The following is a 230,686-nucleotide window of genomic DNA, read 5'->3' as shown; positions in this document are numbered from 1 at the left end:
GTGCCGCGGCTGTGTTCGATACAGAAAAACGGATATGAGAATCAGTTCGCGCGAATTGGGTCGAGCAGCTCGTAGCCTTCGAACGTGAACGTTGTTTCTTCCGCGACTTCCTCGCCGGCATTCCAGTTCGCAAGCTGGATCTTGTCGGGCATGCAGCGGATCAGGCGCACGCGTTCATGGCCGTACGATTCCGGATCGTCGAGCTTGGAGATGATATCGAACTTGCGGAAACCGCGGCGGATCATGTCCGACGTCACTTTGTAGCCGCTCATCGTGCCGGTGCCTTTTTTGGCCCCGTTTTTGTGGACTTTCCAATCGGTGCCGGTCAGGTTGAGTTCGCGCTTTTCGATCTCCACGCTGGCTTCCAGCTTATTGATATGGGACTGCCACACCCCGTCGATGTGCAGTTGGCCGTACGTACCGAGAATGACTTTCGAAGCATCCAACATAGATTGTTCCTCCTTGGGATCTTGAATCGTTTAGTTTGATCGGTCGGTTGTTTGGCGGACGATAGGAAAATCTTTATTGCACGTAAAACGTGCCGAACAGCTGCTCCATCACGTCGGACAGTTTCACGTTCCACTGCAGGAAGACCTGGTCGGCTTCCGGCTTGATCAGCGGCGCATCGCCGTAGTAAGCCGGGTCCTGCACGACGTCGAAGCCGTCCGCTTCGATCACGCCGCTTTGGGCGAGCAGCGCCAAATATTCTTTCATCGCGCCGATCAGCGCCAGGCGCCCTTCTTCGGTGTTGTTCACTTTGCCGATGTACGAATCTTCGGCCGTACGCTGAAGGTCGCTGCGGATCGCGTCCATGACGCGAACGGAACGGATTTTTTTCCAGGCGTTGTTCTGGCCCGCATCCGGCGCGACCAGCGTGTTGATACCGCGCAGCGTTTTGACCTGGCGGCCGTCATGGAACAGCAGGAACACGCCGTTCTTGACCGCCGTTTCCTGTTCGGAACGGCTCCAGCGGCGGGTCACGTCATCAAACGGCGCCGCATGGTACGTCGTCGATTCGTTCAGGCGTTGGCCCGCAATCAGACCGGCCACGTAAGCGCTCGTCTGCGCCGAGCTGTACGCCGCGCTGCCGAGCTTGACGCCCGTGCCGACATTGACGATGCCTTCGTGGTTCAAGGCTGCCGAACGGGCAGACGCAATCTCCGGCGCTTTGGCGGCCGTATCTTCCGCCTGCGTGCCGCCGATCACCAGCGTCACGCCGCGCCCTTCGCCGCGAAGACGTTTGATAAACGCGGCGAAGCTTTGAAGCAGGGCCGCATCAGGAGCGAAATCGAGCGCCAGCACATCGAAATCCGTCCCTTCGAGCGCCGACTGCGCCGAGACGTAATCGGCGTTGCTCAGCTCGCCGCTGCCGCTTGCGCCGCCGGCGAAGGCCGAACCGGATACGGCCGACAGCACCGCTTCCGGAGCCGCGGCTTCGGCTTTGATCCAGGGATTGCCGGTGTCCGCGTTGACCGCCGCCGCAAACGTCGACGCTTTGCCGTCCGCTGCCACGAACGTGCGCAGCAGCTTGGCTCCTTCGTACAAGCGAAGTTCGAGCGTATTCCCGTCGGTGACGCGCGGCTGCACCGCTGCGCGGAATCCGTTGGCCCGGCTGCCGGTATGGACGGCCGTCAGGCGCAGCGCGTCATTCTCGCCGGACTTGAGCGTCAGGGAAGCCGCTGCCGCCGTATCGTCGGCGATGCGGTAAGCGAGCAGTTTTTTCGGACCGCCCAGCAGAGCCAGATAGAGCGAATCGCGGGCCGTCGAACCGTTCGTGCCGTCGTTCGAATACATGCGGTCGATCGCCGCCTCGCTGCCGATCTCGACGAATTGGCGTTCCGGGCCCCAGTCGCTTTTGACCAGAACCGCGACCGTGCCGCGGCTGCCCGGCTGAACCGCCGAAGCGGCCGCCGCCTGAAAATTCATATACAATCCGGGAAGGACCGGTTTTTCCGTCATACTCCAAGTTCCGCCTGCCATATTACTTCACCTTCGCTTTCATAAATTGTTTGATCTTCCGCGCGGCCTGCTCGACGGTAAAACGTTCCGCCGGGTCCAGGCACAGCGCGCCGTGCAGCACTTCTTCCCGCACGCCGAACAGTTCGTTCGCGTGCTCCGCCAGTTCGCCGGCCGTATATTCGGCCGGCTGCCGGCTGCCGCCACTTGCGGCTTCCGCCGGTGTCGGGCTCTTTGTCCCGGGTTGGGTCTCCTGCATGTCGATCCCGCCTTTATCCAAGTGTGTCCCGCCGCGCGGCCTTCAGTCCGCCTGCTTGAAGCCGACGTACCCGATCCGAACGGGCGGATCGGGCTCTCCCGGCCGAACGGGCGCCGCGGCGGCGCGCTCCAGCACGTCAAGCCGCAGTTGGCCTTTGACGAAGCCGTCCGCTTCCAGATCCGCGACCACGTCCGCGATCGTCGCTCCGCGCGTTCCCGGCGCGGACGCCTCAAGGCGCTGCGCGCCGCTGAGGCGCTGCGTCAAGCGTTCGAGCGCTGCGCGCTCTTCCGCCGGCCCGCGGCCAAGCACATGCGCGGCATACGTTCGCCGCACGTCGAAGGCCGACGGCTTGGCCGTCACTTTGCGGCTGCCCGAGAGCCGCCACAACACGCACGGGCGCTTGACGGCGTTCGGCCAGCGATCGGCCGCCACGTGCCAGTCCGAGCCGAGCAGCTCGGACGACAGCTTGGCAAGCGCGGTCAGTTCCGCGCCCGCCGGGCCCGCATCGGCCGGCACACCGGCCGGCTGCCGGTAGACGGCGAAGCGCAGGCCCCGCGTCAGGCCGCCAAGCAGAGCGTCCGCCCGGTCCCCGTCGGCAGAGCCGACGTAGACACAGGCGAAACTTTGCGCTTCGCCTACGGCTCCGGCTTCCGGTTCGCTGTGCAGAACCGCTTCATGCAGCGCGGCTTCGATACGGCCGGCCAGTTCTTCGATCTTGTCGAAGCCGCCCGACGCCGCATCGGCATACGGCCAGACCTTGACGATCCGCCGGTAGCCGATCCAGTCGTTTTTGCGAATCTCTTCGCCGAACGTCACGACGGCGCCGAATCCGCCAAGGGCCGATCCGACCCCGGGCAGGTCATGCACGCGGCCGTTCAATCCGGCCACCTGTTCTTCCAGCCTTTTTTTGATCGCCTTCCGAATCGCAATCCCCTCCTCCCTTTCCGCATTTCCCTTTCTTTTCCTATCCAACCTTCGCCTTGTCGCTTATTGCGCTTACGGCTCTTACGATTCTTACAGCGCTTATCGCGCCTGCCGCACTGCCGCGTTCAAAGCTTCGGGAGTCTCGCAAGGACCGGCTCTCGCCGCGAGGCGCATGACAAAGACGGCTGCCTGGCCCCATGGGGCCGCATCCGTCCGTGCTGCGTGATTTGGCTTCTTCGAGCTTTCGGCGCCCGGCCTCTTGCTCAACTTCCCGATGATATAATCTTACCGCCTTTCGCGCCAAACGAAGGCGGCGAAGCGTCCGGTTTTCGTCCGATAAACGGAGACAAAAAGACGAGGCTTGGACGAAAAAAAGGCGAGTGACGCGGCAAACCCCGCAGCACCGCGGTTTGCGCTCTTTTTCCGGAGCGGCATACCCTTATATTCGAGCCCTGCCCCGCCGCGTTCCGAATTCGTTTCTTCATCTATATAGCGAATATATAATGGATACGGAGCGGAGATCGAAGCCGCCCGCAGCCTGTTCCGAGGCATCCGCGCCTTCGCTCTTGTGCGGGATCGAGATTTCTCTTATAATTGTTTATTGTCAATACGCTTGCCCTATGCTACTATATAGTGTATGTGATTATTGATTATTTTAAGAAGGAGTTGAAAATAAATGAAACAAGGAATCCACCCGGACTTCCAACCCGTCGTATTCATGGACACGAGCACAGGGCACCAGTTCCTGAGCGCCTCGACTCGTAAATCCAACGAAACCGTAGCTTGGGAAGACGGCAACACTTACCCGCTGATCAAAGTGGAAGTGAGCTCCGATTCGCACCCATTCTTCACTGGCAAACAGAAAATTCTGGATGCCGGCGGTCAAGTTGAACGCTTCAAAAAGAAATACAACATGTAAGCTCAAGTCCGCTAAGCGGACTTCTACGACCAGGCAGCGGATTTTTCCGACGCCTGTTTTTTTTGCGGTTTTGCCGCTTCCCGGCAGCCGTCAAAAAGCCGCGACGCCCTTTTACGGGCATCGCGGCTTTTTTCGGTTTTGACTTTATGTCTCTTTCGGGACTCTGCTCCCCTTACTCTGTTCAAAGTTGCGGCTCTATTCGACTCCGGCCTTCTTTTCAAAAAGAAGCTCCCTCTCCGCCCTTATTCCGCGGGAGCGTCCGCTGCCGGTTCTTCCGCCCCCGACACTTCCGGCCGCGCCAGCTTGTACAGTTCCAGGAAACTTTGTTTATCCGGCGCGTCTTTCTGCACTTTCCAGCCGTCCTCGCCTTTTTGCATGCGGATCGAGCCTTTCATCGGCAGCGGATCGCGTCCGCCGGAAAATACGAGGTTCAGCGTGTAATCGAACGTCACCTGCTCCTGCTCCAGGTCCACGCTTCTCGTCGTCATGTCGATCTGCTCGACGCTCAGTTCGGAATCGGTATGGATCGCCGCTTCATAAGGTACGTTGGCCGCCTGATTGGTGAAATATACCGACAAAAACTCGCTTTCCGCATACGGCGACAGCTCGCCGTGCCGTCGTTCGATCCAGTCGATCATACTTTGTTCGCCCTGCCGGAATTCTTGTTTGAACACATCCAGCTTATCCGGCGTGACGGTGAGATCTTCGCGCTTGAAGTCCGCCGCCGCTTCCCGCGCCTCGGCTTCGGCTGCCGCCTGCTGCTCCGCCGGCGTGCCGCCGAGAACGCCGCCCGCGTTCGGACCGCTCTGGCCCGATCCGGGATTGACCTGCGTCTGCGCGACGTTCGGCGCCTGCGCCTGATCCAGCCAGCCCGCCGAATTTGCGCCCCAGATGCCGCCAAGCAGCACTCCGGCCGCCAGCACCGCGCCTCCGACGAATTTGCCTCTGCGTTTTACCGTTGTCTGTGTATGTTCCATGTTCGTCTCCTCCTTGATCCTGCTCATTTGCGCGAGCGTGGGTTCTGTCGGGATCGGACCCGGCTCGCGTTCCAGCGCCGAATACCAATTCGGCCGTTCGCCCCGATGTTCTTCGCGGGCTCGTCTCGGTTCCGGCTCGTTGAATCGGCTCATGCTCGTTCCTCCTCTTCCATCAGGCGATCCATCCGGCTTCGGGCCCGCGACAGCCTCGATTTGTACGTGCCTTCCGGAATGCCGAGCAGCTCCGCGCCTTCGCGCGCCGTCATGCCGTAATGCGCTTCGAGCAGCAGCGTCTCGCGCAGCTTGTCCGGCAGCCGGAACACGAGCTCCCACACCCGGCGTTCCCCGGCTTCGGCCAGATACGCTTTTTCCGCCGAAGCCGCCATCCGGTCCGGTTCGATCTCGGCGGACGGGACGACCCGGCGCATCCACGCCGAACGTTTGTGGTTGACGTACGTATTTCTCGCGATGCGCATCAGCCACGTTTTGAGCGAAGATTCCCGCCTGAAGCGATCCAGCGAACGCAGCGCCTTGACGAAAGTATCCTGCGTCAGATCGTCGGCGGTGACGCGGCTGCCGGACATGAAGAAGAGATACTTCCACACGTCGCCCCAATGCGTGCGCACGACGGTATCCGGATCGATCGCTTCCATCTCCCCGTCGGAACGTTCCTTCATTTTGTCCATCTTCTCACCTCTTCTATACCTTATAGACAAAGGCGAAGCCGAATCGTTCCCTTTTTGCGCAAAAAAGTTCAAAACCCTTTTTCCGCCGCGCGGCTCTCCTCACTCTTCCCGGCCTGCCCGTTTTCGCGCGCTTTCCCCTTTTTTGGCCGTCAAGCCTTCAAGATCCAGCATGCCCATCGCGGACAGCGTCAAAGCCATTTTGTAAAAAGCGCCCGTGCGCACTTTGACGTACGTGTCTTTGCTGATCGGCGGATCGAATACGTGATTGTACACTTTGTAGTCGAACACGTCGTCCTGCTTCATGTAGCGCTCGCGCAGCAGCAGCCGTTCCCGGTCGTTCAGACGTTCGACGATCCGTTCGATCCGTTCGCAGTAAGCGGCGCGGGCGGCGGGCATGTCGACGTTGTACAAAGCGACGGAGGCGGTGGAATCGCTGACCGTGCCCGTGAAGCCGGAAGGCACTTCATTATAGGAAGAAGTCAGGCGGGCTTCCCTTTCCTCGAACGTGATCGTTTTGTAAATGCGGTATTTTTCCATGACCCCTTCGACGGCGGCCTGCGTTTTGCGGCGGTCGAGCTGGGGCAGCTCCAATGCGTCATCCATTGTTTTGGTCTCCTTTTGTTGTCTTTTGGCAATATCCAAGGCGGACAACTCTCTTTTTTTAAGCTGGCGTTCGTATTTTGTTCGTATCTCTGTTTTAACCTTACCACATCTTTTCCAAACTCGTAAAGAAACATTTTGGCGTTTTTTTCCACCTGTAGGAGACAAGCCTTTACGGGCGCGGTTTCCGCCTTTTGGCAATATTTTGATCCGCTCATTTACCCGGCAGCCGATATTGGGTATATTAAAATAGAGAAGGAGCGCCGCAGGGCGACCGGCCAAATTGACGAAGCGAGGAAGGGTGCGCATATGGAAAAGCGGTTCGGCAGTTATTTGAGACAGGTTCGCGAACGCAAAGGCTGGAGCATCAACCGCCTGGCCGGAGCTGCAGGCGTCAGCACGTCGCAGATTTCCCGGATCGAGCACGGCCTGCGCGGAGTGCCCAAGCCGCAGACGATTACCAAGATCGCCCAGGCCCTCGGCGTTCCGTACGAAGAGATGATGAACGAAGCCGGCTATCTGCACGACCTGAACGAGAGCTCGGCTCCGGACTGGGCGACTACGCGCGACAAGCGGGACTTCAAGAAGATGCTCGAAGAAGACGGCGAGCTGATGTTCGACGGCATTCCGCTGGACAAGGAAGACAAGCAGCGCATCAAGGACGTGCTGACCGGCCTGTTCTGGGAAGCGAAGCAGATGAACAAACGCAAACCGTAAAGCTTCGACCGCGCTGTACCCCATATTCCGCCAAAGGAGGACACGGACGGTGGAACCGATGCAAAAACTCGTGACCCGCCTCATAGGCAAGACCCGCACGACCGATCCGTTCGCCATGGCGGAAGCGCTCGGCATTCATATTCGCTACATGGACCTCGGCAAATCGACCAAAGGCCTGTATTACCGCAAACTGCGCAGGCGCTTTATCGTCATTAACGAGCAGCTGCCGGAGGAATGGCGGAATTTCGTCTGCGCGCACGAGCTGGGCCACGACCGGCTGCACAAAGGGATCAACCGCTTTTTTATCGAAGAACATTCGTTTTTCAGCGCGGGCAAGCTGGAGCGGCAGGCCAACCGGTTTGCCATGCTGCTGCTGACGAGCGGAACGGAACCGATTCCCGGCGAATCGTTCGAGACCTTTTTGCTGCGCAGCGGCATTCCCGCGGATTGCGTTTATTTTTTTGCCCATTGACCGAACGTACGTTCCAGTGTCGAATTTTAGTAGGTACTAGGTCAAATTGACCATTTCCAATTTTTTATAAAAGAAGTGTAACCTTATAGGGCTTTTTGTTCGATAATAGACAAGACGGCCGTGACTGCAAGGTCCGCCACCCGATTTACAAACTTGCTTATCGAAGGAGAAGATCATGATCCGACAAAAAAGAGTAATGCGTACCCTGGCCCTTCTGCTGATGATTGCCGCGATCGCTTTCCCGGCCAACGCGTTTGCCGCCACGGGAGACGTTAGCTCGATTGCGTTCGACGACGCCACCAAAAAAGAACTGGTCATCGGCCAAGCGGCGAAGCAGCTCAAAGTCTACGCCACGGTCGAAGGCTCCACTTCCAAAAAAGACATAACGGCTACCGCTGCCTGGACTTCTTCGAACCCCAACGTCGCGCTGGTCACCAAAGGCCTCGTGTCGGCAGCAGGAAGCGGCAGTGCGATCATCACCGCCACTTACGAAGGCGCGGTCGCAACGGTTGAAGTCTCGGCCTCCTATCCGTACACCAAGCTCGCTCTCAAGCCGGTCAAAAGCGGTACATACAAGCTGGGCGATCCCGCATCCGATCTCAAAATCGCGGCCAAGCTTACAGGCGGCGAAGACAAAGACAAAGTGACCGACGTGACGTCGCTCGCGACCTGGACCAGCTCCAATCCGGCCGTGCTGACCGTCGAAGCCGGACAGCTGAAGCTCGTCGGCAAAGGCACGTCCGTCGTGACCGCCAAATACGCGGGACAGACGGGTACGTTCACGGCGACCGTCGATCTTCCGTATTCGTCGCTGGAGATCCGCGATCTTGGCAAAGCGGCTTCCGATCTCGAACTGCTCGTCGGCGACGAGCTGAAGCTCTCCGCCGTCGCGCCGGCTGCCGGAGGCAGCACCGAAAAAGACTTGACGGCCGACGCCGCGTGGACCACGTCCAACGAAGCCGTCGTATCCGTCGACAAAGGCGTGCTTACGGTCAAAACGGCCGGCAAAGCAACGGTTACCGCCCAATATCTCGGCGTGACCGGCTCGCTTGACGTCTACGTGCGTTCGCCGTACGAAGCGCTGGTGCTCGTGCCTTCGGAACCGACGCCTCTGTTCCTCGGCGAGACGCTCGACGTCAAAGCCGAAGTGCGCGATCGCGCCAACTCTTCGCTGGACGTGTCGGCGGATTCCAAATGGTCGTCGAGCAACCTGCTGACGGCAACGGTAGACAACGGCAAAGTGAGCGCCAAATCGATCGGCACCAGCACGATCAAAGCCGATTACGTCGGCATTTCCAAAGAAATCAAGCTTACGGTCTATCCGACGCTCAAATCGCTTGAAGCGCCCAAAGCCGATACCGAGCTGTACCGCGGCGAGACGGAAGCCCTGCCGAAGATCAGCGGGGTCAAGCTCGACGGGTCCAAGCTCGACCTGAGCGGCGACGTCAAATGGACGTCCGGCGACAACGCGATCGCCTCGATCGAGAACGGCAAGATCGTCGCCAAATCGTCGGGTACGGCGACGCTGTCTGCCGCTCTGCCGGCAGCCCCTTCCGTCGTCACGCCTGCCGGCGACGTATCGGTACGCAAAGAGACGGTCCAGTTCAAAGTGACCGTCAACGAGAAAGTACTGCTGCTGATGGGACCGGATGAAGCGTTCAATCTGATCGTCGGCGAGACTTCCCCGATGCCGACCGTGAATGCGGTATGGGAAGACGGTCAGGAGAAAGACGCTTCGGCGCTCGTCAAATGGACCGTCAGCGGCACGAACGCCGTCATCAAGACGACCGACAAAGGCCAGGAGATCAAAGCGCTGGTCAAAGGTTCCGTGTCGCTCAAAGGCACGTACCTGAACAAATCGATTACCGTTCCGGTGAAAATCGAACCGAAGATCACGAAGATCGTCGTCGATCCGACTTCGATCCAGCTCAACATCAAGTCCAGCAAATCGATCAAAGCGACCGCGTTCTACGCGGACGGCTCCAAAGTATCGCTCGGCAGCAAAGTCGGTTGGGTCTCGTCCAATCCGCTCGTGGCTTCGATCGCGACCACTTCGGTCAAAGGCCTTGCCGAAGGCAAAGCGACGCTGACCGGCTCGTATCAGGGCATGCCGCTGAGCGTGGAAGTCACCGTCGTGCCGAAGCTGACCAAGCTGACCGTTGCCGAGAAGACGCTGAAGCTCGCTCCCAAAGCGACCGCCAAAATCAGCGTGACCGCGCTCTATGACACCGGCGCTACGGCCGAAGTGTCCGGTCAGACGACATGGACCAGTTCGAAGCCTAACGTTGCGACCGTATCGGCTGCCGGACAGATCACGACGCTTGCCGAAGGCAAGACGATGATCCGCGGCAAGTTCGGCGGCAAGCTCGTTACCGTCTCCGTCACGGTCAAAAATTAAATCATATCTTGCCCCGCCCGTTAAAAGGCACGCAAAAAGGCCCTCTCCGTCGCCGGAGAGGGCCTTTTTGTACGGTCATACGTTATGCCGGTCGATTTGTGCCTGCCTCCCGCTTGCGAGGGAAACGTCGGCTTGCCGCGACCGCCGAGGAACGCCGTTACAGCTCCGAAGACACGTCTTCGCTTGCGCTGCCGTTCTCGGTTTCGCCCACCGGGCGATACGTGACGCTGTCGAGCAGCAGGCCTTTGCCTACAGGCTCTCCGTTCAGCGTAATCATGATTCTCATCGGGTTTTCGGATTCGGTATGCATCATGTTCAGTCACTCCTGTTCGCTTCGTTATGAATGTATGAGAGATTCGTTATAGTCGGCCTGAAAGATTGGTATTTTAAAAGGAACTTCGGTACACTTGTTAACGTACAATCTTTTGCGACCTTTCGAACTGCCGATCGTTTGGCTAAAAGTTCGATCCATAAGCCGCCCGCTGCGGGCGCCCTTTTATTTATACCCGTTCCTTACGCCCGTTAAACGCTTTCTCGATTCGCCCCTCTCGGCGTTCCGCACGACCGATTGTCTTGTTATCCCACTCTCATGATCGAGGTGACTGTTCACGATGAACTACGGAATTTCCCGGATTCTTCGCAAAAGCGTCCCTGCCGCCCTGCTGCTCGGCCTGCTGCTGCTTCCTGCGGGACGCCCGGCCCATGCCTGGGAACCTTTCGATAATTTTGTAAACGGATTGGAAATGTTCGGCCAGCTTCCGAGCGAAGTCAACGAACTCAAGCAGGGCTACGACGAGACCGTCGACAAGTTGGAAGACGCCCAGGCGGATATTCAGGCTTACCGCGACGATATGGATACGTACCGCTCCCAGATCACCGAGCTGAGCGAGCAGAATCAACGGCTGGACGAGCAGAACAAACAGCTGCAAGATACGGTAGCGCTGCTCAATGCCGCGCAGCAGGACCGCGACCGGAGCGCCCGCACGATGAAGTTCGTCATCTTCGCCCTGGTCGGCCTGTTCGTCGGGTATTTCCTGCTGATTCGCGTGCTGCGCCTCGGCCTGCGGGGCAGACGATGATCGGAGGACCGTCATGAACATTATCCACGAACAATCCGGCGACTCGTTCGGCGCCCAGGCCTATACGTTCGAACTCGGCGAGAGCGACGTCGCGCACGTGCTGCATCCCCAGCAGGTCATCGCGTATCGGGGCGACCCGAGAAAACGCAGCGATCGCCTGCTGGAGATCAGCCGCATGATGCGCAAGCGCAAGCTGATCCGCGCCGACTTTCAAGGCGAATGCGCGTTTACCGCCGTGCTGCCGGCCGGCTTCGGTCTGCAAACGCTCGAACTGAACGGCGGCAGCGACATGCTGTACGACTTCCGCCATCTGTTCTTCTACACGGACGGCATTGATATGAAAAGCCGGTTCCTGAAGCTCAAAAATATGCTGATTACGCAGGACGCGATCAAGATGAAGTTTTCCGGCCAGGGACAGATCGGCATCATGACCCAGGGCACCGTTTTTCAAGCCGAGCTGCACGAGAAAGAACCGCTGTTCGTCCATGCCGGCAGCATTCTCGCTTACCCGGAGAACGCCCGGCTCGACTTGTCCGTCTACGGCAACCACCTCGCCAGCCAGCATATGCATTATCATTGGAAAATGACCGGCCGCGGCCATGTGCTGCTTCAGGCCGGCGGCACCCGCAGCCAGGAACTGCGCGAACATATGGAAGACGACGGTTTGGTGAAACGCATTTTGAGAGAAGCTATTCCTTTCGGGAACGTATTTATTAAATAGCTTTGAACCTTTCCAATCAGCGCCTTGATTCAGGACTTTGAACGCGGACGGGTCAACCGCGTTCAAAGTCTTCCCGTAAGCGTCTTCCAATCAAAGGTTCAAAGCCCGCTTCCTCGAATCCATTTTGAAAGTCATCACACCCGATTTTAGCAAATCAAAGGCTCCATCCCCCACTCCCCAAAAAAAAGCCGCCCTTCCCCCGTCACCGGGAAAGGCGGCCTTCTTTATAATCCTCTTATAATCCTCTTATAATCGTCCATCCACGTCCGCTTACGCTTCGTCCCCTGCCGGCTCCATCGTATCCCAAGCCGCGTCGACCAGCGTATCGAACGCTTCCCCGTCGTTCTCGATAAACTCCTCGAACGCGAGAATCTCTTCTTCCGGGCCGGGCTGCTTCAGGAAATGCAGGCTGTATTCCCACATGTCTCCGCTTTTGCTGTAGATCGTCAGCTCGTAAGGCTCTTTGTGCCCGGTCACTTCCGCTTCGACCTTGCCTTTGTAGCTTTTGTCTTCCATACGTTCCATGCGGGCATTCACGATCTTGATGTCCATATTCCGGTCGTCCTCCTCGATCTTCTTGCTTCTTATACTCCCGCTGCGGCTATTCCAGCAAGCTGGAAATAGACTGGAGGCGCTTCGATTCGCTCTGCGCCGCCGCGACCTGCGTCGGTTCGGAGCCCGCGCCGCTGCCCTGCATCAATCCCAGACGATCGTTCATCTTCTGGTTGATCTCCGTCATGCGGCCGGTCTGTTCCGTAGCCGATTTGATAATCGTCCGGTTGGACTGTTCGTACAGGTCCATCGCCGTGAACAGGTCGCCCATCGCGCGTTCGACCGCTTCCAGCTGCATAGCCGGCTTGCCGAGCAGTTCGTTCGTTTTCTGCGTCGTTTCCTTGAGCATGCGCGAGTTATCCTCGAACATGTTCTGGAGCGTCTGATTGGCCGTATTGACCGCTTCGATCGTCTCCATCTGATCCTGCAGCGCCATCGCGATCATCGCCGACACCGTAATCAGATGCTGCGTCTTGTCGATCGTGGAGTCGACGGAATCGATCAGCTTGTCGTTATTGTCGTTGATAATGTCCGTGCCCGCAATCGCCTGCTGGTAGAGCATGATCATCTCGGTAAACGATTGGATGCGCGTGACGACTTTGCGCAGTCCGCGTTCCAGCGTCGGCTTGCGGCCCGCATTTTCCGGCTTAGCGATTTCTTCCTCGAACAGAACCTTCAGGCGGTTGCCCATCGCGATCCGCATTTGCAGATTGTACACTTCTTCGATCGACGTCCGTTTGAGATTGCGCATGTACGCCATATTTTCTTCCAGCGTATCTTTGCCGTTGCGCAGCGACATGACGATGGCGTCGACGTTCGTTTTGACCGACTGGTATTTGTAGATGTAGTTTTTGAGCGGCGTTTTGCGCAGGATCTTGTCGAAAAAGCCGACCTGTTTGCTTTTGCTGAGCGAGTCGATCTCGGTCCGCAGGCGCAAAATGTTGTTGCCGACTTCCGAGCGCTTGCCGGCTACCATATCATTGACCGGGCGCTGGAGCATTTCCAGCGACTGGCCCGCTTTTTCCATCGTGCGCTGGCCCATCCGTCCGATCTGGTCCATCAGTTCGTCGAGCTGCATATTGTCGGTGTTGGCGACTTTTTGAATGACCTGCTTCGCTTCCTGCTCGACTTTGTCCATATCGTTCTTTTTCAGTTCGACCGCAAGGTTCATAGACATGAATAGTCCTCCTTTGGCGATTTGCTCTTAATCCGAAGTCCGGTAACGCTGCTGAATCAGATCGACGCGGCTTTGCAGTTCGATCAGGTCCCGATGTTCGATCGTCTCCACGTACAGCGACAGCCGGGAATTGATATCCTTGATTCCGTCGAGCAGCAGGCGGCGATTTTTGCGTTTGGCTTCGCCGCTCAGCTTCAGGAACGGATTGATCGCGCCGTTGAGGTCTTTGAACACCAGACGCTGAATATTATGGTTGATCTTGCTATCGTTGATTTCTTTGAGCTGCGGAATAAGGCGGGAAATGCGGGCCAGCAGCGAGATCGTTTTCTCGACGATTTCGTCGTCCAGCGAGTTTTTCTGACCTTCGGAAATAAGCATCTCCTCGATCACCGAAATGTACTCGTGCACGGGGTCCCACATCTCGTCGGCTTCCGACCGGGGTGCCTGCGTCCGCGTGGCGGCCGGGGCCGCAGCGGGAACGGGAGCGGCGGAAGGCGTAGGCGCCGGAACGGCATCGTAGGCCGACCGTCTGCGCTCCTGCTCGCCGCGCGCGGCCGCTTCCTCGCGCAGCCTGCGCTGCACCGCTTCGTCGACGGCCGGAATGCCGGTCCGTCTTCCGCTCGGCGGCAGCACTTCCGGCTGCGGCCGGGACTGCGGCGATACGTCGATCGGCAGCGGCTTGGGCTTGCGCCGCTTGAAGGCGCCGATACTGAGCAGCACCGCGCCGCCGGGAATAAGCATCGAGATCGGCTCCGGCAGGAACCCCTGCGAGACGAGCGCGACCGCATAACCCGCGATAAGGGCCGTAAAAGGCAGCCCGAAACGTTTGATATAATCGATCATGCTTGAACACCTCCAGCTTGATCGCGGAGCATGGACCCGCCGGGCCGGCGTTCGCGTCAGTGGTCGGACACAGCCGACCCGCCGCGGACGCTATCCAGCCTGACGGCCTGCTCCACGTAACTTGCCTTGATGCCGAACTCCGGCTCGGGCGGCCGGCACTCTTCGCCGAACGCCGCTTTGACGGCGAAATACGGGAAATTGACGCCCGAGAGACAGGTAATATACAAACCGCCGGACATGCGCGGATTGATTTCCAGCAGTTTGGGAACACCTTTATTGTACTTTACTTGAACGTTAAAAGCATAGGGAATACGGCAATTTTCCGCGATGCGCCGCGACAGGGCAAGCAGTTCTTCCGAATATTCGAGCTGGTACACGCGGCCTTCGGACTTCAGGCGCGGCACGGCCGTCAGCAGGCGGCCCGCCGCGTCGGCCAGGCAGTCGATACTGTATTCGTCGCCTTCGAGCATCTCCATCACCATCAGATCGTCGAAGCTCTCGACCGACGACAGCGTGCGGTACGTTTCTTCGTACGTCGTCTCAAGCGTGACCCAGCCGTACAATTCTTCCAGCGGATCGCCCGCTTCTTCCTTGATGATCCGGAAGCCCATGCCGCCTTCCGCTTCGGTCGGCTTGAAGCAGACGGTCTCGCCGGCTTCCCTCAGCTCCCGGTACGCCTGCGCGAACTGTTCGGCGGTGCGGACGACCCGGTAATTCGGGATGTCCACGATGCCTTTGCCTTCGAGCGAACGGTAAAACTTTTCTTTGTTCATCATGTTCTCCAGCAGTTCCATGTCGCCGCAGACCATTACGCGAGTGCCGATCTCTTCGAATCGGCCGATATGCCGGGCAATCAGTTCCATATGCAGACGCGGAATGAACAGGTCGATCCCGTGTCTGCGGCAAAAGTCGAGACAAAACTCGATATAGGCTTCGCCTTCGACTTTGGGTTCGGTTTCTTTGACGTCGCAGGCGCTCAGCGAAACGTGGTCGATGCTCGGATGCGTGCCGTAAAATTCGAACCGCTCTCCGTCTTCATTGTTGCGGATCAGGTTCACGTAATGGTAAGCGACCGAGAACCAGCGGTTCAGCCATATTTTTCTCATCGTTCATCTTCCTCTTCTGCATTTTTGCACAGCGATGTCTAACGGCATTACGGGGTAGTACGCGGGACAAGGCGATCCGGTTTCGTTCAGCGCTTCTCGCCGGACGCCAATCCGGACTCCGCAGCGGGCAGCGCGAACCATTCGGCGATTTTGGCGATCAGGTCTTCCGCCGCTCCCATGCCGTCCCGTTCGGTGAACGCATAGACGCCCGATTCCATATGCGCGGCATAAATTTCTCCGTGCCGCGGCACGATCGCGTAATCGGCCGCTTTCAGCAGGCTTTCGTCCAGCAGCGAATCGCCGGAAGCGGCGATCCTGGACGCGCCGGACAATTTTTTGACATGCAGCAGACCGTCTCCCTTGCTTACGCCGTCGGGTACGAGATACATTTTGCGGCCCTGCACCGACAAATTCCAGCGCATGCCGGCAAGTTCCGCGCGAAACTCTTCGACGGCGTCCAGCGGCATATTGTCCCGGTCCAGAATAATCGAAAAGAACAGGCTGTCGGAATGCCGGTACGACTTGACCCATTCCGGCGAAGAGATACGTCCGAACGCTTCGATCACTTTGTCCGCATGCTCGCTGCGCGATAGCGCTTCCGCCACGTGGCGCTGCCAATCGGGGTCCGGCACGCCGTCGACGAGCACATTGCCTCCGTTGCTCGTCACGGCGTACTTCGGATTGAACGTTTCCCGAATGTAGAAAATGCGCTCGTACTGCTCGATCGTCCGCGTCGTGACAGGTACGAACAGCGTCGTTTTCGCCAATTCGACGAGCAGCCTCGCCGTCTCCGGCGACATGAACGAGATATGCTCGCCCTGGTACAGCTCCACGGGGATGACGTCGGCGGCTTCGAAGTTCGGGCCCATCGCTTTTTTGGAATAGATCAGGGTACGGTCAAGATCGCTCGCGAAAATCATGGCGTGCCTCCGTTCATCGGTTTGATGATGCCGCAGCAGGAATAGGTCAGGCCCGGGTACACTTCCACCGGAACGCCGCGGTCTTCGGCCAGCAGCAGGATATGGCGCAGATGCGGGTTGTCGAGCCGGTCGACGAGAATCTTCCACGGCACGCGGCGCAGCAGCACCCGCGTCGTCTCACCGACGCCCGGCTTGACCAGATTGACGTCGGCAATGCCGTAATCGTGCTGGATGCGGGCGATGTCTTTCATGCCCTGCCAGCTGGATACGTTCGCTTCCGGCAGATTCTCAAGCTTCTCCGCTTCGAGCCGCGCTTCGGCTTGAATGTCTGCGTAGTAGCTGCTCACGCGATCGACGAACACGTTGGAGACGTCGTCTTCCAGCCATTCCTTGTAATACTTTGCCCCGTGAAAATCGTCCGGGCCGATCAGGTCGCCGCGCAATACGGTGCGGCTCATCAGTCCCGAGACGGTCGAATTCAGGCAGGCGCTCGGAATAAGGAAATCTTCGCGCGTGCCGAACGTTTCCGAGCAGCGGCCCGGATCGGCCAGCACGGCCAGGTCGTCGTCGAGTTCGATGCCGTATTTGGCTGCCATCGTCTCGCGGGCTTCTTCCACCACTTTGCGGATAGCGCCTTTGCCGGTCCATCCGTCGACGAACTGGATACGGCGGCCGGGATGCTGCCGCTGCATGTACAGCACGGCATTTTCGTCGATGCCTTTGCCGCGGATGATCGAGATGCTGTAATGCGGCAGTTCCGCCCCGTACACCTCGCGGAAGTACCGTTTGATCAGGATGCCGATCGGCGTGCCCGCGCGGGCCAGCGAAGCGAGCACGAAGTCGGTGCCGTGACGGGCTCTCAAGCGTTCCGAGACGATGCCTGCCGCAAGCGACACCTCGCGCGCCGTCTCCTCCAGCGTCTCGTGGAACAGCGCCAGATACTCCGGCGTCGGCCGGTATTCGACCGGCAGCATTTCCGAATAATGCGTGCCGCCCTGGATCGCTTCTTCGCGGTCTTCGGTCGGGCGTTCCAGGTGAACGTCGCTCAGGTCTTTCAGCAAAAAGACGACGTCTTCCGGGCTGTAGCTGCCGAGCTTCTCGGGAACCGGCAGCGATTTGGAATTCACGGTATCGTTCGACATGGTCATTGTCCTCCTTGTGGGTTCGCGCTGCGGGGCCGGCTCGCGACCGCCAAATGCACGACCGGCACGCCGGTATGCGCAAGCGCCGCAAGCAGCGGCTTCAGATTCTCTTCGGGCGGCGTCCGCTCCAGGAAAACGAAAATTTCGTCGTACGCCCCTTCGGGGATATTGTAAAAGAAATTCGGCACGCCGGCATCGTCCGGCGACGTATGCGCAAAAGCGCTGCGCACGGCGTAGCCTTCTTCGTCGAGGACGTGGATCGGACTGCGCGTGCTCGACTGGTACAGCACGCCGTCGCCCAATTCCGCGGCGATGCGCATCGGCACGTACATGAATTCCCCGGTGCCCATGCAGAGCGTCCGGCTGCCTGTGCGCCGGCTCCGCAAGTAAGCGGCGGCGTCCCGCACCTGCCGCTCCAGTTCGGCGTTGTCGGCTTCGCGCATGCCGAAACGTCCGGTCCATTCCAGATACGGACAGTCCGAAGCCCGGCCGGACGTCTCTTCCGACACCGCGTCCAGGTGGCTGAAGAACGAAGAAAGTTCATGCCGGACAAGCTCCGTGCCGCCTTCCGGGCGAGGGGCCTGCGCCGGTTGGGTCAACCGTTCGACCGGTCCGCCGTCCACCTGGATCTCTCCTTCGATCAGCGAGATCGTCTCGATCGAAATGGCCAGTTCCGCTTCAAGCTCCGCAAAGCGCCGGCGGTCGGCTTCTCCGCGCCAGTCCAGCAGGCTGGCGACGACGTAACGGCGGCGCGGATGCTTGCCCTGCAAATCGCGAATGATGTTCAGCGCGGTGTTGCCGGTCGTCACTTCGTCGTCGACGAGCACGACCGTGTCTTCCCCGGCGAAAAACGACGTCTCGCGCGCATAACAGCGATGCGCCGTCGCGTGCGAATGTTCTTCTTCGAAGCTCAATACGGGCTGCTTGTCGACAAGCGCTTCGCGGGTCGTATGCAAAAAGCGCGTATCGCCCGCGAAGCAGTCGTACATCGCGTGCCCGAGCGCGGTCGCCGTCTCGGCAAAAGCGATAAACAGCGCCGGTTCGCCGACCGGCAGCTTGTCGGCCTGCAGCCGGGCGTACAGCTGCCGGGCCGATTCGGCGTCGCCCTGAAGCGCTGCGCACGCCTCTTCGAGGCTGTAGGCGCCGCTCTCCGCAGCCGGAAGGGCCGACTCCCCCGCTGCCGCTTCCGCGCGGCGGCGCTGCCACAGCAGGGCAAGCGCCGCGCCGCCGAGCAGCGATTTGTGCGGATCGACCGGAATATGCTTGCCGAGAATCCGGCTGACGAACAGGAAGCTGCGCTTCTTGTTGATCCGCGCCGCCATGCGGAACAGGTCGTCGGGATGCAGGCCGAGCGGATTGGACGTCAGGCGGACGCGCACGGTCAGCCCTTCGGGCATGTCGTACACGTACGTCTCCTGCGGATGTTCCGATTCGTTTCTAGCGAACGAGTAAGGCAGTGAAGTTTTGGTTCTCATTAAGCACCCCGTAAATTTCCGAACGGATCATGATGCGCCGTGCCCAGTTGAGATGAGGCTTGATCTCGTTCATTTTATTGTCGTATCCGCTTTTGACGACGCCGATCTCGCCGCCGCTGCTGGCCAAAATATGCGAAGCGTCGACATACTCTTCGTGCGTGACCGTATAGAGCGCCTGAACGGGGCAAATATGCGTCGGATGAATGATCGTTTTGCCGACGATGCCGTTTTCTTTGTCCAGTTCCACTTCGCGAATCAGGCCGTCGACGTATTTGTTGATGTACTGCATACGCAGCAGCAGCCCTTCGCGTCCCGCCGACTCCTGGAACGGCGTCTCGCGCAGCTGCGGCTTCAGCACCCGTTCGCTTTTGAAATATTCCCAGACCGGTCCCGAGATGACGTAGCCGCCCTGCGCCCGCCCGAACAAATTGACGATGTCCGCGACGCAGTCGCGAATGACGCCGATATCGTAGATCGTCATGTCCGGCTTGCGCCGAAGACCGAACAGGCTGGAAAAGTCGGTCGCCCCGATACGCACATTCAATATGTATTCGCGGTGACGATCGAGCAGATGCTTGATCGCAAGCAGCGTCTGCTGGCGCGTCTCCGCATAGATGATCTCGGGACTTTCGAGGATCGGCATGCCGTACAGCACCGGAATGCCGGCCGGCCGCTGTTCGTTGTAACGGCTCAGCAGCTCCAGATACGCTTCGCCGCTTACCGCGTCGAATTTTGGAAACACGAGCCCGGTCAGCCGGACGGCTGCCTGTCCCAACTGCTCCAAAATGTGCCGGGCCTGCTCCGGCGTGCGAATCCGGATAAAGATCAGCGGGAGCGATTCGGGATCGAGGCTTCCGCCGCGGCTCCACTCGTCCAACTGCCGAATCTGGGACACCAGCAGCGATTCCGCTTCCGCCAGCTTGAGATCGCCGACGGCGTCTTCCAGGTCGATGACGACCGAGGTCAATCCCATATGCTTGCCGGAACTCAAATCCTGCGCGATCGTCGGCCGCGTCGCCGGCATGTACAGGGCTGCCCCGATCGCATGGGCCAACAGCTCTTTGTCCGATCGGTTGCAAAAAGAGGCGGGAGCCAGGTGGAACAATTTTTCCGTTTCTTCCACCGATAAGTAATCGAAATAACGCATGATCTTTCCTCCCACAATATTGAGTCCATTCCATCCGCCCTGCATGCTGCGTCAAACGGATGCGGCCTGCCCCTTGGGCAAACCTCCGGCAAATTTGAAAAAACTCCGCTTATGCGGAGCAATAAGATCGACAAAGCGGATCTGCCCGCCTCCCGAACCGGCCGTTCCTGTGTCGCACGGAACGGCCGGCCGTCAGGCAAACGGCAGAATGAACGGTCAGGCGCCGGAACGGTCATGCCGCTTCTCGCGGCGCTGACGAATCAGGCTCCAGACAATCGTGCCGACGAAAACGGCGATGAGCAGCGGGAAGAAAATCTCCTGCGGCAGTTCGTAATCGAACACCGCCGCCGCGATCATCTTCAAACCGATAATCGTGATCAGGATGAACGCGGCCCGCTCCAGCTCCGGGAACTTTTCGAGCAGCTTGAGGAACAGCTGCGCGACGCCGCGCATCATCAGCACGCCGATCATGCCGCCGAGCAGCAGGACCCACACTTCCTGGCTGACGCCGAACGCGGCCAGCACGCTGTCGATGCTGAACGCGATATCCATCAGTTCGACGGCCAGCACGGTACGCCAGAATCCGTAAGGGTTCTCCGGCGCTTCTTCCCCGGGGTCCGCTGCCGGCTTGCGGCCGATCTTCGGCACGAGCGGGACTCCGCCGACGCGGCCCCAGCGCAGTTCGAGACCGAACAGATTGCTCATCGCGATCCACAGCAGGTAGACCCCGCCGACGATTTTGACCCACGTGATCCTGACGAGAAACGTCCCGACCCCGATCGCGAAAAAGCGGAACAGATAAGCGCCGATAATGCCGTAGAACAGCGCCTTTTTGCGCTGCCGCGGCGGCAGGTGCCGAACCATGACGGCCAGCACCAGCGCGTTATCGGCCGAGAGCAGTCCTTCCAAAATGACGAGCGTACCGATCACGCCCCACGTTGCCGGCTCGCTCAGAAGCGCGCCGACATGCTCCCATTGAAAATAGCCGGCAAAATTGCCGAAGAAACCCTGAAAAAAATCCGCCATGATCATTCGCTCCTTCAAGGCGGTTCAGAGGCGGCCTGCTGCGGAGACTGCGGGCATGACATGCGGGCAGAGACCCGGAGAGCCGATCGCGTTACGCCCGTGCGATCGGCTCTCCGGTACAGGACGGAACGAACCGTCGTACTTTTCCGGACATATTGCTCCTGCCCAGGTCAGGCAGAAGCCGTTACTTGCTTCCGGTCTGCCAGCGAAGTCCCCAGTTGTAAGCCTGGTCGAGTTCGCGGTGGCCGGAAAAATATTCGACGAGGCGTTCGATGCTGAACGTCTGGTCGCCGACGTTTGTAATCATGGCAACGGCGCACATGCCTTTGCGGCTGCCGTGCTCGTCCATGCGGACGATGATGTCGGGACCGCCTCCCTTGATCGTGACGACGCCGTCGGCCTGCGCCCAGTTCGCCGCGCCTTCATAGATGAACGCGTAGACGACGATACGCTTGATATCGCGCAGACGCGCGCCGTTGATGCGCATATTTTCGCCGCCGGCTTTGGTGCCGGTGCGATCGTCGCCGTCAAGCATCACGTAAGGTTCGTCGTTTAGCGAACCGAAAGCGCGTCCAAGCGCCTGAACGGTCCCTTTGCGGCCGTCTTTCAGCTCGAACAGGCAGCCGAGATCGAGATCGACGCCGGACGTTTTGCCGAAGAAGCCGGTGCTTTTGCGCTGGTTCCAGTTGAGATTGATCAGAATCTCGCCGATCGAATCGGTACCTGCCTTTTTCTCCAGGCTGATCTTGTCGCCGCGCTTCGTCAGCTCGATCTTCTGCAGGCTCGGCGCCGCGGGCGGTGCCGGTGCGGGCGCGGAGCTCGAAGGCGCGGGCGGTGTGCCCTGCGGCTGAGCCGGTGCAGGCGCAGGTCTTGCGCCCGGAGCCGGCGGCAGTACGCGCGGCGAAGCCGCGTCCGGTGCGCCGCTTGAAGGCGCGGGCGGTGTGCCGCCGCCCTGCTGCGAAGGGCGGCCGAGGTTGAGCGGCGACCGAGTGCCGCCCGGAGGCTGCGCCGGAGGTGCCGGTTGGGCCGGCGGCGCCGGCTTGGACGGCTGGGCCGAAGGCGCAGGAGGCGGTGCGGGCGGTGCCGGTGCGGGCGCAGGCGGCGCGGGCGCGGGCTCCGCCACGTCGATGCCGAAGCTGCCGCACAGCGCGGCGAGGCCGCCCGTATAGCCGCTGCCGACGGCGTTGAACTTCCATTCGCCGTTATGGCGATACAATTCGCCGACGACGATCGCCGTCTCGACGCCGGAAGTCCGGTCCAGCGTGAACCGGATCAGCTCCGAGCCGCCGCGCTCGTCGACGATGCGCAGGTACACGCCGTCTACGCCGGCAAAGTTCTGCCGCCGCTGCTCGCCTTCGTACAGCGTAAGCGAAAAAGCGATCCGTTCGTAAGCCGCCGGAACGGAACCGAGCGAGATCGACACCTGTTCGTTGTCGGTGAGGCCCGCATAAGCGCTGCGGCTTCCGGTCTGAAGCTGCATGGCGCCGCCGGCGCCGGCAGGATTGCCGTAGAAGATCAGGTCTTCGTCGGCCGTCGCTTTGGAACCCGGGCCAAGCAGAAACGCCGAGAAGTCGAGATCGACTCCCGGCGAAGCCTGCCAGCCCATTCCGACGACGATCCGGTCGAGACCGGGATTGCTTTTGGTCAGGTCGGCTTTTTGCCCCCTGATAATCGTGGTCGTCACGGGAAATTCCGCCTTTCGGTTAAGTTGCGGATCGGATTATTGCGCGTCGAGGCCGTAGTTTTTGCACAGCGCGGCGAGGCCGCCCGCAAAGCCGGAACCGATCGCCTGGAATTTCCAGTCGTCGCCCTGCCGATACAGTTCGCAGATGACGACGGCCGTCTCGATAGAGAATTCTTCGCCCAGATCGTACCGCAGCACTTCGCGGTTGTCCTGCGCGTCGACGACGCGTACGAAAGCGTTCGAGACCTGGCCGAAGTTCTGCGCGCGGGTCTCGGCATCATGAATCGTCACCGTAATGCCCAGGCGCGTAATGTTGGACGGCACGAGCGAGAAGTCGACCAGAATCTGCTCGTCGTCCCCTTCGCCTTCGCCGGTACGGTTATCGCCCGTATGCTCGACCGCGCCGTTCGGCGTTTTGGGATTGTTGTAGAAGACGAAATCTTCGATGCCTTTGGCGCGTCCGTCTTCATGCAGCAGGAACACCGAAGCGTCCAGATCGTAATCCGCGCCGCTGCTGTATTTGTTCGTATCCCAGCCGAGGCCGATCATGACCTTTTTGAGGCCCGGATTCGTTTTGGTCAGATCAATGCGTTGTCCTTTGGAAAGGCTGATGGTCATTGAAAATTCCTCCTTGTGTGATTCCGTATCTTCCGACAAGTTCGACAGTACGGCCGAAGGCCGTCCATGGAGCAGACGGCCTTCGGGGGTGAAGCTTGATTGTGGGGCGTATGCGTAAAAGGGATTAGGATACGGCCAGACCGAAGTCGCGTACCAGACCTTCGAGCCCGTCCTGGTAACCGCTGCCTACGGCGCTGAATTTCCATTCGCCGGCGTTGCGGTACAGTTCGGCTACGACGATCGCCGTTTCCACGGAGAAGTCTTCGCCCAGATCGTAGCGGATCAGTTCTTCGTTCGTTTCTTCGTTGACGATACGCACGAAGGCGTTCGACACTTGACCGAAGTTTTGCGAACGGCCCGCGCCGTCGTGGATCGTGATGCAGAACGAGACTTTTTCGACTTCGGCAGGTACGGTCGCAAGTTCAACCGTCAGCTGCTCGTCGTCTCCGTCGCCCGCGCCCGTACGGTTGTCGCCTGTGTGCACGACCGCGCCGTTGGCGTTTTTCGGGTTGTTGTAGAAGATGAAGTCCGTATCAGCGGTCACTTTTCCGTTCGCTCCGAGCAGGAATGCCGAAGCGTCAAGGTCGAAGTCCGCGCCGCCGTCATATTTGTTCGTGTCCCAACCGAGACCGATAAGTACTTTTTTGAGACCCGGGTTTGTTTTCGTCAGATCGACTTTTTGACCTTTTTGCAAGCTGATTGCCATGAATGATTCCTTCTTTCGTATAGGAGTGGGTATAACTCGAACTCAAAATTCGGATATTCCGGTCTGGCTATTCTTGCGATTTAGCTGTAGCGGCGAGCCAGCAGGTCGATATGCGGAGCCTGTGCGCCTTCGCCGACGGCGCTGAATTTCCATTCGCCGCCGTGACGGTAGATCTCGCCGACGAGCAGCGCGGTCATGCCGGAGTAATCGTCGGTCAGGTTGAAGCGGATCAGTTCGCGACCGCTGCCCGACTCGAATACGCGGATGAACGCGGAGCGGATCATGCCGAAATGCTGTTTGCGCGCTTCGCAGTCGTAGATGTTCACGACGGCGAGCAGGCGGTGAACGTCGGCCGGAACGGCGGACAGATCGATATGGATCTGCTCGTCGTCTCCGTCGCCCGCACCCGTCAGGTTATCCCCGCCGTGTACGACGGAACCGTTCGGGCTTTGCAGGTTGTGGAAACAGACGACGTTCTTGCCCTGCGACAGTTTGCCTTGTTCGCTCAGCAGCAGTACCGATGCGTCGCAATCGATATTGGCCGCTTTCTTCTTCATTCCGAACAGGCCGCGGCTCTCGGATTCGGCCGGGTCCCAACCGAGTCCGACCGTGATCTTGGACAGGCCGGCGTTCCCTTTCGTCAGATCGACTTTCTGACCTTTTACCAAAGAAATTGTCATTGCGGTCTATAGCCCTCCAATTGGAATGGTATGGTTGCTGTCGCCTACCTGAATTATACCTGTTCGTCCGGGTACAAAACAACTTTGCGGCGATCGCGCGATCTTGCCCCGTTCAGCGCTTGGCATTCATGCCCGGCTGCACGCTTTATGTATACGCTGCGAAGATGTACCCGGTTTCAACGTTTTCGAAATCAACCTGCGCAAAAGCGGCACAAACCGAAAAACGAACCCCGGTCCGTGCCGCCGAATGGCTTACAGGCCGAACTCGCCCGGACTGAGAGCCAGCACGTTGCAGATGTCGCGCACCGCCGATTTTTCCAGTTCGTCGAAGTCGCCGTCGGCCGCGCCGATCGCGCAGCATACGCCCACGATGACCCGTCCCACTTCCGGTTTCGATTTGAACTTGGCGATCGTGCGCAGCGCTTCCTGCTTGCCGACCATCACGTCGAATTCCATATTGCCCGCAAAATGGTTGAACCGGTCGATGACTTCGCTCATGTTGAACACTTTGAGCTGTTCGTTGCGTCCGATGTAACCGGCCATCTTCTGCTTCTCCTCCGCGTCAACCTTGCCGTCTGCGACCGATACGATCGCGCAGCCCGCCACGATCGCGTCCATCAGGTCTTTATTTTTGAAGCGGCCTACCTGATCCTGCAGCCCTGTCTTGGTCTTGTTGAGCCAACTTTGAAAAGAACTCATCTTAAGCGCCTCCAATAGGTATGAAATGGGTGAAGCCTGCTTCGAAGATCGGTCTCTAAGATGTAAGTAACCATTCGCAGTCCAAGTATAACTCATTTAATGAGCGATTTCTTCTTTGCCTCCGCGAGCCAGTCCGGAAATTCGCCGAGCAGCCGGTCGTACAGCTCCTCGTCGGAAATTTTTTTCAGGTCGTTGACCTGGAAAAAATTCGCGTTGTCGATCAGGCGCCCGTCCAGATCGTCGAGCTGTTTGAGAAACTCGAAATTCTCGCGGCCCACGCCGACGAACTGCCAGAAAATGCCCAGATGCGACGTCTGCCGCACGATCTCGGCCGCCCGCTCTCCGTCGAAGCAGTTGCCGTCGGTGACGAAAATGACGTACACCGGCTGTTCTTCGGGTGGCGGCGCTTTTACCGTCACTTTGCCGCGGCCCAGTCCGAACAACCCTTTTTTGACCCCGATCGCGCCCGGAAAATATTCGTCGGCGATCCGCTGCATGACGCCCGCGTAATTCGTCCCGTTTTCCAGCGGATAGTTCGGGCGGATCTCCCGGCTGACGAATTCGTAAAAGTTTTCTTTGCGGATTTCGCCGACGGAATAATCTTTGACCCCGAACAGGAACACGTCCGCGGCTCCGTTGTCGTCGAAATTCATGCCGAGTCCGAGCGTGCGCTCGCACACCGACTGCACGATGCCGTTCGTGAACAGTCCCGTCATCGAGCCGGAGATGTCGAGCGCCAGCGCGACGCGCGCCCGCTGGCCGCCCAGCCCTTTTTTGTCCAGCGAAATAACGGCCGTTTTGGCCAGGCTGATCAGGTTCTCCTCGGCTTTTTTGCGCAAATCGATAGTCATGGCTGAAGCCTCCTCACTCCCGCCTGTGGCAGGAAGACATTTTGTCCACTGTATCATCGGAACGCTTTTCCCGAAAGGCGTCTATCTCCTTTCGATACGGTCCGGGGTCGAATCCGAAGTCGAATTCAGGTCCGCGAAATGGCGCCGGACGAAGAGGCCGATCGCGAACGCGAGCAGCGACATGCCTCCCGCATACAGATACAAATTCACGATGCCGACCGACTCCGCCAGCTTGGCCATGCCGAGCAGCGAAGCGCAGAAGATCAGATTGAGTACCGTCGCCTGGGCGGACAGCACTTTGGGCAGCTCGTCGTCGCTTGCGCTCTGCTGGATCAGCGTGCGCCGCGAGACCATCGACAGTTCGGCGAACGGTCCCATGATCAGCACGAGCAGCAGCGCGGCGGCGGGCGAAGTCGTCACGGCGTAGACGAGCGTGATCGCCGCATACCCCAAAATGCCCGCCAGCATGGAATCGAACAGCCGGCGCTGCAATTTGCGCACCAGCGCGACGACGAGCAGACCGCCCAGCACCGCTCCCGCGAAATACGAGGCGTTGATGAATCCCCACCATTCTTCGCCCTGTCCGAGCGCTTCCTGCACGAACAGCAGCGTGAACGCGCCGACCCAGACCGATCCGCCGAGCATATCGATCGAATCGATCAGCGTCAAGCCGCGCAGCCGCGGGCTTCGCCCGATCAGCTTCCACCCTTCGAGCAGCGCTTCGCGGCGCGTCTGCGATACGGCCGGCCTTTCCCCGCCGCCCGGCTCCGCCGCCTGCCCCCGGTTCGCGGCGGGTTCGCGGATCAGCGCCGTGAACAACAGCGCGGCCGCGTACAGCACCCCGGCCAGCAGCAGCGTGCGGGACGTGCCCGCGAAAGCGACGAGTACGCCGCTCACGCCCCAGCCGGCAAACTGGACCGTCTGATCGCTGACCGAGATCAGGCCGTTGGCGCGCATGAGCCAGTCTTTGCCGACGAGCCGCGGCACGAGCGCGTTGCGCACAGGCGTCGTCCAGCCGTCGAGAAACGACATGGCGAACACGAGCGCGAAGATCGCGGCGAGCGACGCCGACGTCCCGGCCGCGTGCAAATACAGCGCCAGCGCGGCGAACAGCGCAAACTGCCCGCCCTGCGACAGCAGCATCAGGCGCGGCAGGCGGAATTTGCGCAGCAGCAGCGGAGCGAGAAATCCGCTTACGATTTGCGAGCATATACGAAAAAACGGCACGAGAATCGTCGAGACGACCGATTCCGTACCTTGCAGGACGAGGACGGTCAGCGCCGTCACGTATAAAATGTCGGCTGCGTTGGACATCGTCTGGGACGACCACAGCCAATAGAAAGAACGTCTTTTGTAAAAATCTCTGCTCATCGCGCACTCTCCTTTTGCGGCTGCTGACGCTTCGCTACGAAGTCAGCCGGACGTACAGCCGCGCTCCGTATTCGATCAGCCGGATGCCGAATACGCCGGCGAACAGGATCGCCGTGATCCAGATCCCGATCCGTTCGATTCGCTGGCCGGACTTCTTGCCGGTCGTCATGATCGCGAAGCGCAGCTTCCATTTGAACGGCGGCAGCGGACGTATCCCGTTCTTGCTCAGCGAGTCGCAGATCAAGTGCAGCGCGTAGCCCAGGCCGCCGGCGATCCAGATCGAAGGGCCGTGCGAACCGGTCAGCCCGTACAGCAGCAGCGTCCAGGCTCCCAGCGCGTACAGCGTATGCGTGATGCCCCGATGGGGAGCGAGCGAGAATACGATCAGCAGGATGCCGCCCATCCGGTTCCACGGCGCATAGCGCTCGCCGAGCACGATGACGGCCAGCCCGATCAGCACGAATGCGCCTTTTCGCAGCGCCTGCTCGGGCAGGAACATCGCCACGACCGCGACGGCGGCCAGCACGCTGTTCCACGGCTGTTCGACCGGCGCGTAGAACAGCAGCGCGGCCGCAATCAGCAGCATCGCCGATTGCAGCACGCGCAGCAGCCGGTCGGGCAGCGCCCGCGTCACGAGCAGCGAGTTCGGATGGTCGATATCCGGCAGCAGCGAGCTGATCCCCGCGATCGCGACCGCTCCGACGGTGACCGGAGCGCCGGTCAGGGCCAGCAGGGACAGCGATACGCCGGTCCCGATAATAAAGTGAGCTTTTCCCATCATGGTCTTCGTTGTCCTTTCGTGCGAAACCGAGTCTGTCAGACGTTCGATCTTCCTTGTTCCCACCCGTCTTCGGCTATGACCTTTTGGCAAAGCTTGAGTCGGATTTTGCTGCTCCAATCATACCATAGCCCCTCCGTACTCTCAATACGAACACCGCGATTTTGCGAACAAATATTCGTGCTGTTCCGATGACAAAATTGTTCACGAATGTATCGCGCGAATGGCATCTATGATATAATGAACCACGCCGCGGCGGACTGCCTGCCCGGTAACCTATCGGCCAGCAGCTGCTTATACCGATTATACGAAAAGAATCCGCGCCGATCCGATCCATGGCGCGGGAGAGGTTCGAGAACTCCCTCTATAAAAAACTATCGCCGCCCCGCCGTTTGCGAGGCTTCTTCGGCGCGCCCCTTGCGCGCCGGCTCCGAAAGAAGCGCGGGAGCGCACGGATGACCGTTCGTCCGTGCGTGCGGCGCCGAGTACCGCCCATGTCGGAGATCAGACGCCGACATGCGGCCGGACCTGTTTTTTGACGGCAAGTTCCTGAACCTCTTTCCTATCCATCCCAGATGAAGAAAGAGGTTTTTTGCATGCTTAAAAACGAAAAAGCGGTCGTCGTGTTCAGCGGCGGCCAGGACAGCACGACATGCCTGTTCTGGGCTCTGCGGACGTTCGCGGAAGTCCAGGCGGTCACGTTCGATTACGGCCAGCGCCACAAGCTGGAGATCGACTGCGCGCGGGAGATTGCCGCGGAGCTTGGCGTCAAGCACACCGTGCTCGACATGAGCCTGCTGAACCAGTTGGCTCCGAACGCGCTGACCCGCGACGATATCGACATTACGCACGAAGAAGGCGAACTGCCGAGCACGTTCGTCGAAGGCCGCAACCTGCTGTTCCTCAGCTTCGCGGCGATTCTCGCCAAAACGTCCGGCGCGCGCCATATCGTGACGGGCGTCTGCGAGACGGACTTCAGCGGCTACCCGGACTGCCGGGACACGTTCGTCAAGTCGCTGGACGTCACCTTGAACCTGGCGATGGATTATCCGTTCGTCATCCACACGCCGCTCATGTGGCTCGACAAAGCCGAGACGTGGGCGCTGGCCGACCAACTGGACGCGTTCGATTTCGTGCGCGAACGTACGCTGACTTGTTATAACGGCGTCATCGGCGACGGCTGCGGCGAATGCCCGGCCTGTCAGCTGCGCCGCGCCGGTCTCGACAAATACGTCGGGGAACGGCAGGCGACGGTATGAGCGAACGCGAACAACAGCGGCGCAGTCCGGGCCCTTACCAGATCGTGGAGCGGCTTCAGGTGTTCGGCGAAGACATCTCCGGCGAGCAGCTGCGCTACCACCGCAAGCGCGTGCTGGTGAGCAAATCGTTTACTTTCGACGCCGCCCATCATCTGCACGATTACGAAGGCAAATGCAAAAACCTGCACGGCCACACGTACGAAGTCGTATTCGGCCTCTCGGCGATTCCGTCCGCCAACGGCATCGCGGTCGATTTCGGCGAGATCAAGCAGATCTGGAAAGAAGAGATCGAGACGTATCTGGACCACCGCTACCTCAACGAGACGCTGCCGCTTATGAACACGACGGCGGAGAATATGGTCGTCTGGATCTACGAGCAGATGGAAGACGCTCTCGCTTCGGAACGTTATGCGCACCTCGAAGCCCGCACCGAATTCGTCCGCCTGTTCGAAACGCCGACGTCCTACGCGGAAGCCCGACGGGAGTGGATGGAACGATGAACGTCTCCGCCTCCTCCCGCCCGATTCCCGTCCTCGAAGTGTTCGGTCCGACCATTCAGGGCGAAGGCATGTCGATCGGCCGCAAAACGATGTTCGTCCGCACGGCCGGCTGCGATTACCGCTGCTCGTGGTGCGATTCCAAGTTCACGTGGGACGGCAGCGCCAAAGACCAGATCCGCATGCTCTCGCCGGAGCAGATCGTCGACGAACTGCTTGATCTCGGCGGCGACACCTTCGATCACGTGACGATCTCCGGCGGCAATCCGCTGCTGCTGCCGCAAATCGCCTACCTGATCCAGGAGCTGCACGGACGCGGCATCCGGACCGCCGTCGAAACGCAAGGTTCGCGCTGGCAGGACTGGCTCGTGCGGATCGACGAAGTGACGCTGTCGCCCAAGCCGCCGAGCTCGGGTATGGAGACCGATTTCGACGTGCTGGACGATATCGTAGCCCGGCTGCGCGAAGCTTCCGGCCGGCGCGATCTGTGTCTCAAGATCGTCATTTTCGACGAAGAAGACCTGACTTACGCCCGCTTCGTGCACAAGCGCTACCCGGACGTGCCGTTCATTTTGCAGACCGGCAACCCGCAGGTAGCTGGCGAAGTGCAGGATCACGTCTCTTCGCTGCTGCAGCGTTACGAATGGCTGATCGGACGATTGTCCGACCTGCCGGATCTCAAAGACGCCCGGGCGCTTCCGCAGCTGCACACGCTCGTGTGGGGCAACAAACGCGGCGTGTAAGGTACGCAGCCGCCTTTTTTCACGATATATTTTACAGCTCTATTTTACAATCAAAGGAGAATTCCCATGAGCCATTCCCGCCAAGACGGTCTTGAAGATTTGACGCTGCTGGGCAACCAGGGCACAACCTATACGTTCGAATACGATCCCGGCATTCTGGAGTCGTTCGACAACAAGCACGAGTACCGCGATTATTTCGTCAAATTCAACTGCCCGGAGTTCACGAGTCTGTGCCCGATCACCGGTCAGCCGGATTTTGCCACGATCTATATCAGCTACATTCCGGACGTCAAAATGGTCGAAAGCAAGTCGCTCAAATTGTACCTGTTCAGCTTCCGCAACCACGGCGACTTCCACGAGGACTGCATGAACATCATCATGAACGACCTGATCAAGCTGATGGACCCGCGCTATATCGAAGTCTGGGGCAAGTTCACGCCGCGCGGCGGCATCTCGATCGATCCGTACACGAACTACGGCAAGCCGGGCACCAAATACGAAGAAATGGCGTGGAACCGCCTGACGAACCACGACCTGTATCCGGAAAAAGTGGACAACCGCTAAGCACCTCCGCGGACTTCCCGGCCGGAAGATTCGCTGCGGATTAGTGACGGCGCGGCTTCTATGGGTATAATAGGTGAGGAAAGCGCCGTTCGCTTCCGCTCCCTGCGGTGTGGAAAACGCGCGGCGCTTATACTTCGAACCCACTAGGAGGCTGAATCAAGATGGCTTTGACATTCACGGACATGGTTACCCAGGCCCGAAACAACGTACCCGCCGTTACTTCCCAGGAAGCTCGCGAGAAAATCAACGCAAACCCGAACACGTTCATCATCGACGTGCAGGACGCGGCAGATGCGGGCGCATGCGGACTGATCCCGAGCAGCGCGAACATTTCGCTCGGCATGCTGCCGATCCGCGCCGATCTCGGCGTTCCGGCCGAACTGCGCGACGAGCGCCTGAGCGACCGCAACCGCCCGATCCTCGTGACGTGCGGCGCCGGCGGCCAAGCGGCTCTGGGCGCTTACGCGCTCAAAATGATGGGCTTCACCGACGTCGCGTTTATCGACGGCGGAACGGCGGCTTGGAAACAGGCCGGGTTTGAGGTAGAGGAAGCGTAAAGGGGCGCTGCGGGGGGATTCGTTCCTGCACGGAATCCCCCTCCGCTTGTACGCTTCGAATGATGGGTAAGGTAGAAAGATCAAGGCTCCGGCGCAAATGCCGGAGCCTTTTTTGGGGATTTATTCGGGATTGGGCGTATTCGACCCGAATGGAACGGATTGCAATTGACTGAATACGGTCTTGAGCCGAACGAAGTTGGACTTGCGGGGGCAAATTAGGTGATCTGAACTGTCATTCCGGGCCAGTCTGCGTGAAAATTTCGTCTGTTTGCTCTTTGCTTAATAAAATAACGGCGTGAGGGCAGTTATTTCCGCTGTTTGTCTACGCTGTGAAGAATAACTGCGTAGAAGCAGTTATTTCCTCCTCTACATAGCCAATGTTCCTTTTTTCCGCAAAATAAATGCTTCTGCGCAGCTATTTGTGATTTTGGCGTTTTTTTCTCAAAAATAAGTGCTCTCAGGACGTTAATCCGGCTTTGGTTCGATGGGAGGCTGCGGAAGATCGTAGGATGGGATTCGAGAAGTTCGCGTCCGCGTTTTGCGTTGCTTTTAGTTAGATTGGCTGGCTTTGTTGGATTGAATGACCTTGGTTGGAGTGGCTGGCTTGATCGAGTTGGGTTGAGTGACTTAAGTGACTTGAGTGACTTGAGTGACTTGGGTCGAACTGGGTAGGCGGAGGCAGACGGGAGCCTGTTTTTATCATTTTTCGCCTGCAACAAAAAAACCTGTTTTCGGATCAAGTCCGAAAACAGGTTTTCCCTCTTCCCTCTTCCCTCTTCCCTCTTCCCTTTCTGCTGGCCTATGTCTCGCCGCTCGCAAACTCAGGCTCAACATCAAGCTCAGGCTCCGCTCAGTCCAACTCCGCGCCGTTCGTCGCGATCACGTTTTTGTACCAGTCGAAGCTTTTTTTTCTGGAGCGGTTCAAGGTGCCGCCTCCTTCGTCGTCCTGGTCCACGTAGATGAGGCCATAGCGTTTGGACATTTCGGACGTGGAGGCGCTGACGATGTCGATCACGCCCCAGACGGTGTAGCCCATCACGTCGACGCCGTCGAGGACGGCTTCGCCGATCTGCCGAATATGCTGGCGCATATAGTCGATCCGGTAATCGTCGTGGATCGAGCCGTCGGCTTCCGGATGGTCTTTGGCGCCCAGGCCGTTCTCCACGATGAACAGCGGCACCTGGTAGCGGTCGTACATATCTTTGAGCGCCGTGCGCAGGCCGACGGGATCGAGATGCCAGCCCCATTGGGTCACGGGCAGGTTCGGGTTCTTGATCGTGCTGTACAGATTGCCGCCGGTGACGCCGTATCGGCTCGGATCGGCCGCCGCCACCAGCGACGTGTAATAGCTGAACGAGATAAAGTCGACGGTGTGCTGGCGCAAAATTTCTTCGTCGCCGCGCTCCATGACCAGGTTGATGTTATTTTCCGCAAAATAACGCTTGGCGATCGGCGGGTAGGCGCCGCGCACCTGAACGTCCGTGTGCAGCAGATTGAGCTGGTTCTCGAACTGCGCCGCCAGCACGTCTTCGGGACTGCTCGTCGCCGGGTAATGGATCATCCGCGCCAGCATGCAGCCTACCCGGACGTTCGGATCGATCGCGCGCGCCGCTTTGGTAGCAAGGGCGCTCGCGATGAATTGATGGTGCACCGCCTGATACGAAGCTTCCCGCGGACGGCTTTCCCGGTCCATGATCAGTCCGCCTCCGGTGTACGGCTCGATGATCGTCGTATTGATCTCGTTGAACGTCAGCCAATATTTTACTTTGCCCGCATAGCGCGTGAGCAGCGTCTCGGCGTAACGGACGAACAGGTCGATCACTTTGCGGTTTTTCCAGCCTCCGTATTCCAGCGCCAGATGGATCGGCATGTCGTAATGCGACATCGTGACGAGCGGTTCGATGCCGTATTTGTTCAATTCGTCGAAGACCGAATCGTAGTAGCGCAGTCCCGCTTCGTTCGGCTGCATCTCGTCGCCATTCGGGAAAATGCGGCTCCACGAGATCGACATGCGGAACGTTTTGAAGCCCAGTTCGGCGAACAGCGCGATGTCTTCTTTGTAGCGGCCGTAAAAATCGATACCGTAGCGCTTCGGGTACCCTTTGGCGCTTGCGTGAGCCATCGCCCGGGCGATCTTCTCGCTGGAAGGGCTCATCTGGGAACTGAGGTCGGTATAGTCTCTTTTGTTGACGTAAGGCACCATGTCCGACGTGGACAATCCTCTGCCGTCCGCGTCATAGCCGCCTTCCGCCTGGCTTGCGGCGATGGCGCCGCCCCACAGGAAGCCTGCCGGGAAAATCGTTTCGTTCGTCATGGAATCGCGCTCCTTTGCGAAATGGAATGGTGATGCGTTAGATCTTCACCTGCAGCGACGGCTGCAGAATCGAGACTTCGCCGTGCTCCAGCGCTTCGACCGAAGCGTAATCGGCGGTATTCGTCACGACCATGGCGGTCGTCGTATCGTATTGTTCCGCGATGCGCGCCAGATCGAATGTCAGCAGCGGATCGCCGGCCCGGACTCTCGTGCCCGCCTGCACCCGCGCTTCGAAATATTGGCCGCGCAGCTTGACCGTATTGATGCCGACATGGATCAGCAGCTCGGCACCGGAATCGCTATGGATCACGATGGCGTGCTTCGTCTTGAAGACGTTCATGACCGTGCCGTCGACCGGCGAGGCCAGCAGTCCTTCGGACGGCACGAAAGCGATGCCTTTGCCCATAAGTTCGTCCCCGAACGTCGGGTCGTCCACTTCGGTCAGCGCGATGGCGCGTCCGTTCATCGGGGAGCAGATCGTCTCGTCGGAAGCCGGAATCTTGACCGGCTCCTCGGCAACGGCCGCCGCGGAGTGAGGCGCCGCAGCGGTTGCAGGCGTCGCAGGCGTCGTCGAAGCGGGAACGGCTGCCCGGGCCGCCGCCGCAGGCTGCGCCTGTTGACCGCCGCCGAATTGGGTCGCGTCCGGTACGGGCACGTCTTCCTTGATGCCGAGCACCAGCGAGACGGCCGTCGCCACGACGAAAGCGATCGCCATGCTCGCCACGGCATAGCCGAACGTCGGCCCGATCATGGCCGGAAGCCCCGGCAGTCCGCCGTTACCCGCCAGTACGTAGGCGTTGACGCCGAATCCCATGCCGAACGCGCCGCCTGCGGCGCTGCCGATCATGCCGGCGACGAACGGCTTCTTGTACGTCATGTTGACGCCGTACATCGCCGGTTCCGTCACGCCCATTAGGGCGGTGAAGCTGGTCGACAAGGCGACGGATTTGAGCTTTTTGTCTCTTGCCCGGAAGAACACGCCGAAAGTTGCGCCCGCCTGTCCCATATTCGAGATATAAGTCAGCGGCAGAAATTTATCGAAGCCGACCGTGGCCAGATTGCTCAGAATGACCGGCACGATCGCGTAGTGCATACCCGTCATGACGATCAGCGGCATGGCGCCGCCGAGAATGATGCCGGCGAACAAGCCGCCTTCCGTCAGCAGCCAGTTGATGCCGCCGGACAAGCCGCTGCCGATGATCGTGCCCAGCGGTCCGATCGCGATCAGCGTAACCGGCACGACGACGATCAGCGTGATGAGCGGCACGAACAGCAGTTTGACCGCGGACGGCATAATCTTGTCGACCCATTTCTCCACGTAGGACATCAACCAGATGGCCAGCAGGATCGGAATGACGGTCGACGAATACGTGACGGCCGTAACCGGCAGCCCGAGGAACGAGACCGGATTGCCGGACGAGAGCAGCGCGCCCATGTCCGGGTACAGCAGCGCGGCGACGACGGCTATGCCGACGTACGGATTGGCGCCGAACTTGCGCGAAGCGCTGACGGCGATCAGGACGGGCAGGAAGTAGAATACGCCGTCGCCGATCGCGGAGAGAATGCCGTAGACGTCGGTATCGACCGACATCCAGTTCCAGGCGACGAACAGCGCGAGGAACCCTTTGAGCAGGCCCGCGCCGGCGATTGCCGGCAGGATCGGGGCGAATACGCCCGCGATGAAGTCGAACAGGCGCGAGATCGGATTTTTCGTTTTTTTCGCGCCGGAACCGCTGTCCGCTTCGGCGGCAGGTGCCGCGTCCGCTTTGAACGCCGGATATTGCTGGGCCATCGCGTCGTAGACTTTGGACACGTCGTTGCCGATGATGACCTGGTACTGGTCTCCCGCGATATTGGTGCCCATCACTTTATCGAGTTTTTTCAATTCGGCCGCGTCGGCTTTGGCATTGTCCTTGAGACTGAAGCGAAGACGCGTAACGCAGTGGTACACGGAATTGACGTTATCCGGTCCGCCGACCCATTCGACGATTTTGCGGGCCGTTTCCTGATGATTCATGCCGTTTTCCTCCATTTTGATTGGAATGTCGTTGATTTTGGCGCAAAAAAAAGACCCGAACGAATAGACGGTTCCCTTCGCGGGAACGTCTGAATCATCCGGGTATTGCCTGATTGAACAGTAACAAGCCCTGCGGAAGCGCCCGCCGATCAAAGGGAGCGCCTCCGGTTTTATGCCGTTCGGTTTTTCATGAGCCGCTCCAGATGCAGCGACAGATACAGCTGCTCGGAGTGGGTCATTTCGTATTGGTAATTTTTGCGGATAAAACGTTCGATCTTCCCGATGCAGGCAAACGCCTCCGGGTAGTTTTTCCTGACGATCTCGTACAGATACTCTTCGACGTCTTCGTGGCTCGAATGCGTGACGACGCGCTGGCAGAAATACTTGAGATGCGTAATGAAGCGAAAATAGTTCACGCTGTCCTCGTCGAGTTCCACGTTGTAATGGTACTTGACGATGTTCATAATCTCCTGCAGCAGCTGCATCAGATGCGTCACGTCGTTCATCGAATCGTTCACTTCCGCGTTGACGAAATGCAGCGCGATATTGCAAATCTCTTCTTTGGGAAACTCGACGCCCAGACGTTCCTTGAGAATGTCGAGCGATTCCCGGGCCACGTCGTATTCGGCTTTGTAAAAATGCTGGATTTCCCACGACAGCGGATTGCGCACGATCATGCCGTCCCGAAGCCGCTGGATCGCGAAATGGATATGGTCGGACAGCGAGACATAGATGCCGTCGCTGATCGTTTTGCCGAGCTGCATGCGCGCAAGCGTGACGATATCGTCGGTCGCCTGCAAAATATCGATCGGCACTTCCATCACGGTCGCTTTGAATTTTTCGTACAGCACTTCGTCCTGCAGCCGAAAAATTTTCTCGATCCGCTCCGGTTCCACCGAATCGCCGACTTTTGAATTGAACCCGATACCCCGGCCGAGGATCAGCAGTTCCTGATTCTTGTCGTCCACCGTGCTGACGATGTTGTTGTTGAAAATCTGTTTAATTATCACATGGACCACCCGTTTTTGAGGATTAAGTGCTTTTGTCGGGAGAAGCACCAAAAAAGGCAACACCTACAATGAAACAAGCGTACGTCTGGCTAAAAAGGACCTTCGTCCTTCCTGTACGTCTGTCGATTCATCGTGGTATTGCCCGCATTACCGGTAACAAGCCTCGCGGTTATCATAACATCGGCTGTAAGCGGAGTCAACCGCCTGAACGGACGTTCCGGCCGGCAGACCGGACAAGCTTCTTCCCCTGCCGCTATTGCCCGATTCCGGCGCTTCGCCTACAATGATACACATTCACCAAGTCCCAGGAGGTCTGCCATCATGCCCGTCAAGCCCGGAGCGCTCGCGGAAGGTTCCGATCCGAACCCCGCAGGCTCTGCTACCCGGATTCCCGCGCCCGAAAGCCGCCCGCGCGGCACCGTCTACGGTGTGCTGTTCGCGATCGGCCTCGTGCATCTGTTCAACGATTCGATGCAGGCGGTCATTCCCGCCATCATGCCGATCCTTCAGGATTCCATGTCGCTCAGCTACGGCCAGCTCGGCTGGATCCTGTTCGCGATCAACTTCACGGCGTCGATCATGCAGCCTGTCATCGGGCTGTTCGCCGACAAGCGGCCGACGCCGTCGCTGCTGCCGATCGCGATGGCTTCCACGCTGACCGGCATGCTGCTGCTCGCCTATGCGCCGAGCTACGCGGCGGTCATCGTCGCGGTTATCTTCGTCGGCCTCGGCTCCGCGGCGTTCCATCCGGAAGGCTCGCGCGTCTCGCATATGGCCGCAGGTCCTCGCCGCGGCCTTGCGCAGTCGATCTTCCAGGTCGGCGGCAACGCCGGGCAGTCGCTCGCTCCGCTGTTGACGCGGCTGATCTTTATCCCGCTCGGCCAGTTCGGCGCGATCTGGTTCACGGGCCTGGCCGCGCTCGGCATCGTTATTCAGCTCTTTATCGCGCGCTGGTACGGACGCACGCTCAAAGCGGCGGCCCATGCCAAAAAGACCGCCGTGCGAACAGCGCTGAGCCCGCAGGCGCGCAAACGCATTCTGTCCGCCATGACGCTTCTGCTGCTGCTCGTCTTCGTGCGGTCGTGGTACGTGACGTCGGTCGGCAGCTACTACGCGTTCTATCTGCGCGACGTGTTCGGCGTCAGTATCGCCGACGCGCAGATCTACGTCTTCCTGTTCCTTGCCGCGGGCGCCGTCGGCACGCTGCTCGGCGGTCCGCTGGCCGACCGGTTCGGCAAACGCAACGTGCTGTTCGCGTCGATGCTGCTGGCCGCCCCGCTGACGCTCGCGCTTCCGTATGCCAACCTGACGTGGACCGGCATCCTGCTGACGCTGATCGGATTTATTTTGCTGTCGAGCTTCTCGGTGTCCGTCGTCTACGCCCAGATGCTTATTCCGGGCCGGATCGGCGCGGTATCGGGACTCGTCACCGGCCTTGCGTTCGGCATGGGCGGAATCGGCGGTCTCGTGCTGGGCAGTTGGATGGACGCGGCCGGCGTCGCCGCGGTCATGCGCTTTTGCAGCTTCCTGCCGCTGCTCGGCGTGCTCACGTTCCTGCTGCCGAGCGACCGGAAGCTGAATGCGTGGGCCAGAGAGAACGGAGCGGAAGTATAAGACTGAAGTATAAGACTGAACGAAAAGGGAGAGCCTCCGAAGGCTCTCCCTTTTCGTTTTGCTTTTTCGTTTTGCCGTTCGGTTCCCGTTTTCCAATTCTCTTTTCTCTTTTCTCTTTTACCGAATCTGAACGTCGATGTCCCGCGACGAATCGTACACGCCGTACGTGCCCGCGTTGATCGCAAACTTACTGCCTTCCGGCACGTTTTTGAACACATCCATGCGGAAGCCGGTTTTGCCGGTGTCTTTGTAGTAAGACTGCTTCGGATCGGGTTCGTACGTCTGACCGTCGACTTTCAACCGCGTGCCGGTCACCAGATAGAACTTGCCGCCCGTAGGCGTCGTGATCTGCACGTCTTTGCCTTTGCGCACAATCTTGTAAGCCATAACGCTCCCGTCAGGCATATTCTCCCCTGCGGCTTGGACTTTATCGCTCGGAGGCTGGACTTCGGTCCAGATGTCCGGGTAGACCCGGGCGACTAACGCATCGCGCAGCTTCAACGTGAGCGGTTCCTTGGCGAGATCCTGAAGCTGGTTGCCCCTGAAGCCAAAGTACATCGTCTCGCCGTCTGTCGTAACCCCTTCTATCGGATTGTAAGGCAACCCCGGAATCGGAGCCTGCATGCCCTTCGTTTCAAATTCTCCGGCCTGCAAGATCATACGGTTATAGTACATGAACTTGCCGTCTTGAAGCACGGAAGAATCGTCCTCACGCGTGACCGGAATCCGCACTTCGAACGGAGTGACCTGCGCTTCGGCAAGGGTCATGCCCGTGCGTTCTTCCAATGCCGCCGTATCCGGGATCGGAACCGACTCGGCAGCCGGAGTGGCTGTCGAACCTTCGACCGTAAAGTCGATCGACCATTCGCCTTCCACTTTTTTGACCGTTTGAGCGTAGGCGTAGACGAATTGCAGGTTGTTCCGCTCCTGTCCGGTCAAATTTCCAAAATCGAAAAATTCGGTTTTGCCATTCTCGCCGTATCGGCTTTCTTTCGGCTTGATTACGGTGTCTCCGTTTTTGGCCCAGATAAAGCCCCGATGCTGCACTTGGGTTTCATGCTTTTGCGAATCGTAAATATCGGGCACAGGTTCCGCTTGATTGGCCCGATATTCCAGACTCAACTTTGTATCTTTGGCCGTCCAGCGGTAAGCGGACAGTTCGAAACGAAAATCGTCGGCCGGAATGATTTCGTAGCTTTTGCCTTCTGCAGGATTTTCGAGCGGAACCTCGACTCTGTCGTTCACATGAAGATCGGTCATCTTCAGCCGATACTGTCTTTTCTCTCCGGCGGCAGGCAGGTTTTCTTGAATATACCGGGTTAGAGTCAGTCGATCCGAACCTTCGTCCACGTTGAAAAAAGCTTCGATCGGCGTACTTGTTCCGCTGTCCACGTCAGTTAGCGTTGCCGTTTGGAATGCCGCGTCGTCGAAAGCCTGTCCTTCCAGTCCCGAGAGACTCATTTGCAACGCCATTTGGGTTGTTCCGTCCGTTTGTTGATAGCCGATCACCGCATTATCCAGACTCAGCTTCACGCCGTCGACTTCGGCCGAGGCATCGACGCGCTGGCCGGCGGGATCGGCGGTAATCGCTTCCGGCTCGGCCTGCCGCTGTTCCAAATAAACGGCGGTGCCGGCGGCCGTGGCGATCACGGCGGCGGCGGAAGCGGCCAGCGTCCATTGGCGCGCGCGCGAAAAAACGGTTTTCTCCGGTACGGTCTCGGTCTGCTCGCTCCATCCCGAGCGGCGGCGCTCCACTTCCAGGCGAATCCGGCTCCACATTTCTTCGTAATTCGGGCTGCCGTCCGGCAAACTCCGCATTTTTTGCTGGATGTGCTGTTCAGTAATTTGAGACATGCCGTTCACTTCCTTTCCCCGGCGATTCCGGACTTTTTTCATACAATTTCTTGAGCATTTTCAACCCCCGATTAACTCTCGACTTCGCGGTCCCGACCGGCACGCCCAGCGCTTCGGCCGTCTCGGCCGTCGACAGATCCGCCATGTAGTACAGCAGCAGCGCTTCGCGCACTTTGGGCTTTAATTTGTTCAACAGATTCCCGAACTCGTCCGCCGTCTCGCTTTTCTCGAAAGTCTGCTCGACCGATTGCGGCGCACGCAGCGGCACGTTGATCGTGAACGCCTTTTTCTCTTTGACGTTTCCGTTCGTCCGGCGCCGCATCAGCGAATGGCATTCGTTGGCGGTGATCCGCATCAGCCATGCTTTGACATGCTCCACCTGACTTCGATCCGCCAGCATCGCTTTGACGAACACCTCCTGGCAGATATCTTCCGCGTCCGTTTGGTTCCGCAGCATGTGCAGACAGTATCGGTACACGTCTTCCCTGTAGGTTATGAATAACGTATTGTCGTCCACCATTTCTCACGTCCTTTACCCCTCTTATGTGATGGTTCCCTGTTATAGAGACTCGCGGGAATGACGAACAGTTCGCTTTTTGAAAAAAAACCAAAAAAGCCCGACCCCGCCTGCGAACAGGGCGGGGCCGGACTTGGAACACCGAAAGATTCGTACGCTTGCGTTTGCGTCGTTTGCGCCATTCGTACCGTTCGCAACGTTCATGCCGTTCGCGGAGCTTGCGGCGGCGTCAGGCCGGGTTCGCGCCTACTTCCGCAGCACGATTTCCATATCCCGGGACGGATCGAGCTGTCCGTACAGGCCCAAGCCCAGCTTCAGCTCGGCATCCTGCGGCACGCTGCGGTAAACGTCGACCCGGTAAGCTCCCTGTGCCCGATACGGGCTGTAGGAAGACTTCGCGTCCGGCTGCCGTACTTCGCCGTCCACGCTCAACACCGTTCCCTGCACCAGCTTGAGCGGATCGCGGGTCTCGGTCACGATCTTGAGATCGCGGCCCTGGCGCGCGTAGCGATAAGTCAGCCGACTGCCGTCCGGCAGTTCGGCGCTCGCCTGCCGTTCTTCCGATCCGGGAGCAGCAAGCGTCGTCCAGAAATCGTCCGGCGCCTGGCGAAGCACGAAAGCCTGCTCCAGCTTGACGGACAAAGGCCCGGTCGTCAGATTCTGCATGTCCACGCTAAGCGGACGGAAAAACAAAGATTCCGCAGTGCCCGCATTCCCTGCGGCCGACGCTTCCTCCTGCTCGACCTCTTCGAATTCGGAATCGCCGGCAAGTACGGTGCGTTTGTCGTAGAACAGCAGGCTGCCCACCTGCATCGCCCGGTCCTGCGGACTTCTCTCGATCGGCAGACGGATGCCGTACGCGCTTACGCTGGCTTCCCCGACGGTCCAGCCGGTCTGGCGGCGGATCTCCGCAGCGTTGACGGGCGTAAGCTTGACCGACCGTTCCCGCGCTTTCGATACGTCGAGCGTAAAATCCATTTTCCAGCTGCCGGCAATTTTCCGCACCGTTTCGGCGTAGCTGTAGGTCAGCGTCAGCGCCTGCCGCTCCTGCTCGCTCAGGCCGGGCAGCTCGTAATTGACGGTGAACTCGCTGCCTGCCCAGGTTCCCGACGTCGACTCGACGGTATTCGAACCGGAATTCAAGCGCAGCAGCGTACGGGTCTCGATCGACAGCGACCGGGGGTAAGCAGAGTCGGCGTCCGTATCGGCTCCCTGCAATTTGTAGGTCAGCGTCAGCAGTCCCTGTTCTTCGTCCCATTTGGAATCCAGCATCCGCACGGAGACGCCTTCCACGCCCGGAACCGGGTAGGTCGCGCCGGTCTGGAGCGTTCCCTGCAGCGGAACGTCATGCCGCCGAATCAGGTACAAATCGTCCATTTCGAACCGGAGACGCCGGGTGCTCGATTCGGCTGCCCATTCGTTATCGAGCATTTTGCCGGCCTGCAGATCGTGCATGCCCTGCCGCAGATCGAAGCTGGCTCCGTCCATGTCCCGGGTCTCTCCGCTGTCGAGATCGATCAATCGTCCCGAACCGAAGCCGGCGTATTCCGCCTCCGACTCGTTCAGGCCGCTTAGGTTCATCTGAAGCGCCAGCCGATCGGACGGAGCGTCAGGCTCCTCTTCGGAATGTCCCACAATCGCATGGCTGAGCGTCAGCTTCACCCCGTCCACCGCAGCCGACGCTTCCAGCGATTGGCCGGCCGGAGCCCCGTACGCCTGCTCGGGCTTGTCCGGGCCCGGAGCCGGCTGCCAGAGAATCACGCCGGTCGCGACGGCTCCGGCCAGCACCGCGGAAGCGGCGGGCACGGTCCATTTGCGGCGCAAATACGGCTTTGCCGCCGGCTTCACTTCGGTCCAGCCCGATCGGCGCTTGTCGGCTTCCAGTACGATACGTCTTCGCATGCCCGCGTAATCCGGGCTGCCGTCGTCCACCTGGCGAAGTTGGCCTTCCAGATCGGACTCAATAATTCGAGGCATGATATCCACTCCTTTTTTCCGCTTGCGTATTTGATTCTTCCAGCAGCTTTCTCAAGGCTTTCAATCCGCGGTTCATTCTCGATTTGACGGTGCCGAGCGGCACGTTCAGCAGATCGGCCACGTCCGCAAGCGGCATGTCCGCCATATAGTACAGCAGCAGCGCTTCCCGGAATTTGGGCTTGACCGATTGCAGCAGCAGGCCGAATTCCGCGGACGCTTCCCGGCGCTCGTATCCGCCTTCGACCGACTGCGCAAACCGCAGCGGATCGCTTTGCAGAAAAGCCAACTGCTCCTTGTCCCGGCCCCGGCTTCTGCGCCGCACCATCCCGTGGCACTCGTTCGCCGCGATGCGCATCAGCCACGCTTTCTCGCTGCGCACTTCGCTCCGATCGGCCAACATCGCTTTTACGAATACTTCCTGACACGCGTCTTCCGCGTCCCCTCTATGTTTGAGCATGTAGAGGCAGTAACGGTATACCGTCGTCTTATGCGTTTCGAACAACTCCAGGTCGTCCATGTCCCTTTTCACATCCTTATCGACTTCCGTAGGCCTCCCTGCCCATTTGATCATGAATGAGCGCGCGCTTCTTAGTAGAGGACTGACGAAGCCGCGCAGAGGTTCCCGTTTGCCGGATCGCGGCAAACCGCCTCGTTCTTCCCAACCGAACGCTACGCCGCGCAGAAGCGAAAAAGGCTGTCGGAAACGTGCCCGGCAGCCTTGCCTCTCCTTCCACCCGCTTATTCGCGGATGATCACTTTCGCGTCCTTGCTGTCGTCGACCGTTCCGTAAGCCTGCAAATTAAGCTCGAATCGCTTCCCTTCCGGCACGCTGCGGTAGACGTCAACCCGATTGTACCGGCCTTCAGCGTCCCGGATCGAACTTTGCGCCGACGGCTGGGTGTCGTAGGCGTAGTCCCGGCCGTCGACCCGCAGCCGCGTGCCTTCGTACAGATTGACGTAATCCGGGACTGCGATCTCGACGAGCACGTCCGTCCCTTCCCGGTGCAGCGTGTATTCGACCTGTTTGCCGTCTTCCAGCGTATCGGTCGTCGTCCATTCTTCTGCCGTCGGCACGTCCAGCGGCACCCAACGATCGGGATCGATATGGGCGACCCACGCCGAGCCGAAGATCGCGCTCAACGGCCTGCCGCGGAAGTCGTAGCTTTCCTCATAATCGTGCGTCTTCGGATTCGCCGGTTCCTTGCGTTCCAGGCTCTGGATGCCGAATTTGACGAATTCCGGTTCCTGTTCGCGGCCTCGTCCGACAGCGATGCCGGGAACAGGGTCCTGCGAGCCGGACAGCGTCACTTCCCCGTCCGTCAGCTTGATGCTGCCGTACTGCACGATCTGTCCGTCCCGCAGCGAACGATCGCCGGTTCTTCGATCCAGCGGAATCGCGATGCCGTATGCGTCGAGCAGCGCGTCTCCGAGCTTCCAGCCGGTCTGCTCCGTCAGGGCGGAATCGTCCTGGACCGGTACCGTTTCGGTCGGAATTTGGGCTTTGGACGGATCGAGCGTAAAGTCGAGCGTCCACGGGCCTTCGACGACCCGGACCGGTTCGGCGTACGTGAACGTCATCGTCATGTCGGACAGCTGGTCTTCGGTAAGCCCTTTGATGTTGTACGAACCTTCGACTTCCGCGACGTCTTCTCCTTCCGACCAGCTGGACCAGCCGAGTTCACGGTCGCCGAGCTTCAGGCTGACCGAGTTGCCCCGATCCATCGCCAACAGCAGATCGCTCTGCGCGTCAAGCTTCGGCACGTTTGCGTTCGGCAAATATTTGATATTCAGCAGTCCCTGCTTGTTGTCCCATTGAATATCCGTAATTTTCATCTTGAAATTCCGATCCGGCAGGACCGCATATTGTTTGCCCAGCTTGACTTTGCCTTCGATCGGCACCGTCGTGCGGCGAATCATGTAGAGGTCGGACATCTCCAGCCGGTAGCGGTGCGGTCCCGGGGCCGGATTGAACGCTCCCGTCACCCGGGCCGACGTGTTGAGCTTCCGTTCGGCTTTCCAGTCTTCGATACTGCGCACGTCGTCCGTATTGAAATCGCCCATGCTCAGTTCAAGCTTCTTGCCTGTATCGAGGTCGGTGATCGACGAACGGTCGAAGCCCGCGACCTGCACGTCTTCGTCGCCGAAGCCGAGCAGCGAGAAGTCCAGCATCATTTTGGAATCGGGCGCGGTCGTCCCGAAATCCCTCGCCGTCCCCTGCACGACGTTGTTCAGCTTCAGGACGATGCCGTCCGCTTCCGCCTGCACGCCGACGGCTTGCCCGATCGGCGTCGCCTGCGCTTCCGGAACCCGGCTCTCGAAGTAGCCTTGCGAAGCCGCGGCTCCGAGCGCAATCGTCGCCGCCAGCGCGGCGCACGCCGTAGGCATCAGCCATTTTCTCCTCGGAGGGGATGGAAGCACCGGCGCGGCAGCGTGCTCCTGCCAACCGGATTCCCGCTTGTCCGCTTCCAGGCGAACCCGGTTCCACATCGCGTCGTAGTTCGGTTTCTCCTTGCGCAGCCTGCGCAGTTTGTCTTCCGTTTCCCGATCAGTAACTCGAAGCATGAACGTCACCTTCTTTCTCCGGCTGCGCCGGTTCCTTGTCCGCCAACTTTTTTAACGCCTTCAGCCCCCGGCTGATTCTCGATTTCGCCGTGCCGATCGGCACGTCCAGCGCTTCCGCCGTCTCGGCCACCGACAGGTCCGCCATATAGTACAGCAGCAGCGCCTGGCGCAGCTTCGGCTTCAGCAGGCGCAGCCGCTCCTCGAATTCGTCCGACGTCTCCAACTGTTCGTACGCCTGCTCCACCGACTGCGGCGAACGCAGCGGCATATTCATCCAGAACGCGCGCTTTTCCTTGATCTGTCCGTTCGTTCTGCGCCGCACCAGCGAATGGCATTCGTTGGCGGCGATCCGCATCAGCCACGCTTTGAGGTACTCGATACCGCTTCGGTCGGCCAGCAGCGCCTTGACGAACACTTCCTGGCACACGTCTTCCGCATCCGCGCGGCTGTGCAGCATATACAGGCAGTAATGGTATACGGCTTCTTTGTATGTCTCGAATAATTCCCGATCTCCCAACGTCGCTCACTTCCTTTGCCCCTCTGTAGTGATCACTCGCCTATATGAACTGCCAAGCGCGGCGATCGGTTCCTTTTTATGATAAAAAAGAACGCGGGCCTCACAGCGAAACCGCCGAAGCCGGGCCAACCGCGCACAAAAAAAGGACGGCCGGAGGCCGCCCTTTCTTCCATTTCTCGAAAAATTGTACCAAATCGAGTCGAGTCGATCCGCTCGCAACGTGCTGCCGCCAACGTCCGCCGGTTCGAACTTCTGCCGAACGACGGCGCTTCGAACAGATCTTTACTTGCCGATCGACTCCAGGTATTCGGACACCTGGGTCGGCGTCTTCGCGAACTTGCTGTGCAGGTGGGCGATTTTCTCGCCGTTCTTGAACACGAGCAGGCTCGGAATGCCGCGCACTTCGTTCGACTCCGCGATATCCTGGAATTTCTCCGCGTCCATCGCGAAAAAGTCCTTGTCCGCGTTCTTGTCCATGATGCCGCCGATGAACCGGTCCAGGTTTTTGCAATCCGGGCACCAGTTCGTGTCGAACTTGATGACGGTCAGCTTCTCGCCGCCGATCTGTTCGTTATATTGTTCCAAGCTTTCGATTCGTTCCATATCGCATTCTCCTCCCGGGTTCGGGGACGGGCCCGTCGATGCCAAGCGGTATACGTGCCGATGACGTCAGGCGAAGTTTGCGTGCCGCGGCCGCCGTTTACCCGGTTCCGCTCAATAAGGGTCCGAGTACGAATCGCCCGTGCCCGGACGGATTCGCCGTTTGGCGGCCTGCAGCGTGCGTTCCATCTCCTGCACGGCTTCTTCCACGATGCGGCGGTCGACCAGATAATCCTGCACTTTCGCTTTTTCCATCAGGCGCGCGATCTCGGCATCTTTCTTCTCCAGATCGTAGCCCTGGCGGCGCTGAAGCGCATTGTACTTGTCCAGCAGGTCCGAGATGACCTGATAGAACCGCTCGTAATCGAGAATGATGTCGTCCAGAAAAGCGTCGACGTCTTCTTTGGTATACCCGCGCATTTTGACGGGAAAATCTTTCTCATGAATTTGCAAGGCGTCAAGCTTGATGCCGAGCTGTTTGAACAGACGTTTCTGCTCTTCGAGCTGGCGTCGATACTGCTCCTCCATGCCCATCCCTCCTCCGTTTAATGTATCATAATTCAAGGTGAAAATGATCGATTTTTAAATAAAAGGTTTTGCAAAACCAAAATTTAAATGTTCCACTGTCCGGCCCGGAATACCGGTTCGACGCTGCCGTCCTGCCGCTCGCCGTCGATATCCAGTTGATCCGAACCGACCATGAAATCGACGTGGGTCAGGCTCGTATTGCCGCCGCGCGCCAGCAGTTCGTTCTGCGACAAAGCCGTGCCGCCCTGCATGTTGACCGGGTAGCAGCTGCCGAGCGCGAAATGGCACGATGCGTTCTCGTCGATCCCCGTATTGTAAAAGACTCGGTTCAGCCGGGAAATCGGCGAATCATACGGCACGAGCGCCACTTCGCCGAGATATTTCGCGCCTTCGTCCGTATCCAGCAGCGATTCCAGATGCTCGCGTCCGCTCTCCGCGTCGTATTCGACGACCCGTCCGTTCTCGAACGTCAGCGACAGTCGTTCGACCAGGCGGCCGTTCAGGTTAAGCGGCATCGTCGACGTGACTTTGCCGTTCACGCCGGTGCGGTTCGGCATCGTGTACACTTCTTCCGTCGGCATGTTCGCCACGAAGTAGACACCTGCACGATTCGTGTCCCCGCCGCCCAACCAGACGTGGTTCGGTGCCAGTTCGACCTTGAGATCGGTACCCGGCGCCCGGTAATGCAAACTTTTGTAGTTTTTGTCGTTGAGCTTCTCCTGCATGACTTTGAGCGTCTCGATATGGCGGCGCCAATTGTCGACGGCGTCGCCTTCGCCGACCCGGTTCATTTGGAAAATCGTGTTCCACATCGCGTCCACGCGCTGCTCTTCGGGCAGATCGCCGAACACTTTGTTCGCCCATGCGCGGGTCGGCGCCTTGATCAGGCACCAGGCGAGTTGGTTCGAGCGCACGTAGTGCTGATAGCCTTTGCGCGCCGCCGCGGCCGCTTTGGTCGCCCGCGCCACCCGCGAAGAGTCGATGCCGCGGTACAGCTCGGGGTCCGGCACCTTGATATGCATGACCGCGCCGCCGTCTTCGGCCAACTTCTCCAGCGCTTCCGCCTTGAATGCCGGGTAGTAATCGAACGTGTCTTCCGACGCGTATTGATACCGCAGCCGCGTCGTCGCTTCGTCTTCCCATTCGACCTCGACGTATTTTGCGCCCGCTTCATACGCTTTGCGGACGACCAGCCGCGCGAACTCCGCCGCCTCGATTGGCGATTGGAGATGCAGCACCTGGCCTTTCTGGATATTGACCCCTACCTTTACGACCAATTCTGCATATTGTTCCAGCTTTTCTCCAAACAAATCCATTTCTCTTTTGCCCCCTGATGAGCGTTTTTATGTAATAAGGAAAAACCGATAATGTTACACCTCTACTTATCATAGTCAAAGATTTCGCAAAAATCCACAAAGCGGCTTTCGATCGCAAGTTTAATCGCAGCCGAAAGTTTCTTATCAATTTCGATCCCGGAACGTTCCTGCCGAGATCGAGAGGTTTCCCGTGAGCGATTCCAATCGAATTTTGTCAGTGCAACATAAGAAAAAGACCGAAGGCCTGTAAAGAGCCGTCGATCTTCTTTCGATCTACCGAGTTCGAAAAATCCGTAATTTTTGGCATGCGCCTATGCATGGTGAAACGGATGCAAGGCCAATCGGTCAAATGGCCTTACTTTGGATCACGGCTTTTTACTTTCAAGAGCAATAATCGGATTCGTCTCGAAAACCGTGTAATTTTGGGTTTGCAATTTCTCGATCGTCTCCGGGTCCATTAACCCTAACCTTTTGAGTTCCAGGTTATCGACGGGAGACGGATAGGTTCGTCTTTGCAGCGTACCGAATCTTTTTTTATTGTAGACGCGGTTTATATACAGCGCGATGTAAAACAGCGAGAAAATGCCCATGGCCAAAATGACCAGGTTGCGCACATCTTGATCCATCGTGTGAAAAGAAGCATGCAGCACTTTTGTAAGGCCGTTGTCCCATCCCAAAGTAGCGGATAAGAAAAACAAGAACACAGCCAGCCCATATATCCAAAAAGCCAACGAAAAAACGAAATCGACGCAAGCGCGAAACCAGGAACGGTTGCCTACGATCAGGAAGCTTTCTTCTTCATGCCGCGGTCCGGACTGTTCCATACAGCGTAACCTCCTCTCAGGCGAGACGAAATAGCCCGAGGGACTGCGGCCATAACGACAAACGTATTAACCATCCAATAAATGGCCGGGTACCAGGCTGCCCAGAAATAATATTTCAATACGCGGTTATAATTGGAGTCGATCACAAGCGCGATAAATAACTGAACCAGGCTGATGAGTACGAGCGTAAACGAAGTGAGCGTAAACCAGAGGAGCCGTTCCTGGATCGTATCGGCCGTAAACAACAGCAGCAGCGTGACAAACAGCCAGCTGAATGCCCACAAGATACTGATCCATTGTTCGAGGTAAATCAGCCACATTCTGCGCTGCTTCCAGCTGAACAGAATTTTCCAGTGACGGAGAATGACTTCCTGGCCGCCCTGCGCCCACCGAACGCGCTGTTTCCAAATACCCGACAACGTTTCCGGTACCAGCATCCAACAAATGGCCTGCGGTTCATAACGAACGTCCCAGAAGCGCTTTTGGAGCTTCCAACTGACCGCTATGTCTTCAGTAATCATATCCCGGTCCCATAAGCCGACGTCCACAAGCGCTTTTTTGCGAAAAGCGACCACGACTCCGGATACGGTCATGACTTTTCCCAACAGTCTTTGCGTCCGCTTGATGGCTCCGATAATCGAAGCGTACTCGACCAACTGCATCCGACTGAGCAGATTGTTGCGGTTGCGGATCGCAGGACTGCCGGTCACGGCTCCAAGTCTTTCTCCACCTTTAAAGAAATGACGAATTAAATAATAAGGGGCTGTATCAGCAAGGAGGGCGTCGGAATCGACGCAAATGAGGTACTCGGATCTGGAGGCGAACAAGCCGACTTGCAAAGCATTCGCTTTGCCGCGATTTTCGTGCAGTTGAATGGCTCTGACCATGGCGTATTCTTCCGACAATCTTTTGATGATTTTGTCCGTCCCGTCTTTCGAGCCGTCATTAATCAAAATAATTTCTTTTTTCGGATAAGAAAGCGCTGCGAGGTTGCGGACCGTTTCTTCGACGGTATCTTCTTCGTTGTAACAGGGAACCAGTATGCTGATCATCGGCCAATCCATTTCCTCGATGTCCAACGCGTCTTTTTTGGATTCTTTGGTCCTAAGAAAAAGAAGAGAGCCGGCCATCCAAAACAGGGCCATTATAAAAGGATACCAGAAAACAAAACCCGTAATTAGGCTGTAAGGCCCAGAAAAAAGCTCGGGGAAATCCACCCATATTCCTCCTGCCATATTTGTAAAATACTCATTAAAGACTTTGCCATCATACATAGGAAGCAAGCAAAACGTCAACTTAATTTTGCGGAAATAAAACCTGGTTCTTTTCACCTAACTACTCCGCTGCTTCGTTTTGCAAATCAAAGCGCTTTCTGTTATATTCGCGGCACCTATCGAATGACTAAAGGAGCTGCGTCCATGACCGATTATCGCTTAATGCAACCGCACGAACTCGCCGAAGCCGCACGATTGTCGGATTCCGTTTTCCGTCCCTATACGCTGCCTTCGATGAGCGACCTGTTCCCTCCCCTGTTCTCGCCGGGCGTGGCGCATTCCTACGGCGCTTTTGCCGACAGCGGAGCGCTCGCCGCCTTCATGGGGCTCGCCCCTTCGACGCTGCGCGTCGGCGGCGCGGCGGTGCTGCGCGCCTTCTCGATCGGCTCGGTCTGCACGGCGCCCGAGCAGCGGGGCGCCGGCCTCGCCGGCCGGCTGCTGGAGCTGAGCATCGCTCACGCCAGACAAGCCGGAGCCCCGCTGCTCTTCGTCTCCGGCGCCCGCCCGCTGTATACGCGGGCGGGCAGCGCCGCTTTCGGCCGCGCCACGCAGATCGTGCTGCGCCCGGCCGAAGCCGCGGCGCCGGGCGGGCTTTCCTACCGGCTGCGCGAAGCCCGGCCGCAGGACCTGCCCGGTCTTCATGCCCTGCATCGCGCAGGCGATACCCACGTTGAAGAAAGCGCCGCGGGACTCGGCGAACGGATCGGCGCCGCTGCGTTCTGCGGCGTTCTGGGGCTTGTGCAGCGCGTGATCCTCGCCGAAGCCGGGGAAGAACCGGCCGCCTACGCCGTGCTTGGCGTGCCGCCCGGTCCGTTTCACCCGCTGGGAGGCGAAACGGACCGCCTCCCGGCGCGGACCGATCCCGGCGCCGAAGCCGCCGCTCGGACGGAAGATACGCCGTCCGGCAATCCGCCGACGGTCATCGCCTACGGCGGCAATCCGCAGGCGGCAGCCTGGCTGCTGGCATCGCTGCCGGATGCCTGCGGCCTGAACGAGCTGCATGTCCACGTGCCTTGGCAGGAGCGCGAACTTGAAGCGCGGCTTCTCCAAACGCCCGGAGCGGCCGGCTTCTCCGTTCCCAATGCCGGAACGCTGCTGGTGACGGACGTCCGGTTGCTGCTGGATCAAGCTTACGACTTGTGGCTGCTGCCGTGGACCGAAGCCCTTCGGGTCGATGAAGAAGGGCGGGTATTTACGGCATCGGGCGGCCGGGAACTGAGCCGAAGCGAATGGTACAGCGTGCTGTTCGATCCGAACAGCCCTCGGCTCGGCGATATTCCCGGCTGGTTCGAGCCGATCCCCCTGCCTTACGTATACGGGCTGCATTACATTTAACCCGCAAGCGGACGGCCGATGATCCTGTTCCGCTCGTTCTCCTTGGGCTTCGTCGCTTGGCCGGGAATCCGAATTTCGCGACACGTTGAGAACCGGAGAAGCTCCGGTTCTCAGGCTGTCGAGAAAGTCCTATACGTATGAGAAGCTTGTCGACTGCGGGAGAAATTCGTTCCGGTCGCGTGTTGAAATCAGGAAAAAGGATCAAATTCGAATGGGATTTTCCTGATTTCAAAGGCGAACGCTGGCGCTCCTACACTGAATTTCTCCCTCCGCCTCCTCACTTTGTTCAGAATCAGACTTTCGCGACACGTTGAGAACCGGAGAAGCTCCGGTTCTTTTTTGCGTTCTCCGAATTCCCGCTCTCGCCCTCTATCTCCCTGCACTCGAAACGTTTTTTCGTTTGCCGCTTCATCCGCCGGGTAATAGATAAGTAATGAAAAGCAAAACCGTTCCCCGAACAGGCAGGACGAGAAGCGCGCTGCGCGGATCGCTTCTGCCTGTTCACTGTCCGGAGCGCTGCTCCGGGCCGCTTCGCCGGACGAATCCGTCTGTCCACCGGATTCGTCCGTCCCATTTTCGTCCGCAGTGCAGGCACGCAAACGGGATGTATACACCGATCCCGTCCGCATTTCCGCAGCCGGCGGACACTTCGAAAGAGAGTTGAAGTCCAATTGAAAGGCAAAGAACTGCTCAAAGACTACGTCACCGCGCATATTCCGGGTTATCTGCTCGCCGTGCTGCTGATCGTGGTCGCAAACGTCGTCCAGTCGGCGCTGCCGCTCGTGCTCGGCCGCTTTACCGACGATCTGCAGACCGGCGTGCTCAGCTACGATTCCGTCCTGCATTTCGCGCTGCTGCTGCTGGGCATCGGCGTCTCGTACGGCGTGCTGTTCGGATTCGGCCAGTATCAGGTGATGCGGCTCGGCCGCCGGTTCGAATTTGAAGTTCGCCAGAAGCTGTTCGGCAAATTCTCCACGCTGAGCGAGCACTTTTTTTCCAAACAAGGCACCGGCAAACTGCTTAGCTACGTCACGAACGACGTCCAGTCGGTACGCGAATCGATCTCGAACGGCGTCACCCAGACGACGAACGCGGTCGTGCTGCTGCTGTCGTGTATCGTCATGATGATGATCGGGGACATTCCGCTGTCGTTGATCCTGATCTGCATCAGCCCGCTCGTATTCATCCCGCTGATCGTCGTGCGCATCGGGCCGCAGGTCCGCGAACGGTCGATGCACGTGCAGGAATCGCTCGCGGGCATGACCGAATCGGCGGAAGAACAGTTCGGCGGCATCCGGGTGACCAAAACGTTCGGCACGGAAAAAATCGCGGAAAACCGGTTCGGCGAAAAAGTCGACCGGATTCGTTCCACCCAACTGTTCCTCGTCCGGCTGTCGTCGCTGTTCCAGGCCGCCATTCCGTTTCTCGGCGCGCTGTCGCTCGTGCTCGCGCTGCTGGTCGGCGGCACGCAGACGCTCAGCGGCAACATTACGCTCGGCAGCTTCGTTTCGCTGACGCTGTACATGCGCATCATCGTCGGCCCGCTCCAGCAGATCGGCAACGTCATCAACATGATGCAGCGTTCCGGCGCTTCGCTCGAACGGGTCAACCGCCTGATGAACGAAGAGCCGGACGTGCAGGACGAAGCCGATGCGCGCACGCTCGACCGCCCGGAAGAAATCCGGTTCGAACATCTGACGTTCAACTATCCGGGCAGCCGCGAACCGGCGCTCAAAGATATCAATCTCACGCTGTCTCCCGGCAAAACGATCGGTATCGTCGGACGGACCGGCAGCGGCAAGACGACGCTCGTCAAGCTGCTGCTGCGCATCTACGAACCGCCGCGCGGCTCGCTGTTCTTCGGCGCCACGGACATTCGCGACCTGTCGCTCGAAAGCCTGCGCAGCCGCCTCGCGTACGTGCCCCAGGACGGCTTCCTGTTCAGCACGACCATTCGCGACAATATCGCTTTTAGCGACCGGGAAGCGCCGATGGAAAAAGTCGAGACCGGCGCCAAACGGGCGATGATCTACGACAACATCTCGCGCTTCCCGGAAGGCTTCGATACCCGGCTCGGCGAGCGCGGCGTGACGTTGTCGGGCGGCCAGCGCCAGCGGACGAGTCTCGCCCGCGGCCTGACCAAAAAAGCGCAGGTGCTTATTCTCGACGACAGCATGAGCGCCGTGGATTCCGTCACCGAGACGGGCATCCTCGACAATCTGGTCCGCGAACGGCGCAGTAAGACGACGATCATCATCTCGCACCGCATCAGCGCGGTCAAGCATGCGGACGAGATCGTCGTGCTGAGCGAAGGAAGGATCGTGCAAAGCGGGACGCACGAAGAACTGCTGCGGCGCGAAGGCGCTTACGCAATGCTGCACCGGCTGCAGGAGGAGGGATTGCATCATGACGAACTTGAATAAAGAGCTGCCCGCGCAAAAAGAACCCGTCTCCAAGCCGCATGAGGAAAAGCCGTCCACCTCTTCGACGCTGAAGCTGCTGCTCGGGTACGCGAAGCCGCACCGGCTTACTTTTGTCGGCGTCGCCTTCTGCGCGCTGCTCGGCATCTCCGCCGAACTGCTGCAGCCGCTGATCGTCCAGATCGCGATCGACGACCATCTGGTCAAAGGCGAAGGCGGCGGCGCGCTGATCAAGCTCGGCCTGCTGTATCTGGGCATCGCGGTCGTCAGCTTCGTATTTACGTATCTGCAAAACAATCTGCTGCAATACGCGGGGCAGAGCATCATCGCCCGGATTCGCAAAGACCTGTTCGGGCATATTTCCAAAATGTCCATGTCGTTCTTCGACCGGACGCACAGCGGCAGCCTGGTCACGAACGTCTCGAACGATACGGAGACGATCAGCCAATTCTTCACGCAGGTGCTGCTCAGCCTCGTGCGCGACGGCATGATGCTGGTGCTGATCATCGCGCTCATGTTCAGTCTGGACGTCGAACTGGCCGCTTTTTCCATGCTGATCCTGCCGGTTATCTTCATCGTCGCCGCGCTGTTTCGTTCTTACCTGCGCAGCACGTACCAGCAGGCGCGCAGCCGGCTGTCCCGGCTGATCGCTTTTACCGCGGAAAATCTCTCGGGCATGGGACTGATCCAGTCGTTCCGCCAGGAAGAAGAACAGCTCGGCCGCTTCACGGAGCAGAACCGCAATTATTGGACCGCCAACCTGCGGCAGATCCGCTCGAACGTCCTGTTCAACCGGACTTTCGACATTCTCGGCAACGCCGCGCTCGTCCTCATGGTCTGGCTCGGCGGACGGGCCGTGCTCGGGCAGAGCATGGAAGTCGGCGTGCTGTATGCGTTTGTCAGCTATATTCGCCAGTTTTTCCAACCGATCAACCAGATTACGATGCAGTGGAACACCTTCCAATCGACGACCGTCGCGGTCGAACGCATTCAGCGCGTACTGGAGACGAAGTCCGACGTGCGCGAACCCGACTCCGGGCAAACCGTGCCGCTCGATCCGCGTGACGTGCGCGGCGAAGTGAACTTCCGCGACGTGACGTTCGGCTACCGCGCGGACCGGCCGGTGCTCAAGCGGTTGAACCTGAATATCCGCCCGGGCGAGATGATCGGGGTCGTCGGTACGACCGGAGCGGGCAAAAGCACGCTGATCAGCCTGCTCAACCGGTTCTACGACGTCAACGAAGGTTCGATCGAGATCGACGGCACCGATATTCGGCGCATTCCGCAGAGCGACCTGCATGCCGTAGTCGGGCTGATCCAGCAGGACCCGTATCTGTTCGCCGGTTCGATCGTCGACAACGTACGGCTGTTCCGGGAAGACGTCACGCGCGAGCAGGTCATCGAAGCATGCCGGTTCGTCGGCGCGCATCCGATGGTGCTGCGATTGCAAAACGGCTACGACACGCATCTGTCGGAGCGCGGCAGCGGGCTGTCGGCCGGCGAACGCCAGCTGATCTCGTTCGCCCGGATCGTCGTATTCCGGCCGAAAATTCTTATTCTCGACGAGGCTACCGCCAATCTCGACTCCGAGACGGAGAAGCTTGTGCAGGAGGCGCTCACCTCCGTCTCGCAGGGACGCACCACGATCGTTATCGCCCACCGGCTGTCGACGATCATGCACGCGGACCGCATCCTCGTCATGCAGGAAGGCGAAGTGACCGAACAGGGTACGCATGCGCAGCTGCTGGCGAGCGGCGGCCATTATGCCGAACTGTACCGGCATGCCCGGCAGTCGGGACGCGAGCGGCTGCCGGGTTGAAGCGGCGGAAGTCGGGAAGGCCGGAGAAGCAGGACGGTCGGAAGCGCCGGACCGACAGCAGCTTCCGGCCTGCCAGGCGCCGCAGCCAGATACGAACAGCCAAAAGCCCGCCAGACCGTATTCACGGTTCGGCGGGCTTTTCACGTACGCTTGCGCGGGAGGCGGAATCTCTTCCCGCTGCGGCGAAATGTCAATCCATGACGCGGCTCGTCACGCCGAGCAGGATTTTCATCCGCTGCACGACCAGATCCATGTCGAGCGGCTTGGTCAGGTAATCCGACGCGCCGGCGTTCAGGCATTTCTCGCGGTCTTCTTTCATCGCTTTGGCCGTGAGAGCCAGGATCGGAATCTCCGCAAGCTCCGGCGTCAGGCGTATCCGGCGCATCGCTTCCAGCCCGTCCAGTTCCGGCATCATGATGTCCATGAAGATCATCTCGAACGGCGCTTCGTCGCGCAGCTTGTCCAGCGCGTCCAGCCCGGTCTGCGCGACGGTGATCTCCACGCCGTGCTTCTCCAGCATGCTGGTGAGCGCGTACACGTTGCGGATATCGTCGTCGACGATCATCATCCGCATACCGACAAACGGTTTGTCCGGTTCGAGCGCGGACACGGGGAACAGCGATCCCGCCTGTCCTTCGGCGTATCCGCCGCCGGAATCCGGCACGATCCGGATCGCTCCGGGATTGTCCAGATGCAGTCCGTCGCCCCAAACGTCCGATTCGCCCGCCCCGTATTCGCCGTCGGTGTTCCAGGAAGCGAAATCGTTCATCAGCGCCGCTTCCGGCCAGGAATGGCCGCCGCTTAGCGGCAGGAACAGGTCCGCGATCTCCGCGTCGTCCTTGACGCAGGGAAGATACAGGCAGAACGTGCTGCCGATTCCGTATTGGCTCTCAAGCGTGATCTCGCCGCCGAGCAGCGAAGCGAGCTGCGTCGAGATCGACAAGCCGAGCCCCGTCCCTCCGTATCGGCGGGCAATCGTGCCGTCGGCCTGCTGGAACGCTTCGAAGATCAACTTGCGATTCTCTTCGGTGATGCCGATACCGGTATCGTTGACACTGAACGCGAGCTGCTCGTAAGGCGAACCTTCCGGGTTCATCCGTTTGCCGGGAATCCGGCCGATTCGCAGCACCACTTCGCCGCGTTCGGTAAATTTGAACGCGTTCGACAGCAGGTTGCGGAGAATTTGCTGCAGCCGCATCTCGTCCGTATAGATCAGCCCCGGCACGTTCTTCTCGATTTCGATCCGGAACTCGAGCTGTTTGCGCAGCGCCAATTCGGCAAAATGGCGGTTCATGTCGGCAGCGACGCCGCCGAGATCGACCAGGCCCAGTTCAAGCTGCATTTTGCCGGCTTCGACTTTGGACAGATCGAGGATGTCGTTGATCAGGTTCAGCAGGTCTTTGCCGGAAGCGTTGATGCTCGACGCGTATTCCTGCTCTTTCGCGGTCAGCGTGCGTCCTTCGTTCTCGGCGAGAATCTGCGACAGGATCAGCATGCTGTTGAGCGGCGTGCGCAGCTCGTGCGACATATTGGCCAGGAATTCGGACTTGTACCGGGAGCTGACCTGCAGCTCCTGCGCGTACTTCTCCGCTTCTTCCACGGCGCGCTCCGCCGAATGCTTCTGCTCGCCGAGCTGTTCGTTGATGCTCTCCAGCTCGTCGCGCTGCGTCATCAGTTCCTGCGATTGCACCTGCAGTTCTTCGGACTGCACTTGCAGTTCTTCCGACTGCACCTGCAGCTCCTCGTTCAGCGCCTGCGATTCGCGGTACAGACGCTCGACTTCCTGCCGCGCTTCGACCGATTGCAGCGTGCTTGCGAGCAGTTCGGCTTTGCGTTCCAGCCGGACGATCTCGTCCGGTTCGAACGGCTTGGCCGACGCCCATTCGATTACCGCTTTGACTTTTCCGTCGTACAGGGCGGGCACGAGCAGCACTTCGGCCGATTTCACCATGCCCAGCGCGGACGAGACTTTGACGTAATCCGCGGGCACGTCCCGCAGATGCAGCGTTCTGCCTTCGTGCGCACATCGCCCGACCAGCCCTTCGCCGAACGGAATCCCGACGTTCTCGGTCTGCGCCGCATGTTCGGGATCTTCGGCGATTGCCGCCAGCTTGACCAGCGTTCCGCGCGATTCGTCCGCCGAATAGAACACGCCGACAGGAATGCCCGTCGACTCGGACACTTTGGCCATAAACGCTTCGGCCAGCTTGGCACTGGAAAAAGAAGCTTGTTCCTGCAGCAGCTCGGCCAGACGGATCAGGCGTTCCTTATGCTGGTCTTCGGCCTGGATCTTCGCCAGCAGTTCGTTGGTCGAAGCGCCCAAGTCGCCGACTTCGTCGTGAGAACGGATCTTGATCCGTTCTCTCAGGTCGCCGCCCACCGTAATGGAGCGGATCGCTTCCGTCACGAGGGAGATCGTTCTGGAAATATTGCCCGCGATCGCAAGCGCCGCCAAAATGGACACGACGCCGACCAGCGCCCACAGTCCGATCATCGCGTACAGCGTTCGATCGCTGTTCGCTTTCAATTCCGCTACCCGCGCGTTCGTAAGCCGCTGCTCGGTATCGCGAAAAGCGTCGAATTCCACGCGCAGCTGGTCCATTTCGCGTTTGCCGGCATTGCCGGTATAGAAAGATAGCACTTCTTCGTCCCGGTTCAAGCCCTTCAGCTCGATCGTCCGGTCGCCCATTTCCGACACCCAGCTCTCGATGTTCGCGCGGATCAGCCGCAGGCTCTCCTGCTGGGACGCATTGTCGCCGATCAGCTCGTACAGCCTGCTGTAGGTCGTCTCCCATTGGGTGCGCCCGTTATTGTAAGGTTCCAGGTAATCCCGGTCTCCGGTCAACAGATAGCCCCGTTGGCCGGTCTCCATGTCCAGCACGTTTTTTTGCAGCGCGCTGACTTCGTCGTGCACCGCGATATCATGGTCGCTAATGAACGCATTGGCTTCCTGCAGGCTGCGTACTTGCGAAGAGACCGCAAGCAGCGACAAGCCCAGGCAGACCAAAATGAACAAATAGCCGGCCAAAATTTTCGCGCGAATATTGAATCTTCTCGTCTTCGGCACTTCCATGCCCTCCGCTCACTCCGTTTTCTCTTCGATGTTCGGCGATTCGAACCGCCGCGCACGCTGTTCAAACAGCTGGTTCTCCAGCATCTCCATTTGCTTGCGCTTCCAGTTCGCCCGTTCTTCGAGCGCCGGTTCGAACGGATCGTCTTCGCGGATCGTCCACAAATCGCTGAACAAATAACCCTGGACGCGCACGACGCCGCCCGCGTACGGACCGTTCAGCCAGACCATGCCTTCCGGCAGCAGCTTCATTCGGCGTTCGCCGTCGGCCGCTTCGGCCACCTGTCCCAGTTCGATCGCGTGCAGCATTTGGCCGAACGTGTACCAGCCCATCCTATTTGCGTTCGATCAGCTTGAAGTCGTCGTAATGGAATCCCGGCGCCACGATGCAGGTCACGAGGACCGGTTCGTCGCCGAGCGGACGCGCCTTCTGCCAATGCTTGCCCGGCACGAGTCCCTGGAACGATTGGCCGTTCGCCGTATCGGGACCCAGAATGATCTCTTCGCCTTCGACCGGTTCGTCGCCGTCGCCGCCCAGCGTCAACGCGAGCGGGCCTCCGGTATGCCACAGCCACAGCTCGTCGGAATGCACCACATGCCATTCCGAGAACTCGCCCGGATGCAGCAGGAAATAGATCGAGCTTGCCGCGAAGCGGTCGCCCGTGTATTCGGACGGCAGCGCGCTCTGCGGAATCGTGAACGACGATTTCCACAGTTCTTTGTGCCAGCCGCCTTCAACGTGCCCTTCAAGTCCCAGCAGCTCGACGAGCGGAGACAGGGATGTCGGTTGATTTGAATTCATAAGTATGGATCTTCCTTCCCTTTTCAGCATTTCTGAACTCCAGCATACTATACGGGAGGGGTTCGGAACAAACGATTTTTGCGGTTTTTCATACGGTTCGGGGGTATATTTAACGAGATAGCAAAAAAGTTTGGGGAGGCGGACGAAAATGCGGTTATCGGCAGAGATGAAATCGGAAATGCGGCGGGCTTTCGAACGGGGCAGGGACACGGTCGGACGCTTTCCGGCGCCCTACGTGGAAGCCGGAATCCGCTACCTCGACCGGTTCGATCCGGAGCGGGGCGGCGGGGCCACCAACTATATCTGCTGCCTGCTGCCTTTTTGGCTGCGGCAGGCTTCGGGAGCTTCGCTCGGCACCTGCCGCAGCGTGGCCGAAGCGAACGTGTTCGGCATGCTGCATTTCCATCTGCAGGACGAACGGATCGACCGCGCGGCGGGCACGGATCGCCTGCACGTGGCGCTGTCCCAGCTGTTCAACGCGGAGATGAACGCGCGCTACGCCGGCCTGTTCCCTTCCCCGGCCGATTTCGGGCATGCCCTGCGTCTGTGCACCGCGGAATGGGCCGCCGGCCTGAATGCCGAACGGAGCTCCGATCCTTTTTTCGAACGGACGGAAGAGATCGCCGCCCGCGCCGCGCCGCTGCTGCTCGGTCCGCACGCCCTGTTCGGCGGCGACGAGCGTATGCGGGAACGGGCGCTCTACGCCGTACGCCAATCGCTGGTCACGCTGCAAATGGCCGACGATTGGGCGGATTACGCCGAAGACCTGCGCGAGAACGCCTATAACTGCCTCGTTTCGCTCTACCGGCGCGAACAACGGCTCGGCCCCGAAGACCCCGTCGCGGCTTCCGACATCGCCGACGCCGTCTATGCCCGGGGACTGCTCGGCACGTATGCGCGGCTGGCGGCAGAGCGCCAGCTGGGTCTTGAGATCTATGCGGAAGACTTTCCCGGTCTGATCGGGTTTCACGCGGCGCTGGCCGGCGATCTTGAGCAGATTGCCGCCCGGATCGAAGCGGAGAAGAGGCATTTGGAGTTGGGCGGTTTGAACTATTGGCTTCTGGGCCAAAAGAATCTTTGACAAAGCAGGATTGCCTACTTGCCGGTATGCGAACAGCATGCTATAATCTTCCACAAATTAAGATTTTTTGTCATCGGCCGTTTCGGTCGAACCTCTGTTGCTTTGAAGCCAATTGTCCGCTTATCGGCCGTGCCGTGCGTTTGGGCTGCCGGCCTCGTACGTACGATTCCCACATTCGCACGCGAAAGGATGATTTGAAATGACAAGTTCGACCTCGGAAGCATTGGTCCGCAATCAAGTGATCCAAAAAGCGTGGGCCGAGCCCGAATTCCGCGCCCGCCTGCTGGAAGATCCGAAGGCCGCGCTGCGCGAAGCGTTCGGCATCGAGCTGCCCGAACATGTTCGCCTGAACGCCGTCGAAGAATCGGCGAACGAGTTCTATCTCGTGATTCCGCCTCCTCCGTCGGTCGTCATTCCGCAGGCCGAGCGGATCGTCATGGAACCGGCCGCCATGTGGGGAAGCGGCGTCTGATTCTCCGCTTTTCCGTCCTTTTTTCCGATATTCAACGATTCAACGTATCAAACGCGCAAGGAGCGGGACTCCCGCGGCGTCCGTTTCCGGAAAGCTTCCTACTCGGAGGCTTCCGGAAAACGGACCGTCGCTTCGGTTCCCGCTCCTTTTTTGCTGTCGAACGTCAACGTCCCCTGCATCGCTTCCACGATTCGGAACGTCACCATCAGCCCCAGGCCCGTCCCTTTCGTCTTGTTCGAAAAGTACGGCTCCCCGAGCCGCTTCAGTTCCTCCGGCGCCATGCCGAGCCCGTTATCGCGAATCCGGATGACGACCTGCCCGTTTTCCCGGGAAGCCCGAACGTCGATCCGGCCGTCTTCGCTCGGCAGCGCTTCGATGCTGTTCTTGATCATGTTGATAAACGCCTGCTTGAATTTGGACGAATTGCCTTTGACGTACAGGTCCGGTTCCAGATCGAGCGCGATCTGTCCGTGATGGATGCTCGCAAGCGGCGTCAATACCCCTTCGATATGCCGGAATTCTTCGTCGATCGACATGATTTTGATATTTTCCGCGCCCGGCTTGGCAAACGTCAGGAAGTCGGTGATGATGCCCGAAGCCCGGTCGAGCTCCTCCAGCGCCATGCCGATATACGCTTTTTCCGATACCGCCGAACGTTCGCCCAGCAGCTGCAAAAACCCGCGGGTCACTTGAAGAGGGTTGCGTACCTCGTGCGCGACAGAGGCGGCCAGCTCGCTGATGATTTCCATTTTCTCCGCGTGCTGCAGTTCGTTGTTGAACATTTCGAGCCGTTTGGAATATTCGAGCACCTGATTATGCGTCTCGACGAACCTCCGGCCGAGCACGATGATGAGCGAGATAACGAAAGCCACCATGCCCCATTTCCACCAATACAGATCGTAATGCTGCCCGCTGGCGTAGAACACGATCAGCTCGATCATGCCGGCTCCCGCGAAAATCGCCAGGCCGCCGTTGAAGATCAGTGCGTCCTTGTTGCGTCTCAGGCTGTATATGACGGAACAGACGAGCATGGTCAGCAGTTCGACGAGCATCAACACGCCGAGTACGGTCGTGGTCAGCAGGTAATACACCGGGAAATACCGTTCGCCGGTCAGCACGTTCAAGACGAGCAGCAGCATGCAGAACGCCGAATACATCAGTTGGAAACGGCCGAGATACGCGATGGAGTTTTTGTACCCTTTGCCGAAAATAGTCTGGAAAAAGTACAGGAAGGCGGGCAGCAGCGTGAACAGGGCCACATCGAACAGCCGCTGCAAAATGCCGCCGTATTCGGGGTAAAGCGTAAACAGAAACGGCGAGTACGAGACGACGAGCGTCCCGATCGACAAGATGATAAAGACGAGCGACATCCACGGACGCAAATAGTCCCGGTTGAGGAACAGCGCGCAGACGAGCATGACGAGCCCGATGAGGACAAACGATCCGCCGAGCATGATGTCGAGCATGTCGCGGGTCAGATAGAGGGTCAACAGGTCGTAAAAATTGCCGAACGCGACATGCTGCACGATGCCTGCCCGTCCTTCGGTCACCTGCATGCGCAGGTAGATCGAACCGCCCGCGTCTTCCGCGCGCAGGGGCAGCAGCAGCTCGTTCATCGAATAACGGTACTGCCGATGGGAATCGAACAGTTCGCGGTATTCGGTGTAGGCCACGATGTTGCGTCCGTACGCTTTCTCCACCAGCACCGCCGGAATCGCCCAGCCGAGCTGCGGAATATCGATACGCACCCAGGCCCAGGCCGCGCCTTCGGGCCGGGACGGCGGCATCGCTTCTTCGTTCATGGAGATCCAGTCGGCCGAATGCAGCACCCGGTCCGGCGGCGTGTCCGCGGCGTTCCCCGAATCTCCGGGATCCCACAGAAAATGCCAATCTTCGACCAGGACCGTCTCCGCTTCGCTTTTCGTTCTCGGAAAAGCTTCCACGCAGACGAAGACGACGGCGAGCAGCGCGACCAGAATCGCCAGCATTTTTGGTAAAGTTCTCATGAAGCACCCCCCTGCAGCCAATCGTGTTGATTTCCGGTCTTGTTCGATAGGTAACATTCGCCGCGCGGGGCCCTCTTCCCTGCCAGCGGTTTGCTCCTTTTGAATTTTTAGGGCTGCGGCAGACTGCGAAGAACTGCGAATCAGACGGAACGAAAAGCAAAAAACCCGTGTTTCACGCTCTGTGGCTCGGTGTATAAATAATCATCATTCACCGATCTTCGGCTCGCCCAAGCGGCGAAAACAAGCCGATCCAAGGAGGCCCTTCAGATGAACAATTCGCACCGAGACGTGGACGTCGAAGAACGCAGAATCGAGAAAAAGTCGGATTCCAGCATGGTCGCTTCCACCTTTATCAAGTATGCCGCCTACATCATTATCACGTTCGGCATTTTGTACTTCCTCGTGCGGTACGTCTTCCCGATGTTCCAGTAAAAGCTTGAAGGGATTGTGTGCACTGCCCTTTTTATCCATAAAAAAAGACGGGTTTCCGAAGCGATTTATCGCCGGAAATCCGTCTTCTTTTGTCTATTCGGCCGGTTCTTGCGACCAAGCGGCCTTAGTCGCGGTAGAGGCGCTGCGCCGCGTGCAGCGTCGGCCCGACGAACGAGTTGATCGGGAAGCCGTGCCGGATCGCGGTCGTAACGAAAGCTTTGGCGTTGCGTACCGCCGTCTTCACGTCCGCTCCCTTGGCGAGTTCCGCGGTAATGGCCGCGGAGAACGTGCAGCCCGCCCCGTGGATATAGTTGGTCTCGATCCGCTCGGATTCGAGCAGTTCGAAGTCCTGTCCGTCATAGATCAGATCGACGGCTTTCTCGTGCAGCAGCTTGCCGCCGCCCTTGATCACGACGTGCTTCGCGCCGAGTTCGTGGATCTTGACCGCGGCCGCCTTCATGTCTTCGATCGTGCGGATCGGAGCGGTCTTCGCCAGTTGCGAAGCTTCAAACAGGTTCGGCGTCACGACCGTCGCTTTGGGTACGAGCTTCTCCATGATCGCTTCCGCCGTGTCCGGGTTCAGCACTTCGTTCTCGCCTTTGCAGATCATGACCGGATCGACGACGAAGTGATCGAGCGGACGCTGCTCGATCTTGCGGGCAACCGCGTCGATGATCTCGACGGTGCTCAGCATGCCGGTCTTCGCGGACGTCACGCCGATCCCGTTCAGCACGGTATCGAGCTGGCTCTCCAGCAGTTCCGCCGACATCGGCGTCACGTGGTGGCTCCACCGCTGCGGGTCCATCGTGACCACGCAGGTCAGCGCCGTCATTCCGTATACGTTCAATTCCTGGAACGTTTTCAAGTCAGCCTGGATGCCTGCTCCTCCGCTCGTATCGGAACCGGCAATCGTCAAAACCTTGGGTATCGTCGTCATCTGTCAAGCGCCTCCTGGGTCTTCTATATTTAAGCCGCCGCTCGGCGGCTTAGGACTGTATCTCCGTTCGACCGCTTCGCAGTCTTCGGTAATGGTAAGACGAAGCGGCGGTCTTGTCAACCGTCCGCCGCGCCGCTGTTGTGCCGGTCAGCGAGAATTGCCGTCGGCGATCTTCGTACTCCGAAACGGCGCGGTCTGATCGAGCTTTTTGTGATGGGCGATATACGCGCAGATCAGCAGCGCCACGCCGTTCACGACGAAGATCCAGTGGATCGGCATGAAAGCGCCGAGTACCCCGCCGACGAGCGGTCCCGCCATCGTGCCGATCTGCGTCGCCGACTGGTTGAGACTGAAAGCGCGCCCGCGGAATTCCGGCTTCGTCACCTGCACGATCATGGCGTTCACCGCCGGGAACACGCCCGCGAAGAACAGTCCGTATACGAAGCGCAAAATGCCGAATCCGACATAGCCCGTGACGAAAAATTGCAGCAGATTGCCGACGGCGCCGCCGATCAAGCCGATCAGCAGCACTTTTCCGTAGCCGATCTTCCCGCCGATCCGACCCCAGCGCGGAGCCATGATGACCGTCGCGACGCCGACCGCCGAGAAGATAATGCCCGCCACGAGCGAAGTCCGGTCGGACGAGACGCCCATGTCCTGCACATAGATCGTGATCAGCGGCTCCAGGATCATGACCGAGAAGTTGCTCATCGCGACCAGCCCGAGCAGCGCGAAGAACAACGGAATGCCCGCCGCCTGCTTGAGGTCGTCTTTGACCCGCGAGCGGACTTTGGGACGCTTGAATTCTTTCTCGTGCACGAGGAACGTCGCGACGAGCGCCGAGATGAGCACGATCGCGCTCGAGAACAAAAACGCGTTGCGGTTGCCGAGCGTGAAGCTGACTACCCCGCCGATCAGCGGTCCGATAATGTTGCCCGAAGCGGTCGCCGTCGACATGATGCCGAGCGCGTAGCCCGTTTTTTCTTCCGGCGTGTTCGTACCGACCAGCGCAATCGCCGCCGGAATGAACCCGGCCAGCAGCCCCTGGAACAAGCGCAGCGCCACGAGCTGAACCGGGTCCTGCACGAAGAAGTTAATGAAGTACAGGGCCGCCAGGCTGTAACCCGAGCGCACGAGCATCGGCTTGCGTCCGTATTTGTCCGCGAGCGAACCCCAGAACGGGGAGATCAGCGCGCTCGACAAAAAGGTAATGCCGAACGCGAGCCCCGCCCAGATCGATAAATACTTTTCCCCGACGCCGAGTTCGGCATGCATGAAGATCGGCAAAAAAGGGATCGAAATCGAATAGGCCATACTGCAAAAAAATACGCCGGCCCACAACACTACCAAATTCTTTTTCCATGAAAACTCCATCCGTCCGCACGTCCTTTCGTCGCCGGAACGAACGGTCTGTGCGCCGAAGCCGCTTCGTTTCCCCCTGCCGAACCGACTCCGGCGCCGCATCCGCCGCCCCGTCTTCATCCGGCGTTTGCTTCCGGGCGCGCAATGCCTCCGCAGGCCCAATCGTCGCGCTGCAAACGTCTGGTTGTTTTTAACCTGTTAATTCTACTCCCGCCTTACCAAATTTTCCAATCGGAAGCCAGGCCGTTTGGACAGCTCCGCAGCGTTCTGGGGCCGTATGGAAACGCAGGCTCCGGCAGACGCACGGCTGGTACGGATCGCGGCGCGCTGCTCCGTAACGGAAGCTTCCGGGCGTCGATTCGACGGCCGATCGACAAAATCCGGCTTCGTTCGGCGGGAAAAGACAGGCTTCCGTTGGAATCCGGCGGTTACGATTCGCGCGATTCGGGTAAAGCGTATGTAAGAACGCATACAAAAGGAGACGATACACATGGCTTACGATCCGCGAAACGAGTCCGATCGCGCCCACGAGCGCTATGAGCTCTCCAGCGACCACGATTATACGGAGCGCGACATTCCCGCTACCGAAATGGAATACGTCGATACGGTCCAACAAAATGCCGAACCGGTCAACGCAGTCGAGACCGATCCGGAAGCTTATCCGAACCGCACCGAAGAAGATCCGAACCTCGGCGAGCCGAGACTCGAAGACGTGCCGGACGCGGACGACCTGCATCCGGACAGCCCGGTCGACCCGGCCGCTCCCGCGCAGGACGAACCGCACGGCACCGATCTGCTGAACGGAGCCGGCGGCGAAGAAGGACGGCGCGAGCTGGCCGAAGAATCCGAAGATTACGCGCGTCCGCTTATTACCGACGGCGATCTGCAGACCGAGCATCAAGAAGGCGGCAATCTCGTTACGGAACGCGATACCGATCCGGAGAACGGCATGTTCCGGGAAGGCTCCTTCCCCGCTTCGCTGCCGGACGACGTGCAGCGCAACCTGATCGACGCCGAGACGGACCAGGGCTACAAAGACGAAGTCTACACGGACGAGGACGAATAATTCGGGCTTGACCGGACAGGCTAACCCTTCTATGATAAAGATAACTTTAAGCGAAAAGGGGAAAATTTGATGACGGGGTATGTTCTTAACTAATCCAATTCCATACAGGATCGCGTTCATTCGGAACAAGGCAGCGCTACCGCTCTCGGCGGCCGCCTGTTTGCCTGTCTCTTGAACCGCGTCCGGAATTCAGTTAAGAACAGCGAATCATTTTTCCTATAAGCTTGAGGTAGGTACACCCTATCCTTTCGACTTTTCGGGCCGCGCTGCTTTCTGAGCGCGGCCCTTTTTGGCATATTTGCGCACGGGAAGCCGGGCAGACGCGCGCACGAAAACCCGGGGGAGTCCGGTGACCTTGGACGCAGACCGGATTCGGTCTGCGTCCCCCTCCATGCAAGGCGGAAACGAGCTGATCTTAAAGCCGTCTCCGAAACGGGAATATTTCCGTTTCGGATGCGGCTCTCTGATCGGTTCGTTTCCGCCTTTTTGCGTACATGCCCTTGTCTGTCCGCCAGTCTATCCGTCCACCCACAAACGAACAACGAAGGAGCGATTTCCCACATGAACGACACTTTGTATCGCCAGCACCCGAATATTCATCCGCAGACGCTCGAACGCCTGCAGTACGAACGCGTCGTCGCCGACTTGTCGACGTACGCCGTCTCTTACCTCGGCCGGCGGCATATCGCCGCGCTGCGCCCGATCGGCGACGCCCGGACGCTGCGCCGCCGTCTGGACGAGACCGATGAAGCCGCCGGCGTTCTGCGCCGCGGCGCCAGCATTCCGCTGCCTTCGCTCACCGGCATGGAATCCATTCTCGACCTGCTCGGCGCCGGCTACGTGTTCGGCGAAGCGGACTTCATGCATCTGCACCAATTTCTGGTCAGCTGCGCGCAGCTGATCCAGTACATGCATGCCAAAGCCGACTGGGCGCCGAACGCCGCCGCCTACGCGTCGGGCATGCACCGGCTCGACCGGCTGCGCGAAGAGATCGAGCGCTGTATCCGCAGCGGGCGCGTGCTCGATTCGGCCAGCCGCGAATTGTCCAAAGTCCGCCGCCGTATGGCGACCGCCGAAGAACGCAGTTCGCGGCGCCTGGCCGAACTGATGGCCAAGCACCGCTCCATCCTGCAGGAGAATCTGGCCGTGCAGCGCGGCGGCCGCTTCGCCCTCCCGGTCCGCCGGGAATCGCGCAAAGCGGTCAAAGGCTCGGTGCTGGACGAATCGTCCAGCGGCCAGACCGTCTATATCGAGCCGGAAGAAATCCGGCAGTTCCATGACGAACTGGAACGGCTGCGCGCCGAAGAAGCCCGCGAAGAGACCAAAATCCTGAGCGAACTGACCGGCCTCGCCGAGCAGTTCGGGCAGGAGCTGCGGGTAAACGCCGAACTCGTCGGCGAATACGACTTCCTGTTCGCCAAAGCGCGCTACGCGCTGGCACTCGACGCCGTCAACGTGGCGTTGAACACGGAAGGGCGGATCCGGCTGCGCGGCGCGCGGCATCCGCTGATGGGCGCGAACATGGTTCCGCTGAACTTCGAACTCGGCGTCCGCTTCCGGATGCTGATCGTGACCGGTCCCAACACCGGCGGCAAGACGCTGGCGCTTAAAACGGTCGGCCTGCTGACGCTGATGGGCCAATCCGGCCTGCTGATCCCGGCCGAAGCGGGCGGCGAACTGTCCGTCTTCGACGGCATCGAAGCCGATATCGGCGACGGACAGAGCATCGAACAGGCGCTCAGCACGTTCTCCGCGCATATCGGCCGGGTCAAACACATCCTCGAAACGGCGAACCGCCGCACGCTCGTGCTGATCGACGAAATGGCGTCCGGCACCGATCCCGGCGAAGGCGTCGGACTGTCGATCGCCGTGCTCGAAGAACTGCATCGGCGCGGCACCTGCGTCGTCGTCACGACCCATTTTACCGAAATCAAAACGTTCGCTTCAGCCACGCCGGGCTGCGAAAACGCCCGCATGGAATTCGACGCGCAGACGCTTCAGCCGCTCTACCGGCTGACGATCGGCGAAGCCGGACGCAGCTACGCGTTCGCTATCGCGCAGAAACTGGGCCTCCCGGACGCCGTGATCCGGCGGGCCGAGCATTTGACCGCGGGAGGCGGCGCGGGGGCAAGGGCGGTTGGCGGCGACGCGCGGGCGGAAGGCGCAGAAAGCGACGGCAGAAGCGATGCGGTGCGGGCGGAAGGCGCGAGTAGCGCCGATGGGGGCGCGGAGGGCGGCGGCCGCAGCGGTGCGACGCAGGCCGCTTGCGCTGCACCGCAAGCGGAAGGCTGCGGCGCGGAAAATTCCGCGCATGCGGCAGGAGCGGCCGCGGAGCCTTCCGCCGCAGAAGCTTCCGCTCCCGGGCGGGAGCTTCAGCCCGCCGCGAAGGCCGATCCCGCGCTGCTCCCCGGCGCTTCGCTGCGCCGGCCGGCAGCCGAGGCGCCGCAGCCGTCCGCACCGGAGGCGGACGGAGCCGCTGCCGACGTTCCGGCCGACGAAGCTGCCGGACCGCAAACGAGCTTTTTGCGGATCGGCGACAGCGTGTCCGTGCCGTATCTCGGCAAGACGGGCATCGTCTACGCCGAAGAAGACGCCATGGGCAGCATCGGCGTGCAGATTCAAGGCAGCAAGTTCCGTATCGCCCGCAAGCGGCTCCAGCCCCATATCCCGCGCGAATCGCTGTATCCGGAAGACTACGACCTCAGCATCGTGTTCGACTCCAAATCAAACCGCAAAAAGCGGCGCAAAATGGAGCGGCGGCATATGGAAGGAGTAACGATCGTGCTTCCGCCGGACGAACCGGGCGGCAAACCTTAATAGGCCCAGCGACACACGTTCCCGGTTTCCAAATATATCCAGTACGTACTGTCACAAACACCGCTGCCGCTCGAACCTTCCGACTCTAACGAACCTTAGTCACGCTATTTGCCTCCAAAACCGCTTTTCCGCAAACTAACGAATCGTCATCACGCTATTTCGCCAAATTCAGCCCTAATCGGCCGGTTATCGGTCAATAAGGATATAACGATTCGTTAGATTTTAAAAAAAGTGAAATCCGAGCAAATAGCGACATGAGGATTCGTTAGGACTCACAGCCGGCGCGGAAGTACGACAGAATTCGAGATCCACGCTCCGATTCCAGAAAAAAACCGGACTCTCCAAATGGAAAGTCCGGTTTTTGGCTTTGTGTATGCTGGATGTTCCCGTTTGCGCAGGCAGGAACGCCCTAATCTGGCTTGGCTGTCGTCGACCGTTTCGCTGCCCTGCCGGTTCCGGCAGACTTCGATTCGTCAGCCGCAGCAGCCTGCTGCCTCGGCCGCTGCGCTCTTTTAGCGTATGGCAGCGCCGTTCAGCGCGCTTACCCGCAGCCGGCTCCGCACGAAATCGACCGTCAGCGGCGATCCGTCAAGCATGGACAGTTCCACTTCCCGGCGCTCGCCCGGCAGCAGATCGAAGAAGTTGTCGCTGAAGCGCACCCGGCCGAGCGGCAGCTCCAGCTTGACCATCCGCGCAAGCATGCCGGACGCTTCGACCGTCACGATCACGCTGCCGGCGGCTGTCTGACGCAGCTGCTCCGACTCGCCGGACGCGTCCGCCGTCGCCTGCGCATCGGCCGCGCTTCCAAGAAGCGGCATACGTCCTGCCGCTTCTTCCGCAGCGTTTACCGTTCCGGCGCCGCTTACCGGCTTAGGCTTCGACGCGTTCCCCGCTGCTTCCGCGGCGCCTTCGCTCACGGCAGCCGCCGTCACATCGGCCAGCCGTCCGTCCAGCCTCCAGGCCGCCGGAAGTTCGCCGGCATTCGCGCCGGGCTCCGCCGCCTCTGCTTCGCCGCCCGCTTGGCCGCCTTGCGCCGCCTCTTCCACTGCGCTTCCCGCTTGCGCGGCTTGCGCAGCTTCCACGTAGCCGCCCGCTTGGCCGCCTCGCGCCGCCTCCTGCGCTGCGCTTCCCGCTTGCGCGACTTGCGCGGCTTCCACGTCGCCGCCCGCTTGGCCGCCTTGCGCCGCCTCTTCCGCTGCGCTTCCCGCTTGCGCGGCTTGCGCAGCTTCCACGTAGCCGCCCGCTTGGCCGTCCTGCACCGCTTGCCCGGCTTGTGCGACTTCCGCCTCGCCGCCCGCTTCGCTCGCCTCCGCCACGCTCCACGCAAGCTTCGCCTGCCCCAGCTTCAACTCCCGCTGGTCGCGCAGCATATACGTCTGCTCGCAGCCCCGCTCTTCGCGGCGTCGGCTTTCGCCGCCCTTCTCCGCCTCGGCTCCGCGCACTCCACGCGGCCCTTCCCATGCTCCGTCCGCTCCATTCCCGCGCAACTCACGCGGCCCTTCCCCCGCTTCGCCGCCCTTCCCGCTCCCCAGCTCCACACCGCCCGCGTGCCGCAGCCGCACCAGCGTCTCTTCCGCCGAGCCGCCGTTCAAAGCCTCGGCTTCGCCGACCTCGCCGAGCAGCACCGGACCGCGGAACGCGCTGTCCGAACGGAAAACGTATTCCCCGACCCGCTCCCCGTCAAAACGCCGCACTTCCAACAGAGCTTCCACTTCGACCGGCTCCGGGCCGTCGTTGACCGCCCACACCCGCAGCGGCTGACCCGGTTCGTGTTCAAGCGAGAGCAGCAGCGGACGGTAGAACTGTTTGGCGTAATAATAGGAAGCTTTCGGCAGCAGCTCGTAATCGATCATCGCCCAGCTCGTGCCCGGCCAACTGTCGTTGAGCTGCCAGATCAGGCTTCCGCCGCTGCGCGGATTGCGCCGGTAATGCTCGACGCCGCAGCGCAGCCCTTCCGCCTGGGTCAGCATTGAGAAGTTCATGTATTCCTCGATATCGCGCGGAAGTCCGGTGTAGCCTTCCATCAGCAGAATGCCTTTGCGGTGATTGGTGTCCTTGTTGCGGTACGCCATCTCTTCCCCGCCCCAGACGAGGCTGCCTTCCGGCATGTTTTTCTCCAGCGTGTAGCGGTTGGCCGACGCGTGCATGCCGAATTCGCTGCTGAACAGCGCCATATCCTGCTTGTAATTTTTGAACGTCACGCCTTCGATGCTGTAGTCCAGTGCCGGCATCTCGCCAAAAGCGCGCGGATAAACGGACCCGTGCCACACCTGCCAGTTGTGCCGGTCGCCGACGTCCGGATCGTTGTCGTCCTGATCGCCGCTGCGGCCGTAAGGCGAAGAAGGCCAGTAGGCCCGGTGCGGATCGAGCCGCTCCAGCGCTTCGGGGATCAGCTCGTGGTAGATCCGTTCGCCGTAGAAGTCACTCTTGATGTCGCCGCTCGCGCTTTTCATATCATAGAGCCAGTCGATCTCGTTGTTGCCGCACCACAGCGCCAGCGAAGCGCGTCCGCGCAGCCGTGTGACGTTCGCTTCGACTTCGGCGCGCACATTGTCCATAAAGTCGGCGTTGAAGTCCGGGAACAGCGCGTTCGCAAAAGCAAAATCCTGCCAGACCAGCACGCCGCGCCGATCGCATTCGTCGTAAAAGATTTCTTTTTCATAGATGCCGCCGCCCCAGATCCGCAGCATGTTCATGCCGGACTCCGCCGACAGCCCGATCAGTTCGCCGTAGCGCGAATCCGGAATGCTGCCGATGCGGTTGTCCGCGGGAATCCAGTTGGCCCCTCTGGCATACACAAACTTTCCGTTGAGGAAAAAGCGGAACGCCGCGCGGCCCTCTTCGTCTTCGGTCCGCAGTTCGATCGTGCGCACGCCGATGGCCTGTGTGTCGGTATGAATTCGCTCGTCTCCCGCATACAGATCCGCCGTCAGCGTATACAGATGCGGCTCGCCGAGATCGTGCGTCCACCACAATCTGGCGTCCGGCAGCACGCATTCGGCGCGAAAAGCAGCCTGACGCCGCAGCGCGGAGCGCCGGCCCGGCGTCACCGGACTCGCCGCCAAAACGCCCGGGCGCGTGCCGCTTTCCGGCCGGAAATCTGTTTCGAAGGCCGGAACGGAAGCACCGTCCGGGTCCGCGGCGCGGATCGGCTCCGCCCCGTCTTCGCTCACTTCCGTCTCGTACACGCGTCGGCCGTCTCCGTCTGCAAGGCTCAGCTTGAGCGTCAGCGGAACGTCGGGCATGCCGCGGTACGTCGTCACGTCCGCCGAGATGACGAGGTTCGCGGCGCCGTTTCCGATCGAACGCGTTTCAGCGAATACGCTTTCGATTTTCGCCAGTCGATGCCGCTTCAGCGTCACTGCGCCCCAGATCCCGACGGTGACAAGGCGCGGGCCCCAGTCCCACCCGAAATTCATCGCCGCTTTGCGCAGCCACGGACGTTCTTTCGTGTACGAAGACCAATCGAACCGCTCTTTGCCCTGATGATGCGGGCGCAGCGGATCGAACCGGACCGCGATCACGTTCCAGCCCGGCCGGATGACCCGCGTAATGTCGAACGTATGCGGCATAAGCATGTTGCGCGACGTGCCGATCTCATGTCCGTTGACGAACACCGTCGCGAACGTATCGAGTCCGTCGAAGTTCAGCTCGAACCGTTCGCCCGGTTCCCGCGTCAGCGCCCCGCCGTATTCGAACCCGCGCCGGTACCACCATTCGCGTTCTTCGATCCAGCGGCTTTTGAGATCGTTATGCCCGAAATACGGGTCTTCGATCACCTTCCGCCGGATCAGCGCGCTATGGACGTCGCCCGGCACGCTGCCGGTCATCCAGTACCGGTCGTCCAGCATCGCCGCCGCATTATCCTGCGCGGGCGTCTCGCCCGGCGCAAAATCTTTGATTCTCCAGTTTCCGCCAAGTTCCATCTTATCCGCTGCCGTCGTATCCGTACCGGGATTTGCGCCGGGACTTGCCTTGCTGTCTTTTCCGCTCATATGTGTGCTCTCCTTTCAAGATAACGCTTCCAGCATTCTTCAATAAAATAGCATAATGCGGGAAACGGGTACAGGTATAATAGAAAAAGGATCGACCGCAAGGACCAGGACAGGCCGACACACCCAAACCATTTTCGGGAGGACACCATCATGATCATCGGAGCAATCGAAGCGGGCGGAACAAAATTCGTCTGCGGGATCGGCAATGAACACGGAGAGATTCTGGACCGCGTCAGCTTTCCGACGGAACGGCCGGAAGAGACGACGGCGCGCGCGGCCGCTTATTTTGAAGACAAAAACATCGAAGCGCTGGGCGTCGGCTCGTTCGGCCCGCTCGACCTCGATCCGGGGAGCGGCACCTACGGCCACGTGACGACGACGCCCAAGCCCGGTTGGGCGAATTACGACCTGCTCGGGCATTTGAAAAAGAAGCTGAACGTCCCGGCCGGATTCGATACCGACGTCAACGCGGCCGCTTTCGGCGAAGCGCGCTGGGGAGCGGCCCGCGGCCTCGACAGCTGCGTCTATTACACGGTCGGCACCGGAATCGGCGTCGGCGTGTACGTCGGCGGCAATCGGGTGCACGGACTCGTGCATCCCGAAGGCGGCCACGTCCCGATGCGCCGGCATCCGGACGACGACTTCGCGGGCGCCTGCCCGTATCACGGCGACTGCCTGGAAGGCATGGCCGCCGGCCCCGCGCTTGAGAAGCGCTGGGGGCAAGGCGGCGACAGCCTGCCGGAAGACCATCCGGCCTGGGAGATCGAAGCGCATTATCTGGCCGAAGCGGTGACCGGCGCGATCCTGCTGCTCTCGCCGAAGAAAGTCATTCTCGGCGGAGGCGTCATGCACCAGAGCCAGCTGTTCCCGCTGATCCGGTCCAAAGTCGCGCGGAACCTGAACGGCTACGTCGCTTCGTCCGTGCTGGACGATCTCGACGCCTATATCGTTCCGCCGGGCCTCGGCGACAACGCCGGCCTCGCCGGCTCGCTTGCGCTGGGCATCGAAGCGGCGCAGGGCTGAGCGCCGCGGCTTGATAACCTTTTCGTCAACGTACCGCCCGATCCGCGCGCACAACCGAACTTACGTATCCCAAAAAGCAGCGTAGCCGCCGTTAAACCCCTCAATCGGGCCCAAACGAGCTTCTACGCTGCTTTTTATGCAATCTGCTTTTCTTTTCCGGACAAATCCGGCTTCTACGCGGCCTTTTCGGACATGTAACCCCTGCCCCGGTCACGGCGGCGAATTACCGCTTCGGCCGACCTTTGCCTGCGACGTCCGCTGCGTCGGCGTCCGCCGCGAGCGCTTCGCGGTCGACCGACAGCGGCTCAAGCTTCGCTTCCACTTCGCCCAGATCGAGCGTCGCGCTCTCGCCGAACCAAGATACGAGCTTCGCCCGCGCTTTGCCGCGCGTCTCGTCGTTGACCAGTTTGGCGACGACGGCAACGGCCGCGATCAGCGTGCCGAAATCGTCCGTGAAGCCCACGACCGGAATAAAGTCCGGGATAAGATCGATCGGCGCGATAAAGTACGCCAGCGCCCCGATAATGACCGATTTCGCCCACGGCGGCACATCCGCGTCTTTGAGCGTGTAGAACAGCAGCAGCGCCGCGTATACGACTTTGACGCCCGCTTTTTTGCCGACCGTCTTGACTTTGTCCCAGAACGAGTCGTCCGAATACTGCTTGCCGTAGCCTTCAATCCGCTTGTTCAGTTCCGCTTCGCCGATCGGCTGCGCAGCCGCCGTATCCGCTTCCGCGTCCGCTTTGGATGCCGGATCGCCGCTGCCTACGCCTACCCCGAACTTGTCGCGCCCGTAATCGGCCGCGCGTTCGCGCCAGCTTTTTTTGTCCGCCATTTTCGTCGTCCTCCTTATTTTGCGCTTCAACATTTCAAATTCTCAAGCCAAATTTTCAAGCCCGGAACTTCGCTTTCGATTTGCGCGCCCCGATGCCGGTTCCGCTGCCCGAACCCCGGCCGGCCGAACGTCCTTCGCGGCTTTTGGTGAACAGCCGGATCGACCAGTTGGCGCACAGCAGCGAGAACGCCACGAACAGAATCGACCAGCCGATCGCCGGCACGAACGTATCCTGCGCCAGCAGCGCCGCATCTCCCGCGGCACGCGGAGACGTCACCGACAGCCAAGCCAGATAGAGCGAACTGAAGATCGACTCTTCCAGCGTCAGGAAGCACAGCAGCACGTAATAGAAATTGCGCGCCGGTTCCCATACGAAGTACATAAGCGCGTTCAGCGCGATGAATCCGATCAGCCAGATGACGCCGAATCCGTCGTGCACGTACAGGATCAGCATGATCAGCGCGACCGCCGTCATGAGAATCAAGCCCTGCTTCTGCTGGCGCTTGTAATAGCCGTAGAACAGCAGCACCGCGAACAGCGAAGCGGACAGGTAGCCGGCCAGCGAGACGAGAATGGAACTCCAGGTCGAGTACGTCGTCACATACGTCGCTCCGCTGTGGTTGGCGTTCAGGTCGATGCCCGCGACGCGTCCCGACGTGGCAAGCGCCACGACCGCGTGCCCGAATTCATGGATCATCGTATTAAGATTGCGAAACAGCGAAGAAAAAGGTATCAGCCGGGTCAATACCGCCGCAATCACGAGGTACAGCACCGTTTTTGCCCATTTAGGCATGATCAAACCTCCTTGAACGGATCGCGATCCTTGGCGGATGCGCCGCATTCTTTTCAGGCTTTATCCAAAGTTTGCTTCCGGGCTTCATGTACATTCCGGGCGCTCCCTACGTTACGCCTGCGGCGTCTTCGGGGTTTCGCCCGCTTTTTCGATCACGATCAGGCAGGTGCTGTTCGGCAGCGGCACTTCGCTTCCGTCCTCGTCCGTGACCGTCACTTTGTCTTGCAGCGCAAGCGTATAGCCTTCCTGCAAAAAATACCGGCTGAACACGATCGTCGCCGCCTCTCCGAACAGATCGCGAATGCACGCTTCGTACTGGGACGGCGTCATGTACCCGAACTGCTCCTGCACTTCGTGCACGTACGCTTCTTCGCCCCACGTGTACGTGTACAGAAATTCCATCGCGTCGTTGACCGGCATGCGCGCTTCGTGCGGGCCGAGCCGTTCGAACGAAATACGGCGTCCGGCAAAATCGGCCGCGTACCGTTCGAGCCGCTCCATCGCGCCGGGATCGCGGAACGACAGCCGCAGAGTCCGCTCCGCCGGTTCGGTCATGATGCCGTCCCGGATCAGGATGCGCCCGCCCGCGGGAATGAGTTCGAACGCGCTTCGCAGCGCCGCCCGGACCGTGTCGAGATTGAACTTTTGTCCGCCGAACGGCACATAGGAATACAATTCGTGCAAAATGGAAGAAAATACGACCGTGTCGATGCTGCCCGGCTCGATCGTCTGCGTCAGGTTGAGCGCGTCGCCTTTGCGTACCTGCCAGCTTCGGCCTTCCAGCCGTCGGCGTCGCTCCAGCGCTTCGACCACGTTTTCGCTGATATCGATCCCGATGACTTCTTTTTCCGGCAGTTCCCGCTCGATCAGGTCCAGCAGCACGCCGCCGCCCGGCCCGATATCGAGCACGCGCGAACCGGCAATGTACGACAGCAGAACTTTTTTGTCGTCCGCCGAACCGTTCATCGTTTCCAGATATTCGTCTTCGTTGTGAAAACGGTCGTATGCGTCGCGCCGCAGCCCGAACAGATCCATCAGCATGAGCACGGCCCGTTCATACAGCGGCGATTTCTCGGCTTCGACGCAGAAATCGATCAGCTTTTCCGCGGCCGGCGAAAAAGCGAAGCCGAAGAAGCACGTATCCGGGTTGCCGTTCACGCGGCTCGTGCGGTGATGCAGATGCGGGCTGTCGGCATGCCGCCCCCCGCCAAGCACCGCCGCCCAGTCCAGTTCGCGCAAATATTTTTCGATAATCCGCTTTTTGTACAGATTGATTTTCTTGACGCCTTTGTGGTCGTAATACAATCCGTGCATCAGGCGTTCGAAGCTGATATGCCGCGCTTCCGGACGTTCTTCGGCTCCGCGCAGCGCAAGCTGCATCATCTTGACGAACTCTTCGAGCGAAAATTCGCCGAGCGCCGCTTCCACGTACCACAGCGTTTTGTCGCCGAGCCTCGCGAAGCTCTCTTCCAGGCCGCCCGCGGCGCCGGACGCCCGCAGCTCTTCGTCGATCCGCGCAAGTTCGCCGTCGAAGTCTTCGCCCCGCCGGATCGCGTCCGCCCGCAATCGGCGCAGCCGCCGCGCAAGTCCGTCTCCGGCCGGCACGGTGCCGAGCGAGACGTGCAGCACGCACTCTTCCAGATCGTCCGCGACGCTCTGCCACAGCTCCTCGGACACGGCCCCAATCACGCAGCGGTTCAGCGCCATCAGCAGCCGGGCCAGTTCGGTCTCGCTCAGCAGCCCTTCGTCGACCGGACCGCGCAGCGGCAGGTTCGCCGAGAACGGCACTTCGCCGCGCAGGTACTGCCCGAGCAGTCCGTGCGTGCGGATCAGCAGCGCGGTCAGCCGCTCCCGGTCGCCGATGCCTCCCGGAGATTTGGCCAGGTACAGGTCCGCCGATCCTTCGTTATGTACGAATACGTTAATGCCCTGCCGCTGCCAGCCGATCCGGTCGATCCGCGTGCCGCCTTTGGCCGTCTCGCTCCAGGCGAGCACTTCTTCCAGCAGCTCCTTGATCCAAAAAGACAGCCGTTCGCCGCCCAGCAGGTCCAGGCTCCGCTCCACGTAAGCCAGTACCGGGTTCAGCCGCTCCATCTCGCGGATCGAGCCGATCCGTTCGTAATTGACGATATATTCTTCCGCCGAAGACAAAATTTGCAGCCAGGCCGGCATGCCGCCTTCGTCCGGACCCGCGGGTCCGGCTCCTTCTTCCTGCTCCGCCATATGGGCACGGATATGTTCCAGGGCGCTTCGCATCTACTTCACTCCTTCAGGTCGGTCTCGCTTCGCGATGCCCGGCAAATAATCCTCTATACTATATACCAAAACGGCCGCCAAAAAAATTCCGCCTCCGGTGAGAGGAGTTCGGGAGAAGCGGAGTCTTATCGGTATATCGATCAAAAAAAGGAGGTGCGGATATGGAAGTGCCGGACGACCGGACGCTGGTCGGCGAAGTGCTCGCGGGCGACAAACAAGCCTACGCGGGCATCGTCGACCGCTACAAAAACAAACTGTACGGACTTTTTCGCAAAATGGGCCTGCCGGAAGCGGACGCCCAGGATCTGACGCAGGAAACGCTGTTCAAAGCGTACCGCAAACTGGCTTCGCACCGGCCGGAACAAAGTTTCTCCGGCTGGCTGCACGCGATCGCGCTCAATCTGTACCGCGATCGGGGCCGGCGCAAAGTGCCGGTACCGCAGGCCGAAGCCGATCAGCAGGCCGCGGCGGACAGCGGCACGCCGGAAGGCCAGGCGCTGCGGCGCGAGCTGCGCACCGAACTCGACCGGCTGCTCGATACGCTGCCGGAACATTACCGGCTGGCGATGGTGCTGCGTTACGTCGGCCAGCTCAGCCACGAAGAGATTGCCGACCTGACCGGCATGACGGCTCCGCAGGTCAACAACGCGCTGCACCGGGCGAAGCGGAGTCTGCGCAAAAAAATGGCGTCAAAGGAGGAGAATCCGTATGAATTTTCGGCTGCGTACCGGAGCGGGAAAAACCGCTTATAACCCCAAAGACAGGTTCGGGCAAGGCGGGCACGGTGAGCCCGGCCGTGCCGAGCAGAGTCGGGAGAACCGCGGACCCGGCGGCGCACCGCCGCATACGCCCAAGCGGCGTACCGAGACGGCGGAAGACGCCCGCTGGACCGAGCGTTTGTCCGAAGAGACGCTGCCGGAAGATTTTACCGACCGGTTCATGGCGGAACTCGGCGGGATCGAGATCGAAGCGCCGGAACCGCCAAGCGTAGATGCGGGCCCGCACAGCGACAAGCGTAGGTCTTCGGCCGCTGCGCCGCGAAGCCGGCGGACGCGGAGCTGGATCGCGGCGGCGCTTGCGATTCTGCTGGTCGGCGGAGCGCTGCTCTATGCGCAGCCGACGATCGCGGACCGGGTCCGCTCGTTGTTCGCCACGGACCTGCTGCTGGCTCCCGACCAGGGCATGAAAGCCGTCCGGGCAGCGGGGAAAGTGCTGGACCCGCAGATCCGGGTCGAAGATCAGGGCTTCACGATCGCCGTCAACGAGCTGATCGCCGATGCCAACCGGATCGTCGTCGGACTCACGATTACCGACAAGAACGGCGATCCGTTCAACGGCGCCGTCCACCCCCGGTTCCGGATTACGGACGGCAATTACGCGGAGATCGCCACGTGGAGCGGCGAGATCATCGAAGGCAGCACCAGCAAATACAATTTGCATTTTACGCGTCCGGTTCTGACCGACAAGATGCAGATCGAAGCCGAGATCGACCAACTGGAAAAATGGGTCGATTACAAGCCCAAGCGGCAAGCTTCCGGCAACTGGAATTTTTCGATCGACGTCGATTTGAGCGACGCGACCGCCCATACGATCCAGACCCCGCTTCCCGAAAGCTATACGACGCCTCAGGGCGTAGTCATTCAGATGCGCGGAGCGACGCGTACGCCGAGCGGAGGCTCGCTGGAATACGAAACGTCGCTGAACGCCAAGGCCGCCGCCAAAGCGGCCGGCGGTACCGCCGCGTATCACAAGCTCGACTACCATCTGGAAGACGAGAACGGCGATATGATTCAGGGCAGCGATACCAAAGACGAGCCGGACAAACCGTTCGACCTCGACCGCTGGACCCTTCATGCCCGCTGGTTCCAGGTGCTGGACAATCTCGACTACGACCGGCAAAAGATCAAATTCGTTCTGGACAGCTACGTCATTCGGGAAAAATCCGACGCTGCGGTCACTTTCGATCCGTCCGCCCTCTCTCCCGAACAGCCGGCCAAGTTCGAAGATTCGGGCGACAAGCTTGTGTTGACGGGAGCGCGAATCATGCGCAATCCGACTCTGCCCATCGCGCACAAAAAAGAAGTGAAGCCTTCGGAAATGGCTTTGGTGATCGGGGTAACCGGCACGTCCAACAACTTCTTCGGCCTGAACGATTGGGTCGCGGAAGACGAGACCGGCAAACGTTACGAAGCGAAGTATTCCGGCGCTCTTGGCATCGGCAAAGACCAACCGCTCGACGGGGAATTCGTCGTAAGCGGCTTGGCCGAAGCGCCCCGCGCCTTGACACTCCGGCGCGTGATGGTCAACCATACGTACCGGGACGCGGATTGGTCGTTCGTGCTTCCGCAGACGGGCGTACCGGCGGTATCTTCGCAATAAGCGATGATTCGGCCCCATACCCAAAAGATGCGATACGGCTCGGCGCCGTATCGCATCTTTGCGTTGAATCCGCTTGTTCCCGTGCCTTTGCATAGCCTGTCCGTTTATTCGTCCGCTTCCAGCTCTTTCCGGCGCGTCTCCTGGATCTCTACGTAATCCTGCATCGCGCGCAGGCCGTCGACCGGGATAAACCAACCCTGCTCGCCTTCGTTGAAGCGCGCGCCGTACAGTCCCGACCGGCCGATCTCTTCCAGCCAGCTGATCATGGCGTCCACCTTCATCTTGGCGATCAGCACGTTGCCGCCCGGCGTGACCAGATTGTTGTTGCGGCCGAATACCTGCGCGTGCATCGGATCGGTAAACAAAAACGCCCAGCCGTGCCCGTCCATATTGCCGAAAAAAGGCTCCGGCTGCTGCGGATCGTCGCTCGGCTTCATCAGGATCAGCCAGCTGTCCAGCTTGAACGCTTCCGTCCAGATCAGCGTCTGCCCTTCCGCGAACTGCATCTCTCTCGCCTGTTCCACCGTTACGTCAAAATGCGCGGCCAGATCGGCGGCTTCGCGCACCTGCTGCTGTCGTTGTTGGTCCTGCTCTTCTGTCATGTTCATTCGCTCCTCTCGGTTGTCGCCCGGCACTTCGTTCCTGTTCGGGGGTGCCTGGCCTCGGGTATATCCAACGCTCTTGTTTATTGTACCCAATCGGACGAGGATTGCGAAGGTTGTTTCCGACAGAACGGCTTTGAATCTTGCGCCCACCTGCGTCTCGTCGGGCATGCGTACTGTGAACGTTCGCAAAGGTCCAAAGTTTGAGCTTTATGAAAAAGAGTCTTCTTCGCCTCGTTGTAGGGCGTTTTTTTGGAAACAAAATCGAACGGTTGTCCCCGTGCAAGAATGATAGAAGGCACAAGCGGATAATCCTTTCGCCGGCTCCGCTTTTTCCGTTGGACCAAAGCGGGTTCGATCAAAAAAATATAACTGGTTTTTTTTGCTATAGACTACTGGTTTTTTCTTATACTTTTCGCTTTCCTTCTATATAGAACATTACGATAGAACATTACGTACCGTCCAGACACCGAGCCAAAAATCGTCCCTGCTGCGCGCGGCTTCGCAAGACAAGTTTGCATCCGGGGCTCTTTTTGGGTAACAATACGTAGTAAGTGCTTGAAGCAAGGGGATGTTCCCGCGAGCTTTGGCCTAACCGGCTGCGCCTGATATTCGGGCGGCAGCCGCCGGCCTTGTAACTTTTGATACGCTTAGGCGTATAACCATTTGGAGGTGTTTGACTGAATGAACAAGATGAAAGCTTTATCGAGCCTGGCCCTGACCCTGATGCTTACGGGCGTTCTGGCCGCGTGCGGCGACAACGAAGCGAATTCGCCGGCACCGGCTTCGCAATCGGACGAGACGACGCTGCCTGCGGAAGAGACCAAGACCAAAGAAGACAACTCGAACCATCCGACGAACGAGACGGATATCGACCTTGAGGAAGACGCTCCGGCCGCAGGCACGACGGACAGCGGCGACACGCCGGAGAGCAAAGACTCCCAGGCGCTGCCGGACGCCAAAGATTCGAGCATCACGATCGATCAGGGCGCGACGACGCACGAAGACAAGACGCCGACTCCGGTGCCTAGCGACGACGAGAAAGACAGCCCTGCAGCCGACAAGTCGACCGACGGAGCGGCTGCGACGCCGTCCACGGACACCAAGACCCAACCTGCCGATTCGGCCGCGGCCGCTCAGAGCGCGCAGGGCGAATACGTGGGTCTGGCCGACGGACACACAGCCGAGATCGAAGTGAACGGCGAAGCGGTAGCCTACCAGCTGTCCGACGAAGCCCAGGCGCAGATCGGCAAGATTCCGGCGGATGCCAAAGTCACGTTCACGTATACGGAGAAAGCGTTTGACGCCGATACGAAAGTGCTGACGATTACCGACATCCAAGCGGCCCAGTAACGAACGCCAAGCCTTCCCTCCCGTTTCGGCGGGGCAGGGAGGCTTTTTTCACGTTTTCGAGATGAGAGATTTTGCCAAAAGGAGATGCAGCTATGTATCGGATCGTCATGATCAGACACGGACAAAGCGAATGGAACCAAAAGAATCTGTTTACCGGCTGGACGGACGTCGACCTGACGGAGCAGGGCATCGAAGAAGCCAAAGACGCGGGACGCATCCTGCGCGAATCGGAGTATACGTTCGACGCCGCTTTCGCTTCGGTGCTTCAGCGCTCGATCAAGACGCTGCATTACGCGCTGGACGAACTGGGCCTGCTGTGGATTCCGGAAGAAAAATCGTGGAAGCTGAACGAGCGCCATTACGGCGCGCTGCAGGGACTCAGCAAGCCGGAGACGACCGAGAAATACGGCGAAGAGCAGGTCCATCTGTGGCGGCGCAGCCTGTCGGTCCGCCCGCCGATGCTCGAACCGGGCGACAACCGGCTTCCCGAACAGGATATCCGCTACGCGGCGATCGATCCGAAGGCGCTGCCGGCCGGCGAAAGTCTGCAGGATACGGTCGACCGGGTCGGCGAATATTGGGACGAGCGCATCGTCCCGCTGATCCGGCAAAAAGAACGCATTCTGATCGCCGCCCACGGCAATACGATCCGGGCGCTGATCAAGTTCATGGAAGACCTCGAAGAGCACGAACTGCTCGATCTCAACATTCCGACCGGCGTGCCGCTCGTCTACGAGCTCGACGACGACGTGAAGCCGATCCGCCGTTTCTATCTCGGCCATCCCGACCACGTCGAGAAGAAAAAGCGCCAGGCGGCCGATCCGAACCACGACCCGGATTGAGCCTGCTTGAGGGCAGAGACGAACGCCGAACCGATCCCGTCCGATCCAGAGCGACAGACCGAACCTATACAGACCCAACCTATACCTATACAGACCCAACCTATCCGATTCCGAAAGGGGAATTCCCATATGACCCATCCCGCCAAGTTCCGTATCCGGCCCGCCGAGCCGGGCGACGCGGAAGCCGTCTCGCGGCTGATGTACGAAGCGATCGGCGATATCGCGCATACGATCTCGGGCACGACCGACCTGCCGTCGACGCTTGAGACGCTGTCGGAGCTGTTCCGGCTGCCGGACTGCCGGCTGAGCTTCGGGCACACGCTCGTCGGCGAAGACGAACGCGGCCGCATTGCCGGCTTCGCGCTGAGCTATCCCGGCGCCGAGGCGGAGGCGCTGGACGCGCCGCTGCTGCGGCGCCTGCAGGAGCAAAGCCTGCCGGTGGACGGGCTTCTGCCGGAAGCCCGTCCGGGCGAATACTACCTGGATTCGCTGGCGGTGGACGGGGCCTACCGCGGGTCCGGCCTCGGGACCGCGCTGATCGAAGCGTTCGAGCGCCGGGCGGCCGGGCTGGGCGAGCGGCAGGCGATGCTGCTCGTCGAGCGCGCGAACGTCAAAGCCCGCGCGCTCTATGAGCGCCTGGGCTACCGCGAAGACGGCTCCGTCGAACTGAGCGGGCATGCTTACGACCGGATGATCAAGCCGGTCGGGGCGGGGTCCTGAGCCGCGTCAAGCCGGACGCGAGCGCAGCTTCACGCACAGGAAGCGCCGACTTCATTTTTGCGTCATTCGCACGTTTCGCGCCTGGTTCGCCGGGTTCGTGCGTTCCGGCCCGAACGTCCGCTTCGGCAGGCGTTCGGGCTGTTCGGCGCGCGAATGCGGCTATCCCCATTATCCCCGCCGTCCACAGCCTGCGCGGTTCGGATATCCCCGGTATCCACAGTGTCCACAGCCGTCGAAACGATTCTTCCGGCTGCGTCTTCTACATCCTTTTCCCGCACATCTAACTTTTTTTCACTTGTGCATTTTAATTTCTTTTGCACTTTTTTGCACTTCTTCGCTTCTTTTAATTCGGTGCTCTACCCGCTTTCCGCACCGCTGCGCCATTGTCCAAAAACTGCTTCTGCTTTTGCGTTCGTCAATCCCCGTATGTGGAGCGCCGTGCCGGAAAACCGCCCTTTTCCCTTCGATTGCTCGCTTTTTCGCGTCCGCAGTCAATTTTGACCGTTTTATTTTATAGAATTTCTGCTTTGACAAACCCCATATCTGGTTATAAAATGAGTAACACTGACCCGGATAAAACTAGATATAGATTTAAACGGGCAATCAAGGAGCGTGAAGGCACATGGTGATCGCTTACGATTCCAAGACTGGAAACGTGCGGAGATTTATTGATAAATTGGAACTTCCTTCGGTTCAGATCGACGAGACGATGAAGCTTGACGAGCCTTTCATTCTCGTTACCTATACGACGGGCTTCGGTCAGGTACCGGACAAAGTCAACCTTTTCCTGCAGCGCAACGGACAGCAGCTGCGCGGCGTATCGGCCAGCGGCAACCGCAACTGGGGACAATGTTTCGCCAAAAGCGCGGATACCATTTCCCAGACCTACGGCGTGCCCGTCCTGTGCAAGTTCGAATTGTCCGGCACGAAAAAAGACATTTTACATTTCAAAGAGGAGTTGAACAGCCTTGCGGCATATTGAACTGAACAACCAACTGATGCTGAGAAACGCCGACGGATTTTTCCGCTTGGAGAAAGATAAAGAAGCGGTTGCCGCATTCATGGAGGAAGTCGCTCAGCGGAGCCTGACTTTCCCGGATTTCGGTTCCCAGGTCGATCACATGATCGAACACGACTACTACGAGAACGTGTACGAAAACTACACCCGTGAGGAAGTCGTGTCGGTGTTCGAGACGTCGCATAACGTTCCGTTCGAGTTCGCTTCGTATATGGCCGCTTCCAAGTTCTACACGGACTACGCAATGAGAAGCAACGACAAATCGACCTACCTCGAGACGTACGCCGACCGCGCCGCGATCGTGGCCCTGCACCTCGGTGCCGGCCATGTCGAGAACGCCAAGTCGCTCGTGACGGCCATCATGGAACAGCGCGTACAGCCGGCGACCCCGACGTTCCTCAACGCGGGCAAAAGCCGCCGCGGCGAACTGGTCTCCTGCTTCCTGCTCGAGATGGACGACGCGCTCAACTCGATCAACTACGTGCTCTCGACGTGCATGCAGCTGTCGAAGATCGGCGGCGGCGTAGCCGTCAACCTGTCGAAGCTGCGCGGACGCGGCGAGCCGATCAAAGGCGTCGAAGGCGCCGCCAAAGGCGTTATGCCGGTTCTGAAGCTGATGGAAGACGCGTTCTCCTACGCCGACCAAATGGGCCAGCGCAAAGGCTCCGGCGCCGCGTACTACAACATTTTCGGCTGGGACGTGCTTGAATTCCTGGACAGCAAAAAAATTAACGCCGACGAGAAATCGCGCCTCAAGACGCTGTCGATCGGCCTGATCATCCCGAACCGCTTCTACAAGCTCGCGGAAGACAATCAGCCGCTCGTCGTGTTCGGTCCTTACTCCGTCTACAAAGAGTACGGCAAACATCTGGACGACCTCGATATCGACGAGATGTACGACGAACTGCTCGCGAACGACAACGTCAAGAAAAAGACGATTATGAGCGCCCGCGACATGCTCGTGAAGATCGCCATGATCCAGCTGGAATCCGGCTACCCTTATATCATGAACAAGAGCAACGCCAACAAGAACCACGCGCTCAAAGATCTGGGCATGGTCAAAATGTCCAATCTGTGCACGGAAATCTACCAGCTGCAGGAGACGTCGACGATCGGCGATTACGGCCAGGCGAACGATATCCGCCGCGACATCAGCTGCAACCTGGCTTCCCTGAACATCGCGAACGTGATGGGCCTCGGCAAAATCCGCGAGTCGGTGCACGAAGCGATGATCGGTCTTACCGCCGTCAGCGACATGACCGACGTGCAGAACGCTCCGGGCGTAGCCAAAGCGAACCGCGAGATGCACTCCGTCGGCCTCGGCGCGATGAACCTGCACGGCTATCTCGCCAAGAACAAAATCGCGTACGAAAGCGACGAAGCGATCGATTTTGCGCGTACGTTCTTCATGATGATGAACTACTACTCGATCGAGAAAAGTATGGAAATCGCCCGCGACCGCGGCGAAACGTTCGCAGGCTTCGAAAAATCCGAATACGCAAAAGGTACATACTTCGACAAGTACGTACAGACCGACTACAGCCCGCGTACCGACCGGATCAAAACGCTGTTCGGCGACATGCACATCCCGACGACGGCGGATTGGACCCATCTGCGCACGCTGGTTCAAGCCAACGGCCTGTACCATGCTTACCGTCTGGCGATCGCGCCGACGCAAAGTATTTCGTACATCCAGAACTCGACGTCGAGCGTCATGCCGATCGTCGACGCGATCGAGACGCGCACGTATGCCAACTCGACGACGTATTTCCCGATGCCTTACCTGGCGCAGGAAAACTTCTTCTACTACAAGTCCGCTTACCAGATGAACCAGTTCAAGGTCATCGACCTAATCTCCGAGATCCAGGAGCATATCGATCAGGGTATCTCGGCTATCCTGCACGTCAACAGCAACGTGACGACGCGCGACCTGGCCCGTTATTACCTGTATGCGGCGCGCAAAGGACTCAAAGCTCTGTATTACACGCGTACCAACCACCTCAGCGTAGAAGAATGTATCAGCTGCGCGATCTAAGCTCTCTGAGCCGCACTTTGGCCCAAGGCCATAGAGTAACGGATACGTTTTTTGAAAAAAAGTTCGAACGATAATGGGACACGGCGGGGCGCCTTCTCCACGATCCGGAATTCCGGTCTTGAGCAAAACGCCCCGCTTTACTTTTGCTTCGTTTGCGACGATAATAAGAATTCTGTGCAGCCTGCCCGGATTGCCCGCAATCCGGTTCATCTGCGCGCTGCAATATCCAACATTGCCCACAATTAACTTAATTTATATAACCCACACCGAAAGGGATGACTAGACATGATCAAAGCCGTCAACTGGAACCGTCCCGCAGACGACTTCACCCTGATGTTCTGGAATCAAAATATTATGCAGTTCTGGACCGACGAAGAGATTCCGCTGTCCGACGACAAAATGTCCTGGATCACGCTCAGCGAAGACGAGCAGGAAGCGTACATGCAGGTGCTCGGCGGCCTGACGCTGCTCGATACGGTGCAGGGCGGAGTCGGCATGCCGCAGATCATGGAACACGTCGAAGACCTCCAGCGCAAAGCGGTGCTCGCGTTTATGGGTATGATGGAGCAAATCCACGCCAAATCGTACAGCAGCATCTTCACGACGCTCGCTTCCACCGAAGAGATCGACAAAGTGTTCCGCTGGGTCGAAGAAAATCCGCTGCTTCAGACAAAAGCGGAAATCATCTCCAAGTATTATCAGAACATCCAGACGCCAAAAGAACTGTATCTGGCGATGGGCGCTTCGGTCATGCTGGAGAGCTACTTGTTCTACAGCGGCTTCTTCTACCCGCTCTACCTCGCCGGACAAGGCAAAATGACGAGCAGCGGCGAGATCATCGACCTCATCCTGCGCGACGAGAGCATTCACGGCCTGTACGTCGGCGTGCTGGCCCAGGAAGTGCTGCGCGAACTGCCGGCATCGGAAGCCGAAGCCGCGACGAAAGAGCTGTACGAGCTGCTGCACACGCTGCAGGCGAACGAAGAACAGTACACGGAGCAGCTGTACACGAAGATCGGACTGAAAGACGAAGTCGACAAGTTCGTGCGCTACAACGCCAACAAAGCGATGATGAACCTCGGTCTGGAGCCGCAGTTCGAAGAAGACGAAGAAAGCATCAACCCGATCGTCATGAACGGACTGAAGACGCAGACCAAGCAGCACGATTTCTTTTCCAAAAAAGGCAACGGCTACGTACGCACGGTTCACGTGGAACCGCTGCGCGACGAGGATTTCCTGTTCGATACGGTCGAAACGCCGGAACCGAGCGTCCTCTAAGTCTTCCGTCCACCCAGCGAATACTTCGCAATATTCCGGGGCTTCGGCCGCGAGAGAACGGCCGAAGCCCGGTCTCTTTCGCGGACGAAGCTTCTTTGTCGTGCTCGTTGGGGTAATAGAACGGGTGAGCAAAGCGAAAAGAGAGCAGGCGATTGAACATGAGAGCGGCAGTAATACGCAAATACGGAGGACCGGACGTGTTCCGGATCGAAGAGATCCGCGAACCGAGTCCGCGTGCCGGAGAACTCAAGATCCGCATGCAGGCGACGTCCATCAATCCGATCGACTACAAAGTACGCAAAGGCTATCTGATCTTCCTGTCGGGACTGCGCTTCCCCAAAGTGCTCAGCTCCGACTTCGCGGGCATCGTCGAGCAGTGCGGAGAAGGCGTCGAAGGGTTCGCGCCCGGCGACGAAGTGTACGGCTTCACCAACGGCGCTTCGCAGGGCGGCGCGCTGGCGGAGACGCTCTGCTGCAAAGCTTCGGTCGCTTCGAAGAAACCTTCTTCGCTGCATTTCGAAGAAGCCGCCGCCGTTCCGCTGGCCGCTTCTACCGCCTACCAGGCGCTGACCCGGATAGCCGGTCTGCAGCCCGGCATGCGGGTGCTCGTGACCGGCGCGACCGGAGGGGTCGGCCACTACGGCGTGCAGCTGGCCGCGATCCTCGGCGCCCACGTGACGGGAGTCTGCCGCTCCTCCGGCGAAGCGACCGCCAAAGCGCTCGGCTGCGACGAAGTGATCGCCTACGACCGCGAAGATTTCCGCAAAAGCGGGCAGACGTTCGACGTCATCTTCGACGCCGCCGGCAAATACGGCTTCAAAGACTGCCGCGCCCTGCTGACGGAACAAGGTACGTACGTCACGACCGTTCCCGGCCCTTCCGCTATGCTGGGACGCGTGCTCTCCGGCTCCAAAGGCCGCAAAGCCCGCTTCATCCTCGCCAATTCCAACGATACCGATCTTGGCCTGATGCGCCAATGGTGCGACGAAGGCCAGCTCAAGCCGCTGATCGAAGCCGTGTTCCCTTTGAGTGAGACGCGCCAGGCTTACGAACTGGCCGAGTCCGGCCGGATTCGCGGCAAAGTGGTCATTCAGACGCGGATTTGAGCGGGTTGGCGGACGGGATTGAGGGATTGGATTGAAAGACTGGAGTGAAAGACTGGATTGAAGGGCTGGAGTGAGAGATTCGGTTGAAGGATCTGAGTCGGGCAAAACGAGTCGGGGGGGAAATTGCCGCGGCGCGGTGTCCTGCCCGAAATTAGCGGCTGCGGAGTCGAATCCAAGAAAAAGCTGACCTGAGGTCAGCTTTTTTGTTTGGATGCGGCTTTTTTTGGCACAATGCTGACTTCCGGTCAGCAATTTAGGCCAAAACGGCTATGGGACGGCCGAAATGCGGCAGATTGCTGACTTTTGGTCAGCTTTTCGCTCTCTGGGCACTTTTTACGGACGAAATGCTGACTTTTGGTCCACATTTAGCGATGCCGGCAAGCTTCGCACCAGGTAAGACTACGGGCGAAGTCAAAAGCAGAGCCAACGGCAGGTAAAGACTGCTGCCGAGAATAGCGGTTCGCCGGCAAACCGAGCCAATTCCTACTCCCCTGGCTCGGCTCGGCTCGGCTCGGCTCGGCTCGGCTCGGCTCGGCTCGGCTCGGCTCGGCTCGGCTCGGCTCGGCTCGGCTCGGCTCGGCTCGGCTCGGCTCGGCTCGGCTCGGCTCGGCTCGGCTCGGCTCGGCTCGGCTCGGCTCGGCTCGGCTAACGGATTGTATGTCCTTTAGAACGCTCAATCAAGCCTTTCCAAGCTTTTAACGGATTGTAGTTCCGTTAGCCGCTTTTTTGCCCTCTTTTTCCGCCAAAAACAAGCCGTGTTCCCTTCTAAGCGTCACCTGAATCCGTTAGAATGCTCAAACGTTCCGAATCGGCAGCTAAGCGTCGCCCGGGTCCGTTAGCGTTCCCTGGCGGCCTCGTTCACTCCCGTTTTTTCCGTTTCGTTTCCTCTCCCTCTCCTCGAACGGTAACCGTAACGCCTCCTCCTCTCGCCTTTTTCTGCTTACCCACCTGCCCTTCCCTATCCCCATCCCGCCCCCTACTGGTCCCTCTCTATGGGTAAGGGCTGCCGCCGCTTACCGCCCCGCCCACTCCGCCTCCGCCACGCGCGCCATACCCACCGTTTCCCTAGCCCGCCGCCCCGCGCTCTGTCCATCCGCGAGACGACAAAAAACCGCCCTCCCGGCCCGAAGGGCGGAAAGGCGGCGATTCAACGATGGGAAGCTGCCGAACTTACTTTTTCGGAAGCAGCGTGACCGGTACGATAAAGGTCTCGTTGATCTTGGAGTTCTTCTTGTAGGAAGCGGTAACTTCCAAATTGACGACCGTCGGTTGCTGCGGCAGGGCGCGCAGGGCGCCTTTGCTGTTGATCAGGTTCGGGTGATCGCTGCCCGTGACCTGGAATTTGACTTCGCTCGTCGATTTCAGTTCGAGCACGTTCGGGCCGATGCGGGTCGTGTTAACGATCGCGGCTTGTTTGTCGAAAGCCGCAATCGCTTCGTCGACCAGCAGCGCTCTGCGTTCCGCGATGCGGTAGCTGGAGTAGGCCGTGTACTGAATCGGTTGGCCGGCCGGGTCTTTCACGACCGTGCCGGACGGAGACAGCTGGGCGGCCAGCAGTTCGAGCTGGTACGTGCCCGGCTCAAGCTTGCCGACTTTGCCGGTGTTCTCGTCCAGATACCGGTCGTCCAGTCCGTCGAACGTATACCGGCCCGGTTCGAGCATTCTCAGATTGCCCTGCGCGTCTTCGTCCACGATTTGGGCGAGCAGGCCGATGTATTCGTCATCGATGCCGTATGCCGCAACCTGGACATAGTTCACGTTATCGGCCGACAGCGTGAACGATACGTCGGTCGTATCGCGATTGCCGTCGCCGTCAGGCGTAATGATGCGGTTCGATAATTCGATGTCCTGAATGCCGAAGCCGGTTGCCGGCTGTTCGTCGCCGATATGCACGGCGAACGGCAGATGCAGGTCGGGGCCGGCTGCGGATTGCAGCAGCACTTCGCCTTCGTATACGCCTTGAGCGGCATCGGATGCCGGATCGACGGCCAGCTGGAAGGCTGCCGGCGTTCCGGCCGAAGCGCTAACCGTGCTGCCGGCGCCGAGGCCTGTCAGCTCGGCCGAGATTTTGCTCGTGTCCGGCGTCGCGATCGGTCCGTTCGGATCGGACGTCACGTTTTTGTGCCACACGACGCTTGCCGTGTACGAGACCGGAGCTCCCGATACGCTTTTGAGCTGCAGTTCCTGGCTGACCGCGTCGCTGTCCGCGCCGATCACGCCGAACGAAGTGGACGACGCGTAGTTCGTCACCGGCACTTCGACCAGGTCGGTATTGAGAATGCGTACTTCTTCGACAGCCTGCAGCAGGGCAGGCGTATCGAGCGCGTCCGCCACGTAAGCGCGGCCGGCGCCCTGCGAATACACGTCGTACGGCGTGCCTTCTTCGTCGGCGATCGTGTCCGCCGTGTTCGCCAGTGCCGCGCGAACGTCGAACGGCGTCCACTGCGGGTATTTCTGCTTCAGCAGTACGGCCAGTCCCGCGATATGCGGAGCCGCCATGCTGGTGCCGCTGGAGCGGGCATACGCTTCGTCGTAGCTGACGCTATCGTCGAAGTTGCCGTATTCCGGATACGTCGACAGCAAGTTGACGCCCGGTGCCACCACGTCCGGCTTGATGCTCAGCTTCTCGTCGCTGTTCGGGCCGCGCGAGCTGAACGAAGCCATTTTGTCGCCTTCGATGACCGTCTTCGGATACTGGTCGCCGAACGAGATTTCGAATTCCGGCGAACCTTGGGCTACCAGTTCTCTCGCCAGTTTGCGGCCTTCTACGCCGCTCATGTCGAAGTACGGCACGTAGTCGAAGCTGTCGCCGAGGAACGCGACGGAACCGACCGGAGCGTCGCGTCCCGGCAGCGATTCCGACAGGTCCGCCTGATTGGCGTTGCCCGGAACCGTGTTGCCGTTGAAGATGACGATCGCTTTGGCGCCGTGCGCCGCAGCGCCGCGCACTTTGGCGTCGAACGTCAGGTTGCCGCGCGAGACGACGACGACTTTGCCGGTCACGTCGATGCCTTCGGCGGTCAGCGCGTCATAATCCGCGTCGGTGCCGAGGTTGGCGTAGACAGCGTCGTTCGGCTCCGTGCCGAGGATCGCAGCGAAGTTTTCCTGACCTGTTTTCCAGGCCAGAATGTCCGTCTGGTACGGACCGTATTCGCCGTACACGGCTTGCGATACGGTAGGAGCCGCCGCTTCCGCGTTCGCCGGAGCCGGAGCTGCGGCAGGAGCTGCCGCTGCCGGAGCCGGCGCGGCCGCTTCTTCGGATGCGGCTTCGCCCGCAGGCGCCGCCGTTTGTTCCGCCGAAGCCGGAGCTGCCGCTGCCGGCGTCTCTTCTGCTGGCGTCTCTTCCGTCGGCGTCTCTTCGCCGACCGCCGCCGAGAACGTAGCCGCGTAGTGATTGCTTTCGCTTGTCACGGCGCCGACCGAAATAGCCAGCTGCGACGAAGCCGGAGAGCCCATCGAATAGTAGTAAGGGCCTTCGTCCGCGGCGTTGCCGTTCGCGATGACCGCAGTCACGCCTGTGAGCACCGCGTTATTGATCGCGACCGCGTCGGGCGAGTTCGGATCTTTGTTCGAGTCCGAGCCGAGCGACAGGTTGATCACGTCCATGCCGTCTTTGACCGCATGCTCGATGCCGTCGATGACCTGCGCCGAAGATCCCGAAGCGCGTCCGGTCTCCAGATTGCGGCCCAGCACTTTGTACACGTACAGGTCGGCATCGTAGGCGACGCCTTTTTGTACCAGTTCCGACGTCGGGTTCTTGCCCTGGCCGACGATCGTGCCCGATACGTGCGTACCGTGGCTCGTGCCTGCGTAAGTCGTGCCGTCGATCACGATCGGAGGTTCTTCGTACGGATCGTTATCCTGCTCGAACGAGTCGTAGCCGCCTTTGTAGGCGTCTTTGAGATCGGGATGCAGATAATCGACGCCGGTATCGATTACGCCGACTTTGATGCCTTTGCCGGTAAATCCGTCCGCCCAGGCTTGATCGACGCCCATCTGCTTCAGCGGTTGAATCTCGAAGTTGTCGCCTGCCGCCGCGTCTTGTTCGTCGACCGGAATTTCGTAGTAGGTCTGGTTCGCGTCGATGGCGAGGACGTTCGGAATCGACGCGAGCTTCGTCAGGTCCTGAGCCGACACCGTCACTTCGAGGCCGTTCAGCACCGTATTGAATTGATAGTTGACCTGCAGGTCGACGCCGAGCGCGGCGGCCCGGCTAATGAAGTCGGACTGTTCGCTGTCGACCTGCTGCTCCGCCGACGAGGCCGAGAAGCTGCGCAATCCGGCTTCGGCGGACGAAGCTTCGGCTGCGGCTACAGGCTCCTGACTGAGCTGCACGATAGCGCGCACTTTATGTAGAGACCGGGTATCCAGCTTGGGCGAGATGATCGAAGCCGGATCGCGGGTCTGGACGGCAAAAGCGCTCATCCTGCCTTCGGCCGCTCCTCCGTTCAAAGACTTGTTGGACAGGTTGTGCGGGACAAGCTCATTCGGCGACTTTGTCGTCTGTGCGGAGGCTGCGGCCGGAAGCGCCGCTCCCAGGGCCAAGGCCAGGCTCAGTGAAACGCCCGACAATTTACGGAACAGATGCTGCTCTTTCTTCAATGCAACTTCCCCTCTCGTTTTTAAAATATGGATGCCATGGTTCAAGCTGAGGCACACTCCCTGTCAGCTATGTTCACAGGTAAGCGAAGAACGACTCCAAAAACCGGCCTCCCCTCGTACTCTTGTCAAAAAGCTTGCCACCTATGCTAGCATCGGCATAAAGAGTTGACCACCTGTAAATTTTTTCGTTAACGTGATTCAACTTTCTCTTTTAGCGCATTTTGTCGAATTTTAACGCGTTTTGCTTTACGTTTTGCAGGTCTAACTTTACATGAAGCAAACAAAAGTCGCATTCATGTCAGTATGTTGAAAGGTCCGAGGCCGCCGGCTTGCATCTTTTGGTTGCTTCTGCCCGCTTGCTTCTGAGTCTATAGACTTAATGTTTCGACAAACTGCAACTTTTTGAAAAAAAACGCAAAAAGCCCGCCTCCCGGCGAGCTTGAATCCCCTTCATTGAACGAAAGAACTTCTTTTTAATCCGACAAAAAAGACCGTTTAACTGCGTCCGCCCGGAATATACGGCCGAATCCATTCGCCGAACGATTTCGGGCTGCGGGTCTGGATCAGCACGACGCCTTCGCCGCGGAACCGGCAGACGAGACCTTCGCCGCTCGTGAAGCTCGATACCCAGCCTTTGGACGCTTTCTCGATATCGTAGCGCATATAATCCGGCCAGGCCACGAGATGCCCGTTATCGACGACGACTTCCTGCCCCGCTTCGAGGTTGATCGCATGGATGCCGCCGTAGGAAGACAGAAACACCGTGCCGCGCCCGCTGATCTCCACGATGAAGAACCCTTCGCCGGACATCAGCCCGCGGCCCAGATTTTGCATTTTCGTATTGACTTCGATGCCCGACGTGCCGGCCAGAAATCCGTCTTTTTGCACGAGCAGCTTGTACGACCCGTCCAGTTCGACCGCTTCGATCGCGCCCGGGCTGGACGGCGCCAGCGTCGCTTCGCCGTGCCGGCCGACCGACAGCAGCTCCTGGAAGAAGAACGACTCGCCGCTCAGCATCCGTCCGAGGCCGCGCATGAGGCCGCCGTCCGCCGTGCCCTTCAGTTCGATATTCGGCGACATCGACACCATCGCGCCCGATTCGGCTTTGATGCTTTCTCCGCTCTGAAGCTGAACCTGAAGCAGCGGAAAGGCTCCCGGGTACAAAATTTGATAGTCCATTCCTTTTAGCCCCCTCTCTCCTTCATCTTAATGAGATTTTATGCGCGGCGCAATGGAGTTCGTATCCGGCTGTGCTATAATCAGATGCAGCGATACGCAAGGCGGAGCCCGAATGTCCGCCATCATTCCTTCAAGGAGGCATCACCCATGTACAAAATCAATCAAGCGGGGCAGCGCTGGACGCTCGCCGCGCTCCTGTCGCTGATGCTGCTCGTGCTGGCCGCCTGCGGCACCCAAGCGCCCAAGCAGGCCGCGCCGGCCGACAAGCCGGCGGCCGAAGCCGGCACGCAGGCATCCGGCGAAGCGACCCCGAGCAGCGACGGCAACCCGATCGTCACGATCGAAATGGACAACGGAGGCATCGTCAAGCTGGAGCTGTATCCGGACGTCGCGCCGAATACGGTCAACAATTTTATTGCGCTGGTCAAAGCGGGCTTCTATGACGGCCTGACGTTCCACCGCGTCGTGCCGGGCTTCGTCATTCAAGGCGGCGACCCGGACGGCACGGGCGGAGGCGGTCCCGGCTACTCGATCAAGGGCGAGTTCACCTCGAACGGCTTCGACAACACGCTGCTGCATACCGAAGGCGTCCTGTCGATGGCGCGGACGGGCGACCCCGATTCCGCGGGCTCGCAGTTCTTCATCATGCTGGCCGATCAGCCGAGCCTGGACGAGCAGTATGCCGCGTTCGGCAAAGTGATCGAAGGCATGGACGTCGTCAACGCAATCGCCGCGCTGCCGGTCGACGGCAGCGACAAGCCGAGCAGCCCGGAAGGCGCCACGATGAAGACCGTTACGGTCGACACGCTCGGCAAGGAATACGCGGAACCGGAGAAAATCCAGTAACGTGAACGCCGAATTCGAATGCCGCCCCGACTGCGGCGCCTGCTGCACGGCCGTCTCGATCGCGTCGGCCATTCCGGGCATGCCCGGCGGCAAGCCGGCCGGCGTGCCGTGCGTGCAGCTCGACGAACGCAGACGCTGCAAGCTGTTCGGACGTCCCGAGCGTCCGGCCGTATGCGGCGGCCTGCCGCCTTCGCCGGAAATGTGCGGAAGCTCCGCCGAGGAGGCGTTCGCCTACCTCGAATGGCTGGAGCGCGAGACGACGCCTTGACCGACAGTCCTTCCCTATCCGCTTAACTTAGCATCAGCCTCGCCGGACCGCCGGCCGCCTACGGGCGGTCCGGCGGTTTTTTTTCGCGCCGCCGCAATCTTCGTTTCCGTTCGCCGCGTACGGTTCGCCGCCTGCCCAAAATGGCTCTTTTTGACTAGCCGCCTCTCTTCGATTAGTCATTTACACCCGATAGGGTTGGAATTATGATTGGAATAAATAACCTAAATCTTACTCGAAAAAGGAGCTGCCCCATGCTGGAGAGGAAAAATAAACTGATGCTGCTGCTCACGCTCGGCGTCGCGCTGTTCTCCGTCTTGATTCACGTACTCGGCCGGGGGACGAACCTGTTCGACATGATGGTGCAGATGCACCATTCGCTGGCCGCGGAGGCCCATCCGGTCTGGCTGAACGTCATCGCGGTTCCTCCGATCCTGTTCCTCGCCGCAGCCGCCGCGCTGTTCGCGCAGCATCGAAGCCACCGCTTGATCCCTCCCCTGGTCACGTTGGCCCTCGTCAGCTCCAGCATTTCCCTGATCGCCGGCAGCGGCGGGGGGACGGAATTCCACTTTTCCATCTTCATGGTCATCGCCATCCTCTGCTTCTACGAGAGCATTCCGCTGCTGATCGGCGCCACGCTCATTTTTACCGTGCAGCATCTGATCGGCTTCTTCTTCTCCCCGGAAATGGTGTTCGGCGTCTCTTCGTATTCGCTGACCATGCTGGTCACGCACGCGTTTTTCCTCGTGGCGACTTCGCTGGCCGTCATCTTGCAGATCGCTTCGAACAAAAAAGCCCGTGAGGCGCTGAATGCGGAAAAAGACCGGGAGCGCGCGCAGACCGTAGGCGAAATCGTCGAACGGCTGACCGCCACTTCGGGCCAGTTATGCGGTCGGACCGGCGAATTGAGCGCGCAGGCCGAATCGTCGGCGGGCGCGAGCAGCCTGATCCGCGAGCACGTCGCGGACATCTACGAAGGTTCGCAGGAACAGAAAAACGAAGCGGGCAGCGCCCGGACCGCGATCGAAAAAGTCGGCGCCGACCTTCGGCAAATCGTCACGGACACGTCGGCGGTCTCGGAAGTGTCCGGGCAGAGCGCCCTCCACGCGGAAGCGGGCAACCGCAGCATGGGCGAGCTCATGCACCGCCTGACGACGCTCGAGTCTTCGGTGAGCGATTCGGCCGAGCGTATTCGCCTGCTGAACGAGCATGCCCGGCAGATCGGTGAAGTGACCGACTTGATCCGCAGCATCGCTTCGCAGACCAACATGCTGGCGCTGAACGCTTCGATCGAAGCTTCGAGAGCCGGCGACGCCGGGCGCGGATTCGGCGTGGTCGCGACCGAAATTCAGCGGCTCGCCCAGCAGTCGAACGCTTCGGCGGAAAATATCGGCGCGTTTCTCGGCCGCATAAACGAGGAGTCGCAGCATTCCGCCGTGTCGATGCAGCGCGTGACCGCCGAGCTGTCCGACGGCCTCGCCGCCGCGCACGAGACGGAAGATTCGTTCCGCGTCATCCGCGACCATGCGAATGAAGTGAACGCCAAGCTGCGGCAGGTGCTGTCGTCCGGCAGCCTTGCGCTGGAGAACTCCGGCCAGGCTTCGAATTCGATCGAGACCATTTTTCTGATCGCGGACGAATTCGTGCACGCCTGCGAGCAGGTCAAAGGTCATGCGGACAACCAGCTGCAGTTCAGCGGCGAGACCGCGCAGATCGCGGCCCAGCTCGGCGGCGCCACGTCCGAACTGCGCGAGACGATCGCGCGGATTGGCGCTTGAGACGCAGAAGCGGGCAGCGTGGACCGGATGGATCGGGGCGCAGCAGCGCCGAATGAGACGGACGATGGAAGCGCCGGACGGGCCGTTCGCGGGCCGTCCGGTTCGCGCGCGGATACGGCCCGTGTACCCGGCAGGCAAAATCGGTTATAGTAAAAAGCATGCCTATGCCTCTTCGTCGACAAGACGGACAGGTCAGAAAGGAAGAACCTCTACCGATGAACCGATACCGCATGATCCCCCGACACCGCTGGGCGCTCGCGCTGCCGATCGCGCTTGGCCTGCTGCTGAGCGCCTGCGCGCAGGGCACGGTCGACGTGACCGTCAACCGCAACGGAACGGCCGATATCCGCATGGACGCGACGATCGACGAATCGGCGCTGAATACGATCGGACAAGGCGACCTGCCCGAGCAGATCGCCGCCAGCCTGCGCGAACAGGGCCTGGACGCCCAGGCGATCAATCAGGACGGCAAAGCGGGCCTCAGCGCTTCGCGCACGGTCGAACTTAAAGGCGGCCCGATCCCGAAGATGCCGGCCGGCATCACCGCCGAAGACCGCAAGGAAGAAGGCTGGTTCTCGACGACGCATAATCTGGTCGTCGTCGCCGATCCGCCCGAGCTAATTCCGCGCGAAAGCTCGTCGCTCACCGGCTTTATCGGCTCCCGCCTGCTCGGCCGTTTCGTCGAGAGCGAATTCGACTTCAAATTCAGGCTGACGCTGCCGATCAAGCCGGGCGCGAACAACGCCGACGAAGTCTCCGCGAACGGCCGCACGCTGACCTGGGATCTCTCCGCGACCCGCGAGAACCGGGTCGAACTGAGCGTGACCGTGCCGAAGATCGACCGCATCCTCTACGCCGCTTCCGCCGTGCTGCTGATCGTGATCGCGGCCGTCGTCTTCTTGCTGCTGCGGCGCAAACGCCGGAAGCAGCACCTGCCTCCTCCCGCCGCGTAACGCAAAAGGCTGACGGAACTTTCCGTCAGCCTTTTTTGTTGCCCGGAGCGCGGCTGCGCTGCGCAAGGTTCGGATCGAACTTTGCGCGCTGTCGGCCCTGCCGCTTTAGACGCGCAGCGAATCCTGATAACGCTATTCGCGGATATTCGGCCGTTTGGAGAATCTAACGAATCCTCGTAACGCTATCGGCCGCAATAGGGTCGATTTGCGACGTTTTGGAGCAAATAGCGTGCTGAGGATTCGTTAAAATCCATAAAAGCCATTCTGAGCGCAAATAGCGTGACGACGATTCGTTAGCATCGGCCGAGTCCGTATCAACACCGGCCCGCAGGCGATTTTCGCGAGTCGGATGCTGTGGCTGTAGGTCGTGTAGATAGTATGTTGTAGGCGCTATAGGTGTTGTAGCTGCTGCAGCCACTATAGCGTGAGTAGTGTGGCTATAGCACTCCAAGCCCCCTAGCAATCCGCCTGACCCTCCACCTCCCGCCAATCTTGTCACCCTTTCCGCCATACGCGGCGCGACACGTCGCCGGTCCCGCCGCGATATACGGCATATTCCCCGTTCGTCAGGTCGACCAGCGCCAGGCCGCGCGATTCCTCGATCGCATACGTATGCGAGCCGAGGTCGCAGTTCAGCCGCGCGCCGTCACAGCAAATGAACTCGCACGGCGTATGTCCGTGCACGACCGTTTTCCCGCCTGTCGCCCGCAGGATCGACTCCGCCGGATACGCGTAAAATTCGCGTTCCGTCATCCACAGAACGTCCCGGCTCTGCGCGTCCAGCGGCTGGTCCGGCATAAATCCGGCATGCGTGTACACATATTCGTCGTCCTGCGCCACCATCGGCAGGCCCAGCAGCCACTCGAAGCTTGCCCGGCTCTCCGTTTCGTCTTCGAACGTGCGATCGAAGCTAGCCAGCGCTTCCGCGCCGCCGTGAATAAGCCACATATTCGAACGCTTTTCCAAATACCAGCGCAGCATCTCTTCGTGATTGCCGGTCAGCACCGTGACCCGCTCCGGATGTATGCGCTGCAGCATACGCAAATAGCGGACGACCAGCGCGCTGTCCGGTCCCCGGTCGATCAGGTCGCCGCCGACCGTCAGCCGGTCCGTGAATCCGTCGTAGTCCATCTCCCGCAGCAGTTCGATCAGCCCGCGGTATTCGCCGTGGATATCGGTAACGAACAGCTTGCGTCCTTCCTTCATGGATATGCGCCCCTTCTTCTGTTGGTCTGCACCCTGCGCGGCACGCGGCTCCGTTTCGGCTCTTTCTTTTCCGGCATTGCTGTTTCCATTGTACCATTTCGGCCGCGATCCCCGCTCCCTGCGTCTCCCGGGCGGCGCGCGCTGCTTTTCCCTCGTTTCGGATTGACATCTTTTTTCGTAAGGGCTATCATTTTGGACAAATGAAGTAAGCGCTACCAAAATCACGCAAAGGACTCGATGCCATGAATGCGAAAAAACGCCCCACCGTCAAGGAGATCGCCCGCGAGGTCGGCCTGTCGGTCGCTACCGTGGATCGCGTGCTGAACAATCGGGGCCGCGTCAAGCCGGAGACCGTCAGGCTCGTCATGGACAAAGTGCGCGAGATGGAGCCTGCGCCCGATCTCCCGGCCGGCTTTTCGTCGAACAGCCGCAGCGTCTCGTTGGCCGTCGCGTTCCCCGAGCTGCCGGAATATTTCTGGAAACAGGTCGAGACCGGCATCGACGCGGCCATTCGGGATTTTCGCGATTGCGGCCTGCAGGTCCGTACGATCCGCTCCAAAGATTACGATCTCACCGACCAGAAAACGAAGATGCTGGAGCTGGTCGACTCCGGCGAGTACGACGCGATCGCGATCTCCCCGAACGATCCGCAGGAGATGACCGACGTGATCGACCATGCGGTCAGCCGCAATCTGACCGTGGGCACGTTCAACAGCGATTCTCCGCTCAGCTCGCGCCTGTTCTACGTCGGCTGCGATTACCGGGTCGCCGGGCGCCTCGCCGCGGATACGCTGTGCCGGCTGATCGGCCGACGCGGCCGAGTCGGCCTCATCATGTCGTACACCAATCTTCAAATGCAGCAGAAAGTGACCGGATTCCGCGAGGTGATCGGCACTTATCCCGGCGTCGGGCTCAAAGCCCCGCTGAAGGTCGATCAGGAAGAATACACGTCGTTCGAGACGTTCGCCGACTATTTCGACGGGCTGGACGGCGTCTACGTAGCAAGCGCCAAGCTGCATCTGATCGCCGAACATCTGGAAGCGGCCGGACTGGCCGGGCGTCTGGCGCTGATCGGACACGACATGAACGACGAGATCCATGAAGCGCTGCAGCGCGACGTCGTCACGGCCACCATCTGTCAGGACCCGTTCAATCAAGGCTACCGCATCGTCAAAATGCTGTTCGAATACCTGGCGTCGAGAAAACAGCCCGACCCGCGCGAGAAAAGAATCAAGCTGGAGCTCGTGACCCGGGAAAATGCGCAGTATTACGTCTAAAACAGAGCTCCGAGTCCGTCCGTCTGCTTGGCGGGAAGGTCCACCTTGCGCGGACATCCTTTCTTTTTCCCTAAAATGAAAAACGTCCCTCATTCGATGATCGAGATTCGAGCATTGAGGCACTTCCTTCAAAAGTCCCAATGGTCGCTCTCTCTTTTCTACTATTATAAAGGACGCTGCCGCAGGTCGTTCTGCCCAGCGCATCCCGGGAGGCTTTTGCATGAAATTTACCGACGGCTATTGGCATGTCCGTTCCGGCTTGACGCTTAACGCGGCCCAGGAAGTCCGCGACCTTACGCTCGGCGAGCGGGAGATCGAAGCGTTCGCCGCCTGCAAAAAAATCGTCGCCCGAGGCGATACGCTCAACACGGCGATCCTCACGTTCCGGTATTCCTCTCCCATGCCCGACGTGATCTGCGTGGAATCGGTGCATCACGAAGGCACGCGGCTGCGCGGGCCCCATTTTCCCAAGTCCACCGACCCTTCCGTCGACGTTTGTGTGACCGAAGACCCGGAGACGGCGATGCTGACGAGCGGCAGTCTGAGCGTGCGGATTCACAAAAGCGGAGACTGGAACGCCCAATTCTATTACGCAGACCGCCGGCTGACGGGCAGCGAACGCAAAGGCCCGGCCCATATCCGCTCGGCGGACGACGCGTACATGCGCGAGCAGCTCGATCTGGGCGTCGGCGAACGCATTTACGGGCTCGGCGAGCGGTTTACCCCGTTTGTCAAAAACGGCCAGGTCGTCGACCTGTGGAACGAAGACGGCGGCACATGCAGCGAGCAGGCTTACAAAAACGTGCCGTTCTACCTGTCGAGCTTCGGCTACGGCGTATTCGTCGATCATCCGGAAAAGGTGTCGTACGAAGTCGGTTCGGAGCAGGTGGAAAAGGTCCAGTTCAGCGTGCCCGGCGAACGGCTGCGCTATTACGTCGTCGGCGGCGCGACGCTCAAAGACGTGCTTCGCCATTATACCGCGCTTACCGGACGTCCCGCTCTTCCTCCGGCGTGGTCGTACGGGCTCTGGCTGAGCACTTCGTTCACGACTTCGTACGACGAAGACACGGTCAATCATTTCGTGGACGGCATGTTCGAACGCGGCATTCCGGTGCATGTGTTCCACTTCGACTGCTTCTGGATGAAGGAGTTTCAGTGGTGCGATTTCCGCTGGGACACGCAGCAGTTTCCCGACCCGCAGGGCATGCTGGACCGGCTCAAAGCCAAAGGACTGCGGATTTGCGTCTGGATCAACTCGTATATCGGACAAAAGTCTTACCTGTTCCGGGAAGGCGCCGAGCACGGTTATCTGGTCAAAACCGCCGCAGGCGACGTCTGGCAGTGGGACCGTTGGCAGGGCGGCATGGGACTCGTGGACTTCACGAATCCGCAGGCGGTCGACTGGTTCAAGTCCAAGCTGCGTCCGCTGATCGAGATGGGCGTGGACAGCTTCAAGACCGATTTCGGCGAACGCATCCCGAGCGAAGGCGTCGTCTATCATGACGGCTCCGATCCGGTCAAGATGCACAATTACTATACGCTGCTGTACAACCGGGCCGTGTTCGAAGTGCTGGAAGAAGTCCAAGGACGGGACCGGGCGCTCGTGTTCGCCCGCTCGGCGACGACCGGCGGCCAGCAGTTTCCCGTGCACTGGGGCGGCGACTGCACCGCGTCTTACGTCTCGATGGCCGAGAGTCTGCGCGGCGGTCTGTCGCTCGGTCTGTGCGGCTTCGGCTTCTGGAGCCACGATATCGGCGGCTTCGAGAATACCGCTTCGCCGGACATTTACAAGCGCTGGAGCGCATTTGGCCTGCTGTCGTCGCACAGCCGGCTGCACGGCAGCCAATCGTACCGCGTACCGTGGCTGTTCGACGACGAGGCGAGCGAGGTCTTGCGGCATTTTACGCAGCTCAAAATGCGGCTGATGCCCTATCTGTTCGCCGCCTCCGTCGAAGCGGCGAACGACGGGCTGCCGATGCTGCGCGCCATGCTGCTCGAATTCGGCGGCGATCCCGCCTGCGAAGAGCTGGACCGCCAGTACATGCTCGGCGGATCGCTGCTCGTGGCGCCGATCTTCAACGAGCGCGGCGAAGCGCTGTATTATTTGCCGGAAGGACGCTGGACGCATCTGCTCACCGGCGAAGACGTACAGGGCGGCCGCTGGCGGCGCGAGCGCTACGACTACTTTGGCCTGCCGCTGCTTGTGCGGCCGAACACGCTGCTTGCGCTCGGCGCGAACGAAGCCCGGCCGGATTACGACTATGTCGACGGCGCGGAGCTGCACCTGTTCGCGCTCGAAGACGGGCACGAAGCCCGCGCCGCGATCTATGCGGCGGAAACGGAAGGCGCCGCGGTCCGCCGGCCGGAACTGACGGTCGTCGTGCGCCGCGCAGGGCGGGTGTTGACGGTGTGCTCGGAGAGGGCCGCGGGGAAGGCCGCGGAAGGAAACGCGGCAAGGGCTGCGGAAGGCGCCGCGTGGGCTGCGGAAGGGAACGCGGGGAGAATCGCGGAGAGGGCCGCGGAAGGGACACGGGCGCCGAGCCCGGACGGGCTTGGCGCAGGCAGCGCGCCGAGCGGCGACAAGTCCACGACGTGGAAGCTTGTGCTGCGCGGCATCTCGGCGATCGAATCCGTCGAAGGCGCGGAAGCGTCGGCTGAAGACGCTTCGATCGTCCTGACTCCGGACGCGGAGAGCGGCAGATTTACCGTCTGGCTGCCGGAGTCTTGACCGGCGGCGCGGCGGCATGGAGAAGGATTTCATAGCTTTCAGCGCGAACGTGCTTTAGAATGGAACTCGACCGGAACCCATGAGCCTGTAAATCGCTTCAAGCGGTTTGCGTGTTATTCCATCACAAGGAGGATCTTATGCCGAACCGCAACAAAAACAAGTGGATGGTCGTGCTGGCCGCCGGCCTGCTGCTGCTCAGCGCCTGGAGCTGGAGCCGCGAAGCCGCGTCGCTCGCCGTCAACAGTACCCCGTCGCATTCGTCCATGCCGACGCTTCTCGACTGAGCGACCGCATGCTCTGGATCGACTGCATGGAAAAGATCGGCTGCATCGAAAGGATCGAAAGGATCGAAAGGATCGACCGTTCAGATCGGCCTTTTTGGCTTTATCCGACGCGAGTCTATACGCCGCTTATTTCTATCTATCGCCTACATAGGGCGTCACCGGCTTCGGCTCGGCGGCGCCAATTCGCTCGAACGGCTCGAACGGCTCGCTCCGCATGCAGGGCGCATGCTTTACTTACAGGTAGGCAGGTCGCTTGCTTGTATGCTTACCTTCGTTATCCCGGCGCCGGCCGCTTATGCAGCCGGAAGCCGGGATTTCGTTTTGTCCGTCTGTCCCTATGCGTTGTCGGTGCAGCAAAAAGAGCGGACAAGCCGCTCATCCGCTCCCATTGTCGACAAACCCGCCTGTCGCAAGCGCCTAACGAACCCTGATCACGCTATTTGCCTATTTACGCGCTTTTATCCAAACTAACGAATCGTCATCACGCTATTGCCTCAAAATCGGCCTAAAACGGCGTTTTCACGCCCAATAAGGATAGGAGGATTCGTTAGTTTGCTAAAAACACGAAAAATCGGCAAATAGCGCTGCTAGGATTCGTTACGTGTTCAAAAAGGCGCGCAGGTCCGCAAAAAGATTCCGCAGGGCGCAAAACGCGCAAGGGCGGAATGTCGCACATACCCTTTTCTTTACACTGGAAAAGAAACCGAGCACGCCAAAAGAAACCCGATTCTCCGACACGGAGAACCGGGTTTCTGTGTGCAATGAGCGGCCGGACGCGAGGCTCCGCATGCCGCTACCGGGTCGATCCCGCCCGCAGCCGGGCGTAAGCCCAATGGTCCGTCGGGCCGTGTCCGCCGCCCAGATTGAGAGCCGGCGCGCCTTCGATCGCCGCCTGGATAAAATCGCGGGCGGTTCGTACCGCGTCGCGAACGTCTTCGCCTAGGGCGAGCTGCGCCGTGATCGCGGCGGAGAACGTGCAGCCCGTGCCGTGCGTGTGCCGCGTCGCGATCCGCGGGCCGCTCAGCTCTTCGAAGTCGCGCCCGTCGTAGAGCAGATCGACGACGCGTGAAGCGCGCCCGGCGCCCGCTCCCGCCTCCGGCTCCTCCCGCCGCGCCCCGCCGGCGCCTGCTCTCTCCCCCGGCTCTCCTCGCCGTGCTCCGCCGGCGCCCAATCCCGCCTCCGAATCTTCCCCGGCATGGCCGCCTTTGATCACGACGATCTTCGCGCCGTAAGCGGCGATGCGCCGCGCGGCTTCGCGCCGATCCGCCATCGAGGCGATCGTCATGCCCGACAGCGCCTCCGCTTCGGGGATGTTCGGCGTGACGACGTACGCCAGCGGCAGCAGATGCCGCTTCATGGCTTCGATCGCGTCGGCGCGCAGCAGCTCCGCGCCGCCTTTGGCGATCATGACCGGGTCGACGACGACCCGGCTCCAGCCGAACGCCGCGATTCGCTCGGCCGTCTCGCGGATGATTGCCGCGTCGAACAGCATGCCCGTCTTCAGCGCGTCGACGCCGAGATCTTCGCCGACGGCGTCGATCTGCTCGCCTACCGCGCTTGGCGTCATCGGATAGACGCCGCGCACGCCCCGCGTATTCTGCACGGTGACGGCGGTAATCGCCGACATGCCGAAGACGCCCAGTTCCTGGAACGTCTTCAGGTCGGCCTGAATGCCGGCCCCGCCCCCGCTGTCCGAGCCGGCGATCGTCAGCGCCCTGAATACCGTCATCTCGCACCTCCGGCGCTTGCGGGCGCAATCGCTATCCGCCGTACCGCGTTCGCAGCCGCTGCCGCGGAAGCCTCGTCCAGCGCGGCCAGCGCATCGAGGAACGCGATCTGGAAGCTGCCCGGGCCGCGCCCGCCCGCGGCTGCGGCTGCCGCTTCGGCGGCGACGCCGTACAGCGCAAGCGCCGCAGCGCCCGCCCGCAGCCGGTCGCGTTCGACGGCGCGGAACGCGCCCATGACCGAAGTGAGCAGGCAGCCCGCTCCCGTGACCCGTTCGAGCAGCGCGTCGCCTCCGGTGACGACGTAACCGGCCGTCCCGTCCGTGATGACGTCTTCGCGGCCGGTAACGGCCACGACCGTGCCGAGCTTCGCGGCGGCCCGCATGGCCAGGTCCACGGCCGCGCCGCCGGCTTGCCCGCCCGCGTCGACGCCTTTGATCTCGCGGATCTCGCCGACGAGATGCGCGATCTCCGCGGCGTTGCCGCGCACGAGGTCGATCCGCACTTCGCGCAGCAGCCGAAGCGCGGACTCCGTGCGGTACGGCGTCGCGCCCGCCCCGACCGGGTCGAGCAGCACCGGCACGCCGGCTTCGTTGGCGGCCTGGCCCGCGATCGCGCACGCTTCGACCAGTTCGGCCGTCAGCGTGCCGAGATTGAGCACCAGCGCGCCCGAGACGCGCGCCATGTCCGCGACTTCCTCGCGCGCATAAGCCATGACCGGCGACGCACCGAGCGCCAGCAGGCCGTTGGCCGTAAAGTTCGTGACCACCGTATTCGTGATGTTATGTACCAGCGGCCGTTCGCTGCGCAGCCGCCGCAGCAGCTGCCCCATTTCCTGTTCCATCCTCGTCAGCCTCCCGATTTCGTGATGACATCCGCTTCGCGTGTACGCCCGGCCAGACCTAGACCGGCCATTCCTCCAGGCGATACGCCATGTCCCAGAACATGTACTCCAGCCGGCAGCTGGCGTCGAACTGCTCTTTGAGTTTGCGTTTGCGCGCTTCGCTCAGCGGCTCCGCCCATTGATCGAGCAGCTCCCGCATCTTGTCCGTCACGCCCGCTTCGCGGCTGCCGTAGAAATGCATCCAGTCGTAGAACGGATGCTCCGGACCCGGCTTCACTTCGTCCAGCAGGCGCTGCCCGATCTCCGCGTACGTCCACGGACACGGCAGCAGCGCCGCCAGAATGTCTTCCAGCGTGCCTTCATGGGCCGCGTTCAGCATGTGGCGGGTGTAATGGTGCGCCGACGGGGCAAGCGGATAGCCCTGCATCTCTTCGTACGTCACGCCGGCGCGCTCGCAGAAGTTTTGGTGCGGATGGATTTCGCTGTTGAGGATAAAAGCGATCTGTTCGTTGAACATCTGAATATGCTCGCGCTGTTCGCAGCGGGAGATCGCGATGCCGTAGATGCGCATGTACGCGTTCAGATATTCGAAATCCTGCTTGACGTAATGAATCAACTGTTCGCTTTGGAGCGTGCCTTCCGCGATGCCGCGGACGAACGGATGCTTGAAAATCGCTTCATAGATCGGGTCCGCCCCGCGGCGAAGCTGTTCGGTAAAAGACATGAATCATCGACCTCCAATAAGGGGATTCCCGCGCGAAAAGCAAGGTCCACCGCGGAGTTCCCCCGAATGAAAGCGCAAAAAAAGCCGCTCCGAAATGGAGCGGCTCCCGTTTATGCATCAAAAGTACAAACTTGTCGTTGTCCGAAACAGGGGTCCGGCTCCACTTCCCTACGCCGGTACGAGCCGGATCAGGTTCAAAGGGTCCAAGAGCTGTTCTTGTCTCAGCCGCGCAGCGGCTCCCCCAGTGGATCATGCTATTCGATTGACGCCCGAAGGCGGCGGGTCAGGTTACGTGTCTACTCTATCTCCGCCGCGCCTTCTTGTCAATGCTGCCGGTAGCGCAAATAGTGATCGATCAACGGCGAGCACATAAAAGCCGCCAGACTCGCCGTTCCGAGCGCGATACCCAGGGCGCTTGCGGTCAACCCGTCGAGCCGGTTCAAGTCAAAACTCGTAAAAATCATCATGAAGCTCGCCAGCAGAGACGCTCCCGAAGGAATATACGCCAGCTGCTGCTGATAAGGAAACTTTTTGTAGATCAAGTATGAAGCGCTCATCAGGATGATAAACGTCGATGCTGCCACAAACACGATGCCGCTCAGCTCGAACACCTCCTTGCACACGAGGATAGCACAAGTGCCTTTTGAAGAAGTGAAAATATTGTTAATGTTGCGATATCGACCCGCTCCTCGGTCCGCGGCACGCAGCCCGGACACAACGAATTCCAGCTTAAACAAAAAAGGACGCAGCGTCAACCAAGCGGGCGACGAACGGCGGTATTCCGTACTTTTTGACTGGTGGTTTATTAAACTTCTTTACGAAACAATCTTTTTTGTGCAAAATAGAGTCTAAGCAAAACCATTCACTCATTAAAGCGAGACAGCGAAAAAGCGAACACGCACAAAAGCAAAAGGAGGCTTACGGATGATCAAATCTGGTGGAGTGGACTCGGAAGTGATTGCGGCACATTTGAAGGAGGCGCTGGAGCAAAATCGGCTGCTGCTGACCGAACGTGCGGAACGGGACATGGAACGCGCCCATTTCGACGACGAGATGCTGAGTGAGTTCCTCCGCACGCCGCGGCGCATCGACAAATACGAAGGACGGCGCGACAACGGCTGCTCCTATATTTTATACGGCGTTCGTACGACGCGGGCTGTCGTGTCCGTGCATGACGGGTACGTGACGCTCGTCTGCCTGAAGCATAATCCGTTTCCCGCCGTCGGCTGACGCCGCGGACTAAGCACGGAGCGCATTTACCGCTTTGCTACCGCTGCATGAAGCTTCGAACCCCGGGCAGCCGGGATTCGGGGCTTTTTGGCATGTGTGGTTATAGACATAAGATCCAAAACCTTCAGGCTTTCTTTGCCAAACAAAAAACGGTTCACCCTTCTTATAGATTAACCATAATGTTTATTTTATAATCGACAAATTTTAGCAGACCGTAAATTAAGACTTGAAAAGAGAGTCGTTTTCGGTTTATTATTCGGTGTAAGCGGTATCAAAGTTATTTTTTCCATAAACCATGTCCTTCATTGTTCTATCTTGATTAACAAATTAATTTACTAAATGTTCTGAAGGAGACTATGTATGAACCGAAAAATTTGGGTAAAAACCGGCGTCACCGCCCTGACCGCCGCTCTGCTGCTTCCCCTGTCCGCCGATGTCCTGTCGCCGCCCGCCGCGGCTGCCGCTTCTCCCGCCGCAGCGCTGAGCCAAGCGGTACAGTTTCCGACGTTCAACGCCAAAGCCCCGACTTTCCGCGAAGCGTCCGTGCATGATCCGTCCGTCATCAAAGTCGGCGACACCTTCTATGTATTCGGCTCGCATCTCGCGGCCGCCAAGTCGAAAGACTTGATGAACTGGGACCTGATCGCATCCGGCGTGACGAATACCAACCCGATCATTCCCAACGTCAAGACGGAGCTCAAGGAAGCGTTGGATTGGGCGCAGACCGATACGCTGTGGGCGGCCGACGTTATCCAGCTTGCGGACGGCAAGTTCTACATGTATTACAATGCGTGCAAAGGCGACTCCCCGCGTTCCGCGCTCGGAATCGCCGTCTCGGACAAAGTCGAAGGTCCGTACAAGGATACGGGCATCATTTTGAAATCGGGCATGTGGGACCAGAAAAGCGAAGACGGCACGATCTACGATGCGACCAAACATCCGAACGCGGTCGACCCGGACGTCTTTTTCGATAAAAACGGCAAACTGTGGATGGTCTACGGTTCGTATTCCGGCGGGATCTTCATTCTCGAAATGGACCCGAAGACCGGCAAGCAGCTGCCCGGCCAAGGCTACGGCAAGAAGCTGATCGGAGGCAATCACAGCCGGATCGAAGGTCCGTACATGCTGTATAACCCGAAGACCGATTATTACTACATGTACCTGTCGTTCGGCGGACTGGACGCGGTTGGCGGCTACAACGTGCGCGTCATGCGCTCGAAGACGCCGGACGGTCCGTTCCTCGACGCGCAGGGCAACGATATGACCAACGTGAAGTCCGACCCGTCGAAGCCGCTGTTCGACGACGATTCGATCGAACCGTACGGCGTGAAGCTGATCGGCAACTACCTGTTCGAACGCAAGCTCGGCGATCCGGGTACCGGCGTCGGCTTCGGCGCCGTCTCTCCGGGACACAACTCCGCCTATTACGACGCGAAGACGGGCAAGCAGTTCCTCATTTTCCACTCCCGCTTCCCGGGACGCGGCGAGCAGCACGAGATCCGGGTGCACGAAATGTTCATGAACGCGGACGGTTGGCCGGTTGTCGCGCCGTACCGCTATGCGGGCGAGACCGACGCGTCGGCCAAAGTGCAGGCCGCGGAGATTCCGGGCGACTACCGCTGGATCGCGCAGGGCAAAGCCATCAGCGCCGACATCGTCTCCGACGTGTCCGTGACGCTCAAAGCCGACGGCACGCTTGCCGGGGCGGCCTCCGGTACGTGGAAGCTCGAAGGCGAAAACCGGGTCACGATCACGACGAACGGGGTCGTGTACAAGGGACTGTTTCTCCGCGGGACCCATCCGGTATCGGGCGAGCGCACGTTGACGCTGAGCGCCCTGTCCGCGGCGGGCACAAGCGTATGGGGCACCAAGACCGGCAAAGCCTCGGCCAAAGTCGCCGTATCCGCCGTCGACAAAGCGCTTGAGTTGAACGCTGCCGGCGATACGTATTACGATCTGACGCTGCCGGCTGCCGGCACCGAAGGCACGCAGATCGCGTGGACGTCGTCGGACCCGTCCGTCATTTCGAACGCCGGCGTCGTTACCCGTCCGGCCGCCGGAAAACAGGACGCCAAAGTCACGCTGACGGCGGCGATCACGAACGGCGAGGCGCGGAAAAACAAGTCTTTTAAATTGACCGTACCGGCCCGGGCGCAGAGCCCGCTGATCGCCGCGTACGGCTTCGAAGACGCTTCGAAAAACCGGCTCAAAGACGGTTCCCCGAACGGCTATAACGGCACGCTCGAGAACGGCGCGTCGTACGTCAAAGGCGGCAAAAGCGGCAAAGCCGCCGTGCTGAACGGCAAAGACGGCTACGTGAACCTGCCGGGCGCCGTCGCCGACGCGCAGGACTTCACGTTCGCCGGCTGGGTCAAATGGAACGGCGGCGCCGACTGGCAGCGCGTGCTCGATTTCGGCAGCGGCTTGGACCGCCATATGTTCCTGACCCCTTCGCAGGGCAAAGGCGCCCAGTTCACGATCCACCGCGACGGCAAAGACCAAAGTATCGTGAGCGCGGCTCCGCTGCCGACCGGCAAATGGGTGCATGTCGCCGTCACGATCGCCGGCAGCACCGGTACGCTCTACGTGGACGGCCAAGCCGCCGGCACCAATGCGGAGATGACCTACGACCCGCGCGACGTGCGCGCAAGCGAAGCCTGGCTCGGCAAAAGCCGCTTCGCTTCGGACGCCTTTTTCGGCGGCAGCCTGGACGAAGTGAAGCTGTACGACCGGGCGCTGAGCGCCGCGGAGATCGCGGCGCTGGCGAAGTAAGGCGGCCAAGTCGGCCGGCGAGTTGAAGGAGCGGCGGGACATCGCTCCGGCGTAAGTTCGGACGAACGCCGGCAGCAGCATTGATCTCATCCTCCGGTCATCGTCTGTTCCATTCATCGACCGTTCCCAAAAAGCCCACGACTTTTCGCGCTTGCCGCGAAAGCCGTGGGCTTTTTGTCAGTTCGTATCCAGCAGTTCGTCCAGCCACCGTTCCGCAAGCCGCGTCGAGCCGGGCAGGAACGGCAGGGCGCCGACGCCCACTTTGTCCAGGCTGCGGTAGAAGTGATGGCCGGCGAACTCCGTTTCGTCCGCGTACGGGAACAGCACGCAGGCGGACGCCACGCTGCGTTCGTACTGCCCGCTCTCCCCGCTGCGCCGCACGATGGCGTCGCGGTAGCGGTGCATGACGTTGATGTCTTCTTCCAGCGGACCCGGCGCATGATACAGCGAAGCGTAGGAACTGCCGGGGACGGCCGGGTCGATCCGGTATTTGGCATCGAGCACGAAGCTGGTCTCTTCCGCCCTGTCCGGGCGGCCCAGCGTCAGCAGCAGGTCCGGCTTCTGCTCCGTCGTCGGGCGGCTGCGGCCCAGCATCGACGGATTGTACAGCAGCGAGAGCCGCGCGCCGCTTGCGCGATGTTCGTATTCGATCCGCGAGCGGCCGCCGCGGATCAGCGACGGGAACAGGCCGCTTCGGTCGATCTCCGGACTCTGGCGGCGCACGACCCTGCAGCGGCTCGCCAGCAGCCGGTGCAGCTTCAGGAAGCACCAGTATTCGTAGAGCTGTGCGGTGTCTTTGACGGACAGCCGCGTCAGTCCTTCCCGCATGGACAGTCCTTTGAGCAGCAGCAGATGCAGCTTGTACATCTCGCGGTAGCCCGGTGCCATTTGCAGCACGAGGCTGACGTTCACGCGCCGCAGCGGAGCGGCGCCGCGCAGAAAATCGGCGTCCAGCATGACGCCGATCCGGCGCTTGATCCGCGCAAGCTCGCGGTCCAGCAGCGGATCGCGGCCGGACCGGCTGCGCTTGAGTTCGCGGCGCAGCGCCTCGACCCGGCGCTCGGTCCGCTCCAGCATCCAGCGCAGGAACCGGTTCTCGTCCGTATCGGCCGAGAGGATGCGCCGGGTCTCGCGCAGATGGGTCGGCGCGTAGCGGACCGGCTGCGCTTCTTCGCCGGACGGGCCGACGCCGCGCCCCGCCTGCGGCTGCCGCACATCAAGCGTGAGCCAGCCGCGCTCGTCGGGGCGCAGCCGGTGCGGATGGCGCCGCAGATCTTCCAGCCCCGAGCGATCCGCCCGGCGCACCCGCCCGCTCTCGACCAGCCGGTGCTCGCGTTCCAGCCGGTGATGCGGATGGCTGGCGATCCGCGCCATGGCACTCTCGATCCGCTCGAAGATGCGGCGCAAAATCGCGTGGAATTCCGCCAGGCTCTGCCGCGGCGTCTCCCGCTCCTGCGCCGGGCGATACGTCCGGCGCAGGAAATCGAACGCCAGGTCATAGGCTTCTTCGCCGACTTCTTCGACCAGACGCGCATAATCGCGCCGGTAATCGAGCTTGGCCGGGAACACTTCGATCGTGACGACCAGCAGCGGCCTGCCGTTCAACCGGATCTCCAGCCGGCTCTCGCCGATCTCGCTGCCGAAATCGAGCGCCCCGGACAGCACGTTGCGCCCTCTCGGCTTGATCCGCCGCCGCAGATTGGCATTTTCATGATGAAAAGTCAGCTCAAGCGACGGATCGGCTTTGACCAGCGTCAGTTCGTACGATTTGGTCTCGTAGAAGCACGGATAAGCCGGTCTGCCGGCTTCCCATTGCTCAAGCTTGCCGCTCTCCGGCGAGAACAGCGCCACCGTGCAGCCCGTCAGGCGCGGCGAGCTCGCAGCGACGTCGAACGTCGCGGTCAGACGCTCCCCTTGGTCGGCGCCCCGATGCAGCGCCAGCCGTTCGACCGTCTCGTGCAGCGGCTCCCCGGCGATATACAGTTCGAACAGGTCGCTCTCGATCCGCAGCAGCTCGGTGCCCGAATCGGGAGCAGCCGACCGATAAGAGGTCATGATATTTCAGTCCTTTCCGATCTTCGACACATAACGCGCAAAATTGCCGTAGGCAAAGCCCCGCACCTGCTCCTCGCCGTAATGCTTCAGCAGTTCGTTAATGAGATTCTGCGTCTGTCCCGCGTGCTCCAGCCGTTCGGGCGTCGCGTCGATGCCGTCGAAGTCCGAACCGAAGCCGATATGCCGTTCGCCGCCGAGCGCGCACAGATGGTCGATATGCCGGATTACGTCCGCGATCGTGACCGGTCCCGGCGCCGCGAGGACGGAAGCGCCTGGTCCGGCCGATATTTTTTCCGCAGCCGAACGCTTTTGCAGCCGCACGAATTCCGGATAATACACGACATGCACCGGCGCGCCGCGCCCGAACATTGCCTGCGCCTGTTCGTCGGTCAGATTCCTCGGATGGTCGCACAGCGCGCGGGCGTTGGAATGGCTCGCAACCGGATAGTCGGCCAGCTCCAGCACTTCCCAGAATCCCCGTTCGTTCAGATGGCTGACGTCGGTCAGCATGCGGTAGCGGTTGTTCAGCGCCACGATGTCCCGGCCGAGCGTCGTAAGCCCGCCGCCCCGCGGTTCCAGCACCCCGTCGGCCGCCTGATTGGCGTAATTCCACGTCAGCCCGACCGAACGCACGCCCAGCCGGTACAGCAGATGCAGCCGTTTGAGATCGTTTTCGATCGGGTCCACGCCTTCGAGTGTGAGCAGTGCCCCGGTCTGTCCATCCGCAAGCTGCGCGATCTGCGGCCAGTCCGTGATGAGCGTCATGTCGTCATGCTTGTCCAGAATCTCGGCGTAAAAATAATGGATCTGGTCCAGGCACGACTGGAACCGCATCGAACCCGGCAGCGCCGGATCGACGAATACGGCGAAGCCCTGAACGGCAATCTCGCCTTCCTTCAGCCGCTGCCGGTTCGTCGCAAGCTCGGGCGCGTCCGCAAACGACAAACCGCCGCGCGAAGCTTCGATTTTGGCCAATGCGTCGCCGTGCAAGTCGATGATCCGCATCTCGTTCAGCCTCCGTTCACGATCGCTTTGTACGTCTCGATCGCCTCCGCGCGGGAAGTTTTGAGATCGACGATCGCGTCTTTTCTCGGCTTGTGCACCGTCTTGACGTCTTCGTCCGCAAGCTCCGGCAGCCATTCGCGAATCTGCTCGCCGTTCGGATCGTATTTCTCGGACTGGGTCACCGGGTTCACGACGCGGAAATACGGAGCCGAATTGGCGCCCAGCGACGCGCACCACAGCCAGTTGCCGCGGTTCTGCACGTTGTCGTAATCAAGCAGCTTGCGGCGGAAATAATTTTCCCCGAGCGTGAACGGACACTGAAGGTTTTTGGTGAGGAACATCGCGCACAGAATACGCAGCCGGTTCGGCATGAGCCCTGTCTCGTTCAGCCCCCGCATCGCCGCGTCGATGACCGGAATGCCCGTGTCGCCTTTGGCCCAGCGCTCGAAATGTTCGTCGGTCAAAGCAGACAGATCGTATTTTTTCTCATAGGCAAAATAGTCTTTGTCGTAGATCGCCAGATAATAGTAGAAATCGCGGAACGCGAGCTGGCGCACCCATTCGTCATTGCCTTGGCGGCGGATCGCCCGGGCGTACAGCTCGCGCAGCGAGACGGCGCCGGCGTTCACGTGCGGATTGACGCCGCTTGCCGGCAGTTCCGGGTAATAGTCGCGCTTGTCGCCGTACTCCGCTATATCGTTTTCCAGAAAAGGAGTCAGCTTCTCTTCCCATTCGTCCGCCGGCTCGTGTTCGGCCAGGCTCTGCGGCACATCGAACTTTTTCGGCCAGTCCGGCTTCGCCTTCCCTTCTTCCAGATCGTCAAGCTTGACCGAAGACGGTTCATTCGGCGCGTGGGACAGATACTCCAGCCACTTTTTGTGGAACGCGGCGAAGATTTTGTAATGGCCGTCTTTGCCGGTGAACTCGGCGAACCGCTCCGTGTCGATCATCAGCGAGTCGACGAGCAGCGTGAACGGAATATCATGCTTGTCTGCCGCCTGCTTCATTTTGCGGTCGCGCTCGCGCGCGTAAGGCGTGAAGTCGCGGTGCGCCACCACTTCGTCGATCTCGCTTTCGCTGCCCTGCAGCTCGCGCAGCAGCCAGTCCAGCACTTCCGCCGGATCGCCGTGGACGACGTGCAGCGTGCGATCCGCTTTGTCGTACAGCTTGCGCAGACGCGCGACGTGACGCAGGAAATTGACGCCGCTGTGCTCCTTGTCCCGGTCTTTTTGCAGCAGAAAAGGATCGAGAATCAGCAGGTGCATCACCGGAACCCCGGCCTCCCGCACATAGTCGAAAGCTGCCAGATCTTCGGTGCGCAGGTCTTTGCGGTGAATGAACAGTTTCAATCGGGCGTGCCCCTTTCCGGCGTTGAGTAAATACGTAGTCCCCCTATATTACCCGAGCGCGGCCCCAAACGGAACTCGAACGACGATCGGGGCGGCGGGAACGCGCGGGAGAGCGATCGAAGACGAACGGTAGAACGCTGCGGGAAAAAGAAACCCGGCCGTTCATAAGCCCGATCGTCCCGATCCTTTGCCTAATGCTGCCGCGGGCCGTGACGCCGACGGGACTTCGGTTCTATAATGGAAACGGATCGGATTGTGCCGAATCCGCGCGTTCCTTCGGGTCCGCGGAAGCCGCGGGGTCCGGCAGCTCTTTGACCATCAGCAGATGCGGAATGCCGTCTTCCATAAATTCGTCCGACGCGGCGAGGTAGCCGAGCTTCTCGTAGAAGCCTCTCGCCTGCGTCTGGCCGTGCAGCTTGACCCGGCGCAGACCCTGCCCGGCGGCAAGCCGCTCCAATCCGTTCAGGATTATGCGGCCGATGCCATGCTTGCGGTACGGCGCCGAGATGCAGATCCGTTCCAGCTTGCCCGCGCCGTCGACGGCCCGAATCCGGCCCGTGCCGACCGCCGTTTCTCCGCTGAGGATCAGCAGATGGCGGCAGCGGCCGTCAAGCGTATCGAATTCGTCGAATTCGTCTTCCAGCGGAACGCCCTGCTGCGCGACGAATACGTCTCTGCGAATCGCAAAAGCCTGCTCCAAACCTTCGTGCGTCGTGACGGTTACCGTTTTCGTGTCCAATGTGTTAAATGGGTTCAATGGGTTCAATATCATTCATCCTCTCGGGCAGCGCGCGATTCGCGGCGGATTCCAAACTTTTTTCCAGTATAGCCAAACTCGTCGAGGAAGTCTATTTACGTGCAAATACAACATTTTTGAAAAAGGAGCGATACACTATGGCTTACGAAGAACTGAACGGCGGCGGGTTATTCCCGCTCGGCAGCCAAATCGACAACGATTATTTTACCGGCGAGACCTATCTCAACCTGGTGTTCACCGACAGCTCCCCGCTTAATGCTGCGATCGGCAGCGTCACGTTCGCGCCCGGTTCCCGCAACAACTGGCATACCCACCAAGTCGGCCAGGTGCTGATCGTGACCGGCGGCGAAGGCTGGTACCAGGCAGAGAACCAACCGGCGCAGCCTCTCAAAGCCGGCGATATCGTCAATATCCCGCCGCATGTCAAACATTGGCACGGAGCGAACAAAGACAGCTGGTTCGTCCATCTGGCGCTGACGCCCGGCGAGACGCAGTGGCTGGAGCCGGTAGACGACGAAGCTTACGGCAGGTTGGGCGAGTAAAGCGGGGACGGCCGGATCGGTGAGCGGATTGGTAAGCAGATCGGTAAGCGGATTGGTAAGCGGATCGACCCGTCGGCGGTGCACCGAACTACCAAATAACCAAATAACCAAATAACCAAATAACTGCCTCACGACAGTTATTCGGTGCGCCTCGTCATGCCAGAAAAAAATAAGTGCGCAGCGACGCTTATTTTGCCCGTTCTCAGCCGACTTCCCTCCCTGCGCGACAAATAACGGTTCTCTCGCAGCTATTTGAGCGAAAACGGCTGATTTGCGGAAAATAAGTGTTCTCTCGCATTTATTTTGCCCGATCCGGTTGATTGGTGACTGTTCACCGCTCTCTCGCACTCGGGATAGCGGATGATTCAGTTGGCTCCGTTTCGTCCAAAAGCATAGGGTACAGCCAATCTGACACACCTGCTTATTTTTCGACAGCTTTCCAGTTGCGAAAAAAAAAGCAGCAGTCTGACAACGGAGGTAGACCCCATGAAGAACAGATGGAGAAAAACAACCGCCCTGGCGACAACGACCCTGCTGGCCGCAGCGATTGCCGTGCCGGTCTCGGCCGCTCCGGCTGCCGGACCCGTAACGTCGATATCGGCTTCCGCCTCGACCGCAGCGGCGGGCGTGGAGAACAAGCTGGTTGACGTCGCCGGATTCAAAAGCGCGTCCAACTTCAAGGCTTTCTATGCCAACCTGAAACGTGCCGTCGCCAAAGGCGACAAAGCCGGCGTAGCCGCGCGCGTGCATTACCCGCTGACCGTCTACAACCACGACGACGACGCGTCCAACAAGAAAATGGTCATCAAAAATAAAGCCCAATTCCTGAACAACTACAACCGGATCTTCACGGATGACGTGCGCGAGAACCTCGCCGACACTTCGTTTGCCGAATTGTTCGTGAACTGGAAAGGCGCTTCGATCGACGACGGCGATCTCTGGTTCACCCCGTCCAAGTCCGGCATGCCGGGCCTTTCGACGGTCAACCTGGACGATTAAGCCCGAACCCGGCGCGGCAAAAAGAACGAACGCCGCACAGAAAAAGGAGGTCCCTTCGGGGACCTCCTTTTTGCCGGTTATCGATTGCGTGATGCAGCTGCGTCAGAATCCGCCGCCGTACTGCTTCGGCGCGGTGGACGGCAGCTTCAGCGTCGCTTCCGCTTCCAGCGCCCAATACGGATTGCGCAGCATGCCGCGGCCGACCGCGACCAGGTCCGCGTCTTCGTTGCCGATGACGGCGTTCGCCAGAATCGCGTCGTCCAGACGGCCTACGGCCGCGACCGGAACGTTCAGATGTTCGCGGATCGCCCGAGCGAGCGGCACCTGGTAGCCGGCATGCGTGCCGGGTCTGCCGCCGGCACCGATCGGGCCTTCCCCGCCGGAAGAAATGTCAAACAGATCGACGCCCGCTTCCAGATACGCTGCGGCAAACACCCGGCTCTCTTCGATGCCGTAGCCGCCGTCCACGTATTCTTTGGCGGAGATGCGCATGATCAGCGGCATGTCCGCCGGCATGACTTCGCGCGCGGCGCGAATGATCTCGCAGCCGAAGCGCGTCCGGTCCTGGCCGTATTCGTCGTCGCGCCGGTTCGTCAGCGGCGAATGGAACTGATGGATCAGGTAGCCGTGCGCGCCGTGCAGTTCGATCGTATCGAAGCCGGCGCGAACCGCGCGCTCCACCGCGTCGCGGAACTTGCCGACCATGCCGCGGACTTCGTCCGTCGTCAGGGCGCGCGGCGTTTTCCAGCCTTCGTCGAACGCGATCGCGGACGGCGCGACCGGTACGGCAGCGTCTTCCGCTTTGCGTCCGGCGTGCGCGATCTGGATGCCGATCTTCGAGCCGTGGGCGTGCGCGGCATCGACGATGCGCCGAAGAGCGGGAATCTGCTCGTCCGACCACAGGCCGAGATCGTGGTCGGTAATGCGGCCGTCCGGTTCCACGTCGGTCATCTCGACGATGATCAGGCCCGTTCCTCCGACCGCGCGGCTGACGTAATGCACATAATGCCAATCGGTCGCGACGCCGTCTTTTTGCTCCACGGAATATTGGCACATCGGCGGCATGACGACGCGGTTTTTCAATTCCAGGTTTTTCAACGTAAACGGACTGAACAAGTTTTTCATGAAGAATCGCCTCGATTTCTTTGTAGAGGTTCTTTATAAACCTTCTTTATAGATACATGCGCATACATATAATTTAGCGCATTCTTTTTCCGCTGTCAATCTTCGCCCACCCTCTACTGCATCCTGCCCTTCCCGCTTGCGCCGCCAAAAAAAGCCGAAGCCCCGGCTCCGGCCTTTTCCTGAAGCCGCTTATCTACAGCTGCCTCTCCGGCACCGCTTATTCGGCATTTCCGGCATTTCCTTCGCTTCCGGCATTCCCTACAGCGCCCCGGCTCATGAAGCTTTGCAGCTCCGCCGGCAGTTCGCCCGAACGAACCGCCGCCTCCAGCACCTGCTCGACGATCCGGCGGCCCCGCTCAAGCTTGTCCGCGCCGAGTTCCGTCATTTCCGTGTATACGCCCCGCCGGTCGTCTTCGCAGACGTTGCGGCGCAGCGCGCCGCATCTCGGCGCTTCCATCCGCACGACCAGGCGCGACAGGGCGCTCTGGCTCAAGCCGACGCGCTCCTGAAGCTGCTGCAGGCGAAGCTTTTTCTCGTCGTTCAACGACAGAAAATGCAGCACGTAAAATTCGTTCAGCGACAGCCCCGGTTCTTCCTTGAGCGCTTCTTCCAGCCGATGGTTGATCGCGGCGCCGATATTCGCGAGTTCCAGCCAATTATTCAAAATTCCGTTCGATACATTCGATTGCATCATTTCACCTGTTTCGTCTGCTTGGAATAGAAAAGATGTTTTTGTATTATACCGCCTAATCCGAGGCCGCGCCAGCGCGGGGCGCCCGGCTCGGGACGAACCCCGACGCGCGGGCGGCGAGTTCTTCCGGACGTTCGCGCTGGCCTTCGCGGTGCCAGCGATACGTCAGGCCGTAGATCGACCAGCCGATCATCGTCGCTTCCGTGCGGAGCGATTCGTCGGCCGCGTCAAGCGCGGACGGTTCTCCTTCGCCCGGCAGCAGCATGCGCAGGACGAACTTTTCCAGTTGGGCGCGAATGTCTTCTTCCATCAGCAGCGCGATCGAGTCGTATCGCTTGACGCATCGGGCGCAGTCCCGGTGATAGTCGCACAGCGACACGATCATCCGGCGCACCGCGTCTTCGGTCAATCCGCCTCGCGGATCGATCCGCTCGGGCACATAGGCGTCGAACGCGAATTGGAGATAGCTTTGCAGCAGTGCGTATTTATCCTGAAAATGCGCGTAAAAAGTCGCCCGGTTAACGGTCGCTTCCCGCGCCACGTCGAGCACGGTGATCTGATTGAAATCTTTATGGTGCAGCAGCTTGCCGAACGCGTCGATCAACAATCGGCGCGTGCGGATCACCCGCGGATCGTTCGGATTCGGCATGAATACGCCGGACATGAGGCCACTCTCCTTCCCGGTACTCCAAATTATAGGCAAATGCGGCCCGACTCACAAGACGCGGCGCATCCGCCGACAGCCGGACTTCCGGCAAACTCTCCAGATCGCTCCCGCATTTTCCACGTATCTCCCCGACAATCCCTCTCAAACAGCGTTTAAGCGACAGATCGCTTCTTTTGTCGGTTGAGCGGAAGACTTGACGGCCGGTAAGCTTGGGGGCATAGGCGCTCCGCGTTCGCAGTCGATCGCGAACAGCGGCGGCAGCCTCAACTTTTCGGAGGTGTTTGTTCCATGACCCATACCCATCATCCAGCCTACCCTACGCCCGATTCCGGCCGCTCCGCGGAGCCGCTGTTTCAGCCTTACGCTTTGACCGACCGCCTTCGCCTGCAATCCCGCCTCGTTATGCCGGCCATGTCGCGCGGCTTCTCGCCCGGCGGCGTGCCGGGTCCCGACGTCGCCGCCTATTACCGCCGCCGCGCCGAGAACGGCGTCGGCCTCATCATTACGGAAGGCGCCGTCATCGACCATCCGGCGGCCGTCAGCGAGACAGTCGTGCCGGCGCTGCACGGCGCAGAAGCGCTGCACGGCTGGGCCGAAGTGACGCGGCAGGTGCACGAAGCCGGCGGAGTCATCTTCCCGCAGCTGTGGCATATGGGCATGGCGCGCCCTGCCGGCTCCGGCCCAAGTCCGGACGCGCCCTCCCTCGGTCCGTCCGGGCTCGATCTCGCCGGCAGCCCCGCCGGCGAACCGATGACGCAGCCGCAGATCGACGACGTCGTGCGATCTTTCGCCCGGGCCGCCGCGGACGCCCGGCGCGCCGGCTTCGACGGCGTGGAAGTGCAGGCCGCGCACGGCTATTTGATCGACCAGTTCCTCTGGGACCGGACGAACCGGCGCGAAGACCGCTACGGCGGCAGCGTCGCGCGCAGAGCCGCGTTCGCGGTCGAGATCATCGCCGCGATCCGCGCCGAGACGGGACCGGACTTTCCGATCGCCGTTCGCCTCTCCCAATGGAAGCAGGGTGATTACGCGGCCCGGCCGTGGCAGACGCCGGAAGAGTTCGGCGAGACGCTGCGCCTGCTGGCGGACGCCGGCGCCGACCTGTTCCACTGCTCGACCCGCCGCTTCCATGAACCGGAATTCGAAGGCTCCCCGCTGAATCTGGCCGGCTGGGCCAAACGGCTCGGCGGCAAGCCGGTCATCACGGTCGGCTCCGTCGGCCTGAGCAACGAGTTCCTGAACGCGTATCAGGGACAAGGCGCCGACAGCGTCGGTCTCGACGAACTGCTGCGGCGCCTTGGCGAAGACGAATTCGACCTCGTCGCCGTAGGCCGCGCGCTGCTCGCCGATCCGCTGTGGCCGCGCAAAATCCGCGAAGGCCGCGCAGCCGAATTGGCCGCGTTCGATCCGGCGTCGCTCGGCACGCTGCAATGATCTTTCTCTTGCTACTTAAACGTCCCTGCCGGATACCTACCCGGCAGGGACGTTTTTACGATCTATTCGCGGCTTCGGCGAAGCGGAGCCGCGCCTATCCCTCCCGATCCTTCCCGATTTCTCCCACAATCTCCCGATCTTTCCCGTTCCCGCGTTCGGTCGCGACGCCGCCTGCACCGCGACCGCTTCCTGCCCCGCTCAGCTCAGCCAATACGACGTGAAGCCGTCTTCGTCCATCCGCCGCAGCATATACGAAAGTTTGCGCGCGCTCTGCGGATAGCGGGCGGCGGCGAGGCTTTCGCGGCTGCGCCGGCCGGCGTACACGTCTTCCGCGGAATCTTCCAGCTCGCGCCAGTCGAACGCTTTGGACGCTTCGCTGCCGAGCGCATGCCGCAGCAGATCGAGCAGCACTTTTTGGACGGAATGTCGGCTTCCCTGGATGCGCGGCAGGATCTTCTGCATCAGCTGGCCGTCGAACGCTTCCGCGCGGGTCATCAGACCGAAACGCTCGTTATAGATGAGGTAAAAGCAGACCGAATCCCGCACCCGGAACCCGACATGCGCCTGAATCTCTTCCAGCATGCCGTTGATCTGCGCCAGTTCTTCCGCCGTGCGCCGAATCAGCTGCCCATACTCTTCCATCGCGTCTACCAGCTGGAGATAGTCGCCGCCGAGCAGATGCCGGTCCGCGAGCAGCGGCCGCGCTTCTTCCTGCGCTTCGGCGCGCAGCTGCGGCAGCTGCATGAGGTCGATCTGGTTGAACTCGATCGTGCCGGCGCGGTCGAGCACTTTTTTGCTGAACGGATACGTCGTCTCGTCCATATTGACCGTGCCGATCACGTAGACGTTGCCGGGAATACGCAGATTGCCGTACGCCGCTCGGTCGGCTTCCCGTTCGAACATCGACTCCGGCAGCAGCGGCTGCGTGACGATCTCGCCGGCGGGGGGCGAGGAGGCATCTGCGTGCGTATCGGGCAAAAGCGTCCGGCGCCGCGTCTCCATCAGGCTCAGCACGTCGCTGAAGTAATGTTCGACCCGCGCCAGATTCATCTCGTCCAGCACGATGAAGTACGGCTTGTCCGCACTTCGCGGACGCGACGCTTCCTTGAGCGCAAGCGTCAGCGGGCCGGGCTTGAAGACGCCGGACAGGTCTTTGTAGCCGATCAGGTCTGCGGGATCGTTCCAGTCCGGGCGCACCGGAATAAGCGTGAACTGCCCGTTCTCGGCTGTTGCGCCGAGCGCTTCCGCGAACAGCCGCGCCAGCTGCGTCTTGCCCGTGCCGGAGATGCCGGCGAGAATAACGAACGGCCGCGTCTTGAGCGACAGATAATAATGCTGCACGAGCCCGTCCGGGAACGAGAAGCCGCGCTGCCGGATATAATCGGCCGCGCCCGCGATCGCGGCGCGTACTTCGTGATCCGGGATCGTCGGCGGCGCGGGACCGGCCGAACCGGCGTCTTCGCCGGAACCCGGATCGCCGGCAGCCGGCGGGGCAAGCAAATACTCGCCGCCGGTCTCCGCGACGAAGAAGTGCGCGGGCCGGGTCTCCCGGCCTCCGAGCGGGCGCAGCTCCAGCCGATACGTGAACGGCGTGTCCGTGCGGTACAGGTACAGGTATTCCGCGCGGTCTTCGCGCGGCAGATACGCATCCGGCGTATCGAACGGGCTGCGCACGGCGCCCTTCGCCGCCGCTTCGCCGCGCGGCGGAATGCGGCGGCTGCCGGAAGCCGCCTCTCTGGCGGGGCCGGCCCCGCGCGCCTCCGCGGCGGCGGCATAGACGCCGGCGGGGCCGTATTCGCGGCCGTGCACGCGCAGATCGTCCGGGCTGCCCGGCCGGCTGGACAGCCGGGTCGCCCACTCCTCCACTTCCAGATACGTGGAGGAGAAGGCGGACAGCAGGAACTGCTTCAACTCTTTGTTGGAGTCATAGCGAACTTCAAGCGAAGACGTGCCGCCCGGCACGGCGAGGCGCCAGTGCTCCAGGCGCGCCTCGTAGGTGGCGTATTCGCCGCCGTTCTCGTGCAGCAGACGGATCGGCCTGCTCTCGCCGACGTTCGGCAGGGCGCCGCCGCTCGCTTCGGCGAAGTCCGTATGGAAATCGGGCGGAATCTCGAAGCCGTGCCCGAACAGGAATCCGTCGACCTGCTTGCGCGCGATCAGGCCGGGGATGCGGTCGTCGGTCCACCAGCTTCCGTTTTGTTTGATCATGGTGCGGCATTCCTCCGGTCATGGGATTGATAATCGGAACGTCCGTATCGGTTCTTCCGTTCCCCTCTCCTCCATTATAGACGTTATCCCCATGCGGCAAAAGCGGAAGGGTTTTCTGGCCTGTCCGGCTTTGCTTGCCTTCCCCCGGTTCTCCCGGCTTTGTTACGCGGATCGTACGCTTTGGCGCTTTTGCCGCCTAAGCTTTGGTCTCCCGAAATCGACAAAAAAACCGTCCGGAGCTTTGTGCCTCGCTCCGAACGGTCTTTTTTGCCTGCTTCATACGGTTGAACGGTTCGGCCTGCTGCGCCATGACGCCGGATTTGGCTTAGCGCCCTTTCATCTTCGGATCGAACGTATCGCGCAGCCCGTCGCCCATCAGGTTGAAGCCGAGCGAGGTGAGCAGGATGCAAAGGCCGGGGAAAATGACGGTCCACGGCGCGGTCTGGATAAACTGCCGCGAGTCGGACAGCATCTTGCCCCATTCCGGGTCCGGCGGCTGGGCGCCGAGCCCGAGGAAGCCGAGTCCGGCCGCTTCGATGATCGCGGTAGCGACGCCGAGCGTGCCCTGCACGATGATCGGCGTCAAGCTGTTCGGCAGGATATGCCTGAACAGGATGCGCCCGTCGTTCGCGCCGAGCGCCCGGGCCGCCGTGATGAACTCTTCCTGCCGCAGCGACAGCACCCGGGAGCGGACGAGCCGCCCGTACGTCGGGACGTTGACGATCGCGATCGCATACAGCGCGTTTTGCAGCGAAGGTCCGAGAATGGCCACGATCGCGATCGCGAGCAGGATACCCGGGAACGCGAGCAGAATATCGAACACGCGCGAGATAAGCATGTCCACCCATTTGCCGTAAAAGCCCGCGATAATGCCGAGCAGCGTACCGACCACGATCGAGCCGACGACGGACAGCAGTCCGACCAGCAGCGAGATGCGCGCGCCGTAGATGACGCGGCTGAAGATGTCCCGGCCGAGATCGTCGGTGCCGAACCAGTGATCGCCGGACGGCGGCTTCAGCCGATCCGTCAGTACCTGCGCCTTGTAGTCGTAAGGCATGATCAGCGGAGCGATCAGCGCCAGCAGGACGAAGAACAAGACGAGGCAGAGGCCGACGACGGCCGTTTTATTGCGTGTAAAAGACCGGGCCGCGTCCCGCCAGGGGCCCGGCTGCGCTTTCTTGTCCAACGTATCGGCGGACGGCCGATAATCGGCCTTGAGGAATGCGTCGCTCATGGTAAGCCCCCTATTTGTACTGGATGCGCGGATCGAACACGACGTACAGCAGATCCACCAGCAGATTGATCAAGACGAAGATGATAGCGACGATCAGGATGCCGGACTGGATAACCGGGTAATCCCGGTTGCTGATCGCTTCGAAAATGTAGCGTCCCACGCCCGGCCAGGCGAAGATGGTCTCTGTCAGCACGGCGCCGCCGAGCAGCGCGCCCGTCTGGATGCCGATCACCGTCAGCACGGGGATAAACGAGTTTTTGAGCGCGTGCCGGTAGACGACCGCGAACTGCGACAGCCCTTTGGCACGCGCGGTACGCACGTAATCGAGCTGCATCACTTCCAGCATGCTGGAGCGGGTCATGCGCGCGATTACGGCCATCGGGATCGTGCCGAGCGCGATCGCCGGCAGCACCAGATGCTTGAACACCGTCCACAGCTGGGCGAACTGCCCCTGGATAATCGCGTCGAGCACGTAGAAGCCGGTGACGGCTTCCATCGGGTCGCGCGCGTTCATCCGTCCGCTGGACGGCAGCCAATGCAGCTCGTTGGCGAAGATCCACTGCTCCATCAGGCCGAGCCAGAACACCGGCATCGACACGCCGAGCAGCGCGATAAGCATGCAGACGTAATCGAACCACGAATTGTGTTTCCAGGCGCTGATGATGCCGGCATTGACGCCGAACAGCACCGCGAACAGCATGCTGGCCATCGTCAGTTCGAACGTCGCCGCAAGATACGGCACGATCTCTTCGGAGATCGGCGCCCGCGTGCGGATCGAGTTGCCCAGATCGCCGCTCAGCAGATCGCCCAGATAGCTGAAATACTGCTGCAGCCACGGCTTGTCGAGCCCCAGTTGGTCGCGCAGCGCCTGCTTGGACTGCTCGGTCGCTTTTTCCCCGAGAATGGTGTCCGCCGGATCGCCCGGAATGGCATGAATGATCGAGAAGACGATAAGCGTCATGCCCAGCAGGACCGGAATCAGTACAAGAAGCCGTTTCAAAATATAAGAATTCACTGTCCATCACCCGCCGTCGGTTTGGTATGGGTCGATCGTAGGGGAAGCCCCGGCAGAAACGAAGACCGGGCACGATCAGCCCCGGTCTTCGCTTGGTTCGGTGAAGCTTGGGTTTGGCCAGGCTTCTATTGAGGCTTGGTTGAAGCTTGGCTTTTATTGAAGCTTATTGTTGGATCGAGATTTCCGCGTACGGTTCCGAACCCGTCGGCGACGGCACGTAACCCTGCACTTTTGTGGAAGCGGCCAGCAGCGGCGTAGAGTGCACGAGCGGCACCCACGGCGCGTCGTCGTGAATGACGACCTGGGCTTCTTCGTACAGCTTCGTGCGCTCCGCCTGATCCGTCTCCTGCTGCGCTTTGACGAGCAGTTCGTGCAGCGGTTCGCTTGCGTATTGGCTGTAGTTGTTGCCGCCGATAGAGTCTTTGTCGAGCAGCGGGTAGAAGAAGTTGTCCGGGTCGCCGTTGTCGCCCGTCCAGCCGATGATGAACAGGTCGTCTTTCTCGCCTTTGCTCAGATCGTCCAGGTACGTGGCCCATTCCGGCGATTCGATATTGACCGTCACGCCGATCTGCGCGAAGCTCGCCTGAATGACTTCGGCGACTTTGCGGCCGTCCGGCATGTACGGACGGGATACCGGCATCGCGTAGAACGTCAGCGGCTGTTCGATGCCGTTCGCGTAGCCAGCGTCAGCCAGCAGCTTCTTGGCTTGTTCGAGGTCGTAAGGATAATCTTCGATGCTGTCGTTATAGCCCCACAGGGACGGCGGAATCGGGTTCTTGGCCGGTTCGGCCTGTCCCGCGAAGAAGGCGTCGACGATGCCCTGCTTGTCGACCGCGTGGCTGAGCGCGATCCGGACTTTCGGATCGTCGAACGGCTTCTTCGTGACGTTGAAGCCGAGGTACGCCACGTTGAACGGAGGACGGTTGAACTTTTGCAGGTTCGGATTGCTTTCGAGCGTCGCCAGGTCGTCCGGGCTGAGATCTTCCATCATGTCGATCTCGTCGTTCTGCAAAGCGTTGAAGCGGGCCGTGTTGTCCGGAATCGAACGCACGATGACCGAATCGACCTTCGGCAGACCTTCCTGCCAGTAGTCCGGGTTCTTCTCAAGCGTGATGGAATCGCTTCTCTTCCATTCCTTGAACACGAACGGGCCGGTTCCGACCGGGTTCGCTTTGAAATCGGCGCCCGATTTCTCGACAGCGGCCGGACTTGCGATCGAGAACGGAGGCATTGCCAGGTTCTGGAGGAACGGCGCCTGCGGCTGGTTCAGTTCGAACACGACCGTCGAAGCGTCAGAAGCCGTTACGCTCTTGATGACGCGCGCTTCGGCCGGACCGAACATCGAATCGTAGTAGTCGAACGAGTCGCCTTCGAACTTGAACTTGCTCTCCGGATCGTTCCAACGGGTAAAGTTGAACACGACCGCGTCGGCATTGAAGTCGGTGCCGTCATGGAATTTGACGCCTTCGCGCAGCTTGAACGTGTACTTCAGGCCGTCGTCGGAAATTTCCCAGCTCTCCGCGAGCGCCGGTTCGACTTCCGTCGTGCCCGCTTTGTAAGCGAGCAGCGGATCGAACACCTGCTGCGCGATCTTCAGCGATTCGCCGTCGGTCACGATCGCGGGGTCCAAAGCGGCCGAATCGCCGCCGCGGCCCACGATCAGCGTACCGCCGCTGCCTCCGGCCGCAGGGTCCGCAGCCGGTTCGGTCGAAGCCGCTTCGCCCGGTTCCGTAGAAGCCGCAGGTTCGGAAGTCCCGCTTCCGCCTCCTCCGCAAGCGGCCAAAATCAATGCCAGCGACAACATTAGAGTAAACAGCCAACCCATTCTTTTTCTCATCAACCGTAAGCTCCCCTCAAGATCGCATTATGCCCGTTCACGCAGCCCGCCAAGCCCACCATTTTACAATTATTATGTATAGGGAGTCGTTTTTCCAGCATCGGCTTCGCGTCGAGTGAATTTAACTTACATGAACAGCGGTCGATTCGCAATATATTTTTCGATATAAGTTTCTTTATGTAAAGTTTAGTGACTCAAAGAGATACAATTTGCAAAAAAATCTCTTCATATATAGAGCGCAATCGAAACGTTTGGAATTTTCTGAGAGATTTTTTAATTGACACCTGTTTAATTAAGATGCGAAAAGGCCGTCTTTTTCCCAAACGTTCTTTCTGCCGATTCTCTGCCGGATTAACGCGACTTCCTGAAACAGTAAAATATGCTTAATACTTTTGTATCGCATGTTACGTTGCTGCGAGCTTTGTGGGGACAGATGCAGCTTCGACCGGACCATTCAATCTCAACGGCTTCAGCTGAACGACAAAAAGACCGCAGCCCCTTCGCAAGAAGCCGGACTGCGGTCTTTTGTTTTTCTACTGTACTGTTCAGGCTAAAGCATTTTCTACACGCTGAGCTAAGGACATCTTTTCGCCCATTCTCGCATACATCCATTCACCTGTTCACCTGTTCGCCTGTTCGCCTGTTCGCCTATTCTCGCGTTCTGGCACTTTTTCACTTTAGCACTCTCGTACTCTTCCACTCTTCCACTCTTCCACTCTTCCACTCTTCCACTCTTCCACTCTTCCACTCTTCCACTGCCCATTCTCGCCCGAATAACTGCCTGGGAGCACTTATTTCCCTCCATAGGTCCGTTTCAACCAAATAATTGCGAGAGAACACTTATTTTGCACATCTAAGCACTTGGAGCCTCTTTTCAGACCAAATAAGTGGATCTGCGCAGTTATTTTCGATTCAGACGGCTTTTCCGCAAAAATAAGTGTCTTCAGGCAGTTAATCGTCCAGTATGTCGCGATTTTGCCTATCTGGCAGCGTCGGCGGAGGGGCAAATCATGACGTACACCCAGCTGCCTCGATCAGCCGTTGTCGATCAATCGCTCACTCCGGCTCCACCGCCATCGCAGCGTCTTGCGGCAGGTCCGCCCGAACTTTCGGCCTCTCTTTCCCATATTTCGCCCATGCCCCTGGCCGCCTCGCCTGTACCTTTCGCCAGACTCCGTACATTTTTTTCGCTTTCGCCGAAGCCCTCAATGTCCCGCCTTCATCGTCCTCGGACTCTGCACCTTTTCTTTCCACTTTCCGCTCAAACTCCCGGCCGCCCCGCTGTCACCGTTCGCCCGCTTGCCGCTTTATCGCTTCCGCGTTCTCCGCTCTATCTTCCCGCAGCTCCGCACGAAGACGGCGCAGCATCCAGAAACTCATCCCAAGCAGCGGAACAAAAATCAGCAGGCTGACGTAGCGTTCGACGACGATCAGATACCCGATCCCGACGAACATCAAAAGCGTCATGACGACCGTCATGATCAGATTGCGTTTGGCCTGTTTTTGGGTAGATAGTCGGTTCATCGCAAGCCCTCCTTATACGGGTCTTTTTCCCATAAACGCTTCGGAGGGCTGTTTCGTTACGGTTTGTTCGGCTCTCTGCCGTCCAGCCGACAGCCTCGCTGCCGCATCCGGGCCTCAGCCCGAACGCCCGACACTCACCCGGCCCATTCTCCGCCCGCGTATGGCTCGCACTGCACTTGCACCGGACTTATGGCCCGGCCTACTCTCTGCCCGCGTATGGCTCGCACCCGGCTTGCCCGCGCCTTATTTCCGGCCTGTACTACCTGCTTCGACCTGCTCAACCCCCGGCCTTGCTCGCCTACCCTTCCCCCAGCGCCTTCTCCACCGCGTAATCGTCCAGCGGCAGGTCCGGCTCCAGTCCAAGCGCAAGCTTCGCCAGCTGGCGGCCGAGAAACGGCCCCATCGTCAGCCCCGAAGCGCCGAGGCCGTTCGCCGTAATCAATCCCGCCCAGCCGGGAACGCGCCCAATTACGGGCAGAAAGCCCGGCGTAAACGGCCGAAACCCGACCCGCACTTCGCCCGGCTCGCCGTCCGCGAGGCCCGGCGCAAGCGCCAGCCCTTTGCTCAGCACTTCGTGCACGCCGCCCGCCGTCACGCGGGTATCGGACAATTCCACCCCGTTCTCGTGCGTGGCGCCGACGACCATTTTGCCGTCTTCAAAAGACAGCAAATATTGATCCGTCGGCGGAATGACGACCGGCCACCGGCCGCTCGACCGCTCGTTCGGCATCTGCATATGCAGGATCTGCCCTTTCTGGTACGTGACGCGAAAATGCACGCCGAGCGGACGCAGCAGTTCGCCCGCCCAAGCTCCCGCGCACACAATCACCTCGTCCGCGGGCAGCCGCCTGCCATCGACGATAACCCCGGTGACGCGTCCTCCCGCATCCGTTGCGGCGAATTCTCCACCTCGTTCCTGCTTATCAAGCTGTGCATGCTCCCCGCGCTCCGCTCGCTCCACCTCCAACACCGCAGCCCCTTCCACGACCTCCGCCCCGTTCCGGCGCGCGGCCGAGATCAGCGCGTCGCGCAGCGCGCGTCCGTCCACCCGCGCCGCGCCGCTGACGCGCACGGCGTGATAGCCTTCGCCGAGTAGCGGAAACAGCTCCCGCACCCGCGCGTTATCCAACACTTCGATCTCCCCGATCTCCGGGGCGTCTTCGCGCCGCTGCTCGGCTCTTTTGCGCATCTGCTCGATCTTGGCCGGGTCCGTATGCAGGCTGAGCGCGCCGACGCGGGCGTAACCCGTGTCGTGTTCGCCCAGACGGTGCAGCTCCTCCGTCAGCTGTGCGTAATAGCGCGCGCCCCTCTTGGCGAGCCGGTACCACGCCTGGTTGCGCCGCTGCGACAGCCACGGACAGATGATGCCGGCGGCCGCGTCGGTCGCCCGGCCTGGATGCTTCGCGTCGATCAGCGTCACGTGCACGTCCGCAGCCGAGCGCGAGAGGTGATAAGCCGCCGAAGCGCCAAGAATGCCGGAGCCGACGACGATCATTTTTTTCATGAGATTCCATTCCTTTCACCGCTTGCCAAAATAAAAGTTTCGAACTCTGCCCATTCTATCACTTTCTCTCCCGCCGGGAATAATCCCGAATTCGCCTTGACACAAACAGGTCTATCTACCGTGTTTCGATTATATTTTTTTGCAGATATCATATTACGTACTGTCATAATTAGGTATCTAGACCTAAAATGAGTTTATCTTCTCTTACACTTCTTACATATCGACTCAAGCTTTTCCACTTTTCCCGTTTGTACGCCTGCTTTACCCGCAATCCGCTTTCTACCCCCTATCCAGAAGGAGCGCTCGTTTATGTCCACTACACCCGGTTCCATGCAGGAAGTCATTACCCTCCCTCTTACTCTCGAACAGATTCAGGCTTTCAAGCAGGATAACCGCATCTCTGCCGTTGTTCCTGTCGGCTTGGACGAAGTGTCCAACCTTACTCCCGAAGAACTCGCCGATCACCTCTCGATGAAGCTCGTTGACAGCGATCTGCTGACCGACGTGCAGTACGAACGTGCCGGCGTGCAAGGCGACCAGATCGTGCTGATGAACATATCCGGAGACGTGACGATGCTGCTGGAGACGCTCGAACTGTTCACGGATTATGCGCAGGACGAAGAAGACGCGGAGTAGGCGTTACAGAAGCTGCACTCGGATATCTTTTCCTATAAAACAGATCCCACAGCGTTTGCCCGATCGGTCGGCGCGGACGCTTTTTGCGTAGGGGAAGTGCAGTCCTTCGCTCCCTCTCTGCCCCTCCGTTTCAATCGCCCACTGCCGGGTAAGTGTCTACATCTGCTTCTCTGTCTATTCTGCCGTATCCTTCTGATTCTATCCGTACGCCCAACTTTGAGAGGAGAACTTTCATGCACACACGCACAGCACTCATATCCGGAGCAAGCATCGCCGGCCTCAGCGCGGCATTCTGGCTAAGCCGGGCCGGCTGGGCCGTTACCGTGCTCGAACGCGCCGACGCTTTCCGTGACGGCGGGCAAAACATCGACGTACGCGGCTCGGGACGCGAAGTATTGGCCAAAATGGGCCTCGAAGACCAGGTCCGCGCTCAGACGACGACCGAAGAAGGCACCGCGTTCGTCGACGACAAAGGGCGCACCGTCGGCGCTTTTCCGGTACGCGGCACCGACGGCCTGACCGCGGAGTTGGAGATTCTGCGCGGAGATCTGGCCCGCCTCATTCTGGAGGCGCTCCCGCCCGAAGTGTCGGTGCGCTACGGCGACCGGATCGAGCACGTGCACAACCGCGAAGAGAACGTCGAAGTCGAACTGCTGTCCGGCAAAAAAGAAACGTACGACCTGCTCGTCATCGCCGAAGGCGTACGGTCGAAGACGCGGGACAACGTGTTCGCGGGCGACGTCTCCCGGCGCGAACTGGAGCTGAACATCGCCTACGGCACGATCCCGCGCACCGCCGAAGACGACCGCTGGTGGCGCTGGTACACCGCCCCAGACCGGCGCCAGGTGTCGCTGCGCCCGGACAATCAAGGCACGATCCGCGCGATGCTTGCTTTTACGAGCAAGGACCGCAACTTCGCCGCCCTGCCGCCCGACCAGGCCCGTGCCGAACTGAGCCGCGTCTTCGAAGGTGCCGGCTGGCAGACCCAGCGCGTCGTCGACGGCTTCGAGACTTCGCATGACGTCTACTTCGACTATTTGACGCAGATTATGATGACCCGTTGGTCAAAAGGCCGGACCTGCGTCATGGGCGACGCCGCCTGGTGCGTCACTCCGATCGGAGGCGGCGGCTCGTCCCTTGCGCTGATCGGCGGATACGTGCTGGCCGCGTTCCTCTCGCAAGCGCCGCCGCCGACCGATTCCGCCGATCGATCCGCCAACGATTTGCAGCCTTATCTGGACCAGTATGAACAGTGGATGCGCCCGCTGATCGACAAAGCCCAACACCTGCCGCCCGGCGCGCCCAAAATGTTTTATCCCAAAACCAGAGCCGGCGTCGGCACCATCCACACCCTGATCCGGATCGCCAGCCTCGGCCCCGTCCGCAAAGTCGCTTCCCGCTTCAATCCGATCGCCAAGAAGCAGCAGGATTTGCCGGAGATTCGGTTGGTGCAGCAGGTGTAAGGGAATAGATTCAGTTTCATGCCAAAAAATAAGATTTCGCTTTAAAGTGCCGCGTCATGTCAAGCTTTGAAACTTCGGCGAACTTCGCTAAAGTCTACGAATTGTTCAGGATTGTTCCGAGCCTCATCAGAACGGTTATCCAACACTTCCGACTCCAACTGCTGGATTCTATCCACAAGTTCGGCGTAAGCTTCATAATTCAATAGAACCGAATCCACCTTGCCGTTATTCGTAATGAATAACGGTTTTGTTTTGGCCAAAAGGTATACGCTGTTGAACTGTCTTGAGATCGTAGCTGTATTCACGAGTTGATCTTGATTGAATAAGATAGCGTTTTGGAGAAAAGCATCCTTGTATTGAGCAAATCTGGAAGCGTAAAAGTTAAGGTCAGTTTATCCGCAAGTTATTCAGTTGTAAGCGCAGAATTAGAATTTAATCCTCCAACTGTAACTGATTTAAATATAAGTTTGACTTTTCTTGGTGTAAATGCTAAAACTGTTTCAGAATTTATAAAAGACGGAGATACTTATTTGAATAGAACTGGTCAGTGTTATTCAGGTATATGGAATATAGGGTATGATACGAGCCAAGGGGCAAGGACAAATGCGACCAATACCGTCACATTTAAATATTCATCGTACAACCAGCTGCAAAATAAAGTTTATAATACAGAGTGGAACTCTATTTCATTTACGACTGGCTCTGTATAAAAATAATTTAAGGAGATAGAATGGATAATAAAAAAATGAAGATTTTAAGCATAGCTACAATTGTAGCGCTTTTGATGCTCTTGACCTTCACCCTATGGCTTTACTCGAGTTGGAACAAAGAAACGACAAATAACAGCGTGAAAATCTATGAAGACTGGAGAGGGAATATTGAACTGGCACAAACCTCCTTGGATCAAGGAGGAGTGCCTTCTTTTCAAATCTATGGAGATATAGCTAGGGCACGAGGGTTTGCAAATTCAGGTCTTTATTATTCTAATGAAGAAGTGTTTGATCGTTTAACTTCCCTTTCTTCTGAGTTAGAACTTGAAATTTCAAGATTGATGATAGAAAATCCTGATCTATTGAATGAAGATCAAGAGTTTTTAAATAACCAGCTTGAATTAGTCCTTCAAAATCTCAGCTCAAGTTTAGAGGAAATATCTTTTTCTCAGATTGAACAGATACGTCAAGATCTAAGTAAAAACTATATCGAATACGCCAAATTGCCTAGTGAAGAAGTAAAAAGCGACTGAAGAATCTCAACATGGTTTAGTTCAATATGTAGCCAAAAGCCGTAACTGCGTTTTGCTCAGCGTTACGGCTTTTGGCATTTAATAAATTTGAATCTAATATTTTTAATTAAGTACATATTAGTAAATATAAAACTATCGTGACCTTTGACGAAAACTCCCGAAATAGACCTTTTGCTTTCTTTTTTGAGCCACGCTGTTAGGAGGAATAAGGGGGCAGTGAAATAGACGTCTACGCCATGCAGCCGTTACAGCTCTAGGTGATAGGCTAAACTCTTTGCCTCGATCTATATTCGCCGTTTGAATAGCCGACTTTGGGTACTAAGCGGTCAGTATACCAAACGCGATTTCCATCGACAAGGCGGTTCGGTATCTTAATCACTTGGTAGAAGCGCGGCTGCGCTCCACAAATTTGGAAACGCACGATTTACTGTTCCCCAAAGAGCAGAAAGATTATGCGTCGATCAAGAAAAGCTCTCATTTCATTTTTTGATCCTACTCATTTATAGCGTAATTGAATTTGCAGTTTTGGTCACAGGCCATGTCGATACGATCAATATTGTTCGACGTACCCTGGCCGATGCTCCCAAAGTTGAATGGAGTAGCAAAACTTTAGCTTACGCCGACACTGGGGATTTTTCAAGCAGCGACTTAGAACCTTTAGGTCATGAAACTCATGCAGATCTTGTCGTGTATAAACTTGTCTCCGCTCCCGATAACCTGCCTTACGTATACATGCATAAAAACAAACGCGCTTATTTTGAATACCGTATTCTCAAAGCAGCCTGGTCGATGTAACTTTTACTTAAAAACGAAAAGCTTGCCTTCCTTATACAAAGGGGCAAGCTTTTTTATATCTTATTCGATTTCACAAAATTCATGTACGCATTCATGTCCGCCGCTCAAAATGCACATGCAGCCGATACTCGCATACCTCCCGCGTCCACCGGTGCAGCAGCGCCTTATCCTCTTCCGCCACTTCAAAAGCCAACCCAAACGCCCCATCCGCAAGCTCCGTCTGACTGCCTTTCGCACCCGCCCATTTGCTCATCGGCATGTCCGCGATCAGCTTTGTCACTTTCGTTTGCGTCTGCTCGTTCCAGTCCCACAGCCGCTTGGATTCCTTGTCGCTGAAGTCGATCACTTTGCGGTATTCTTTCTCCGTCAGATACCCGTGGAAAAACGCTGCCGCTTCCTCGGCCGTCACCGGCTCGTTCCAACGATCCGCGCCGCGCTCCAGCATGTACAGCAGCACGACCATCTTGTAGCTTTTCGTCATGACCGTCTTTTCCACGTCGCGCAGCCAGGCTTCATACCGCTCGTACACCTGCTGCTCGCGATCATCCAGCATCCCCGCCCAGCTCAGGAACCCTGCATAAGACCCAAACTCATCCCGATACCCTTTGCTTACGGACCGCCCCTGCAAATGCAGCTCCAGATAAGTCGGGATGCGGCCCAGCTCGCCTTTGAGATCAAGGAAGTCGCGGTGCAGCTTCTCCCGATGCGGCGCGCGTTTGCGGCTCAGTTCTTCCAGCAGGTTGACGACCGCCGTCTCCAGTTGGATCGAGCAGCTGTCCGGTACGGTGGGAACCGTGGTAAGACGACCGTTTTTTCCATCCGAATCTTCGTCATACTCCGCAAACAAACCCAGCTTCACGTCCGCGTTCCGGTAGTTGCCGATGAGATCGATAATAACGCAGTGCGATTTGCCTTCCGCCAGACGCAGACCGCGGCCCACCTGCTGGGTGAACACGGTCAGCGACTCGGTCGGGCGGACGAACAGCAGCGTATCGACGCTCGGGATGTCCGTGCCTTCGTTGAACAGATCGACGGTGAACAGCACTTCCAGCTCTCCGGCGTCCAGTCTGCGGATCGCTTCGTCCCGGCTCATCTCACGGGTGCGCGAATGCAGGCTGAGCGTCCGGCTGCCGCGCGTGCGGAAGTAGTCCGACAAATAATCCGCCTGCTGGATCGACGAACAGAACGCGATCGTGCGCGTCTGACGTCTTTTAAACCAAGCTTCGTACACGCGCTCCGCATATTCTTCCCGCAGCTGCGCTGCAAGCAGCTGTTCTTCGTCGTAATGGCTGCCCAGCCAGCGAATGCCCGAATAGTCCGTCTCGTCGTGCACGCCGTAATATTGGAAAGGCGCCAGCCATTCCCGCCGAATCGCCTCGATAAAATGAATCCGGTAAGCCACGTTCCCGCCGCACAGCGCATACACGTCCTGCCCGTCCATCCGATCCGGTGTCGCCGTGATACCCAGCATGAACTGCGGCTGGAAATAGTCGATGACCGACTGGTAAGACCTCGCCGCCGCATGATGGAACTCGTCGATGACGATCAGGTCAAAAGCATCCGGCGCAAATGTCTCCCGGTGCTTTTTCATCCCCAGTGTATAGATCGAAGCAAACACGCAGTCCGCATCGCTGTCCTTGCTCTCCCCGTTATAGAGGCCGTGGCTGCGCTCCGGAAGGACGTGCTGGAACGAGCGGACCGCCTGCTTGAGAATCTCTTCCCGGTGCGCGATGAACAGAACCCGTTTATACCTTTGCGCCAAAAAAGCGGCCAGATACGTTTTCCCGAGTCCCGTCGCCATAATCACCATCGCGCGGTCGTACTCTTCCTCGATCGTCGCCGTCAGCGCCTCCAGCGCCATCTCCTGAGCCGGCCGCGGCCGGATCTTCGTATCTGTCTGCGGCTCCTCTGCCGGCGTCTCCTCAGTCTGCCAGTCCCCGATGTCCGCTTCGGCTTCCTCCGTCTCGATAATCTGCCGCTGCAGTTCGGGATTTTTACGGTGATTGAGCAGATACTCCTCTTCGTACAGCGAGATCGTGTCTTCCGTCAGCGGCAGCGTCGTATCGTGATACAGATTCTCCATAAACTGGTCCATCGCACTGCGGAACGTATACGGCTCCGCCTGCGCGTTCATCGCCAGATTCCATTCATACCCTGTCTTCAATGCCGAAAACGAAAAATTGGAAGAGCCGACGATCAGCAGCCCTTCCCCGTTTTCGTAGTCGAACAGATACGCTTTGGGGTGAAACGACGTTCCCATGCTCCGCCACAGCCGCGCTTCCAGCCGATCGTCGATACTCAGCAGCTTCTGCAGCCCTTCCGGCTGAGTGATATACAGATAATCCCCCGCCAGCAGCTTCACCTCGGCCCCTCGATCCAGCGCCTTTTTCAGATGCGGCGCCAGCAGATTGACCCCGGACTGCATAAGAAAAGACGTCATGATATAGATCCCCGTCGCATGCTGCATCCCCGCAATTAGCTCATCCCCCAGGTTGCGGGTGATGAGCTTGACGTTAAGATTCGTGGACATCGATCAGGTAGATCCGCTCGTCGAACCCGCCGCGCTGGGCGGCTTTGTCGGCGCGTATCTGCTCCAACTTCTCGGAATCTTCTCCGTGCGTGACCGCGAGGGCGCGGATCACTTCGAGCATATCGGCGAGTTCTTCCAGCGCTTCTGCATCGGAGGAAGCGGCGAAGTATTCGTCGGCTTCCTCACGAAGTTTGGCGCGGAGTTCGGTGACGTATTCGGCTTCGTCCAGGATGCGGGTGGTGGATGATTTGCCGGTGGAAGTGATGATATTAGGGATGAGGTTTCGGATTAGTTTGTTGTGGGTTTTCACGATACATTCCTTTCTCATGCATGTTGATTTTAGTATAACAACTGATCAAACATCAAAAAAGTCTGCGTCTCCATTAACATCAAGACACAAACTCATTTGAATTTTATTGATATCACGATGCCTTCATTAAGCGCTCTTTCATATAACTGATGCAAAGACTTGAGCTTACTTTTCTGAAGGCGCGTAGAGCCAACTTAAAACGTCTGCTATGGTTGCCTCAAAATTGTAACCTACATCTTGAGGAGAAATGATGAAACTCCAAACTTTAAAGTTTACAACTTCTCTTTCATGATTATTCATACCTTCTTTATTCAACTTGAATTTTAATTGAACACTATAGAAGGCTTCTGATTATATTTATCAACATGATTTTAATTTTCATTACCAAATAACTTAAAACTGAGGTACTCATATAGATAGTATTACTTTAAAAACTACATTATTTTAGAATTCCTTGAAACTGTGGTTTGAGAGAAATCACAGAGATTACCCGTGGTGCCATACTAAAGATCCCTATGAGATACTTATAGCCGAATTCTTACTCCAGCAGACTCATGTTCGAAAAGTAGAAGAAGCCTACCTTTCTTTACTAAGCGACTTTCCAACTGCAAAAGAATTAGCAGAGGCTTCAGAATCAAAGCTAATTGATTTAATTAGCCCTATTGGCTTAATCTATCGTGCTAAGAGGATGAAATCAACCGCTAATCAAGTATTTTTAAACTATGGTGGAAAAATACCAGATACATTTGAAGACTTAATAAAATTACCAGGCGTTGGAAATTACATTGCCAATGCAGTTCTGTGTTACGGTTATTATCAGAATAGAGTTCCTATTGATACAAACGTAATTAGGTTATTTATGAGATATTTCAATTTGTCTTCCGAAAAACCTCGGCCTAGAACTGATGAAGTTTTGGCTGAGCAAATTAGAGACCGTTATACTTTTGATTTTGATTATAGAATCGCCAACTGGGCAGTTCTAGACTTTGCCGGATTAGTTTGTACAATGATTAAGCCTCAATGTCCGCTTAATGAACACTGCTCATACTATAATAAAAAAATTCTAATTCACAAAGAGTAAATTTTTTTGTTACTTTGCTGAATTATCTCTCAATTGTCTAATTAACTTTATTATTCTCATCTATCTTATTAGAATTAATTTCAATAATCATTTTTCTTATTTATTTTGCAAGTAGTACTTGAATCGAATAAAACGTACATTCTTTTATAAATGTGGCACAATAAAGAACGTTTGTTCTTATTTTTTAATATTTTAAGGCTGCTTTTCTTAACAATTTGTACTATAATTAAGTTATTGCTTTATATGGAGGTGGACTAATGCTTTTTAAAAAAGGTGAATTCTTTAACGGCCCTGGTGGAATAGCAATGGGTGCTAAAATGTCCAAAGTTGTAGACAAAGAAGGCAGAGTATATTCGGTCCAACACGAATGGGCTAATGATTATGATGAAGCTGCTTGCAGAACTTTTATACACAATATTTGCCCGACAAAATCTGAAACAGTAATTCAGGAAGATGTAAGAAAGTTAGATATCAATTCTTTAACAGATATAGACGCATTTACTTTCGGATTCCCTTGTAATGATTATAGTCTTGTTGGTGAGAAAAAAGGATTACATGGAGAATACGGACCACTTTACACTTATGGAGTACAAGTTTTGAAAAAATTCCAACCTAAATGGTTTATAGCTGAAAATGTATCTGGTTTAACAAGTGCTAATGATGGACAGGCCTTCAATTTAATTTTAGGAGATCTTATAGAAGCAGGTTATAAAATTATTCCTCATCTGTATAAGTTCCAAGAATATGGAGTCCCACAAACAAGACATAGAATTATTATTGTAGGTATAAGAAACGATTTGAATTTGCAATTTAAAGTCCCAGCACCAACTCATGGTCCTGGAAAATTACCATTTAAAACTGCAAAAGAAGCCTTGATGGAACCTCCAATCGCATTAGATGCTCCTAACCACGAACGTACACGCCATACTGCAAAAGTCATAGAGTTTTTAAATAACATACCAGCAGGCCAAAATGCTTGGTATGAAGGTATACCTGAACATCTGAGGTTAAATGTTAAAGGAGCTAAAATGAGCCAGATTTATCGTAGGCTGTCTGAGAACACCCCTTCCTATACGGTAACAGGAAGCGGGGGAGGCGGAACTCATATGTATCATTGGGAAGAACCTCGCGCTTTAACTAACCGTGAAAGAGCACGTTTACAAACTTTCCCTGATGATTATGAATTCTTAGGTGGTAAAGAAAAAGTAAGACAACAGATTGGGATGGCGGTACCTCCAGAAGGAGCTAAAATAATCATAGAAGCTATATTAAAAACATTTGCAGGAATTGAATATGATTATATTGACGCAAAATGGAATACAGATAGAATGATTATGCAAAAAGAACTTACTCTCATTTAATGTTTAAAGAAAGATAATATCCTCTTCTCAGGCTGTCGATAACCTTTCGACAGCCTTTCTTAATTTTCACTTTATTCATGGCTTTAACGTGCAAATATTGTATAATAAAGACGAATTTCAAGAGAGGAAGGTGCTTATATGCTACGTACTACTTCAGAACGAAGATGCATGTACGAACTTGTTTCGATTGAAGATCTCGTGCCTGAAAACCATATGCACGATTAACAGCAAACACAATGTGGTTATGGGTGTCCATGTGACAGCCGAAAACGTGCATGATTCCGTGAAGTATTTAACGTGTCTGGACCGACAGCGGGAGCGCTTCCGATTTTAGGTCTAGGCCGTGGCTTTAGGTGCCAGTTATTTGACCAATCCGATTTGCCGAGGATTTGAAGAACGAGAGATTACGGCATAATTGCGCACCAAAGATTCCAGTCTGTAAAAGGTCTATTTGCGAAAGCTAAGTTCCGCTCCAGGTGCCAAATACGACCATTACACCTGTCCAAGTGGGCAACGAACTACCGTACAGAACTACCGCTCGACAAGGGTACTGCCAGTATGCCTCCGATCTTAAGGTCTGCCAGGATTAGGATTTTCTGCTGCTTCACTCCTGTACATGCTCGGCCAACCGACGAAAAGCCGTGACCTTACACATGTAGAAAGCCAGCAAAGAAAAGATGCAGAAAAACCAGCTGAGCCGCTACGGCAAACCTGTCCCGCAAACGAAAAGAGAGTATGGAGCGAAACTTTACAGACGCGAAAGAGTTGCATAGGTTTTGCTATTTTAGTTTGCGTGGGCTTGCGAATGTGATGGAGCAAGCGCTCCTTACGGCCACTATTAGAACACGAAATCTAAATAGCCTTTTTGGCCTGCGAGCCGATGAAAAAGAGACCCTGATGCTAAAGAAACCAACCATCCGTTTGGTGAGCTAGGTTTCTCGAAACTCTGAGAAGGGGATATTCCCTTCTTTTCTTTGAAATAATTTGAGCTATGCTTATAGCTACTCGTATGCATTATTCTTAATCGCGTTAGCGAACGTTTTAATTATTTCTTCCTAATGTTTAAGTATCATACAGCCAAATACATTTCAGCTATAAAACATTGAGGTTAATTTCAAAACCTGTACTTAATGTTTGTTCATATTAAAAAGAGCCTTTACCGAGTAAACGGTAAAGGCTCTTTTTCTTTGGCTTGGCGGCTTCCTACTCTCCCGGGACCCTGCGGTCCAAGTACCATCGGCGCTAGAGGGCTTAACGGTCGTGTTCGAGATGGGAACGTGTGGAACCCCTCTGCCATCACCACCAAACCTAGGCTTACGCAGTAAGCCGGAACAGGTTTGTATTTGGATTGCCGAACCCCTTCGGGCACGAGCAATTCAAATCAGCTCTGTTTTTTTACACAAGGTTTGCACCTTGAAAACCGGATCCGAAACGATCCACTTCGCCTCATGAAGTGTTTGCCTGCGCAGAAGTCTCAATCGAAACATATGCTTCCGGAGAGCCTGGCTGCGCAAGTCTATAGGATAAGCCCTCGACCGATTAGTACAGGTCAGCTACACGTATTGCTACGCTTCGACCTCCTGCCTATCTACCTCGTCGTCTCCAAGGGGTCTTACCACTTGCGTGTGGGAAATCTCATCTTGAGGGGGGCTTCACGCTTAGATGCTTTCAGCGTTTATCCCTTCCGCACGTAGCTACCCAGCGATGCTCCTGGCGGAACAACTGGTACACCAGCGGTGCGTCCATCCCGGTCCTCTCGTACTAAGGACAGCTCCTCTCAAATTTCCAACGCCCACGACAGATAGGGACCGAACTGTCTCACGACGTTCTGAACCCAGCTCGCGTACCGCTTTAATGGGCGAACAGCCCAACCCTTGGGACCTACTTCAGCCCCAGGATGCGATGAGCCGACATCGAGGTGCCAAACCTCCCCGTCGATGTGGACTCTTGGGGGAGATAAGCCTGTTATCCCCAGGGTAGCTTTTATCCGTTGAGCGATGGCCCTTCCATGCGGTACCACCGGATCACTAAGCCCGACTTTCGTCCCTGCTCGACCTGTCCGTCTCGCAGTCAAGCTCCCTTATGCCTTTACACGCTGCGAATGATTTCCAACCATTCTGAGGGAACCTTTGGGCGCCTCCGTTACATTTTAGGAGGCGACCGCCCCAGTCAAACTGCCCGCCTGACACGGTCCCTGTACCGGATTACGGTACGAGGTTAGAACTAGCATGCGATCAGGGTGGTATCCCAACGGCGCCTCCCCCGAAGCTGGCGCTCCGAGATCGTAGGCTCCCACCTATGCTGTACAAATCGCACCCCAGTCCAATATCAAGCTGCAGTAAAGCTCCATGGGGTCTTTCCGTCTTGTCGCGGGTAACCTGCATCTTCACAGGTATTAAAATTTCACCGGATCTCTCGTTGAGACAGCGCCCAAGTCGTTACGCCATTCGTGCGGGTCAGAATTTACCTGACAAGGAATTTCGCTACCTTAGGACCGTTATAGTTACGGCCGCCGTTTACTGGGGCTTCAATTCAGAGCTTCGCGTTGCCGCTAACCCCTCCTCTTAACCTTCCAGCACCGGGCAGGCGTCAGCCCGTATACTTCGCCTTGCGGCTTCGCACAGACCTGTGTTTTTGCTAAACAGTCGCTTGGGCCTTTTCACTGCGGCCCCCTCGTGCTATTCACACTACCGGGGCACCCCTTCTCCCGAAGTTACGGGGTCATTTTGCCGAGTTCCTTAACGAGAGTTCTTCCGCGCGCCTTAGAATACTCTTCCCACCCACCTGTGTCGGTTTGCGGTACGGGCGCCTTCACCTGGCTAGAAGCTTTTCTTGGCAGTGTGAGCCCAGGACCTTCGCTACTGTAATTTTCGCTCCCCATCGCAACTTGTTCTTAGAGCCGGCGGATTTGCCTACCGACCAAACTTGTTACTTGGACGGACATATCCATCAGTCCGCGTCCCTTCCCTCCTGCGTCACTCCATTGCTCGTAACGGTTTACGGCGGTACAGGAATATCCACCTGTTGTCCATCGACTACGCCTTTCGGCCTCGCCTTAGGTCCCGACTAACCCTGAGCGGACGAGCCTTCCTCAGGAATCCTTGGGTTTTCGGCGGATCAGATTCTCACTGATCTTTTCGTTACTCATACCGGCATTCTCACTTGAATACAGTCCAGCGCTCTTTCCAGTACACCTTCAATCCGTATTCAACGCTCCCCTACCCCTGATGCACAAGGCATCAAGCCATGGTTTCGGTGGTGTGTTTAGCCCCGTTACATTTTCGGCGCAGAGTCACTCGACCAGTGAGCTATTACGCACTCTTTAAATGGTGGCTGCTTCTAAGCCAACATCCTGGTTGTCTGGGCAACTCCACATCCTTTCCCACTTAACACACACTTGGGGACCTTAACCGATGGTCTGGGCTGTTTCCCTTTTGACAATGGATCTTAGCACTCACTGTCTGACTCCCGGATATAAGTTGATGGCATTCGGAGTTTGACTGGACTTGGTAACCCTTGGCGGGCCCCGCACCCAATCAGTGCTCTACCTCCACAACTCTCAATCCGAGGCTAGCCCTAAAGCTATTTCGGGGAGAACCAGCTATCTCCGGGTTCGATTGGAATTTCTCCGCTACCCCCACCTCATCCCCGCACTTTTCAACGTACGTGGGTTCGGGCCTCCAGTGCGTGTTACCGCACCTTCACCCTGGACAGGGGTAGATCACCCGGTTTCGGGTCTACACCTACATACTATATCGCCCTATTCAGACTCGCTTTCGCTGCGGCTCCGGCTTCTCACCTTAACCTTGCATGTAAACGTAACTCGCCGGTTCATTCTACAAAAGGCACGCCATCACCCCTTAATTGGGCTCTGACTTTTTGTAAGCGCACGGTTTCAGGTTCTATTTCACTCCTCTTCCGAGGTCCTTTTCACCTTTCCCTCACGGTACTGCTTCGCTATCGGTCACCAGGGAGTATTTAGCCTTGGCAGATGGTCCTGCCGGATTCATACGGGGTTTCACGTGCCCCGCACTACTCGGGATCCGTCTCGGAGAGAGCTTGCTTTCGGCTACAGGGCTATCACCTGCTGTGGCGGGTCGTTCCAAACCTCTTCGCCTACCAAACTCCTTTGTAACTCCATGTGAGACGTCCCACAACCCCAGAGAGCAAGCTCTCTGGTTTGGGCTGTTCCGCGTTCGCTCGCCGCTACTGACGGAATCACTATTGTTTTCTCTTCCTCGGGGTACTTAGATGTTTCAGTTCCCCCGGTCTGCCTCTGCCGAGCTATGAATTCACTCGATCAGTAACTGGGTATGAGTCCAGCTGGGTTCCCCCATTCGGAAATCTCCGGATCAACGCTCACTTACAGCTCCCCGAAGCACTATCGCGGTTCGTCGCGTCCTTCGTCGGCTCCTGGTGCCTAGGCATCCACCGTGCGCTCTTACTTGCTTAACCAAACTTCATTTGGAACTACGTCTTCGTAAGAAGAATAGTCCAGACGCGAAGTTTTTCGTTTCGGTATCCAGTTTTCAAGGAACAACTTTTGGGTGCATCACTTCGTGTGGATCAAAAGTTGTTCCCGCGTTAAGCGAAAATCTTTTGACCTTCCCAAGTGAATCCAAAAGGAATTGAAAGAGTTTCCTCTCTCAAAACCGAACAGTAAGTGAGTCTCTGATTTTTAACTCCCGAGAGAAGCGGGACTGAATGTCTCCGTTGCAGGAAACGATTCTCCATAGAAAGGAGGTGATCCAGCCGCACCTTCCGATACGGCTACCTTGTTACGACTTCACCCCAATCATCTATCCCACCTTCGGCGGCTGGCTCCTTGCGGTTACCTCACCGACTTCGGGTGTTATAAACTCTCGTGGTGTGACGGGCGGTGTGTACAAGACCCGGGAACGTATTCACCGCGGCATGCTGATCCGCGATTACTAGCAATTCCGACTTCATGCAGGCGAGTTGCAGCCTGCAATCCGAACTGAGACCGGCTTTCTGGGATTGGCTCCACCTCGCGGCTTCGCGACCCTCTGTACCGGCCATTGTAGTACGTGTGTAGCCCAGGTCATAAGGGGCATGATGATTTGACGTCATCCCCGCCTTCCTCCGGTTTGTCACCGGCAGTCACTCTAGAGTGCCCATCTTAAAATGCTGGCAACTAAAGTCAAGGGTTGCGCTCGTTGCGGGACTTAACCCAACATCTCACGACACGAGCTGACGACAACCATGCACCACCTGTCTGGCATGTCCCGAAGGAAAAGCTTATCTCTAAGCCGGTCATGCCGATGTCAAGACCTGGTAAGGTTCTTCGCGTTGCTTCGAATTAAACCACATACTCCACTGCTTGTGCGGGTCCCCGTCAATTCCTTTGAGTTTCAGTCTTGCGACCGTACTCCCCAGGCGGAGTGCTTAATGCGTTAACTTCGGCACCCAGGGTATCGAAACCCCGAACACCTAGCACTCATCGTTTACAGCGTGGACTACCAGGGTATCTAATCCTGTTTGCTCCCCACGCTTTCGCGCCTCAGCGTCAGTTATAGGCCAGAAAGTCGCCTTCGCCACTGGTGTTCCTCCACATCTCTACGCATTTCACCGCTACACGTGGAATTCCACTTTCCTCTCCTACACTCAAGCGGACCAGTTTCGGATGCGAATCGGGGTTGAGCCCCGATCTTAAACATCCGACTTAAGCCGCCGCCTGCACGCGCTTTACGCCCAATAATTCCGGACAACGCTTGCCCCCTACGTATTACCGCGGCTGCTGGCACGTAGTTAGCCGGGGCTTTCTTCTCAGGTACCGTCACTCCGGGTGCAGTTACTCACCCGGACGTTCTTCCCTGGCAACAGAGCTTTACGATCCGAAAACCTTCATCACTCACGCGGCATTGCTCCATCAGGCTTTCGCCCATTGTGGAAGATTCCCTACTGCTGCCTCCCGTAGGAGTCTGGGCCGTGTCTCAGTCCCAGTGTGGCCGTTCACCCTCTCAGGTCGGCTACGCATCGTCGCCTTGGTGAGCCGTTACCCCACCAACTAGCTAATGCGCCGCAGGCCCATCTCTCAGTGACAGCTTGCGCCGTCTTTCCTCATCTCTCCATGCGGAGAAATGATGTATCCGGTATTAGCATCCGTTTCCGGAAGTTATCCCAGACTGAAAGGCAGGTTGCCTACGTGTTACTCACCCGTCCGCCGCTAACTTCGGTGGAACAAGTTCCACCTTAGTCCGCTCGACTTGCATGTATTAGGCATGCCGCCAGCGTTCGTCCTGAGCCAGGATCAAACTCTCCATTTAAATGGGCGACAAAAGTCGCCGTTTAAAAGAAAGCACCATGTGCTCGTTGAAACGTAGCAATTCTCGATTGCTCAAGAATCTTTATTCTCACAATGATCTTCATCATCGCGACTCACTTACTGTTCAGTTTTCAAGGAACAAAATCTCAAAAAGTCAACTTCTATATAATACCCCTTCCTCCTTTTGAAGTCAAGAGGAGATATATAAAATTTAAATTTATAAATTCTAGTATGACTTCAGGCATTACAAGAAGCTTTTCTAAATAAACTTAGCGACTTGCCTTATCTAATGTTAATTCTGTGATTTTTGATTTTTAAAAATTATTAAAACCATCAAATAAGCTCAAAATTTTAATATTAAATTAAGACAAGTCACTATTTAATTCACTTAAAATTTTATCAAAACCGTAAGATCAAAGATCATCTAACTCTTCTGCATCATCATCATTCACACTATAATAGATAACATCATTCGGTAATTTTATATTAGGAACCCACATTTTTTCTCCTTCCCAACCTTTGTCACCTGTTACTTGATAAACAGTCAATACTACCTTGTCCTGAAAAGTTGTACCTAGTTGCCAATCATTTGGTGATAACAGTGCTCCTGTACCTCTAGCAACATTTCTATTTCTTCGGACAATAAGTATCCCTTGTGCGACAGGAAAGTCAGCTAGCATTGACTTTATAATATTCACAAAAGATTTAATCCGAAAATCCGCTTCTGAAGTAATATGATCAAAAATTTCTATTATAAGCCGTAAACTAACCTGATAATAATTTTCTGTTTCATCGAACCTTTGAAAAAGTTTGTTGAGATCTTCTATGGTATTGTTTTTTGGAGAGAAAGGATAATAATTAGTTCCACCAGAAATAATATCTATTTTTTTACTATATATTACATTTTTTCTAGTAGGTAAGATATCTTGCGGATAATAAATTTTAATTTCTTTTAAGCCGCGTTCAACTTGAGAGATAATAGAATTATTCGTAGCATTAATATCTGAAAATAATTTATACAGCTTTTTATCTATAAAGACTTTCATTAAACCAGCATCTCGATCATAACCAAACATTCGACTATGTTGCCACATTGTATCCGCCTGAGGTTTTTTAGCAATGCGGGTATAGAAGATTGTTTGAAGGCCCGGGAAGGTGACTCCTCTTCCTAGTGTATTTCCACCTATTATAATATTAGAGCCATTCTCGTACTGATCGCTAATAACTTTGGAAGAGCCATTCATAATTAGTACTTTAATTTCGTCTTTAATCAAAGTGTTTTTGATTTTCTCGTATACCTCTTCAAAAGTCTTGCGCTCGTGTTTTTTGGGACAGGCCTGATCAAATTCTTTTTTCAATTCTGATATGAAATTAAGATTGTTAATATTCTCAATACAGAATTGAAGCTCTTTTTTTACATCGTTATAAAATTGAGTGTGAACTGCTTGACGAACACTAGGATGAATCAAACAGTTACAAACCTTACCACCGGCTATTAATATTTGAGCAGAAGCTACCAGATGAGAAACAACAGTTGCTTTTAGTGGGTTTTCGCTTAGCTCATTAACTACAACAGACTGAGAAAATCCAGTTTTAGGAAAGAAGAAATCGCCTCCTAAGTAACCGTTGCCTGGTCTAAAATAGTACGCGAAATAAGGACGCCAACCTGACGTTTTCGCTTGTAACAATATAGCTTGCGGTGTTCCAGTGACTTGAAGATAAATACTGCTCGCCGACTTTGTTTTTATTTCCTCTAAATATCTATTAATTGAGGACTTTTTGTTTTTATTAACAAAAGTATTTAACGAAGCAGCATCAGCTTCGTCATCAATAATAAATAATGGATTCCCTTTCATAAAACCTGTTGAAGCTAACAGGTTGCTCCATTGCTTAAGCGTATTAACATTTTTCTTTAAAACAATAATCACAGGTTCCATAAGAGAATTCTTTACAAATACCTCTGAATCGTATTCATCACAAACACAATAACCATTTAAATCAGCTCTAACTCTATCGATAGTTTGTTGTTGGAGAAGAACATTGTCAGTTGTTAAAATTATAAACACGGGAAATCCTAAGTCTGAAGCTGCAGAAATAATACCAAACATTTGTCCGGTTTTTCCAGACTGCACATTTCCAAAAAGTAGTCCTACCTCATGATCAACAAACGAAAATTTCTCTAGATACGTGGGAGCAACGTCTTCGACGGTTTTTTTTATAGAGTCTGCCAGTTGAAGGTGCCCTCTACTTATAATAGTTTGAAGATAGGATTCCAAATAATTCATGATTTTATATCTCCCCCACATCTTCATTATGTGGTAAAAATGAAAGCATCCAGACATCCATTTCCGTACCATCTTCTGTAGTTGTTCTCAATGTTGTTTTAGTGAGAGTAATGCTTTTTCTTCCATATTGTTCAAGGATTTCTTCTGTTATCATTCCTTCAAACAAGGTATCCTTCTCAACTTGGTTTACTGATTCTACTAAACCTGCAGATACAAGGCGACCTTTTATCCAACGTCCCATTATTTTCAAGTCATCTTTAGAGTACAGATTTTTGTTATTTTGACCACAGGTCCATACTTTAAATTTCCATCCATCATCAGTTATTGCCATAAAAGGTACTTGATGTGCTGGGTAACCAGGTAGATCTCTTATTTCTTTCCCCACTACTATCTCTATTTCCCACCAAACCCTTTTTCTTCCATTTGCATAGCATACGTTTATGTTAGAACCTCGCATTTTAGGATCTTCATGGTCTTTAGGTACTTTCAAAGGAATTTCAAAAGATATATTCGTCATTTTTCTCTTATAAGCATCAATCTCATCAGACGTAATTTTCGCAACAAATTCTTGATCGACTAATGCGTTATTAAGTTCACGAACTAGTGGAACTTGCAACTCTTCAATATTAGAAGAACAGTTCGTTTTTTTTAGTTTTTGAATAATATTTGTTATTTCTTCTACTTCTTCCGAGATTTCAGTAACTGTTGAAACTTCGTATTGCCGCAAATTAGATGCTTCTAGTTTTATGGCGCCTAAATTATGAGATCCTACAATTCCAGCTATGGGTTTTCCATTTTTGTAAAAAGCATATAGTTTTCCGTGATATTTAAAAGCTTTAACCATTCGCACTTCGCCATCAATATCTGATTCTTTCCAAGCTTGGTTGAGTGACATAGCCGCGTGATAAGTACCTTCTGGCATTCCTTCTAAATAATACATTCCGATATTTAAGCAAACTTTATTGATACTATTCTCTTCAACAACTCTTTGCAACTCCTTCAGAGCTGCTTTCGAAACATACCCAACAGCTATTTCTAAACAATCAGCATTGGAAGCAGCTTCATTAAAGTACTCAATAAATGCTGTCTGGGACTCTTCGATACGCAAAGGTAAAATATTTGAGCAAAGCAATCTCATATCTTCTGTTACCTCCAGTGCAATTGCGTTCCACTTAAATGTATTAAATATATTATTCATTTTATTATAACTTCTTTTAACGCTAAACCGGCTGTTTAAATATTGCTTAAGACAGCCGGCTTGACACTTTTTACGATTATACATAAAAATTTTTCTTACCTTGACATCCTAATTTCTAAATTTTAAATCTTTTCAATTTCAATATATCTAGGAGTTTTAAATGTTACTTTCACTTTATCCCCTACTTGAGCATTAACATGCTGATACCAATCGCCAAGCATTAAAAGATCACCACGCCCTTGAAATTGCTTAGCAATTACACTTCCGCCTTTACTACAACCAGCTGCTTTCAATACAACCTCTTTTAAGAAACCATCCACTGAATCACAAGTGTAGTTAGTAGAAGCACTACGGTGATTGCTATTATAAATACTTAAACGTCTTGCATGATAAGCAGGGATTTGCAAGTAACCTTCTCCATACCTTGGATCCCTTGTGTTTGTATACCGATGAATTCCCCACTGCATATGTGCTTGTTTAATTTCAACAATAAAAAAGTCTCCTGCTTTAGCCACAAAAGCCCTCCATTCATTTCAATTAAGATTTAATTTTATAATATCCATTCCTGTTTTTTATCCTATCCTCACCTCCTTAATACAAAAATGATTCGCTCTAATTAAAAGAATCCTTACAATTTTAGAAGCTCACTTTAGTAAAACGACCTCATTGTTGTGCACATTCAGTTAAGCTGGAAAGCGTTCATCTCTTCTATTTCCTCTTTAATACATATATTTATATTGGATAACCTTTCACTAAAATAATTTGTTTCATCCCGATTTAAAGTGAGTTTTAGATCATACACATTTTATTCCTTCTAAGGGCGCGTGTAAATTCAGATTCCCGCCCAAGTTCTTAGCTTCATTCTAAATAGAGAAAAATTTATACGGTAGAAGTCCCATGTTAAACTGGTACACCAACGCTTCCTGATGCAGATCTCGCTTTGACGTCTTCCGCGCTCAGCAGTTGGCTTGCGTGAAACGGGAAATTGAACATGCCCAGCATCCGCTCCAGCAGCGCGGTGCCGTCGAAGTGTTCGTTTTCCGGATCGATATCGTCCCGGGTCAGCAGAAACTGTGGATCGATCACGCGGTGCAGCTGGTGCTTGACGATATGCGTCTCGCGCATCCGGGTGAACACGACGCCGAAGCCGAACCGGAATTTGAGTCTGCCGTAGTGGCTGCCGCCGACCTGAATGAGACTTTTGTCTTTTTTGAGCTTGTCCACAATATTAAAAGCGTAGGTACGGGCTTGATGCAGCGGATTGCTGACGGTATGCAGCTCGCCGCGGGTGCTGTAGATGCGCCATTCGTCGGGGTAGAGTTCGTACAGCGTGCTCTCGGTATAGTCTTTCACTTCGAGCACGAGCATGCCGAGGTCCGGTCCGATCACGACATAGTCGGGACGCCGGCCGGCGATCCGGGGTTCGTAATAGACGATGTAATCGTCGGGAAGGTGTTCGCGGAGCGTATGGAACAGCAGGCGTTCGCCTGCCGTCGCCGTGCGGGGGATGGTGTCCGGGATCATATAAGCCATAAGGTGTCACTCCCTGATGAGACAGATCCCGTGAAGAAGTCCGGGGCTTCCGGAATCTGTGGATATGATATAAATACAGCGGATACGCGGCAGTCTGGAGGATGCTGTAGACAAGGGCTTACCGGGTCCTGCGGCCTGGTTCGTAAGGGCTTGTCTCTGGTTCGATAGTCATCTTTGTCTATTGTAGCTTGCTGGAACTTGTTTGGGAACTAGATTACTGGTTATTTTCTAGAAATTTCTTTGAAAGAGGGTTATTCTACTGCCTTATACGGATAATGGGACTTATTTATTCGTAACTTCATGCCGGTTCAGCTCGTTCTACTTATATAGAAAGAATAGAAAGCAGGTGATCCCATGCAAAACTACTCAGGTCTAATCTTGCTCCTCTTCGTCGGGGCGGCGCGGCTGTTTTTTATCTGGAAAATCGTTCGTGGGGAAGATCGGCGCAGTCTGATGGATCTGGAGCGGATGGCACCGAAGCTGTATGCGTTTGGCATCAATCTGGTGCTGGCGGCGGCGTTGGCGTTTCTGCTTATCTACGCTGAGGACCGACCTTACTTCCTGATCGCGGCGCTGGGCATCGTGGCGCTGTTCGGTCTCTCGCAAGCGTGGCTGGAGCGCAAATATTTGCCGAATACCCGAAGACATCTCGCCACGCTGCTGTCGTTCGCGGTGACGGTCGTCGTCATGGCCGGCTACTTTGTAATTTATCCGCTGTATCTGTGAGCTAATCTGCCAAGGAGGCTGAACGCGATGCAATCCCCTATCGTTCTCGTTCTCGGTCTGCTGACGATTACCGCTTCGCTGCTTCGGATGTGGATCGTGCGGGGCAAGCCGACTTTTGAACATGACCGCGTCAAAAAGACTTACTACGGGCTGACGGCGGCGGCTTCTCTGCCCGGCGTACCCTGCTTTGTGCTGCTGATGCGGTCGCTTGAACGACCGACGTGGGTGCCGGCGCTCGGCCTGCTCGCGCTGTCGATGATTCTGTTTGCTCTCATAGACCGCAAATACGTGCCGGAGACGAGGGAACACCGGCTGTGCGCCATTATGGCGGTGCTGATGATCGGACTGGCGGTCTTTTTCCATGCAAGCGATGTGATCAGTTGAACCGCCGAAAGGAGCAACCCCATGAACCCAACCACGTTTCCGATCATTCTGCTCGGCAATACGCTGCTTCTCCTGCTGCTGAACTTCGTCGTCGCCGATCTTATCGTCACGGGTGCGGATCGGCGCAGGCTGACGGACGTGCCGCGTCTCAAGCGTTACGTTTACGGCATCACGCTGCTCGCGATCGCGCTGCTGCTGGGGCTGCTCGGACTGCGGCTTCCGCCGGCTTCGTTTGATCTGATCGCGTTTGCGTTGGTTCTGCTGACCGGTCTGTCCATAATGGCGCTTGAGAAAAAATACCTGCCGCACACCCGCCGCCATGTGGTGACGCTCTGCTGGATCGGCGGGATGTGCCTGCTGTCCGGACTCTACGGCTGGGTGACGTACGCGTAATATTCGTGCCGGGCGCTCTGCGACAAAACCGCGATATCCTCCGTCTTCCGGGTAGGGGCGAAGTCCCTTATTTTGACGACGGAGGTTATTTGCCATGAACCGCACGACGAACCGCGAACGCCACCCTCTTTCTTTTAAAAAAACGCTGATTCTGCTGCTCTCGGTCCTCCTGCTCGGCGGCGCCTTGTTGGCGGTGTTCGTCTTGATCCCGATTCTCCGGGATTTCCGTCCGCTTGTCGTTACGCTGCATAACGAATCCGGCGCGGAGCTGACCGAGATTGAACTGCGGATCGACGGACAAGATGACGCGAAATACGCCTATCCCCGCCCCGTTCCCAGCGGCGAGAGCCGGAACATCCGTCCGGAGCTTGAGATGCAGGGCGCGGGCGAGCTGGGGCTGCGGGCCGTCGGCGCGGGCGGAGAAGCGTACGGCGGCACGATCTGCGGCTACACGGAGTCGCTCAGCGGAGCGGTGACGGTGACGATCGGGGCGGACGGCCAAATGGCGGTGCAGGGCGAATGCCGGTGAGTACCGGTAAGTACCGGTAAGTACCGGTAAGTACCGTTAAAGGCTCGCATATGCGTGGGTGAGAGCCCGGGAGTACGCCGGCGAGAAGCCGAAGCTAGGTGCCGGCAAGAGCCGAGGCTGCGCCGGGCTTGCGCAAGCGTTCCGAGCGGACCCGCTCCACGAGCCGATCCACGAGCCGATCCACGAGCCGACCTACGACAAAAAAAGCCCGCTGCCGATATTCCGGCCAACGGGCTTTTTTCCTATTCCGACAAACGTGTCTATTTCGCTCAGCCTTGCAGCGCCTGCGGCAGATCCTCTTCGTCTTCCGACGCTTCGGCCGCCATGCTGCGCAGCGCCGTTTCGTTGTGGCGGATAAGTTCGAGGATGTCGGCGTTTTTGCGGACGAGTTCGATTAGCGACGCGGACACCTGCTGCATGGCGGCGGTGGACTGCTCGCTGATCGCGGCCAGGCTCTCCGACGAGCGCTCGATCTCTTCGGACGAGAGCCGCACGGTGCCGATCATGTCGTCGTAACGGTTGACGGACTCGCTCACTTCCCCGACGGACGAGCGGATCGACGAGAACACGTCGCGCGTCTCCTCCACCATGCCCATGCACTCCTGCATGCGCACCGCGATCGTCTGCATGCTGCGCTGGGTACTGCCGGAATGGCTGCCGACAAGCGACAGATTGCCGGAGATCTGCTCCGCCGCCTTGGCGGACAGGTCGGCCAGCTTGCGGATCTCGCCCGCCACGACCGCGAAGCCGCGGCCGGATTCGCCGGCACGCGCCGCTTCGATACTGGCGTTCAGCGACAGCAGATTCGTCTGTGAAGAAATCTCCTGAATGGTGCCGATCAGCTGCGACGAAGACGAGACCTGCTCGGCCAGTCCGTTGACTTCTTCGGCCGCGGTGCGCACCTGCGTCTCGAACTCGCCGATCAGGCGGTACAGCCCGCCGACGATCTCGTCGCCGCGGTGCGAAGAATCGGCTGCCGTCTCGCTGCGCTCGCGCAGCTGGCCAAGCGATTGCAGCATGCCGCCGAGCTGGTCGCCGCTGAGACGGATCGCGTCGGTCACGCCGGTCAGCAGTTCGCTCTGGGACACGGCGCCCTGCGTCACTTCCTGCACGGCGATATTCATCTCGTCGAACGAGACGGCGTTCTCCTGGCTGCCGGACGAGACGGCTTCCATGTTGCCCGAGACGACGCGGACGTTTTCGCGCAGCGATACGCCCTGCCGCTCCGTGCGCTCCAGCAGTTCCTGCGTATGCCGCTGCGTGTCGGCGAGCTGCCGGAACATGCGGTCGGCGATCTGCTGGAAATTGAACAAGATGACGCTGATAATGACGAAGAAGAACAAATGCGCGACGATATGGTCCCGCTCCATGCCGTAGGCGCTGCCTTTGTAGATATACGCGGCCAGCAGCAGAACGGCGGCGCCGAAGCCGGTATACAGCGGCGCCCGCTGCATGTAGACGAGCGACAGCACGAGCACCAGGTACACCGGCACGATGTTGACGACGCTCGGCACGATGATCGCGGCGGCCGAATGGGTGACGCCGAGCATGATCAGGGCGACGTACGCGATCGCTTTTTCCCGCTTGCGACCGAAATACAAAATGCCGACCACGACGACGCTTGCCAGATCGCCGGCGATCAGAATATACCGCGCTGTGGCATCCATCTCGACCGCGACGTACATCAGCAGGGCGAGCAGGACGGTAATGGCCAGCGAGTAGAACACCAGCCGGTTTTTGAGACGCAAATCTTCCGCACGCATTTGATTCCAATCTTTCATCACGTTCACATCCCCGAAGAATTTTCATGAGTACCTCGTCTTCATCGGCAAAAAGTCCCGGAATTATTAGACTAAAGGGCTATTAATACTCGGAATAAAGACTTTAATTTCTGTAGGCGTTCAGCGAAACGTTTCACTCTCTTCAAGCGTCTATGTAAAGAGAAACAGACTGTTGGAGAGGAGGATTCCCATGGATTCGGTATTTATGGTTTTTCTGACCGTGCTTGCGATCATCATGGTGTGCGGAGAATGGGTATTGGAAAAATGGTTCGTGCCCGAAGAAGCGTTCAAGAACCGCAAGTCCAACTCGCCGCTGCTCGATACGCTTGGCCTGATCGCGTTGGCCTGCCTGTTCGCGGTGCTCGTCCTGTTCGCCGAAGACAGCTGGGCGCTGCTCGGCGTATTCGCGCTCGTGCTGATCCAGCGCGGTTACTTGCTGTACCGGGACTGGAAAATCGTGCCCGGCAGCCAAAAGCATATCGCGTCGCTGATCTCGCTCGGCCTGATCGTGCTGATGCTGCTGCTGTACACGACCTGGCTCGTGGTGCAAAACGATCGGCTGAACGACGCTGCCGGTGGCGGCCCGGAGGCAGCGGGGGCCGTGATTGTGGAGACGGTAGCGATTGCCGGGTCGGCGAACGAGCGGGCGGCGATTGCGGAGCCGGCATAGACGATTGCGGGGCCGGTCAATGTGGAGCCGGTCAATGCAGCGTCGGTAACGATTGAGCGGGCAGCGATTGCGGAATCGGCATAGACAATTGCGGAGCCGGTCAATGTGGAGCCGGTGTAGGTAACTAATCGTAGTAAAAAGGATTAAAACACCCCCGGCTGCGGCAGGGTGTTTTTTTGCGTGCAAACGGTAATATTCTTCTCGCTTGGACTCTTTCGCTAACGAATCGTGATCACGCTATTGGTTCGCAAACGAGCGTTTTCGATTTTTAACGAATCGTCATCACGCTATTGGACTCGAATCGTCCTTAAACGGGCGATTTCGGGCGAATAACGATATGAGGATTCGTTAGATGGCGAAAATAGCGAAATACGGGCAAATAGCGATAGGAGGATTCGTTAGGGGTGGTGCGGCGTGGGGGACACGGTGCTAAGCATGAATAAGGCGGTATAGGCGATGGATGAGGTGCGTGGCATGGATGATATGCTTCCGCACGCACAAAAACAAGGACCGTCGGCGTCTCTCGCCGAGGTCCTTGTTTGCGTGTGCCTGTACGGCGGTCACGTTGTTCGACACGCCGCTAGAGGCGCCGTTCGACGTCCCGCCCGGCCCGCCGCCGAATCGGGCTATCTTCTCACTTTTACCAGCAGCGCGTTGCTTACTTTGCGGCCCGGCTTGGTGACGTATTTGCCGTTCAGGTACAGCCCGCTCGAAGCGCCGCCGTCCAGGTTCATCGCCTGGTACGCGCCGGCCTGCTTCATGATGTGTGCCAGCTGCGGCATGCTGGAGCGGCGGAGCGTGACCATGATCAGCTTGTGGTCGCGGGTAATGCCGATCGCGCTGCGCGCGGCCCGGCCGCGGAGGATGCTCGGATCGCGGAAGCCTTCCTTGACCGCGTTGACCGCGATGCGGCCGTTGTTGACCAGCCGCGGTCCGGCCTGCACGGCGCCTTCGACCTGGCCTTCTTCGTAGGCTTTGCCGAACTGAAGGCCCGGAATCAGGCGCGCCAGATGGTTCCGGTCGTAGGCGAAGACGGTGAGATCGGTGCCGCCGTTGATGAACTTGACGTCGCCTTTGCTGACGAGGTAGCCGTACGGGGCCCGGTAGACGGCGGAGCTGTACGCGTCGAAGTAGGTCGCGTTAATCGCGGCATACGCGCCGTTCTGGGCGGCGATCGCGCTCAGATTCTGTACGGTGCCCACTCTGTGATGGGCAAAAGCGGCGTCCAGCGATACCCGCGGATGCATCAGCTGCACGGTGACGACGTTGGCGCGGATCGCGGCGCCGCCGACGTAGAATACCTGCTGGCGGTAGCTCACGGGCCGGTCGGTCAGCGAACCGCGGCGGATGATCGGCAGATCCATCGCCTTGTCGCCGCTTGCGACGTGCATCGAAGACGTCGCATCGTTCCATTCGAGCGTCAATCCGAGATGCTTCGCGGCGAAGCCGAGCGGCACGTACGTCACGCCCGCATAAGCAAAAGGCGCCGCGTCGATCCGCACTTTTTTGCCGTCGATCTCCGCTTTTTTGCGTCCCGTGTGCAGCGTGATCCGCTGTTTGCCTTTGACGATCTCAAGCTTGCCCTTGCCGGTCTTGCCGCTAATCTTCGCTCCCGCGAACGTGCTCAGCACGCGGAGCGGGACATAAGTGCGCCCTGCCGCCGGGTCCGAATAGCCGTACGTTTTGGTCGCCGCCGCAGCCGCTTCCGCTCTCTGCGTCGAAGCGCCGGGCAGCGCGCCTCCCGCGATCAATCCCGTCGTCAGCGCGAAGGCCAGCAGCGTCTTCCATCCTTTTCCCATTTCCGTTTGGTCTCCTTTTGTCCGGTTCTCGGTCCGTGTTCGTTCTTCCTCTTTATATATCTGCTTTTGCCCGCCCGGAATGAATCCTTTTCGCAAAAAAAACCCCGACTGCGGATCTCGTCCGCGGCCGGGATTTTCCAACAGATTTTTCGGCAAAAAATCGGTGCCTCAGCGCGCCGGCGCAAAGTCCTGAACCGGCTGCATCAGCTCGTCGATCTTCGCCAGCGTCTCTTCGCTCAAAGTAACGCCGGAAGCTTCGGCATTCTCGCGCACCTGCCCGGGACGGCTCGCCCCGATGATCGCGGAGCTGACGCCCGGTTGGCGCAGCACCCACGCCAGCGCCAGCTGCGACAGCTTGAGGCCGAGCTGCCCGGCCAGTTCGTTCAGCTCCTGCGTCACGCCGAGCACGTCGTCGCGCAGATAGCTGCCGATGACCTGGTTGACGGTATCGTCCGCGCCGCGCGTGCCTGCGGCCGGCTTCTGGCCGGGCTTGTATTTGCCGGTGAGGATGCCCTGCGCAAGCGGCGAGAAGACGACCTGACCCAGTCCGGCTTCGGCCGAGACGGGCAGCACTTCGTCTTCGATATACCGCTCGAACAGATTGTAGATCGGCTGGTTCGAAGCGAGCGGACGCAGGTTGCGGCGCTCGGTGATGCCGGCCGCGCTCTGGATCTGCGCCGCCGTCCATTCGCTGACGCCCGCGTACAGGATTTTGCCCTGCGCCGTGAGGTCGTCGAGCGCGCGCAGCGTCTCGTCGACCGGCGTGTCGCTGTCGTAGCGATGGCAGAAATAGACGTCGATGTAGTCGGTGCCGAGCCGCTTCAGGCTGGCTTCGCACTGCTCCATGATATGTTTGCGCGACAATCCGCGGTCGTTGGGCCCGTCGCCCATCGGGAAAAAGACTTTGGTGCTCAGCACGTAGCTCGAACGTTCGTATTTGCCAAGCGCCGCACCTATCGCTTTTTCGCCTTCGCCGCGATTGTACGCATTGGCCGTATCGAAAAAGTTGATGCCCTGCTCGAACGCCGCTTCGATGCACGCGTCCGCCGCCTGCTGCTCGGCCGCCGTGCCGTAGGTGAGCCAACTGCCCAATCCGATCTCGCTGACTTTGAGGCCGGTGCGCCCCAGATTCCGGTATTTCATCCCTATATCCTCCTCGGAAGGACGTCACGTTCCGCCGATCGGCCGACGCCGCGCGGGTCTATTCCATCGCCGTCTTGGACCGCCTAAGAAAGTTCGTCTCCTATTAATCATTCGATTAAATATTAACGATAATTCTTACCGGATGCAACCGCCTTCATTAAAAGAAAACCAAAAGCAGATCAAAAAGAATCTGAACGGAAACTAAACGGCATCTAAACGGAAACCGAACTTCGCCCTGAGCCGAAATCCCATTTCCGTCTATCTGTTTCCCTTCATTTTGGTTCTTTTTTAACCGATAATAGATTGCCGGACCTTTGACCGTTCGGTCCATATACAGATTCATAAGGGAGAAGATGACACGATGCTGCAAACGCCTCAGCTTTCCGTCACGATTCGAAGTACGGGCATGTACCACCCGCAGGAACGGTTCGACAACGAATACTTCATTAACTTCTTCATGGAACGCGACAACAACGATATCACCCGCCTGCTTGAGCATCTGGGCAAAGAAACGCGTTACCTCAGCCGCAACAATCCCGACGAAAACTCGCTGACGATGGCCCAATTCGCGGCCGAGCAGGCGCTTGAGCGTTCGGGGCTGCAGCCGTCGGACATCCAGATGATCATGTTTATCTCCGACACGCCCGAATATACGTACCCGACGAACGCGGTCATGCTGCATGAACGGCTGAAGACGCCGAACGCGCATCTCGTCTACGACATGAACGCCAACTGCATCGGGGCCATCTCCGCGCTCGACCAGGCCTCGATCCTGATGAAAGCCAAAGGCATCAAGTACGCCCTGATCGCCGGCGGCGTATCCGTCAGCAAAGCGGCCAGCGACAAAGAGCCGATCATGTTCTCCGCGTTCGCGGACGGCGGCGGCGCGATCGTGCTCGAACTCGGTGAAGAAGACGAACAGCAGACCGGCTTCGTCGACGCCGACTTCTACACGGAATCGATCATCACGGATACGGCGCTCTACCCGAACGTCGGCCATTCGCGCATGCTCGACGCTTCGATCCCGGAATCGGAAAAAAGAGTCTACCACAAAGAAGTCGACGTCAGCTTCTTCTCCGCCAAATGGCAGGGACTGATCACCGGCCTGCTCTCCAAGCACGGCCTGGCGCCGGGCGACGTCGACCACTTTATCTTCTCGCAGCTCTCGCTCGCCGAGAACCTCAAGACGCTGGACCTGCTCGGCGTCGATGCCGGCAAGCAGATCTACGTCGGCGACAAATACGGCTATACCGGCGTGACCGGCCCGATCTTCGCCCTGAACGAAGCGCTTCAGAGCGGACGGATCAAGCCGGGCGACAAGCTCGTGATCTGCTCGGTCGGGCTCGGCTACGTGATGGGCGCCTGCCTGTACCGCTTCTAATCCCTGCCCGACAACCTAAGCATAACGGTCATCAACATCAAAAAAGCTGCCCCATCGAACGCCCAGGCGTTACGCGGGACAGCTTTTTTTGCATGCCTATGAACGTTTACTTCACGTCGTCCATGCTCTTGACCAATACGCCGCTGAAGTTCGTTTTCTCGGCGATTTTGCGGATTTGCATACTCGTAATGGCCGATTTGGATTCGACCATGTAGATGTTCTTGAAGCCGAGCGTCATGTACATCTGGAACGCCTGTTCCAGCATGTCCAGCAGGTCCTGCTTAACGGTAGACAGTTCATAGGCGTTAACGACAAGCGTATACTCGCTCGTCTTGATCTGGCTGCCTTCCTGCATAAACTTGAGGGCAAAACCTTCCGCGTCGCTCATTTGGAAAAATCCGCCGACGGTAGCGATGAACAACTTTTTGGCCTGATCCGTTTCGACATTGTACTTCTGTGTCATGATCTCTCTCCTCGGTTCATTCGATTGGTTGGCCGAACGGTCGTCCGACCGATGCGCGTTCTAAGTATATCAACGAACATAAGCGAAAGAAAGAGTGCAGAGATCTTCTTTTCCGATACAAAAAGACCGTTCGAGACCGTGCTGCGCCGCCGCTGCTCCTATTTCACGCTTCCCCTATTCCGCGCTTGCCCGGATCGGCAGCTTCGCCCCGTCGCGCACATAGACCGGAATCCGCTCGATCGGCGCGTCCGCGAAGATCGCCCGGCCGCCGTCGAACGTCTCGCCGCTGTACGCGTCGGTCCACGTCGCTCCGGCCGGCAGATAGACGTCGCGTCCGCGGACGTCCGCTTGCAGGATCGGCGCGATCAGCAGGTCCGGACCGAGCATGAACTGGTCGTCCACGTCCCAAGCCGCCGAATCGTCCGGAAAATCGTAGAACAGCGGGCGCATCGGCGGGGTGCCTTTTCGATGCGCGGCTTCCATCTGCTCGGTCAGGTAAGGACGCAGCCGTTCGCGCAGACGCATATGTTCCCCGAAGATGCCGTACGCTTCGTCGCCGTAGCTCCACACTTCGTTGTCCGCGCCGCTGCCCCACAGCCCGCCGCCCGGCAAGCCCGTATCCGCTTCGCGGTACGGCGAACGATCGCCGTGCAGCCGCATGACCGGACAGAAAGTGCCATACTGGAACCAGCGGATGATGCACTCCCGGAACGCCGGATCGTCCGGATTGCCGCCGTGGAAGCCGCCGATGTCCGTCGTCCACCACGGAATGCCCGCGATCGCCATGTTCAGCCCCGCGCGCACCTGATGGCCCAGTACCTCAAACGTCGACGCGATATCGCCGGACCACGCAAGCGCTCCGTAACGCTGGCTGCCCGCCCAGGCGCTGCGCACGAGATTGATCACGTTCTCCTGCCCGGCTCCGGTCATCCCTTCGTAGAAGGTGCGGCTGTACTGGCTCGGATACCAGTTGCCGACCTGCAGCGCGGGACCCGCGTCATAGCGGTAAATATCGTGGTCGTACACCCCGAACTCCGGCTCGGCTTCGTCCAGCCAGAACAGCCGGATGCCCCGGTCGTAGTAATTTTGTTTGATCTGCTCCCAGACGAACTTCCGCGCTTCCGGATGGGTGGCGTCGAAAATTTCGTTTTGCCCGAGAAACTGGAACTGCGTGCGGATACCGCGGTCGGTGCGGACCAGATAGCCTTTTTCCACCATTTCGCCGTAGTTCACGCTCTCCGTCTGCACGGTCGGCCATACGGACACCATCAGCTCGATCCCAAGCTCCCGCAGTTCGCGCACCATCTCTTCCGGGTCGGGCCAGTACGCCGCGTCGAACGTCCAGTCGCCCTGGTTCGGCCAATGGAAAAAGTCGATCACGATGACCGAAATAGGCAGTCCCCGCCGTACATGCTCGCGCGCGACGCCCAGCAGTTCTTCCTGGCTGCGGTAGCGCAGCTTGCACTGCCAGAAGCCCATCGCGTAATCCGGCATCATCGGGACTTTGCCCGTGGCGTCGGCGTACGCTTCTTCGATCTGCGCCGGCGTGTCGCCCGCGACGATCCAGTAATCGAGCTGCTTGGTCGACTTGGCCGCCCATTCGGTCACGTTGACGTTGAAGCTGGCCTGCCCGATCGCCGGGTTATGCCACAGCATGCCGTACCCGCGGTCCGACAGCAGAAACGGGACGCTGGTCTGGCTGTTGCGGTGGGTAAGCTCCAGTCGGCAGCCTTTGAGATTGAGCAGCGACTGCTGGTACTGCCCCATCCCGAACAGCTTCTCGTCCGGATGCGATTCGAAGCGCAGCGTCACCTCGAAATCGCGGGTCCCCGGAATCGGCACGATGTCGCGCCCGCCGGATTTGAGCTGGTACGTTTTCTGCGTTTCCTTCAGCAGCACTTTGCCGCTCTCGTCCGTAAACGTAATCCGGCCGTCCCGCTCGACGTCCGCCCGGATCTTCCCGTTGACGATAGTCGCGCTTCGTCCGTCTGCCGACACCGTGACCGACGCGTTGGCCGCAGGTTCTCCCGCCGGCAGCAGCGCCCAGTCGTCGTCGTGCAGCCTGTCTTTGGACGCCCGCACGCGAAAAGCGTTCGGTCCCCACGGTTCGATCCGCAGCGTCTCGTGGTCGTAGGTCCAGATCAGCGCCCGTTCTTGTGCTTGCAGCATGATAGTGTTCCCTCCCTGACATGGATTGAGTGTTGTAAGCGTTATCTTATGCGAGATCATTATACCGCGGAAGCAGGATCGGGCGGCAGGGCGTAGAATACGGGGATATGGGACAGGATTACGTTTCGGGAAAAAGCGGCCGGGCCGGTCGGACCGGACAAGGAGGCATGGACGATGGCGGGAACGCTTGGAAAAGAGGGTGGCGGGGCGGATTGGGCGGACGGGGTGGCGGGGACGGACGGTTCGGTGGAGGCGGGCAGTTCGGCGCCGGCGGACGGAGCGGTGCAGGCGGATGGTTCGGCGGAGACGGACGGTTCGGCGCAGACGGATGGTTCGGCGCAGGCGGAAAAGGACGGCTGGCGGCGCGAGCATACGGTGATCCCGGATCGCACTTTTCCGCTGAACGTGTTCCGGATTCAAGAATCGGACCCGGACATGTTCTGTATTCCGCCGCATTGGCACGAGCATCTGGAATGGATCGTCGTCGCAAGCGGACGGTTCAGCGTACAGGTCGGCAGCCAGCTGCGCGAGCTGGCGGCGGGCGACTGCGCGTTCGTGAACGCGAAACAGCTGCATGCGGCGTTCCCGCTCGAAGCGGGCAGCCGACTGCACGCGCTCGTGTTCGGCGAGGCGCTGCTGCGCAACCACGCGCTCGACCATACGGAGACGCGTTACGTGCGTCCCCTGCTCGAAGGGCGGCTTGCCCTGCGTTCTTTTTACGCCCGGGAAGCCGCCGCGAAGCTGCGCCGCCAACTGCTCGGCGTCGTATCGGAGCATCGGGCGGCCGAGCCCGGCTACGAGCTGCTCGTCAAAGCCGCGCTGCTGGCCGCCCTCGGCCTGGCCCTGCGGGCGTCGGCCCGGGCAGACGGGCCGGGCTTCTCCGGAGCGGCGGGGAGCGGCGGCTCTGGCCGCTTCGAGAGCGTCCGCGGCACCCGAAGCGGGGCGGGCGCGGACAGCGTCGTCTATCCCCTGCTGCTGCATCTCAGCGAACGCTTCCGCGAGCCGATCGACGTCGCCGCGGCAGCGGGATTGTGCTGCGTGACGCCGACGTATTTTTGCCACGTGTTCAAACGCTCCACCGGCCGCACGCTGACGGAATACGTCAACATGCTGCGCATCCAGGAAGCCGAAGCGCTGCTGCGAAGCGGCGGCCATACGGTGCAGGAGATCGCGCGCAGCGTCGGATACGGCGATGCCGGGTATTTTGCAAGAGTGTTCCGAAAATTCAAGAACACCTCGCCGGGACGGTACGCGGAAGCGAATCGCAAAGCCGAGGGACGCGGGTAGCGGGCGGTGGGCGCGGGTTGTTGAAGGAATGGTGATGGGTCGGGGGTCGGAGCAAGAACAGGCAGCGACAGGTGGATTTCGTGGACGAATGCGGATGTCGATGCGAATGTGGCAGCGGACCGGGGCAAGCGGATTAGAGCGAGCGGATCAAGATTAGCGGGTCAAGACAGACGGATCGAGGCTCGCGGATCGAGGCAAGATTCATCTGTAAAAGGAAGGCTTATGCAGAAAGGGGCGATCGGATGTTGCATATATTGCGTGCGGGAAAAAGAGTAAAAAGTTCGGGATTCGCCATTATCGCGGCGTGCGCGGTAGCGCTTACGGCCTGCGGAGCGGGTCAGAGCCATACCACCGCCCTCCTGACGGTCAGGGACAAAATTACGGAGGACGGCAAGACGTGGATCACAGCGTATAACGCCGCCGATTCCCGGAACGCGGAGAGCGAAACGTGGAAAATCCGGGTCGAAGACGCCAATGCCTGGAACCTGATCCAGCCGGGCGGACTGTATTTGACCGACTTTTCGCACAAAGCCGGCAAAAAACCGGACAAGTCCGGGCTTATCGAAGCCGAATTGGACGTGATCAAGCCCGCGTCCGGCGAAGCGCAGCCGTGAAATACGGGTATGAAGCGCGGCTGCGAGCGGGTATGAAAGGCGGCTATGAGCGGGTATGAAATGCGGCCGGGAATTGGGGTCGGGGGACGGATAAGCGGGATCGCAGAGCAGGCGGGCGGACAGCCTATGATCGGGTACGCGTCGGCCGTTCGTTCTATTTTTTCGTAAAATTTTTCCGCAAGTCTGGATTTGGTTCGCTGTTCGTTTTACAATGGCGATAACTTATAATTTTGCGACAATCGGATTGTCTCGGCATATGAACGTTCCACGCGGACAGCCTGCCGATTCCCGATACCACGGCGACGAAGCACGTCCCGCTCTCTCCTCTTCCACTTGAGGATGCGAGCCGGGGCGTTTTTTGCGTACATCCCATCATGCCCAAGGAGGCTATCCATGAAACCTACGACCGTTCTATTCGAATCGGCGCATGCTCTCTTCCTCGACGAGCATCTGAGCAGGCGAACCGGCGAACGCCGGGACCGGCTGCGGCGCGGACATCGCGAAGCCGAAAAGCTGTTTTGTCAAAACGTCTGGTGGCCGCTGCGGCAAAACTTCGACCAACTGCATCCCGAATACGAAGTGACGGACTGGCGCGGGCTGTCGTATTTCTGCGATTTCGTCTGGATGACGCCGCAGGTCAAACTGGTCATCGAGATCAAAGGCTTCGGTCCCCACGTACAGGACATGGACCGCCGGAAATTTTGCCGCGAGCTGAATCGGGAGACGTTTTTGAACGCGGTGGGCTTTCAGCTGATTCCTTTTGCCTACGACGACGTGGCCCAGCGGCCGCAGCTGTGCCTGACGCTGCTGCGAATGGTGCTGGGACGCCATCAGGCGGACGAGGCCGCGCCGGGCCGTCCGTGTTCCGGCGCGGAACGCGAAATCGTACGGCTCGCCTGCACGCTCGGACGCCCGATCCGGCCGATCGACGTGTGCGAGCATCTCGGCATCGGCTACCGTAGGGCGGCCGGACTGCTGCATGCGCTGTGCGAGCGCAAAGTGTTTGTCGGCGAATCCGGCACGCAGAACAAGCGGATTGTGCGTTATGCGCTGATAAACGCGGAGTCAGGGTATTTGTGAGGCGGGAGCGGGCAGCGGTGCGTGTGGTGGCGCGGATGGCGCGGCGATTGGTGGGGACGAGGCGCAGACGTTGAAGGCGAGGCATAGCGGTTGGCGAAAACGAGGCGCAGACGTTGAAGGCGAGGCATAGCGGTTGGCGAAAACGAGGCGCAGACGTTGAGGGCAAGGCATAGCGGTTGGCGAAGACGAGGCGCAGACGTTGAGGGCAAGGCATAGCGGTTGGCGAAGACGAGGCGCAGACGTTGAGGGCAAGGCGCGAGACAGGAACGATGCGCTGCCGCTGCGTTTATGGGGAACGGTGAATGGCGAACGCTGAACGATAGGCAGGTCATTTTTGTTTTGCGCAAAATAACGTCCTGAAGACAGTTATTTTGCACACGACGGACGCTGAAGCGAAATAAGTGCGTGAGAGCAGTTAATTAGTGTGATTTGGATCGGTTGAGGGCTGAAACGAACGATTAGTTGTCGTGTCGCAGTTATTTGCTTAAAAGTTGGCGTTTTGCGCGAAATAGATGCTTTGTCGCAGTTATTTTGCTTGGAAGCGCTGGGGGAGTCCGGTTAAGAGTGGAAAAGCGGGCACTCGGAGCGCTCAGGCGGCGGAACGATTGGGATGGGCGGAGCGGGTAGGTTCGAGCGGGGTGTGCGGGGCGAAACGGGCGTTTGAGGCGCGGCGGGTGGAGCGAGTTGAGGCGTTTGAGCCGAGCCCTTGATGGAGGAGCGAAACGGCGGCGAGGTGTGCGGGGCGCGGAGCAACGACGAAAAAGCCGCACATTCCGAAGAATGTGCGGCCGGGAACGGCTCGGTTCGGCTTCGCTGGGCCGGCCGAAGACTGACGCGCGCGCGGCACCGCGCTCCCCTCGCCCGCCCTCGCCCGGCGCGCAAGTCCGCGCCTCAAAGCGCCTCGCCCGCCCCGTCGGAACGGGGACGGGCTGACAGCAGCGCTTTGAGCTTTTCGCCGCTCGCTTTCATGGCGTCTTCCGGGTCATGCTCGGGGCGGCTGGGCGAAGCGGGAATGATGCGCGCTTCGCCGCGCGGCAGCGCGAGGGCGGGCCCTTCGTGCGCGGGCTTTTCTTCGAGCAGAATTCGCGTGCCGTCGGGGAGTACGCCGTAGCGGCGAATCCAGCCGTCTTCCTGGACGTTTATGATCCGTCCCGGCGCCGACTTGCGGCGCGGCCCGGGGCGCTCCGTCTGCTGCGCGCCGGCCAGTTTGAAGCGCAATCCGGCCGCTTCCGAACGCTGCACGGGCTGAACCGGCATCACGCGGGAAATGCCGGGGGTGAGGTCGATCGGCGTGATCGGCATAACGATCCCTCCTTAAAAATCAAATCCAATAACTCAAATCCAATAACTCGAATTCGGCACCTCGAATCCGGACTCAAATCTTGAAACGCGCGGCCGCTTCGCCGAGCTGCTGGGTCAGGCGGTCGATGCTCTGCACCATGTCGGCCAGGTTATGCACCATATTGGCCTGCTCCTGCACGGTCGCCGTTACTTCTTCGACGGACGCCGATACCTGTTCGCCGGAAGCGGACAGACTTTGCGAAGCTTCCAGCACGTCGTCTTTGTCGCGCTCCATCGACTTGAACTCGACAGACATGTCGCGGATCTGGCTCGTGATCGACGTCACGCTGTTCAAAATGTCTTCGAACGCCTGGCGCGTCCGGTCGACGTATTCGTTCTGCGTCGACGAAATCTCGCGAATCGCGCCTACGCTCTCGTTGCTCTTGTCGACCTGCTCCAGCGTCTGGCGGATGATGCCGCCGATCTCGCCGGCCTGGTCGGCCGACTGCTGCGCCAGCTTGCGGATCTCGTCCGCCACGACGGCGAAGCCGCGGCCGTGTTCGCCGGCTCTCGCCGCTTCGATCGAAGCGTTGAGCGCGAGCAGGTTCGTCTGCGCCGAAATCTGGTTGATCGCATCGGTGATCTGTCCGATCCGCTGCGAGCTGTCCGCCAGCATCTCGGTCGTCGACGAGATGTTCTGGATCTCGCGCTCGTTCTTGGAATTGATCTCGATCAGGCTGTTCACGACGCTGCTGCTCGCTTCGAATACGCGGCCGATCGAATCGGCGCTGACTTGAATCGTCTCGGTCTTGCGGCCGAGCGACTCGATCTTGTCGCCGATGCCGTAGAACCGGCCGACGATCCGCTCGGTATCGTGCGATTGCGATTCCATCGCTTTGGCGATTTCCATCGTCGTTACCGATGTCTCGCCGATCGAGCGCGCCGTGTTCTGCGACGTCTGCTCCAGATCGCCCGTGTTAACGTTAAGCACTTCGATGGAATGGTTCATCTGGCCGATCAGCTGCTTGTTGCTGTCGACCATCGTGTTGAAGCTGTCCGCCAGATCGGCCAATTCGCTGCGGTATTTGCCGTCCGCGCGCACCGTCAGATCGCCGCCGGCCAGCTGCTTGAACAACCCGGTCAGGCGCACGATCGGCGCCGTGATGCTGCGCGAGATCAGGATGCCGACCAGAACGGCCAGCAGCATCGAAGCGACGAGCGCGATCAGCATATTGCGCATCAGCACGCCGAGCGGACGCTCGATATCGGCGTACGAATCTTCGACGATGACGGCCCAGTCGGCGACCGGGATTTTCGAATACCGGATATACGCTTCGTCGCTCTCGACGCTGCCCTGAATGATTTTGCCGCCCGTATCGGTGCCCAGCAGTTGGTCGAACCCGGCCGCTTCGTACGGTTGGCCGATCAGCGCCGAATCTTTGGAGCTGTAGATGATCGTGCCTCCGCGGCTCGTGACGGTAATGAAGCCTTCCGCGTTAATGTGGATATTTTGCAGCTGATTGACGAAAAAGTCGGCGGCAATCGTGTTGATCGAGACGCCCAGCATCTGCCCGCCGTCCGATTTGACCGGCTGCGCGAACACGACGATCAGATTGCCGGTCGTTTTGGAGACGATCGCGTCGCTCACGAACGCCGTCCCCGTCTCCATCACTTTTTGGAAATATTCGCGGTCCGAGCGGTCGCCCTTGAGCGAATCCGTATTGCTGCCCGCCACGACGGTGCCCTTGAGATCGGCGACCATCATCGATTCGATCCCTGTCGAACCGGCCTGCGTCTCTTTGAACATCGCGTTGGCGCGCGACATCAGTTCGTTGCCCGAAGCGAAAAACGCGTCGTCCGTCAGCGTGCCCGCCTGCCGGAGTTCCAACAGCTCGCGCAGCGCCGGCGACACCGACAGCGTCCGGGCCAACTGCCCTTCGAGATCGACGGTCGTCGACAGGCTTTCGCCGATACGGTCCGCGTTCGCGTTCATCTCGTCCTTGCTTTTTTTGGTCAGCAGATCCGCGCCGAACATGTAGATCACGCTGCTGCACGCGAGCAGAACCACCACCGTCAACACACTAATGAATAAAGGAAGCTTGATCTTGAGCGATAACCGATCATATCCTCTGTTTTTCTGGCTGTTCTCCTGCTCGTTCTGGGTCGTCATTATTTATTCCCCTTTCGTAACTCGGGCCCATTTGGGTGCCTACAAGCGCTTTATCGGCCTTTTTCGACAAAAAAATTACACATTTTATAAGTCTCTTATCTTTTTTGGCAATTCTCATCCCGTCCTATTCGAAAACCCGTTCATTTCCGGCTTCCGTTCCTCCGCAAATTCGCCGAACCTTCACCCGCCTCAAAGCAGATTCATAATCCGCACCCGCTCCGGGCATTTTTTTGTTACACTAAGGTATACGAATACACGCATTTTACTTTTTGGACAGCATGGAGGCAGACCCTTTGAACTATATTGTTCTGGATATTGAATTTAACGGCCGCAAGTTCGCCAGTCCGCACCCGATGGAAGTGATCGAGATCGGAGCCGTCCGACTGGACGATTCGCTGCGCGACACCGATACGTTTTCAGCTTTTATCAAGCCGGTGTATTTTGCCAAGCTGAACTCGTTTATCAAGAAAAAGACGGGCATCCCGCAGGAGTCGATCGACACCGCTGCCCGCTTCCCGAAAATCATCGCCGATTTCCGCGCATGGCTGGACGCCAAACCGGGCCCGATCACGTTCGTCGTCTGGGGCGGCGAAGATATCAAGCGCATTGTGCAGGACGTGCGCATGCACAAGCTCGAAGAGACGTATTGGACGCAGACGCCTTCGCTCGACCTGCTCAAAGGTTTCCTGCTGACGCAGGGACTCAAAAACGACGTCAGCGTCGAAGGGGCGCTTGAGATGCTCGGCATCGAAGCATCGGGCGCCGCCCACCGCGCGCTGGACGACGCCAAGATGACCGCGGACATTTTCCGGGCCGTCTATGACAAGCTCGACCTGACGCTGGCCAAAGAGTACAAGGACATGTTCTCGAACTCCAAGGAACGCCGCATCGTCCGCGCCGCCGCCAAGTCTCTCGCCGCCCGCCGGGTCGTACCGACCTGGGAGCTCGCGATGAAGCATTACCTGGACGGCAAGATCGCGTTCGAAGATCCGCGCAAAGAAGCCGAGCTGCGCGCCTACTTCGACGCCCTGCCGGAATTCCCGATGCCGGCGCGCGCGGAAGAACCCGCCGCCGAGCCAAGCGGTGCGCTCGCCGACGCTTCGGCGGACGCCGATTCCGAATCGGCCCATCCGCACAACGGACCGACAGCCTGATCCCCGGGCTTCGGCCCGGCGCACGCCGCCCTATGCCCGCCTAACAAAAAGCCGATCCGGCGCTTGATAACACTCAAGCGCGCGGATCGGCTTTTTCGATATGGAACCGTGCGTGTTACGCCCGGAATCGGACGTTCGCGCAAAGCGGTTTACTTTTTGCTTTTCAACGGATTTTGCATGAAGTAATAATGGCCCGGGCCGACCGGCGCGTTGACGACGGCGGCTCCGTTCTGGAATTCCCCGACGGTGACGTCGTCGCTTTGCAGATCGACGAGCACCCGGCCGAAGCGGTCGATCAGCACTTTGCTGAAATCGGCCCGCTGGACGAACGCGACGCCTTCCTTGAACGCTCCGATCTCCGCGTTCTCGTCTGTAAACTGCGCCGGAATGACGAGCTTGCCGGTTACGCCGATATAGCCCCATTTGCCGGTGCGATCGTTGGCGCTGCCGCCGACTTTGACCGCTGCGCGGCCTTCGCTAAACGGCTGTCCGCCGGTATACTGCGCTTTTACGACGACTTTGCCTTTGGCGTTCACGTAGCCGTATTTGCCATTTTGCAGGAAAAGGGCCAGTCCTTCGCTAAACGGAGCGGCTCCGTCGAACTGCGGCTTGATGACGCTTTTGCCTTTTTTGTCGATATAGCCCCACTTGCCGTTTTTCATGACCGGAGCCAAGCCTTCGCTGAACACGTTGACCATCGCGTACTGCGGCTTGACGATTTCTTTGCCTGTAAGATCGATAAATCCGCCAAGGTAGGAGGCGCCTTTGCGTTTCCAGACGACGGCCATGCCGTCTTTGAACTCATGCACTTCGTCGTAGGCGGCCGTGAGCTTGGTTCTGCCGGTCTTGTCGATATACGTCCATTTGCCGCCGGTCTTTTTCACTGCCGCCAATCCGCCGCTGAAGCCTTCCACGACGCGCTCGTATTGAGGCTTGACGACCATTTTGCCTTTTTTGTCCACGAAGCCCCACAGCATGCCTTTGCGCACCGCCGCCAGTCCTTCGCTAAACGGTTTGACTTCGTTATATTGGGCCGTGACGATCGTTTTGCCGTTCGTATCGAGAAATCCGTAGCGGTCGGTGCTTTTGTTCCAGAACGAGACGGCGCCGTCGCTTAATCCGCCAAGCAGCTCGTACGATACCGGCTTCGCCGTGCCGTTCACGATGCTTGTCGGGCTGTCCGCCGCGTGGGCCGAAGGCAGCACGGGTGCCGCCGTCACCGTCAAAGCCGCCGCCAATACGATTGTTGTCCATTTTTTCAATTTCTGTTCCCCGCTTTCTTATGTATCGGTATCATGGATATGGAAGTTATTTACCCCCGATTGCCTCCGAACCAACACCGAAAGCCGGGTCTTCTTCACGGAAGACCCGGCTTTTGGCGTGCTGCGTCGTATAGGCATGCGGAATCGAACGCCGTTTTTATTTCTCGAACGGGTATTTCAGTCCCCACTGCGCGCGCACATTGTCCAGCAGGCGCATGATGCCCATCGACTCGGCGAGCGAGATGACTCCGCTCTCGCGGCGGCCTTCCAGCAGGGCGCGGCCCACTTCTTCGGCTTCGTAGGCGTAGCCTTTGATGCCGCGGTCTTCGCGATCGTCCGTGACCGTCACCGGCTCCTGGCCGGAGACGTGCAGCGTCGCTTCCTTCGCGAACAGGAACTGCGGGATATGGATATATCCCTTCGTGCCGTGAATGTACGCGTCATTCGGGAATTCCAGGCGCACGCCGCCGTGCAGCGAAGCGGTGCGGCCCTGGCCGTAATCGAGCAGGATCGTGAAGTGCTCGTCCACGCCCGTTTCGCCGAGATGCGCGGTCGTCCAGACGTTGTCCGGATTCGGCCCGAAAACCATCGAAGCGAACGACACCGGATAGATGCCCGCGTCCAGCAGGGCGCCTCCGCCGAGTTCCGGGTTCAGCAGGCGGCCTTCCGGATTCCAGCCGGCATCGAAGCCGAATTCGGCTTTGACGACGCGCACTTCGCCGATCTTCTCTTCGGACAGCCACTGCCGTACCTGCCCGATCGGCTTGAGAAAGCGCGACCACATGGCTTCCATGAGGAACAGCTTCTTCTCGCGCGCGGTCGAGATCAGCTCTTCGAGTTCATGGGCGTTGACCGTGAACGGCTTCTCGCACAGGACCGCTTTGCCGCCGCTCAGAGCGGTTAGTACGTTCTCTTTATGAAAAGGGTGCGGGGTCGCCACGTAGATCGCGTCGACTTCGGCGTCGGCCGCCAGCGCTTCGTAGCTGCCGTGCGCGACCGGCGCGCCGAACTTGTCCGCGAACTTGCGCGCGCTCTCTTCGGTGCGCGATCCGATCGCGTACAGTTCGCCGTTCGACGCGTGCTTCAGATCGGCCGCAAACTGCTCGGCGATCCAGCCCGTCCCCAAAATGCCCCATTTGATGATACCGTTTGCTGCCTCGCTCATCGTATTTCCTCCTTGATATTGAAATCGTTTTCGGAATAGCCGGGGCATGCATGGAACTTATGTAAAAGCCCGTCTTCTCCACTTTACCAGATCGGATAATGAAAAGGTAGTCGGTCTTCGAGGTGCTTGTACGCAAAAAATCGCTTTCGCGGCTCCTTCCCCTTCGGGGAAGAAGCGCGAAAGCGACAGGCGCTTTAGCCTCTTTTTCTGCGCGTCATGACGTCGAAGATCACGGCTGCGGCCAACACGCCGCCGCGGATCATGTACTGGTACGAGATGCCGACGCCGAGCAGGTTCATGCCGCTCGACAGCGAGGCCATAACGACGGCGCCGATGATGGAGCCGGTGACTTTGCCGACGCCGCCCGCCGCGGACACGCCGCCGACGTAAGCGGCCGCGATCGCGTCAAGCTCGAACAGCGTTCCCGCCGTCGTCGTGGCGGATTGGAGGCGCGCCGTGTACATGATGCCCGACAGCGCGGACAGCATGCCCATCGACCCGAAGACGATGTAGGTAATTTTCTTGACGTTGATGCCGGTCAGGTGAGCCGCTTCCGGGTTGCTGCCGACCGCGTAGATATGGCGTCCGAGCACGGTCTTGGTCGTCAGGAAGTGGTAGACCGCCACGACGATCAGCGTGATGACGACCGTCCAGGAGAAGCCGTTGTACCCGGCCAGAATCCAGGTCACGTAAGCGATGATCGCGGAGACGAACACCAGCTTGATCGCGAAGATCTGGTTGGAAGGCACTTCGAATTTGTACTTGATTTTCTGGCGGCGCTTGGAGATTTCGGCATAGACGAAATACAGGATGATCAGCGCGCCGAGGATGATCGACAGCACGTTCAGGCCGGCGATATGTCCGAGCGAAGGCAGGAATCCGTTGCCGATCGCGTTGAACGTGTCGTCCTTGACGATGATCGTGCCTGTCTTCTCCGTCACTTGAAGCAGCGCGCCGCGGAAGATCAGCATGGCCGCAAGCGACGAGACGAAGGCCGGAATGCCGATCGACGCGACGAGCACGCCGTTGAACATGCCGATCACGATACCGAGAATCAGGATGATCGGAATGGTGAAGTACACCGGCACGCCGAGCTGCGACAGCATGATGGCCGCGATCGCGCCCATGAAGCCGGCGGCAAAGCCGACCGAAAGGTCGATATGCCGGATGACGATGACGAGCGTCATGCCGACGGCAAGTACCGCGATATAGCCGGTGGCGTCGAGCAGGTTGCTGATGTTCCGGGAAGAGATAAACAACCCGTCGGTCAGAATGGTAAAAGCGAGCATGATGACGAACAAAGCGATATACATGCCGTAATCGCGAATATTTACTTTGAGCAAAGACTTGGCTTCTTGAAAGAAGTTCACGATTTTCCCCTCCTATATGGCGTTGACTGCTACTGCGTCGCAAACTGCATGATTTTCTCCTGGTCGGCTTCTTCGGCCGCGATCTCGCCTTTGATCCGGCCTTCGGCCATGACGTAGATCCGGTCGCTCATGCCGAGCACCTCGCCGAGTTCGGAAGAGATCATGATGATGCTCATGCCCTGGGCGATCAGTTTGTTCATGATGGTATAGATTTCGAACTTGGCGCCGACGTCGATGCCTCGGGTCGGTTCGTCCAGGATGAGCAGCTGCGGGCCGACGAACAGCCATTTGCCGAGCGATACTTTCTGCTGGTTGCCGCCGCTCAGGTTGCCGACGATCTGTTCCACCGAAGGGGCTTTGATATTCATCGAACCTTTGTATTCGTTGGCGACTTTGACTTCTTCGTTGTCGTTGATAACGCCGCCGGGAGAGATGCCTTTGAGATTCGCCGCGCTGACGTTGCTTTTGATGTCCTGCAGCAGGAACAGCCCGTCGCCTTTGCGGTCTTCGGTCACGTAGGCGATGCCCGCCTTGATCGCTTCGCTCGTGTGCCTGAACTTGCTGCGTTTGCCGTCGACGTACAGCTCGCCGTCCAGCTTGTAGTTTCTCGGATTGCCGAAAATGCTGAGCGCGAACTCCGTCCGGCCCGAACCCATGAGGCCCGCGATGCCGACGATTTCGCCTTTTTTCACATAGAGGTCGACGTTCTTGACGAGGTTGCGGCCAAGCGTCGGATCGTAAGCGGTCCAGTTCTTCACTTCGAGAATGTGCTCCCCGAACTTTTTGTCGGGACGCTTCGGATAGATGTCCTCGATATCGCGGCCGACCATGTTCTTGATGATCTGCGCTTCGGTAATTTCGCCTTTGGCAGCGTCCAGCGTGCAGATCGTTTTGCCGTCGCGAATGACCGTCGCCTTGTCGGCGATCGAGATGACTTCTTTGAGCTTGTGCGAGATCATGATGCACGTAATGCCCTGGTTCTTCAGCTCGCGCAGCAGCTGCAGCAGATTCTCGCTGTCGTTCTCGTTCAGCGCCGCCGTCGGTTCGTCCAAAATGAGCAGCTTGACGTCTTTGCTGAGCGTTTTGGCGATTTCGACCAACTGCTGCTTGCCTACGCCGAGATCGCGGATCAGCGTCTCGGGATTGACGTTGAGCTTGACCTTGTCGAGCATTTTGCGCGATTGGATGATCGTCTCGTTCCAGTCGATCACGCCGCCGCGCTTGACCTCGTTACCCGCAAAAATATTCTCGTACACGCTCAGGTCCGGGAACAAAGCAAGCTCCTGATAGATGATCGCGATGCCCGTTTTGACGCTGTCCGTGATTTTGCCGAACTGCTGAACCGTGCCTTCGTAGACGATGTCGCCCTCGTATGTGCCGTACGGATAGACCCCGCTCAACACCTTCATCAACGTCGATTTGCCTGCGCCGTTTTCGCCGACCAGAAAGTGAATTTCGCCTCGTTTGACTTGAAAGTTCACGTCCGAGAGCGCTTTGACGCCCGTAAAGTTTTTGGAAATGCCTCTCATCTCCAAAATGTTGTCGCCCCGGCCTCCGGCTGTCCGGTGTTCTTTTTTATCCAATATATTTCCGCCCATTTCTGTCGCACCCCTTGCTGCCCCGTGTACCGGGAAAGAGGAACGGGGCATCCCCGTCCCTATCCCAGCCGGCTGTTTGCTGTGATCGATCGTCCCTTCGAGAAGGTCCGACCCTTACAGTCCCGTGAAGTCTGCCGCTTTGTAATATTCCGAATCGATCAGTTCTTTTTGCAGATTGGCTTTGTCGACCACGATCACGTCGGTTTGTTTGGCTTTGACGTCCACGTTGCCGTTGTTGTACGAACCGGTCGTCTCCGGCGTTTTGTTGTCCAGTACTTCGACGGCCATGCCCATTGCGTCTTTAACGAGGGTACGTACGTCTTTGAAGACCGTCATGGACTGCTTGCCGTCGATGATGTACTGGATCGAAGCCTGCTCGGCATCCTGGCCGGTAATGACGTAGTTTGTCACCGCGCTGTCGGAACCGAACACGTCGGCGATCGAGCGGGCCGTGCCGTCGTTCGGAGCGAGAATGGCAACGTCGCCTTTCATGTTGGCGGCGGCGGACGTCAGGTGAGTCTGCGCTTTGTTCTTGGCGTCGTTCGGATCCCAGTTGGTTGTAACCTGGCCGATAATGCTGCTCATTTGGTCGCGGGACAGGTCTTTGGTATCTTTGAGTTTCTCGGCTTCCGGCGAGTTCGCGATCATGAACGTGCCGTCCGCGATTTTAGGCTGAAGCACTTCCCATGCGCCCTGGAAGAACAGGAACGCGTTGTTGTCCGTTGCCGCACCGGCGTACAGATACAGCGGTTGGCCTTTGCCCGTGCCATTGTCGATCAGGTACTGCGCCTGGGCCGCGCCGACCGCGAGGCTGTCGAACGTGACGTAGTAGTCGACGGCGTCCGTGCTTGTGATCAGACGGTCGTAAGCGATGACGGTCACGCCGTCTTTTTTGGCCGCTTCTACCGCTGCCGCTGCGGCGTCGCCGTCCTGCGGGCAGATGATCAGCACTTTGATGCCTTTGTTGAGCAGCGTTTCCACGTTTTCTTTTTCTTTCGCGGAAGAACCCTGGCTGAACAAAATTTCGGTCGTGTACTTCGTGCCGGACAGCGCGTCCTTGAAGCGCTGCTCGTCCTGCACCCATCTCGGCTCATCCTTCGTCGGGAGTACGATGCCGACGCTGACACTTCCTCCGCTGCCCGACGTTCCGCCGTTGCCGCATGCCGTGGCTACGATCGAGAATACGACGACCGCAATCAGAAGCACAATCCCCTTAACCTGCTTTTTCAAATGAACGAACCCCTTTCGGTTTGTCTGGTGTGTTGTTGATTTCCTCTGGCAAGATCAAATATAGCACCGCCCGGGATGCGTGTAAGCGCTTATCATTAGCACTCTTTTGCGACTGTCTGTACTTTTTTAAGGCCGGACGGTAAGCGCTTGCAAAAAAGTGCGGAGAGGGAGGTTATGAGGGCGATGGATTGAGAGGAAGGATTGAGAGGGAAGGATTGAGAGGAAAGATTGAGGGGGAAGGGCTTGTCGGGGAAAAAGGATGGTGGGGAAAGGGGCTGGTAGATGGGGACTCCGCTGCTCGCGAGGGCGCAGGCTCAATTCAAGAGCAATTCAGGCAAAATTCAGAGCAATTCAGGAGCGATTCAGGAGCGATTCAGGAGCGATTCAGGAGAAATTCAGGAGCAATTCAGGAGCAATTCAGGAGCGATTCAGGAGCGATTCAGGAGGAATTCAGGAGGAATTCAGAGCAATTTAGATAAATTTAGATCAATTCAGATCAATTCATATAAATCCAGAGCAATTCAGGAGCAATTCAGGAGCAATTCAGGCGCAATTAAATGCGAGAATACAACTATTTAAGCGCAAACCGGTGGTTTTATTGAAATAAGTGCGAGGGAACGCTTATTTGGGGGTTAGGTATCTGTTTGTATCGAAAAGGAGCGGTTTAGGTGTATTTGCGCACTTATTTGATTCGAAGACGGGTTAGATTACGAAATAACTGTATGTGAGCACTTATTCCTTGAGTGACTGGGGTGACTGGGGTGACTGGGGTGACTAAGGTTGCTCGGATGACTTGATTGACTTGAATTTTTCGAAAAAAGAGACGACAGGCGCGGTATGGACACGCAAGCGGTAAAAGGTTCCCGCCGCCTGTCCATATCGTGCGCCTGTCGTCTCTCTCGCTGATGAGTCTGCGCGAGCTGTTATCCTCGCTCATACGCCTGCGCGTGCTGCTATACTTGCGCCTGCCTCTACCGCTACCTCTACCTCTATAGTCCAAACAGGTCGCCGCGTTTGGGCAGCGCCCGCGTCTGCCTTCGCAAGCCAAGCCTGCCTATTCGCATGCCCCACGTGACGCGCATGCCCACTTGACGCGAATGCCGCGAATACCCGTATGCTCGTATGCCTCGCCTGCCTGCCCGCCGGCCGCGCAGCCCCGCTGCCGGTCGTCCGCCTCATTCGCCGCCGGCCGCGCCGTACACGTCTTCCCGCGAATGAAAACCGTCCGCGATCACCGTCTCGTCCAGGTTGGAGGCGTCGACCGCGATCGGCGACAGCAGGATCGACGGCACTTCGATCTTGCCGTTGTTGACGCGGCGGGTCGCGCCGGCCGGATCGCCGTTCGCGAGCGCGACGGCCAGCCGCGCCGTATCTTCCGCGAGGCGGCCGATCGGCTTGTAGACGGTCATCGTCTGCGTACCGGCCGCGATGCGGCGCATCGCCGCGACGTCGGCGTCCTGGCCCGCGACCGGAATACGGCCCGCCAGGCCGTATTCCTCAAGCGCCTGCAGGGCGCCGCCGGCCGTCGCGTCGTTGGCGACGATGACGGCGTCGATGCCGTCCGCGCCGTTGGCGCGAAGCGCTTCGCGCATATTGTCCAGCGCCTGCATCGGCTTCCAGTCTTTCGACCATTGGTCGTAGACGACGCGGATATCGCCGCGGCTGATCAACGGCTGCAGCACTTCGAACGCGCCGTCTTTGAACTGATGCGCATTGTTGTCGGTATCGGCGCCGCCGATATAGACGTAATTGCCTTTGGGCACAAGCTTGACGAGTGCCTGCGCCTGAAGCCGTCCGACTTCGACATTGTCGAACGAGACGTACAGATCGACGTCCGCGTTCGTGATCAGACGGTCGTAGGACAGCACTTTGATGCCCGCTTTGTGCGCTTTGCTCACAATGGCGGCGGTCGATTCGGCGTTGTGCGGGACGACGACCAGTACGTCGACGCCTTCGCTGATCATCGCTTCGGCCTGGGCGACCTGCCTCGCGTCGTCGCCGGCCGCCGACTTCACCTTGACGTCGGCTCCGAGCTTGGCGGCCGCCGCGACGAACAGGTCGCGATCTTTTTTCCAACGCTCTTCGAGCAGCGTATCCATCGCGAAGCCGATCGTGAGGCGCTTCTCGCCGCTTACGGCGTCCGGTTCGGTCCGGACCGCCCCCGGGTCGCCGTCCGCGGCGGCCGGCACGGCCGAAGCTTCGGCCGGATCGCCCGCAGCTTGCGAGGCGCCCGCCGGATCGTCCGGGCCGCCTGCGCTGCCCGCGCCCTTGTCCGCGCCGTCTGCCGCGGCGCCGGACTCTGCCGGCTGCGGCTGCGCCGAAGCCGCCGGGGCGACGGCCTCGCCGCCTGCCCGCGCGGGCGGCGCGTCCTGCGCGCCCGAGCAGGCCGCAAGCGCGATGAGCAGCATCAGCAGCGCGAACGCGGCAATCCGGCGCAGGCGAACCGCCGGAACCGTCGGCTGCATGCTTCGCCGATGCACCGCACTCTTTTTCCCGGCCGCTCGTTCGTCCCGGTCTCGGCCGCTCTCCGGTCCCTGCTCAAATCCGCTTTCCTTCGGCATCCGTTCGCTTCGTTCCGAACTTTCCCCCGCCGTCCGTTCGCCTCGTTCCAAGCTTTTCCTGCTGCCCGCGCTGACCACCCTGCCCGCGCTCTCCCCGCTCATACCCCACCGCCCAGCAGCGCTTTGCGGTATTCGGTCGGCGAGAGGTCGCACGTTTTTTTGAACACTTTGCTGAAATAGTTCGGATCGTGGTAGCCGACTTCGAACGTGATTTCCTTGAGGCTGCGGGCCGGGTCGCTCATAAGCTTCTTCGCTTTGTCGATCCGGCATTGGGTCAGGAAGTCGATATAGTTGACGCCGACCTGCTCCTTGAACAGCTTGCTGATATAAAAAGGGCTCAGTTCGAACTTCTCGCCGATCGATTCGAGCGAAATGTCTTCGTGCGAGCGTTCGGCGATGTACTGCTTGATCCGCCGCACCGTATCGGGCTTGATCCGATCCAAATGCTCCGCGTACGCTTCGTTGATCCGGTCGAGGATCGCGCCGGTCTCGGCGCGCAGCTGGCGGTAATCCTGCGCCTGGAACGAAAACGTCGGCGTATCGATCTCCACGCCCATCTCCGCCAGTACCCGCAGCGCGACCCACAGCCGCTCCAGCACGCGCTGCTGCGCCTGCAGCCGGTCCGCGCCTTCGCTCTCGCAGCGGCGCAGGAAATCGAGCGTCTCCGTGCGGATACCGTCCCAGTCGCCGATCCGGATCTGCTCGAAGAAATGCTGCTCCCAGCGCTTGTCGGGGTAATCGAGCACGGAATCCGCGCCGCCGCTCTCCGGCTTATCCGTATAGAGCCGGTAGCGCACCGGCTGCTTCGGATCGGGCGTCGCGAGCAGCGCTTCGCGGTAAGACTGCCGCACCTGCGACAGCGAAGCGCAGACGCTGCCGACGCCGACGAACCATTCGTCGCTCGAACCCGAATGTTTGCTCCCCGCGTCCAGCAGCCCGCGCGCAAGATCCGACGCCTGCACCCGGAACGACCGGCTGCGGTCGCGGAACGCGATGACCGGAATCTGCCGGCCGTACAAAGCGCCGACCCAACCGGCCGCTTCGCGCCGCACGAGGTCGCGGATCGCGCCGTAGGCGCTTTCGGCTCCCGCCGGCACGAGCACCGACAGCGCGAACGTCTCGCTGCCGCCGTCCGCGCCGAGCCACGCCACCAGCTCGTCCGAATGGACCTCGTGCACGTGGTCGAACAGCAGCTGCGTCACGATGTCCGTCTCGATCACGGGCATGACCCGCTCCAGCGCGTCTTCGCGCAGCCGGCTTCGCTCGCGCTTCTCGTTCTCTTCCGCGATCTGCTCCAGCACGCGGCCGACCGTTTTGTGGATCTCGCCCGCTTTGCTCGGCTTGAGCAGATAATCTTTGACCCCGAGCTTGAGCGCCCGGCGGGCATAATCGAACGTATCGTACGCGGTGACCATGACGATCTTGATCTCGGGATATTTTTCGCCGATGATCTCGGTCGCTTCCAGCCCGTCCATCCCCGGCATTTTGATATCCATCAGAATCAGGTCCGGGCGGAACGTCTCTGTCAATTCGACTGCCAGCCTGCCGTTTTTCGCCTGTTCAATCTCAAGTTCCGGGAATCCTTTTTGCAAAATGGCCTGCAGTCCTTCCCGCCCGACCTGCTCGTCATCCACGATCAGCAATCTTGTCATAGGTGTCGCTTCTCCTTATTTTCGGTAATTTGAGCTTGACCCGCACGCCGCCGTCTTCGCCGCTTCGGATCTCGATCACGTCCGTCACCCCGTAGAACAGCCGCAGCCGCCGCACGACGTTGCCGAAGCCGATCCCTGTCGAATGGCCTTCCGGCTGCATTTCGCGTTCTTCGAGAATGCCGCGGATTTTGTCTTCGCTCATGCCCGGCCCGTCGTCCGCGATCTCCACCGTGACGACGTCGCCTTCCGCCGCAATCGTCACCGTAATCGTACCTCCGCTCTCCGACGGCTCGATCGCGTGGATGACCGCATTTTCCACGATCGGCTGCAGGGTCAGACCCGGCATCTGCACCGACAGGCAGCTCTCGTCGATCTCGGTCACGAGCGTCAGCCGCTCCGTGAAGCGCGCCGACTGGATCTCCATGTACTGGCGCATGACGCGCACTTCGTCGTACAGCGTCACCGCCCGGTCGAGCCGCTTGAGGTTGTAGCGCAGCAGCCCGGCCACGCTCACCAGCAGGTCGCTCGTCTCCTCGGCCCCTTCCAGAAAAGCTTTTTTGGACAGCGTATCGAGGATATTGAACAGAAAATGCGGATTGATCTGGCTCTGCAGACTGCGCAGCTGACTCTCCTGCAGCAGCAGGCGGCTCTGCTGAAGTTCGCTTTCGAGCCGCGCTTTTTCCCGGATCTCGAGGATCAGGTTGTTGATATTGACCCGCATCCGTTCGAACGTCGTCGCCAGAAAATAAATCTCGTCCCGCGAAGTGACCGTAATCTGCCGCTCGAACCGCCCTTTGGCCAGCTCCTGCGCCGCTTTGGTGAGCTGCTGGACCGGCCTCGTGATGCTGAGCGAGAACCAGTACGTGAACAGCAGCAGCCCGAACGTGATCGCGAGCAGAATCCAGATGCCGAGCTTCTTGAGTTCTTCGGCCTGTTCGATAATGCTGCGGTAAAAGCGGTCGTACGTGTTCAGCTCGATATCGATCAGCTGCAGCGTCATCTCGGAGATGTAGCGGGAGATACGCGTCGCTTCCGCGAACGCCCGCGTCGACTCCTCGTTTTCGCGTTCCGACTTGAACATGACCGAACGGTCCGTCGTCTCGACCAGGCTGTCGATCAGGTTCATGTAACTGGTGAGTGCAAAATCGTTCTCCCCGTTGCGCAGCCGCCCGACGGAACTGCGCGCCTGCTTCAGCTGCTGCTCGCTGCGGCGCAGGCTGCTGAGATTGCCTTCGGTCGGCGTCAGCAGGTAAATATTGAGCGAATTGACCGTCTGGCTGCTCGTCGTCGTCACTTCGTTCATGTACAGATAGCGCTGCAAAATATCGTTGTATTGATCCTGCGTCTTCTGGTTGTAGTACGTCAGCATGATCCAGATCGAAGCCATAATAAACATGACGAGGGCGGTCAGCGTCCAGATTTTGCGTTGAATGCCGATCATGGCGCCTCCTCCGTCGTCAGCAGCCGGATATCGGTCAGATACCCTTCGACATCCAGCGGAACCGTCTCGCCGTTCAGCCAGCGCGTCATCATCCGCACGCCCGTCTCGCCCATCTCGCCCGGCGACTGCTCGACGATCGCGTCCAGCTTGCCCTGGCGCAGCAGCGGCAAAATGGTCGGATGGTCATCGAACGAATAAATATGATACGGAGCGATCTGCGACCGCCGCCCGATCTCCTGCACCATAGCGGCGGTCAGATTGGCGTCGATCGAGATGAAGGCGTTTACATCGGGAAAACGATTCATCACGTCCTGCGTCGCCGCGGAGACGTTCACTTCGTCGTCGGACGTCTTGACGTATTCGACGCGAATGTCCTTGTAACGCTCCAGCACGCCGCGCACGCCTTCGAGGCGCCGGCGCTGGTCGTACTCTTCGCGGTCGTCGCCGATCAGCACGACCCGCCCTGTTTCGCCCATATCGTTCACGAGGCGTTCCCCGATCATCCGGCCGGCGGCGAACGCGTCGGAACCGACGTACGTTTTGCGCATGCTTTCGGACATCGGCACGTCGCTTGCGACCGTAATGATCGGAATCCCGGAAAAAGCCGCTTTGACCTTCGTCAGGTTATCGAACCGGTCTTCGTCCATGCCCTGCACGATGATGCCGTCCACTTTGGCGTCGATCGCGATCTCAAGCTGCTTGAGAAAATCTTCGCGATCTTCCCCGTACGTGCCCCAGACTTCCAGATTCGCCCCGATCCGCCGCGCTTCGGCTTCCGCTCCTTCACCGACCTTGTTCCAAAAAGGTGTCCCCAAATCCTGCGTAATAAGCACGAGCCGGTAACGGTCCGTCTGCGAATCCTGCGGCTGCGGCGGCTGCCAGGCGGACTGCACGAAGCGGATCGCCGAAATCATCGTGAAAAATAAAAACACGGCACAGATCGAACCGAGTGCCAGGCTGATCGTCTTATGCAAACCGCCATCCCTCTTCCCTGCGTAAGGATACTTAAAGCATAACATTTTTTTCCAGTCTCAAGGTGTAAAAAGTGCGTCCCGAATCAGGCTGAAATCGCGAAAGAAGTCCAAATCCAGTTTTTCTACTGTAGCAAATCGTCCGTCGTCTGGGTAGCACTTTTTTACAAAGCAGCCTATGAAACGGTTTACACATCGCGTTTCGCCGTTTTGCCGCAGGGGTAAGGAGCAGCAACGCCCGGACATCCTGTCCGGTCCCAACTTCCAAGGAGGAATCTTTCACATGGCAAAAAAACCTCTCGGCAAAAAGCATCTCGCGGCTTCGTTCGTATGCGGCGCCGTCTTGTTCTCGGGCCTGACCGCCGGAGCGGCCGGCACGTCCGTGTCGGCTGTCGTCTCGAACGTCTCGTTCTTCGCGTTCGGCGAACGCCAGCAGGCTCCGGCGCCGACCGGCCTCAGCGGCTCGAAGTCTCCGGCCGCCCTGAACTACGACGGCACGACGTACGTGCCGGTACGCGCGGTCGGCGATATGCTCGACGTGCCCGTCTACTGGGACGCGGCGAACCAGGCGATCTCGACCGGCTCCGCCAAAACGATCGTCAAAAACGCCGACGGCAAAGTCCACGGCAGCGTCGACCTGACGGAAGAAAAAGGCGGCGTCCGCGTCAAAGTCAGCCTGACCGGCCTGCCTCCGGGCGCGCACGGTATCCACGTGCACCAGATGCCGGTCAAAAACAACGATTTCGCGACCGCTCTCGGCCACTTCAACCCGACCAGCCACGAACACGGCCATCATAATCCGAAAGGCGCCCACGTCGGCGACTTCGAGAAAAACCTGACCGTCGCCGCCAACGGCAAAGCCGTGCAGGAATTTTTCCTCGAAGGCGCCAACCTCCGGCCGGACAGCGCCATGTCCGTCGCCGGCCGCTCGATCATCATCCACGCCGGCCCGGACGACCAGAAAACCGATCCGTCCGGCGACTCCGGAGACCGGATCGCGGGCGGAAACGTGCCGAAATAATGATCTTCGGCTGACGTTTCGCGCCTTGGCGGAGATGTGCCGAAATAATGATTTTCGGCCTCGTTTCGCGCCTTGGCGGGAACGTGCCGAAATGATCGGCTTCGCTTCGGGGGCGTTTCGCGATCTAGCGGAGACGCGCTTTGGCGGAGATGAGCCGAAGTTACACTTTTGGGCTTCATTTCGTGCCCTGCCGGTGACGTCTCCAACTAATCGGCTTCGCTTCGGCAGACGTTCCGCTTTTCCGCTCAAAATAAGTGTCTAAAAGCTCTTATTTGCCCACAAAACGACGCCATTTTACGAATAACTGCCTGAATACATCTATTTGCTCTTTTTTCGCTTGGGTAAGGTGAAAAAGAGACAATTAAGTGTATTCTCGCAGTTATTTTCATATATGCTCCGAAATAGTGCGGATTATCTGTACTTCTGCACTTATTCGGCGTATTTCCCTCGTGCGTTCGAAAGAATCGTCTCGCGCGGAACGTATAGTAGAACGTATGGCAGAGGGCAGATGTGTTAGGCGATTGCTGTCCGGTTGCCCGATGGCTGTCTGATGGCTGTCTGGTTCCGCTCACGCTGTCCGAACGGCTCGCGGCTCGCATCGCTCGTCCCGCGCCGCGCGACCCGCCCAGTGAGGGGGGAATCGAACAATCCAAAAAAGGCCCCGATTCTCTACGCGAGAATCGGGGCCTTTTCAACATGGAATTTTCCCTATGAGACTTTTCGTACAGCCTGCCGCTGCCGATAATCGCAGCCGCGCTCTACTCCGACATCGGCCGGTTCATCTGCCTTTCTTTTGTCGTGTGCCGACTGATCTGCCTTTTTACTTTCCCGCGTGCCGGACGGTCCGGCCTACCGCCCCGTCTGTCCGTACCGCATCCAGTGCGCTTCGATCTCGGCCAGGATCGTGGCGGATTCGCGGCCGAAGCCCTGCATCGGGATGTTGACCGGCATCGAGACGAGGCCGCGGTTGGCTCGCATCAGGCCGCGCATGAAGCCGCTGCGCTGCGCCGAAAATTCGCGGGCATCGTACAGGTCGATCCCGATGTACGGCTGGCCCATCAGCGCGTACGGCTCGATTCGGCTGATGTCGCTCCAGGCGACGAAGCCCGCGCTGGCCGCCGCTACCCGGTCGTGCAGGCCGTTCTCGTCCAGCGTCAGCACCGGAGACAGCCGGAACGCACGTCTCACGCCGAAGCCCAATCCGGCTGCGCCCATCAGCAGCGACAGCAATCCCATCACGCCGCCGAACAGGGACGCGTCTTCCCCTTCCCCGAAACCGAGCACCGTCAGGTACATCCCGGCCACCACGAACAGCAGACCGAACAGCGCGATTTGCAGCGCTTTGCCCCGTTTGTGATAAAAATGCAGCGGCGTTTCGGACAGACTTCCCATCATTTCGTTCATATTCTGACTTCCCTTCCTGAATAGGTACGGGACTTCTCTTGCAGATACAGATGACTTCCAGAAGAGGATCGTCCTGCCTTTTCGAATCCTGTTTCTCTACGTGCCTATTCGCTTTAGAGATTCATTTTTTTGCCGCCGCAACGAAAAAACGCTCCGTCCGCAGCGCTTCTTGCGAAGCTTGCCGCGGAGGAACGTTCGTTCATTCCGGTGTTACGCCTGTTCGGTTCGATCTCTGCAACCGGATCTTCGAAGCCTGCCGCTCGATTTTATTTCAGCAGTCCTTTGCCGGTCAGGAATTCGCGGGCTACTTCTTCCGCCGAACGTCCTTCCGCGTTGACCGCGTAGTTCATCTTGCGCATCTCGTCGTCCGTGATCTGCCCGGCCAGAACGTTCAGCGCGTCGGCCAGTTCCGGATGCTCGTCGAGCGTGCTCTGAAGCATGAGCGGCGCGCCCTGATACGGCGGGAACAAGCCTTTGTCGTCTTCGAGCACGGTCAGGTCGTATTCGGCCAGTTCGCTGTCGGTCGAATACGCGTCGAGCAGGTCGATATCGCCGCTCTCGATCGCCTGGTAGCGCAGCTTCGGTTCCATCGTGAACACGGTATGGAAGTCGATGCCGTACAATTTCTGAATGCCCAGATAGCCGTCTTCGCGATCGGAAAATTCCAGCGTGAAGCCGGCTTCCAGATTGTTCTCCAGCGGCTTGAGGTCGGAGATCGACTTCACTTCGTATTGGTCGGCCAGCTTTTTCGACATGGCCAGCGCGTACGTGTTGTTGTACGCCATCGGTTCGAGCATGGCCATATTGAACTGGCTCTTCATGCCGTCCCGCGCTTGGGCGTACACTTCGGCGGCGTCGGTGCTGACGGCCGTCGTCTTCATGAATTCGCTGATCGCCGTGCCGGTGAACTCCGGGTACACGTCGACGTCGCCGCTCTGCAGCGCCGCGAAGACGAACGACGTCTTGCCGAGGCCCGGCTTCAATTCCACGTCCAGGTCGGTATCCTGTTCGATCAATTCCTTGTACATATTGATCAGGATTTCCGGTTCCGCGCCGAGCTTGCCGGCGATGACCAGATCGGCTTTATTGGACTGGCCGACGAGCGGGATGATCAGGAAAGCGGCGATTACGAACGCGAACCCGCCCAGCGCCGCGAGCGAACGCTTCAGCGACAGCTTCTGCAGGAAGCGCAGCGCCAGATCGAACACGATCGCAAGCAAAGCGGCGGGAATCGCGCCGAGCAGAATCAGGTTCGTGTCGTTGCGGTCGATCCCGAGCAGGATCAGCTCGCCGAGACCGCCGCCGCCGATCAGGGCGGCAAGCGTTGCCGTGCCGATGATCAGCACGGTCGCCGTGCGGATACCGGCCATGATGACGGGCATCGCGAGCGGCAGCTCGACCTTGACCAGGCGGCGCCGGCGATTCATGCCCATCGCGTCGGCCGCTTCGAGCAGCGAAGGATCGACGCCGCGTACGCCGGTATACGTATTGCGCAGAATCGGCAGCAGCGCGTAGATGACGAGCGCGACGACGGCCGGCACGCGGCCGATGCCGAGCAGCGGGATCATCAAGCCGAGCAGCGCAAGCGACGGAATCGTCTGCAAGACGGCGGTTACGCCGATGATGCCTTCCGCGCCGCGCGGTCGTCTGGCGAGCATCAGGCCGAGCGGAACGGAGATCAGCGCGGCGATGAGCAGCGAGATGAACGACAGCGTAATATGCTCGCCAAGCGTCGTCCAGAGCTGCTCCTGCCGCTGGGCAAACACGTCGAAGAACGTATTCATTCGGCGCCGCCCCCTTCCTCGATCTCACGGGCGATCCGCTTGAGCGTCCGTTCGCGTTCGAGCAGTCCGATCACGACGTCGCCCCGGCGCACGATCAGCCGCTCTTCCGCCGCGAGATGCCAGAGCAGCTCGCCGAGCCGGGTATCGGCGCCGATCGTGACCGCGCCGTTCGTCGCCAACTGCTGATCGGGCGTCATCGGCTCGATCAGGTCTTCGGCGGTCAGCGGCACGTCCGGGCCGTATCCCGACCCGCCGACCGCCGCGTCGCCCAGAAATTCGCGGACGAAATCGTTCGCGGGCACATGCAGAATATCGTCGGGCGTACCGATCTGTACGATTTGGCCTCCGTTCATCACGCAGATGCGGTCACCCAGCTTGAGCGCTTCGCGCATGTCGTGCGTGACGAAGACGATCGTCTTGCGGATCGTGCGCTGGAGTTCCAGCAGGTCGTTCTGCAGTTTCTCCCGCGTGACCGGATCGAGCGCGCTGAACGGCTCGTCCATCAGCAGAATGTCGGGATCGGCCGCAAGCGCGCGCACGACGCCGACCCGCTGCTGCTGGCCGCCGGACAGTTCGGACGGGCGCTTGCCGCGGTAGACGGCCGGATCGAGGCCGACCATATGCAGCAGCCGATCGATCGTCTTGTCGATTTCCGCTTTCGGTTTCTTCATTAGTTCAGGCACGATCGCCACGTTTTCCGCGACGGTCATATGCGGGAAAAGCGCGATCTGCTGCAGCACGTAACCGATGTTCCAACGCAGTTCGTTCAGCTTGTAATCGTCCATCGAACGTCCGTCGATCGCGATGCGTCCTTCGCTCGCTTCGATCAGCCGGTTGATCATCTTGAGCACCGTCGTTTTGCCGCAGCCGCTGGGACCGATCAGGACGAAAAATTCGCCTTTTTGCACTTCAAAAGATAATTCGGCGGCCGCTTTGCGTCCGTCGCCATAAACCTTGCTCACTTCTTCAAATAGGATCATAGTTTTCTCCCGGGTGATTGTCATAGAATTCGGCTCCCGGCAATGCGTGGGCAAACGAGTTGTTTGCGCGCAAGCATCGAGCAAGCACCTTCTTCATCTATCAATACCCGATTGCGACGGCTTGGTATCAGTTCATGTAAAAAAAGACTCCGGCCTGAAACATCCCGGAGTCTTCCTCATGTGGCCGCGCGTCTGTTCGCATGCCTGAACGCGCGGCTGTTCGTGTCTGCGGCGCCTGCTTCGCGCAGCGCCCATTCGCTTGAAGCACCCGCTGCAATCCTTGCGCGGCGGCTTCGGCGGCTTCAGCTGCTTCGGTTAAGGAAGCAGGTCGACCGCATCCTGCGGCACGAATACCTGCACGCCGTTGCTGACGACGTTGCCTTCGAGCTGGACGCTTTTGCCGTTCAGGTCGGCTACGCTTTTGAATACCGGCAGGCGCAGCGTATCGCTACCTTTGGTCACGACCAGAACCGGATTGGCTTTGTTGCTCTCGTCCAGCTTCCACTGCGCGCCTTTGGCTTTGAACGCGTCTGCGGCCGGCACGAACAGGCGCTTCGATACCGCAGCCAGGTCGAGGCCGAGCGCCGATTCCATCGCGCGCGCGATGTCCGTGTTTTCCAAAACGCCGTGCAGCTTCCGTCCTTCCGGCGCATACGAGTACAACGCGACGTCGCCGCCCGTATGGCCGCCCGACGTCCAGCCGATATGCGCGCGTTCGCTGATCATCGGTCCGATCACGGAGTTCAGACGACCGGCTTCCGCCCGGCGGATCGTCTCGATTTCTTTGTTCGTCAGATCCGTGATGCCGTAATACTGGCCGACGACCTGCTTGATGTTGCTGTTGGTACGCGGGCTCGCAAGCTTCGCTTCGACGCCTTCGCCGGTCAGCTTCGCTTTGAGCAGCGGAGCGGTGAACGTGGACAGCGGTTCCTTGTCGTACGTGCCCGTCGTGGCGCGGTCACCGATCGAAATGCCGCCGTTCGCGTGGTCCGTTACCGCAAGCACCATCGTGTTGCCGTCTTCTTTGGCGAATTCGAGCGCTTCGCCGACCGCTTTGTCGAACGCGTTCACGTCGCTGATGATGCCGATCGGATCGTTGGCATGCGCCGCCCAATCGACTTTGCTGCCTTCGACCATCAGGAAAAATCCGTCTTCGTTGCGGTCCAGCACGTCGATCGCTTTTTCCGTCATCTCTGCAAGGCTCGGCTGTTTGACCGGGTCGCGGTCCATGTCGTAGCTCATCGCGGCATCGGCGAACATGCCCCACAGCTTGTCGGAATCGGCCGCTTTCAGGCTTGCCGTATCGTTGACCAGAGCATAGCCTCTGTCGCGGATCACGTTTTGCAGATTTTCCCCGTCTTTGCGGCCGGCCGGCGTGAAGTATTTGGCGCCGCCGCCCAGCACCACGTCGATGCCCGCATAGACCTGCTGCTTGCTCAGGGCGTCATAGTTGCCGCGGTCCGGATAGTGCGCGCTAAAAGCGGCCGGCGTCGCGTGCATGATCTCGGACGTGGCGATGATGCCTGTCGATTTGCCGGCCAGGCGCGCCGCTTCCAGCACGTTCGCGACCGGCTTCTTCTCGTCGCCGCTTGCGATCGGAGCGAGGCCCGGCATCGTGTTCTTGTCCGGCAGCACGCCGACGTAACCGGTATGCGATTTGTAGCCGGTCGCAAAAGCCGTTCCGGCCGGAGCCGAATCCGCGATCGCGGCGTCGGCGGAGTAGGTACGCACGAGGCCGCTGGCCATCTCGTCCATCGCCAGCGGCTTGCCGCCGTTGTACCAGCGCGCGAGCGTCGTGCCGTCCATGCCCATGCCGTCCGGAATCAGGATGATCACGTTCTGCGCCTGAATCTCCGGTTGTTCGGCGGCTGTCGCCGCCTGCGCTCCCGTTCCCATCAGCATGGCCGCCGAAAGCGCCCCTGCCATCCAAGCTGCCTTGCCGCGTCCGCGTACCGGTCCAACCTTTTGCAAACAAATCCACTCCTCTGTATGTTTTTCAATCCTTTTCCAGTGTAGGCAGCGAACATTCGACAAAGATTAAGAATGGTTACGATTTGTGTAAAAAAGCCCTCCCCTGCACACTCCCTCGAAGCGAGCAAAGTTGAAACCGGCACGCCGGAATCGCATAATAGATAATAGAAAGAGGACCTGCGCCTTTGCGGCGGAAGGCCCGATCAACGCATTTTCAGGATGGATATAGATGGAGGATCTTATGAATCAGTCTAAGCTCATTGCCGTGATCGGCGGGACGGGCAGCGTAGGCCGATATGTCGTCAGCTGCGCACTTCAGCAGGGCTATCGGGTACGGATGCTCGTCCGGAACGTACGGAGCATGCAGCTGCCGCCGGAGATGGCCGAGAGACTGTCCGTCGTGCAGGGAGACGCGACGCGTCACGATTCGCTGCGCGAACTGCTGGCCGGCTGCTCCGCCGTCATCAACACCTTCGGCAGACCGCCGGAGGAAGAACCTCTGTACAGCGCGGTCACCGGCCGCGTGCTCGAAGAAATGGAACGGGCCGGCGTCCCGCGCTACATCGGCGTCACCGGACTGTCGCTGAAGCTTCAAGGCGACCGTAAATCGCTCGGCGGACGCGTCGTGTCCCGCATGCTGCGTTCGCTTCATCCGCAGTTCGCTTCCGACCGGCTGCAGGAATGGAACGTGCTGCGCGGCAGTTCGGCGGAATGGACGCTCGTGCGCCTGCCGGTCGTCAAGGAAGGCCAGGGCGGCTGCGCGATCAAAGCGGATGCCGAACGCATGACGGGCAACCGGATCTACAACGGCGACGTTGCCCGGTTCCTCGTGGAACAGGTCGGCAGTTCCGAATTTGCCCGGCGCTGTCCGTTTATCGGCAGCTGAAGCCCGGATTGCACAAGACCGGATCGCAGGATGAGGTCATTCATTATTGATAAAAAAAGGGGGAATCGAGGTTATGGACTTCGTGGCGATCGACTTCGAGACGGCCAATTCCAAACGGGCGAGCGTCTGCGCGGTAGGCCTCGTCGACGTGCGCGGCGGCAAAATCGTCGACGAATATTATACGCTCGTCAATCCGCACGACGACTTTGACTATTTCTGCATCGCCGTGCACGGCATTACGCCGGACCAGGTCGAGAACGCTCCGTCTTTTGCCGATATTTGGCCGGAGCTGAGCCGCCGGATCGAAGACCGCGTGCTGGTCGCGCACAATGCTTCGTTCGATATGAGCGTGCTGCGCCGCAGCGCGGAGACGCTCGGGCTGGAGCTGCCGCCGATCCGCTACATGTGTTCATGTCTGCTGGCGCGCAAGATCTGGCCGGAGATGCCGAACCACAAACTGAATACCGTCACGCGCCAGCTCGGGCTGAACGCGTTCAAGCACCACGACGCGCTCGAAGACGCGCGGGCCGCCGCCCGGATCTTTCTCCGCTGCTCGGAAGCGGGCGAAGCTTCGGACTGCGACGCCCTGGCCGACCGCTACGGCTATCGGCTGGGCCAGATGCTGGAGAACGGCGCCCAGCATATTACGTTCTCGTCGTCCGCTGCCAAAGGCGGACGTACCCAAGCCGGCCGGGCTGCCGCCGGCCGAGCAGGAAGCGGCGTTTCGGCCGCCGGGCAGGCGGGAAGCCGCGCCGCGGCGGGCCCGGGCGCAGGCGCGGCCGGCGGCGCGAAGGCCAAAGCCGGCCTGCCGGCGCCGAATGCGGCAGCCGATCGCGGCAATCCGCTGTACGAGAAGCGGATTGTGTTCTCCGGGCGGCTGAGCGGCTTCAAGCGCGAAGACGCCCAGCGCACAGCCGCCGGCTTCGGCGCGCTGTGCACGGAATCGGTCGAATGGAAGACCGATTATGTCGTCGTCGGGCGCAGCGACTACGCCAAATACGCCGCAGGCGGCTATATGAGCGGCAAGACGCAGTCCGCCGCACGGCTTGCGGCGGGCGGCAGCGCCGTCCGCATCCTGTCGGAAGACGAATTTGCGGAGCGGCTGCGGGAAGCGGCCGGCGCTTCTTCCGGCGGCGGGGAACGTCCGCATGGATAAGCGCAAACTCCAGCTCCGCCTACAGCAGAAAATGATGTTCGACGTGCTGTTCGTCGCTCTGGCCATCGCTTCGATTTTCTATTTCGACCTCTATGCGCTGCCCGGCATTTTGCTGCCGCTGCTGCTGGCCGCCCTGCGCGGCTACACGTTCGCGCTCAACCTGCGGCGTTTTCGCCGCCTGTCGGCCGAACTCCGGAGCGAACAGCCCAAAAGCCGGTTGTACGACCGAGAGGAAGAACCGTAAATCTCCCGTACCGGAGCGGACGAACAAACGGGCGAACCTGTGTGGCGGGCGATCGATTCAGTGGCGGAGGATCGACGCGAGCGGCAGGGCGATCAAAGCCGGCAGCACTCGATCGCTCCGGGCAGCGGAATGATCGGCTCAGATCGTAAATACCGGTCCGCATGGTCGGCGATCTACGCGAGCAGCCGGCGATCCACGCGGGCAGCAGGCAATCTGCAGCGGTGACGCGTCGTCTGTACCGGTATCGGTACGGCGGTCTGAAACGCTATCCGCTATCGGTATGCTTATCGGTATCCCTACTGGTCTCGCGTCGTCCCCGCCCCACCCCGTACCTACATGCTTTTTCAAAAAAACTTCTTAAAGCTTCTTTATTAAACAACCCTTATTAAGTCTTCTTTATTAAACCTTCTTTATTAAGGGATCGCGTAAAAAAGAAGGTGCCGCACGGAAAAAAAGCGAGGCTTCTCCCAACGGAGAGGCCTCGCTTTTGTATACGTTTTTTGAGTATGCTTTTTGATTACATCTTTTGAGTACGCCATTGAGCATGCTTTTTGAATACACGATTTGCGGGTGACGTTTGCGTGCGCTGCACCGGATATTCTTTTTCGGCAGAGCACGCATTCAGTTGTTGTCTATTGTCGTCTATCCTTGTTCTAACCTTCTGGATAGCGCGTCTCTGGTACCGATCGCCTGACGCCTAAGCCTGCGTGCCGTACACGAAACGCTCGATGCTGAGCGTGTTTTCTTCCAGCGTGGAGGCGGAGTTGTCGAAGTAGAGGACGGAATCGCCCGGCAGGTCCCACTCCACGTTGGTGCGTTCCATGCGCTTCACGAACAGGTCCCAGTTGGCCAGTTTCCATTCGTCGGCTTTGTGGCCCCGTTCTTCGATGCGCTTTTTGTACTGCGTCATATCGGCGAGGTAGACGTACACGACTTTGACTTCGACGTCGTTCACGGTTGCGCCGATCTTCGCCAGCTCGTCGTGGATCCAGTTCGGATTGCGGATCTCGCTCGTGAACGGGCCTACCGCGAACACGTCGGCATTCAGCTCCAGATTCTCCCGCGCCACGTCCATCGTCATTTCGTAGCCGAGGTCCCTGCACAATTCCTTGTACGCCGCCGAATCGCGATCGTCGGGATCATGTCCCGCAATCCGCATGATCTTCTCGCTTGCCCGGCGGGATACGGTATCCATGTCGAGGAAGACCGCATGATGCTTGTCGGTGATTCCTTTTGCCAGCGTCGTCTTGCCACTGCCGGCACCTCCTACGAAAAATACGAGTTTACGCATCTTATTCTCTCCTTTTCAACTATACGTCTAAGTGCAGCCAAGCCAGAAGCTTTACTCCCCATTATACGGAATAAAAAAATTTTGATCACCTTATTACTCGGCGCCTGCGCGCAAACTTCGAAATTCCGACTTCCCGGCGGTACCGGACTCGGCCGAGCGCGAGAACTCTTTTATTACCTGCATGAGTACACTTATTTTCGCGAAAAAAACGTCGAAATCGCAAATAGCTGCGCAGATCCACTTATCTGGCGGGAAAAAGGGGGTTTCGGCACGTCCACGAGGAAATAGCTGTTCTGTCGCAGCTATTTCCGGCCGGCGCAGGCAGAGGCATGGAAATAACCGTACTCACGCCGTTATTCGGGAGAGCGCCGGATAGACGATAATTGAACGGGCCGAATCCCGAGGGATCAAAAGATTACAGGCCGCTTTTTCCATTTCCGATATTAAAAAATGTTTTGGCCGTCTTGGTCGTTTGATCCATGACCGACTCTGCGCTGCGCCCCGTGCATTCGGCCACCGCGGCCGCGATATGCGGCAGGAAAGCCGGTTCGTTGCGCCCGTCCTTGGGCTTGGGCCGCAGATCGCGGGGCGTCAGGAACGGCGCGTCCGTCTCGATCATCAGCCGGTCCGGCGGAATGAGCCGCACCAGCTCCCGCAGTTGCCGGCCGCGCCGCTCGTCGCAGATCCAGCCGGTAATCCCGATATGCAGGCCCATCTCCAGATAGGCGCGCAGCTCTTCCTCGCTGCCGGTAAAGCAGTGCACGACGGCCGGCACATTCTCCGGCCGATGTTCGCGCAGCAGCCGCGCGAAGTCGGCATGCGCGTCGCGCTCATGCAGGAACAGCGGCAGCGCAAGTTCCGCGGCCAGCCCGATCTGCTGTGCGAACACTTCGCGCTGCACGTCGCGCGGCGAGAAGTCGCGATTGTAGTCCAGGCCGCATTCGCCGATCGCGAAGACTTCGCCTCCGGCCGCAAGTTCGCGCAAGGCTTGCAGCGTATGCGCGTCGCAGCTCTTGGCGTCGTGCGGATGCACGCCGGCCGTCGCGTAGAGGCGGCCCGGGTAGGCCCGCGCGTACTCGGCCGCGGCTTGGCTGCTCCGGACGCTCGTTCCGGTCAGGATCAGCGGCGTCACGCCGGCTTGGACTGCCGCTTCGACCACGCGTTCGCGGTCGCTGCCGAACGAGCGGTGCATGAGATTGACGCCGATATCGATCGTCTGCCGCGGCCCGGCGGATGAGGCGGGCTGCGTGGCTTCGGCGGATGGAACCGATTGCGCGGCTTTGCTCGCTTCGGCGGATAGAGCCGGCTGCGCCGTTTCGCTCGGCTCGGCGCCTTGAAGCGGCTTGACAGAGCGGACGGCTTCGCTTGAGTTCGACGATTCAACACCTCCAGACGTGTCCGCCGCTTCCGTCAGCACGTCCGCCGGGACGCGCTCGGCCAGCCAGACGCCGCTGCCGGCGTCGTAGAAGATGATGCCGGCTTCGGCCGCGGCGGCCGTGTCCACGGTCAACAGAACGAGCTTGCCCCGCCGCTGCCCGGCCAGGGCCGCAAAATGCGTCTCCGCCGATAGATGCACGTACCGGCGTCCCATCGGCAGCAGCCCGTGTTCCAGAATCGCCGGCAGCGCCCGGCGGTTCGTGCCGTGATACAGCGTCTCCGGCGGCGTTCCCTGCGGATAGGCCAGCTTCTCGTAGCTGTGCCCGTAACGCGCGCGGATACGCGGCGCGGCTTCTTTTGCGTCAAAGTTGTCTGCCTCCGCTGCCTCCGCCGTTTCTGCCGCCTGCGCCTCGAAGCCTTGCGATTCGCCGGCCGCCGATCTGTCTTTTTTTGCCGACTTGCCTTGATCTTCCGCCTCCAAAATCTCGAACCGCTGCTTATCCGAACGCCGCACGACGCCGCGCAGGTCCGCTTCCGTCACGTGCTCGTAACCGCTTCTCAGCCGCACGGCGGCCAGCAGGTCGGACAGGTCGCAGGAACCGTCTTCGGGGTCAAGCCGCAGTCCGAAATCCGCCGGCGCATGCCGCAGCATCATCGTCATCAGCTTGCTGATCTTCTTGTCGCGCTCCGCGATCGCTTTCGCCGACTCCGCGCCCGCTGCTCCCGTTTGGCCCTCTGCCGACGTTTCCGTTTGTGCCGCTGCGGGTCCTTCTGCCGGCGCTTCTGTCTGCGCTTCCGTCGATCCCTGCGTATGGGCCTCGTGCCGCTTGAGACCGTCTCCGTTCACGTTTGATTCGTTCTTTGATTCGTTCATGGATGTCTCTCCTCCTGTCGTCGCGTTCCGCGCTCTACCTGTTACGACGCAAAGCCGGCCCCGTTTGTTTCCCGGGAACCGGCTTTTTTTGTCCTATCGCTTGGCTTGCGGCCGTCTTGGTCTTTGTGTCTTGGTCGTTGTGTCTTAGTCTTTGTAGGGGTCGTATTCGTTCGCACCCGCCATTGCCACGCCGATCGGCTTGAGCGTATGCAGCACGTCGATCGTCTCGGCATGCGCGTCCAGCACTTCCCGCAGATTGCGGTACACGAACGGACTCTCGTCCGTTCCGCCGCCGCGCAGTTCCACGTCGAAGCGCTTGACCGCCTTCATCATCCGCTCCTCCGTAATCTCGCCGCCGACGCGCACGCGCGTCTTCCAGTTCATCTTGCCCGCCGCCTGGGTTCGGCTCATGACGCGGCCCGCCCCGTGCACCGTACTGTAAAAAGAATCCCGGTTCTCGGACGTGTCTTTGCCGCGCACGATGACCGAAATGTCCGCCATGCTGCCGCCGATAAAGCCCAGCTGGCCCGGAGCCGAAGGCGTCGCTCCTTTGCGCACGACGATGCAGTCTTTGCCTTCATGCTTTTCTTGCCATGCAAAATTGTGATGGTTGTGCACTTCGAAATCGCTCGTCGCGCCCAAAATGCCGAGCACCTGGCGGATCACGTAATCGCGGCCCGCATACGCGTAGCGTCCGGCCAGCTTCATCGCGCGGTAGTACAGGTCGCCGTTCTCGCTGTTCAGATCAAGCAGCACGGGCGGCTGATCCATACTCTCGCCCGGCGCTTTGCCCAGAAAATCGCGGCCCGCCGCCAGATTCAGAAACCCGCTCGCCGTCTTGTGGCCGAAGCCCCGGCTGCCAAAATGGTTGCCGACCCACAGCCGGCCCGTTTCCGGTTCTTCGAACAGGTCGACGTAATGGTTGCCGCTGCCGACCGTGCCGAGCTGCTCGCGCGCAAGCTTTTTGAGCTTATCGTGCACGTTCCCGCCGATCTGCCGGTACACCGACCAATCCGGATCGTCAAACAGTTCGTGATCCACCGGCTTGGCGTTGGAGCGCCCGACTCCGAATTCGATACGGCGCCCAATCTCGTCCATGATCGGCTTGATGACTTTTTTGACGTCGGCCGCCATCAGGTTGGTCCGTACCGCTTTGTTGCCGCAGGCGATATCGTAGCCGACGCCGCTCGGCGAGATTTGTCCGTCGTACGCGACCACGCCGCCGATCGGCTGGCTGTAGCCTTTGTGATGGTCGGCCATCAGCAGCGTCTGGACAACGTCCCCGTGATACGCACACGTCTGGGCCTGCTTGAGCGCGCCTTCGTCCACTTTGCCCCATACCCGCACTTTTCCGATCGTTTCGTAGCTCATGTTCGTGTCCTCCTTGTATGAAAACGGCCGGTCCGTACATCCCGCACGGTCCGGGCCGATATTCGCTTTTGTTGTCTTTTACCCGTCTGGCCCGGAATGCTTGCTGTAACCTTCGGACTTGCTGCGATCGCCGAGATGCTCCAGCTCTATCCGCGACACCCGCGCGCTCATGGAATCGAAGCCGTGCGCCGCCGCCGCGATATACGACAGCACCTGATCGCTCCAACCGTAAATGTAATGCGTCTGCCGATCTTCTCTTGGCACCATCGCTCCGCGGTACGGCGACAGGTCGACGACGAACGCTTTGGCCTCTCGGTTGATGCTCGATCGGTAGCGCCGAAGCTCCGTGTAAAAAGGACTGCCGTCGTTCTGCTGCTCGTCCGTGATGATTATGATCTGGTCAACGTGCTCGCGCAGTTCGGTCAAACGCCGGATCGGCGCGCCCGTATCCGTGCCGCCTCTCGCCCGAATCCGCGATGCCTGAAGCAGGATGCCCGCTTGGCGCGAAGGCTTCGGATCGTGCACCTGATCGTCGAACGTGAGGAAAATCGAGCTTCCGCCCGTCTTCTTGTACAAGGCGAGCGCGAACACCGAACCGGTGCGCAAATATTCGCCGTCCATCGAACCGGAAATGTCGAGCAGGATCGCGGTGCGTCCCGGCAGCTTGGGCAGGCTCTCGAACGTCAGATCGACGGCCTGCGCCAGCGCTTCCTTGACGACGGGATGCTTCACCTGATCGTAAGCGGTCGCGAAGCGCAGCGGCAAAATCTTCGATTTGCGCAGCGCCTCGGCGTCGCCCAGCCGGTCCACCACGTAGCGCAAATGCTGCGGACGCTCCAGCAGCCCTTCGCGGTCCAGCATGTTCAGATGGCGCAGCGGCATCTGGTAGAGCAGCGCTTCCCAGATTCTTTTGTTCGCCGTAACCGCGCCGGTCACCGTCTCGTACGGCAGCTTGCCTTCGCGGATCAAACGGACGCGTTCTTTGTCCTGGCCCGCTTGCTTGAGCCGTTCGACGGCCGCGATCTGCGGCAGGTCGGCAAGCGTCGTCTCGTGTCCGCGCAAATAGCGGAACAGCGCCTGCTGGCGCTCGTCCGTCGGAACCGGATGCGCCGTCGCGATCGCGTCGCCGAGATTGTAACCCCGGCCGCGTCCGCCGTATTTGATCGCCCAGTATTCCGACGTCTGCCGCAGAAAAAGCGCGACCTGACGCTTGACCGCCCGGCCTCCCTGGCCGCGGCCCATGCCTGTAAGGATCGTCAGAAAATCCGCCAGGTCCGGCGGGATCAGGACGACGTGCGCAAACACCTGAGCAAACAAGTCCGGGCGAGCTTTGGACAGCACGGCCAGCCCGTAGATCGGCTGCAGCCGCATGAAGCCTTTTTGGCGGGCAAACACGAGCGCTTTCGCCATGAACTCCGGGTTCAGCTCGACCAGCGCCTCATGCGTCTCCGCCGCCTGCGCCAGCAGATCGTGCGCAGCGGCGTAAAACGTATGGCCGAGCGTGTTGGTCAGCAGCATCTGCAAATATTCCTCCTCGACGCTGCGGCTGTGGGCGCGGTACCCCTGCGTGTTATAGAGCGGTTCGGTAAAGCGTTGAACGGCGCGGCTCATCTCGGCGGCCTCCTTGTGAATTCGGGTTGAGGGACAGGGAATACAGGATGGTACGGAATGCCGGATCGGCAGGATGGAACATACATGGCGCGACAGGTATATGGATGGTGGAACCGGAATATAGATGGTGGAACCGGCATATGAATGGTAGAACAGGTATATGAATGATGGAGCCGGAATATCGAATAGGGGAAAAGAGTGCTGGCACGACAAGCCGGCGAAGAAAAAACGGAGAAGGCGGCGGCGGGGCTCGAACCCGCCTGCTGCCGTTTTTTCAAATAGGTCGAAGTAGCCCTCTCCCGCGCCTCGCCGGCGATTCGTGTCCAGTTCTTGCAAGCTTGCCCGAAGAAAAAGGAGGAAAGGTTATACTGCCGCTCTATCCCCTGAGCTATTCCGCCGCATAATGACGGAAGCCGGATTCGAACCGGCGACCTGCACGATTAGAAGTCGAAGGAACCCTTCCCGGCGCCTCGGGCGATCAAGGACTTCGACGAATGCCGCCGTCCCTGGCCTGCGTTTATCTTCGCATGGAGGGCGGGGCGGGAACAGGGCGTAAGTATGACGATGAATATAATCGTCTGATCTACTTCGCGCCTTGGCGGAAGTACGGCGATTGGTGTGAGCGCCTGATCTACTTCGCGCCTTAGCGGAAGTATGACGATTGGTGTAATCGTCTGATATACTTCGCGCCTTGGCGGAAGTATGACGATTGGTGTAATCGTCTGATATACTTCGCGCCTTAGCGGAAGTATGACTCGGGAGGACGCGCCGCTGGGCACGGGCGGGCTTGGGCGGGCGGGCAGGCGAGGCGGCCTATTCCGCTACATATCGAGCAGCCGCCTCAAAATGTGCACATAAAGCCAACATTTCTCGCGTATAGCCGGACTAAAGAAGCAAATGTGCGCATAGAGTCAACATTTTCAGCATTTGGGGACGATAAAGGTCCGTAAATGCGAAAAATGTGTGCATAAGGTCAACATTTGCTTAAAAAGCTGGCGGAAACGCATAAAATGTGAGCAAAAAGTCAACATTCCCTCGCTCCGCTTCAGTCAGTTTCTTTTCGACTCACGCTCAGCGCCTCCTGCTCCCGTCGGCTTCCTTTCGACTCACACTCAGCGCCTCCTGCTCCCGTCGGTTCCCCTTCGACTCGTACTCAGCGCACCCCTGCTCCCGTCGGTTCCCCTTCGACTCGCACTCAGCGCACCCCTGCTCCCGTCGGTTTCTTTTCAACTCACACTCAGCGCCTCCCTGCTTCAGTCGGTTTCCTTTCCCCTTATCCGCTGCCTCTCGCTTCCTTTCGCTTCCTCTCGCCTTCTTTCCGGTTCCTTTTACCTCCCAATTCTCCCAAGCTGCCGCTTGTCGATCGCTCTCCGGGTTCGCTTCGGTCGACTCGTCTCCCGTTTCTTTTTCACAAATCAGGCATCGAACTCAAAAGCGGGTAATCCATCCTATGCAAACTCGGCGTTCGCACGGCTCCGCGTTCCTAGCTCATCCACCGATTCCGCGTTCCTATTCTGGTTCCTCGTCCCTGTTTCGCATCCCTGTCCCGCATTTCCATTTTGGCAAACCCTATATAAGGAGGCTCGATCATGCAGGCATCCGATCCCGATGTTTTGATCTGCGGAGCCGGTCCGACGGGGCTGGTTCTGGCGCTCTGGCTGACGAAGCAGCAGGTCCGCGTGCGCATCGTCGACAAAAGACACGAACCCGGCGGCACGTCGCGCGCGCTCGCCGTGCAGGCCCGCACGCTCGAACTGTACGGCCAGCTCGGCTTGGCGGACGCGGCGCTCGAACAAGGATATGCCGCGCCGGGATTCAATGTCTGGGCCAACGGCAGGCGCCGCGGACGCATTCCGTTCAAGCGCAAACTTGGCGAGCTGACCGCTTACCCTTACGTGCTGATCCTGCCGCAGGATCGCCACGAACGGCTGCTGGCCGATCGTCTGGCGGAACTCGGCGTGCAGGTGGAGCATGCGACCGAACTTGTCCGCTTCGAGCAGGACACAGGCGGCGTTCGCGCCGTGCTCAAAGAGGCCGACGGCATCGAGCGCGTCTGCTCGGCGAAGTATCTCGCCGGCTGCGACGGCGCGCATTCGATCGTGCGCAAAAGCCTCGGCATCGATTTTGCGGGCGGCACGTACAGCCGTTTCTTCTACGTGGCGGACGTGGAGGCCGAGGGCCCGCCGATGGACGGCGAAGTGCATATCAATCTGGATCGGAGCGCCGATTTTCTGGCGATTTTCCCGCTTGCGCCGGCAGGCCGGGCGCGTCTGGTCGGCACGCTGGTCAACGACCGGCCGGATCGGATCGATACGCTGTCGTTCGACGATATCGGCGCAAACGCGATCGACAAGCTGCGCATTCGGGTCGGCCGGATCAACTGGTTCTCGACTTATAAAGTGCATCACCGGGTCGCCGAGCGCTTCCGGGAAGGCCGCGTCTTCCTGCTCGGCGATGCCGGGCATATCCACAGCCCGGCCGGCGGCCAGGGCATGAATACCGGGATCGGCGATGCGATCAATCTGGCCTGGAAACTGGCGGCCGTGCTGCGCGGCCAGGCGGCAGACGCTCTGCTGGGCAGCTATGAGGCGGAGCGGCTTGCTTTTGCCCGGCGGCTCGTCGCGACGACGGACCGGGTGTTCACGCTGGCGACGTCGGCGAAGCTTCCGGCCCGGATCATGCGCACGCGCGTCGTGCCGGTCGCGGTCCCGTCGGCCGCGCGTGTGCCGGCGGCGCTGCGTTTTGCGTTTGGAATCCTGTCGCAGCTCGGCCTGCATTACCGGCGCGGTCCGCTGGCCGAAGGCGCGGCCGGCCGCATCCGGGGCGGCGACCGGCTGCCGTGGATCGCGCGCGCCCAGCCGGACGGCAGCGACAACTTCGCGCCGCTTGACGGCATGCGGTGGCAGGTGCACGTCTACGGCGACGTCCGTCCCGAATTGGCCGTCTGGTGCGCCGCCTGCGCGGATCGCGGACCTGCGCTGCGGCGGTTCGAGTGGAGCGACGCCTGCGGCCGCGCCGGCCTGGATCGCGGCGCCGCGTATCTGATCCGGCCGGATCTGTACGTGGCGCTGGCCGTGCCCGGCGGCGATCCGGAAGTGATCGGGCGGTTTTTGCGCGATCGTTTGATTGCTTTTTGAAGCTTTGTATTGCTTGTTGAAGCTTCGGATTGTTTTTGAAGTTTTGAGCGCCGGTTCAAACGGCTTGGCCGCCTACCTGATTCGAAGCTTTGAACCGGAAGCGCCCGATTGCTTGCTAACGAACCCTGATACCGCTATTCGAGCGTTTCGGGGCGTTTTCCGTATCTAACGAATCCTCAGAGCGCTAAAGGTACCAAAACAAGCGAATCTCTGTGAAAAACAGCAAATGGCGTTACGACGATTCGTTAGATTTTCAAAACAGCCGTATAGGCGAGTTTAGCGTTATGGCGATTCGTTAGAATCCCGCCGCGGCCGCTTGGCTCAGGCTTAGCCTTGCTCTGCGCGCCCCTCGCCGCGCTCCCCCGAGCCATGCTTACGCCAAGGCGCAGAGTGTGACGGCGATTCATCGCCATGCTTACGCCAAGGCGCGAAGTATACCAGGCGATTCATTTATCGCCATACTTACGCCCTGTCCCCCCGCCTTCTTTTCCGCTTAAAATGAGTCTACGAGAGAACCCACCGGTTTTTTACAAATTCGCTCATATTCCTTACAATGGGAAGAAGACAAACGGGTCCCGACCCACGGAGCGAGAAAGCGAGGAAAGTGCCATGGCCAAAGAAAGCTTCGACAAGGAAATCCAGTTCCTGCGCCTGCTGGCGCTGAGCGGCGGCGGGTACGACCGGCAGCAGTTCGCGGGGCGTCTGGGCATTTCCGTACATACTTTCGACAAAACGGTACGCCGCCTGCGCGAGATCAGCGGGGACGCGGACTTTGCGGACCTGTTCCGTTACGGCTATGCCGATTCGGCCGAGCCGGTGCTGCTGTTTCTGTACCGCGCCAAGTCGATGAAGGAATCCGAGAGCCGCCGGCTGCCGCTTGTCCTCGGCGCGCTCAAGGGACGTCCGCAGACCGCGGCCGAGCTGCTCGACGCCTGCTGCGAACAGCTTCCGATCGACGCGGCCATGCCGGACGAGAAAACGATCCGCTCCGATCTGCGCTACCTCGAAGAGATCGGCGTCGCGCGTCGCGAGCCGGGCGGCCGGCCCGTTCGCTACATCCTCAACAACGACCTGACCGACTGCCTGTCGCGAAAAGAGCTGATCGACCTGTATGAATTTGTCGACATCATGGCGAACACGCAGATCCCGTCGGTTCAGGGGTATCTGCTGCGCGACAACCTGAAGAAAGCGCTCAAGTCCGCCGTTCCGGCCGAGCAGTGGGACGACGGCCTGCTGGAGCCTTTTTCGTACAAATACCATTATGACGCGCGGATTCTGGACGAAGCCCATCTGTATACGCTGCTGCGGATGATCCATTTGCGCCGGCGCATTTCGTTCCAGTATTTTTCGCCCAAAAACCGCAAAAGCTACGCCGCCAAAGACACCAACCCGCTGTTTGGCCGCGAAAGCGAAGTCCGGCGCGAAAGTACGCTGCCGCTCAAAGTCGTCTACGACCACCAATACGGCAGATGGTACCTGATCGGCGCGGCCTCCAAAGGCCGGGTCGTCAAGTTTCGCATGGAAGGCATGATCGGAATCGAAGAAGAACAGGAAGTGCCCGAAACGTATTTTGCGCTCAAAAAAGCCGATCTCGACGAACGGCTGCGCCGCAGCTGGCTGATCGACACCGGCGAACCGGTCACCGTACGTGCGAGATTTTACCGGCCGGGCCACGATCAGGCGGACTTTATCGAGGAACGCGTGCGCATGCAGGGCCAATGGGGACAGATCGTGGAATCGGACGACACTTCGTTCGTATACGAGATCGAAGTCAACGGCGTCACCGAGATCCGTCCGTGGCTGCGGGGCTTCGGCTCAAGCTGCGAAGTGCTGGAACCGGCGGAACTCAGACAGTCGTTTATCGACGAATGGAAGGAGATCGAGGCTTACTATGAATCATCCGTTTGAGAAAATTTTCAGTTATCAGCTGGCTTCCCGGCTTGAGGAGACGGGCGTGTACACGCTCACGTCGCAGGAACGCTCGTGGCTGAAGTCGATGCTGGAACATCCGGCGGCCGCGGAAGCGCTGGAAGAACGCACGATCGCGAAGCTGCGCGAATGCACGCTGGACGACGAGATGCCGAACCTGCTGGACGGGCTGGAGGAAAAAGCGGGCAATCTCGAAGCGCAGACCGTGCATCCCCTGCTGGCTCCGATCCGCCGCATTCTGCGAAATCGGCAGGGCATGAAGCTTCAGTGCATGACCAAAAAAGGCAAGCTCAATCCGCCCCAGCCCGGCCTGCCGTGCAAGCTGGAGTATTCGATGGTCAAGCGCGAATGGTATCTGCTCTGGTACAACTCCGCCAGCCGCTCGCCCATGAACACGCGGCTGTGCCATATTGTCTCGGTCGAGGAAGCGCGCATGTCGCGCGGCCGCTACGACGACATGTCCGCCCGCGCGGCCAGACTGCTCGAAGCGCCGCGCCACGAAGCAACCGTTGAAGTGATCAAGATGTTCAACGGGGAGCTGACGCGCATCCTGCACGCCTTTTCCTGCTTCGACAAGCGCGTCGAGTTCGACGAAAGCGACCAGACCTACCGGATACACCTCAGCTTCACGGGCAGCGAGAGCCAGTACGTCCTGACCAAACTGCGTTTTCTCGGCAAAAGGGTCCGCGTGATCGAAGGCGATTACCTGAAATGGCGGATGCGGGAAACGGCGAGAAAGGCGCTGGCGCTGTACGGAATAGAAAAAGAATCGCCGAACAACGGCAAACCTTCCGGACACGAGCCCGTGTCGGCCGCCGGCGGGCCGCTTTCGGTCTGAGCCGGATTCGACCGGCATAAAAAACAGCATTAAAAAGCAGGGTTGTCCCAAGCCATTGAAATGGCCGGACGACCCTGCTTTTTAATGCGCGAACCTGAATTCTTTTTATCCCGATCGGTCATTCTAACGCTACGCTACACGAACCGAATCTCCCGCTCGCTCCAAGCCGCTTCTTCGTAAGCTTGCGCGATCCCGACTTCGCGGATACGCGCTTTCGGCACATGCTTCTCGCGCAGCTTGGCGCTGAACGGGCCGTCGAACGGCGAAGGGTCGGACTTGACCGTGGACTCATCCTGCCAGTTCAACTGAAGCAGACCGCCGCCGCCGAACGGTTCGGAGCCCGGCACGCCGTCCTTGAACCACGGATGCTCGTCTTCCTTGGCGATGCCCGGCGCGTTCAGGCAGACATAGAGCGAGATGCCGTCGCAGGTCTGCAAAATCTGGCGGTGCAGCAGCAGCGTCTCCTGCTGCACGCCGCTGTATTTGGCGCTGAGCCGCTGCTGCCGTTCTTCTTCATGGTGCACGAACGCCAGGCAGTCTTCCCGCTCCGACGTCTGGATATCCTCGAACACGCTGTAGTACATACTGCTCAGCAGCGCGGCGTACGGATGTTTCTCTTCCAGTTCGTCGACGCCCATCCGGTAAAAAACGATCTTGGGCAGCATCGGATATTCGTTGAACGAACACGGCGCGTGCAGATGATCGTCCCAGATCGGCGTATCGTCGGGACGAATCCAGCCCCGGTCGTGTTCCGTCACGCCGAGCACGATCGCGTCCTTCGTCACTTCCGGCATGCCCGGCGACTCTTCCACCCGCTCCATCATATAGAAGCGGTCCGCGAAACGCGCGGCGGCTTCCCCCGAAAATCCCGCATGGTTGTGCTGCTGAACGAGCACAAAAGCTTCTTCGGTCTCCCGTATCACCATCGTTAAATCCCCCATCCCATCAGGCCGGCGCAGGTGAATCTTCTTCACGGGCGCCGCCCTTATTTTTCTGGCGTTCTTCTCTTCATTACCCGATTTGCGCTTCGTGCGTAACCCAAACGCCTGTTCAGACGTTTAACTTCAAAGACGTCTCTCTTATTCCATCGACACAAGCAAGGAGGTTATCTCTATCTCTAGTCATTCTTCATCCGTCTCCCGTTCCCCTGCCGAGCCTTTGATTCGCGACAAAAAGCGTTTCCGGCTGGCGATGATCCTGACTGCCGCTTTGACGCTGCTGTCGATCCGGTATCCCGGCACCCGTACGCTGTACGAGGAAGCGCTGCGGCTCGTTCATCTGCCGTCGTCGATCCCGCTTCCGGGCGAAGGCAGCCTGATCTATTCGGGCCTTGTCTTCTCGGGCTTCGCGCTGTGGACGCTGTACCTGATCTGGAATTCGCTGAACCGGCACCGGATCATGTTCTGCCTGGCGCTGATCTGGCTGCTGCCGGTGCTTAGCAATGCGGTTCTGGCCGGCTATCAATCGTTGATTCCGAAGGGCGTGTACGCGGTAGCGCTTCAACACGACAAGACGCAGTGCAAGTACGAGATCCGCAATGCCCGCATGTCCGGCAGCTGTACCCTGGACTTGACGAACCGAAGCGGCGAGAGCCTCACCCTGCGGCCGACGGCACAAATCTTCTACGGCAGGGCGGCAGGTGATCACGTTCCTACCGAGATCGAGCTTGACCCGATCGAAATCGCCCCGCGCCAAAGCGGACTTTTCGAACCCCGATTCGATTTCAAGCTGTCCGAAGAAAGCCGGCCCGGCAATAACTTCGGCAGCACGGCCAACTTCTCGGGCAATTTTCTGACGCTGGCTTTGGACGACGGAACGCATAAAAGGACCTGGACCGAATAAGAAAAAGCCTCCTTTGGGGCTTTTTCTTTATTTTGACCCCTTATTCTTTAATTTCGACTCTTTTTGTGAAGGCGTTCATCGGATAACTTAAAATAGAAAGCGTTTCCATACAGACTCTTGCCTGACGACCCGTCCTTTTCCTGCCCGTCTTTTCGCTTGCGCACGATCCTACTTTCAACCCAAACGGAGGAATCCCATGAGCACAAGGAGCAAAAAGAAAACCCGTCGTCTGTCTTCCACCCACCGGGCCGCAGCCGCGGTACTGGCCGTCTCCCTCGCCGCCGCAGCCCTGCCGCTGCAGGCGAGCGCCGGCGATACGTGGCCGTTCCAGGGCGAAAGCGCCCAGGGACAAAACCAGCCGAGCGTCCACGGTTATACGAGCGGGCACATTCTGGACTGGACGCCGGAGCGAGATCCGGATGCCGAACTGCTGCGTTCCCGCGTGCCGCTCCAGCCCCGAATCTCGCCGTTTGCCGCTACGCAGGCCGATCCGAGTCTTAGCCCCGACGTACATATGACGAACGTGGCGGGCGATTACGGCAATGCCTTTATCGAAAATGCGCCTTACACGAATAAGTTCGCGCAGTACCACTTCAACTTCTGGCAGTACACCGATTATTATTCGTACTGGCACGGCACCGCGACCGCGTATACGCCGCCGGAATATTATGACGAGTTGGCGCAAAAAGACTGGCAGCAAAAGTGGTTCGAGTTCGGCATGCTGAACATTCCGAATCCGACCTACACCGACGCGGCGCACAAAAACGGCGTCGTGTCGCTGGCCGGCATCTTTTTCTCCAACAACGACCGCGGCCAGCAGACGTACAAGCAGATGATCGTCAAAGACGAAAACGGCAATTTCCCGGTCGCGGACAAGCTGATCGAAATGGCCGAATACTTCGGCTACGACGGCTACTTCGTCAATCAGGAAGAGATCGGGCCGAACGTCGCCGTGGCGGACATCCCGGATTACCAGGAGTTCGTCAAGACGCTCAAGCAGGCCGGGCTGTATATCCAATGGTACGACTCGCTCAACACGGACACCGGCTCGAACACGTTCGCCCGGACGTTCCGCGCCAACAACATGAAGTTCCTGCATGACGCCGAAGACAACAAGCAGGTGTCGGATTCGTTCTTCTTCGATTACGGCATGGGCAAGACGCAGATCGACAACGCGGAGAAATTCCTCGCCGACTGGAACGCCAAATACGGCACGAATTACAATTTGTTCGACCACGGCTACGCCGGACTGGAAGCGGGACGCGACCGGTTCAAAAACGTGCAGGGTACGGCGCTGACCGCCAAGCTCGACGCCGAAGGCAAGCTGCGGGCCAGCCTCGCGACGCTCGGCGCGGACTTCGTGCACGCCGGGCTTGACGAAGACATGAACCAGGGTTGGCCGAGCCGCAAGCGCAACGAGAACGACTTCCAATGGATGACCGACGTGCGCGAACGGCTCTGGTGGTCGGGACCGAACCTGGACCCGGCGAACACGGCGGTCTCGGCGCAGAACACCGCTGCCGACGTCTATGCGGATACCCGCTACTGGCCGGGCGTCGCTTCCGTGATCGCGGAACGTTCCGTCGTGGGCGGCGACACGTTCTACACGAACTTCAATACCGGCCACGGCCTCGATTATTACGTGGACGGCAAAGTGTCGAGCGACGACGAATGGTCGAACATGAGCCTGCAGGATCTGCTGCCGAGCTGGCAGTGGTGGCAGGAATCGGCGGGCAGCAAGCTTGACGTCGCTTTCGACTACGGCCGCCAATACGAGAGCGGCGACCGTTTCGACTATCCGCTGATCGGCGCGTACGAAGGCGGCAGCTCGCTGGCGCTGCGCGGCAAGCTGGACGCGGAGACTTTCCTGCGGCTGTACAAAACGGATCTGGCCGTCGCGGCGGATTCCAAAATGGACGTCACCTACAACAAGACCGTCAAAAGCGACGATTCGGTCATGAGCCTCGGCCTGATCTTCGCGGACGCCCCGGAGACGACGGTCAAAGTGCCGGTTCCGGGCAGCGGCGGCAAAACGCAAGGTTGGAAAACGACCCAGGTCGACCTGAGCGCCTACGCCGGACGGGAAATCGCCGCGTTCGGGCTCGTGTTCGCTCCCGGCGCGAAGCCGATCGGCGATTACCGCATGAACGTCGGCGAACTGCGCCTGACGCATGACGCGCAGGCTGCTCCTGCCGCGCCGACCGGACTTGCGATCGAAGCGGTCTATCCGGAAAGCGGCGAAATGCTCGTGAACTGGAATCTCGACGCCAACTACGACGACGTGCAGCTCTACAACGTGTACGTGAACGACGTGTTCGTCGGCGGCAAATACGACGAGACGTTCTACGTCAAAGACCTGCCGGCGCAGTCCGGCGTCGTAAAGGTCAAAGCGGTCGGACCGGACGGCACCGAGAGCGCGGCGGCGGAAGTGCCGTTCAATCTCAACACGGCGCCCGAGCAGCTCAAAGCGACGCCTGGCACAAACGGCGAGCTTGCGGTCAGCTGGACCGTGCCGCGCAGCGTCAAAGGCGACACGAAAGTGAGCGTTCGTTCGATCAACTGGACGACCGCGCCGCAGCCGGTCAACGAGACGCTGACGATCCCGCACGGCGAGACCAAAGCCGTCTTCAAGAACATTCCTACGAACGGCGACGAGTATATCGTGACGGTGCAAAAAGACGGCCTGACTCCGGTGTCGATCGCCGGCGCCTTCGCCGATAACATCGCGGAACCGTACGCCGAAGACTGGTCGTGGAACGGCACCACGCTGAACCTGCCGATGCCGAACACGCGCGATTGGCGTTATCTGTACGTGTACGAAGACGGCAAACTCCGCTCGTTCCCGACGACCTACAACGTCGGCGACCGCGACCGGATCATCCGCGGACGCACGACCAAAGCCAGCCTGAGCTTCACGTCCACCGCTGCGAAAGTCGAAGTCGTGCTCGAAGACTACAGCGGCAACAAGTCCGAACCTCTCGTGCTTAAAGGGGAGTAAGGAGCCGCGTCGCAAGCCGGGCATGGTAAAAGATCGGGAAGTTCGCGTGCAGCTTAAGAGGTACAATGAAGGCGCACAGTTAAGGTGCACGGTTAAGGTGTACAGTTAGAGTGAATGCAAAAAGGAGATTCCTGTCGGAGTCTCCCCCAGAACGTCGGAAACCCGGCTCTCCAAATTGGAGAGCCGGGTTTTTGCGTTGTTCCGGATGCTTTCGTTCGTGGCTTTCGTTCGTGGCTTTCGTTCGTGGCTTTCGTTCGTACCCTTCGTTCGTGGCCTTCGTTCGCGGCCTTCATTCGCCCTCTCCGCGCCGCCCGCGAAGCGCCAACGAATCCTCATATCGCTATTTGCCCATTTTTCGCTGTTTTCGCAATCTAACGAATCGTCTTATTCTTATCTAGCTTTTCCCGGCCGTTTTGGGGTGTTTTTGAGCCGATAGCGTGAGGACGATTCGTTAATGGGGATAAAAGCGAGCTGAAGGGCAAATAGCGTGATGCGGATTCGTTAGATCAGGATTCGTGGGTACGTTCAAGCGGCGGTCGGCAGGGAGGGCAGGGCGGTCTGTGAACGAAAAAAAAGGCAGCCCGCCGATCGATTAGGGAGTCGATCGGCGGGCTGCCGCTGCGGCAAGATCGGCAGGCAGCGGGCATGCCGCTATGCCGTTCTCGGCGCCGGGATTGGGCGGCGGTCCGCTTGCTACAAGCCGAGGAGGCCCGGCCGCGGCGACGGGATGCGGCCGCAAATCAACGGCCGCCAAGCGGTTTGGGGCGTCCGCTTAAGACGCCGGAACCGGCACGGCTGCTGCCGGGCCTTCCGCGCCGGCTGCGGCGCCGGGCTGCGGGCCGTTCCCGTCGGTGCCCGGAGCCGCCGGTGCGCCTGCGTCGGGGCCGCCGCGATGTCCGCGGCCTTCGCCGGGGCCGTGCGGCGCTTTCGCTTCGAACACGCGGTCGATCTTTTCGCCCGTGCGCTTTTTGGCCTCGGCGAGGCGCTCGTCATGCTGCGCCTGCGTGATCTTGCCTGCGGCCAATTCTTCGGCCAGCTTGGCCTGGTGCTTCGAGACCAGCAGCGCGATCAGCTTCTGCTCGTCGACCTGCTGTTCGGCGGCGATCGCCGACAGCGTCTTGCCGCTCTCCTGCTGCGTGCGCAGCTGCTCTTGCGTCAGGTTCAGCAGCGCGGCGAGCCCGGTCCGCTCGGCTGCCGGGCCGCCTGCAAGGCCGGGTCCGCCGTGCGGTCCGCGGCCCGCTCCGGGCTTGGACGGATCGAATACGCGGTCGAGCTTTTCGCCGGCGCGCTCTTGGGCTTCGGCGAGGCGCTCGTTATACTGCGCCTGCGTGATCTTGCCTGCGGCCAATTCTTCGGCCAGCTTGGCCTGGTGCTTCGACACCAGCAGCGCGATCAGCTTCTGCTCGTCGACTTTTTGTTCGGCGGCGATCGCCGACAGCGTCTTGCCGCTCTCCTGCTGCGTGCGAAGCTGCTCTTGCGTCAGGTTCAGCAGCGCGGCGAGCTCGGCTCGCTCGGCTGCCGGGCCGCCTGCAAGGCCGGGGCCGCCGCGCGGGCCTTTGCCGGCCTTGTCCGCTTGAAGCGGGTCCGCTGCCGTGCCGGTCGCTTTGGGTGCAGCGACCGAAGCATCGGCCGTTTTCGAAGCGGAGTCGGATGCCGACGCCGCATACGTATGCGTGACGGCGGCCGTACCTCCCGCCGCAAGCGTCAAAGCCAACGCGCCTGCCGCGATTTTTTTGTTCATCATGGTCAAAAGCCTCCCTGTCTGTTCCGTTTAGTGACGTTCATCCTTCCGACTTGTCGACTTCCAAAGTGTACCTGCCGTTTCTGTGAGGAACCTGATGCTGCGCTGAATGTTTGCTGAACGTCGGCCTAGCCGGGCCTAGCAAAAAGGCCGCAGCGCTCAAGCGCCGCGGCTTTGCAGGGAAAGTCCGGAGTCGGAACCGGATACGGCCCGGACCGGAATCATACAGGAATCGGACTGAAATCAGACCGGAATCGGCTCGAAACCGGAACGCAACCGGATAAGGCTCAGACCCGGGTGCGAGGAACAAGCAGCCGCGCATTCGATATGCCGGCCGCTATCCGCTCTCCGTTAAGCCCAGTATTCGTCGGGCTTGTAGGTGATCTCCGCGCCGGTGACGATCGTCAGCGTGGATGTCGCTTCGTCATAGGCGACGTCGTGTTCGCCGACATAGAACCAATGCTTGACCGGCGGCTCGCCCGGCGGTTCTTCGAAATGGAACACGTTCAGTTCGCGCTGCATGCCGCGAATGTCTTCGGCCAGACACGGGGAGATGCCCTGAATGGTCAGCACGGCGGCTCCGTCGTCGCCGGTCCGCTCAAGCGTATACGTGACATCGTCGGTTCCGCTGTTCACGAGCATCCGCCCCGTCACCGCATGCTTCACGAGAATGCGGTCGTGATCTTGAATCGTCATTGTCGCTTCCTCCTTTTGGCTTAGGGCAGATCGACGAGCATGTAGAAGACCGGCTCGGCAGCGGTCAGCGCAAGCTCGGGCGCGTCGGTCATACGTGCCGTGTCGCGGCGGCCGAGCGAAGCGGTATCGCCTCCGCCGGCTACCTCAAGCTGTCCTTCGATCACGAACAGGAAAGTGCGGCGGCCGTCTGCCTGCCGGAAATCCAGGCTCTGCCCCGCTTCCAGCCGGCTCAAATAGATGGTCATGTCCTGGCCCATATCGGTGACGCCTTCGAGTCCCTGGCCGGACGCGATCGGCAGCAGCGCGCCGTCGAGCGCCGCCGTGTCGAACTCGCCCGTCGTGTAGGACGGCTGCTTGCCCCGCTCCGTCGGCTCGAACCAAAGCTGCAGGATATGCACGTCTTCATGCTCCGACGGATTGTGCTCCGTATGGATGACGCCGCTGCCCGCGCTCATGCGCTGCACGCCGCCGAAGCCGGTCACGGCCACGTTGCCGAGGCTGTCTTCGTGGCGCAGACGGCCGGACAGAATGATCGACACGATCTCCATGTCGCTATGCGGATGCGCGCCGAAGCCTTTGCCCGGCGCGATCACGTCGTCGTTGCAGACGCGCATCGGGCCGAATTTGACGTTCTCCGCGTCGTAATATTCACCGAAAGAGAAGCTGTGGCCGCCTTTGAGCCAGCCTTTATCGTATTCGAAACGCGAACTTGCCGGATAAGTCTGAATCGTCATGGGTCTAACCCCTTTCGTGTGCGAAAATGGCGAGGAGACGCGTGAGCGCCTTCTTTCTCTATTATTACTTTTAATTCGAGATTTTCAAGAGGAAAATAAAAATAAAGTTAGAAACTTTATAAAAATTAGCTGTGATCAGCGCCGAAGCTCATGAACGGCACCAGCCGCATGGGCTTCATTAGCCTCACTCACATGCCTCATGGGCTTCATACGCTTCCGAAGCTTCAATCCCGCTTCCTACACGCGGAAAATCTCCACCCCGTACGGCGCAAGCTCGATCTCGCCGTCGTAACGCTCGCCGCCGAGCAGCCCTTCGCCCTGCACCGCTTCGGCATACGTATCGCCGAGCCGGAACCGGCGCGTCTCGCGGCCGAGGTTCAGCACGAACAGGTACGCGCCCGACTCCCCGCTGCGGACGGACAGCTGCACGCCGGGCGGCAGGTTCCCGGCATGCACGATGCCGCGCGCCTGCGCAATGTCCAGCAGCAGGCTGCGCAAATAGTCGTCCTCGGGATGTGTGCCGAGATAATACGTCTCGCCGTGCCCGAACTCGTGCCGGACGATCGCCGCTTCGCCGGCGAAGAACGCGCTGCCGCCGTAGCGGGCCAGCACTTCGGTTTGCCTGTTCTCCACCGGGTCGAGAATGTCCGCCCACTGGCTGCCGGCGTACGGCTCGCCGTCCGCGGTGTCGAGCCGCACGATGTCGCTGCCGAGCGGGTCGTATTCGCGTACCGTCACGCCCGCGCAGTCCGCCAGCAGTCCCGGCAGCGGCTGCATGACGCAGACGTTGTTCATGTTCTTGACGCCGGTTCGCGCCGTCAGCAGCAGCGTGCCGCCGTCGGCCGCGAAGCGCGACAGTTTCCCGGCGGCGGCATCGTCCAGCAGGTACAGATGCGGCGCGAGCACGAGCCGGTAGCCTTCGAGCGGCTGGCGCCAGTCGATCACGTCGCAGTCGATGCCGAGCTTCGTCAGGGCGCGGTGATACGTTTTGATATTTTCGTAATAGTCGAAATTGTCGGTCTGCTTCTGGATACGCAGCGCTTCAAGCTGTTCGTGCGACATGAGGATCGCGACTTTGGCGTCCGTCGACGTGCCTTCAAGCAGAGGCGCGAGCCGCCGCACTTCGGCGCTCATCGAAGCGAACTCGGCAAGCCGCCGGCCCGGCACGTTGCTGTGGTCGATCAGGCCGTGCCAGAACTGCTCCGCGCCGATAGCGGCGCTGCGCCAGCGGAAATGCACGACCGTGTCCGCGCCGCGCGCGATCGCCTGCCACGCATAGGCGCGGATATAGCCGGGCTGCGGCATGCGCCACATCGGCATCCAGGCGCCCGGCGAGCCGCTGAGCTGCTCCATGATCCAGAAGTTTTTGCGCTTGATACCGCGGGTGACGTCCAGCGACAGCGCGCCGCTGTAGGGCGACGTCGCGGCTTTGGCCGGCGACGTGTTCGGATAATAGTCGAAGGAAGCGAAATCCAGCTCCTCGCCGACCCGGTACAGATCCAGCCGCTGCGGATAGCTGTGGAAATTGTGCGTGATGAAATGGTCCGGGCAGTAGGCCCGGATCGCCGCGATCTGCCCGGCCTGGAACTCGGCCACGGTGTCCCACTGGAACCTGGCGAAATCGAGCAGGAACGACGGATTCTGATACGGCGAGCCGCCGAGCGGCGGCGTCACTTCGCTCCACTGCGAATACTCGCCGCTCCAGACGACCGTGCCCCATTCCCGGTTCAGCCGGTCCAGCGTGCCGTATTTGCGGTACACCCAATCGCGGAAATCTTCCGCCGCCTGCGGGCTCTGGCTGTCGAGCATGCCGAACTCGTTGTCCGTCTGCCAACCGATCACGGCCGGATGCTGCGCATAGCGCTGCGCCAGCTTGCCGACGATCCGCTCGCCGAACCTGCGCAGCGAACGGCTGTTGAAGCAGCGGTGGCCGCGCACGCCCGGCTGGAACACGCCGCCGCCTGGCAGGATCGGCAGCACGTCGGGGTATTTGTCCGTCAGCCATCTCGGCGGCGTATGGGTCGGCGTGCCGATGACCACGTCGATGCCGCGGCGGCCGAACAAGTCGATCGCCCGGTCGAGCCAGCCGAAATCGAACTCCCCTTCCCGCGGCTCCATCCGGCTCCACGCGAATTCGCCGACGCGCACGACGGCCACGCCCGATTGCTGCATCAGCTCGGCATCCGCTTCCCAGATCGATTCGTCCCAATGCTCCGGGTAATAATCGACACCCATTCGAACTTGTTCGTACTTCTTGATCGGCTGCTGCTGCATGATGACTTCCCCTCTCGTAGTCGCTTCGTGCTTTAGACATTCGAGGTTCCGCCGTCAATCCCTGCCCGATCGCAAACGTTTTCCGGTTAAAAGCCCCCGTCAGCCCTTTTCCGTGCCCCGCTCTTCCGCAAAGACGCACACCCGGTTGCGCCCCTGCTCTTTGGCCCGGTACAGCGCGCGGTCGGCAGCTTCGATCAGCGCGGCCCCGTCCGGGCGGCCTTCGACGGAAGCGACGCCGAAGCTCGCCGTGATCCGGTATTTGCGCGACGGCGATTCGGACTCCAGCCGGACGCGGAACCGTTCCGCTGCCGCCCGCGCCGCTTCGGGCGAAGTATCCGGCAGCAGAACCGCGAACTCTTCGCCGCCGAACCGGACCGGAATGTCTCCGGCGCGGACTTCGTCCATAAGCAGCCGGCCCACATGTTTCAGCACCAGATCGCCTTCCGGGTGGCCCCACGTATCGTTGAACGTTTTGAAGTAGTCGATATCGAGCAGGATAAGGCTGAGCGGCAGCGAGGCGGAACCGGACTCCCGCTGCGCGGCGATGCCGTCGAGCGCCTGCTCGAAATAGCGCCGGTTCCACAGTTCCGTCAGCCCGTCGCGCATCGCCATATTTTTGATCCGCACCGTCTCGCTCGCATTTTCCAGCGCGGTAACGATCATCGGCGACAGCTTTTCGAGCCGTTCCTTTTTTTGCAAGGTGAAAAATCCGGTCCGGGCCGACATCAGATTCAGCACCCCGATCACCCGGGCTTCTTTGCGCAGCAGAATGTGCATGGACGAGCGAATGCCGAGCGCGTACAGGCCGTCCGTAATCTCGCCTTCGGCGCGGTACTGCGACCAGTCTTCGTGCACCATCGAGAATCCGCCGTTCAGCAGTTCCTGGATGTCTTTCTCCTCGCCCGACAGCATCCGTTCGTCCAGCGACACGGTTCCTTCGGCGCACACGGCTTTGACGGAGAAGCTGCGGTCGGCATTCTGCGTAATGACGGACATGCGCTCGCACACGATCAGCGAACCGAGCGATTTCAAAATGCTGCGGTACGCTTCTTCCGGACTGCGGGACTGGTGCAGCATGTTGATCATCCGGTACGTATTTTCGAGCGTCTGCTTCTCTTTCTCCATCTCGTCGTGCATCCGCCTGAAATTGCGCACCAGCCGGCCGATCTCGTTGTCTTCGACGTAATCCGGCAGCCGCTCGCGAATATTGCCGTCTTCGTAGGAAGCGACGACGCGGTCGAGCTGCATGATCGGCCGCGTGATCCGCATCAATCCTTTTTGCAAATAATTCAACATCAACATCTGGAAAACGATAAAGATCAACGCGATTGCGCCGAACAGCAGGTACAGGCGGTTCAGCATCTCGGTGCGGCGTTCGCCGCGCAGCAGCTCGACCTGTTCGAGCAGCGAACGCTGCTGCGTGCGGAATTGGTCCAGTTTTTGTTTGGCGGCCAACAGTTCGCGTTCGGACACCGATTCGCCGGCCATCACCGTGCGGATCTGCGCGTCGCCGAATTCTTTTTTCCAACCCAGGCCCGTATCGGTCAGCTGTCGCACCGCCTTCGTAAGTTCGGTCCGCCCCTTCATCTCGCGTACTTCAAGCAGCAGCGCGTCGGACGCGGACCGATAATTCAGGCTGCCCCGGTCGAACGGCTCCAGAAATTCCATACGGCCGGTCAACAGATACCCCCGCTGCCCCGTCTCCTGATCGACCATCGCGTTCTCCAGCCGCAGCAGCTGCGTCCGCAGATCGGCCGTCTGCCGTACCCCTTCGTAATTGGAAAAAAGCGACCGGACGAGATACGTAAATCCGAGCGCCACGATCAGCACGAATCCGATCATGAACACGATACTCGCTTTGAGCAGTCCCGAACCGACGAACTTTTTTCCCTGAAGCAGGTCTTTGATCATCCTGTTCATGTACATTCTCCTTCAGCCGTTCCGGAGCGCCGAACGCGTCGGACACATTCGGCATAAAACGTTCCGGCGGCAATTTTGCTGACGGTCCCTGCGCGAAGAACCTCTCTTATTTATCTGCCAAAAAACGAACTTTTATTAGAGCCATGCGGCACGAGAGCCGTGAAATACGCAAAAGCCCGGAAATGCGGACGCGCGAAAAAGCCGCCGGAACGTAAGCCCCGGCGGCTTGTCGAACGGGAATCGGCGCTTAGACCAGATTCCAGAACATGACCGTGTTGGCGACCGTCACCAGCGTGAACAGAATCGTGTTCACGAAAGCGGGCAGCCATACGTTATTCGTTTTCTCGAACAGTTTGCGCGCGTAGATCGCGGCGACGACCAGCACCGGCACGAGTGCGAACAGCAGGATGCCGTTCAGGTTCTGGGCCGGGTAGAGCGCCACGCCTCTGGCGAAGTCGAGGCCGTACTGGGCGATCAGCCACAGGATCAGGCCGCCCACGTTCAGGAAGATCGCAAGCAGGTAGCCGCCTTTGCGCGAGCGGGTATCCGCATTCAGCGCTACGGCGCTGACGAAGTAATAGATCAGGAAGAACGGCATGTAGCGCAGTCCGGTCACGAAATGCTCGAACGTGAACGTGCGGACAGCGAACGTCCAGATCCGGAAGTCGGTGCCGAAGACCGCCTGCACGGCGAACAGCAGCAGATAGCCGATCGCAACGGCGATAACCGCCGTGCACAGGCTTGCGACGATCGTCATCGGATTCAGGCTGATGCCGTAATCCGAGAAGCTGGCGCCGGCATGCTTTTTGTTGAAGTAGTAGAACGCGAACGTGATGAACGCCGTGATCGACGCGGACACGAGCGCCCAGTAGACGATCTGGTTCGTCGTCGGTTCGTTGAAGAACGGGCTAAGCGGCACGATGCCGTCCGCTTTGGCGAACAGAATCCACATCGCGGCCGAAACGACCGCGAGAATGAGGCCGCCGATACCGACGTGGCGCATCGCCGCCGAAGCACCGGAACGGGCGAAGCCGATCACGGCCGCCACGACGGACACAACCAGCAGCACGATCGCGACGATCGTCAGCGCGTGCAGGCCGCCGGCCTGTTTGTCCATCAGCGTCGGGAACAAAATGGCCGGGATCAGGGCGCTGAAGACGACCGCGATCCAGTAAGCGGCTTTTTGCCCGCCGCGAATCGGTCTGGCCAGCGGAGCCGTGACCGCCGTGATCGATTTGTTCAGGAACGGCAGACGGAGCAGCAGTACCGACATCGGCACGATCATCAGGAAGAAGCCGATCATGGCGACGAAGTTGAACGCTTCCTTGAGCCACCAGATCTGGCTGTCCGAAGACAGGTTCGCGTCGACCTGGTTCGGAGACGTGACGCCTTCGAACGCGTGCGTGTAGAAGTCGATCAGGTAGCCGGTCGTTTCCGGCGAGAAATGGTTCCACGGGTGCGTCTGATTCGGCGTGTAGATGATACGCTCGCCGCTCTGCGAAGGACGCACGACCTGGTCTTCGACTTTGACGTCGCCGGAATCGACCGTGTAATACTGGCCCTGCTTCGCTTCTTCGGCGCCTTCGCCGAGTCCGAGAAACGCGCGGCCCGACAGCGTTTTGGCAAAGTCTTTGCGCATAACGGTGCCGACGATTTCTTTTTCCGCGGCCGTCTTCTCTTCATCGGATTTGTTGAAGAAGAATTCGTCGTAATGGCCCGCGATCATGCCGACCGTCCGGTCGCCGTAAGCGGCCATGAGCTGGTCCTGCGGTGCGACGGCTGCGGCATAGGAGAAGTCCGCGCCGACGGAAATGCCGGTATAGATCATCCGGTGTCCGGCCTGCAGCGAATTCATCTCGTCCATGTACATGGCGAGCAGCGTGGAGAAGCCGCCCATCGAGTGACCGCTGACCGCGAGGTACGCGTTGCCGTTTTCGTCTTTTTTCGTGTAATCCTGTTCGTACATGTATTTGGCGGCGTCGAACTGCGAGAAGATCCAGAACGTCGAGAACTGCTCGCCGACCTTGATGTCGCCGTCCCAGCGCGAATCGCCGTGATCGTACATGTCGAGCGCGAGCACGATGTAGCCGCGGCGCGACATTTCGATCGCCGGCGCGTCCTGCATTTCTTTGGTGTTTAAATAGCCGTGCGTCGTGACGATAACCGGGCGGGGATCGTCCGGGCCGGCGCCTTTGGGCATGTACAGCAGGCCGTTAAGCGTGCCGTGATCGGCTTTGAACGAAATTTCCTTGACGTTGACTTTGTAAAAAGACGTGTTGAACATGCCGGCGAGCAGGCTGCCCAGCACGATCAGGATCAACGACAAAGCAAGCAGTCCGGCCGGTTTTCTGAATAGGTTGGATAAGGTTTTCACTGAGCTGTCTCCCTGCGACTCTGTGGTCGCTTCAATATGAACGCTTAAAATTGCGGAAGCCCGAATTGCGGATAACGAACAAGCGGGTGTACAGGCGTAGAGCCTATAAGCGCGCAGGGCAAAGAGCCGGTCAGCCGGATGTTCCCGGCTGCCGTCAGGCTCTGCTCTTCTTGTTCGCGCGGAACGCTTCTTACTTCAGGCTGTCCGACAGCTGCGTGAAGATCACGCCGAGCGCGTGCGCGCCCGCATCCGGATACCCGATGCTGCGTTCGCCGACCGTACCCGCGCGTCCCATGCGCGCCACGATCTCCTCCGTCTTCTTGGCTCCCGCCACAGCCGCTTCCGCGCCTTTGGCGAAAGCCGTCTTGACGTCGTCGCCGGCCGCCGCGCTTGCCGTCCAGGCATCCGCGCACGGCACGAGCGCGTCGATCAGCGTCTTGTCGCCGACGACCGCCCCGCGTCCGAACGAACGCTCGCCGGTCGACTGGATGCCGGCCACCGCGGCCTGCAGCAGCTCGGCGAAGCCGGCCACGTCAAGTTCGGTGCGGTCGCCCGCCGAACGTCCGGCCGCGCGGAACGCGGAACCCCAGATCGGCCCGGAAGCGCCGCCGCAGTATTCCATAATGACGAGCGAGCACTCGTTCAGGAAGCCGCCGATCGAACGGTCTTCGTGCGACAGAATTTCTTTCCATTCGCGCTTGAGCTGCTTGAAGCCTTTGGCGACGCTCATGCCGAAGTCGCCGTCGCCGGCCTGCGAATCCAGTTCGCAGAACGGGATTTCGTTCTCGATGATGATCTCGCTCATCTTGTCGATCACGTACACGACGTTGTCGCGGGTCATCTTGCCGCCGGACACCCGGGCATATTCCGCCGGCGTCTCGACCGTGAACGAAGCCGAATCGGACACGTCGTCCGCGCCGGAGCGGCGCAGCTCCTCATAAGCCGGCTGCACGACCGGACCGGACACTTTGAACGCCGGCGTATCGCTTTCGCGCGACAGCAGTTCCTTGAGTTCGTCGTCCAGCTTCATGAACGTGACCGACATGCCCGCCATATCGATGCTCGTCATGTAGTTGCCGACGAACGTGCGGTTGATCTTGACGTTCTTCTCCGTCAATTCGCGCGTGACCGCGTGATTGAACAGATACAGTTCCTGCAGCGGCGTCGCGCCGAAGCCGTTGATCAGCAGGGCGATTTCTTCGCCTTCGCCGCCTTCGAGCTTCATATCGCGCAGCAGGTCCGTGACCGTATGGGCGGCCAGTTGGTCGGCCGTCGCCATCTTCTCGCGGCGGATGCCCGGTTCGCCGTGGATGCCCACGCCGTATTCGATCTCGTCTTCGCCGAGCTTGAACGTCGGCGTGCCTTTCGCCGGCACGGTGCACGACGTCAGCGCGAAGCCGATGCTGCGCACATTCGCCGCGGCTTTCTCCGCCGCCGCTTTGACTTCGGCCAGGCTGCGGCCTTCTTCGGCCGCGGCGCCTGCAATCTTGTGCACGAGCACGGTGCCCGCCACGCCGCGGCGTCCTACCGTGTAGAGGCTGTCTTCGACCGCGATATCGTCGTCGACGCGAACGTAATCGACTTCGATGCCGTCTTCGCTGGCCAGATGGGACGCGTTTTTGAAGTTCATGATGTCGCCGCTGTAGTTTTTGATGATGAGCAGCGCGCCCTTATTGCCGGCGGTCGATTTGATCGCCTGGTAGATCTGGATCTGGGACGGCGAAGCGAACACGTCGCCGCAGACCGCCGCATCCAGCATGCCTTTGCCGACGAAGCCGGCGTGCGCCGGTTCGTGGCCGCTGCCGCCGCCGCTGATCAGCGTCACTTTGTCCGCGTTAAGCTGCTTTTTCTGGATAATCTTATATTTTTGCACGAACTCCAGCTCGGGATGGGCCAGCGCTAGACCGCTGCCCATCTCCATGACCAGATCTTCCGGTTTGTTGATTACTTTTTTCAAAACAAAACCCTCCTCTATAGATAGCTTACAGACCTCTGGCCGCTTTGTACGCGCTGCCGATCCGGTCCGCCGTCTGCACGGCTGCCGCCACTTCTTCTACCGTAACCGGGAAAGGCATGGCGTGAATCGATTCTTCCGGGATGCATGCCTTCTCCGCGATTTGCATCAGCTGTTCGCGGGTGATCGACTTCACGCCGATATCCGCCAGGCAGACCGGCAGGCCGACGTCCAGACAGAAGTCCATGACCTGGTTGAGTTCTTCGGTCGGCGCGTTCTCCAGCACGAGCTGGGCGATCGTACCGAACGCGACTTTTTCGCCGTGGAAATAATGATGCGCTTCTTCGAGAATCGTCAGGCCGTCGTGGATAGCGTGCGCGCCGGCCAGGCCGCCGCTTTCGAAACCGAGTCCCGACAGCAGGATGTTCGTCTCGACGATATTTTCGAGCGCCTGGGTCACGACGTTCGCGTCGCAGGCCGCTTTCGCTTTGACGCCGTCTTTGAGCAGCATTTCGTAGCACAGCGTGGCCAGCGCCATCGCAGCGTTCGTGCCGATCGCCGGAGCCGTTTTGCCTTCTCTCGCGCCGCTCGGCAGACCCGCGTTTACTTTCGAGTATGAACGGGACGTCGCGCGGGCTTCGAAGTACGTGGACAGCGCGTCGCCCATGCCGGATACGAGGAATCTCGTCGGCGCGTTGGCGATAACGGTCGTGTCGACCAGTACCACGCTCGGGCTCTGTTTGAAGTACGCGTAGTCGTCAAAAGCGCCTTCCGGCGTATACAGCACAGCCGAGTGGCTCGTCGGTGCGTCGGTCGCGGCGATCGTCGGGCAGATGATCAGCGCTTCGCCCTGGGCTACGCATTTGGCGGCGTCGATCGCTTTGCCCCCGCCGAGGCCGATCACGCAGTCGCAGTTGTTCTCTTCGGCGATCTGCTGCAGGCGCGCGACTTCCTGACGCGAACATTCGCCCATGAAACCGCTCTCAACGAACGAGATTCCGAATTTGGCTGCGGTCGCGTCCAACTTGTCTTTCACTCGCGCCGCGTCGTCCGGGTGAGCGATCAGCAGAGCCGATTTGCCGAACGAACCGACAAAGTAACCGAGGTTGAGCAGTTCATTTTCGCCTTGCACATATTTCGACGGACTGATAAAAGCTTTTCTCATCTTAAATCCCTCCAGATAGTGGTTTGTTTGATCGTAGAATTGCGGTCGGAAGCAGGATATGAAAATACGATTTTAAAAGCCGTAAACGTTCGATTGCGCATCCTGATGCCGCTTTCTTTCATCATAATCTACAATTTTAAGGTTTACAGTGGACTTTCCAAGCAATATATTATAATTTGAAATCGTAATTTGATGTCCTTGTGTCTAAAGTTGTATCTTTTTGTCATCGCTTACATGCTTTTATGCGTTCCTGCATGTATTTAAAATCCCATTTTCGAAAGAAGGAACTCCCATGACCGGCGAACCCCTCAGCATCCAGACCGTTTTCGATCTCGAAAAATGGGAACGTCTCCAGGATTCGCTCGCCTCCGTCACCAAGCTTGCCATCTTGACCGTCGATTACAAAGGCAACGCCGTTACGCGGCACAGCGCCTGCCAATCGTTTTGCAACGCGGTCCGCCAGGACGAAGACCTGCTGCCCTACTGCCAGAAATGCGACTCCCGCGGCGGGCTGGAAGCGGTGCGCTCGAACAAGCCCTACATCTATCTGTGCCATTACAACATTATCGATATCGCCGTACCGGTCATGATCGACGGGCAGTATATCGGCGCCGTCATGGCCGGCCAGGTGCGCCTGTCCGACTCTTCCGGCCCGCCGGAACTGGAACAGATTCTGACTTCCAAGAACAAGAAGCTGTACAGCGAGAAATGGGAAAAGCTCAAAGACCATTACGCCGATCTGCCGGTCATGTCGTATCAGGAGATCGTCACGATCTCCAATATGCTGTCGCTGCTGTGCAGCTACATCGTGGAAGAAGCGACGAACAAGAACCGGATTACGGAAATCTTCGACAAAGCGTCGGGCAGCGGCACGCTGCCGAGTCTGTCGGAGCTGCTGCCGGGCTATACGCTGCGATACCCGGAGAACGCGCGCCGCGAAGCGGCCCATCTGCTTGCCGGAACGACGCTTGGCGGCGAGGCGGGCGACGGCGAACGCTGCGACAATCCCGTGCTCCAGCCGGCGTTCGATTATCTGTTCGCGCACAAAAACGAATCGGTGCCGCTCAAGAAAATGGCCGAGCTGTGCCATATCAGTCCAAGCTATTTCAGCCGCCTGTTCGCCAAGGAAATCGGGGAAAGCTATTCCGGCTACGCCGCCCGGCTGAAAATCGTCTGGGCGCGGCAGCTGCTGGAGCAGACCGACCTTCCGATCTCGCAGATCAGCGCGGAGCTTGGCTTCAACGAACCGGGCTATTTTATCAAAACGTTCAAGAAATACGAAAACGCGACCCCCGCCGTATACCGGAAATATTATCGGAAATGAAGCACGGCCTTTTTGTCGGACCCAACCTGAGCGGATGCTTTGTGCATCGGTTCAGGTTTTTTTGGGCTCCGAGACTTGCGCAGACGCCGAACAGGATGCTTTTTCCGCAGCCGTCCGACGAACTGTCGAACCATCGAAACGCCGAACCATCGAACCGTCGAACCATCAAACCGTCGCAAGCCGGAGCACGAAGGATGACCGATCCGAAAAGCGACCTCAAGTCTCCGCCCAATAGAGAGTCCGGCTTCCGAAACCGGTTGTGTCGGAAAAACGGACGCCGTTTGACAACGGAGCCTTGTTTCTTTAAGCTGGGTAGAACGAACGTTATATTTGAGCGGGGAGGAGTTCCAGCATGAGCGCCAAAAAAGAAGATCTGCTTCGCACGGCGGAGAACTTGTTCTACCAACACGGCTTCCATTCGATCGGGCTCAAAAAAATCGTCGGCGAATCCAATATCGCCATGATGACGCTGTACAACCATTTTGCTTCCAAAGACGAGCTGGTGTCCGAAGTGCTGAACCGCCGCGAACAGGACTATATGGATAAATTGCAAAGTGCCGCCGCGGGAAGGTTCGGTGACGGCGCGGCGGCGGACGATTCGGTCTACGTCCGGCTGGCTGCCGCGCACGCCCGGTGGATGGCCGGCCGCGCGGCGCGCGGCTGCCTGTTCCTGCGGGCGAAGGAAGAATACGGCGCGGACGACGCCCATCCGATCGTCCGGCTGGCCGAAGGCCATAAGCGGCGCCTGAAGGAATTCGTCCGCGCCGCCGATCCCCGGCGTTCCGGGAGCGAAGCGATCCAGCTGTGCCTGCTGCTGGAAGGGGCTACCGCTTTGGCGGAAAGCGAAGGTCCGGACGCGGCGGGCGAACAGCTGCTTGACCTGACCCGCCGGCTGTTCGCGGACGGGTCAGGATCGGAGCCGGCCGCGAGCCGGGCGTAATTCCGAAACAAAAACAAAAATAAAAACAAAAACAAAAATAAAAACGGGAACCGGATTCCCGTTTTTATTTCCACTATAGATATAATGATCGTTCTATCTAAATTTTATTCAAAAAGGAGCGCTATTCAATGAAATCGATAATCGGTCCCGGCATGGCGATGGTCGCGGTGTGCTATGCGTTTGCCCGCTTTGCTTTTGCCTTGTTCCTCCCCGACATTTCGCGCGAATTCGAACTGGATGCCGCCGCCGCAGGCCGCATGCAATCGCTCAGTTATCTCGCTTACGTGCTGGCTTTGACCGTGTCCGCATTCACGCTGCGGGTGATCGGGCAGCGAGGTACGATCCTCGTCACCGGAGCGTGCGCGATCGCCGGACTGACCCTGATCGCCGCGGCTTCCGACGCGCGCATGCTGTCGATCGGCCTGTTCGCGGCCGGACTCAGCACCGGCTGGGTGTCGCCGGTGCTCGGGCAGCTCGTTGCCCGTTCGCTCGAGCCGCAGCGGCAAAACGGAGCCAACGCCCGCATCAACAGCGGCAGCGGGATCGGCATCGTCCTGTCGGGACTTGCGGCCATGATCTTCGCCGCTTCCTGGCGCGGCGCTTACGCACTGTTCGCGCTGGTCGGAGTCCTGACTGTCGCCTGGCTGATCTTCCGGCTGCGCGGCGTTCCGAACGAGCGTCCGCGCGGCGGCAGCCTCTGGAGCGAAGCGCGCAAATCGGGCCGTCTGCTTCCCGCTTCGCTGATCGCCGGGCTCGGCTGCGCCGCGTACTGGACGTATCTGATCAGCCATTTGCAGGCGGAGCAGCATCTGTCCGCGCAGGCGGCATCCTGGTATTGGATCGCGGTGGGAGCGGCGGGTATCGCGGGCGGTTCAGCCGGTAAAATCGCTGCCGCCCGGGGCCTTCGGCGCGCTTACCGCCTCGGCGTCGCGCTTCTCTCGGTCTCCGTCGCACTGATTGCCTTGTCCGTGCCCGAGGTCAGCCTGTTCTCGGCCCTTCTGTTCGGGGCCGCCTACGTCCTGCTGACCTCGCTGTTCATCCTATGGGGCACCGGCATTCCCGATGCTTCGCCTTCGGCGCAGATCAGCCTTTCGTTTCTCGCCCTGGGCGTCGGCCAATTCGCCGGCTCCGGGCTGGCCGGCATTTGGATCGAAGCCGTCGGATACGACGCGGTGTTCCTGCTGTTCGCAATCGTGCTCCTGATCGGCCTGCTGTTCTATCCGAACGCCGAAAAGCCGGCTCTCCCCAAAGAGCCGGCGGCTTGATAAGATGCGGGCGTTCCGGCTCTCCGCTCAGACGATCGCCGCCGCGCTGGCCTGCACGGTATCCAGCCAGCGCCGCGCCAGCAGGCCGTGCCCGGCCGTCGTCGGATGGACACCGTCCCAGATCCAGTACGCAGCCGGCGCAAGTTCGCATGCGGCGTCGAACGCATCCTGCAGCGGCACGAACACCGCGCCGAATTCGTCCGCCAGCCGCCGGACGGCGGCGCCGCAGGCTCTCGCCGCCGCGTTCCAGGCGGCCCAATCGTAATCCGTATGCCCGCCCGGCAGGATGAACGGCTCGCACAGCACGAGCCGCGCAGCCGGAAGTTCCCGGCGGGTCCGCGCCAGCAGCCGGCGGTAGTCCGCTTCGTAGCTCGCCGGATCGAAGCCGCCCGGCTCCGCGATCGACGTCAAAATATCGTTGACCCCGATCAAAATGCTGATCGTGTCGGGCCGCAGATCGATCGCGTCTTCCGTCCAACGCGCTTCGAGATCGCTCACCCGATTGCCGCTGATGCCGCGGTTGACGAACGCCGGCTGCTGCTTCGCCAGCGCGAAGCCGCGCTCCGCCGCAATCCAGAACGCATAACCGTGCCCGAGAATATGGTTCGGGTCCGAGTCCCGCCCCCGATTACCGTCCGTAATCGAATCGCCCTGAAAAAGAATGTTCCGGGCTTCCGGACAAAATTCCGGACGATCTTCCCCGCGATTCTCTTCTTCGTGATTCCTTTCTTCCTGACTCCCGTCTTCCTGCTTCCCTTTTTCCTGACTCCCGTCTTCCTGCTTCCCTTTTTCCTGCCCCTGCCCCTGCCGTGACTCGCCCTTCCCTGTTGCGGTCATTCCGATTCTCTCCTTTTCGAAAACGTTTCAAATCTTGACTATAGTATTCGCCGCGAGGCTTCGTCCTCCTGCTTGCTCCTTCCTTCCTTCTTTCCTACTCACTTGTTGCCTGCTACCTTGTTACCTGTTACCTGCTGCGCCCTCTTGCTCACTTACTCACTTACTCACTTACTCACTTACTCACTTGCATTTTTGCTTGTCTGCAAGATCTGATGCACGCTTTCTTTATGATGTTTTTGAAAATAACGTCCTCACGACAGTTATTTTAATTGTTCGTATGTTTGCCGAAAAAATAACGTCCTGAGGACAGTTAATTTCGACTCTCTCTGCCCAAACAAGCAAAAATCCGCCGAATAACTGCTCTCTCGCAGTTATTCGGCGGATTCGGTAGATCAGGGCGCAAATAACTGCTTTCTCGCAATTATTTGCGTGAAGGGCACTTTTGATCGCGGTCCGGGGCGGAAAAAGCTATGCGGAGGGCGGTTGGCTACGCGGAATCCGGTTGGCTGGGGGC

178 protein-coding genes, 3 rRNA genes, 4 pseudogenes and 1 riboswitch are annotated in these 230,686 nt (G+C 58.9%); of the genes and pseudogenes, 70 read left to right on the top strand and 115 right to left on the bottom strand.

What is annotated here, in order from left to right:
* Nucleotides 1-41 precede the first annotated feature (41 nt).
* From FFV09_RS16485 to FFV09_RS16470, 4 genes are all read right to left on the bottom strand, one after another.
* A complete protein-coding gene (locus tag FFV09_RS16485) occupies nt 42-449 on the bottom strand; it encodes a phage tail tube protein (protein WP_141448848.1) in 408 nt (135 codons plus the stop codon).
* Nucleotides 450-522: 73 nt separating this feature from the next.
* Nucleotides 523-1,980 (bottom strand): phage tail sheath subtilisin-like domain-containing protein, encoded by a 1,458-nt coding sequence (locus FFV09_RS16480; protein ID WP_141448847.1) that lies wholly within the window; start codon nt 1,978-1,980, stop codon nt 523-525.
* 1 nt (nt 1,981) lies between these two features.
* The gene (locus FFV09_RS16475; protein WP_141448846.1) at nt 1,982-2,215 is read right to left on the bottom strand and encodes a YqzN/YkzM domain-containing protein; all 234 of its coding nucleotides are present in this window, start codon (nt 2,213-2,215) and stop codon (nt 1,982-1,984) included.
* 42 nt (nt 2,216-2,257) lie between these two features.
* Nucleotides 2,258-3,103 (bottom strand): hypothetical protein, encoded by an 846-nt coding sequence (locus FFV09_RS16470; RefSeq protein WP_141448845.1) that lies wholly within the window; start codon nt 3,101-3,103, stop codon nt 2,258-2,260.
* A 712-nt stretch (nt 3,104-3,815) separates the two neighbouring features.
* Here FFV09_RS16470 and FFV09_RS16465 point away from each other — a divergent pair.
* Nucleotides 3,816-4,058 (top strand): type B 50S ribosomal protein L31, encoded by a 243-nt coding sequence (locus FFV09_RS16465; RefSeq protein ID WP_141448844.1) that lies wholly within the window; start codon nt 3,816-3,818, stop codon nt 4,056-4,058.
* A 242-nt stretch (nt 4,059-4,300) separates the two neighbouring features.
* Here FFV09_RS16465 and FFV09_RS16460 read toward each other — a convergent pair whose 3' ends face one another.
* The 3 genes from FFV09_RS16460 to FFV09_RS16450 form a co-directional block, all read right to left on the bottom strand.
* Nucleotides 4,301-5,188: a hypothetical protein gene (locus FFV09_RS16460; protein ID WP_141448843.1), complete on the bottom strand. Its 888-nt coding sequence runs from the start codon at nt 5,186-5,188 to the stop codon at nt 4,301-4,303.
* Nucleotides 5,185-5,721 carry an RNA polymerase sigma factor gene (locus FFV09_RS16455; RefSeq protein WP_141448842.1) on the bottom strand — a complete coding sequence of 179 codons (537 nt, stop codon included), beginning with the start codon at nt 5,719-5,721 and terminating at the stop codon, nt 5,185-5,187. The genes FFV09_RS16460 and FFV09_RS16455 overlap by 4 nt, the downstream gene beginning before the upstream one ends.
* 99 nt (nt 5,722-5,820) lie before the next feature.
* Entirely contained in the window at nt 5,821-6,324 is a 504-nt protein-coding gene (locus FFV09_RS16450) for an ArpU family phage packaging/lysis transcriptional regulator (protein ID WP_141448841.1), read from the bottom strand.
* Nucleotides 6,325-6,630: 306 nt separating this feature from the next.
* Between FFV09_RS16450 and FFV09_RS16445 the strand changes: the two genes are divergently transcribed.
* From FFV09_RS16445 to FFV09_RS16435, 3 genes are all read left to right on the top strand, one after another.
* A complete protein-coding gene (locus FFV09_RS16445) occupies nt 6,631-7,038 on the top strand; it encodes a helix-turn-helix domain-containing protein (RefSeq protein ID WP_141448840.1) in 408 nt (135 codons plus the stop codon).
* A 58-nt stretch (nt 7,039-7,096) separates the two neighbouring features.
* Nucleotides 7,097-7,510 carry an ImmA/IrrE family metallo-endopeptidase gene (locus FFV09_RS16440; RefSeq protein ID WP_141450502.1) on the top strand — a complete coding sequence of 138 codons (414 nt, stop codon included), beginning with the start codon at nt 7,097-7,099 and terminating at the stop codon, nt 7,508-7,510.
* A gap of 175 nt (nt 7,511-7,685) precedes the next feature.
* Nucleotides 7,686-9,908 carry an Ig-like domain-containing protein gene (locus FFV09_RS16435; protein ID WP_141448839.1) on the top strand — a complete coding sequence of 741 codons (2,223 nt, stop codon included), beginning with the start codon at nt 7,686-7,688 and terminating at the stop codon, nt 9,906-9,908.
* Between the two features lie 157 nt (nt 9,909-10,065).
* On the opposite strand, the gene FFV09_RS23855 is transcribed toward FFV09_RS16435, so the two are convergent.
* The gene (locus tag FFV09_RS23855; RefSeq protein WP_170315058.1) at nt 10,066-10,221 is read right to left on the bottom strand and encodes a hypothetical protein; all 156 of its coding nucleotides are present in this window, start codon (nt 10,219-10,221) and stop codon (nt 10,066-10,068) included.
* A gap of 298 nt (nt 10,222-10,519) precedes the next feature.
* Between FFV09_RS23855 and FFV09_RS16430 the strand changes: the two genes are divergently transcribed.
* Nucleotides 10,520-10,987 carry a hypothetical protein gene (locus FFV09_RS16430; RefSeq protein ID WP_141448838.1) on the top strand — a complete coding sequence of 156 codons (468 nt, stop codon included), beginning with the start codon at nt 10,520-10,522 and terminating at the stop codon, nt 10,985-10,987.
* Between the two features lie 13 nt (nt 10,988-11,000).
* Nucleotides 11,001-11,708, top strand: coding sequence for an AIM24 family protein (locus tag FFV09_RS16425; protein ID WP_141448837.1), 708 nt, complete (start codon nt 11,001-11,003; stop codon nt 11,706-11,708).
* A 270-nt stretch (nt 11,709-11,978) separates the two neighbouring features.
* Here the strand turns inward: FFV09_RS16425 and FFV09_RS16420 are convergent, their stop codons facing one another.
* From FFV09_RS16420 to FFV09_RS16340, 17 genes are all read right to left on the bottom strand, one after another.
* A complete protein-coding gene (locus tag FFV09_RS16420) occupies nt 11,979-12,260 on the bottom strand; it encodes a hypothetical protein (RefSeq protein ID WP_141448836.1) in 282 nt (93 codons plus the stop codon).
* Nucleotides 12,261-12,309: 49 nt separating this feature from the next.
* Nucleotides 12,310-13,437 carry a toxic anion resistance protein gene (locus FFV09_RS16415; protein WP_141448835.1) on the bottom strand — a complete coding sequence of 376 codons (1,128 nt, stop codon included), beginning with the start codon at nt 13,435-13,437 and terminating at the stop codon, nt 12,310-12,312.
* Between the two features lie 27 nt (nt 13,438-13,464).
* Nucleotides 13,465-14,280 carry a hypothetical protein gene (locus FFV09_RS16410; protein ID WP_141448834.1) on the bottom strand — a complete coding sequence of 272 codons (816 nt, stop codon included), beginning with the start codon at nt 14,278-14,280 and terminating at the stop codon, nt 13,465-13,467.
* Nucleotides 14,281-14,336: 56 nt separating this feature from the next.
* Nucleotides 14,337-15,386, bottom strand: coding sequence for an ATP-grasp domain-containing protein (locus FFV09_RS16405; RefSeq protein ID WP_141448833.1), 1,050 nt, complete (start codon nt 15,384-15,386; stop codon nt 14,337-14,339).
* A gap of 86 nt (nt 15,387-15,472) precedes the next feature.
* A complete protein-coding gene (locus FFV09_RS16400) occupies nt 15,473-16,306 on the bottom strand; it encodes an HAD family hydrolase (protein WP_141448832.1) in 834 nt (277 codons plus the stop codon).
* Nucleotides 16,303-17,454: a cysteine protease StiP family protein gene (locus tag FFV09_RS16395; RefSeq protein ID WP_141448831.1), complete on the bottom strand. Its 1,152-nt coding sequence runs from the start codon at nt 17,452-17,454 to the stop codon at nt 16,303-16,305. Before FFV09_RS16395 ends, FFV09_RS16400 begins: the two co-directional genes overlap by 4 nt.
* Nucleotides 17,451-18,923 carry a phosphoribosyltransferase family protein gene (locus FFV09_RS16390; protein ID WP_141448830.1) on the bottom strand — a complete coding sequence of 491 codons (1,473 nt, stop codon included), beginning with the start codon at nt 18,921-18,923 and terminating at the stop codon, nt 17,451-17,453. The genes FFV09_RS16395 and FFV09_RS16390 overlap by 4 nt, the downstream gene beginning before the upstream one ends.
* Nucleotides 18,886-20,070 (bottom strand): HpcH/HpaI aldolase/citrate lyase family protein, encoded by a 1,185-nt coding sequence (locus FFV09_RS16385; RefSeq protein ID WP_141448829.1) that lies wholly within the window; start codon nt 20,068-20,070, stop codon nt 18,886-18,888. Before FFV09_RS16385 ends, FFV09_RS16390 begins: the two co-directional genes overlap by 38 nt.
* Before the next feature lie 216 nt (nt 20,071-20,286).
* Nucleotides 20,287-21,099 carry a TerC family protein gene (locus FFV09_RS16380; protein WP_246098580.1) on the bottom strand — a complete coding sequence of 271 codons (813 nt, stop codon included), beginning with the start codon at nt 21,097-21,099 and terminating at the stop codon, nt 20,287-20,289.
* Nucleotides 21,100-21,280: 181 nt separating this feature from the next.
* Nucleotides 21,281-22,780 (bottom strand): TerD family protein, encoded by a 1,500-nt coding sequence (locus FFV09_RS16375; RefSeq protein WP_141448827.1) that lies wholly within the window; start codon nt 22,778-22,780, stop codon nt 21,281-21,283.
* A 36-nt stretch (nt 22,781-22,816) separates the two neighbouring features.
* Complete coding sequence (locus tag FFV09_RS16370) at nt 22,817-23,398, bottom strand: TerD family protein (RefSeq protein ID WP_141448826.1); 582 nt, start codon at nt 23,396-23,398, stop codon at nt 22,817-22,819.
* A gap of 124 nt (nt 23,399-23,522) precedes the next feature.
* Nucleotides 23,523-24,104 carry a TerD family protein gene (locus FFV09_RS16365; RefSeq protein ID WP_141448825.1) on the bottom strand — a complete coding sequence of 194 codons (582 nt, stop codon included), beginning with the start codon at nt 24,102-24,104 and terminating at the stop codon, nt 23,523-23,525.
* Between the two features lie 80 nt (nt 24,105-24,184).
* Nucleotides 24,185-24,784, bottom strand: coding sequence for a TerD family protein (locus tag FFV09_RS16360; RefSeq protein ID WP_141448824.1), 600 nt, complete (start codon nt 24,782-24,784; stop codon nt 24,185-24,187).
* A 252-nt stretch (nt 24,785-25,036) separates the two neighbouring features.
* Nucleotides 25,037-25,483 carry a tellurite resistance TerB family protein gene (locus FFV09_RS16355; RefSeq protein WP_141448823.1) on the bottom strand — a complete coding sequence of 149 codons (447 nt, stop codon included), beginning with the start codon at nt 25,481-25,483 and terminating at the stop codon, nt 25,037-25,039.
* Nucleotides 25,484-25,575: 92 nt separating this feature from the next.
* Nucleotides 25,576-26,334: a VWA domain-containing protein gene (locus FFV09_RS16350; protein WP_141448822.1), complete on the bottom strand. Its 759-nt coding sequence runs from the start codon at nt 26,332-26,334 to the stop codon at nt 25,576-25,578.
* Between the two features lie 81 nt (nt 26,335-26,415).
* The gene (locus tag FFV09_RS16345) at nt 26,416-27,705 is read right to left on the bottom strand and encodes an MFS transporter (protein ID WP_141448821.1); all 1,290 of its coding nucleotides are present in this window, start codon (nt 27,703-27,705) and stop codon (nt 26,416-26,418) included.
* Nucleotides 27,706-27,739: 34 nt separating this feature from the next.
* Entirely contained in the window at nt 27,740-28,486 is a 747-nt protein-coding gene (locus FFV09_RS16340; RefSeq protein WP_141448820.1) for a metal-dependent hydrolase, read from the bottom strand.
* Between the two features lie 593 nt (nt 28,487-29,079).
* On the opposite strand from FFV09_RS16340, the gene queC reads away from it, so the two are divergent.
* The 5 genes from queC (at nt 29,080) to FFV09_RS16315 (ending at nt 32,103) form a co-directional block, all read left to right on the top strand.
* A complete protein-coding gene (queC, locus tag FFV09_RS16335) occupies nt 29,080-29,742 on the top strand; it encodes a 7-cyano-7-deazaguanine synthase QueC (protein ID WP_141448819.1) in 663 nt (220 codons plus the stop codon).
* A complete protein-coding gene (gene queD / locus FFV09_RS16330) occupies nt 29,739-30,242 on the top strand; it encodes a 6-carboxytetrahydropterin synthase QueD (protein ID WP_141448818.1) in 504 nt (167 codons plus the stop codon). The genes queC and queD overlap by 4 nt, the downstream gene beginning before the upstream one ends.
* The gene (gene queE, locus FFV09_RS16325) at nt 30,239-30,982 is read left to right on the top strand and encodes a 7-carboxy-7-deazaguanine synthase QueE (RefSeq protein WP_141448817.1); all 744 of its coding nucleotides are present in this window, start codon (nt 30,239-30,241) and stop codon (nt 30,980-30,982) included. The genes queD and queE overlap by 4 nt, the downstream gene beginning before the upstream one ends.
* A gap of 66 nt (nt 30,983-31,048) precedes the next feature.
* Entirely contained in the window at nt 31,049-31,546 is a 498-nt protein-coding gene (queF, locus tag FFV09_RS16320; protein WP_141448816.1) for a preQ(1) synthase, read from the top strand.
* A gap of 161 nt (nt 31,547-31,707) precedes the next feature.
* Nucleotides 31,708-32,103 (top strand): rhodanese-like domain-containing protein, encoded by a 396-nt coding sequence (locus FFV09_RS16315; protein WP_141448815.1) that lies wholly within the window; start codon nt 31,708-31,710, stop codon nt 32,101-32,103.
* Nucleotides 32,104-32,953: 850 nt separating this feature from the next.
* On the opposite strand, the gene FFV09_RS16310 is transcribed toward FFV09_RS16315, so the two are convergent.
* The 3 genes from FFV09_RS16310 to licT form a co-directional block, all read right to left on the bottom strand.
* On the bottom strand, nt 32,954-34,417 hold the full coding sequence (locus FFV09_RS16310; RefSeq protein ID WP_141448814.1) for a glycoside hydrolase family 1 protein: 1,464 nt from the start codon (nt 34,415-34,417) through the stop codon (nt 32,954-32,956).
* 37 nt (nt 34,418-34,454) lie between these two features.
* Nucleotides 34,455-36,434 carry a beta-glucoside-specific PTS transporter subunit IIABC gene (locus FFV09_RS16305; protein WP_141448813.1) on the bottom strand — a complete coding sequence of 660 codons (1,980 nt, stop codon included), beginning with the start codon at nt 36,432-36,434 and terminating at the stop codon, nt 34,455-34,457.
* A 170-nt stretch (nt 36,435-36,604) separates the two neighbouring features.
* The gene (gene licT / locus FFV09_RS16300; protein ID WP_141448812.1) at nt 36,605-37,444 is read right to left on the bottom strand and encodes a BglG family transcription antiterminator LicT; all 840 of its coding nucleotides are present in this window, start codon (nt 37,442-37,444) and stop codon (nt 36,605-36,607) included.
* 321 nt (nt 37,445-37,765) lie between these two features.
* On the opposite strand from licT, the gene FFV09_RS16295 reads away from it, so the two are divergent.
* On the top strand, nt 37,766-39,058 hold the full coding sequence (locus tag FFV09_RS16295) for an MFS transporter (protein WP_141448811.1): 1,293 nt from the start codon (nt 37,766-37,768) through the stop codon (nt 39,056-39,058).
* A 117-nt stretch (nt 39,059-39,175) separates the two neighbouring features.
* On the opposite strand, the gene FFV09_RS16290 is transcribed toward FFV09_RS16295, so the two are convergent.
* The 11 genes from FFV09_RS16290 to pgaC form a co-directional block, all read right to left on the bottom strand.
* Nucleotides 39,176-40,912: a hypothetical protein gene (locus tag FFV09_RS16290; protein WP_141448810.1), complete on the bottom strand. Its 1,737-nt coding sequence runs from the start codon at nt 40,910-40,912 to the stop codon at nt 39,176-39,178.
* Nucleotides 40,896-41,432 carry an RNA polymerase sigma factor gene (locus FFV09_RS16285; protein WP_246098362.1) on the bottom strand — a complete coding sequence of 179 codons (537 nt, stop codon included), beginning with the start codon at nt 41,430-41,432 and terminating at the stop codon, nt 40,896-40,898. Before FFV09_RS16285 ends, FFV09_RS16290 begins: the two co-directional genes overlap by 17 nt.
* Nucleotides 41,433-41,675: 243 nt before the next feature.
* Nucleotides 41,676-43,406: a hypothetical protein gene (locus FFV09_RS16280; protein ID WP_141448809.1), complete on the bottom strand. Its 1,731-nt coding sequence runs from the start codon at nt 43,404-43,406 to the stop codon at nt 41,676-41,678.
* Nucleotides 43,390-43,923, bottom strand: coding sequence for an RNA polymerase sigma factor (locus tag FFV09_RS16275; RefSeq protein ID WP_141448808.1), 534 nt, complete (start codon nt 43,921-43,923; stop codon nt 43,390-43,392). Before FFV09_RS16275 ends, FFV09_RS16280 begins: the two co-directional genes overlap by 17 nt.
* 221 nt (nt 43,924-44,144) lie before the next feature.
* Nucleotides 44,145-45,968: a hypothetical protein gene (locus FFV09_RS16270; protein ID WP_141448807.1), complete on the bottom strand. Its 1,824-nt coding sequence runs from the start codon at nt 45,966-45,968 to the stop codon at nt 44,145-44,147.
* The gene (locus FFV09_RS16265; protein WP_141448806.1) at nt 45,952-46,485 is read right to left on the bottom strand and encodes an RNA polymerase sigma factor; all 534 of its coding nucleotides are present in this window, start codon (nt 46,483-46,485) and stop codon (nt 45,952-45,954) included. The genes FFV09_RS16270 and FFV09_RS16265 overlap by 17 nt, the downstream gene beginning before the upstream one ends.
* 282 nt (nt 46,486-46,767) lie before the next feature.
* Nucleotides 46,768-47,088 (bottom strand): thioredoxin family protein, encoded by a 321-nt coding sequence (locus FFV09_RS16260; RefSeq protein WP_141448805.1) that lies wholly within the window; start codon nt 47,086-47,088, stop codon nt 46,768-46,770.
* 111 nt (nt 47,089-47,199) lie between these two features.
* A complete protein-coding gene (locus FFV09_RS16255) occupies nt 47,200-47,613 on the bottom strand; it encodes a DivIVA domain-containing protein (protein ID WP_141448804.1) in 414 nt (137 codons plus the stop codon).
* An 83-nt stretch (nt 47,614-47,696) separates the two neighbouring features.
* Nucleotides 47,697-48,929 (bottom strand): aminopeptidase, encoded by a 1,233-nt coding sequence (locus tag FFV09_RS16250; RefSeq protein ID WP_141448803.1) that lies wholly within the window; start codon nt 48,927-48,929, stop codon nt 47,697-47,699.
* 365 nt (nt 48,930-49,294) lie between these two features.
* Nucleotides 49,295-49,753 (bottom strand): hypothetical protein, encoded by a 459-nt coding sequence (locus FFV09_RS16245; protein WP_141448802.1) that lies wholly within the window; start codon nt 49,751-49,753, stop codon nt 49,295-49,297.
* A complete protein-coding gene (pgaC, locus tag FFV09_RS16240; protein WP_246098361.1) occupies nt 49,711-50,970 on the bottom strand; it encodes a poly-beta-1,6-N-acetyl-D-glucosamine synthase in 1,260 nt (419 codons plus the stop codon). Before pgaC ends, FFV09_RS16245 begins: the two co-directional genes overlap by 43 nt.
* 201 nt (nt 50,971-51,171) lie before the next feature.
* On the opposite strand from pgaC, the gene FFV09_RS16235 reads away from it, so the two are divergent.
* From FFV09_RS16235 to FFV09_RS16225, 3 genes are all read left to right on the top strand, one after another.
* Nucleotides 51,172-52,362 carry a GNAT family N-acetyltransferase gene (locus tag FFV09_RS16235; protein WP_170315057.1) on the top strand — a complete coding sequence of 397 codons (1,191 nt, stop codon included), beginning with the start codon at nt 51,172-51,174 and terminating at the stop codon, nt 52,360-52,362.
* Nucleotides 52,363-53,033: 671 nt separating this feature from the next.
* Nucleotides 53,034-54,785, top strand: a complete 1,752-nt coding sequence (locus FFV09_RS16230; RefSeq protein ID WP_141448800.1) for an ABC transporter ATP-binding protein — start codon at nt 53,034-53,036, stop codon at nt 54,783-54,785.
* Nucleotides 54,769-56,601, top strand: a complete 1,833-nt coding sequence (locus FFV09_RS16225; protein WP_141448799.1) for an ABC transporter ATP-binding protein — start codon at nt 54,769-54,771, stop codon at nt 56,599-56,601. Before FFV09_RS16230 ends, FFV09_RS16225 begins: the two co-directional genes overlap by 17 nt.
* Nucleotides 56,602-56,791: 190 nt before the next feature.
* On the opposite strand, the gene FFV09_RS16220 is transcribed toward FFV09_RS16225, so the two are convergent.
* The 3 genes from FFV09_RS16220 to FFV09_RS16210 are packed head-to-tail and all read right to left on the bottom strand — an operon-like array spanning nt 56,792 to nt 60,473.
* A complete protein-coding gene (locus FFV09_RS16220) occupies nt 56,792-59,668 on the bottom strand; it encodes a CHASE3 domain-containing protein (protein ID WP_170315056.1) in 2,877 nt (958 codons plus the stop codon).
* Between the two features lie 15 nt (nt 59,669-59,683).
* On the bottom strand, nt 59,684-60,004 hold the full coding sequence (locus FFV09_RS16215; RefSeq protein WP_141448797.1) for a hypothetical protein: 321 nt from the start codon (nt 60,002-60,004) through the stop codon (nt 59,684-59,686).
* Nucleotide 60,005: 1 nt separating this feature from the next.
* A complete protein-coding gene (locus FFV09_RS16210; RefSeq protein WP_141448796.1) occupies nt 60,006-60,473 on the bottom strand; it encodes a cupin domain-containing protein in 468 nt (155 codons plus the stop codon).
* 148 nt (nt 60,474-60,621) lie between these two features.
* Here FFV09_RS16210 and FFV09_RS16205 point away from each other — a divergent pair, with 148 nt between their 5' ends.
* Nucleotides 60,622-61,554: a hypothetical protein gene (locus FFV09_RS16205; RefSeq protein WP_141448795.1), complete on the top strand. Its 933-nt coding sequence runs from the start codon at nt 60,622-60,624 to the stop codon at nt 61,552-61,554.
* Between the two features lie 199 nt (nt 61,555-61,753).
* The gene (locus FFV09_RS16200) at nt 61,754-62,026 is read left to right on the top strand and encodes an NHLP leader peptide family RiPP precursor (protein WP_141448794.1); all 273 of its coding nucleotides are present in this window, start codon (nt 61,754-61,756) and stop codon (nt 62,024-62,026) included.
* A 98-nt stretch (nt 62,027-62,124) separates the two neighbouring features.
* Here FFV09_RS16200 and FFV09_RS16195 read toward each other — a convergent pair whose 3' ends face one another.
* On the bottom strand, nt 62,125-64,032 hold the full coding sequence (locus tag FFV09_RS16195) for a sensor histidine kinase (RefSeq protein ID WP_141448793.1): 1,908 nt from the start codon (nt 64,030-64,032) through the stop codon (nt 62,125-62,127).
* 267 nt (nt 64,033-64,299) lie between these two features.
* Here FFV09_RS16195 and FFV09_RS23850 point away from each other — a divergent pair, with 267 nt between their 5' ends.
* Nucleotides 64,300-64,464 (top strand): hypothetical protein, encoded by a 165-nt coding sequence (locus FFV09_RS23850; protein WP_166273239.1) that lies wholly within the window; start codon nt 64,300-64,302, stop codon nt 64,462-64,464.
* A gap of 124 nt (nt 64,465-64,588) precedes the next feature.
* Here the strand turns inward: FFV09_RS23850 and pdxK are convergent, their stop codons facing one another.
* Together pdxK and FFV09_RS16185 are read right to left on the bottom strand one after the other, a co-directional pair.
* The gene (gene pdxK / locus FFV09_RS16190) at nt 64,589-65,401 is read right to left on the bottom strand and encodes a pyridoxine/pyridoxal/pyridoxamine kinase (RefSeq protein WP_141448792.1); all 813 of its coding nucleotides are present in this window, start codon (nt 65,399-65,401) and stop codon (nt 64,589-64,591) included.
* Between the two features lie 147 nt (nt 65,402-65,548).
* Nucleotides 65,549-66,775 (bottom strand): MFS transporter, encoded by a 1,227-nt coding sequence (locus tag FFV09_RS16185; protein WP_141448791.1) that lies wholly within the window; start codon nt 66,773-66,775, stop codon nt 65,549-65,551.
* 478 nt (nt 66,776-67,253) lie between these two features.
* Between FFV09_RS16185 and FFV09_RS16180 the strand changes: the two genes are divergently transcribed.
* Both FFV09_RS16180 and FFV09_RS16175 read left to right on the top strand, forming a co-directional pair.
* The gene (locus FFV09_RS16180; protein WP_141448790.1) at nt 67,254-67,829 is read left to right on the top strand and encodes a hypothetical protein; all 576 of its coding nucleotides are present in this window, start codon (nt 67,254-67,256) and stop codon (nt 67,827-67,829) included.
* 594 nt (nt 67,830-68,423) lie between these two features.
* On the top strand, nt 68,424-70,646 hold the full coding sequence (locus FFV09_RS16175; protein WP_170315159.1) for an endonuclease MutS2: 2,223 nt from the start codon (nt 68,424-68,426) through the stop codon (nt 70,644-70,646).
* A gap of 512 nt (nt 70,647-71,158) precedes the next feature.
* Here FFV09_RS16175 and FFV09_RS24395 read toward each other — a convergent pair.
* Together FFV09_RS24395 and FFV09_RS16170 are read right to left on the bottom strand one after the other, a co-directional pair.
* A pseudogene (locus tag FFV09_RS24395) lies at nt 71,159-71,374 on the bottom strand (glycoside hydrolase family 2 protein); the annotation flags it as partial.
* A 938-nt stretch (nt 71,375-72,312) separates the two neighbouring features.
* Nucleotides 72,313-74,572: pseudogene (locus FFV09_RS16170) on the bottom strand (glycoside hydrolase family 2 protein); the annotation flags it as partial.
* Between the two features lie 219 nt (nt 74,573-74,791).
* Here FFV09_RS16170 and FFV09_RS16165 point away from each other — a divergent pair.
* Nucleotides 74,792-75,664 (top strand): ROK family protein, encoded by an 873-nt coding sequence (locus tag FFV09_RS16165; protein WP_141448788.1) that lies wholly within the window; start codon nt 74,792-74,794, stop codon nt 75,662-75,664.
* 304 nt (nt 75,665-75,968) lie between these two features.
* Here FFV09_RS16165 and FFV09_RS24220 read toward each other — a convergent pair.
* The 3 genes and pseudogenes from FFV09_RS24220 to FFV09_RS16150 form a co-directional block, all read right to left on the bottom strand.
* Nucleotides 75,969-76,343 (bottom strand): annotated as a pseudogene (locus tag FFV09_RS24220) (YkvA family protein); the annotation flags it as partial.
* A gap of 211 nt (nt 76,344-76,554) precedes the next feature.
* On the bottom strand, nt 76,555-77,292 hold the full coding sequence (locus tag FFV09_RS16155) for a M50 family metallopeptidase (RefSeq protein ID WP_141448786.1): 738 nt from the start codon (nt 77,290-77,292) through the stop codon (nt 76,555-76,557).
* 111 nt (nt 77,293-77,403) lie between these two features.
* On the bottom strand, nt 77,404-79,548 hold the full coding sequence (locus FFV09_RS16150) for a class I SAM-dependent methyltransferase (RefSeq protein ID WP_141448785.1): 2,145 nt from the start codon (nt 79,546-79,548) through the stop codon (nt 77,404-77,406).
* 161 nt (nt 79,549-79,709) lie between these two features.
* On the opposite strand from FFV09_RS16150, the gene FFV09_RS16145 reads away from it, so the two are divergent.
* Nucleotides 79,710-80,300, top strand: coding sequence for an RNA polymerase sigma factor (locus FFV09_RS16145; protein WP_141448784.1), 591 nt, complete (start codon nt 79,710-79,712; stop codon nt 80,298-80,300).
* A complete protein-coding gene (locus FFV09_RS16140) occupies nt 80,257-81,927 on the top strand; it encodes a DUF4179 domain-containing protein (protein WP_141448783.1) in 1,671 nt (556 codons plus the stop codon). Before FFV09_RS16145 ends, FFV09_RS16140 begins: the two co-directional genes overlap by 44 nt.
* 104 nt (nt 81,928-82,031) lie before the next feature.
* Here the strand turns inward: FFV09_RS16140 and FFV09_RS16135 are convergent, their stop codons facing one another.
* Nucleotides 82,032-82,529: a hypothetical protein gene (locus FFV09_RS16135; protein WP_141448782.1), complete on the bottom strand. Its 498-nt coding sequence runs from the start codon at nt 82,527-82,529 to the stop codon at nt 82,032-82,034.
* Nucleotides 82,530-83,213: 684 nt separating this feature from the next.
* Here FFV09_RS16135 and FFV09_RS16130 point away from each other — a divergent pair.
* The 7 genes from FFV09_RS16130 (at nt 83,214) to FFV09_RS16100 (ending at nt 90,881) form a co-directional block, all read left to right on the top strand.
* Nucleotides 83,214-83,882, top strand: coding sequence for a hypothetical protein (locus FFV09_RS16130; RefSeq protein ID WP_141448781.1), 669 nt, complete (start codon nt 83,214-83,216; stop codon nt 83,880-83,882).
* 92 nt (nt 83,883-83,974) lie between these two features.
* Nucleotides 83,975-84,724 carry a 2,3-diphosphoglycerate-dependent phosphoglycerate mutase gene (gpmA, locus tag FFV09_RS16125; protein WP_141448780.1) on the top strand — a complete coding sequence of 250 codons (750 nt, stop codon included), beginning with the start codon at nt 83,975-83,977 and terminating at the stop codon, nt 84,722-84,724.
* A 129-nt stretch (nt 84,725-84,853) separates the two neighbouring features.
* Nucleotides 84,854-85,444 carry a GNAT family N-acetyltransferase gene (locus tag FFV09_RS16120; RefSeq protein ID WP_141448779.1) on the top strand — a complete coding sequence of 197 codons (591 nt, stop codon included), beginning with the start codon at nt 84,854-84,856 and terminating at the stop codon, nt 85,442-85,444.
* Between the two features lie 622 nt (nt 85,445-86,066).
* Nucleotides 86,067-86,426 carry a class Ib ribonucleoside-diphosphate reductase assembly flavoprotein NrdI gene (gene nrdI / locus FFV09_RS16115; RefSeq protein WP_141448778.1) on the top strand — a complete coding sequence of 120 codons (360 nt, stop codon included), beginning with the start codon at nt 86,067-86,069 and terminating at the stop codon, nt 86,424-86,426.
* On the top strand, nt 86,413-88,497 hold the full coding sequence (nrdE, locus tag FFV09_RS16110) for a class 1b ribonucleoside-diphosphate reductase subunit alpha (protein ID WP_141448777.1): 2,085 nt from the start codon (nt 86,413-86,415) through the stop codon (nt 88,495-88,497). The genes nrdI and nrdE overlap by 14 nt, the downstream gene beginning before the upstream one ends.
* A 285-nt stretch (nt 88,498-88,782) precedes the next feature.
* Complete coding sequence (gene nrdF / locus FFV09_RS16105; protein ID WP_141448776.1) at nt 88,783-89,775, top strand: class 1b ribonucleoside-diphosphate reductase subunit beta; 993 nt, start codon at nt 88,783-88,785, stop codon at nt 89,773-89,775.
* A gap of 158 nt (nt 89,776-89,933) precedes the next feature.
* Nucleotides 89,934-90,881: an NAD(P)-dependent alcohol dehydrogenase gene (locus tag FFV09_RS16100; protein ID WP_141448775.1), complete on the top strand. Its 948-nt coding sequence runs from the start codon at nt 89,934-89,936 to the stop codon at nt 90,879-90,881.
* A 1,170-nt stretch (nt 90,882-92,051) separates the two neighbouring features.
* Here FFV09_RS16100 and FFV09_RS16095 read toward each other — a convergent pair.
* Complete coding sequence (locus tag FFV09_RS16095) at nt 92,052-95,483, bottom strand: S8 family serine peptidase (protein WP_141448774.1); 3,432 nt, start codon at nt 95,481-95,483, stop codon at nt 92,052-92,054.
* Between the two features lie 495 nt (nt 95,484-95,978).
* Complete coding sequence (locus tag FFV09_RS16090; protein WP_141448773.1) at nt 95,979-96,662, bottom strand: TIGR00266 family protein; 684 nt, start codon at nt 96,660-96,662, stop codon at nt 95,979-95,981.
* A 147-nt stretch (nt 96,663-96,809) separates the two neighbouring features.
* Here FFV09_RS16090 and FFV09_RS16085 point away from each other — a divergent pair, with 147 nt between their 5' ends.
* From FFV09_RS16085 to FFV09_RS16070, 4 genes are all read left to right on the top strand, one after another.
* Nucleotides 96,810-97,508 (top strand): peptidylprolyl isomerase, encoded by a 699-nt coding sequence (locus FFV09_RS16085; protein ID WP_141448772.1) that lies wholly within the window; start codon nt 96,810-96,812, stop codon nt 97,506-97,508.
* A 1-nt stretch (nt 97,509) separates the two neighbouring features.
* Nucleotides 97,510-97,776: a YkgJ family cysteine cluster protein gene (locus FFV09_RS16080; protein ID WP_141448771.1), complete on the top strand. Its 267-nt coding sequence runs from the start codon at nt 97,510-97,512 to the stop codon at nt 97,774-97,776.
* A gap of 251 nt (nt 97,777-98,027) precedes the next feature.
* Nucleotides 98,028-99,551, top strand: a complete 1,524-nt coding sequence (locus FFV09_RS16075; RefSeq protein WP_170315054.1) for a methyl-accepting chemotaxis protein — start codon at nt 98,028-98,030, stop codon at nt 99,549-99,551.
* A gap of 215 nt (nt 99,552-99,766) precedes the next feature.
* Complete coding sequence (locus FFV09_RS16070) at nt 99,767-100,504, top strand: hypothetical protein (RefSeq protein ID WP_141448769.1); 738 nt, start codon at nt 99,767-99,769, stop codon at nt 100,502-100,504.
* A 495-nt stretch (nt 100,505-100,999) separates the two neighbouring features.
* On the opposite strand, the gene FFV09_RS16065 is transcribed toward FFV09_RS16070, so the two are convergent.
* Nucleotides 101,000-101,710, bottom strand: a complete 711-nt coding sequence (locus tag FFV09_RS16065) for a metallophosphoesterase (protein WP_141448768.1) — start codon at nt 101,708-101,710, stop codon at nt 101,000-101,002.
* A 242-nt stretch (nt 101,711-101,952) separates the two neighbouring features.
* On the opposite strand from FFV09_RS16065, the gene FFV09_RS16060 reads away from it, so the two are divergent.
* The 3 genes from FFV09_RS16060 (at nt 101,953) to FFV09_RS23845 (ending at nt 105,999) form a co-directional block, all read left to right on the top strand.
* Nucleotides 101,953-102,987, top strand: a complete 1,035-nt coding sequence (locus FFV09_RS16060) for a LacI family DNA-binding transcriptional regulator (protein WP_141448767.1) — start codon at nt 101,953-101,955, stop codon at nt 102,985-102,987.
* Between the two features lie 220 nt (nt 102,988-103,207).
* On the top strand, nt 103,208-105,715 hold the full coding sequence (gene yicI, locus FFV09_RS16055) for an alpha-xylosidase (RefSeq protein WP_141448766.1): 2,508 nt from the start codon (nt 103,208-103,210) through the stop codon (nt 105,713-105,715).
* A 137-nt stretch (nt 105,716-105,852) separates the two neighbouring features.
* On the top strand, nt 105,853-105,999 hold the full coding sequence (locus FFV09_RS23845; RefSeq protein ID WP_170315053.1) for a hypothetical protein: 147 nt from the start codon (nt 105,853-105,855) through the stop codon (nt 105,997-105,999).
* A 793-nt stretch (nt 106,000-106,792) separates the two neighbouring features.
* Here the strand turns inward: FFV09_RS23845 and thiD are convergent.
* From thiD to FFV09_RS16035, 4 genes are all read right to left on the bottom strand, one after another.
* Nucleotides 106,793-107,728, bottom strand: a complete 936-nt coding sequence (gene thiD, locus FFV09_RS16050) for a bifunctional hydroxymethylpyrimidine kinase/phosphomethylpyrimidine kinase (RefSeq protein ID WP_141448765.1) — start codon at nt 107,726-107,728, stop codon at nt 106,793-106,795.
* Nucleotides 107,725-108,567 (bottom strand): hydroxyethylthiazole kinase, encoded by an 843-nt coding sequence (gene thiM, locus FFV09_RS16045; RefSeq protein ID WP_141448764.1) that lies wholly within the window; start codon nt 108,565-108,567, stop codon nt 107,725-107,727. The genes thiD and thiM overlap by 4 nt, the downstream gene beginning before the upstream one ends.
* Before the next feature lie 58 nt (nt 108,568-108,625).
* On the bottom strand, nt 108,626-109,291 hold the full coding sequence (gene tenA, locus FFV09_RS16040) for a thiaminase II (RefSeq protein ID WP_141448763.1): 666 nt from the start codon (nt 109,289-109,291) through the stop codon (nt 108,626-108,628).
* Nucleotides 109,292-109,439: 148 nt separating this feature from the next.
* Nucleotides 109,440-109,544, bottom strand: a riboswitch (TPP riboswitch).
* A gap of 70 nt (nt 109,545-109,614) precedes the next feature.
* Complete coding sequence (locus FFV09_RS16035) at nt 109,615-109,875, bottom strand: YesK family protein (RefSeq protein ID WP_141448762.1); 261 nt, start codon at nt 109,873-109,875, stop codon at nt 109,615-109,617.
* Between the two features lie 340 nt (nt 109,876-110,215).
* On the opposite strand from FFV09_RS16035, the gene FFV09_RS16030 reads away from it, so the two are divergent.
* Together FFV09_RS16030 and abnB are read left to right on the top strand one after the other, a co-directional pair.
* Complete coding sequence (locus FFV09_RS16030; RefSeq protein WP_141448761.1) at nt 110,216-110,521, top strand: hypothetical protein; 306 nt, start codon at nt 110,216-110,218, stop codon at nt 110,519-110,521.
* A 360-nt stretch (nt 110,522-110,881) separates the two neighbouring features.
* Complete coding sequence (gene abnB, locus FFV09_RS16025) at nt 110,882-113,293, top strand: arabinan endo-1,5-alpha-L-arabinosidase AbnB (protein ID WP_141448760.1); 2,412 nt, start codon at nt 110,882-110,884, stop codon at nt 113,291-113,293.
* Between the two features lie 177 nt (nt 113,294-113,470).
* Here the strand turns inward: abnB and FFV09_RS16020 are convergent, their stop codons facing one another.
* The 4 genes from FFV09_RS16020 to FFV09_RS16005 form a co-directional block, all read right to left on the bottom strand.
* On the bottom strand, nt 113,471-115,348 hold the full coding sequence (locus tag FFV09_RS16020) for a DUF2357 domain-containing protein (RefSeq protein WP_141448759.1): 1,878 nt from the start codon (nt 115,346-115,348) through the stop codon (nt 113,471-113,473).
* 6 nt (nt 115,349-115,354) lie between these two features.
* The gene (locus FFV09_RS16015) at nt 115,355-116,353 is read right to left on the bottom strand and encodes a dipeptidase (protein ID WP_141448758.1); all 999 of its coding nucleotides are present in this window, start codon (nt 116,351-116,353) and stop codon (nt 115,355-115,357) included.
* Between the two features lie 5 nt (nt 116,354-116,358).
* Nucleotides 116,359-117,702 (bottom strand): cryptochrome/photolyase family protein, encoded by a 1,344-nt coding sequence (locus FFV09_RS16010; RefSeq protein ID WP_141448757.1) that lies wholly within the window; start codon nt 117,700-117,702, stop codon nt 116,359-116,361.
* Nucleotides 117,703-117,934: 232 nt separating this feature from the next.
* Nucleotides 117,935-118,441, bottom strand: coding sequence for a GNAT family N-acetyltransferase (locus tag FFV09_RS16005; protein ID WP_141450498.1), 507 nt, complete (start codon nt 118,439-118,441; stop codon nt 117,935-117,937).
* A 155-nt stretch (nt 118,442-118,596) separates the two neighbouring features.
* Here FFV09_RS16005 and FFV09_RS16000 point away from each other — a divergent pair, with 155 nt between their 5' ends.
* Together FFV09_RS16000 and FFV09_RS15995 are read left to right on the top strand one after the other, a co-directional pair.
* Nucleotides 118,597-119,001 (top strand): cupin domain-containing protein, encoded by a 405-nt coding sequence (locus FFV09_RS16000; protein ID WP_141448756.1) that lies wholly within the window; start codon nt 118,597-118,599, stop codon nt 118,999-119,001.
* Between the two features lie 486 nt (nt 119,002-119,487).
* The gene (locus tag FFV09_RS15995; protein WP_141448755.1) at nt 119,488-120,000 is read left to right on the top strand and encodes a hypothetical protein; all 513 of its coding nucleotides are present in this window, start codon (nt 119,488-119,490) and stop codon (nt 119,998-120,000) included.
* Nucleotides 120,001-120,102: 102 nt separating this feature from the next.
* On the opposite strand, the gene FFV09_RS15990 is transcribed toward FFV09_RS15995, so the two are convergent.
* From FFV09_RS15990 to FFV09_RS15980, 3 genes are all read right to left on the bottom strand, one after another.
* Complete coding sequence (locus FFV09_RS15990; protein ID WP_141448754.1) at nt 120,103-121,125, bottom strand: NADH:flavin oxidoreductase/NADH oxidase; 1,023 nt, start codon at nt 121,123-121,125, stop codon at nt 120,103-120,105.
* Nucleotides 121,126-121,342: 217 nt separating this feature from the next.
* Nucleotides 121,343-121,819: a MarR family winged helix-turn-helix transcriptional regulator gene (locus tag FFV09_RS15985; protein WP_342782060.1), complete on the bottom strand. Its 477-nt coding sequence runs from the start codon at nt 121,817-121,819 to the stop codon at nt 121,343-121,345.
* Between the two features lie 52 nt (nt 121,820-121,871).
* Entirely contained in the window at nt 121,872-122,480 is a 609-nt protein-coding gene (locus FFV09_RS15980; protein WP_141448753.1) for a TetR/AcrR family transcriptional regulator, read from the bottom strand.
* Between the two features lie 291 nt (nt 122,481-122,771).
* Here FFV09_RS15980 and FFV09_RS15975 point away from each other — a divergent pair, with 291 nt between their 5' ends.
* Nucleotides 122,772-123,917: an NADH:flavin oxidoreductase gene (locus tag FFV09_RS15975; protein WP_141448752.1), complete on the top strand. Its 1,146-nt coding sequence runs from the start codon at nt 122,772-122,774 to the stop codon at nt 123,915-123,917.
* A 198-nt stretch (nt 123,918-124,115) separates the two neighbouring features.
* On the opposite strand, the gene FFV09_RS15970 is transcribed toward FFV09_RS15975, so the two are convergent.
* From FFV09_RS15970 to FFV09_RS15945, 6 genes are all read right to left on the bottom strand, one after another.
* Entirely contained in the window at nt 124,116-126,125 is a 2,010-nt protein-coding gene (locus tag FFV09_RS15970; protein ID WP_141448751.1) for an McrB family protein, read from the bottom strand.
* A 325-nt stretch (nt 126,126-126,450) separates the two neighbouring features.
* Nucleotides 126,451-127,359, bottom strand: coding sequence for a nickel transporter permease (gene nikC / locus FFV09_RS15965; RefSeq protein ID WP_141448750.1), 909 nt, complete (start codon nt 127,357-127,359; stop codon nt 126,451-126,453).
* Between the two features lie 10 nt (nt 127,360-127,369).
* Entirely contained in the window at nt 127,370-128,374 is a 1,005-nt protein-coding gene (locus tag FFV09_RS15960; protein WP_141448749.1) for an ABC transporter permease, read from the bottom strand.
* Nucleotides 128,375-128,537: 163 nt separating this feature from the next.
* Nucleotides 128,538-130,211 carry an ABC transporter substrate-binding protein gene (locus FFV09_RS15955; protein ID WP_141448748.1) on the bottom strand — a complete coding sequence of 558 codons (1,674 nt, stop codon included), beginning with the start codon at nt 130,209-130,211 and terminating at the stop codon, nt 128,538-128,540.
* A 1,284-nt stretch (nt 130,212-131,495) separates the two neighbouring features.
* Nucleotides 131,496-131,735: a hypothetical protein gene (locus FFV09_RS15950; protein ID WP_141448747.1), complete on the bottom strand. Its 240-nt coding sequence runs from the start codon at nt 131,733-131,735 to the stop codon at nt 131,496-131,498.
* 298 nt (nt 131,736-132,033) lie between these two features.
* Nucleotides 132,034-133,239 (bottom strand): NAD(P)/FAD-dependent oxidoreductase, encoded by a 1,206-nt coding sequence (locus tag FFV09_RS15945; RefSeq protein WP_141448746.1) that lies wholly within the window; start codon nt 133,237-133,239, stop codon nt 132,034-132,036.
* Between the two features lie 309 nt (nt 133,240-133,548).
* Here FFV09_RS15945 and FFV09_RS15940 point away from each other — a divergent pair, with 309 nt between their 5' ends.
* The 4 genes from FFV09_RS15940 (at nt 133,549) to FFV09_RS15925 (ending at nt 136,581) form a co-directional block, all read left to right on the top strand.
* Complete coding sequence (locus FFV09_RS15940; protein WP_141448745.1) at nt 133,549-133,875, top strand: hypothetical protein; 327 nt, start codon at nt 133,549-133,551, stop codon at nt 133,873-133,875.
* A 233-nt stretch (nt 133,876-134,108) separates the two neighbouring features.
* A complete protein-coding gene (locus tag FFV09_RS15935) occupies nt 134,109-135,338 on the top strand; it encodes an FAD-dependent monooxygenase (RefSeq protein ID WP_141448744.1) in 1,230 nt (409 codons plus the stop codon).
* A 335-nt stretch (nt 135,339-135,673) separates the two neighbouring features.
* Nucleotides 135,674-136,048 carry a hypothetical protein gene (locus FFV09_RS15930; RefSeq protein WP_141448743.1) on the top strand — a complete coding sequence of 125 codons (375 nt, stop codon included), beginning with the start codon at nt 135,674-135,676 and terminating at the stop codon, nt 136,046-136,048.
* 20 nt (nt 136,049-136,068) lie between these two features.
* Entirely contained in the window at nt 136,069-136,581 is a 513-nt protein-coding gene (locus FFV09_RS15925) for a hypothetical protein (protein ID WP_141448742.1), read from the top strand.
* 886 nt (nt 136,582-137,467) lie between these two features.
* Here FFV09_RS15925 and FFV09_RS15920 read toward each other — a convergent pair.
* On the bottom strand, nt 137,468-139,906 hold the full coding sequence (locus tag FFV09_RS15920) for a DEAD/DEAH box helicase family protein (RefSeq protein ID WP_141448741.1): 2,439 nt from the start codon (nt 139,904-139,906) through the stop codon (nt 137,468-137,470).
* On the bottom strand, nt 139,890-140,216 hold the full coding sequence (locus FFV09_RS15915) for a nucleoside triphosphate pyrophosphohydrolase (protein ID WP_141448740.1): 327 nt from the start codon (nt 140,214-140,216) through the stop codon (nt 139,890-139,892). The genes FFV09_RS15920 and FFV09_RS15915 overlap by 17 nt, the downstream gene beginning before the upstream one ends.
* Before the next feature lie 454 nt (nt 140,217-140,670).
* Between FFV09_RS15915 and FFV09_RS15910 the strand changes: the two genes are divergently transcribed.
* Nucleotides 140,671-141,297, top strand: a complete 627-nt coding sequence (locus tag FFV09_RS15910; protein ID WP_141448739.1) for an HhH-GPD family protein — start codon at nt 140,671-140,673, stop codon at nt 141,295-141,297.
* Nucleotides 141,298-141,554: 257 nt separating this feature from the next.
* On the top strand, nt 141,555-142,658 hold the full coding sequence (locus FFV09_RS15905; RefSeq protein ID WP_141448738.1) for a DNA cytosine methyltransferase: 1,104 nt from the start codon (nt 141,555-141,557) through the stop codon (nt 142,656-142,658).
* A 1,190-nt stretch (nt 142,659-143,848) separates the two neighbouring features.
* On the opposite strand, the gene rrf is transcribed toward FFV09_RS15905, so the two are convergent.
* The 7 genes from rrf to FFV09_RS15870 all read right to left on the bottom strand — a co-directional run bounded on the left by rrf (nt 143,849) and on the right by FFV09_RS15870 (nt 153,960).
* Nucleotides 143,849-143,965 (bottom strand): 5S ribosomal RNA (rrf, locus tag FFV09_RS15900).
* 212 nt (nt 143,966-144,177) lie between these two features.
* Nucleotides 144,178-147,113 (bottom strand): 23S ribosomal RNA (locus tag FFV09_RS15895).
* A gap of 281 nt (nt 147,114-147,394) precedes the next feature.
* A 16S ribosomal RNA gene (locus FFV09_RS15890) occupies nt 147,395-148,945 on the bottom strand.
* The 16S, 23S and 5S rRNA genes sit together here, the layout of an rRNA operon.
* A gap of 412 nt (nt 148,946-149,357) precedes the next feature.
* Nucleotides 149,358-151,229, bottom strand: coding sequence for a Z1 domain-containing protein (locus FFV09_RS15885; protein WP_141448737.1), 1,872 nt, complete (start codon nt 151,227-151,229; stop codon nt 149,358-149,360).
* Nucleotides 151,230-151,233: 4 nt separating this feature from the next.
* Nucleotides 151,234-152,427, bottom strand: coding sequence for a restriction endonuclease PLD domain-containing protein (locus tag FFV09_RS15880; RefSeq protein ID WP_246098360.1), 1,194 nt, complete (start codon nt 152,425-152,427; stop codon nt 151,234-151,236).
* Nucleotides 152,428-152,549: 122 nt separating this feature from the next.
* A complete protein-coding gene (locus tag FFV09_RS15875; RefSeq protein WP_141448736.1) occupies nt 152,550-152,942 on the bottom strand; it encodes a hypothetical protein in 393 nt (130 codons plus the stop codon).
* Between the two features lie 385 nt (nt 152,943-153,327).
* Nucleotides 153,328-153,960, bottom strand: coding sequence for a nuclease-related domain-containing protein (locus FFV09_RS15870; RefSeq protein WP_246098359.1), 633 nt, complete (start codon nt 153,958-153,960; stop codon nt 153,328-153,330).
* Nucleotides 153,961-154,314: 354 nt separating this feature from the next.
* On the opposite strand from FFV09_RS15870, the gene FFV09_RS15865 reads away from it, so the two are divergent.
* The 4 genes from FFV09_RS15865 to FFV09_RS15850 all read left to right on the top strand — a co-directional run bounded on the left by FFV09_RS15865 (nt 154,315) and on the right by FFV09_RS15850 (nt 155,992).
* Nucleotides 154,315-154,686 (top strand): DUF4181 domain-containing protein, encoded by a 372-nt coding sequence (locus tag FFV09_RS15865; RefSeq protein WP_141448735.1) that lies wholly within the window; start codon nt 154,315-154,317, stop codon nt 154,684-154,686.
* A gap of 27 nt (nt 154,687-154,713) precedes the next feature.
* Nucleotides 154,714-155,070, top strand: coding sequence for a hypothetical protein (locus FFV09_RS15860; protein ID WP_141448734.1), 357 nt, complete (start codon nt 154,714-154,716; stop codon nt 155,068-155,070).
* Between the two features lie 21 nt (nt 155,071-155,091).
* Nucleotides 155,092-155,463: a hypothetical protein gene (locus FFV09_RS15855; protein ID WP_141448733.1), complete on the top strand. Its 372-nt coding sequence runs from the start codon at nt 155,092-155,094 to the stop codon at nt 155,461-155,463.
* 94 nt (nt 155,464-155,557) lie between these two features.
* Complete coding sequence (locus FFV09_RS15850; protein ID WP_141448732.1) at nt 155,558-155,992, top strand: hypothetical protein; 435 nt, start codon at nt 155,558-155,560, stop codon at nt 155,990-155,992.
* Between the two features lie 269 nt (nt 155,993-156,261).
* Here the strand turns inward: FFV09_RS15850 and FFV09_RS15845 are convergent, their stop codons facing one another.
* Nucleotides 156,262-157,773, bottom strand: a complete 1,512-nt coding sequence (locus FFV09_RS15845) for a methyl-accepting chemotaxis protein (protein WP_141448731.1) — start codon at nt 157,771-157,773, stop codon at nt 156,262-156,264.
* A gap of 190 nt (nt 157,774-157,963) precedes the next feature.
* Between FFV09_RS15845 and FFV09_RS15840 the strand changes: the two genes are divergently transcribed.
* Complete coding sequence (locus FFV09_RS15840; RefSeq protein ID WP_141448730.1) at nt 157,964-158,443, top strand: hypothetical protein; 480 nt, start codon at nt 157,964-157,966, stop codon at nt 158,441-158,443.
* Between the two features lie 626 nt (nt 158,444-159,069).
* Here FFV09_RS15840 and FFV09_RS15835 read toward each other — a convergent pair.
* Complete coding sequence (locus FFV09_RS15835) at nt 159,070-160,242, bottom strand: phosphodiester glycosidase family protein (protein WP_141448729.1); 1,173 nt, start codon at nt 160,240-160,242, stop codon at nt 159,070-159,072.
* A gap of 168 nt (nt 160,243-160,410) precedes the next feature.
* Entirely contained in the window at nt 160,411-161,385 is a 975-nt protein-coding gene (locus FFV09_RS15830) for an aldo/keto reductase family protein (RefSeq protein WP_141448728.1), read from the bottom strand.
* Nucleotides 161,386-161,746: 361 nt separating this feature from the next.
* On the opposite strand from FFV09_RS15830, the gene FFV09_RS15825 reads away from it, so the two are divergent.
* Nucleotides 161,747-162,766 carry a 3-oxoacyl-[acyl-carrier-protein] synthase III C-terminal domain-containing protein gene (locus FFV09_RS15825; protein WP_141448727.1) on the top strand — a complete coding sequence of 340 codons (1,020 nt, stop codon included), beginning with the start codon at nt 161,747-161,749 and terminating at the stop codon, nt 162,764-162,766.
* Between the two features lie 106 nt (nt 162,767-162,872).
* Here the strand turns inward: FFV09_RS15825 and FFV09_RS15820 are convergent, their stop codons facing one another.
* Nucleotides 162,873-163,229, bottom strand: coding sequence for a hypothetical protein (locus FFV09_RS15820; protein ID WP_141448726.1), 357 nt, complete (start codon nt 163,227-163,229; stop codon nt 162,873-162,875).
* A 174-nt stretch (nt 163,230-163,403) separates the two neighbouring features.
* Nucleotides 163,404-165,398 carry a glycoside hydrolase family 31 protein gene (locus FFV09_RS15815; protein ID WP_141448725.1) on the bottom strand — a complete coding sequence of 665 codons (1,995 nt, stop codon included), beginning with the start codon at nt 165,396-165,398 and terminating at the stop codon, nt 163,404-163,406.
* 174 nt (nt 165,399-165,572) lie between these two features.
* Between FFV09_RS15815 and FFV09_RS15810 the strand changes: the two genes are divergently transcribed.
* The 3 genes from FFV09_RS15810 to FFV09_RS15800 all read left to right on the top strand — a co-directional run bounded on the left by FFV09_RS15810 (nt 165,573) and on the right by FFV09_RS15800 (nt 168,379).
* Nucleotides 165,573-166,685, top strand: a complete 1,113-nt coding sequence (locus FFV09_RS15810; RefSeq protein ID WP_141448724.1) for a helix-turn-helix transcriptional regulator — start codon at nt 165,573-165,575, stop codon at nt 166,683-166,685.
* 242 nt (nt 166,686-166,927) lie between these two features.
* Nucleotides 166,928-167,299 carry a hypothetical protein gene (locus tag FFV09_RS15805; protein ID WP_141448723.1) on the top strand — a complete coding sequence of 124 codons (372 nt, stop codon included), beginning with the start codon at nt 166,928-166,930 and terminating at the stop codon, nt 167,297-167,299.
* A 393-nt stretch (nt 167,300-167,692) separates the two neighbouring features.
* Nucleotides 167,693-168,379, top strand: coding sequence for a DUF559 domain-containing protein (locus FFV09_RS15800; RefSeq protein ID WP_141448722.1), 687 nt, complete (start codon nt 167,693-167,695; stop codon nt 168,377-168,379).
* 891 nt (nt 168,380-169,270) lie between these two features.
* Here FFV09_RS15800 and FFV09_RS15795 read toward each other — a convergent pair.
* Nucleotides 169,271-169,681 carry a hypothetical protein gene (locus FFV09_RS15795; RefSeq protein WP_141448721.1) on the bottom strand — a complete coding sequence of 137 codons (411 nt, stop codon included), beginning with the start codon at nt 169,679-169,681 and terminating at the stop codon, nt 169,271-169,273.
* A gap of 73 nt (nt 169,682-169,754) precedes the next feature.
* On the bottom strand, nt 169,755-171,830 hold the full coding sequence (locus FFV09_RS15790) for a methyl-accepting chemotaxis protein (protein ID WP_141448720.1): 2,076 nt from the start codon (nt 171,828-171,830) through the stop codon (nt 169,755-169,757).
* Between the two features lie 293 nt (nt 171,831-172,123).
* On the opposite strand from FFV09_RS15790, the gene FFV09_RS15785 reads away from it, so the two are divergent.
* The gene (locus tag FFV09_RS15785; protein ID WP_246098358.1) at nt 172,124-172,984 is read left to right on the top strand and encodes a 3'-5' exonuclease; all 861 of its coding nucleotides are present in this window, start codon (nt 172,124-172,126) and stop codon (nt 172,982-172,984) included.
* A gap of 149 nt (nt 172,985-173,133) precedes the next feature.
* Here the strand turns inward: FFV09_RS15785 and FFV09_RS15780 are convergent, their stop codons facing one another.
* The 9 genes from FFV09_RS15780 to FFV09_RS15740 all read right to left on the bottom strand — a co-directional run bounded on the left by FFV09_RS15780 (nt 173,134) and on the right by FFV09_RS15740 (nt 186,237).
* On the bottom strand, nt 173,134-174,246 hold the full coding sequence (locus tag FFV09_RS15780; RefSeq protein ID WP_141448719.1) for a WG repeat-containing protein: 1,113 nt from the start codon (nt 174,244-174,246) through the stop codon (nt 173,134-173,136).
* 157 nt (nt 174,247-174,403) lie between these two features.
* On the bottom strand, nt 174,404-175,411 hold the full coding sequence (locus FFV09_RS15775; RefSeq protein WP_141448718.1) for a Gfo/Idh/MocA family protein: 1,008 nt from the start codon (nt 175,409-175,411) through the stop codon (nt 174,404-174,406).
* Nucleotides 175,412-175,605: 194 nt separating this feature from the next.
* Nucleotides 175,606-176,781, bottom strand: a complete 1,176-nt coding sequence (locus tag FFV09_RS15770; RefSeq protein ID WP_141448717.1) for a sugar ABC transporter permease — start codon at nt 176,779-176,781, stop codon at nt 175,606-175,608.
* 29 nt (nt 176,782-176,810) lie between these two features.
* Nucleotides 176,811-178,379: a sugar ABC transporter ATP-binding protein gene (locus FFV09_RS15765; protein ID WP_141448716.1), complete on the bottom strand. Its 1,569-nt coding sequence runs from the start codon at nt 178,377-178,379 to the stop codon at nt 176,811-176,813.
* A 114-nt stretch (nt 178,380-178,493) separates the two neighbouring features.
* Nucleotides 178,494-179,609 (bottom strand): sugar ABC transporter substrate-binding protein, encoded by a 1,116-nt coding sequence (locus tag FFV09_RS15760; protein ID WP_141448715.1) that lies wholly within the window; start codon nt 179,607-179,609, stop codon nt 178,494-178,496.
* A 1,175-nt stretch (nt 179,610-180,784) separates the two neighbouring features.
* The gene (locus FFV09_RS15755) at nt 180,785-181,798 is read right to left on the bottom strand and encodes a sugar ABC transporter substrate-binding protein (RefSeq protein ID WP_425472322.1); all 1,014 of its coding nucleotides are present in this window, start codon (nt 181,796-181,798) and stop codon (nt 180,785-180,787) included.
* 470 nt (nt 181,799-182,268) lie between these two features.
* Entirely contained in the window at nt 182,269-183,822 is a 1,554-nt protein-coding gene (locus tag FFV09_RS15750; protein ID WP_141448714.1) for a response regulator, read from the bottom strand.
* Nucleotides 183,797-185,263: a sensor histidine kinase gene (locus FFV09_RS15745; protein WP_141448713.1), complete on the bottom strand. Its 1,467-nt coding sequence runs from the start codon at nt 185,261-185,263 to the stop codon at nt 183,797-183,799. The genes FFV09_RS15750 and FFV09_RS15745 overlap by 26 nt, the downstream gene beginning before the upstream one ends.
* The gene (locus FFV09_RS15740) at nt 185,260-186,237 is read right to left on the bottom strand and encodes a sugar ABC transporter substrate-binding protein (RefSeq protein ID WP_141448712.1); all 978 of its coding nucleotides are present in this window, start codon (nt 186,235-186,237) and stop codon (nt 185,260-185,262) included. Before FFV09_RS15740 ends, FFV09_RS15745 begins: the two co-directional genes overlap by 4 nt.
* A 280-nt stretch (nt 186,238-186,517) precedes the next feature.
* On the opposite strand from FFV09_RS15740, the gene FFV09_RS15735 reads away from it, so the two are divergent.
* Nucleotides 186,518-187,255, top strand: coding sequence for a superoxide dismutase family protein (locus tag FFV09_RS15735; protein WP_141448711.1), 738 nt, complete (start codon nt 186,518-186,520; stop codon nt 187,253-187,255).
* A gap of 849 nt (nt 187,256-188,104) precedes the next feature.
* Here the strand turns inward: FFV09_RS15735 and FFV09_RS15730 are convergent.
* The 4 genes from FFV09_RS15730 to FFV09_RS15715 all read right to left on the bottom strand — a co-directional run bounded on the left by FFV09_RS15730 (nt 188,105) and on the right by FFV09_RS15715 (nt 193,349).
* The gene (locus FFV09_RS15730) at nt 188,105-188,659 is read right to left on the bottom strand and encodes an STM3941 family protein (RefSeq protein ID WP_141448710.1); all 555 of its coding nucleotides are present in this window, start codon (nt 188,657-188,659) and stop codon (nt 188,105-188,107) included.
* A 266-nt stretch (nt 188,660-188,925) separates the two neighbouring features.
* Nucleotides 188,926-190,443 carry an ABC transporter permease/substrate-binding protein gene (locus FFV09_RS15725; RefSeq protein ID WP_141448709.1) on the bottom strand — a complete coding sequence of 506 codons (1,518 nt, stop codon included), beginning with the start codon at nt 190,441-190,443 and terminating at the stop codon, nt 188,926-188,928.
* On the bottom strand, nt 190,440-191,423 hold the full coding sequence (locus FFV09_RS15720; RefSeq protein ID WP_141448708.1) for an ABC transporter ATP-binding protein: 984 nt from the start codon (nt 191,421-191,423) through the stop codon (nt 190,440-190,442). Before FFV09_RS15720 ends, FFV09_RS15725 begins: the two co-directional genes overlap by 4 nt.
* A gap of 315 nt (nt 191,424-191,738) precedes the next feature.
* On the bottom strand, nt 191,739-193,349 hold the full coding sequence (locus tag FFV09_RS15715) for an alkaline phosphatase (protein ID WP_141450494.1): 1,611 nt from the start codon (nt 193,347-193,349) through the stop codon (nt 191,739-191,741).
* Between the two features lie 286 nt (nt 193,350-193,635).
* Between FFV09_RS15715 and FFV09_RS15710 the strand changes: the two genes are divergently transcribed.
* The 3 genes from FFV09_RS15710 to FFV09_RS15700 all read left to right on the top strand — a co-directional run bounded on the left by FFV09_RS15710 (nt 193,636) and on the right by FFV09_RS15700 (nt 195,680).
* Nucleotides 193,636-194,280: an NAD(P)-dependent oxidoreductase gene (locus FFV09_RS15710; RefSeq protein WP_170315051.1), complete on the top strand. Its 645-nt coding sequence runs from the start codon at nt 193,636-193,638 to the stop codon at nt 194,278-194,280.
* Between the two features lie 73 nt (nt 194,281-194,353).
* Nucleotides 194,354-195,436, top strand: coding sequence for a 3'-5' exonuclease (locus FFV09_RS15705; protein ID WP_141448706.1), 1,083 nt, complete (start codon nt 194,354-194,356; stop codon nt 195,434-195,436).
* Nucleotides 195,429-195,680 carry a hypothetical protein gene (locus tag FFV09_RS15700; protein WP_141448705.1) on the top strand — a complete coding sequence of 84 codons (252 nt, stop codon included), beginning with the start codon at nt 195,429-195,431 and terminating at the stop codon, nt 195,678-195,680. The genes FFV09_RS15705 and FFV09_RS15700 overlap by 8 nt, the downstream gene beginning before the upstream one ends.
* A 697-nt stretch (nt 195,681-196,377) precedes the next feature.
* On the opposite strand, the gene FFV09_RS15695 is transcribed toward FFV09_RS15700, so the two are convergent.
* The 5 genes and pseudogenes from FFV09_RS15695 to FFV09_RS15680 all read right to left on the bottom strand — a co-directional run bounded on the left by FFV09_RS15695 (nt 196,378) and on the right by FFV09_RS15680 (nt 202,204).
* A complete protein-coding gene (locus tag FFV09_RS15695) occupies nt 196,378-196,971 on the bottom strand; it encodes a P-loop nucleotide/nucleoside kinase family protein (RefSeq protein ID WP_141448704.1) in 594 nt (197 codons plus the stop codon).
* Nucleotides 196,972-197,386: 415 nt separating this feature from the next.
* Complete coding sequence (locus FFV09_RS24215) at nt 197,387-198,184, bottom strand: TatD family hydrolase (protein WP_281288502.1); 798 nt, start codon at nt 198,182-198,184, stop codon at nt 197,387-197,389.
* A 231-nt stretch (nt 198,185-198,415) separates the two neighbouring features.
* Nucleotides 198,416-199,222: pseudogene (locus FFV09_RS24210) on the bottom strand (RNA 2'-phosphotransferase); the annotation flags it as partial.
* 144 nt (nt 199,223-199,366) lie between these two features.
* Nucleotides 199,367-200,593 carry an RtcB family protein gene (locus FFV09_RS15685; RefSeq protein WP_141448702.1) on the bottom strand — a complete coding sequence of 409 codons (1,227 nt, stop codon included), beginning with the start codon at nt 200,591-200,593 and terminating at the stop codon, nt 199,367-199,369.
* Between the two features lie 78 nt (nt 200,594-200,671).
* Nucleotides 200,672-202,204 carry a TROVE domain-containing protein gene (locus FFV09_RS15680; protein WP_141448701.1) on the bottom strand — a complete coding sequence of 511 codons (1,533 nt, stop codon included), beginning with the start codon at nt 202,202-202,204 and terminating at the stop codon, nt 200,672-200,674.
* A 1,589-nt stretch (nt 202,205-203,793) separates the two neighbouring features.
* On the opposite strand from FFV09_RS15680, the gene FFV09_RS15675 reads away from it, so the two are divergent.
* From FFV09_RS15675 to FFV09_RS15665, 3 genes are all read left to right on the top strand, one after another.
* A complete protein-coding gene (locus FFV09_RS15675; RefSeq protein ID WP_141448700.1) occupies nt 203,794-205,341 on the top strand; it encodes an FAD-dependent monooxygenase in 1,548 nt (515 codons plus the stop codon).
* Between the two features lie 609 nt (nt 205,342-205,950).
* Complete coding sequence (locus FFV09_RS15670; RefSeq protein WP_141448699.1) at nt 205,951-207,249, top strand: helix-turn-helix transcriptional regulator; 1,299 nt, start codon at nt 205,951-205,953, stop codon at nt 207,247-207,249.
* The gene (locus tag FFV09_RS15665; RefSeq protein ID WP_141448698.1) at nt 207,233-208,108 is read left to right on the top strand and encodes a WYL domain-containing protein; all 876 of its coding nucleotides are present in this window, start codon (nt 207,233-207,235) and stop codon (nt 208,106-208,108) included. The genes FFV09_RS15670 and FFV09_RS15665 overlap by 17 nt, the downstream gene beginning before the upstream one ends.
* Nucleotides 208,109-208,242: 134 nt before the next feature.
* Here the strand turns inward: FFV09_RS15665 and FFV09_RS15660 are convergent, their stop codons facing one another.
* Nucleotides 208,243-209,034, bottom strand: coding sequence for a DUF3891 family protein (locus FFV09_RS15660; RefSeq protein ID WP_170315050.1), 792 nt, complete (start codon nt 209,032-209,034; stop codon nt 208,243-208,245).
* 232 nt (nt 209,035-209,266) lie between these two features.
* Here FFV09_RS15660 and FFV09_RS15655 point away from each other — a divergent pair, with 232 nt between their 5' ends.
* A complete protein-coding gene (locus FFV09_RS15655; RefSeq protein ID WP_141448696.1) occupies nt 209,267-209,950 on the top strand; it encodes a hypothetical protein in 684 nt (227 codons plus the stop codon).
* 196 nt (nt 209,951-210,146) lie between these two features.
* Nucleotides 210,147-212,948 carry an endo-beta-N-acetylglucosaminidase gene (locus FFV09_RS15650; RefSeq protein WP_141448695.1) on the top strand — a complete coding sequence of 934 codons (2,802 nt, stop codon included), beginning with the start codon at nt 210,147-210,149 and terminating at the stop codon, nt 212,946-212,948.
* Nucleotides 212,949-213,720: 772 nt separating this feature from the next.
* On the opposite strand, the gene FFV09_RS15645 is transcribed toward FFV09_RS15650, so the two are convergent.
* The 8 genes from FFV09_RS15645 to FFV09_RS15610 form a co-directional block, all read right to left on the bottom strand.
* Nucleotides 213,721-214,692 (bottom strand): LysM peptidoglycan-binding domain-containing protein, encoded by a 972-nt coding sequence (locus FFV09_RS15645; protein ID WP_141448694.1) that lies wholly within the window; start codon nt 214,690-214,692, stop codon nt 213,721-213,723.
* A gap of 348 nt (nt 214,693-215,040) precedes the next feature.
* Nucleotides 215,041-215,385, bottom strand: a complete 345-nt coding sequence (locus FFV09_RS15640; RefSeq protein WP_141448693.1) for a hypothetical protein — start codon at nt 215,383-215,385, stop codon at nt 215,041-215,043.
* A 20-nt stretch (nt 215,386-215,405) separates the two neighbouring features.
* A complete protein-coding gene (locus FFV09_RS15635) occupies nt 215,406-216,119 on the bottom strand; it encodes a pirin family protein (RefSeq protein ID WP_141448692.1) in 714 nt (237 codons plus the stop codon).
* A gap of 237 nt (nt 216,120-216,356) precedes the next feature.
* Nucleotides 216,357-218,393, bottom strand: coding sequence for a beta-galactosidase (locus FFV09_RS15630; protein WP_141448691.1), 2,037 nt, complete (start codon nt 218,391-218,393; stop codon nt 216,357-216,359).
* A 99-nt stretch (nt 218,394-218,492) separates the two neighbouring features.
* Nucleotides 218,493-220,313 carry a sensor domain-containing diguanylate cyclase gene (locus FFV09_RS15625; protein WP_246098357.1) on the bottom strand — a complete coding sequence of 607 codons (1,821 nt, stop codon included), beginning with the start codon at nt 220,311-220,313 and terminating at the stop codon, nt 218,493-218,495.
* A gap of 247 nt (nt 220,314-220,560) precedes the next feature.
* Nucleotides 220,561-222,687 carry an alpha/beta hydrolase family protein gene (locus FFV09_RS15620; protein ID WP_141448690.1) on the bottom strand — a complete coding sequence of 709 codons (2,127 nt, stop codon included), beginning with the start codon at nt 222,685-222,687 and terminating at the stop codon, nt 220,561-220,563.
* 190 nt (nt 222,688-222,877) lie between these two features.
* Nucleotides 222,878-224,644 (bottom strand): dihydroxyacetone kinase subunit DhaK, encoded by a 1,767-nt coding sequence (gene dhaK, locus FFV09_RS15615; RefSeq protein WP_141448689.1) that lies wholly within the window; start codon nt 224,642-224,644, stop codon nt 222,878-222,880.
* 25 nt (nt 224,645-224,669) lie between these two features.
* The gene (locus FFV09_RS15610) at nt 224,670-225,806 is read right to left on the bottom strand and encodes a glycerol dehydrogenase (protein ID WP_141448688.1); all 1,137 of its coding nucleotides are present in this window, start codon (nt 225,804-225,806) and stop codon (nt 224,670-224,672) included.
* 292 nt (nt 225,807-226,098) lie between these two features.
* Here FFV09_RS15610 and FFV09_RS15605 point away from each other — a divergent pair, with 292 nt between their 5' ends.
* From FFV09_RS15605 to FFV09_RS15595, 3 genes are all read left to right on the top strand, one after another.
* On the top strand, nt 226,099-227,130 hold the full coding sequence (locus FFV09_RS15605; RefSeq protein ID WP_141448687.1) for a PocR ligand-binding domain-containing protein: 1,032 nt from the start codon (nt 226,099-226,101) through the stop codon (nt 227,128-227,130).
* Between the two features lie 352 nt (nt 227,131-227,482).
* Entirely contained in the window at nt 227,483-228,070 is a 588-nt protein-coding gene (locus FFV09_RS15600) for a TetR/AcrR family transcriptional regulator (RefSeq protein ID WP_141448686.1), read from the top strand.
* Between the two features lie 128 nt (nt 228,071-228,198).
* Nucleotides 228,199-229,335 carry an MFS transporter gene (locus tag FFV09_RS15595; RefSeq protein WP_141448685.1) on the top strand — a complete coding sequence of 379 codons (1,137 nt, stop codon included), beginning with the start codon at nt 228,199-228,201 and terminating at the stop codon, nt 229,333-229,335.
* A gap of 27 nt (nt 229,336-229,362) precedes the next feature.
* On the opposite strand, the gene FFV09_RS15590 is transcribed toward FFV09_RS15595, so the two are convergent.
* Nucleotides 229,363-230,172, bottom strand: coding sequence for an SGNH/GDSL hydrolase family protein (locus tag FFV09_RS15590; protein ID WP_212635443.1), 810 nt, complete (start codon nt 230,170-230,172; stop codon nt 229,363-229,365).
* Between the last annotated feature and the right edge of the window lie 514 nt (nt 230,173-230,686).

This window comes from Saccharibacillus brassicae (genome assembly GCF_006542275.1).
Classification (GTDB): Bacteria; Bacillota; Bacilli; order Paenibacillales; family Paenibacillaceae; genus Saccharibacillus; species Saccharibacillus brassicae.
The sequence above is the reverse complement of the archived record's forward strand: the minus strand, read 5'-3'. Positions and strand labels throughout refer to the sequence as shown.

What these genes read in the sequence shown, in the direction of transcription:
- FFV09_RS16485 (WP_141448848.1), bottom strand. Translation starts at nt 449, where the DNA reads ATGTTGGATGCTTCGAAAGTCATTCTCGGTACGTACGGCCAACTGCAC.
- FFV09_RS16480 (WP_141448847.1), bottom strand. Translation starts at nt 1,980, where the DNA reads ATGGCAGGCGGAACTTGGAGTATGACGGAAAAACCGGTCCTTCCCGGA.
- FFV09_RS16475 (WP_141448846.1), bottom strand. Translation starts at nt 2,215, where the DNA reads ATGCAGGAGACCCAACCCGGGACAAAGAGCCCGACACCGGCGGAAGCC.
- FFV09_RS16465 (WP_141448844.1), top strand. Translation starts at nt 3,816, where the DNA reads ATGAAACAAGGAATCCACCCGGACTTCCAACCCGTCGTATTCATGGAC.
- FFV09_RS16460 (WP_141448843.1), bottom strand. Translation starts at nt 5,188, where the DNA reads ATGAGCCGATTCAACGAGCCGGAACCGAGACGAGCCCGCGAAGAACAT.
- FFV09_RS16455 (WP_141448842.1), bottom strand. Translation starts at nt 5,721, where the DNA reads ATGGACAAAATGAAGGAACGTTCCGACGGGGAGATGGAAGCGATCGAT.
- FFV09_RS16450 (WP_141448841.1), bottom strand. Translation starts at nt 6,324, where the DNA reads ATGGATGACGCATTGGAGCTGCCCCAGCTCGACCGCCGCAAAACGCAG.
- FFV09_RS16445 (WP_141448840.1), top strand. Translation starts at nt 6,631, where the DNA reads ATGGAAAAGCGGTTCGGCAGTTATTTGAGACAGGTTCGCGAACGCAAA.
- FFV09_RS16440 (WP_141450502.1), top strand. Translation starts at nt 7,097, where the DNA reads ATGCAAAAACTCGTGACCCGCCTCATAGGCAAGACCCGCACGACCGAT.
- FFV09_RS16435 (WP_141448839.1), top strand. Translation starts at nt 7,686, where the DNA reads ATGATCCGACAAAAAAGAGTAATGCGTACCCTGGCCCTTCTGCTGATG.
- FFV09_RS23855 (WP_170315058.1), bottom strand. Translation starts at nt 10,221, where the DNA reads ATGATGCATACCGAATCCGAAAACCCGATGAGAATCATGATTACGCTG.
- FFV09_RS16430 (WP_141448838.1), top strand. Translation starts at nt 10,520, where the DNA reads ATGAACTACGGAATTTCCCGGATTCTTCGCAAAAGCGTCCCTGCCGCC.
- FFV09_RS16425 (WP_141448837.1), top strand. Translation starts at nt 11,001, where the DNA reads ATGAACATTATCCACGAACAATCCGGCGACTCGTTCGGCGCCCAGGCC.
- FFV09_RS16420 (WP_141448836.1), bottom strand. Translation starts at nt 12,260, where the DNA reads ATGGACATCAAGATCGTGAATGCCCGCATGGAACGTATGGAAGACAAA.
- FFV09_RS16415 (WP_141448835.1), bottom strand. Translation starts at nt 13,437, where the DNA reads ATGTCTATGAACCTTGCGGTCGAACTGAAAAAGAACGATATGGACAAA.
- FFV09_RS16410 (WP_141448834.1), bottom strand. Translation starts at nt 14,280, where the DNA reads ATGATCGATTATATCAAACGTTTCGGGCTGCCTTTTACGGCCCTTATC.
- FFV09_RS16405 (WP_141448833.1), bottom strand. Translation starts at nt 15,386, where the DNA reads ATGAGAAAAATATGGCTGAACCGCTGGTTCTCGGTCGCTTACCATTAC.
- FFV09_RS16400 (WP_141448832.1), bottom strand. Translation starts at nt 16,306, where the DNA reads ATGATTTTCGCGAGCGATCTTGACCGTACCCTGATCTATTCCAAAAAA.
- FFV09_RS16395 (WP_141448831.1), bottom strand. Translation starts at nt 17,454, where the DNA reads ATGACCATGTCGAACGATACCGTGAATTCCAAATCGCTGCCGGTTCCC.
- FFV09_RS16390 (WP_141448830.1), bottom strand. Translation starts at nt 18,923, where the DNA reads ATGAGAACCAAAACTTCACTGCCTTACTCGTTCGCTAGAAACGAATCG.
- FFV09_RS16385 (WP_141448829.1), bottom strand. Translation starts at nt 20,070, where the DNA reads ATGCGTTATTTCGATTACTTATCGGTGGAAGAAACGGAAAAATTGTTC.
- FFV09_RS16370 (WP_141448826.1), bottom strand. Translation starts at nt 23,398, where the DNA reads ATGACCATCAGCCTTTCCAAAGGACAACGCATTGATCTGACCAAAACG.
- FFV09_RS16365 (WP_141448825.1), bottom strand. Translation starts at nt 24,104, where the DNA reads ATGGCAATCAGCTTGCAAAAAGGTCAAAAAGTCGATCTGACGAAAACA.
- FFV09_RS16360 (WP_141448824.1), bottom strand. Translation starts at nt 24,784, where the DNA reads ATGACAATTTCTTTGGTAAAAGGTCAGAAAGTCGATCTGACGAAAGGG.
- FFV09_RS16355 (WP_141448823.1), bottom strand. Translation starts at nt 25,483, where the DNA reads ATGAGTTCTTTTCAAAGTTGGCTCAACAAGACCAAGACAGGGCTGCAG.
- FFV09_RS16350 (WP_141448822.1), bottom strand. Translation starts at nt 26,334, where the DNA reads ATGACTATCGATTTGCGCAAAAAAGCCGAGGAGAACCTGATCAGCCTG.
- FFV09_RS16345 (WP_141448821.1), bottom strand. Translation starts at nt 27,705, where the DNA reads ATGAGCAGAGATTTTTACAAAAGACGTTCTTTCTATTGGCTGTGGTCG.
- FFV09_RS16340 (WP_141448820.1), bottom strand. Translation starts at nt 28,486, where the DNA reads ATGATGGGAAAAGCTCACTTTATTATCGGGACCGGCGTATCGCTGTCC.
- queC (WP_141448819.1), top strand. Translation starts at nt 29,080, where the DNA reads ATGCTTAAAAACGAAAAAGCGGTCGTCGTGTTCAGCGGCGGCCAGGAC.
- queD (WP_141448818.1), top strand. Translation starts at nt 29,739, where the DNA reads ATGAGCGAACGCGAACAACAGCGGCGCAGTCCGGGCCCTTACCAGATC.
- queE (WP_141448817.1), top strand. Translation starts at nt 30,239, where the DNA reads ATGAACGTCTCCGCCTCCTCCCGCCCGATTCCCGTCCTCGAAGTGTTC.
- queF (WP_141448816.1), top strand. Translation starts at nt 31,049, where the DNA reads ATGAGCCATTCCCGCCAAGACGGTCTTGAAGATTTGACGCTGCTGGGC.
- FFV09_RS16315 (WP_141448815.1), top strand. Translation starts at nt 31,708, where the DNA reads ATGGCTTTGACATTCACGGACATGGTTACCCAGGCCCGAAACAACGTA.
- FFV09_RS16310 (WP_141448814.1), bottom strand. Translation starts at nt 34,417, where the DNA reads ATGACGAACGAAACGATTTTCCCGGCAGGCTTCCTGTGGGGCGGCGCC.
- FFV09_RS16305 (WP_141448813.1), bottom strand. Translation starts at nt 36,434, where the DNA reads ATGAATCATCAGGAAACGGCCCGCAAAATCGTCGAATGGGTCGGCGGA.
- FFV09_RS16295 (WP_141448811.1), top strand. Translation starts at nt 37,766, where the DNA reads ATGCCCGTCAAGCCCGGAGCGCTCGCGGAAGGTTCCGATCCGAACCCC.
- FFV09_RS16290 (WP_141448810.1), bottom strand. Translation starts at nt 40,912, where the DNA reads ATGTCTCAAATTACTGAACAGCACATCCAGCAAAAAATGCGGAGTTTG.
- FFV09_RS16285 (WP_246098362.1), bottom strand. Translation starts at nt 41,432, where the DNA reads ATGGTGGACGACAATACGTTATTCATAACCTACAGGGAAGACGTGTAC.
- FFV09_RS16280 (WP_141448809.1), bottom strand. Translation starts at nt 43,406, where the DNA reads ATGCCTCGAATTATTGAGTCCGATCTGGAAGGCCAACTTCGCCAGGTG.
- FFV09_RS16275 (WP_141448808.1), bottom strand. Translation starts at nt 43,923, where the DNA reads ATGGACGACCTGGAGTTGTTCGAAACGCATAAGACGACGGTATACCGT.
- FFV09_RS16270 (WP_141448807.1), bottom strand. Translation starts at nt 45,968, where the DNA reads ATGCTTCGAGTTACTGATCGGGAAACGGAAGACAAACTGCGCAGGCTG.
- FFV09_RS16260 (WP_141448805.1), bottom strand. Translation starts at nt 47,088, where the DNA reads ATGGAACGAATCGAAAGCTTGGAACAATATAACGAACAGATCGGCGGC.
- FFV09_RS16255 (WP_141448804.1), bottom strand. Translation starts at nt 47,613, where the DNA reads ATGGAGGAGCAGTATCGACGCCAGCTCGAAGAGCAGAAACGTCTGTTC.
- FFV09_RS16250 (WP_141448803.1), bottom strand. Translation starts at nt 48,929, where the DNA reads ATGGATTTGTTTGGAGAAAAGCTGGAACAATATGCAGAATTGGTCGTA.
- FFV09_RS16245 (WP_141448802.1), bottom strand. Translation starts at nt 49,753, where the DNA reads ATGGAACAGTCCGGACCGCGGCATGAAGAAGAAAGCTTCCTGATCGTA.
- FFV09_RS16235 (WP_170315057.1), top strand. Translation starts at nt 51,172, where the DNA reads ATGACCGATTATCGCTTAATGCAACCGCACGAACTCGCCGAAGCCGCA.
- FFV09_RS16225 (WP_141448799.1), top strand. Translation starts at nt 54,769, where the DNA reads ATGACGAACTTGAATAAAGAGCTGCCCGCGCAAAAAGAACCCGTCTCC.
- FFV09_RS16215 (WP_141448797.1), bottom strand. Translation starts at nt 60,004, where the DNA reads ATGGGCTGGTACACGTTCGGCCAAATGCTGCACGCGATCGAACTGGGA.
- FFV09_RS16210 (WP_141448796.1), bottom strand. Translation starts at nt 60,473, where the DNA reads ATGAATTCAAATCAACCGACATCCCTGTCTCCGCTCGTCGAGCTGCTG.
- FFV09_RS16205 (WP_141448795.1), top strand. Translation starts at nt 60,622, where the DNA reads ATGCGGTTATCGGCAGAGATGAAATCGGAAATGCGGCGGGCTTTCGAA.
- FFV09_RS16200 (WP_141448794.1), top strand. Translation starts at nt 61,754, where the DNA reads ATGACAAGTTCGACCTCGGAAGCATTGGTCCGCAATCAAGTGATCCAA.
- FFV09_RS16195 (WP_141448793.1), bottom strand. Translation starts at nt 64,032, where the DNA reads ATGAGAACTTTACCAAAAATGCTGGCGATTCTGGTCGCGCTGCTCGCC.
- FFV09_RS23850 (WP_166273239.1), top strand. Translation starts at nt 64,300, where the DNA reads ATGAACAATTCGCACCGAGACGTGGACGTCGAAGAACGCAGAATCGAG.
- pdxK (WP_141448792.1), bottom strand. Translation starts at nt 65,401, where the DNA reads ATGACGACGATACCCAAGGTTTTGACGATTGCCGGTTCCGATACGAGC.
- FFV09_RS16185 (WP_141448791.1), bottom strand. Translation starts at nt 66,775, where the DNA reads ATGGAGTTTTCATGGAAAAAGAATTTGGTAGTGTTGTGGGCCGGCGTA.
- FFV09_RS16180 (WP_141448790.1), top strand. Translation starts at nt 67,254, where the DNA reads ATGGCTTACGATCCGCGAAACGAGTCCGATCGCGCCCACGAGCGCTAT.
- FFV09_RS16165 (WP_141448788.1), top strand. Translation starts at nt 74,792, where the DNA reads ATGATCATCGGAGCAATCGAAGCGGGCGGAACAAAATTCGTCTGCGGG.
- FFV09_RS16155 (WP_141448786.1), bottom strand. Translation starts at nt 77,292, where the DNA reads ATGCCTAAATGGGCAAAAACGGTGCTGTACCTCGTGATTGCGGCGGTA.
- FFV09_RS16150 (WP_141448785.1), bottom strand. Translation starts at nt 79,548, where the DNA reads ATGCGAAGCGCCCTGGAACATATCCGTGCCCATATGGCGGAGCAGGAA.
- FFV09_RS16145 (WP_141448784.1), top strand. Translation starts at nt 79,710, where the DNA reads ATGGAAGTGCCGGACGACCGGACGCTGGTCGGCGAAGTGCTCGCGGGC.
- FFV09_RS16140 (WP_141448783.1), top strand. Translation starts at nt 80,257, where the DNA reads ATGAATTTTCGGCTGCGTACCGGAGCGGGAAAAACCGCTTATAACCCC.
- FFV09_RS16135 (WP_141448782.1), bottom strand. Translation starts at nt 82,529, where the DNA reads ATGACAGAAGAGCAGGACCAACAACGACAGCAGCAGGTGCGCGAAGCC.
- FFV09_RS16130 (WP_141448781.1), top strand. Translation starts at nt 83,214, where the DNA reads ATGAACAAGATGAAAGCTTTATCGAGCCTGGCCCTGACCCTGATGCTT.
- gpmA (WP_141448780.1), top strand. Translation starts at nt 83,975, where the DNA reads ATGTATCGGATCGTCATGATCAGACACGGACAAAGCGAATGGAACCAA.
- FFV09_RS16120 (WP_141448779.1), top strand. Translation starts at nt 84,854, where the DNA reads ATGACCCATCCCGCCAAGTTCCGTATCCGGCCCGCCGAGCCGGGCGAC.
- nrdI (WP_141448778.1), top strand. Translation starts at nt 86,067, where the DNA reads ATGGTGATCGCTTACGATTCCAAGACTGGAAACGTGCGGAGATTTATT.
- nrdF (WP_141448776.1), top strand. Translation starts at nt 88,783, where the DNA reads ATGATCAAAGCCGTCAACTGGAACCGTCCCGCAGACGACTTCACCCTG.
- FFV09_RS16100 (WP_141448775.1), top strand. Translation starts at nt 89,934, where the DNA reads ATGAGAGCGGCAGTAATACGCAAATACGGAGGACCGGACGTGTTCCGG.
- FFV09_RS16090 (WP_141448773.1), bottom strand. Translation starts at nt 96,662, where the DNA reads ATGGACTATCAAATTTTGTACCCGGGAGCCTTTCCGCTGCTTCAGGTT.
- FFV09_RS16085 (WP_141448772.1), top strand. Translation starts at nt 96,810, where the DNA reads ATGTACAAAATCAATCAAGCGGGGCAGCGCTGGACGCTCGCCGCGCTC.
- FFV09_RS16075 (WP_170315054.1), top strand. Translation starts at nt 98,028, where the DNA reads ATGCTGGAGAGGAAAAATAAACTGATGCTGCTGCTCACGCTCGGCGTC.
- FFV09_RS16070 (WP_141448769.1), top strand. Translation starts at nt 99,767, where the DNA reads ATGAACCGATACCGCATGATCCCCCGACACCGCTGGGCGCTCGCGCTG.
- FFV09_RS16065 (WP_141448768.1), bottom strand. Translation starts at nt 101,710, where the DNA reads ATGAAGGAAGGACGCAAGCTGTTCGTTACCGATATCCACGGCGAATAC.
- FFV09_RS16060 (WP_141448767.1), top strand. Translation starts at nt 101,953, where the DNA reads ATGAATGCGAAAAAACGCCCCACCGTCAAGGAGATCGCCCGCGAGGTC.
- yicI (WP_141448766.1), top strand. Translation starts at nt 103,208, where the DNA reads ATGAAATTTACCGACGGCTATTGGCATGTCCGTTCCGGCTTGACGCTT.
- FFV09_RS23845 (WP_170315053.1), top strand. Translation starts at nt 105,853, where the DNA reads ATGCCGAACCGCAACAAAAACAAGTGGATGGTCGTGCTGGCCGCCGGC.
- thiD (WP_141448765.1), bottom strand. Translation starts at nt 107,728, where the DNA reads ATGACGGTATTCAGGGCGCTGACGATCGCCGGCTCGGACAGCGGGGGC.
- thiM (WP_141448764.1), bottom strand. Translation starts at nt 108,567, where the DNA reads ATGGAACAGGAAATGGGGCAGCTGCTGCGGCGGCTGCGCAGCGAACGG.
- tenA (WP_141448763.1), bottom strand. Translation starts at nt 109,291, where the DNA reads ATGTCTTTTACCGAACAGCTTCGCCGCGGGGCGGACCCGATCTATGAA.
- FFV09_RS16030 (WP_141448761.1), top strand. Translation starts at nt 110,216, where the DNA reads ATGATCAAATCTGGTGGAGTGGACTCGGAAGTGATTGCGGCACATTTG.
- abnB (WP_141448760.1), top strand. Translation starts at nt 110,882, where the DNA reads ATGAACCGAAAAATTTGGGTAAAAACCGGCGTCACCGCCCTGACCGCC.
- FFV09_RS16020 (WP_141448759.1), bottom strand. Translation starts at nt 115,348, where the DNA reads ATGACCTCTTATCGGTCGGCTGCTCCCGATTCGGGCACCGAGCTGCTG.
- FFV09_RS16015 (WP_141448758.1), bottom strand. Translation starts at nt 116,353, where the DNA reads ATGCGGATCATCGACTTGCACGGCGACGCATTGGCCAAAATCGAAGCT.
- FFV09_RS16000 (WP_141448756.1), top strand. Translation starts at nt 118,597, where the DNA reads ATGGCTTACGAAGAACTGAACGGCGGCGGGTTATTCCCGCTCGGCAGC.
- FFV09_RS15995 (WP_141448755.1), top strand. Translation starts at nt 119,488, where the DNA reads ATGAAGAACAGATGGAGAAAAACAACCGCCCTGGCGACAACGACCCTG.
- FFV09_RS15990 (WP_141448754.1), bottom strand. Translation starts at nt 121,125, where the DNA reads ATGAAAAACTTGTTCAGTCCGTTTACGTTGAAAAACCTGGAATTGAAA.
- FFV09_RS15985 (WP_342782060.1), bottom strand. Translation starts at nt 121,819, where the DNA reads ATGATGCAATCGAATGTATCGAACGGAATTTTGAATAATTGGCTGGAA.
- FFV09_RS15980 (WP_141448753.1), bottom strand. Translation starts at nt 122,480, where the DNA reads ATGTCCGGCGTATTCATGCCGAATCCGAACGATCCGCGGGTGATCCGC.
- FFV09_RS15975 (WP_141448752.1), top strand. Translation starts at nt 122,772, where the DNA reads ATGACCCATACCCATCATCCAGCCTACCCTACGCCCGATTCCGGCCGC.
- FFV09_RS15970 (WP_141448751.1), bottom strand. Translation starts at nt 126,125, where the DNA reads ATGATCAAACAAAACGGAAGCTGGTGGACCGACGACCGCATCCCCGGC.
- nikC (WP_141448750.1), bottom strand. Translation starts at nt 127,359, where the DNA reads ATGAGCGACGCATTCCTCAAGGCCGATTATCGGCCGTCCGCCGATACG.
- FFV09_RS15955 (WP_141448748.1), bottom strand. Translation starts at nt 130,211, where the DNA reads ATGAGAAAAAGAATGGGTTGGCTGTTTACTCTAATGTTGTCGCTGGCA.
- FFV09_RS15950 (WP_141448747.1), bottom strand. Translation starts at nt 131,735, where the DNA reads ATGAACCGACTATCTACCCAAAAACAGGCCAAACGCAATCTGATCATG.
- FFV09_RS15945 (WP_141448746.1), bottom strand. Translation starts at nt 133,239, where the DNA reads ATGAAAAAAATGATCGTCGTCGGCTCCGGCATTCTTGGCGCTTCGGCG.
- FFV09_RS15940 (WP_141448745.1), top strand. Translation starts at nt 133,549, where the DNA reads ATGTCCACTACACCCGGTTCCATGCAGGAAGTCATTACCCTCCCTCTT.
- FFV09_RS15935 (WP_141448744.1), top strand. Translation starts at nt 134,109, where the DNA reads ATGCACACACGCACAGCACTCATATCCGGAGCAAGCATCGCCGGCCTC.
- FFV09_RS15925 (WP_141448742.1), top strand. Translation starts at nt 136,069, where the DNA reads ATGGATAATAAAAAAATGAAGATTTTAAGCATAGCTACAATTGTAGCG.
- FFV09_RS15920 (WP_141448741.1), bottom strand. Translation starts at nt 139,906, where the DNA reads ATGTCCACGAATCTTAACGTCAAGCTCATCACCCGCAACCTGGGGGAT.
- FFV09_RS15905 (WP_141448738.1), top strand. Translation starts at nt 141,555, where the DNA reads ATGCTTTTTAAAAAAGGTGAATTCTTTAACGGCCCTGGTGGAATAGCA.
- FFV09_RS15885 (WP_141448737.1), bottom strand. Translation starts at nt 151,229, where the DNA reads ATGAATTATTTGGAATCCTATCTTCAAACTATTATAAGTAGAGGGCAC.
- FFV09_RS15880 (WP_246098360.1), bottom strand. Translation starts at nt 152,427, where the DNA reads ATGAATAATATATTTAATACATTTAAGTGGAACGCAATTGCACTGGAG.
- FFV09_RS15870 (WP_246098359.1), bottom strand. Translation starts at nt 153,960, where the DNA reads ATGGCTTATATGATCCCGGACACCATCCCCCGCACGGCGACGGCAGGC.
- FFV09_RS15865 (WP_141448735.1), top strand. Translation starts at nt 154,315, where the DNA reads ATGCAAAACTACTCAGGTCTAATCTTGCTCCTCTTCGTCGGGGCGGCG.
- FFV09_RS15860 (WP_141448734.1), top strand. Translation starts at nt 154,714, where the DNA reads ATGCAATCCCCTATCGTTCTCGTTCTCGGTCTGCTGACGATTACCGCT.
- FFV09_RS15855 (WP_141448733.1), top strand. Translation starts at nt 155,092, where the DNA reads ATGAACCCAACCACGTTTCCGATCATTCTGCTCGGCAATACGCTGCTT.
- FFV09_RS15850 (WP_141448732.1), top strand. Translation starts at nt 155,558, where the DNA reads ATGAACCGCACGACGAACCGCGAACGCCACCCTCTTTCTTTTAAAAAA.
- FFV09_RS15845 (WP_141448731.1), bottom strand. Translation starts at nt 157,773, where the DNA reads ATGAAAGATTGGAATCAAATGCGTGCGGAAGATTTGCGTCTCAAAAAC.
- FFV09_RS15840 (WP_141448730.1), top strand. Translation starts at nt 157,964, where the DNA reads ATGGATTCGGTATTTATGGTTTTTCTGACCGTGCTTGCGATCATCATG.
- FFV09_RS15835 (WP_141448729.1), bottom strand. Translation starts at nt 160,242, where the DNA reads ATGGGAAAAGGATGGAAGACGCTGCTGGCCTTCGCGCTGACGACGGGA.
- FFV09_RS15830 (WP_141448728.1), bottom strand. Translation starts at nt 161,385, where the DNA reads ATGAAATACCGGAATCTGGGGCGCACCGGCCTCAAAGTCAGCGAGATC.
- FFV09_RS15825 (WP_141448727.1), top strand. Translation starts at nt 161,747, where the DNA reads ATGCTGCAAACGCCTCAGCTTTCCGTCACGATTCGAAGTACGGGCATG.
- FFV09_RS15820 (WP_141448726.1), bottom strand. Translation starts at nt 163,229, where the DNA reads ATGACACAGAAGTACAATGTCGAAACGGATCAGGCCAAAAAGTTGTTC.
- FFV09_RS15815 (WP_141448725.1), bottom strand. Translation starts at nt 165,398, where the DNA reads ATGCTGCAAGCACAAGAACGGGCGCTGATCTGGACCTACGACCACGAG.
- FFV09_RS15810 (WP_141448724.1), top strand. Translation starts at nt 165,573, where the DNA reads ATGGCGGGAACGCTTGGAAAAGAGGGTGGCGGGGCGGATTGGGCGGAC.
- FFV09_RS15805 (WP_141448723.1), top strand. Translation starts at nt 166,928, where the DNA reads ATGTTGCATATATTGCGTGCGGGAAAAAGAGTAAAAAGTTCGGGATTC.
- FFV09_RS15800 (WP_141448722.1), top strand. Translation starts at nt 167,693, where the DNA reads ATGAAACCTACGACCGTTCTATTCGAATCGGCGCATGCTCTCTTCCTC.
- FFV09_RS15795 (WP_141448721.1), bottom strand. Translation starts at nt 169,681, where the DNA reads ATGCCGATCACGCCGATCGACCTCACCCCCGGCATTTCCCGCGTGATG.
- FFV09_RS15790 (WP_141448720.1), bottom strand. Translation starts at nt 171,830, where the DNA reads ATGACGACCCAGAACGAGCAGGAGAACAGCCAGAAAAACAGAGGATAT.
- FFV09_RS15775 (WP_141448718.1), bottom strand. Translation starts at nt 175,411, where the DNA reads ATGAGCGAGGCAGCAAACGGTATCATCAAATGGGGCATTTTGGGGACG.
- FFV09_RS15765 (WP_141448716.1), bottom strand. Translation starts at nt 178,379, where the DNA reads ATGGGCGGAAATATATTGGATAAAAAAGAACACCGGACAGCCGGAGGC.
- FFV09_RS15750 (WP_141448714.1), bottom strand. Translation starts at nt 183,822, where the DNA reads ATGACAAGATTGCTGATCGTGGATGACGAGCAGGTCGGGCGGGAAGGA.
- FFV09_RS15745 (WP_141448713.1), bottom strand. Translation starts at nt 185,263, where the DNA reads ATGATCGGCATTCAACGCAAAATCTGGACGCTGACCGCCCTCGTCATG.
- FFV09_RS15735 (WP_141448711.1), top strand. Translation starts at nt 186,518, where the DNA reads ATGGCAAAAAAACCTCTCGGCAAAAAGCATCTCGCGGCTTCGTTCGTA.
- FFV09_RS15730 (WP_141448710.1), bottom strand. Translation starts at nt 188,659, where the DNA reads ATGAACGAAATGATGGGAAGTCTGTCCGAAACGCCGCTGCATTTTTAT.
- FFV09_RS15725 (WP_141448709.1), bottom strand. Translation starts at nt 190,443, where the DNA reads ATGAATACGTTCTTCGACGTGTTTGCCCAGCGGCAGGAGCAGCTCTGG.
- FFV09_RS15720 (WP_141448708.1), bottom strand. Translation starts at nt 191,423, where the DNA reads ATGATCCTATTTGAAGAAGTGAGCAAGGTTTATGGCGACGGACGCAAA.
- FFV09_RS15715 (WP_141450494.1), bottom strand. Translation starts at nt 193,349, where the DNA reads ATGGCAGGGGCGCTTTCGGCGGCCATGCTGATGGGAACGGGAGCGCAG.
- FFV09_RS15710 (WP_170315051.1), top strand. Translation starts at nt 193,636, where the DNA reads ATGAATCAGTCTAAGCTCATTGCCGTGATCGGCGGGACGGGCAGCGTA.
- FFV09_RS15705 (WP_141448706.1), top strand. Translation starts at nt 194,354, where the DNA reads ATGGACTTCGTGGCGATCGACTTCGAGACGGCCAATTCCAAACGGGCG.
- FFV09_RS15700 (WP_141448705.1), top strand. Translation starts at nt 195,429, where the DNA reads ATGGATAAGCGCAAACTCCAGCTCCGCCTACAGCAGAAAATGATGTTC.
- FFV09_RS15695 (WP_141448704.1), bottom strand. Translation starts at nt 196,971, where the DNA reads ATGCGTAAACTCGTATTTTTCGTAGGAGGTGCCGGCAGTGGCAAGACG.
- FFV09_RS15685 (WP_141448702.1), bottom strand. Translation starts at nt 200,593, where the DNA reads ATGAGCTACGAAACGATCGGAAAAGTGCGGGTATGGGGCAAAGTGGAC.
- FFV09_RS15680 (WP_141448701.1), bottom strand. Translation starts at nt 202,204, where the DNA reads ATGAGCCGCGCCGTTCAACGCTTTACCGAACCGCTCTATAACACGCAG.
- FFV09_RS15675 (WP_141448700.1), top strand. Translation starts at nt 203,794, where the DNA reads ATGCAGGCATCCGATCCCGATGTTTTGATCTGCGGAGCCGGTCCGACG.
- FFV09_RS15670 (WP_141448699.1), top strand. Translation starts at nt 205,951, where the DNA reads ATGGCCAAAGAAAGCTTCGACAAGGAAATCCAGTTCCTGCGCCTGCTG.
- FFV09_RS15665 (WP_141448698.1), top strand. Translation starts at nt 207,233, where the DNA reads ATGAATCATCCGTTTGAGAAAATTTTCAGTTATCAGCTGGCTTCCCGG.
- FFV09_RS15660 (WP_170315050.1), bottom strand. Translation starts at nt 209,034, where the DNA reads ATGGTGATACGGGAGACCGAAGAAGCTTTTGTGCTCGTTCAGCAGCAC.
- FFV09_RS15650 (WP_141448695.1), top strand. Translation starts at nt 210,147, where the DNA reads ATGAGCACAAGGAGCAAAAAGAAAACCCGTCGTCTGTCTTCCACCCAC.
- FFV09_RS15645 (WP_141448694.1), bottom strand. Translation starts at nt 214,692, where the DNA reads ATGATGAACAAAAAAATCGCGGCAGGCGCGTTGGCTTTGACGCTTGCG.
- FFV09_RS15640 (WP_141448693.1), bottom strand. Translation starts at nt 215,385, where the DNA reads ATGACGATTCAAGATCACGACCGCATTCTCGTGAAGCATGCGGTGACG.
- FFV09_RS15635 (WP_141448692.1), bottom strand. Translation starts at nt 216,119, where the DNA reads ATGACGATTCAGACTTATCCGGCAAGTTCGCGTTTCGAATACGATAAA.
- FFV09_RS15630 (WP_141448691.1), bottom strand. Translation starts at nt 218,393, where the DNA reads ATGCAGCAGCAGCCGATCAAGAAGTACGAACAAGTTCGAATGGGTGTC.
- FFV09_RS15625 (WP_246098357.1), bottom strand. Translation starts at nt 220,313, where the DNA reads ATGAACAGGATGATCAAAGACCTGCTTCAGGGAAAAAAGTTCGTCGGT.
- FFV09_RS15610 (WP_141448688.1), bottom strand. Translation starts at nt 225,806, where the DNA reads ATGAGAAAAGCTTTTATCAGTCCGTCGAAATATGTGCAAGGCGAAAAT.
- FFV09_RS15605 (WP_141448687.1), top strand. Translation starts at nt 226,099, where the DNA reads ATGACCGGCGAACCCCTCAGCATCCAGACCGTTTTCGATCTCGAAAAA.
- FFV09_RS15600 (WP_141448686.1), top strand. Translation starts at nt 227,483, where the DNA reads ATGAGCGCCAAAAAAGAAGATCTGCTTCGCACGGCGGAGAACTTGTTC.
- FFV09_RS15595 (WP_141448685.1), top strand. Translation starts at nt 228,199, where the DNA reads ATGAAATCGATAATCGGTCCCGGCATGGCGATGGTCGCGGTGTGCTAT.
- FFV09_RS15590 (WP_212635443.1), bottom strand. Translation starts at nt 230,172, where the DNA reads ATGACCGCAACAGGGAAGGGCGAGTCACGGCAGGGGCAGGGGCAGGAA.